Raw genomic sequence first — 230,686 nt, forward strand, 5'->3', positions numbered from 1 at the left:
CCTGGGAAAAACTGTTGATACCGTCGGCCAGAGCATGGCCTGAGAGCGCCGTCGTCAGAAAGGCGACCGCGAGAGAAAAATTACGGGACATCTTACACTCCGTGTCAAAACGAGCCCGCAACGTAACGAATGTTGTTCCTGTATGCAATCAGTCAGATCAGGAAAGTTCCTGAAAGTTCAGATGATTATTCCGCAACCAGCGGCTCGCCGCATTTGACGCAGCGGTAGGTCGCCTCGCCGCGCACCACGCGATTATGGCGACGGACGGTAAGCTGGTGCTGCTGACACTGGCAGCGGTAGGGGAAGGTATTGCGGCGCACCGATTCCAGCTCGAACTGATGGGTACGGCGTGCCGGAACGCCGAGCACTGCCTCCATCATCCACTTCCACTCTTTTCCGTGGGGCGCCACGCGGCCAAAGTGTTTCCACACCAGCAGATGTGCCAGCTCGTGCGGTACCACTTCCTCGATAAACGCCTGCTGGTTTTCCATCATCAGCACCGGGTTAAGGCGGATCTCATACGACTCGAGCCAGGCGGTACCGGCCGAGGTTCCACGCTGCTGGTAGACGAGTTTGGGTTCAGGATAATTGCGACCGAGCTTCAGGTTCGCCTGGGCGAGTTTTTCCCGCAGGCTGCGCATAACGGCCTGCTGAATGGCGATGGGGAGACGGGGTGCTTTCATAGGGGCAGAGCATAAAGCGCGAAGCGGGGAGGCGCAAGAGGCGCCTCCCGCAAGATAATTAGTCGTGGGCGCCGATTTCGCGCAGAGGACGACCTTTCATCAGGTTACGTTCAATATGTTCCAGCGAAACGTGTTTGGTTTCTGGAACCAGCCAGATGGTCAGCACAATAAAGAAGATGTTCAGACCGGCGTAGACCCAGAAGGTGTTCGCGTTGCCCAGGGTATTGAGCATGGTCAGGAACGTTGCGCCAACGATCATGTTGGCAACCCAGTTGGTTGCGGTAGAGCAGGTGATACCAAAATCACGCCCTTTCAGCGGCTGGATCTCCGAGCACAGTACCCAGATCAGCGGACCGGCGCTCATCGCAAACCCGACGATAAACATCAGCAGCATGCCTACCGCAAAGTACTGGGCGGTTGGGGAGTGAATGCCCACATGCATCATGGTACCGAGGACGCCCATACCGGCCGCCATCACCAGGAAGCCCAGCGTCAGGGTTGGCTTACGTCCCCAGCGGTCCACCAGACCGATGGCGATAAAGGTCGCCAGCACGTTGGTCAGACCCACGATGACGGTCCCCCACATCTGCTCGGTGGTGTTGGTATAACCCGCCAGCTCAAAGATTTTTGGCGCGTAGTACATGATGACGTTCATCCCGGTGAACTGCTGCATGACCTGCAGCAGCACGCCAAGGAACACCGCGCGGCGGAAGTTGCTGTTCTCTTTAAACAGCGCCCAGCCGGACTGTTTGACCTTCAGGCTTTCGCGGATCTCTTCCAGCTCGTTTTTTGCCTCCGCACTGGTATCGCGCAGGCGAAGCAGCACGCGTTCAGCATCCACGAAGCGGCGTTTGGCAGCGAACCAGCGCGGGCTGTCCGGCAGGAAGAAGACGCCAATCAGCAGCAGGATGGCCGGGATGATGATCACGCCGAGCATCCAGCGCCATGCGCCGCTGTAGCTAAACGCGGTATCGGAAAGGTACGCGCCCAGGATACCGATGGTGATCATGAGCTGGTACATCGAAATCATACTGCCGCGGATTTTCTCCGGCGCGATTTCAGACAGGTAGAGCGGGGCGGTATAGGACGCCACGCCCACGGCAAGGCCGAGCAGCACGCGTGAAACCAGCAGAACCTCAACGTTAGGCGCAGCGGCCGAGAAGAGTGAACCGGCAACGAACAGGATTGCGCCGATCATCAGGCTCTTTTTACGCCCGAGCTTGAAGGAGAGCCAGCCGCTGCCGACGGCCCCGACGGCAGCGCCAAACATCATGGAGCTGACCACCCATTCCTGGGTGTGAGCGCTGATCTGGAACTCGTCAGTGATGAAAGGTAATGCACCGGCAATCACGCCGATATCCAGGCCAAAAAGTAATCCTGCCAGGGCGGCGAGGAAACAGACGAAGAATGTCATCGCCTTGTTGGACGTACGCCCCTGTTTTTTATTGTCAGGCATTATGCCCTCCAGTTGGGTTATCAGTTTTATTGATGTAAAGGGTAGGTGAGTGACTCGTAAAAATATGTGAGATTAATCACATAGGTGTAATCGGTTACACTAACGTGGAACCGTAAAAATAATTAAAGCTTTGAAAATATAGAGGTAAACGAGGTGATGCGCATCGCGTTTGTTAGAATTTCGGACTTAACTGAAATGAAATGTAACAGCAGAAGAAAGGCGATCAGGCAAAGAGATTATTCTGAAAGCGGGATATATTTGGCATGGTGTAATCGGTTTCAAACATAAAAAAAGGCCAGCCCGAAGGCTGGCCTTTTAAAAGCGATGTCAGTCGATTACTTCAGACCGGCAGCTTCACGCAGCAGGGCGGCTTTGTCGGTTTTTTCCCATGGGAAATGTTCACGACCAAAGTGACCGTATGCTGCGGTTTCTTTGTAGATTGGGTGCAGCAGATCCAGCATCTGAATCAGGCCGTATGGACGCAGGTCGAAGAACTCGCGCACCAGCAGCGTCAGCTGTTCTGAAGGCACTTTTTCAGTACCGAAGGTTTCAACCATGATGGAGGTTGGTTCAGCCACGCCGATAGCGTAGGAAACCTGGATCTCACAGCGGTCAGCCAGGCCGGCGGCAACGATGTTTTTTGCCACATAACGTGCCGCGTACGCCGCAGAACGGTCAACTTTAGACGGATCTTTACCGGAGAACGCACCGCCACCGTGACGCGCCATGCCGCCGTAGGTATCAACGATGATTTTACGACCGGTCAGACCGCAGTCACCCATTGGGCCGCCGATAACGAAGCGTCCGGTTGGGTTGATGAAGAATTTGGTTGCAGAGCTCAGCCATTCGGTCGGCAGAACCGGCTTGATGATCTCTTCCATCACCGCTTCCTGCAGGGATTTCTGATCGATATCTTCGGAGTGCTGGGTAGACAGCACTACCGCGTCAATACCGACGATTTTACCGTCGTCGTACTGGAAAGTGACCTGGCTTTTCGCATCCGGGCGCAGCCACGGCAGGGTGCCGTTTTTACGAACTTCAGCCTGACGCTGCACCAGACGGTGTGCGTAGGTGACCGGTGCTGGCATCAGCACGTCGGTTTCGTTGGTTGCATAGCCGAACATCAGACCCTGGTCGCCCGCGCCCTGTTCCAGCGGATCGGCACGGTCAACGCCCTGGTTGATGTCTGGAGACTGTTTGCCAATCGCGCTCAGTACCGCGCAGGAGTTGGCATCAAAGCCCATATCAGAATGCACATAGCCGATCTCACGCACCGTGTTACGGGTGATCTCTTCGATATCAACCCATGCGCTGGTGGTAATCTCACCGCCAACCAGAACCATGCCGGTTTTGACATAGGTTTCACACGCTACGCGCGCTTTTGGATCCTGCGCCAGGATCGCATCCAGCACCGCATCGGAGATTTGGTCAGCAATTTTATCAGGATGTCCTTCTGATACGGACTCGGACGTAAACAGGTGTTTTGCCATGTTTTATTTCACCTAAGAGGAATTTGGTTAGCTCAAGCTGCTGTGTGGAATAGCCAAAGGAGATAATTCTACCAAGGCCTGCAGGTTTTTGACACTGGCAGTATGAGTGTTAATCAGTATAGATGGATTAACATCTGGATGGCTATTTTAGGTCACTTCTTCGCCCGATTTCCAGTTTTTTTTGACTAACCTCTCACTCAGTTGAAATTGCTGCTGGCAATAATTCCTGACGGCCCCGGCAACACGCGCATTTTTGTTTTGCTTTTTAGCCCCCTTCTCGGTATAAAACGCGGCGCGCGGCTCATATAAAATAAGCGCTCGATGAACTCATCGTGTCGCCACTTCCAGCCGGGTTAAGCAGTGAACTTTTAGCTTTGGCTTGGGGTCCGTTTCAGCAGAGGCGGCCGTGGAGGTGATACGAGATAATGAACCATCGTTTTCCGCTAATTCAGCGCAGCCGTTCTGGCGCGTATTTGATTCCCGCAACCCGCATTTCTAGTCTGCAAACCTGCCGATGTTATACCCATCTCGGCGCTTCTCAGGATTCCAGGGCCGGTCACGCTTTGTGAAAACTGAACAAGGGCGCTCTTGTTAATACAAGAGTTTTCTCGTGGTTTCGCCGAACCTTGTCATACAGAGTTCGGATACGTGTTTTACAATGATATGAATAAGAAACCGGTCGCACGGTCTGGATTTCAGCATACTCTGCTGGGAAACGGAGCCGTTTATGGGTTGTTATCGCCGTATAACGCTGCGATAGTAGTCAACTGTTTTACACTTAATACAAAGAGTTGAGGTTCGCTATGTCTGACGACATGTCTTCTTTTTCGCCTTCGTCAGCGGGCGAACAGGGTGTACTACGTTCTATGCAGGAGGTTGCGATGAGCTCCGAGGAAGCCAGCAAAATGCTGCGCACTTACAATATTGCCTGGTGGGGCAATAACTACTACGACGTCAACGAACTGGGCCACATCAGCGTCTGCCCGGATCCGGACGTCCCTGAAGCGCGCGTGGACCTTGCTAAACTGGTGAAAGCCCGTGAAGCTCAGGGCCAGCGTTTGCCTGCACTGTTCTGCTTCCCGCAGATCCTGCAACATCGCCTGCGTTCTATTAACGCCGCCTTCAAGCGCGCGCGTGAGTCCTACGGCTATAAAGGCGACTACTTCCTGGTTTACCCGATCAAGGTGAACCAGCACCGCCGCGTGATTGAATCCCTGATCCACTCCGGCGAGCCGCTGGGGCTGGAGGCTGGCTCCAAAGCGGAGCTGATGGCGGTTCTGGCGCATGCGGGCATGACCCGTTCGGTGATCGTCTGTAACGGCTATAAAGACCGTGAATACATTCGTCTGGCGCTGATTGGCGAGAAGATGGGCCACAAGGTCTATCTGGTTATCGAAAAGATGACCGAAATCGCCATCGTGCTGGAAGAGGCCGAGCGTCTGAACGTGGTGCCACGCCTTGGCGTGCGTGCGCGTCTGGCGTCACAGGGTTCCGGCAAATGGCAGTCCTCCGGCGGCGAAAAATCCAAGTTCGGCCTGGCGGCGAACCAGGTGCTGCAACTGGTGGAAATCCTGCGCGAGCGCGGTCGTCTCGACAGCATTCAGCTGCTGCACTTCCACCTCGGCTCGCAGATGGCCAACATTCGCGACATCGCCACCGGCGTGCGTGAGTCAGCGCGTTTCTACGTTGAGCTGCACAAGCTTGGCGTGAACATTCAGTGCTTCGACGTGGGCGGCGGCCTGGGCGTGGACTACGAAGGGACCCGCTCGCAGTCGGACTGCTCCGTGAACTACGGCCTGAACGAATACGCGAACAATATCATCTGGGCGATCGGCGATGCCTGTGAAGAGAACGGCCTGCCGCACCCGACGGTAATCACCGAATCCGGTCGCGCGGTCACCGCGCACCATACGGTGCTGGTCTCTAACATCATCGGCGTTGAGCGTAGCGAAATCACCGAAGCGACGCCTCCGGCAGACGATGCCCCGCGTTCCCTGCAAAGCATGTGGGAAACCTGGCAGGAAATGCACGAGCCGGGCACGCGTCGTTCCCTGCGCGAATGGCTGCACGACAGCCAGATGGACCTGCATGACATCCACGTGGGGTATTCCTCAGGCACCTTCAGCCTGCAGGAGCGCGCGTGGGCGGAGCAGCTCTATCTGAACATGTGCCATGAAGTGCAGAAACAGCTCGACCCGAGCAACCGTGCGCACCGTCCGATTATCGACGAGCTGCAGGAGCGTATGGCGGATAAGATTTACGTCAACTTCTCGCTGTTCCAGTCGATGCCGGATGCCTGGGGTATCGACCAGCTGTTCCCGGTTCTGCCGCTGGAAGGGCTGAACCACGCCCCGGAACGTCGTGCGGTGCTGCTGGACATCACCTGTGACTCCGACGGTGCTATCGACCACTACGTTGACGGCGACGGTATCGCAACGACGATGCCAATGCCGGAGTACGACCCGGAGAACCCGCCGATGCTGGGTTTCTTTATGGTCGGCGCGTATCAGGAGATCCTCGGCAACATGCACAACTTGTTCGGTGATACCGAGGCGGTTGACGTGTTTGTCTTCCCTGACGGCAGCGTGGAAGTTGAGCTGTCTGACGAAGGGGATACCGTGGCGGACATGCTGGAATACGTTCAGCTGGATCCGAAAACCCTGCTGACGCAGTTCCGCGACCAGGTGAAAAACACCGGGCTGGACGATGCGCTGCAGCAGCAATTCCTGGAAGAGTTTGAAGCGGGTCTGTACGGGTACACCTACCTGGAAGACGAGTAGGAAAACCTCCCTCTCCCTGTGGGAGAGGGGCGGGGTGAGGGCATCAGCCCGCACAATGCCCTATACTCACTTGAACCCGTATGCATTACCGGCGATAATTCGCCCCAATAAGCGATTTACGAATCAATCCCTTCCTCGTCGGGTTTAACGACGCGGAGGGGATTTTTTTCATCTGTTTTTAATGTATCGACTTTAAAAGAGGTCAGGACATGAGCACTTTAGGTCATCAGTACGATAACTCTCTGGTATCTAACGCGTTTGGTTTTTTACGCCTTCCAATGAACTTCCAGCCGTACGACAGCGACGCGGACTGGGTGATCACCGGCGTGCCGTTCGATATGGCAACATCTGGTCGTGCGGGTGGTCGTCACGGTCCGGCGGCGATTCGTCAGGTTTCCACTAACCTGGCCTGGGAGCATAACCGCTTCCCGTGGAACTTCGACATGCGCGAGCGCCTGAACGTGGTGGACTGCGGTGACCTGGTGTATGCCTTTGGTGACGCGCGTGAGATGAGCGAAAAGCTGCAGGCGCACGCCGAGAAGCTGCTGGCTGCCGGTAAGCGCATGCTCTCCTTCGGCGGCGACCACTTCGTGACCCTGCCGCTGCTGCGCGCCCACGCGAAGCACTTCGGTAAAATGGCGCTGGTACACTTTGATGCGCATACCGACACCTACGCGAACGGCTGTGAGTTTGACCACGGTACCATGTTCTTCACCGCGCCGAATGAAGGTCTGATCGACCCGAACCACTCCGTGCAGATCGGTATTCGCACCGAGTTCGACAAGGACAACGGTTTCACCGTGCTGGATGCGGGTCAGGTTAACGATCGCGGCGTAGATGACATCCTCGCGCAGGTGAAGCAGATCGTGGGTGATATGCCTGTGTATCTGACCTTCGACATCGACTGCCTGGATCCGGCATTTGCACCGGGTACCGGTACGCCGGTGATCGGCGGCCTGACCTCAGACCGCGCTATCAAGCTGGTGCGCGGCCTGAAGGACCTGAACATTGTCGGGATGGACGTGGTGGAAGTGGCGCCTGCGTATGACCAGTCCGAAATCACTGCGCTTGCCGCAGCGACCCTGGCACTGGAAATGCTCTACATCCAGGCTGCCAAAAAAGGCGAATAAGCCTCGCCTGACGTGAAAAAACCTCTCCATGGAGAGGTTTTTTATTGCCTTTAGAACACGTTAAACGGGTATTCCACGTAAGCGCGGATCTCGTCCCCGCCCACGTTATAGTCGCTGGCGTTGCTGGAGACGCGCAGCACGGAATAGCGCAGTTTCAGTTTCAGATCCTTTGCCGGACCATCCTGCACCTGGTACTGGATCTGGTTAAACCACTCGTGCTCTTTACCGTTGCTGGTTTCAGAGGTTTTGATGTTATCGCCGCGCACGTAGGCGGTGGTCCAGCTCAGGCCCGGTAAACCAAGGCCGCCAAAGTCCAGACCGTAGGATGCCTGCCAGGAACGTTCATCTTCGCCGTTAAAATCAGACCAGTAGGAGTTCGCCAGCCAGATGGTGTTACCGCCGTCACCCACGCCGCCCTGGTCGCGATAGCCGCCATAGTTGTAGCCGGTGCTGCCGCTGCTCTGCTGGTAGGCCACTTTGAACGTGTGAATATCCCAGATGTAGCTCGCCGCCAGGCTCCAGATGGCGTTGCTGCGGCCCGTGTCGAGGCTGTCAGCGTAACCCTGGTCCAGACGGGAGTTATAGCCGTTGAAGTCGAGCACCAGCTGCTGCCCGGTGCTGAACGGCTGTTTGAAGTTCAGACCCAGATACTGCTTGTTCATCACCTCTTCATTATGAGAGGCGTAAAGCGCGCCGCTGAACTGGTCGTTGAACTGGTAGCTTGCGCCGCCGAAGGAGAGGCTCTTCAGCCCGCTGTCGTGGCGGTCATCGCTTTTACGCTGCTCGTCGGTGAAGTAACCGGCGTTGATTTCCAGACCGTCGATCTCTTTTGAGGTCAACATAGCGCCGGTGTAGCTTTCAAACAGCAGGCGGGAGCTGTCGGCATTGATGATAGGCAGCTCAGGACGCTGATTCCCGTAGCTTAGCACGGTGTTCGATATGCGCATTTTGGCGGTTGCGCCAAACTTTGCCAGATCGGATTTTGCCCGGCCATCATCTTCCTGTTTAAAGAAGTCGATGCCGCCTGCGCCGCTTTTGCCCCGGCCGCCGTCCAGGCGCACGCCGTATTGAGCAATACCGTCCACACCAAAGCCCACAGGCCCTTCGGTATAGCCGGATGCAAACGTGGCGATGATCCCCTGACCCCATTCGGCTTTGTCCTGCTGGCCCTGATGGTAGTCGCGGCTGATATAGGCATTGCGTAAAAACAGATCCAGATGGCTGTCGTCAATAAAACCCTGACTGTCGGATTGCTGGCTTGCAGCGGCAGGTAATGCGGCAAATAAACTTAAAGCAATTAATGATAATTCTTTTTTCACGGAGGGAACGTCTCTGTCTGGATATATTAATTTGAATAAAAGCGGAAGTGATAATTACCGGAAAAAATGACCTTTGCAATAATTATGTGACCAGACATTTCAATATGATAACGTAGATTTGGCGGGGCTTGCAGGGGTGTTATCGATATGTGCTGTTAAGTTAACAATTCATGCGAAATAAAAAGGAGGCAAAACTGCCTCCTTCTGAAATTATTTAATTCCGTCTGCGGCCATACGGTCGCGAATATGCTGTGCGCGCTCTTCTGAGGCTGGGTGATCGTCAAACATGGAGCTTTGACGTCCCGCTTCCAGTTTGGCCAGTTTTTCAAAGCTGGTGGCTAAACCTGATGGATTAATGCCGCGTTTGCGCAACAGATCGTAGGAGTAATCATCCGCTTCGGACTCCTGACGCTGGGAGAACTGGGAGTTAACCAGCTTTTCACCCACGTCGCCAAGCTGCGACTGCGACAGGCTGCCAACGATACCACCCGCTGAGGCCGCCGCAGCGCGGATGGCGTTAGTGCCTAAAGCAACCTGCATCCCTTTCTTCACGTGGCCCAGGGCAACGTGGCCCATTTCATGGCCGATGACCGCTTCCACTTCGTTGTCGGTCATCATGTCCATCAGCCCGCTATAGACGCGGATGCAGCCGTTCGCCATCGCGAAGGCGTTCACGTCTTTCGCCATGTACACCTTGTAGTTCACCGGCTGGCCGTTGATGTTATCGCCCAGCGCAGAAGCAATCTTATTCAGACGCTGCGTGTAGGTACTGTTAGCCGGCGCAAGCGTGGCTTTTCCGTCCATATCTTTACAGGCCTGGTCGCTCAGCGCTTTCACCTGCGCATCGCTCAGGGAATAGGCCTGAAAGGCCTCTGCGCCTGACGTCATCAGACCGTTAGAATCCATATTCTGACAGCCGCTCAGCAGGAGCGTTGTACCCAGGGCCAGCACTATTGCACGCATTTTCATGAGGTTGCTTCCGTACTCGTTAATCTGAATAAAATCCGAAAAGTGCACCGTCAGCGAAGCCGGTGTCGGGCTAAGTATAAGGAATATCGACAGAGCCGGGCGAGCAGATTGCGCAACATGCGAGCATGATCCAGAGATTTCTTAACAAGCAAAAGAATGCTCCATGTACATGACTTGCGGCTTGGGTTACATTGTTGGCACTTTTTTCCGGCGTAGCCCAAAACGCGCTGTCGTCAAGGGCATGGCCTTTAACAGTCCGATCTGGAGTTAAAATGTCCTCACGTAAAGAGCTTGCTAATGCTATTCGTGCGCTGAGCATGGACGCAGTACAGAAAGCCAAATCCGGCCACCCAGGGGCCCCTATGGGTATGGCTGATATCGCCGAAGTCCTGTGGCGCGATTTCCTGAACCACAACCCGCAGAACCCGTCATGGGCTGACCGCGACCGTTTCGTACTGTCTAACGGCCACGGCTCTATGCTGATCTATAGCCTGCTGCACCTCACCGGCTACGATCTGCCAATTGAAGAGCTGAAAAACTTCCGTCAGCTGCACTCTAAAACTCCAGGTCACCCGGAAGTGGGCTACACCGCTGGCGTAGAAACCACCACCGGCCCGCTGGGTCAGGGTATTGCTAACGCTGTGGGTATGGCGATTGCTGAGAAGACGCTGGCGGCGCAGTTCAACCGTCCTGGTCACGACATCGTTGACCACTTCACCTACGCGTTCATGGGCGACGGCTGCATGATGGAAGGCATTTCTCACGAAGTGTGCTCCCTGGCAGGTACCCTGAAGCTGGGCAAACTGGTTGCGTTCTATGACGACAACGGTATCTCCATCGACGGTCACGTTGAAGGCTGGTTCACCGACGACACCGCTAAACGTTTCGAAGCCTACGGCTGGCACGTTGTGCGTGGCGTTGATGGCCACGATGCTGACTCGATTAAACGTGCAGTAGAAGAAGCGCGCGCGGTGACGGACAAGCCGTCCCTGCTGATGTGCAAAACAATCATCGGCTTCGGTTCGCCGAACAAAGCGGGTACGCACGACTCCCACGGCGCGCCGCTGGGCGACGCGGAAATCGCACTGACCCGCGAAGCGCTGGGCTGGAAACACCCTGCATTCGAAATCCCATCTGAGATCTACGCTCAGTGGGATGCAAAAGAAGTGGGCCAGGCGAAAGAAGCGGCCTGGAACGAGAAGTTCGCTGCTTACGCGAAAGCGTTCCCGCAGGAAGCGGCTGAATTCACCCGTCGTATGAAAGGCGGCATGCCGTCTGACTTCGACGCGAAAGCGAACGAGTTCATCGCTAAGCTGCAGGCGAACCCGTCTAAAATCGCGAGCCGTAAAGCGTCTCAGAATGCGATTGAAGCGTTCGGTCCTCTGCTGCCTGAATTCCTCGGCGGCTCCGCTGACCTGGCGCCATCTAACCTGACCCTGTGGTCCGGTTCTAAGCCAATCAACGAAGACACTGCCGGTAACTACATCCATTACGGTGTACGTGAATTCGGTATGACTGCGATTGCCAACGGTATCTCTCTGCACGGTGGTTTCCTGCCGTACACCTCTACCTTCCTGATGTTCGTTGAATATGCACGTAACGCCGTGCGTATGGCCGCGCTGATGAAACAGCGTCAGGTGATGGTCTACACCCACGACTCCATCGGTCTGGGCGAAGACGGTCCAACTCACCAGCCGGTAGAGCAGGTGGCTTCCCTGCGCGTGACCCCAAACATGAGCACATGGCGTCCGTGTGACCAGGTTGAATCCGCGGTAGCGTGGAAATACGGCGTTGAGCGTCAGGACGGTCCAACCGCGCTGATCCTCTCCCGTCAGAACCTGGCGCAGCAGGAGCGTACCCCTGAGCAGCTGGCGAACATCGCTCGCGGTGGTTACGTGCTGAAAGATAGCGCGGGCCAGCCAGAGCTGATCTTCATCGCCACCGGTTCTGAAGTTGAACTGGCTGTGGCAGCGTGGGAAAAACTGACTGCCGAAGGCGTGAAGGCGCGCGTGGTCTCCATGCCGTCTACCGACGCGTTCGACAAGCAGGATGCCGCTTACCGTGAATCCGTGCTGCCTAAAGCGGTTTCCGCTCGCGTGGCAGTGGAAGCGGGTATCGCTGACTACTGGTTCAAATACGTGGGCCTGAACGGCGCTATCGTCGGTATGACCACCTTCGGTGAGTCTGCTCCGGCAGAGCAGCTGTTCGAAGAATTCGGCTTCACCGTTGAGAACGTTGTCGCGAAAGCGAAAGAACTGCTGTAATCGTTTGTACGGTGCGGGCTGATGCCCTCACCCCAGCCCTCTCCCACTGGGAGAGGGTGCAAACACTAAAAACGGTAACCTCTCGGTTACCGTTTTGCTTTTATCTCGCCGTAAATTATTCCACCTAAAATGTGACGCAAGTCATATAGCTCGCTTATTCATCTGGACAGACATTCCTTTTATTCCCCGATTCGCTTATTCTTGCTGAAGCGTTTCAGTCGATTAAATGTTCGACAATTGACCAATCAATCGCAGTTTGTGACAGCAAGGATTCCCCTTCGGGCGTAGCTGGATTACTCTTTCAGCCACCTCAAACTCAGGGATTGCTTTGCAGGAGATCTATGACCGTACGCGTAGCGATTAATGGCTTCGGTCGCATCGGACGTAATGTGGTTCGTGCTTTGTATGAATCCGGACGTCGGGCGGAAATAACCGTGGTGGCAATCAATGAACTGGCGGATGCTACGGGCATGGCGCATTTGTTGAAATACGACACCAGCCACGGACGATTTGCCTGGGATGTGCGCCAGGAAAGAGATCAGCTCTTTGTGGGTGACGACGCTATTCGTGTGCTGCATGAGAACAGCATCTCCGGGCTACCCTGGCGTGAACTGGGTGTGGATGTGGTGCTTGACTGTACCGGTGTCTACGGCAACCGCGAACATGGCGAAGCGCATCTGGCTGCCGGCGCGAAAAAAGTCCTGTTTTCTCATCCCGGCAGTAACGACCTCGACGCGACCGTCGTGTTTGGCGTCAACCAGCATGAGCTGCAGGCCGAACACCGCATTGTTTCCAACGCCTCCTGTACCACCAACTGCATTATTCCGGTCATCAAACTGTTAGACGATGCGTATGGCATTGAATCCGGCACCGTGACCACGATTCACTCCGCCATGCACGATCAGCAGGTTATCGACGCCTACCATCCGGATTTACGACGCACTCGCGCGGCGAGCCAGTCAATCATTCCGGTGGATACGAAACTGGCGGCAGGGATCACCCGAATTTTTCCGCAGTTTAATGACCGCTTTGAAGCGATTGCCGTGCGTGTTCCAACGATTAACGTCACTGCAATCGACCTTAGCGTGACGGTGAAAAAACCGGTAAAAGCCTGTGAAGTCAACCTGTTGCTGCAAAAAGCGGCACAGGGGGCATTTCATGGTATAGTTGACTATACGGAATTACCGTTGGTCTCAGTAGATTTTAACCACGACCCGCACAGCGCCATCGTCGATGGCACGCAAACGAGGGTCAGTGGCGCACACCTTATCAAGACGCTGGTCTGGTGTGATAACGAATGGGGCTTTGCTAACCGAATGCTCGACACCACGTTAGCAATGGCTGCTCAAGGTTTCAGGTAAGACGCATCGTGCGTCTGCAAAACTTTAAGAATCAACGAGAGGATTCACCATGTCTGTAATTAAGATGACCGATCTGGATCTGGCTGGTAAACGCGTTTTCATCCGTGCCGATCTGAACGTACCGGTTAAAGATGGCAAAGTGACCAGCGACGCGCGTATCCGTGCATCTCTGCCAACCATCGAGCTGGCTCTGAAGCAGGGCGCGAAAGTGATGGTCACCTCCCACCTGGGTCGTCCAACTGAAGGCGAGTACAACGAAGAGTTCTCTCTGCTGCCAGTGGTTAATTACCTGAAAGACAAACTGTCCAACCCGGTTCGCCTGGTGAAAGATTACCTGGACGGCGTTGACGTTGCAGCCGGTGAACTGGTTGTTCTGGAAAACGTTCGCTTCAACAAAGGCGAGAAGAAAGACGACGAAACCCTGTCCAAAAAATACGCTGCACTGTGCGACGTATTCGTGATGGATGCCTTCGGTACGGCGCACCGTGCTCAGGCGTCTACCCACGGTATCGGTAAATTCGCAGACGTAGCGTGTGCCGGTCCTCTGCTGGCTGATGAACTGGAAGCGCTGGGTAAAGCACTGAAAGAACCTGCTCGTCCAATGGTCGCTATCGTTGGTGGTTCTAAAGTTTCCACCAAACTGACCGTTCTGGATTCCCTGTCTAAAATCGCTGACCAGCTGATCGTTGGCGGTGGTATCGCGAACACCTTCGTTGCCGCTCAGGGCCACAACGTCGGTAAATCCCTGTACGAAGCAGACCTGGTTGACGAAGCCAAACGCCTGCTGGGTACCTGTGATATCCCGGTTCCAACTGACGTTCGCGTCGCGACCGAGTTCTCCGAAACCGCAACCGCGACTCTGAAGTCTGTCAACGACATCAAAGACGAAGAGCAGATTCTGGATCTGGGCGACGTTTCTGCACAGAAACTGGCTGAAATCCTCAAAAACGCAAAAACTATCCTGTGGAACGGTCCGGTAGGCGTGTTCGAATTCCCGAACTTCCGCAAAGGGACTGAAATCGTTGCTAACGCTATCGCAGACAGCGAAGCGTTCTCTATCGCAGGCGGTGGTGACACCCTGGCAGCAATCGACCTGTTCGGTATCGCTGACAAGATCTCCTACATCTCCACTGGTGGCGGCGCATTCCTCGAATTCGTGGAAGGCAAAGTACTGCCAGCAGTAGCAATGCTCGAAGAGCGCGCTAAGAAGTAAGCCATTCAAGGGCAGGGAAACCTGCCCAATTTTCAGCGCGCTTTTAAGAGCTCGCACCTTTTCTAACGGCCGAAGATACAGGACTAAGCAACATGTCTAAAATTTTTGATTTCGTAAAACCTGGCGTTATCACTGGTGATGACGTACAGAAAGTGTTCCAGGTAGCTAAAGAAAACAACTTCGCTCTGCCAGCAGTTAACTGCGTGGGTACCGACTCCATCAACGCCGTACTGGAAACTGCTGCTAAAGTTAAAGCACCGGTTATCGTTCAGTTCTCTAACGGCGGCGCTGCGTTCATCGCAGGTAAAGGCGTGAAAACTGATATTCCTCAGGGTGCTGCAATCCTGGGCGCTATCTCTGGTGCGCACCACGTACACCAGATGGCTGAACACTACGGTGTTCCAGTTATCCTGCACACTGACCACTGCGCGAAGAAACTGCTGCCGTGGATCGACGGTCTGCTGGACGCGGGTGAAAAACACTTCGCGGCAACCGGTAAGCCACTGTTCTCTTCTCACATGATCGACCTGTCTGAAGAGTCACTGCACGAAAACATCGAAATCTGCTCTAAGTACCTGGCGCGCATGGCCAAAATGGACATGACCCTGGAAATCGAACTGGGTTGCACCGGTGGTGAAGAAGACGGCGTGGACAACAGCCACATGGACGCTTCTGCACTGTACACCCAGCCAGAAGACGTTGATTACGCTTACACCGAGCTGAGCAAAATCAGCCCACGCTTCACCATTGCAGCGTCCTTCGGTAACGTACACGGCGTTTACAAACCAGGCAACGTGGTTCTGACCCCAACCATCCTGCGTGATTCTCAGGAATACGTTTCCAAGAAACACAACCTGCCGCACAACAGCCTGAACTTCGTCTTCCACGGCGGTTCCGGTTCTTCTGCTCAGGAAATCAAAGACTCCGTAAGCTACGGCGTAGTGAAAATGAACATCGATACCGACACCCAGTGGGCAACCTGGGACGGTATTCTGCAGTACTACAAAGCGAACGAAGCTTACCTGCAGGGCCAGCTGGGCAACCCGAAAGGCGAAGACCAGCCGAACAAGAAATACTACGATCCACGCGTATGGCTGCGCGCTGCCCAGACGTCCATGGTGACCCGTCTGGAGCAGGCTTTCAAAGAACTGAACGCGATCGACGTTCTGTAATTTGAGCTGCTAACAGCATCAGAAGGCCCGCAAATGCGGGCCTTTTTTTATGCTTTTTCAATACCCTGCCGGACCGGTTTTTGTGATCTGTTTGGCAATACTTGCGCTTTTTGTTTACCCTTTACGGACCTGCCTGTCTCCATGGGGGATGGATTTTGTGTTTTGGTTTAACAAAAGGAAGAATAAATGGAACAACTCGATGTTGTAGACAGCATCAATAACGCCGGTAACTGGCTGGTGCGTAACCAGGCGCTGCTGCTGAGCTATGCCGTGAACATCGTCGCGGCGATTGCCATCATCATCGTCGGGATGATCGTGGCGCGTATCGTATCTAACGCGGTTAACCGCGTAATGCTGGCCCGTCACATTGACGCCACGGTGGCTGACTTTCTCTCCGCACTGGTGCGCTACGGCATTATCGCCTTTACGCTGATTGCGGCGCTGGGCCGCGTGGGCGTGCAGACCGCCTCCGTTATTGCCGTTCTCGGTGCCGCCGGTCTGGCCATTGGTCTGGCGCTGCAGGGCTCACTTTCAAACCTGGCGGCAGGCGTTCTGCTGGTGACCTTCCGTCCGTTCCGTTCCGGCGAATACGTTGATCTTGGCGGCATTGCCGGGACCGTGCTGCAGGTGCAGATTTTCTCAACGACCATGCGTACCGTCGATGGTCGCATCGTGGTCGTACCTAACGGGAAAATCATCGCGGGCAACATCATTAACTTCTCCCGTGAGCCGGTGCGTCGTAATGAGCTGATTATCAGCGTGGCGTACGATTCCGATATCGATCAGGTGAAGTCGCTGATTAGCAACATCATTGCTTCAGACGATCGCATTCTGAAAGACAAAGAGCAGACGGTTCGCCTGAACGAACTGGGCGCGTCCTCCATTAACTTCGTGGTGCGCATCTGGAGCAAGAGCAGCGATCTGCAAAACGTGTACTGGGACGTGCTGGAACGCATTAAGCGCGACTTCGACGCCAACGGCATCAGCTTCCCGTACCCGCAGATGGACGTAAACGTCAAAAAAGTTAAAGAAGCAGAATAACGTCACCCGTAGGCCCGGTAAGCGCTAGCGCCACCGGGCTTTATTTTTATAAGCCCCGCTAATCCCCAATTAAAATTATCCATTTCCTCTAATGTGATTTGCGCAGTATAGTCGGCTTCCAGAACAACTCTGCGAGAAAATCGTCATGCTATCTTATTATTTTCAAGGGCTTGCATTAGGCGCGGCCATGATCCTTCCGCTCGGCCCGCAAAATGCGTTCGTGATGAACCAGGGCATCCGCCGCCAGTATCATCTGATGATTGCCCTGCTGTGCGCGGTAAGCGATTTACTGCTGATCTGTGCCGGGATTTTTGGCGGCAGTGCATTGCTGATGCAGTCTCCCTGGCTGCTGGCGCTGGTCACCTGGGGCGGCGTGGCGTTTCTGCTATGGTATGGTTTTGGTGCCCTGAAAACGGCGATGAGCAGCAACCTCGAGCTGGCGAGCGCGGAGGTCATGAAGCAGGGCCGCTGGAAGATTATCGTCACCATGCTGGCGGTCACCTGGCTTAATCCGCATGTTTATCTGGACACCTTTGTGGTGCTGGGTAGCCTGGGCGGTCAACTGGACGTAGAGCCGAAACGCTGGTTTGCTCTCGGTACGGTCAGCGCCTCGTTCCTCTGGTTCTTCGGTCTCGCCATTCTGGCGGCATGGCTGGCACCCCGTCTGCGTACGGCCAAAGCCCAGCGCATCATTAATACCCTGGTGGGGCTGGTGATGTGGTTTATTGCCTTTCAGCTGGCAAAAGAGGGGATTCACCACGTTCAGGAATTGTTCAACTAATCCTTGTCTTATGGACAACTGAACAAGACCCGCTAAGCTTGCTGGCATGCGCCCTGTTAATGGGCACTCTTCGCAACATGGAGGAATAACAGTGAAGTTTAAGGTGATGGCCCTGGCGGCATTAGTAAGTTTTGGTGCGGTGTCGGCGCAGGCAAGTGAACTGCCGGATGGCCCGCACATCGTCACTTCTGGCACCGCAAGCGTGGACGCGGTACCCGATGTTGCAACCCTGGCAATTGAGGTGAATGTGGCGGCGAAAGATGCGGCAACGGCCAAGAAGCAGGCTGACGATCGTGTTGCGCAATATCTCTCTTTCCTCGAGCAGAACGGCGTCGGTAAAAAAGATATCAACTCTGCGAACCTGCGTACTCAACCCGATTACGACTACCAGAATGGCAAAAGCATCCTGAAAGGCTACCGTGCCGTGCGTACCGTTGAAGTGACCGTGCGTCAGCTGGATAAGCTTAACTCGCTGCTGGACGGTGCGCTGAAGGCAGGCCTGAACGAGATCCGTTCCGTGTCGCTGGGCGTTGCGCAACCGGAGAAATACAAAGACGAAGCGCGTAAGGCGGCGATTGATGATGCCATTCACCAGGCGGAACAGCTGGCTTCTGGCTTTAAGAGCAAGCTCGGCCCGGTTTACAGCGTGCGTTACCACGTCTCTAACTACCAGCCAAGCCCGATGGTACGGATGATGAAGGCTGATGCAGCCCCGGTGTCCGCTCAGGAAACTTACGAGCAGCCAACCATTCAGTTCGACGATCAGGTGGATGTGGTCTTCCAGCTGGAACCCGTTGCAGCACAGCCGAAACCTGCACAATAAGCAACAGGCCGGATAAGGCGTAGCCGCCACCCGGCTTATTTTTTAATCCTGCCTCAACACCTTGTGCCCGTACGCCAGCAGCGCGTCGGTGACGTTGCGCATCATCCGGCTTTCCGGCGCAAAACGGTGCCAGTAGAGCATCCGACGCTGATACAGCCCCGGCGTTAAGTCAATCAGCTCACCGCTTTTCAACTCTTTCTCAATCTGCAGATGCGGAATCATGCAGCAGGTGGTGCCCTGGCGCGCAAGCTGCACGAAGGCTTCAGACGAGTTGACGATATGGCAAGGCACGCTGCCCGGCGGAAGATCGAAGTTTTGCTGCAGGAACGCCTGATGCATATCATCCAGATGGTCGAACGCCACGGCAGGGGCTTTCAGCAGCGCCGCGCGGGTCACCCCGTTGGGGAAGTAGCGCTCGGCAAAGGCTTTTGAACCCACAAACAGGTAATCCAGTGCGCCTAACTGATCGACAAGGCAACTCGGCAACGCCTGAGGCTGGATACTGACCGCCCCAACTACCTCACCGCGACGCAGGCGCTCCTGGGTACGGGTTTCATCTTCAACCTGTAAATTCAGGCGGATAGGGGAGTCAGCTAATACCGGCGCCAGGGCTGGCAGCAGCCAGGTCGCCAGACTGTCGGCGTTGACCGCCAGAGAGAGCAGCAGCGGCGTAGAGCCCGTTTGTTCGTCACCCAGCCACTCGTCTTCCAGCAGTTCAACCTGGCGCAGCAGGGCGAGGAGCTTTTGTCCCTGCTCGGTTGGCCGTGGCGGCACGGTACGCACCAGCAGCGGCTGGCCGAACATGTTTTCAAGCTGTTTGATACGCTGTGATACGGCGGACTGCGTGATGCAAAGCTTTTGCGCCGCGCGCTCAAAACCTCGTTCACGAATAACTGCATCAAGTGCCTGTAGTGTTCTGTAGTCCGGACGTTTCATTGCTCTGGCTGGCTCCTTAATTTTGCTTATTCTGCACTATGACACAATTTTCCCTTTGTGGCAGACGAATTCCATTCGACGTGTTCTATAATGCGCCCTGAGTTTTCACACCACAGGCAAAACGATCATGACGCAGGATGAACTGAAAAAAGCAGTAGGATGGGCCGCTCTCCAGTACGTACAGCCGGGTACCATTGTCGGTGTCGGTACGGGATCAACCGCGGCACACTTTATCGATGCGCTGGGCACGATGAAGGGGCAGATCGAGGGCGCGGTTTCCAGCTCTGATGCTTCCACGGAAAAGCTGAAAAGCCTCGGCATTACCGTTTTCGATCTCAACGAAGTGGATCGTCTGGGGATTTACGTTGATGGCGCGGATGAAATCAACGGCCACATGCAGATGATCAAAGGCGGCGGCGCGGCGCTGACGCGCGAAAAAATCATCGCCTCCGTTGCGGACAAGTTTATCTGCATCGCAGACGCCTCCAAGCAGGTTGACATTCTGGGCAATTTCCCGCTGCCGGTCGAAGTGATCCCGATGGCGCGCAGCGCGGTTGCCCGTCAGCTGGTGAAGCTGGGCGGTCGTCCGGAATATCGTCAGGGCGTAGTCACCGACAACGGTAACGTGATCCTCGACGTTCACGGTCTGGAAATTCTCGACGCGATTGCGCTGGAAAATGCCATCAACGCTATCCCAGGCGTAGTGACCGTAGGGCTATTCGCCAACCGTGGCGCGGATGTGGCGCTGATCGGCACCGCTGACGGCGTGAAAACCATCGTAAAATGATCTGACGGGGGGAGTCCTCCCCCCGCTAAAAAATTTTTGAAAAGCTAAATTCGGTGACTTGTGTCACGTTTTTGAGCCTCTTTTGCCGATCCTGCCGCGTTTGTAAATTTCCATAGCATTTTCCTCTGACATTTTGCTCTGTATGACTTTTCTTCAGAGTGCCGACGCAAACGTTCATATTGCTGCAATAGTTTTTTTTGATATGTTGGCTACAGCGGATTCATATCCAGCACAACATCAGTTCAGACAAAAACAGGGTCGGGTAAATGGCAAAGGTATCACTGGAGAAAGACAAGATTAAATTCCTGCTGGTCGAGGGCGTGCATCAAAAAGCAATCGATAGCCTTCGTGCGGCAGGTTACACCAACATCGAATTTCACAAAGGGGCGCTCGATACCGAAGAGCTGAAAGCGTCCATCCGTGATGCCCACTTCATTGGCCTGCGATCCCGTACTCACCTGACTGAAGACGTTATTGCTGCGGCGGAAAAGCTGGTGGCTATCGGCTGCTTCTGCATCGGTACCAACCAGGTTGACCTGAATGCTGCCGCCAGACGCGGTATTCCCGTCTTCAACGCCCCGTTCTCCAACACCCGTTCCGTGGCGGAGCTGGTGATTGGCGAACTGCTGCTGCTGCTGCGCGGCATTCCTGAAGCGAACGCCAAAGCGCACCGCGGTGTGTGGAACAAGCTGGCGTCTGGCTCCTATGAAGCGCGTGGTAAAAAGCTGGGGATTATCGGCTACGGCCACATCGGTACACAGCTCGGTATTCTGGCGGAATCCCTGGGTATGCACGTGTTTTTCTACGATATCGAAAGCAAGCTGCCGCTGGGTAACGCCACCCAGGTTCAACACCTCTCTGATCTGCTGAACATGAGCGACGTGGTGAGCCTCCACGTGCCGGAAAATGCGTCCACCAAAAACATGATGGGCGCGGAAGAGCTGGCGCTGATGAAGCCGGGCTCACTGCTGATTAACGCCGCGCGCGGCACGGTTGTCGATATCCCGGCACTGGCTGATGCGCTGAAGCGTAAGCATCTGGCGGGCGCGGCCATCGACGTGTTCCCGACGGAGCCAGCCACCAACAGCGATCCGTTTACCTCTCCGCTGTGCGAGTTCGACAACGTGATCCTGACGCCACACATCGGCGGTTCGACCCAGGAAGCGCAGGAGAATATCGGTCTGGAAGTGGCGGGTAAGCTGAGCAAATACTCCGACAATGGTTCTACGCTCTCTGCCGTGAACTTCCCGGAAGTGTCGCTGCCGCTGCACGGTGGTCGTCGTCTGCTGCACATCCACGAAAACCGTCCGGGCGTGCTGACCGCCATCAACCAGATCTTTGCCGAGCAGGGCGTCAACATCGCCGCGCAGTATCTGCAAACGAACTCGCAGATGGGTTACGTGGTCATTGATATCGAAGCGGATGACGATGTTGCCGAGAAAGCATTGCTGAGCATGAAGTCTATTGCGGGGACGATTCGCGCGCGTCTGCTGTACTGATGGTGCGAGGTAAATGCAAAACGGTAACGATAGTTACCGTTTTTTATGTTTTCACCCTCTCCCTGTGGGAGAGGGCTGGGGTGAGGGCCTCAGGCTGCCTGTTTCACCACTCCCACAACTTCGATGGCGTCACTACCGCCGGCAACGGCACATCCCACTTCTCTACCGGCAACGCCTCCACGCCCTGACAATCATGCGCGTAACCCACCGGCTGCACCCCGTACTGCTGCCAGTTTTGCAGCGTCCTGTCATAAAAACCGCCGCCCATCCCTAAACGCTGGCCCTGTTCATCAAACGCCACCAGCGGCGTAATCAGCACATCCAGCTGTGACAGCGGCAGCACGTCGCGCACGTCGAGTTTCGGCTCGGTGATTTTCAGGCGATTCACCACCAGCTCGCTGTGCGGGTGGTAGTGCAGAAACAGCAGATTACCGTCGCTAAACGGGTGCAGCACCGGCAGGTAGACTTTCTTCCCGGCGCGCCAGAGCTGCTCTATCAGCGGTTGGGTATCCAGCTCTCCATCAAATGACAGAAACAGCGCAACGGTGTGCGCCATTACGACAGGGGGATACGCCATCATACGGGCGGCGGCCTGCTGGGCAAAATGCGCTTGCTGATCGGGGGTTAACGCACGGCGGCGCTGACGAATGAGCTGACGGATATCCTGGCGTGAAGCAGAAACTTCAGGGAATTGAGTCATGGTAGTCGGTAGAAGAAAAGAGAGGGAATCTCCGAGATGCCGCCGCAGGCTGTAACCCTTGAACCCTTGGTTCAAGGTGAATGTGTCGTCATAGTTTTAAGGCTTCTCGGACGGACCGAGCATGCTCACCAACCATGGAGCGCCACATTCTTGTGGTATGAAATATCGGCTCAGGGGACTGGCCCGCTTGCGAACATCTCAGAGAAATTTTGTCTTCACAGTTACTCTACCATAGTCAACTGAGAAGTGTTATTCAAACTTTGGTCCCGGTCTTTCGGGATTGCGACCTTGATCAAGCAATGCCTGTTCTATGGTCTGCTGGAGCATTTTAATGCGCTGCTCCATGCTTGCCGCGTAGTCGCGGGTCTTCGCTTTTTCCTGAGTCAGTTCATAGCTGATGTTCAACGCGGCGATGAAAACCAGCTGCTCAGTATTTGTGACTCTAGTGCGTTCTTTTAGATCTTGCAACCGCTGATTCAAATCGTCCGCTGCCTGATTCAAAGCATCCCTTTGTTCAGGCGGACAATTCACTCGCAGTGAACGGCCAAAAATCTGGAGATCGACGGGTTGTGCAGACATGCCACCTTCCTGCTGATTGACTGCGCTGCCTTCGCTTACTGCCCCGGGGGCTGCGAAGGGGCGACACTATAGCTACCCTGATGTGAAGATACAAGCCCTTTTCTGGTATCACCAGGGTCCAAAGTGGTAGCATATCATGAAACTTCCCCCCTTTGACGACGAATGCTCATGTCTATACAGAACGAAATGCCTGGTTACAAGGATTTAAACCAGTTACTGAACCAGCAGGGAGTCGGTTTAACCCCTGCCGAAATGCACGGTCTGATCAGTGGCATGCTGTGCGGCGGAAACAGCGACAGCTCATGGCAGCCGCTGATCCACGACCTCACGAATGAAGGGCTGGCGTTTGGTCACGAGCTGGCGGAAGCGCTGCGTAAAATGCATGCCGCCATCAGTGATTCGCTGGAAGACGATGGCTTCCTTTTTCAGCTTTATCTGCCTGAAGGCGACGACGTCAGCGTGTTCGATCGCGCCGATGCGCTGGCCGGCTGGGTAAACCACTATCTGCTGGGGCTGGGCGTGACGCAGCCTAAACTGGATAAAGTCACCGGCGAAGCGGGTGAAGCGATCGACGACCTGCGTAACATCGCCCAGCTTGGCTACGATGAAGACGAAGACCAGGAAGAGCTGGAAATGTCGCTTGAAGAGATTATCGAGTACGTGCGCGTGGCGGCACTGCTGTGCCACGACAACTTCACGCGCTCACAGCCGACTGCGCCGGAAGTCCGCAAGCCAACCTTACATTAAGAAAAATAACGCACAGGAGGGTGTCATGGTTATCTCAAGTCAAGAGTATTCGCGCCGCCGTCAGGCGCTGCTGGCAACAATGCAGCCGGGCAGCGCCGCGCTGATTTTTGCTGCCCCCGAAGTGACGCGCAGCGCCGACAGCGAATATCCCTATCGCCAGAGCAGCGACTTCTGGTACTTCACCGGCTTTAACGAGCCGGAAGCGGTACTGGTGCTGATTAAGAGCAATGACACCCACAACCACAGCGTGATTTTCAACCGCGTGCGCGATCTGACGGCCGAAATCTGGTTTGGCCGCCGCTTAGGGCAAGAGGCCGCACCGGAAAAGCTGGGCGTTGACCGCGCGCTGGCGTTTAGCGAAATCAACCAGCAGCTCTATCAATTGCTTAACGGCCTCGACGTGCTCTATCACGCGCAGGGCGAATATGCGTACGCTGATGAGATTGTCTTCACCGCGCTGGATAAGCTGCGCAAAGGCTCGCGGCAGAACCTGTCCGCACCGGCCACGCTGACGGACTGGCGTCCGGTGGTGCATGAGATGCGCCTGTTCAAGTCTGAAGAAGAGCTGAATTTGATGCGCCGTGCGGGCGAAATCAGCGCGCTGGCGCACACCCGCGCGATGGAGAAATGCCGTCCCGGGATGTTCGAATACCAGCTGGAAGGCGAAATTCACCACGAATTTAACCGTCACGGCGCACGTTATCCTTCCTACAACACCATCGTTGGCGGCGGGGAAAACGGCTGCATTCTGCACTACACCGAAAACGAAAGCGCTTTGCGCGACGGCGATCTGGTGCTGATTGACGCCGGCTGCGAATTTCAGGGCTACGCGGGGGATATCACACGTACCTTCCCGGTGAACGGTAAATTCTCGCCGGCACAGCGCGCGATTTACGACATCGTTCTCGAATCCCTTGAGACGGCGCTCAGGCTGTATCGCCCTGGAACTTCCATGCAGGAAGTGACCGGTGAAGTGGTGCGCATCATGATTACCGGTCTGGTCAGGCTTGGGATCCTGAAAGGGGATGTCGACACCCTGATTGCTGAAAATGCGCATCGACCGTATTTCATGCACGGCCTGAGCCACTGGCTGGGGCTGGACGTGCATGACGTTGGCGCATACGGCACCGACCGTTCGCGCGTGCTGGAGCCGGGCATGGTGTTAACCGTGGAACCGGGTCTGTATATCGCGCCGGATGCCGACGTGCCTGAAGAGTACCGCGGGATTGGCATTCGTATTGAAGACGACATCGTGATTACCGAAACCGGTAACGAAAACCTGACCGCGAGCGTCGTGAAAAACGCTGACGATATTGAGGCGCTGATGGCAGCGGCACGCGCATGAGCGTGATTATCGTTGGCGGCGGCATGACCGGGGCCACGCTGGCGCTGGCCATTTCACATTTGACGAAAGGCCAGCTTGCGGTGCACCTGGTGGAAGCCGTTGCGCCAGAGGCGTCCAACCACCCCGGTTTTGATGCCCGCGCCATTGCGCTCGCGCAGGGCACCTGCCAGCAGCTTTCCCGCATTGGCATCTGGCAGGCCATTGCCGACTGCGCCACGGCAATTAAAACCGTTCACGTCAGCGATCGCGGCCATGCTGGCTTTGTCACCCTGGACGCGCAGGATTATCGTATTGATGCTCTTGGGCAGGTTGTTGAGCTGCATGACGTCGGATTGCGTCTGTTCCGCCTGCTTCAGGACGCGCCGGGCGTTACGCTGCACTGTCCGGCGCGCGTGGCCAGCGTGAGCCGTAGTGAGGCGTCGGTCAGCGTGACGCTGGAAAACGGCACCGTCCTTGAAGGCCAGCTTCTGGTCGCCGCGGACGGTTCGCGCTCGTCGCTCGGCGCCCAGTGTGGCGTGGAGTGGCGGCAGCAGCCTTACGGCCAGGTGGCGGTTATTGCGAACGTCGCTACCGCAGCTGACCACGACGGCAGGGCGTTTGAGCGCTTTACGCAGCATGGCCCGCTGGCGATGCTGCCGATGTCGGACGGGCGCTGTTCCCTGGTGTGGTGTCATTCGCAGGATAAGGCTGAAGAGGTGAAGGCCTGGTCAGACGAACGTTTTTGTACCGAGCTGCAAAAAGCCTTTGGCTGGCGGCTGGGGCGTATCACCCATGCCGGCCAGCGGGCGGTCTACCCGCTTTCGTTGACTACGGCGTCTCAGTCCATCTCCCATCGTCTGGCGCTTGTCGGTAATGCCGCGCAGACGCTGCACCCCATCGCGGGGCAAGGGTTCAACCTTGGTTTACGCGACGTCATGAGCCTGGCGGAAACCCTTTCGCAGGCGTGGGGTCAGCAAAAAGACTGCGGGGCGTATTCGGTGCTTAGCCATTACCAGAAGCGCCGCCAGGCGGATAAAGAGGCCACCATCGGTGTGACCGATGGTCTGGTCCATCTTTTTGCCAATCGCTGGGCACCGCTGGTTGCGGGCCGCAACCTCGGGCTGATGGCGATGGAACTATTCATTCCGGCACGTGACGTGCTGGCGCAGCGGACCCTGGGTTGGGTCGCGCGTTAAGGAGTTATCACCGTGCAAAATGTTGATGTTGCCATCGTTGGCGGCGGTATGGTCGGGCTGGCATTGGCCTGTGGTTTACAGGGCAGCGGCCTGCGCGTGGCGGTGCTGGAGCAAAAGCAGCCTCAGCCCGTTGCCCCGGATGCCCCGCCGGAACTCCGCGTCTCGGCGATCAATGCCGCCAGCGAGAAATTGCTGACGCACCTTGGCGTCTGGTCAGATATTGTGGCGCAGCGCGCCAGCTGCTATCACGGCATGGAAGTGTGGGATAAAGACAGCTTTGGTCATATTGCTTTTGATGATGAAAGCATGGGCTATAGCCATCTGGGCCACATCGTTGAAAACGCGGTGATCCACCACGCGCTGTGGCAGAAAGCACAGCAGTGCAGCGACGTGACCCTGATTGCGCCTGCGCAGATCCAGCAGGTGGCGTGGGGCGAAAACGAGGCGTTTATCACCCTGCAGAGCGGCGACATGCTGACCGCGCGTCTGGTGGTCGGTGCTGACGGTGCCAACTCCTGGCTGCGTAATAAAGCCGATATCCCGCTGACCTTCTGGGACTATCGTCATCACGCGCTGGTGGCAACGATCCGCACCGAAGAGCCGCACGGCGGCGTGGCGCGCCAGATTTTCCACAACGACGGCATACTGGCGTTCCTGCCGCTTGCCGATCCGCACCTGTGCTCGATTGTCTGGTCCCTGGTGCCGGAGAAAGCCCAGCAGATGCAGGAGGCAACGCCGGACGCCTTTAACCAGGCGCTGTGCGTGGCCTTTGATAACCGCCTTGGCCTGTGCACGCTTGAAAGCGAGCGTCAGGTGTTCCCGTTAACCGGCCGCTACGCGCGTCAGTTTGCCGCGCACCGTCTGGCGCTGGTGGGGGATGCGGCGCATACCATTCATCCGCTGGCCGGGCAGGGCGTTAACCTTGGCTTTATGGACGCGGCGGAGCTGGTCGAGGAGCTGCGTCGCCTGCATCGCGAAGGGAAGGACATCGGGCAGCATCTCTATCTGCGCCGCTACGAGCGCAGCCGCAAGCACAGTGCGGCGATGATGCTGGCGGGCATGCAGGGCTTCCGCGAGCTGTTTGCTGGGGCGAATCCGGCGAAAAAACTGCTGCGCGACATCGGACTCAAGCTTGCTGACACCCTTCCGGGCGTTAAACCCCAACTCCTCCGTCAGGCGATGGGTCTTAACGACCTGCCGGACTGGCTACGTTAATTTAGACCCCTGTCACACTTTCTTTTCCCGGCCTCTGCGCCGGGGAAATTCCCTCGTTTGAAATATTCTAATTTCACGTCATTTTTCGCATTAGATAATCTAATGTCGCGTTTTTCTCGTTACGGAAATTCGGCCCGATTTTCCGCACGAAATATCACCATGTGCTAAATCCTGTTAGATCATTGTTAATTTTGTGCGGGGTTAATCGCATTTTTCCAGTGAATAACTCTGTAGGCTTTTTAGCGTTTTTTGGTCATAAGCTAATGTGATGACCCATTTTGCCTTATGGTTAACCGCCGGTTTCGGTGGTAAGTTCAGGTAAAAGAGAACGTTTGCGTCGGTGCCCGAACGCGGTGCCGATACCGGGTTTCACGGTGAATTTTTCAACGAGGACAAGATGGCTCAACAGACTCCTTTGTACGAACAACACGTGTTATGCGGCGCCCGCATGGTGGACTTCCATGGCTGGATGATGCCGCTGCACTACGGCTCGCAGATTGATGAGCACCACGCGGTGCGCACCGATGCCGGTATGTTCGACGTGTCCCACATGACGATTGTCGATCTGCACGGTAGCCGCACCCGGGAGTTTTTGCGTTATCTGCTGGCAAACGACGTCGCCAAACTGAAGACGCCGGGTAAAGCGCTCTATACCGGCATGCTGAATGCCTCGGGCGGCGTGATTGATGACCTTATCGTCTATTACTTCACTGAAGATTTCTTCCGCCTCGTTGTAAACTCCGCCACCCGCGAAAAAGACCTCTCCTGGATCACCCAACACGCCGAACCTTATGCCATCGACATCACCGTCCGTGACGATCTGTCGCTGATCGCCGTGCAGGGGCCGAACGCGCAGGCGAAAGCCGCCTCTCTGTTTAACGACGAGCAGCGCAACGCCACCGCTGGCATGAAGCCGTTCTTCGGCGTGCAGGCGGGCGATCTGTTTATCGCCACCACCGGCTACACCGGTGAAGCGGGCTACGAAATTGCGATGCCAAACGAGAAGGCCGCTGATTTCTGGCGTGCGCTGGTGGAAGCGGGCGTGAAGCCTGCGGGTCTGGGCGCGCGCGATACGCTGCGTCTGGAAGCGGGGATGAACCTCTACGGTCAGGAGATGGATGAAGGTGTTTCTCCGCTCGCCGCCAACATGGGCTGGACCATCGCATGGGAACCGGCTGACCGTGACTTTATTGGTCGTGAAGCGCTGGAGATGCAGCGCGAGAAGGGCACCGAACAGCTGGTGGGCCTGGTGATGACCGAGAAGGGCGTGCTGCGCGGCGAACTGCCGGTGCGCTTTACCGATGCTGACGGCAATCCTCGTGAAGGCGTGATCACCAGCGGAACCTTCTCACCGACGCTGGGCTACAGTATTGCACTGGCACGCGTGCCGGCGGGAATTGGCGAAACGGCGGTGGTGCAAATCCGCAACCGTGAAATGCCGGTCAACGTAACCAAACCGATTTTTGTTCGCGCCGGTAAGCCGGTCGCCTAATCATTTTTATCAGGAGAACTTCAATGAGCAATGTGCCAGCAGAACTGAAATACAGCAAAGAACACGAGTGGCTGCGCAAAGAGGCGGACGGCACTTACACCGTAGGGATCACCGAGCACGCGCAAGAGCTGCTGGGCGACATGGTGTTTGTTGACCTGCCTGACGTGGGCACGACCGTTAGCGCGGGCGACGACTGCGCCGTGGCGGAGTCCGTAAAAGCGGCCTCTGACATCTACGCCCCTGTGAGCGGCGAAATCGTTGCCGTCAACGACGCGCTGAGCGATTCGCCAGAGCTGGTGAACAGCGAGCCTTATGAAGGCGGCTGGATCTTCAAGATCAAAGCCAGCGACGAATCCCAGGTTGCCGCTCTGCTGGATGCGACCGCGTACGAAGCACTGTTAGAAGACGAGTAAGTCATTAACCCTCTCCCCTTTGGGGAGAGGGAGAAAACACATTCACTGCACGTTTCAGGAACCATCGCTCATGACACAGACTTTAAGCCAGCTTGAAAACCGTGGCGCCTTCATTGAACGTCACATTGGGCCGGATGCTCAGCAACAGCAGGAGATGCTGAAGACGGTTGGCGCGGATTCATTAAACGCACTGATCGGCCAGATTGTGCCAAAAGACATCCAGCTTGCCACGCCACCTCAGGTGGGGGAAGCCACTACGGAATTCGCCGCGCTGGCGGAGCTGAAGGCTATTGCCGGCCTGAATAAGCGCTATAAGTCTTACATTGGCATGGGCTACACCAACGTGCAGCTGCCGCCGGTTATCCTGCGCAACATGCTGGAAAACCCGGGCTGGTACACCGCTTACACCCCGTATCAGCCAGAGGTTTCCCAGGGCCGTCTGGAAGCGCTGCTGAACTTCCAGCAGGTGACGCTGGACCTGACCGGCATGGATATCGCCTCTGCTTCTCTGCTGGATGAAGCGACCGCCGCCGCCGAAGCGATGGCGATGGCAAAACGCGTGAGCAAGCTGAAAAATGCCAACCGCTTCTTCGTCGCGGCGGACGTGCATCCGCAGACGCTGGACGTGGTGCGTACTCGCGCAGAGACCTTCGGCTTTGACGTGATCGTCGACGACGCTGACAAAGTGCTGGATCATCAGGACGTCTTCGGCGTGCTGCTGCAGCAGGTAGGTACGACGGGTGAAGTACACGACTACGGCGCGCTGATTGCCGAGCTGAAATCCCGCAAAGTGGTTGTCAGCGTTGCCGCCGATTTTATGGCGCTGGTGCTGCTGACGGCGCCGGGTAAACAGGGCGCAGATATCGTATTCGGCTCCGCACAACGCTTCGGCGTACCGATGGGCTACGGCGGCCCGCACGCGGCGTTCTTCGGCGCGAAAGATGAATTCAAACGCTCCATGCCTGGCCGTATTATCGGCGTCTCAAAAGATGCTGCCGGTAACACCGCGCTGCGCATGGCGATGCAGACCCGCGAGCAGCACATCCGCCGCGAGAAAGCGAACTCCAACATCTGTACCTCACAGGTGCTGCTGGCAAACATCGCCAGCCTGTACGCCGTGTTCCACGGCCCGGCTGGCCTGAAACGCATTGCCAGCCGCATTCACCGCCTGGCCGATATTCTGGCCTGCGGTCTGCAGCAGAAAGGCCTTAAGCTGCGCCACGCCCACTACTTCGACACCCTGTGCGTGGACGTGGCGGACAAAGCGGCCGTGCTGGCGCGCGCGAATGCGGCAGAGATTAACCTGCGCAGCGACATTCACAACGCCGTCGGCATTACGCTGGATGAAAGCACCACCCGCGACGATATCCTGAACCTGTTCAGCGTGCTGCTGGGTGATGCGCACGGTCTGGACATTGATGCGCTCGACAAAGAAGTTGCGCTCGACAGCCGCTCCATTCAGGACAGCATGCTGCGTAACGACGCCATCCTGACGCACCCGGTCTTTAATCGCTACCACAGCGAGACCGAGATGATGCGTTACATGCACTCCCTGGAGCGCAAGGATCTGGCGCTGAACCAGGCGATGATCCCGCTGGGCTCCTGCACCATGAAGCTGAACGCCGCGGCAGAGATGATCCCGATCACCTGGCCAGAATTCTCCGAGCTGCACCCGTTCTGCCCGCCAGAGCAGGCGGAAGGTTATCACATGATGATCAACCAGCTTTCCGACTGGCTGGTGAAGCTGACCGGTTACGACGCGCTCTGCATGCAGCCGAACTCCGGCGCGCAGGGTGAATATGCGGGCCTGCTGGCGATCCGTCACTATCACGAAAGCCGCAACGAAGGCCACCGCGATATCTGCCTGATCCCAAGCTCCGCCCACGGTACCAACCCGGCCTCTGCCCAGATGGCGGGCATGGAAGTTGTGGTGGTGGCGTGCGATAAGAACGGCAACATCGATCTGGCCGACCTGCGTGCGAAAGCCGAGCAGGCGGGCGACAAGCTCTCCTGCATCATGGTGACCTACCCGTCTACCCACGGTGTGTACGAAGAAACCATCCGTGAAGTGTGCGAAGTCGTGCACCAGTTCGGCGGTCAGGTTTACCTCGACGGTGCAAACATGAACGCTCAGGTGGGCATTACCTCGCCGGGCTTTATCGGCGCGGACGTGTCGCACCTGAACCTGCACAAAACCTTCTGCATCCCGCACGGCGGTGGCGGCCCGGGCATGGGGCCAATCGGCGTGAAAGCGCATCTGGCGCCGTTTGTGCCGGGCCACAGCGTGGTGCAGATTGAAGGCATGCTGACCCGTCAGGGAGCGGTCTCAGCGGCACCGTTCGGTAGCGCCTCTATCCTGCCAATCAGCTGGATGTATATCCGCATGATGGGCGCGGAAGGGCTGAAGCAGGCGAGCCAGGTGGCGATCCTGAACGCCAACTATATTGCGACTCGCCTGAAGTCCGCCTTCCCGGTGCTCTATACCGGCCGCGACGGTCGCGTGGCGCACGAGTGCATTCTGGATATTCGTCCGCTGAAAGAGCAGACCGGCATCAGCGAGCTGGATATCGCCAAGCGTCTGATCGACTACGGCTTCCACGCGCCAACCATGTCGTTCCCGGTTGCGGGCACGCTGATGGTGGAGCCAACGGAATCTGAAAGCAAAGCCGAGCTGGACCGCTTTATCGACGCGATGCTGGCCATCCGCATGGAGATCGACCGCGTGCAGGACGGCGAGTGGACGCTGGAAGATAACCCGCTGGTTAACGCCCCGCACACCCAGCACGAAATGGTGGCAGAGTGGAACCACGGCTATTCCCGCGAGCTGGCGGTCTTCCCGGCAGGCGTGGCGAACAAATACTGGCCGACCGTGAAGCGTCTTGATGACGTCTACGGCGACCGTAACCTGTTCTGCTCCTGCGTGCCGATGAGCGAATACCAGTAACATTGCTGCTGTAGTAACGTAGGCCGGGTAAGGCGAAGCCGCTACCCGGCTTTTTTATTGGGAGAAGATAATGGCAATTGCACTGGTCACCGGCGCCAGCCGCGGCATCGGTAAAGCCACCGCGCTGCAGCTGGCTCGCGAAGGCTACACCGTGGCGGTGAACTATCATCACAACATTAACGCCGCGACGGACGTCATCAGGCAGATTGTGGATGCAGGCGGTAAAGCCTTTGCCGTCCGTGCAGACATCAGCGATGAAGCTCAGGTGCTGGCGATGTTTAATAGCCTCGATCGTGAAGGTGAGCCGCTGACCGCGCTGGTGAATAATGCGGGGATTCTATTTGAGCAATCCACTATCGAGAATCTCTCCGCTGAGCGCATTAACCGCGTCCTGGCGACCAACGTCACGGGCTACTTCCTCTGCTGCCGGGAAGCGGTAAAGCGCATGTCCTTCAAACACGGCGGCAAGGGCGGGGCGATAGTGAATGTCTCTTCCGCGGCGTCACGTCTGGGCGCGCCGGGTGAATATGTGGATTATGCCGCGTCGAAGGGGGCGGTGGATTCGCTGACAACGGGTTTATCGCTTGAGGTGGCGGCGCAGGGCATTCGCGTCAACTGCGTCCGTCCGGGTCTGATCTATACCGATATTCATGCGTCCGGCGGAGAGCCGGGGCGGGTGGATCGCGTGAAATCATTGCTGCCGATGCAGCGCGGCGGCCAGCCGGAAGAGGTCGCCCAGGCGATTGTCTGGCTGCTGAGCGAAAAGGCGTCGTACGTCACGGGCAGTTTTATAGAGCTGGCGGGCGGGAAATAAGCCGGGTGGCGGCTTCGCCTTACCCGGCCTACCATTCGTGTAGGCCTGGTAAGCGCAGCGCCACCGGGCAAAAAATCACAGCGCTTCGCCGTTGCTGGCAATCACGCTTTTATACCACTCGAAGCTCTTCTTACGGGAACGCGACATGTCGCCCGTGCCGTCGTCGTGCTTGTTCACATAGATAAAGCCGTAGCGCTTGCTGTACTGGCCGGTGGTGAACGATACGCAGTCGATACAGCCCCATGGCGTATAGCCCATCAGATCCACGCCATCGTGCGTCACGGCTTTGATCATCTCTTCCACGTGGGCACGCAGGTAGTCGATACGATAGTCATCGTTGATGCTGCCGTCCTCTTCGACTTTATCGTAGGCGCCGAACCCGTTTTCCACGATAAACAGCGGCTTCTGATAACGTTCGTACAGTTCGCACAGGGCATAACGCAGGCCCACCGGGTCAATCTGCCAGCCCCAGTCGGACGCCTTCACGTGCGGATTCGGCACGCTGCCTTCGAAACCGGAAATGGCATCGCCGGTACCGCCTTCCGCCTTCACCGCGTTGGTCATGTAGTAGCTGAAGCCCAGGTAGTCGCAGGTACCTTCACGCAGGATCTGCTCGTCGCCTGCCTCCATTTTGATGGAGAACCCGCGGCGCTCCCACTCGTTCAGCACGTAGGACGGGTAGTAACCACGCAACTGGACGTCGGTAAAGACATAGCGCTCGCGCATCGATTCCTGGGCAAACATCACGTCTTCCGGTTTGCAGGAGAACGGATAGAGTGCCACCATCGCCAGCATGCAGCCGACTTTCATCTCCGGGTTAATACGGCGCGCGGCTTTCACCGCCAGGGCGCTGGCCACAAACTGATGGTGCAGGACCTGGTACATGGTCTCTTCCGGATTGTCATGTTCGGTATAGACCACGCCCGAGCAGCAGTAACCGAACAGCGGCGCGCGCCAGTTGCGCTGGTTGTTGATTTCGTTGAAGGTCATCCAGTATTTGACCTTGTTTTTGTAGCGCTCGAAGACCACTTCCGCGAAGCGCACAAAGAAATCGACCACTTTACGGTTGGTCCAGCTACCGTACTCCTTCACCAGGTGCAGCGGCATTTCGAAGTGGGAGAGGGTGATTACCGGTTCAATGTTGTACTTCAGCAGCTCATCGAACATGTCGTCGTAAAATTTCAGACCCTCTTCGTTTGGCTGCGTTTCGTCACCGTTCGGGAAGATACGCGTCCAGGCAATAGAGGTGCGGAAACACTTGAAGCCCATCTCGGCAAACAGCTTGATGTCTTCTTTATAATGGCCGTGGAAATCGATAGCTTCATGATTGGGGTAGTATTTACCCGGCACCACCTCTTGCGTGATTTCACGCGGCACGCCGTGTGCGCCGCCGGTCAATACATCGCAAATGCTTGGCCCTTTACCGCCTTTGTTCCAGCCGCCTTCTACCTGGTGAGCCGCAACCGCGCCGCCCCATAAAAAATCTTTTGGTAAGGTCAATTTTTTCATCGCTGCTATTCTCAATAAATGGCTTATTGGCATCGAGTCTAGCAAAGCGAAATTAAATGTCACGATATAACAAGGTGTGCATAATGTGATTTGTCACATCAAAAAAACAGGGTGTTTTATTCTGTGAGTTTCTTCACCAGTTTACGTCCCAGAGACTCCAGAATATAAATGACGGGAATTTGCGTGGTGATGTCGTAGACGCCTGCAATACGCGTCTGAGGAACATGCCAGGAGAGGTTAAAGTCCGCCAGCTTTGCGAGGCGCGAGTGCTCATGGCTGGTAATGGAGAGCACTTTGCAGTGATGCAGGCTGAACTGGCTGGCGAAGCGCAGGATCTCCTCGGTCTCGCCCGAGACGGAGAGCACGATCGCCAGCGCATTTTTCGCCATATCATTGGTGACCGGGAAATAAGGGTCATCAATATGGTTGCTGAATTTTCCGATATTAGAAAAGAAACGTGCGCCATATTTTGCCAGCGAGCCTGACGTGCCTGCGCCGACAAATATAATACGTTCCGACGATAAAATAATATCGACCGCACTATCTAATAACGCGTCGAACTCTTCATTATTCACGCTTTTAAAAAAGCTGATAATTTCGCTGGCACCGAAGTTCGCCTGCTGGGGCTCGTTCTGTTCAAGATAAAGCTTAAAGCGCACGCGGAATTCAGAATAGCCTTCGCAGTTAAGCTTGCGGCAAAAGCGCAGGATAGTGGTGGTTGAGACATCTGCCGCATCCGCCAGCTCGCGGATGGTCATGTACATGACTTTGTCACGATTTTTTATGACATAGTTGTAGACCATCATCTCCAGGTTATTGAGACTGGCAATGGCGGAGTGGGTGAACATACTCACAATGGCATAACTCTCATTCTGACCTCATCGTCATATCATAACATGCACCCGGACGGCAGGATCCATTTTTATGCTCTTGATTCATAATGATTAAATTTTTATGTGAACAATTGTTAGGTGAAAGATTTCTTTATATCTATGATTTTTAGGTATAAATTTTGAAATGAAATTATTTTAGCTAACAGGTGTTCACTGGAATCATTCTCAGTTAGCATAGTTATGCGATGAATAATCATCTTTTGTTTTCCCGGAGTTTTGTATGGTGAGCAGACCATTAATCGCACAGGGATATTCGCTGGCTGAGGAAGTAGCCAACAGCATCAGCCACGGCATTGGCCTGGTGTTTGGGATTGTCGGTTTAGTGTTATTGCTGGTGCAGGCGGTGGACGCCAATGCCAGCGCGATGGCTATTACCAGCTACAGCCTGTATGGCGGGAGCATGATCCTGCTGTTCCTGGCGTCGACGCTGTATCACGCGATCCCGCATCAGCGGGCCAAGACGTGGCTCAAGAAATTTGACCACTGCGCTATCTATCTTCTTATTGCAGGCACCTACACACCGTTTTTGCTGGTGGGGCTTAACTCGCCGCTGTCGCGTGGCCTGATGATTGTTATCTGGAGCCTGGCACTGCTGGGGATCCTGTTTAAGCTGACCATAGCGCACCGGTTTAAGGTGCTGTCACTGGTCACCTATCTGACGATGGGCTGGCTGTCGCTGATTGTGGTGTATCAACTGGCAGTCAAACTGTCGGTAGGGGGCGTGACGCTTCTGGCCTTAGGCGGTGTGGTGTACTCGCTCGGCGTGATCTTCTACGTCTGCAAGCGCATCCCGTACAACCATGCCATCTGGCACGGCTTTGTGTTGGGCGGCAGCGTGTGCCACTTTTTGGCTATTTATCTGTATGTGGGGCAGGTGTAGTTTTTTACACCGTGCCTCACCCCGGCCCTCTCCTACAGGGAGAGGGTGGACACCAAAACCGTAGGCCCGGTAAGCGCAGCGCCACCGGGCGATACAGCATCACTCTTCCAGAGAATACGGCAGCGGCTCGATGCTCAGTGTGTTCGCATCGTCACGCACGCGGAACACGCTGTCAGCCTCCATGTCGTTGTTCATGACGGCTTGAACCAAAAGACGTCCATCATCCAGCTGTACAGCGGCTAATACGGTGCCGGTGCGGCGCCAGTTATCACCCATCTTCAGCTCTAAGTCTTCACCCGCTTCAGGTACACGGCTGGCATGGCCCGCCAGCGTCCACAGCGCACGTTTGTTTGCCCCGCGGAATTTCGCACGCGCGACCATCTCCTGGCCGGTGTAACAGCCCTTTTTAAAGCTGATGCCTCCCAGCGCCTGCAGGTTGGTTGCCTGAGGAATAAACTGCGCGCTGTTTGCGGCGTCAATGATCGGCAGACCCGCTTCGATGTTCAGCGCCAGCCACTGCTGACTGTTGTTAAGCTGCGCTTCGCCGCGCAGCGCCTCGGTGACGCGCTCGGCGGTTTCAGCATCGGTGACTAACAGAAAACGCTCTGCCGGGTGTTCAAACCACAGGATGGAGGTCGCGCCTTCGCTGACGAGCTGCTTTTCGGCATCTGGGAGTTCGCTGAACAGATTTTTCAGCGCCGCACGCGCCTGGAAGCCGGCCACACCCAGCAGGACATGTTCGTCGTCCGGGGCGATAGTGACTTTGGAGAAGACCGCGTATTTTTTCAGCTCTTTGAGCTGGGCGTCACGCAGGCTGCGGCGCTCAATAAAGGCAAAGCCGTCCTGGCGGCGGAAGATACGCAGATTGCTCCACATTTTGCCTTTTGGGTCGCAATGCGCGGCCAGCAGGTGCTGGTGTTCGGTCATCTGGCTGACGTCGGCGGTCACCTGGCCCTGCAGGTATTTTTCGGCGTCGGCACCGGTGAGCGTTGCCAGCGCCCAGTCATCAAGAGAAATAAGCGTCAGCGGCAGACGCGCAGAGGCGGCGGGCTGGCGAGGAGAAAATGGTGTAAAGGCCATAACGATATCCTGAATTGCTTAACGCTTTGATAATGCCTAATGGTAAAAGAGCCTGCAGGCAATGCAAGCGCTTTCAGCAGACCATTTGTGCCATAAACCGGTTATGCGTAGCGCTACGCAAAATAATGTAATCCGCTGTCTTTGTGGGGATTATTCTGGAAGCTTGCTCGGCGAACGCAATATTCCAGTAATGAAACGGTCAAAAACACGTTACACTAGCTGGTGTCCCCGTAGAGAAATAAAGAACACTGAAGGGGGTACCGACTGTGCCAAACGTAATGCAGGAAACTGAACATGGATATTAACAACAAGGCCCGTATTCACTGGGCGTGCCGCCGCGGCATGCGTGAACTTGATATTTCCATCATGCCTTTCTTCGAATATGAGTATGACACCTTAAGCGACGATGATAAGCGTCTGTTTGTTCGACTGCTTGAGTCTGACGATCCGGATTTATTCAACTGGCTGATGAACCACGGCAAACCCGCCGACACCGAGTTGCAACGGATGGTGCAATTAATTCAAACACGGAATCGGGAACGTGGTCCTGTGGCAATCTGATCTTCGCGTCTCGTGGCGCTCGCAGTGGATGTCTTTATTGCTCCACGGCCTGGTTGCGGCCATTGTGTTACTGATGCCGTGGCCGCTGAGCTATACACCGCTGTGGCTGCTGTTACTATCGTTTGTCGTTTTTGACAGCGTACGCAGCCAGCGTCGCATTAATGCCCGTCAGGGAGAGATCAAGCTACTGATGGATTCCCGCCTGCGCTGGCAGGGAAAAGAGTGGGATATTCTCGGTATGCCCTGGATGCTCAACTGCGGCATGATGTTACGGTTACGCAAGGTGGACGGCGGGCGTTGCCAGCATCTTTGGCTGGCGGCTGACAGTATGGATGCTGCCGAGTGGCGAGACCTGCGCCGGATGTTGCTACAACAGACGACGCAGGGGTAACGCGCGTTAGCTAAACTTCTCTGCCATTTCGCCCAGGATCTGCTCGCACCAGCTTTGCAGGCGCTCATCGCTGAGATCGTACTGGTTGGTTTCATCCAGCGCGAGCCCAACAAACAGCTCGCCGTCGGCAATAATCGGCTTTTTACTGGTGAACTCGTAACCTTCGGTTGGCCAGTAGCCGATGAACGATACCCCTTTCGGCGCCAGCTTATCGTGCAGCATGCCGAGCGCGTCCAGGAACCACTCCCCGTAACCCAGCTGATCCCCCATGCCGTACATGGCAATGATTTTGCCTTCGAGGTTGAGCGTATCAATCTGGCCCCAGATAGCTTCCCAGTCTTCCTGTATCTCGCCGAAATCCCATGTCGGGATGCCGAGGATCAGCACGTCATACTGCTCCATCAGCGTAAGCGCGTCATCTTTCAGGTTATGCAACGTCACCAGTTCCGGACCAATGATGTCGCGAATTTTCTCTGCCGCCATTTCGGTGTAGCAGGTGCTGGAACCATAGAACAGACCAATATTCATCGCGTAACTATCTCAATTCTTGCTTTGACTTTGCGCGTAGTGTACCAGAAACCGGTCGTAATCAGGCATAATGGGCTGACTGCAGAATCAAAGGGGCTGATGTGGAAAAGGATCTCGCACTGATCGAACAGTTTCTCGACGCGCTGTGGCTGGAAAAAAATCTGGCCGAGAATACGCTCAGCGCCTATCGGCGCGATCTTACCATGCTGGTGGAGTGGCTGGCCCGTCGGCAGCTCTCGCTGGCGAGCGCGCAAAGCGACGACCTGCAGGCGCTGCTCGGTGAACGTGTCGAAGGGGGCTACAAAGCGACCAGTTCTGCGCGCTTGCTCAGCGCCATGCGTCGGCTGTTCCAGCATCTCTACCGTGAGAAGATCCGCGAGGACGATCCCAGCGCGCTGCTGGCATCCCCTAAGCTCCCGCAGCGGCTGCCGAAAGATCTCAGCGAAGCACAAGTTGAGAGATTATTACAGTCACCGGCAGTTGACCTGCCGCTGGAGTTACGCGATAAAGCCATGCTTGAGCTATTGTATGCTACCGGCCTGCGCGTTTCGGAACTGGTTGGCCTGACGATGAGCGACATCAGCCTGCGTCAGGGCGTGGTGCGCGTCATCGGTAAAGGAAACAAGGAAAGGCTGGTTCCGCTGGGTGAAGAGGCGGTTTACTGGCTGGAAACGTACCTGGAGCATGGTCGTCCGTGGCTGCTCAACGGCGCGTCTATCGACGTTCTGTTTCCGAGCCAGCGCGCGCAGCAGATGACGCGGCAAACGTTCTGGCATCGCATCAAGCATTACGCCACACTGGCGGGTATCGACAGTGAAAAGCTTTCGCCGCACGTATTGCGTCACGCCTTCGCGACGCATCTGTTAAACCACGGCGCTGATTTACGCGTGGTGCAGATGCTGCTGGGGCACAGCGATCTTTCCACAACGCAAATTTACACCCATGTCGCGACGGAACGCCTGCGGCAGCTACACCAACAGCACCACCCTCGTGCGTGAGTGCCGACGAATTGTAACAGGATCACTTATGAAAAAGTCTTTCGCGCTGTTCACCCTGCTGGCAGCCTCATTTACCGGTTTCGCCCATGCGGACGACGCCGCCATCAAACAGTCGCTGGCTAAGCTTGGCGTCACCGGCAGCGATATTCAGCCTGCACCGGTTGCCGGCATGAAAACGGTGCTGACGAGCAGCGGCGTGCTGTACGTCACCGAAGACGGCAAACACATTATTCAGGGGCCAATGTACGACGTGAGCGGCGCGCAGCCGGTGAACGTCACCAACCAGCTGCTGATGAAAAACCTGAACGCGCTCGAAAAAGAGATGATCGTCTATAAGGCGGCGCAGGAAAAACACGTCATTACCGTCTTCACCGACATCACCTGCGGCTACTGCCACAAGCTGCATGAAGAGATGAAAGATTACAACGCGCTGGGTATTACCGTACGTTACCTGGCCTTCCCGCGCGCGGGCGTGCAGAGCCAGCCAGAGCAGGACATGAAGGCCATCTGGTGTGCGAAAGACCGCAACAAAGCGTTTGACGACGCGATGAACGGCAAAGGCGTTAAGCCGGCCTCCTGCGACATTGATATTGCTAACCACTACGCGCTTGGCGTGCAGTTTGGCGTTAACGGTACGCCAGCGATTGTCCTGAGCAACGGCTATGTCGTTCCAGGCTATCAGGGACCGAAAGAGATGAAAGAGTTCCTCGACGCGCACCAGAAACAGTTTGGTGGTAAATAATCCGCGTGAAAGCCCCAATAAAATTGCGCCGCCGCGAGGCGGTTGAACCGGTTGATTTGCCAGACGAACTCCCGGCGCTGCTTAAGCGCCTCTACGCCAGCCGCGGCGTGCGTAGCGCTGAGGATCTTGAACGCAGCGTGAAAGGGATGCTGCCCTGGCAGCAGCTGAGCGGTATCGAAAAAGCCACTGAAATGCTCTACAACGCGCTTCGTGAGGGAACGCGGATTGTGGTGGTAGGGGATTTCGACGCCGACGGCGCAACCAGCACCGCGCTGAGCGTGCTCAGCCTGCGCGCGCTGGGCTGCGATAACGTCACGTATCTGGTGCCGAACCGTTTTGAAGACGGCTATGGCCTCAGCCCGGAAGTGGTCGATCAGGCCCACGCCCGCGGTGCACAGATGATCATGACCGTCGATAACGGGATCTCTTCCCATGCGGGCGTCGATCATGCTCACGCTTTGGGGATCCCGGTGCTGGTCACCGATCACCACCTGCCGGGCGAAACGCTGCCGGATGCGGAAGCGATTATTAATCCCAACCTGCGCGACTGCGATTTCCCGTCGAAATCCCTCGCAGGCGTGGGCGTAGCGTTTTATCTGATGCTGGCGTTACGTACCCTGTTACGCGATAAGGGCTGGTTCGACTCCCGCGGTATTGCCGTACCGAACCTGGCCGAATATCTCGATCTGGTGGCGCTGGGTACCGTCGCGGACGTGGTGCCGCTCGATACCAATAACCGCATTTTGACCTGGCAGGGCTTAAGCCGCATTCGGGCAGGCAAGTGCCGTCCGGGGATTAAGGCGCTGCTGGAGATTGCCAACCGCGATCCGCTCAAGCTGGCGGCAAGCGATTTGGGCTTTGCCCTCGGGCCGCGTCTTAACGCCGCCGGAAGGCTGGACGATATGTCCGTCGGCGTGGCGCTGCTGCTGTGCGATAACATTGGTGAAGCACGCGTTCTGGCCAATGAGCTGGACGCGCTGAACCAGACTCGTAAGGAGATTGAGCAGGGGATGCAGGCCGAGGCGCTGACCCTGTGCGAAAAACTTGAGCGCAGCGGAGATACGCTTCCGGGCGGCCTGGCGATGTACCATCCCGAGTGGCATCAGGGCGTGGTCGGCATTCTGGCGTCGCGCATCAAAGAGCGCTTCCACCGCCCGGTGATCGCCTTCGCCCCCGCGGGCGACGGCACGCTGAAAGGCTCTGGCCGCTCGATTCAGGGTCTGCACATGCGCGACGCGCTGGAGCGTCTCGATACGCTGTATCCGGGCCTGATGATCAAGTTCGGCGGCCATGCGATGGCGGCTGGCCTGTCGCTGGAAGAGGCGAAATTCGACGAGTTCCAGCGCCTCTTCGGCGAGCTGGTCACCGACTGGATTGACCCGGCCCTGCTGCAGGGTGAAGTGGTGTCCGATGGCGAGCTTTCACCGCTTGAGATGACGATGGACGTGGCGCAAATGCTCCGCGATGCCGGTCCATGGGGGCAGATGTTCCCGGAGCCGCTGTTCGACGGCCGTTTCCGCCTGCTGCAGCAGCGCATCGTCGGCGAGCGTCATCTGAAGGTGATGGTTGAACCGGTCGGCGGCGGCCCGCTGCTGGACGGTATTGCCTTTAACGTTGACACGGCGGTATGGCCGGACAACGGCGTACGCGAGGTCGAGCTGGCGTACAAACTGGACATCAACGAGTTTCGCGGTAACCGCACCCTTCAGATCATCATCGACAATATCTGGCCAATTTAGCGGCAGTAATCTCTATAAAAAAGGGCGTGGATTCGGTACAATCCCGCTCTTATCACCGCATTTTGACAAGTCCATAAAAGAAAACAGACCATGTTTGAAATTAATCCGGTAAAAAACCGTATTCAGGACCTCACGGAGCGCTCTGACGTTCTTAGGGGGTATCTTTGACTACGATGCCAAGAAAGAGCGTCTTGAAGAAGTAAACGCCGAGCTGGAACAGCCGGACGTCTGGAACGAACCTGAACGCGCACAGGCGCTGGGTAAAGAGCGTTCCTCTCTCGAAGCTATCGTAGATACGCTGGATCAAATGGCCCAGGGGCTGGAAGATGTTTCCGGTTTGCTGGAGCTGGCCGTCGAAGCCGACGACGAAGAAACCTTTAACGAAGCCGTGGCAGAACTCGACGTGCTGGAAGAGAAGCTGGCGCAGCTTGAATTCCGTCGCATGTTCTCCGGCGAATACGACAGCGCTGACTGCTATCTTGATATTCAGGCAGGTTCTGGCGGTACTGAAGCGCAGGACTGGGCCAGCATGCTGACGCGCATGTACCTGCGTTGGGCAGAAGCGCGCGGCTTCAAAACCGAAATTATCGAAGAGTCTGAAGGTGAAGTGGCCGGTATTAAATCCGTCACTATCAAGATCATCGGTGACTACGCCTACGGCTGGCTGCGTACTGAAACCGGCGTTCACCGCCTGGTGCGTAAGAGCCCGTTCGACTCCGGCGGCCGTCGTCATACCTCCTTCAGCTCCGCGTTCGTTTACCCGGAAGTTGACGAAGATATCGATATCGAAATTAACCCGGCGGACCTGCGTATCGACGTTTATCGCGCATCCGGCGCGGGCGGCCAGCACGTTAACCGTACGGAATCGGCGGTGCGTATTACCCACATTCCAACCGGGCTGGTCACGCAATGCCAGAACGACCGTTCCCAGCATAAGAACAAAGACCAGGCCATGAAGCAGATGAAAGCGAAGCTTTATGAGCTGGAGATGCAGAAGAAAAATGCTGAGAAACAGGCGATGGAAGACAACAAGTCCGACATCGGCTGGGGCAGCCAGATCCGTTCTTACGTCCTAGATGACTCCCGCATCAAAGACCTGCGTACCGGGGTTGAAACCCGCAACACGCAGGCGGTGCTGGACGGCAGCCTGGACCAATTTATCGAAGCAAGTTTGAAAGCAGGGTTATGAGGAACCAACATGTCTGAACAACAAGCACAGGGCGCTGACGCGGTAGTCGATCTTAACAACGAACTGAAAACCCGCCGCGAGAAGCTGGCAGCGCTGCGCGAGCAGGGCGTGCCGTTCCCGAACGATTTTCGTCGTGACCACACCTCAGACCAACTGCACGCTGACTTCGACGCGAAAGAGAACGAAGAGCTGGAAGCGCTGAACGTTGAAGTGGCCGTTGCAGGCCGCATGATGACCCGTCGTATCATGGGTAAAGCCTCCTTCGTGACCCTGCAGGACGTTGGCGGCCGTATCCAGCTGTACGTTTCCCGTGACGATCTGCCGGAAGGCATCTACAACGAGCAGTTCAAGAAGTGGGACCTTGGCGATATCCTGGGCGCAAAAGGTAAACTGTTCAAAACCAAAACCGGTGAACTGTCTATCCACTGCACCGAGCTGCGTCTGCTGACCAAAGCCCTGCGCCCGCTGCCGGACAAATTCCACGGCCTGCAGGATCAGGAAGCGCGCTATCGTCAGCGCTACCTGGATCTCATCTCTAACGATGAATCCCGCAAGACCTTCAAAATTCGCTCCCAGATCATGGCCGGTATCCGCCAGTTCATGGTGAACCGCGACTTTATGGAAGTGGAAACCCCGATGATGCAGGTGATCCCTGGCGGCGCGTCTGCGCGTCCGTTCATCACCCATCACAACGCCCTGGACCTGGACATGTACCTGCGTATCGCGCCGGAACTGTACCTGAAGCGTCTGGTGGTTGGTGGTTTTGATCGCGTGTTCGAGATCAACCGTAACTTCCGTAACGAAGGTATCTCCGTTCGTCATAACCCAGAGTTCACCATGATGGAACTCTACATGGCGTATGCGGATTACAAAGATCTGATCGAGCTGACCGAATCCCTGTTCCGCACCCTTGCGCAGGACATTTTGGGCACCACCGAAGTGCCTTACGGTGAAGAAGTCTTCGACTTCGGTAAGCCTTTCGAAAAACTGACCATGCGCGAAGCGATCAAGAAATACCGTCCTGAAACCAACATGGCGGATCTGGATAACTTCGATTCTGCGAAAGCGATCGCCGACAGCATCGGTATCAAGGTTGAGAAGAGCTGGGGTCTGGGCCGTATTGTGACCGAGATCTTCGAAGAAGTGGCCGAAGCGCACCTGATTCAGCCGACCTTTATCACCGAATATCCGGCTGAAGTCTCTCCGCTGGCACGTCGTAATGACCAGAACCCGGAGATCACCGATCGTTTCGAATTCTTCATCGGCGGCCGTGAAATCGGCAACGGCTTTAGCGAGCTGAACGATGCGGAAGACCAGGCTCAGCGCTTCCAGGATCAGGTTGACGCGAAAGCGGCAGGCGACGACGAAGCGATGTTCTTCGACGAAGACTACGTGACCGCGCTGGAGCACGGCCTGCCACCAACGGCGGGTCTGGGGATTGGTATCGACCGTATGGTAATGCTGTTCACTAACAGCCACACCATCCGCGACGTGATCCTGTTCCCGGCGATGCGCCCGGTGAAATAAGACATTAAGATGTAAAAAAGCCCCGAAAGGGGCTTTTTTATTGCGCCGCGAAGGCTTTGAGTTTTTCGCGGGCGGTCGTCGCTTCCATGACCATCCACGGGCTAAAGGCCCAGGGCGTCGCGTCCAGCGCGAGGAATAGCGCGTCCAGCTCAACCCACTGATAGTCCATCACTTCATCTTCGTTTATCGTCACGTCATTGGTGATGCGGGCGGCGAATACCGGGCAAATTTCGTTTTCCACGATCCCGGACGGGTCGGTTTCCCGATAGCGAAATTCAGGGGCGACGGCGGTGATATCGGTCAGTTCAGCGCCCACTTCAAAGCGGCAGCGGCGGATTATCGCCTGTATCGTCTCTTCGCCGGACTGCGGGTGGCCGCAGACGGAGTTGGTCCAGACGCCGGGCCAGGCTTTTTTGCTTAAGGCGCGCCGGGTGATCAGACATTCGCCTTTTGCGTTAAAAAGCCAGGAAGAGAACGCCAGATGCAGCGGGGTATGTAACGTGTGCGCGGCATACTTTTCCTGAGTGCCAATCACCATTCCCTGGTCGTTTACCAAAATAACGTGTTCTTGAATACTCATTGATGCTCCAGTGCCAAAATGCCGAGTGGTTCAGCACCATCAGCCGAAGCATTATACTGCATTCTTATACGAACGGTTTGGCTCGTAGAGCGGAAAAGGGCATGACCCCTGTTCGTTTTGGCTGTTATCATAGGGCGACATTCACGCTGACCGAGGATCTGTTTTGTTTGCAGGAAGCCTGACGAAAAATCCCATTACCGCTGTTTTTTGCCTGACGCTGACGCTATTCCTGGCGGGCTGTTCAGGGAGCAAATCTTCGGATACGGGTAGCTATTCCGGTTCGGTCTACACCGTCAAACGCGGGGACACCCTGTACCGGATTTCGCGCGCAACGGGGACCAGCGTGAAGGATCTGGCGCGGATGAATAATCTTTCTCCGCCCTACACCATCGAGGTGGGGCAGCAGCTGAAGGTTAGCGGCGGATCGTCCTCGGGTAAAAAGTCCTCTTCGAAAGGCAAAACCGCCAAAGTGACGCCGTCCTATCAGGTGCCGCAATCGTCATGGCCGCCGGTTGGACAGCGCTGCTGGATTTGGCCTGCCAGCGGTAAAGTGGTCGCCCCTTACTCACTTTCTGAAGGTGGCAACAAGGGTATTGATATCGCCGCTGCGCGCGGTACGCCGGTTTATGCCTCCGGAGCCGGGAAGGTGGTTTATGTCGGTAACCAGCTGCGCGGCTACGGTAACCTGATCATGATTAAGCATGGGGAAGACTACATCACGGCCTATGCGCACAACGACACGATGCTGGTCAACAACGGGCAGAACGTCAAAGCCGGGCAGAAGATTGCCACCATGGGCAGTACCGGTACGGATTCGGTGAAGCTGCATTTCCAGATTCGCTATAAGGCGACGGCCATCGATCCGCAGCGTTATCTTCCTGCGCCCGGCAGCAAACCGAAGTGCTAAGTGATTATTTAATCGCCGGTTAGTTGTGAAGAGGCTTGTATGAAGGTGCGTAAGGTCTATAATGCCATACGCACCTCAAAGCGGGCGTAGTTCAATGGTAGAACGAGAGCTTCCCAAGCTCTATACGAGGGTTCGATTCCCTTCGCCCGCTCCAATCTCCTGATAAATCAATAAGTTATGATTTAGCAGTTAGTTACGTTGCCCCGCTTTAGCAGGTACAACTTAAACTACCCATTGTTCTACGTCCGCACCTGTCGCGTGATTGGTCTGTGGTACAAGGGAGCATATCATCACGCTGGCGGTGGTTCCAGGTTCTTACCGCGACAGCAAAACAACGAACAAAAAGCCGCATACCTGGCATAACTCCCGAACAGATTGATCACACGCATTTAAGCCCGATGTGTGGCCCTATGAGCCACGTAAACAGGTGAATAGTGGTAATGCTCCGGTAGCTACAGATCCGGCTCTGCCAGCGCTTCGCTCACGCTCCGAAAGGTACACGAGCATCCTGATAAGGTGTGATCCCTCTGACAATCTGATTTGGTCACTGGTGACTTTCGCAAAGCGAAACCAACCAGGTTGGCCTGATGCAGTCGCTATGCTCCGCTTGTTGCTTGTACCACTAACGGGGCTTTATGGCTTCTATTGTCTGAAATCTGATACATTGCACAAACATCATGTGGATTACTGTAAAGTTCATCTCTATGATTATGTGTGCCATTGCCAGTTAAGAAATGCGGAGAGGACAATATGGATGTTACTGATGAGGCTTTGTTGAGTTCTGGCTTTACACCATCGGATTTGAAGAAGATAAAGAACAACGTTGAAAGCTATGGTGGAACGTTGGGGAATGCAATCAGGGACCTGGCCAGGCGATTTATTCTTGCCGTGTGGGTTGTATCCGGTTGCCTTGCTGTATTCATTTTTCTTGTGATGTTCGCATCTGAGCAGAGTGTTTTCTCTGGTGCTATTGGCCTTTCTTGTGGCGCAGCGGTTGCAATTTTTATACAACCGCCTGTACTTGCTTATAAATCTTGGCGATTCTGTAGAGCGAACAAATCTTAATTAGTACTGTTATCAGTAGCCAGAAGATCAAAAATGACTTTCGCTTTGACACCATATCCAGCGATTTTCATCGTTAGCTTAGGCTTGCTCATTGTGTCAACTTTTCGGTAGTAATCACGCGGCAGCCAACGGAATAATCGCCAAGCTCCGGGTTTCCTTGCTAAGCCGAAGATACTATAGACACTCGCCCCTAGAGTCACCGTATTATAAAGAGCTAATCCACTTTTTGGGCTAAACCCCATAAACTGTGCGGTCTCCATTGCGCCATCAGCAAAAATTCCTTCCGATTTGGATTGTTCACCATAGCGAAGATGGCTTGCTTCTTTTGTTATACCGTTAATACCATCAACAAATAAAACTGCTCCTGCAAGAACTCCAACAGGGGTCATAGTGGACATCATAACCATCCCACCAAATAATGCTGCTCCAGATACCACTATATGGATTGCCGAAATCACGTATCCGACGATTTTATTGTTTTCCCTGACAAACTCGACCTTTGCATAAAGTTGGGCGGCTCTGGTTCTTAACAAGCGTTCTTGTTCTTGCAGATTATCTGTTTCGGCACGCAGATTTTTGATGCATGAAATGCATTCTTCATCGGTTTTGGCCCGTCGTGCAGTTTCAAATTCTTTCTCTACGACCTGCCTTATCTCTTCGACAAACTTGATACGTGATATCCCATCTTGCAAATAGAATGCTGATAGCCGATTTGCAGTTTCGACGAGTTTCCGGGCTTCCAGATTTACCATGGTATCTGACCATGTTCTGTTCCAGCCCCTGTTGAGCAGCGCAATATCCATTAAAGACTCCATCCCAAAATGTGTCTGGTCATTTTAAGTGCAATAAGGTCGAAGACAACAGGAAATACTTTCACAACCCGCCCCCGTGGGTGTCCCGTTGCTTTATCCTTCCAGTTTACATTCTCCTGTTCAAAATATCCCCGGCTCTGTTGGTGATCTGCTAGACCGTCAGCCCAGGCCCTCGGTGAAAAGCGCTTTTCTTCGCCAAATATCGCTACGTGATGCCTTCAGCGACACGCCTCACTGCAACAAGCAGTGCAGTTACACAATGCTGCTTTGGGCTGACGTAAGGGAGATAGCTTGATGTTTTGAAGTGCACCTGTTCACTAATCGTACGGCTATTTAACATATTCTTTGTTGTGCGCACCACTATTGTAGTAGCTTAATTGAGATGTTCGTCTCTGACCAAATAGACATGTCCGCGCTACAGTCTCACCACAGCGATCACTGCTTTCAAAGGATGAGACTCATGAAGGCATAAAGAACGGTGATTTACTAAATGTTTGGTCAACCCGAGTGAGCTTTAAGCGCTCAGGGTCAACCTACTAACCTGAACGCTTTCTAGCTCTGTTTTTTATTAATCTCATTGCACTTTTTGACTGTGTGAGCCCTAGAGCCATATGGTTTTCATACTCTTTGAATAATAAGTCAAGGCTGTTATTTATATAAGATACATATTTCTCAGTAGCGGTTACAATCTCGGGAAAAACCTTAAAAAATTCTTCGGTATGTATATCTAAAAAATAAGATGTCGCTCTCGATAAATGTTTTTTGTTTGAACTTATCGATAGCCTTTCTTTAATCATGTCGTTATTATCCAAACAGAATGAGTAAAGAAAATCATAAGGGGGTATAAATCTATTACTGAAAATAACTCTATTGTAAATACTTTCAATTATTTCAATTTCATTATATTTATCTTCTCCTCTCAAAAGTTTAAATGTCATGCTTTGGAAATTATTTACATCAAAATTGATACTAACATCGGCTAAAATTGATTTAACCTCTTCAAAGTTAACATACGCGACAACACCATTTCTACTTAATTTCTTAGAAGTGTTCAGGATGTTTGATACATAATCATTATAATATCCTATTTCATTTAAACACTTACACATATAACAAAAGTTACGCTCATAAAAGCAACTGGCTTCGCTCCAAAATTCTATTTGTTCATCATCAGGCCTTTTTGTAAGGAATCTCGCTGCATAATAATCCTGTATCGATTTATGGATAAATGTATAAGCATCATAACCATCGCTTACAAGAAGATTAGTGAGGTTAATAATGTCCATCATTACATCGTACTCGTTTTCAGTTTCTTTATTTATAAACTCTAAAGACTCCTTAAAAATAGATAAGCAGGTGTTTCTGTCAAGCGTTGTTTTTTGATCTAAGTGTGACATAAAAGAAAAATAAATAAAACAATTCTCGAGCTGTATATCATTTAGCGTGCTAAGCCTTTCACGAGAGAAAATTTTGTGGTAGTCGTGTTTATATGCCAGAGATGAAAAAAGCGCATCATAATAGGAGGTTACATTCTCAGGGTCTCTGCCTAATCCAAAGCAAGTTACTATAAATATATCAACTAATATGGGCGTTATGATAGATTCATGAAGGAATTTTTTCTCATCTAACATTTTATTAAGTTGCTTAACGGAATTAACATTCGTTATGTTCCGATGTATGATATTTCTTACATCCAGCTCCTTTAAGTATTCTAATTTATAAGTAGTATATGCCGGTAGTTTACAAAATTCCGTATCAGGTCTAGTGGAGCAAATAACGCTACAGTTCCATTGCATATCACACTCATCCAAGAATTTTATTGCTTGTTTTCTGTGGCTTACAGGAATTTCATCAAACCCATCAAGATATAAACGCACTGGATTATTTTTCAATAATGCTGACACGTCAGTTTTACTACAGTCAACGCCGTTTATTATGAAATGTGTTTCTAGTGCTTCAACTAATGATAATTCCTTTGAGAAATCAAGATTCCTTAAGCTTAGAAAGATAGGAAAAAACAGAGACTTATTTAAGTCTTCAAGGAACATTTTTTTCATGGTCATTGTCTTACCTTGTCCGGCAACACCGACAAGACAAACACGCTGCTCTTGTTCTAAGCTTTCATAATCATCTATGGTTATGTTTTTTCTTCTGTAACTGGATACATTAAGCGGATAATATATTTGATCCAAATATACATCTTTATCCCCGCTTAATATTGTTCTGAATGTGAATACCTTTTTCAAAAGATTTTCAGTGTATTTTTTATTTGAACTACTGTCACTAAGCGTCTTATAGATATTTATTGACCGGATAATCTCATCAGCTTTCGAGATGGCTTTCTCTGCTGATTTTTCACCAATTTTTTTTAACAAACCAGAAATAAATGGAATCGTTAATGAGGAGACTGTACTGGCGATCATTCTATTACTCCAAAGAGGATTTAGAAGTAACGTAACAGGAAATGTACTTTATGTCAGCGAACTCTCCTTTTTTTTATAAATAAAAATCTACTTAATTAAAATGTACCTTTGAAAAGTAGACTCTCTGCGGTACGCTTTTCGGAATCATTCACCTCGATTTTTCACGCAGCGCGCCGGAGGACTTCCGCCCCGGACGGGCCCTGAATGTCCTGATACCCGATGATGATCCTGAGCTTAACCTGTCGCTGGCTGTCATTCTGCCCAATGAGAATTTCATGCCGATGCTGCCCGGAGGTAAAGACCCGGTTAATCCTGCCCAGTCCTACCTGCTTTCCCTCAACTTTGCCCGCAGTTGGCTGACCAGGGCCTCGTTCCTTGGCATTGTTGCCGGCATGCTCGGGGCCGCTTCCCTGAGTCCTACAGCTGGGGCAGCCTGCGGTGCCATTACGTAATGGCCGTCACGAAACTTCTGCGCGATACCGGCCGTGCCACTGCCACCATCTGCGGCAGTCCAGGGCATTCCGCAATTTCAGTAAGTCGGGCAAGTGCAGACGTTGTTGACATCGGAAAAGTAACATTTGAGAGGTAGATTGCATGCTCTCACCTGTCAAAGCAAAAAGGCTGCATCCCGCAGCCTTTTCTTTTCAAATTCACCCTTTCGGGAACACCCAAACATGCTTCTCAGGCAGCGAAAGATGGCAGTGCTGCGGATCCCGAACCTCATGCCCATACGCGCGGATCACAAAATCATCCCCCACCGTGCGGAACAGGTACTCCCAGCGGTCGCCAAGGTACATGCTGGTGAGCAGCGGTAGCTCAAGCTGATTTTCCCCTGGCCCCTCGACCACCGCCACGCGCTCGACGCGGATCACCGCCGTGGCGTCATTACCGCTCTGCACCCCTTCACCGGCCTGGCCCCACAGCACCCAGCCTTTCCCTTCAATACGCGCTTTGCCGTCGCGCACTTCGGTGACCTTGCCGTGCAGGCGGTTGTTGCTGCCCATAAACTCGGCGGTAAACAGCGTTTTCGGCGAGCCGTACATCTCCTGCGGCGTACCTTGTTGCTCAATTTTTCCGTTGTTAAGCAGCAGGATACGGTCGGAAATGGACATCGCTTCGTTCTGGTCGTGCGTCACCATCAGCGCGGACAGCCCGAGCTTGATAATCAGCTCGCGCAGGAACACGCGGGCCTCTTCGCGCAGCTTGGCGTCCAGGTTGGAAAGCGGCTCGTCCAGCAAAATCACCGGCGGGTTGTACACCAGCGCGCGGCCAATCGCCACGCGCTGCTGCTGCCCACCGGAGAGCTGGTGCGGGTGACGTTTGCCAAGATGGCCCAGTCCCAGCTGGTCCAGCACGTCCTGCACGCGCTGCTGGATCTCTTTGGCCGGAACTTTGCGCAGCTTGAGCGGATAGGCCACGTTCTCAAACACGGTTTTGTGCGGCCACAGGGCGTAGGACTGGAACACCAGCCCCAGGTTACGCTCTTCTGCCGGGATCTCGCTGCGCGGCGTGCCGTCGTAAACTTTATTTTGCCCAATGATAATCGAGCCCTGGGTCGGTTTTTCCAGACCCGCGACGGCGCGGAGCAGGGTGGTTTTGCCGCTGCCGGAGGGGCCTAACAGGGAGACCACTTCGCCGCGCTTCAGGTTCATGGAGACACCTTTTAAAACAGGATTGTCGCCGTAGGTTAAGTGCAGATCGTCAACCGCTAATTCAATCATGTATTTTCACTCCGAAACGAAGGGCAATGCCCAGACCTACCACGACCAGCAGGATGTTAATGAAAGAGAGCGCCGCCACGATATCGATGGCACCCGCGGCCCAGAGGGAAACCAGCATCGAGCCGATGGTCTCCGTGCCGGGTGAAAGCAGGTACACACCCGTTGAGTATTCGCGTTCAAAGATCAGGAACATCAGCAGCCACGAACCGATAAGACCGTAGCGGGAGAGCGGAATGGTGACGTGGCGGGTGATCTGCCCGCGCGTCGCCCCGGTGCTGCGCGCCGCTTCTTCAAGCTCAGGCCCCACCTGCAGCAGCGTGGAAGAGATAAGCCTCAGCCCGTAAGCCATCCACACCACGGTATAGGCCAGCCAGACGCTGAAAATGGTGCTGCGCAGCGAACGCAGCCAGACGATGACGTTTTCACGCATCCAGTCGGTCCAGGCGAACCCGGAAAGCCAGCCGGATTTCAGCGAGTTATCGAGCCACATCGGCAGGAACAGGAACACCCACAGGAACGCCAGACCCGCCAGCAGGCCAGGCACGGCGCGCGGCACCAGCACGCTGTAGTCCAGGAAACGCGTTGTGTTATCCGGCTTGCGGTGCATGGCAATGCCGACAAACAGGTAGCACACCACGGCCAGCGCGCCGCCAATCACCCCAATCGCCATGGAGTTGACGATGGCGCGCAGCAGGTTGGGCTGCGCCCAGATGGTGCGGAAGGTGTTCAGAGAAAGCTCGTCCCACAGCGAAACGCCCACGCCCCAGTTCGAGATAAACGCGCGCAATACCACCCCGAGCAGCGGAACGCCGATGGTGACGGTGAGCCAGAAGGCAATCACCGCGCCAGCTACCCAGCGCCATTTACCCAGCGGCAGCGCGCGGGCCTGCGAGGCCTTGCCCTTCATGGTGACGAAGCGGTTGGCGGTGCGCATCAGGCGACGCTGGAGCATCACCAGCGGGATGGTGATGCAGATCAGCACCACGGCAACCGCCGCCATCAGGTTATAAGACGGGGTACCCATCTTGTTCGTCAGCTTATAGAGATAGGTCGCCAGCACCATGTTGCCTTCCGGGTCGCCGAGGACCAGCATCAGGCCGAACACCTCCAGCCCCAGGAAGAACAGCAGCACAGTGGCGTACAGAATCGACGGGCGCACCATCGGCAGGCTGACGGAGGTCATCACCTGCCAGGGCGACGCGCCCGCGGTGCGCGCGGCTTCTTCCACATCGGAACCCACGCTGCGCAGTGCAGACGAGATATACAGATAGGCGTGCGGGACGTGCGTCAGGCCGGCGATGACCACAATGCTCGACATGTCGTAGATGTTCCACGGCACGAAGCCAATCAGCGCCTCTGCCCACTGGGAGAGAAAGCCCACCGGACCGGCGGCCACCACGTAGCCGAAGCCCAGCACCATCGGTGAAACGAAAATCGGGACCAGGATCAGCGGCTCAATCAGCCGGCGGCCTGGCAGGTCGGTACGCACCATCAGAAACGCCAGCACGCCGCCCAGCGGAATAGAGATAAAGACCAGCCCGAAAGCAAGAATAAAGCCGCTTTTCAGGGCCTTATAAAAATCAGGGTCGGTGAAAATAAAATCAAATGATTCAAAGCTCCACTCTTTTGACGGCGAAAAGAACGGCGCGGACAGGAAGCTCTGTATCACGATAAACGACAGCGGCGTGTAGATAACCAGGGCGGTTATCAGCACGACGATGCCTCGCGGCAGGCTTTGCCACTTTCTGCGTAATGTATTCATGGGGTATCCCTGGTATTGCAGCCCAGAAAAACGAACTCAGTCGATAAGGAAGCGCGGCGGCCAGCGCCGCGCTCAGACGCTTATTTACCGGCGGCGGTACGCCACTCTTTGATGTACTCGAGGCGTTTTTTCGGCTGCAGGTATTCCAGCAGCGTTTCATCAACCGGGATCGGCTTCAGCGCGTTGCCGAGGATTTTGGTCAGGCCGTCGATATCGTTCTTGCCTTCGATATCGTTACGAATGGAGGGGATGTCCGCCTGATTGGCCAGAATGTTTTGCCCTTGTTCAGACAGCACGTAGTCCAGCCACAGTTTTGCGGCATTGCCGTTTTGCGCCTGCTGGCTGATGAACGACACGCGCGACAGCACCAGGGTGTAATCCTTCGGATAGGAGATGCCGAGTGACGGATCGTTCTTCGCACGCGCTTCCGCATAAGAACCGAGGATGTTGAAGCCAATCAGGTTTTCACCGGATGAGACGCGCTCCATCATGGTGCCGGTAGACGACTGCACCGACAGGCCACCTTTGGCGACGTCGGCCAGGGTCTTAAAGTAGTTCGGATCGGCGCTGTGATCCTGTACCGAGAGCATAAAGCCCAGACCCGATTTTTCGATATCGTAGGTAGTGACTTTGTTCTTGAATTTGTCCGTCTGGCTGGCAATCAGCTTCGCCAGCGCGGCGTGAGAATCCGGCACGTCACCGGCCGGGATCAGACGCTTGTTGTAGATAAAGACCACCGGCTCATAGGTGGTGCCGTAGGCCTTATCTTTCCAGACTGCCCATTTCGGCAGCTGGCTTTGCTCCGGAGATTTGTACTCCATGGCGTAGTCGGTGGCGAGCTTCAGGCCGGTGTCCATCGAGGAGCTCCAGACCACGTCACCGCTCACGCCGCCGGAAGCCTGTTCACTGATGAAACGGTTGTACAGCTCGGTGCTGTTCATGTCGTTGTATTCGACTTTAATGCCCGGGTAGGTTTTTTCGAAGCCCTGGATCAGCGGCCCGGCGGCTTTGATGTCGGTGGTGGAATAGATGACAACCTTGCCCTCTTTCGTGGCGGCATCAACCACTTTTTGATACTCAGCAGGATAGCCCTGCGGCAGGGCAGAGAGTGCAGAAGCAGAGAACAGTACAGTAGCGGTAAGCAGAGAAATTCGGAACGTGTTCGACATTATAGTTAACCTTTTAGTTACATTTGAGGAACTAATTGTCAACATAGCGTATCGGGCTCCACCCACAATAGGGGGGAGCGGATAATGATACCGAAGTGTGATTGTCGCCGTCGTTTCAGCAATTAACACCATAAAATCCGCGAACGTTAGCTTACGAACGGTTCTGGATTACGGTTTATCGGGGGCTTTGCGGTATAACCGGCGTGGATGACCAATATTGCCATACAGCATTTCGACGCTGATTAACCCGCTCTCCACGCAATATTCAAGATAGCGACGCCCCGTGGTTTTGCTGATCCCCACGTTTTCCACCACCTCCTCAACCGACATCGCATTGTCGGGATGTTCGGCGAACAGGCGTTTAATGCGTTCCAGCGTCTGGGGCTCAATACCCTTCGTGGACGGCGTAGCTGAGGATTCCGCGGCAGGCAGATTAAACAGGCGATCCAGCGCATGCTGGTCGACCACCTTCACCTGCTGCACGGTGTGGATGAAGCGCATAAACCGCTCCAGCGAGGCGTGCAGGCGCTGGAAAAAGACGGGCTTGATGAGGTAGTCAAACGCGCCGCTGCGCATGGCGTGGCTGCAGGTTTGCATATCGCTGGCGGCGGTGATGAAGATCACCGAGCATTCGTAGCTTTTCAGCAGCGGGTTATCGATGAGCTCCACGCCTTTACCGTCCGGAAGATAGTTGTCCAGCAGGATAAGCCGCGGCTGATGCTGACGAATCAGGCTGCATGCCTGCTCAATCGACGCGGCGATGCCCACCACGCGCAAATGAAAATTCTGCTCGATATACTCGCGATGCAGCTCCGCCAGGTGCGGCTCATCTTCAACGATCACAACATCAAGTGCTCGGGTCATGCTTTTGCCCATTCGGAATAAACACAGAAAAAATAGTCCCTTGTGGCGTGTTGTCGGCAATCTCAATACTGCCGCCGGCCTTGTCGATATATCCTGCCACCAGGAACAGGCCAATACCGTGCTCGGTGCCCACAATGTCGTTTTCACGTTCCGGTTTGCTGCTGAATCCCTGGCGGAAAATATGCGGCTTCATCGCATCCTCCACCCCGCAACCCCGGTCGGCCACCTCGATCAGCAGCTCCTGGTTACGGTCAGAAATATAGAGTTCTACCGGCGCGAGGACCGGTGCTTTAAGGGTTGCGTCCACCGCGTTATCCAGCAGATTACCAATAACCGACATCAGCTCCGTTTCGTTGAGCGTGGCGGGCATACGGGTGAGCTGGCAGGCGGGGTCAAACAGCAGCTCGATCCCTTTCTCGCGCGCGCTGACGTATTTTCCTAACAGCAGACCACACAGCGCGGGAGAGGAAAAGCGGGCGGAGACAAAATCCAGCACGCGTTGCGCGCCTTCGGACTGTATCTGGATGTAACGGATCGCCTCGTCATAGTGTTTCATCTGCAGTAATCCCACCAGCGTGGCGGTCCAGTTCAGCTGCTCGTGGCGCATAATGCGCAGGTTATCCGCATAGCGCTTGATCTGGCTGAGCTGGCTGCTGAGGGTGTTGATGTCATTTTTGTCGCGAAAGCTGTAGACCCAGCCGCTTTCAACGCCGGGTTCAACCTCAATCGCCACGCGGTTGACGATCACCTCGCGCTGGTTAAGAACAGCAATCTGGTCGTGGCGGCCGCTGCTCACCGAGGCGTAGCGCTGAGATAAAAAGCCCGGTGACGTCTGCAGAACGTCTTCCAGCGGTTTGCCGATAAGTTCTTTCTCACTTTGCCGAATATCCAGCATTTCTCGTGCGGCGCGGTTAATTAAAATCAGCTGCTTCTCTTCATTGACGGCAAATACCCCCTCATACATGGCTTCTAATAGCGCGCGCTGCTGCAAAACCAGCTGAGCGATATCTTTCGGCTCCAGTCGGAACATCTGTTTTTTGAGATTGCGGGTAAACAGCCAGGAGAACATAAACAGCAGCAGAAGAAGACCCGCGCCGTACAGCCCGGACTGCCAGAGAATGCGGGCATTTATGTTGGCAATATAGGATGTCAGATAGCCGACCGAGACAATGCCAATCACCTGATGCTGCGCATTGAAGATGGGGGCTTTGCTGCGTAGCGACACGCCAATCCCACCCTGACGCACGGAAATAATGGTTTTACCCTTTAACACCTCCGCATTGTCCCCGCCGATCATCGGTAAATTAATGCGCTCCGGGGATTCCGAATGATAGAGGTGCTGTTCCTCGGTATCGCCAATCACAATGTAGCTGGCATCGCTTTCGGCGCGCAGCGGCTGAATTAACCGGGCGATGCCGGGGATATCTCTGGCCGCAACCATTGCCGCCAGACCCGGCATCAGCGCGATCTGGCTGGCCTGAACCCGGGCACGCTGGCCGAGATCGTGATGGAGCTGCCGGTCAATAAAATGAAACAGGATCGTTCCCAGCAGAACTAACAGCAGGCAGGAGAAGCACACCAGCGCTAAAAATAGCTTTACCTGAAAAGAGAGTCTGCGTTTCATTCAACCTGCGGATGTTATGTAAAAGTGACATTTGCCGAGCCTGACATGGGCAAATAGCGGACGCAATCTGGCAAGAAAAGAGTTGTGACCTGGCTTTTCGTTTTCGGCGTTATAGCCATCAGGATCCCGTCAGGCTATTCTTCATTCAGCACGATAATAATTACAGAGGCAATGTCATGGATAAAGAACTACTGGATGCGGGTTACCGGGCCTATACCGGCGAGAAAATTGACGTTTACTTCAATACCGGGATCTGCAAACACTCAGGTAACTGCGTGCGTGGCAGCGCAAAGCTGTTTAATCTGAAACGTAAACCGTGGATTATTCCCGATGAAGTGGACGTTGAAACGGTTGTCCGCGTGATTGATACCTGCCCGAGCGGTGCGCTGAAGTATCGCCAAAAATAAGCGAGGAACCATGGATATTCTGGAAGGCCATAACAAGTTTTACGTGAATGATGCGAACGGTAATCAGGTCGCGGAGATTGTCTTCGTGCCGACCGGCGAGCACCTGAGCATCATTGAGCATACCGATGTGGATGAGAGCCTGAAAGGGCAAGGGGTCGGTAAACAGCTGGTGGCGAAAGTGGTGGAGAAGATGCGCGGTGAGAACCGCAAAATAATTCCGCTGTGCCCGTTCGCGAAGCATGAGTTTGATAAAACGCGGGAATATGACGATATTCGCGCGTAAATAACACCGGCGATGGCCGGTGTTTTTTTATCTCACCTGCTCATACAGCAATACCAGCGCTATCAGCACCATTAACCCTCCCGATGCCCTGCTCACCAGACGCGCCGCCTGTGGTCGGGTCGCCAGCACCGCTTTCGAACCATACCCCACCAGCAGATAGACCAGCGTACAGGTGATAAGGTGCATCATCCCAAGCGCAGACATCTGCATCGCTATCGACCAGCTTCCGGTCGGGTCTGTAAACTGCGGAAGCAGGGCCAGGAACAGCAAAAAAACCTTCGGGTTTAGGCCGCTAATGCAGAGCCCTTTCACCGCCCACTGTCGCCAGTTTCCCGCGTGGTGGCTCGCCTTTTCCGGGGCGGCAGGGTGACGCAACAGTCCGATGCCGAGCCACAGGAGATACGCGGCCCCCGCGAGGGTCAGCCCGGTTAACGCCAGCGGATGTTGAGCAATCACGACCCCCACGCCAGCCACGACAATGAGCGTGGCTAACAGATGCCCTGACATCAGCCCCAGCACCGCCGGTACCACGCGTCGCCCGTTAATCCCGGCGCTAATGGCGTAGGCCCAGTCGGCGCCTGGCGTCATGATGAGCAGAAACGAAACCACCCAAAAGCCGGCCACAATACTCATTTCCATCGTTCTGAAAACTCCCGCAGTGCGTTAAACGTTGCGAAAAAGAATATCGTTAACCCTGCGAAATAGGCTTTCAATGTTATGCTGATAACACGGTGAAATTGAGAAAATCTTCCAAATGGACAGCATCGATCGAAAAATTCTTGCGGCGCTCCAGTCTGATGGACGCCTGTCGCTTACCGAGCTGGCTGAGCGGGTTAATCTGAGCCTCTCACCCTGCCATCGTCGCGTGCGGGCGCTGGAGCAAAGCGGGGCCATAACGGGATACCGTGCCAGCCTGGATCCGGCTAAAATGGGGTTTAACTTCCTGGCGATCGTCTTTGCGACGCTGAAAGAGGGGGACCGAAAGGCGGTTAGCGCGTTTGAAGCGGCGGTGGAGGAAATTCCGCAGATCGTGCTGGCGCAGCGTCTGTTTGGCGATCCCGATTATCTGATGCACGTCGTGACCCGCGACCTCTCCGCTTTCCAGAAGCTCTATGACGAGAAACTTTCCGCCATGCCTGGCGTGCAGCATCTTCGCTCTACGCTGGTGATGAAAACGGTGGTGCAGGACAGACCTTTTCCGCTGGACGTCACGGGACGAGACTAAATGACATGCCCGGCAGAGCGCCGGGCATCAAAGGAGATTAGCCGACAAACATCACCGACACGCACAGCACTCCGACGATCAGCGTCAGCAGGTTGCCAATGGAACGGTACTGTTTCAGGGAGGGGAGCAGATACGTCGACAGCGTCGGCATGATAAACAGGATCATGGCGATAAGCGGGCCGCTGATGGCGTAAATCATCGAAATGGCGTTCGGGTTAATGCAGCAGACGGCAAAGGTGATTAACGACACCCCCATAATGGAAATCGCTCGGTTAAAGGCGCGGCTCTTTTTCACGCCCACCTGATTGAGCGACGACTTCACGATCTCCGTTGCCCCTTCAATCACCCCAAAATAGGTGCCGAGGAACGATTTCGACATCGCAATAATCGCCACGATAATCCCGGAAATCCCCAACCACGCCGGTGAAGAAGGCATCATCGACAGCGCGGACAGGATCGTCACCCCTTGCTCTTTGGCGGTCACAATGTACGACGGTGGAATAGAGAGCAGGCAGCTGAAGACAAAGAACAGCACGCTCAGGCAGATAATCAGGTACGCCACCTTCATGATTTTCTTGCATTTATCCATTGCGCCGTCGGCAAATTTCTCGCGACGGTCAACGGCAAATGTGGAGATAATCGGGGTATGGCTGAACGCAAACACCATCACCGGAATCGAAATCCAGACCTGGTGCAGCGTATGGCGATCGACGGCCATCTGGCTGGTCAGCAGCGAAGGTTGCCAGCTGCCGATCAGATAGAGCGAGACAAAAAGGAAGTAGGCAATCAGCGGAAACACCAGGAAGCCCATCACTTTTATCGTGATATGCCGTCCCATCAGGAAGATCAGATTCAGGACCAGCACCACCCCCAGGCTGACCAGCACGCGAACGGCGGTATCCACCGTCAGGTGTTTTGCCAGCTGTTCCGTGAGTGAGTTGGTGATGGCCACCGCATAAATCTGCACCACCACAAAGAAGGCGATGAAATAGAGCGTGGTGATCAGATTGCCAATCTTCCTGCCGTAGTAGTGCGACACGGCGCCGGTGATCCCTTCGTTGCCTTTTGTTTTGGACGACAGGATAAATTGCGCCAGCGCCCGGTGCGGCCAGTAGGTTAAGGGGTAGGCCACGAGGGCAGTAATAAACAGGACGATAGCGCCTGCTGAGCCCAGCTGAATGGGCAAAAACAGCGTTCCTGCGCCCACGGCCGTGCCGTAGAGAGCGAAACTCCAGAGAGTCTCATCTTTTGACCAAATTTTCGACATTAGAGCAACGTATCAACTATCAAACCATCGGAATGGAGTGCAATTTACCATAGTTATGCACGGAGAGCGCAGTTGCTTCGAAGGAGTTTGGCCGGAACGGGCGTCCGGCCAGAGGTGGTTTAGCCTGCCAGGGCGCGCCGTTGCTGGCGACGCTTAAGAAATTTATCGCGAAGGCAATCGTATGCCCAGTTGTAGAACATGGTGTACGGCAGGAAGAACAGGAAGAAACCTATTTCCAGCGTGAATGCCTGAAGCAGGGTGACGCCCAGCACGGCGGCGACAATCGACACGCCAATCACAATAAACCCGCATTCAAACCCCAGCGCATGCAGCGCACGCACTTTTGCCGTACGTTTGACGCGCTGAACCGGCCAGAAACGGTCGAAGCCGAAGTTATAAATAATGTTCCACAGCATGGCGGTGGTGGCCAGAATAATGGTCAACCCACCCATCTCCACCACGGAACGCTGCATGAGCCACGCCGCCGTAGGGGCGAGGATCGCCGTCGCAATCCCTTCAAAACAGACAGCATGAAAGATCCGCTCCGGCAGTTTACGTTGGAGTGCATCCTGATGTTGCATAATCACAGACCTCATTAATTCGCCGGTATGGGCGTTGATGTGGCCTATTTTCATCGCTAAAGCTGATATATTAAAGATAGTATCCATCGTTAAAGTAGATAGGTTATGCGCTATTCACCCGAAGCCCTTAACGCATTTGTCGAGACCGTTGCGGCGGGCTCTTTTTCTGCGGCCGCCCGCCGGCTGCGTAAAAGCCAGTCGACGATCAGCACGTCCATTGCCAATCTTGAAGCCGATCTCGGTTTCGAGCTGTTTGACCGCTCGGCGCGCCAGCCGGTGTTAACGGCCCAGGGGGAACAGGTGCTGGGCTACGTGCAGGCCATCCTGGCCGCCAGCACGCGGCTGGACGAGCTGGCGGTGTCGTTAACGGCGCAAACGGAGGCGCGTCTGACGTTTGTCCTTTCCGATACCCTTAACCCGGACGTGCTGGAAGAGATGATGAAACAGTTTGACGCGCGCTTTCCCCATACGGAATTCGAATGTCTGATTGGCGAGGAGGAGGACGTGATCGATCTGCTGCAAAAGGAGCGAGCGCAGGTTGGCCTGACGGAAGCGCGAGACGGTTATCCTACGGATATCGGCGCCATCCGGCTGCCGATGCAGACCCGCATGGCGATCTATGTCGCGACCACGCATCCGCTCGCTGGACAACATGACGTTCAGCGTGACGAGCTCCACGGCTGGCGAGAGCTGCGGCTGAGCACCTATCTTGAGCGCGAGGCGGAGATCGCGCGCGGGCCCGTCTGGTCAGCCCCGAATTACCTGTTACTCTTGAGTATGGCGGTTCAGGGATTTGGCTGGTGCGTCTTGCCGTGCGCGCTGGTGGATGAGTTTGCCGCCGCGAAATCCCTGGTACAGCTCAATGTTCCCGGCTGGCCGCGGGCGATCGGCATCGATCTGCTGTGGAATAAGCGATCCCCTCCCGGCGTTGCCGGAAGCTGGCTGCGACAGTATCTGCAGGATGCGCGCTGATCCTTGTGATTAAACTCACTATTTTTAAACAATTAAGATAATTGCCAGTAACAATCCTCTACTATCGTCATGTCATTTAACACAGAGGTCGTGATGAAAGATGTCGTAATAGTGGGTGCGTTGCGTACAGCTATCGGCTGTTTTCAGGGAGCGCTTGCGCGTCACTCGGCGGTTGACCTGGGGAGCGTGGTGGTGAAAGCGCTGGTGGAACGTAGCGGGATCGCAGCACATGAAGTTGATGAGGTGATCCTGGGACAGGTTCTCACGGCCGGTGCCGGGCAAAACCCTGCGCGTCAGGCGGCGCTGAAGGGCGGGCTGCCCAATACCGTCTCCGCCATCACCATTAACGACGTCTGTGGCTCAGGATTAAAAGCGCTGCATCTCGCGACGCAGGCCATTCAGTGTGGTGAAGCGGACGTGATCATTGCGGGCGGGCAGGAGAATATGAGCCGCGCGCCGCACGTGTTGACCGACAGCCGTACCGGCGCACAGCTGGGCAACAGTCAGCTGCTCGACAGCCTGGTGCATGACGGGCTGTGGGATGCGTTCAATGACTATCATATGGGCGTGACGGCGGAAAACCTGGCGCGCGAGTACGGCATCAGCCGTGAAGTGCAGGATGCCTACGCGCTGAGCTCGCAGCAAAAAGCGCGTGCGGCGATTGATTCCGGTCGTTTTCGCGACGAAATTGTCCCTGTCAGCACGCAGCGTCAGAGCGGTGAGTTTATTGTCGTGGATACCGATGAACAGCCGCGCACCGACGCCAGTGCTGAAGGGCTGGCGAGGCTGAATCCTGCGTTTGAAATGCAGGGCTCGGTGACGGCGGGAAATGCCTCTTCCATTAACGACGGCGCTGCCGCCGTGATGATGATGAGCGAAAGCAAAGCCCTTGAACTCGATCTCCCCGTGCTGGCCCGGATTAAGGCGTTCGCCAGCGTGGGGGTTGATCCTGCGTTAATGGGGATCGCACCGGTCTACGCGACTCGCCGCTGTCTGGAGCGTGCCGGGTGGCAGCTTTCGGATGTGGATCTGATCGAAGTGAACGAAGCCTATGCCGCGCAGGCGATCTCCGTCGGAAAAATGCTGGAGTGGGATCCCCTTCGGGTCAACGTTAACGGCGGCGCGATCGCGCTGGGCCATCCGATCGGGGCGTCCGGCTGCCGGATCCTGGTTTCGCTGGTCCACGAAATGAAAAAGCGCAATGCCCGCAAAGGGATTGCCACACTATGTATAGGCGGCGGGCAAGGGGTGGCGCTGGCCATCGAACGCTAACTTCTCCTTATTGAAAATGACCTCCTCCGGGAGGTTTTTTTTCGCGCCCTTTTTCTCCCGACGGTTTAATTGTGATCCGAACATCATTTTCGTCATAAACAAAAATAAAAATGAAACGTTGTTTTAAATATAATTGAAAAGCCCGCTTTATGCCGATAGTATGTGTTCAATATGAAAAACGGAACGCTGTTTCGTTTATTTCTGCCTTCGGGCATGACCACATCTGGAGGTTACCGTGGACGTCAGAGAAAGCATCCACAGCGCGCACGCCAAAACGCTGGATACTCAGGGGCTGCGCAAGGCATTTTTAGTCGAGCAGATATTCGAGGCCGACAGGTACACCATGGTCTACAGCCATATCGACCGTATTATTGTGGGCGGCATTATGCCCGTCACGAAAACCGTCTCCGTGGGCGGCGAGGTCGGTAAACAGCTGGGCGTAAATTATTTCCTCGAGCGTCGCGAGCTGGGGGTGATCAACATCGGCGGGCCGGGCACCATCACCGTAGACGGACACTGCTATGAGATTGGCCATCGCGAGGCACTGTACGTGGGTAAAGGGGCGAAAGACGTGGTCTTTGCCAGCATCGACGGCAGCAAGCCTGCGAAGTTTTACTATAACTGCGCGCCGGCTCACGCCACCTGTCCAACCAAAAAAGTGACCCCGGCAGACGTCGCGCCCGTGACGCTGGGCGACAACCTCACCAGCAACCGCCGCACCATCAATAAATACTTCGTGCCGGACGTGCTGGAGACCTGCCAGCTCAGCATGGGATTGACCGAGCTTGCGCCAGGCAACCTGTGGAACACCATGCCGTGCCATACCCACGAGCGCCGAATGGAGGTCTACTTCTACTTCAACATGGAGGAAGACGCCTGCGTGTTCCACATGATGGGACAGCCGCAGGAAACGCGCCATATCGTGATGCACAACGAGCAGGCGGTGATTTCACCGAGCTGGTCTATTCACTCCGGCGTAGGGACGAAAGCTTACACCTTTATCTGGGGAATGGTGGGCGAAAATCAGGTCTTCGATGATATGGACCATGTTGCGGTCAGCGATTTGCGCTAGTCGCGGGCAGTGAAGCATAAACCTGCCTGTGAGTGACAGGCTCTGAAAGAGTAAGGAATAAACATGATTCTGGATGCATTCTCTCTGCAGGGGAAAGTGGCTGTGGTTTCCGGCTGTGACACCGGGCTGGGGCAGGGGATGGCGCTAGGCCTGGCGGAAGCGGGCTGCGATATCGTCGGAATTAATATCGTTGAACCGACTGAAACCCTCGAACGCGTGACGGCGCTGGGCCGCCGTTTCCTGAGCCTGACCGCCGACCTGCGTAAAATCGATGCCATTCCTGAACTGCTGGATCGCGCGGTGGCGGAATTCGGTCATATCGACATTCTGGTCAACAACGCCGGGCTGATTCGCCGCGAAGATGCGATCAGCTTCAGCGAGCGCGACTGGGATGACGTGATGGATTTGAACATCAAGAGCGTATTTTTCATGTCCCAGGCGGCGGCAAAGCACTTTATCGCGCAGGGGAACGGCGGCAAGATCGTGAATATTGCCTCCATGCTCTCGTTCCAGGGCGGCATCCGCGTGCCGTCGTACACCGCGTCCAAAAGCGCCGTGATGGGCGTGACCCGCCTTCTGGCAAACGAGTGGGCGAAGCACAACATCAATGTGAATGCGATTGCGCCGGGCTACATGGCGACCAACAATACGCAGCAGCTGCGTGCAGACGAGCAGCGTAGCGCGGAAATCCTCGATCGTATTCCGGCGGGGCGCTGGGGTCTTCCGCGCGATCTGATGGGGCCGGTGGTCTTTCTGGCCTCGTCGGCATCGGATTACATCAACGGCTACACCGTGGCGGTCGATGGCGGCTGGCTGGCACGTTAATTCCACCTGCATGACGAACCTCTGCCCTCAGGTGGAGGTTTTTTTTGGCTAAAAATTACCATTATCCATATGACATAAGATGAAAAATCCATACTGAGAATTCACGAATGACGCGTATCACATTTTTATTGCTTAAATATTAGGTAATTAATAAAAAACGTGGCAATTTCAGCATTAGTTGAAATTGTAATGTCCATCACAGATCGCGATGCCATAGCGAAATAATCCATATCTTCACGAATTCCCGCCTGACACTTTTCCTCGCTTTCTCGTAATTTCAGTTAACGAATTTTGCTGTTGAGGCAGGAAAAATATGACATCTATCAATGACTCTACCCTAATGCCCGCTGCGCTGCGTGATACCCGGCGCATGAACCAGTTTGTCTCCATTGCCGCCGCCGTGGCAGGCCTGTTATTTGGACTGGATATCGGCGTCATTGCCGGAGCGCTGCCCTTTATTACCGATCACTTTACCCTCAGTAACCGTCTGCAGGAGTGGGTGGTGAGCAGCATGATGCTCGGCGCGGCCATCGGGGCACTATTTAACGGCTGGCTATCGTTCCGCCTGGGGCGCAAATACAGCCTGATGGTCGGGGCGATCCTGTTCGTCGCGGGTTCGATCGGCTCCGCGTTTGCGACAAACGTAGAGGTGCTGCTGCTTTCCCGCGTGCTGCTGGGCGTGGCGGTGGGGATTGCCTCCTACACCGCGCCGCTTTATCTCTCAGAAATGGCGAGTGAGAACGTGCGCGGCAAGATGATCAGCATGTATCAACTGATGGTCACGCTGGGTATCGTGCTGGCGTTCCTGTCTGACACCTACTTCAGCTACAGCGGCAACTGGCGCGCAATGCTCGGCGTGCTGGCGCTGCCAGCGGTGGTGCTGATTGTCTTAGTGATTTTCCTGCCGAACAGTCCGCGCTGGCTGGCGCAAAAAGGGCGCCACGTGGAGGCAGAAGAGGTCCTGCGCATGCTGCGCGATACCTCGGAGAAAGCGCGCGAAGAGCTGAACGAGATCCGCGAAAGCCTGAAGCTGAAGCAGGGGGGCTGGGCGCTATTTAAGATCAACCGCAACGTGCGCCGGGCGGTCTTCCTCGGCATGTTGCTGCAGGCGATGCAGCAGTTCACCGGCATGAACATCATCATGTACTACGCGCCGCGTATTTTTAAAATGGCCGGGTTCACCACCACGGAACAGCAGATGATCGCCACCCTGGTGGTCGGGCTGACCTTCATGTTCGCCACCTTTATTGCCGTATTCACCGTGGACAAAGCCGGCCGTAAACCTGCGCTGAAGATTGGCTTTAGCGTGATGGCGCTCGGCACGCTGATCCTCGGTTACTGCCTGATGCAGTTTGATAACGGCACGGCGTCAAGCGGACTTTCCTGGCTTTCTGTCGGGATGACCATGATGTGCATCGCAGGCTACGCGATGAGCGCCGCGCCCGTGGTGTGGATCCTGTGCTCCGAAATTCAGCCGCTTAAATGCCGTGACTTTGGCATCACCTGCTCCACGACAACCAACTGGGTATCGAACATGATCATCGGCGCGACGTTCCTGACGCTGCTGGACGCGATTGGCGCAGCGGGAACGTTCTGGCTCTATACGGTACTGAATGTGGCATTTATTGGCGTCACGTTCTGGCTGATCCCGGAAACCAAAGGCGTGACGCTGGAACACATCGAGCGCAAGCTGATGGCTGGAGAGAAACTGCGGAACATCGGCGGGTGATTTTTTGCCCGTCCGAAGGTTTTAATACGTGCCGTAACTGGAAAGGGAAAGGTGGCTTAATCACAATAAAAATGTGACTAAGATCACCACTAACTCTGGTAGGGAGTAGACACAGAGAGGGAACAGGCATTAGGATTTTTCTTATGTTGATGTATTATCGGACCACCGCCATCAATGTTAAGAGATGCGTTGCATCCGGAAAAAGAAGAATCACTATGTCAGAAATGGATTTCAAAAAAAGCACGGACCTCGACTTTCCCCGTTATGCCGGCCCGGCTGTAAGCGCAAAAGAGATCGATCTTCTGGGACTTTTTGAGGTCCTTCTGGCGGCGAAAAAACGTATCGTCGCCATCGTCTTTGCTTTCGCGCTGGTGGGGCTGGCCGTTTCATTTTTACTGCCGCAAAAATGGACCAGTAAAGCGGTGATCACCCCGGCAGAGCAGTCGCAGTGGAATCCGCTGCGCCAGATGCTGGTTGCGCTGCAGGTGCTTGACGTGGACGTGAAAATTACCCGTCCAGAAATTTTTGATCTCTTTATTAAAAAGTTTCAGTCGCAGTCATTGCTCGAAGAGTACATGAAATCCTCTCCTTATGTGATATCGCAGCTTAAAGGTGTTGAGGTGGATCCGCTCGATCTGCATCGCGCGATAGTCAACATCTCAGACAGAATGAAAGCGGTGAATGACGATCAGGGAAAAGGCGCGGATAAAGTGCCTTTTGTCTCCTGGACATTGAGCTTCACTGCGCCAACAGCAGGCGATGCGCAAACCGTTTTGGAGGGGTATATCAATTATATCGTGGCTATCGTCGAAAAAGAGACGGTACAGAATATCCGCAACCAGATCGCCCTGAAGACGAACGTTGTTGAGCAGCAGCTGGAACTGGATCGTGTTCGTCTGACCAATGTTCACAATACCAACCTGCAGCGACTGAATTATTCCCTGGAAGTGGCGAATGCCGCCGGTATCAAGAAGCCGGTCTACAGCAACGGGCAGGCCGTAAAGGATGACCCGGATTATTCCGTTGCGCTCGGTGCTGACGGTATCGCGCAAAAACTGAAGATTGAAAAAAATCTGAAGGACGTGACTGAACTGAATGCGGACTTTCAGAACCGGGAATACTACCTGGCACAGCTGAAAAATCTCTCCTTTGCCGATGTTAAACTTGAGCCATTCAGGTACCAGCTCACTCCTTCCATGCCGGTGAAAAAGGATGGCCCGGGCAAGGCTCTGATTGTCGTTCTGGCGGCGCTTCTTGGGGGCCTGTTTGCCTGCGGTAGCGTGTTACTGCGCGAGGCGATGCACACCCGTACTTCGCCGCCAGAGCCGGTGGCGAAATAAAATCTGCAGTGTAAAAAGGCGCTCAATAGAGCGCCTTTTTTTATGTGCATCGGTTGTGTTAAAAAAAGAGACCAAAGATAAGGAGGGATGATGAAAACGATCGGCCTGTTAGGTGGTATGAGCTGGGAATCGACAATCCCTTATTACCGCCTGATTAATGAAGGGGTAAAGCAGCGTCTGGGTGGTCTGCACTCCGCAAGTCTGCTGCTGCACAGCGTTGATTTCCATGAAATCGAAGCCTGCCAGTCGAGCGGTGAGTGGGATAAAGCCGGAGAGATCCTGGCCCAGGCGGCGCTGGGACTGGAGCGTGCCGGCGCCAGGGGGATAGTGCTTTGTACCAATACCATGCACAAAGTGGCGTCGCATATTGAAGACCGCTGCTCGCTGCCGTTTCTGCATATCGCGGACGCGACCGGGCGTGCGATTGCGGCATCCGGAATGCGCCGCGTAGCGCTTTTGGGTACACGCTACACCATGGAACAGGATTTTTATCGCGGACGTTTACACAGTGAATTTGGGATAGAAAGCCTGATCCCGGATGAAGAAGATCGGGCGCGCATCAATCAGATTATCTTTGACGAGCTCTGCCTCGGTACCTTCAGCGAAGCTTCCCGCGCGTATTACGTCAGCGTTATCGATAAACTTAGGCAGCAGGGGGCCGAAGGGGTGATCTTCGGCTGCACTGAGATTGGTTTGCTGGTACCCGTCGAGCGAAGCCCTCTCCCGGTATTTGATACCACTGCAATTCATGCCGCCGATGCCGTGGCGTTTATGTTGTCCTGAGCACCCGGTTTAGGTTTACGTGTTGGCGGCGTCATAAGCGGATTGCGCCGCCACAATGGCATCAATATTATTTTCCACCCAGTGCGCAAGCACAGTCACCGTTTCGGTTAACGTCTGGCCAAGCGGCGTCAGGCTGTACTCGACGGTTACAGGTACCGTGGCGAATATCTTTCGCGACACCAGCCCATCACGTTCCAGTTTGCGTAAAGACTGGGTCAGCACCTTTTTGGTGATTCGCTGAATATCACGTTGAAGATGACTAAAGCGCATCGGCCCATTCTCAAGGCGCGCAAGAATTAACAGTGCCCACTTATCGGCGATACGCGCCAGCACGCCGCGGGTCGGGCAGCGTTCATCGAACACGTTGTAAGGAGGCATCTCCTTTTTCAGAACTGCTGTTTGGGTCATGGTGGTTCCCTCGAGGTAACCAGGTGAGATAAAGGTGCCTTCTTACGCCCATGAATGTTTGCGTGTATAAAACGACGTAAGGTTTCTATTTGATACCAGGGAACCGAAAATGGCAACGGGCTCGCAGAGCAATTTTAAAGTCGTCTTAATCGTTTGACTCACAAGGCAATATTGCATCAGGAGAACTATCATGAGCGTTGTAGTTATCTATTATTCTGGCTACGGCCACACCAAACGCGTTGCTGAAACAGTCGCCGAGGGCGCGCAGGCTGAGCTGATCGCCATTGACAGCAATGGCGATATTCAGGAAAGCGACTGGCAAAAACTTAACGATGCCAGAGCGATTATTTTTGGCGCGCCAACCTACATGGGAAGCGTACCGTGGCAGTTTAAGAAATTCGCTGATGCGACCTCAAAAGCCTGGTTCGTGCGTAGCTGGCAGGACAAAGTGTTCGCGGGCTTCAGCAACAGCGCCAGCCTGAACGGTGATAAGCAGGTGTCGTTACAATACCTGCAAACGCTGGCCTCTCAGCACGGTGGGATTTGGGTGAGCCTGGGGCTACCGCCGTCAAATACCCTCGCGGCAACCCGTCAGGATATTAATAATCTGGGCGGTTCAGTCGGTTTGCTGGTGCAGTCTCCATCAGATGCTGATGCTGGCGCCATTGCCAGTGGCGATCTGCAAACCGCTGTGAAATTCGGCGAGCGTGTTGCGGCCATCGCGAAACGTTTTAACTGAGTTTTCAGACGCCCGCTGTTCAGTGGGGCGTCTGATTCAACATCCTATTTAGCTGGCCAGCCAATAGACTTAACCCTCCTTGCAGATGCTCACTGAACGCCTCCACCAGCGCCGATGCCGGACGATGCAGTGGGCGGATTAGGCTAACGGTGAAAGGAACTGAGACACTAAACCGACGTACAACAATCCCACTTTCCGCATAATCCAGCGCCGTGAGCGGATTCACCACCGCGACGCCGACGCCTGCGCGTACCATCGCACAAATCGAGGCCGCGCTGTGCGTTTCTACCACCATTCGGCGTTTGACCTGATGCTCGGCAAACAGCGTATCCAGCAGCTGTCGATAACTGTCAGTCTGCGACAGGCTGATGTAGTTTTCCCCGTGGAAATCCTCCGGTGTAAGCACTGCGTTACCGGCAAGCCGATGCCCGGCGGGCAGAACGCACACTTCATCTAACGAGAGCAACTCCGTGCGCGCCGTTCCCGCTGGCGTGGAGAGGGTTTCGGTCAGGCCTAAATCATGGCGCTGAGCCGAAAGCCACTCTTCAAGCAGAGGTGATTCCTGAGGCACGATGGTGAGGCTGACCTCCGGGTATCGGGCCAGAAAGGGTTGCAGCAGCATCGGCAAAAAGGATTGCGAAAAGACGGGCAGGCAGACGATCGACAGCTCGCCCTGACGAAACTCGCGCAGGCTTTCCGCGGCACTCACTATTCTATCCAGCCCGTACCAGGAGCGCTGAACTTCCTCGAACAGGCGTAACCCTTGTACCGTCGGGTGAAGCCTGCCCCGGGTACGTTCGAACAGCTTCAACCCCAGCACTTTCTCGAAGCGCGCCAGCTCGCGGCTCACCGTCGGCTGCGAGGTATGCAGCATCTGTGCGGCTTCGGTGAGATTGCCGGTGGTCATCACGGCGTGAAAAATCTCGATATGGCGTAAATTGACGGCGGGCATAGGGCACCTGAAAGCAGAGAACTAACCATATCATTTTTGCATAGACTCGCGATAAAACGATATTTTTTATTCTCTTTGTGCTGTGGCGTAATCATGAAAACGCATTTATCCGGAGAAGACCATGCCACGCCCGCTGAACCAGACTGATACCGATTTGAACGCCGACAACCTGCTGCGCCTGCCCGCCGAGTTTGGCTGCCCGGTGTGGGTCTACGACGCGCAGATCGTTCGCGAGAAGATCGCCGCCCTGCATCAGTTTGACGTGGTGCGTTTTGCCCAGAAGGCCTGCTCCAATATCCACATTCTGCGCCTGATGCGTGAGCAGGGCGTGAAGGTCGACTCCGTTTCACTCGGCGAAATCGAGCGCGCGCTGGCGGCCGGATACGATCCGAAAGCCGACGGTGACGCGATCGTCTTTACCGCCGATGTGATCGACGATGCGACGCTTGCGCGCGTCCACGAGCTGCAGATCCCGGTGAATGCCGGCTCTGTGGATATGCTGGAGCAGCTGGGCGAGGTTTCACCCGGCCATCGCGTCTGGCTGCGCGTGAACCCGGGCTTTGGTCATGGCCACAGCCAAAAAACCAATACCGGCGGCGAAAACAGCAAGCACGGGATCTGGTATGCCGATATGCCTGCCGCGCTGGCGGTATTACAGCGCTACGGCCTGAAGCTGGTGGGGATTCATATGCACATTGGCTCTGGCGTCGATTACGGCCACCTGGAGCAGGTGTGCGGCGCGATGGTGCGCCAGGTTGTCGACTTCGGTCAGGATCTGGAGGCGATCTCTGCCGGTGGCGGTCTCTCCATTCCTTATCGCGAAGGGGAAGAGGCGATTGATACCGATCACTATTACGGTCTGTGGAGCGCCGCGCGCGATCAAATCGCCGCGCATTTGGGCCACGCGGTAAAACTGGAAATTGAGCCGGGCCGTTTCCTGGTGGCGGAAGCCGGCGTGCTGGTTTCGCAGGTGCGCAGCGTGAAAGAGATGGGGTCTCGCCACTTTGTATTGATTGACGCAGGCTTTAACGATCTGATGCGTCCGTCCATGTACGGCAGCTATCACCACATTACCGCCCTGGCTGCCGACGGACGCGATTTAACGCAGGCACCACGCGTTGAGACGGTCATTGCGGGGCCGCTGTGCGAATCGGGTGACGTGTTTACCCAACAGGAGGGCGGCAAAGTGGAGACCCGCGCGCTGCCAGAGGTCAAACCGGGTGATTATCTTGTGCTGCACGACACCGGCGCTTACGGGGCGTCAATGTCCTCTAACTACAATAGCCGCCCGCTGCTGCCGGAAGTGCTGTTTGATAACGGCAAGGCGCGGCTGATCCGCCGCCGCCAGACCATTCAGGAACTGCTGGCGTTAGAGCTCATCTGATGTAAGTACGGCCCCGTCGTGACCGAATCGCGTAAGACCAGCGTGCCGGTAAACGGTGGGATGGCATCGACCGGCTGGTTTTTTGCCAGCCGGATCGCCTGATCGATGGCCGTGACAATCATATTGTCGATGGGCAGATAAACCGACGAGAGCGCAGGTTCCAGCCATTTCGCGCTAGGGGCATCGTCAAAGCCGAACAGTGAAATATCCTGCGGGATTTTACGCCCCGCCTGGTGTAACGCTTTGGACGCGCCCAGCGCCATATCGTCGTTACAGGCAAACAGGGCGCTAAACGATACACCGTCGGCAATCAATTCCTTGCACAGCTCATATCCCCCGGTCATTCCCGCATCGCCGTACTTTATCCGACGCTCGTCCAGACGGATGCCGTGCTTTTCCAGCGCCTTGCGATAGCCCATCAGCCTCGCTTTCCCGGTTGGGGTATGGATCGGGACGGTGATACAGGCGATCTCCCGATGGCCCTGTTCGATCAGATAATCCACGGCCTTAAACGCGGCATCCTGCTGTTCGAAGAACACACAGCGATCCGGCGCCTGGCTCACTTCACGGTTAATGACCACCAGCGGTGTTTTTACGGTGTTCATCAGTTTGATGATCGCTTTTTCGCTCATATAGCGCGTATAAAGCACGATGGCATCGCACTGGCGATCGGCGAGCATCTGCACCGCCTGTTCTTCCTGTTCCGGCGCGTCGTGACCGTCGGTGACGATAAGCTGTTTCCCGTGGGTTTCGGTCTGCCGCGACGCCTGCTGGAGAAGGCGGCCAAAGTAAAAGCCGTCGAAGGTCGAGACGACCAGACCAATGCTGTTGCTGGTCTGGTTAGCCAGCGAGCGCGCGAGAAAGTTCGGCCGATAGCCCAGCTCTTCCATCGCCGCAAACACCTGCTGACGCGTACTCTCTTTAACCTGACCCGTGCCGTTCAGCACGCGCGATACCGTGGCCTTAGACACGCCCGCGCGCAGTGAGACATCCAGCATTGTTACCATTCTACATTCCTGCTTTCACGTAATGATCTGCAGTTTAACACAGAGCTTACGCCGTATAAGCGATGCGGGAAGCGCAAAAACTCCGCCACGATCACGCTTTTTGGCAACGACCTGACAGCACGGAATTATCGTCGTTAAGTGGCATGCCAAAATGGTCAAAAATACTCATCTGGAATACCTCTTGCTCCGTTGAGAGCTTAATCACAGAACGGAAAGCCCCATAAAGCTATTTTTGGTATGCCAATAGTATCCGGCTGTACACCTTATTCAATAAAAGCCCTTTTACTGAGGTATTACCCTATGGCATTACAGGAAAAACTGATCGACGCTCTGGGCAGTTTTGCCACCAAATTCAACAGCTATCGCTACATCATGGCGATCAAGTCTGCCTTTATTACCTTAATGCCGGTCATCATCGTTGGGGCATTCTCCGTGCTGATCTCCAACATGGTGCTGGATCCGAAAAACGGCCTGGCGAGTTTCCAGTCGCTGTCGTTTCTCGCCGCGCTAAAGCCGATCACCAGTGCGTTAAACTACGCCACGCTCAACTTCCTCAACATCGGCGCGGTGTTTTTGATTGGCGTGGAGCTGGGGCGGATTAACGGGATCAAATCCTTGTTCCCCGGCCTGCTGGCGGTGATCTGCTTCATCTGCGTGACGCCGACCACCGTGGAAATGCTGGTGGACGGCGAAATGCACGTGGTGAAAGACGTGCTGCTGCGCCAGTTCTCCGACACCCGCAGCCTGTTCCTCGGCATGTTTATCGCCATTCTCTCCGTCGAGGTCTACTGCTGGCTGGAAAACCGCAAGGGGCTGAAGATTAAGATGCCGGATACCGTACCGCCTAACGTGGCGGCATCGTTCTCGGCCCTGATCCCGGCGATTATCACCACCACGGCGATTGCCACGTTTGGCTTCGTTTTCCACCAGCTTACCGGCATGTATCTCTACGACGCGGTCTACCAGGTGGTGCAGCAGCCGCTGGAGCGCGTGGTGCAAAGCCTGCCGGGCATTCTGCTGCTGATGTTTGTCGCCCAGCTATTCTGGGTGATTGGAATTCATGGCAACCAGATGATCAAGCCGATCCGCGAGCCGCTGCTGCTGGGGGCGATCACCGTTAACATGAGCGCCTTTGAGCAGGGCAAAGAGGTGCCGAACATCATCACTATGCCGTTCTGGGACGTGTATATGAGCATCGGGGGGTCAGGGCTGACCATCGGCCTGCTGATCGCGGTGATGATCGCCACCAAACGTAAAGAGATGAAGGAGATCGCCAAGCTCTCTATTGGCCCCGGCATTTTCAACATTAACGAGCCGGTGATCTTCGGTATGCCAATCATGCTCAACCCGATCCTTGCCATTCCGTTCATCATTACGCCGCTGGTTACTGGCTCTATCGGTTACTTTGCGACGGTAACCGGTTTTGCCGGCAAAGCCGTCGTGATGGTGCCGTGGACCACACCGCCGCTGATTAACGCCTGGCTTTCCACCGCAGGCTCAATGGGGGCAGTGATAACTCAGCTTATTTGCATTGTCACTGCCGTCATTATCTATCTGCCGTTTGTGAAGATTGCCTCACGCCGTGCGGATCAGGCCGCGCTGCAGCAAGCTACCGATAACGCCTGAGGTGATGATGAGCATAAAAAAGATAACCCTGCCGCAGGATTTTATTCTCGGCGCAGCGGCGTCAGCCTGGCAAACCGAAGGCTGGAGCGGCAAAAAACCGGGCCAGGATTCGTGGATCGATCTCTGGTACAAAAACGATCGTCACGTCTGGCACAACGGCTATGGGCCGGCGGTGGCGACCGATTTTATCAACCGCTTCCGCGAAGATGTAGCCCTGATGAAGCAGGCGGGGCTGACGCACTACCGGACCTCGATAAACTGGTCACGGTTTTTGACCGACTATGAAAACGTGACGATAGATGAGGAGTACGCCGCGTATTACGCCGCCCTGTTCGATGAAATGCACCGCCAGGGTATTGAACCGATGATCTGCCTTGAGCATTACGAGCTTCCAGGCGTGCTGCTTGAAAAATACGGCGGCTGGGCGTCGAAGCATGTGGTTGAACTGTTTGTCCGCTACGCGGAAAAGGTGTTTGAACGCTTTCACGGCAGCGTCACCCGCTGGTTTACCTTCAATGAGCCGATTGTGGTGCAGACCCGCGTTTATCTGGATGCGCTGCGCTGGCCGTACGAGCAGAACACCGGCACCTGGATGCAGTGGAATCACCACAAGGTGCTGGCGACGGCGAAGGTTGTGAAGCTGTTTCGGGAGAAAGGGTATAAAGGCTCCGTAGGCTGTATTCTCAACCCGGAAGTGACCTATCCGCGCTCGCGTGCGCCGCACGACGTGCGGGCGGCGGAGATGTACGATCTCTTCTACAACCGTGTCTTTCTCGACCCGCTGGTGCACGGGCGCTATCCGCAGGCGCTCTTTACCCTGCTGGAGCAGCACCAGGTGGCGTGGGCCTATACGGATGACGAACTGGCGCTGATTGCCGACAACACCGTCGACGAATTAGGGATCAACCTCTACTACCCGCACCGGGTAAAAGCGCCTTCCCGCGCCTGGCATCCGGAGACCCCGTTCCACCCGGCATACTACTACGAGCCGTTTGAGCTCCCGGGGCGACGGATGAACAGATCCCGCGGCTGGGAGATTTATCCGCGCATTATCTACGACATGGCGATGCGGATTAAAAAGGAGTACCGCAATATCGACTGGTTCGTGGCGGAAAGCGGAATGGGCGTTGAAAACGAAGCGCAGTTCCGCAACCGTGACGGCGTTATCGAAGATACGTACCGGATCGATTTTATCAGCGAGCACCTCTACTACACGCTGCTGGCGCGCGAGGAGGGGGCGAACTGCCACGGCTATATGCTCTGGGCCTTTACCGACAACGTCTCGCCGATGAACGCCTTTAAAAATCGCTATGGTCTGATTGAGATTGATCTGGAGGATAACCGCGCCCGGCGCGCCAAAAAATCGGCATCCTGGTTCAGGCAGTTGCGGGATGAACGCGTCCTGACGCTCAGCGTTGACGATGAATGGAAGTAAGCGTTCTGATAAAATAGCGTACAAACTGGCCGGGAGGACGCCCGGCCTGCGCATTAACTGAAAAAACAGGTGAAAACGTGGATAAGGCTGTCATCCTGCCGGAAAAAAAACAGTACCAGGAAATTGGCGAGGATTTACGGGCGCAAATTATCCAGGGGCATTATCCCGTTGGGTCGCGCCTGCCGCCGGAGCGCAACATTGCCGAGACCTATGGCGTAAGCCGCACTATCGTGCGCGAGGCGCTGCTGATGCTGGAGCTACAGGGCACGGTGGATATCCGTCAGGGCTCGGGTGTTTACGTCATGCGCATCCCCGACGAACATGAAAATGAGGAAGAGCGTTTCCTTAACAGCGACGTGGGCCCGTTTGAGATTTTGCAGGCTCGCCAGCTGCTCGAAAGCAACATCGCAGCTTTTGCCGCCAAAATGGCGACGCGGGCGGATATCGATAATCTGCGCCGCATCATCGAGCAGGAGCAGCGCGCCATCGCCGCGGACGACAACAGCCAGGACAACAACAAGATGTTTCACCTGGTGCTGGCGGGCGCAACGCAAAATCAGATGCTGCTGGCAACAGTGGAAAGTATCTGGCACCACATGGACAGCAGCCCGCTGTGGCAGCAGTTTAACGTCCATATTGCCAGTCGTGCGTATCGCCTGAAGTGGCTCGGCGACCGGCAAACCATTCTTGCTGCCCTGCGCCGTCGCGACGTGATGGGGGCCTGGCAGGCCATGTTCCAGCATCTGGAAAATGTGAAAAAAAGTTTGCTGGAGCTGTCTGATGAAGATGCGCCGGATTTCGACGGTTATCTGTTTGAGTCAGTTCCTCTTTTTCAGGGGAAACTGATATGAAGATCCTCCCGCTGTACGCCGCGCCGCAGTTTGCGGAGCAGGTGATCGACTGGATCTGGCAGGCCTTCGGTGACGGCCTGCCGCGTGAATTTTTCCAGAGCGTTATCGATCACAGCCAGACGCCTGACGCGCTGCCGATGACGTTTATTGCCGTTGAGGATGAACGTCTTCTGGGCACCGTCGGATTATGGCGCTGCGATCTCATCACGCGTCAGGATCTTTATCCCTGGCTGGCGGCGTTGTACGTGGATGAGGCGGCGCGAGGAAAAGGACTCGCGGGGAAGCTTCAGGAGCATGTTATTGCGTATGCCGCGCAGGCCGGGTACACCGAGCTGCATCTGTGGTCTGCCTGCCGCGACTTTTACGAACGTTACGGCTGGCAGTATATCGGTGATGGGCTGGAATACCCCAACACGCGGGTTCACCTCTACCGTTATTCGCTTTGCGCTTCCGCAAGAGAGGCAACGGAGTGACGGCGAACCAGCGTCGGGCTAAACAGATGCGTAATTTCCGGCGGCTGGCGCTGTTCAGCCAGCGCTAACGCCAGCTCGGCGGCCTGCGTTGCCATGGTGATAATCGGGTAGCGCACGGTGGTCAGACGCGGGCGCACGTAGCGAGAGACCAGCACGTCATCGAAGCCTATCAGCGAAATTTCTGCCGGTACCTCAATCCCGTTGTCATTCAACACCCCCATTGCCCCTGCGGCCATCGAGTCGTTATAGCTGGCAACCGCCGTGAAATTCCGTCCGCGACCCAGCAGCTCGGTCATGGCCTGTTCACCGCCGCTTTCATCCGGTTCACCGTAGGCCACCAGGCGATCGTTACACGGCAGTCCGTTTTCGCGCAGGGCATCGTAGTAGCCCTGCAGGCGGTCTTCTGCATCAGAAATTGGGTGATTAGAACAGAGATAGCCAATCCGGGTGTGACCCTGCTGAATCAGATGGCGGGTCGCAAGCCACGCGCCGTAGCGGTCGTCGAGCGCCACGCAGCGTTTTTCAAATCCGGGAATTATGCGGTTGATGATGACCATCCCGGGGATCTGTTTCATCAGATGAATCAGTTCGGCATCCGGGATCATTTTGGCGTGAACCACCAGCGCCGCGCAGCGGTGGCGGATCAGCTGCTCGATGGCCTGGCGTTCTTTTTGTTCATTATGATAGCCATTGCCGATCAGCAAAAAATTGCCTGTCTGATAAGAAACCTGTTCAACGGCTTTCACCATCGCGCCGAAAAAGGGATCCGAGACATCTCCCACCACCAGACCAATGGTTTCTGTGGACTGCTGGGCGAGTGCGCGGGCATTGGCATTAGGATGATAATTCAGGGATTCCATGGCGGTTTGTACCGCCTGGCGCGATGCGTCACTGGCTTTCGGTGAGTCGTTAATCACGCGGGAGACGGTTGCCACCGACACTCCTGCCAGACGGGCCACATCCTTTATTGTCGCCATTCATTACCTTCTTTTTGGGGGTAAGCGTTTACACACCAATTAGTGTTGCGGAAAAGCGGCGCGCATTCAAGGGGAGCTGATTTCCGCTCTCCACAAACGTGACGCAGAACAACCCTGGCGGTGTAATCGTTACACGCGCAGTCATGTCTGAAGAATGTCAATCTGAACCTTTGGTTACACTTTGCCTCAGGCTGTTGCGATTGTCCGATGGCGAGGATGTTAATGAGATTGATACAGTTGAGATCCCAGAGGTATTGATTGGTGAGAATTCTTAGTACGGTTTCGTACTCATCTCTTGCACCAACCTGCGCGGATGCGCAGGTTTTTTTTCGCCTCCACTTTTGCTGTCGCTCCCGTATCACTTCTCGTGTAATCTGCCACCATTTACTATCAACCCTCCACACTGGCTGGCAAAGGGAGTTGAGATGCTATTTGGGTTCTTCCGTACACTGTTCCGTATTCTCTTTCGCATCCGCGTCACTGGCGATGCCCAGGCGCTTCGCGGCGAACGCGTTCTTATCACACCAAATCATGTTTCCTTTATAGACGGTATCCTGCTGGCGCTGTTTCTGCCCGTGCGCCCGGTATTTGCGGTCTATACCTCCATCAGCCAGCAGTGGTACATGCGCTGGCTCACGCCGCTGATTGATTTTGTGCCGCTCGACCCGACAAAGCCGATGATGATTAAGCATCTGGTGCGTCTGGTCGAGCAGGGTCGTCCGGTGGTCATTTTCCCGGAAGGGCGTATCTCCGTGACCGGTTCGCTGATGAAAATCTACGACGGTGCGGGGTTTGTGGCGGCGAAGTCAAAAGCGACCGTGGTGCCGCTGCGAATTGAAGGCGCAGAGCTGACCCATTTCAGCCGTCTGAAGGGACTGGTGAAGCAGCGTCTGTTCCCCAAAATCACGCTGCATATTCTGCCGCCAACGTCGTTACCGATGCCCGACGCGCCGCGTGCCCGCGATCGCCGTAAAATCGCCGGGGAAATGCTGCACCAGATTATGATGGAAGCGCGCATGGCCGTGCGTCCGCGCGAAACGCTGTACGAATCTCTGCTTTCCGCGCAGCACCGCTATGGCGCGAAGAAAAACTGCATCGAAGACATCAACTTTACCCCGGATACCTATCGCAAACTGCTGACCAAGACCCTGTTTGTGGGCCGCATTCTTGAGAAGTACAGCAAAAAGGGCGAAAAGATTGGCCTGATGCTGCCTAACGCGGGCATCAGCGCGGCGGTGATTTTTGGTGCGGTTTCCCGGGGGCGCATCCCGGCGATGATGAACTACACGGCGGGCGTGAAAGGGCTGACCAGCGCCATCACCGCTGCCCAGATTAATACCGTCTTTACCTCTCGTCAGTTCCTGGACAAAGGCAAGCTCTGGCATCTTCCCGAGCAGCTCACCCAGGTACGCTGGGTCTTCCTGGAGGATCTGAAAGCCGACGTGACCACCGGCGACAAGCTGTGGATTTTTGCTCACCTGCTGGTGCCGCGTCTGGCGCAGGTCAAACAGCAGCCGGAAGATGACGCCATTATCCTCTTCACGTCGGGATCGGAGGGCAACCCGAAAGGCGTCGTCCACAGCCACAAGAGCATTCTGGCGAACGTTGAGCAGATCAAAAGCATTGCTGACTTTACCGCGGATGACCGTTTTATGTCGGCGCTGCCGCTGTTCCACTCCTTTGGCCTGACGGTGGGGCTGTTTACGCCGCTGCTGACCGGCGCAGAAGTGTTCCTCTATCCAAGCCCGCTGCATTACCGGATTGTGCCGGAGCTGGTGTATGACCGTAACTGCACCGTCCTGTTCGGCACCTCAACCTTCCTCGGCAACTATGCGCGTTTCGCCAATCCGTATGACTTCTATCGCGTGCGGTATGTGGTGGCCGGTGCGGAAAAACTGCAGGAGAGCACGCGTCAGATCTGGCAGGACAAGTTTGGCCTGCGCATTCTCGAAGGGTATGGCGTGACCGAGTGCGCGCCCGTGGTCTCGATTAACGTGCCGATGGCGGCGAAACCGGGTACGGTTGGCCGAATTCTGCCGGGGATGGACGCGCGTCTGCTGGCTGTGCCGGGCATTGAGGACGGTGGCCGTCTGCAGCTCAAAGGGCCAAACGTGATGAACGGGTATCTGCGCGTGGAAAACCCGGGCGTGCTGGAGGTCCCGACGGCGGAAAACGTCAACGGCGAGGTTGAAACCGGCTGGTACGACACCGGGGATATCGTCCGTTTTGATGAACAGGGCTTTGTACAGATTCAAGGACGCGCGAAACGCTTTGCCAAAATCGCCGGTGAAATGGTCTCTCTGGAAATGGTTGAGCAGCTGGCGACGGCCGTGTCCACGGATAAGATGCATGCGACGGTGGTGAAGAGCGATGCCAGCAAAGGTGAGGCGCTGGTGCTGTTTACGACCGACGGTGAGCTGAAGCGCGACAGGTTACTGAGCTATGCGCGTGAACACGGTATTCCTGAACTGGCCGTGCCGCGCGATATTCGCTACCTGAAACAGCTCCCTGTGCTGGGTAGCGGGAAGCCCGATTTCGTGACCCTGAAAGGCATGGTTGAAGAGGCGGAACAGCAAAATGCGTGAGTCAGTACACACTAACACATCGCTCAGATCGAAAGGCATGATGGCCGTCATCGCCGCACAGTTTCTCTCTGCGTTCGGTGATAACGCGCTGCTGTTTGCCACGCTGGCGCTGCTGAAAGCCGAGTTTTACCCCGACTGGAGTCAGCCGATCCTGCAGATGGTGTTTGTGGGCGCTTACATTATCTTTGCTCCGTTCGTCGGGCAGGTGGCGGACAGCTTCCCGAAAGGTCGGGTGATGATGTTTGCCAATGGCCTCAAGCTGCTGGGTGCGGCCAGCATTTGTTTTGGCTTTAATCCGTTTATTGGCTATACGCTGGTGGGCATTGGCGCCGCCGCCTACTCCCCGGCGAAGTATGGCATTCTCGGCGAGCTGACCACCGGAGATAAGCTGGTGAAAGCCAATGGTCTGATGGAGTCGTCAACCATTGCCGCTATCCTGCTCGGATCCGTTGCGGGCGGCGTGCTGGCCGACTGGCATGTCCTGGCGGCACTGGGCGTATGCGCGGCGGTGTATGGCGGGGCGGTCGTGGCGAACCTGTTTATTCCTAAGCTGCCGGTGGCTCGCCCGGGACAATCCTGGCGCTTTAAACCGATGACCGGCAGCTTCTTTACCGCCTGCCGCGTGCTGTGGCGTAACGGTGAAACGCGTTTTTCCCTGATGGGGACCAGTATGTTCTGGGGTGCGGGCGTCACGCTGCGCTTCCTGCTGGTCCTGTGGGTGCCGGTGGCGCTGGGGATTACTGACAACGCGACGCCGACCTATCTGAATGCGATGGTGGCCATCGGCATTGTGGTGGGGGCAGGCGCGGCGGCGAAGCTGGTAACGCTCGAGACGGTAGCACGCTGCATGCCCGCAGGGATCCTGATTGGCGTCGTGGTGCTGATCTTCTCGCTGCAGCATGCGTTATTGCCCGCGTATGTCCTCCTCATCCTGATTGGTATTCTGGGCGGTTTCTTCGTGGTGCCGCTGAACGCGTTACTGCAGGAGCGGGGCAAACAGACCGTCGGGGCAGGCAATGCCATCGCGGTACAAAACCTGGGGGAAAACCTGGCGATGCTGCTAATGCTGGGGCTCTACTCGCTGGCGGTAAAAGTGGGTGTGCCGGTGGTGGGGATTGGCGTCGGGTTTGGCGGGCTGTTTGCGCTGGCGATTGCGGGTTTGTGGATCTGGCAACGTCGCCGCTGATAAGTGCGGCCTGATGCCCTCACCCCGGCCCTCTCCCACAGGGAGAGGGAGCAAACCCTAAAAACGGCAACGTGCGTTGCCGTTTTGCTTTTATTACGGTGCGGGATACGTATAAACCTGATGCACCGCTTCAATCTCCGCTAACACCTCTTCACTCAGGTTCAGATTGAAACTCGCAATATTGGTTTTCAACTGCTCCATCGTGGTCGCGCCCAGCAGGGTGCTGGCAACAAACGGCTGACGACGCACGAAGGCCAGCGCCATCTGCGCAGGGTCAAGACCGTGACGCTTCGCGATATCCACATAGGCGGCAACGGCTTTCTGCGTCTGCTCGCCGCTGTAACGGGTAAAGCGGCTAAAGAGGGTGTTACGCGCCCCGGCCGGTTTCGCACCGTTCAGGTATTTCCCCGTCAGCGTGCCGAAGCCGAGACAGGAGTAGGCGAGCAGTTCCACTTCTTCATACTGCGTCACTTCGGCCAGACCCACTTCATAGCTGCGGTTAAGCAGGCTGTACGGGTTCTGAATAGTCACGATACGCGGCAGATCGTGTTTATCCGCCAGGTGCAGATAGCGCATGACCCCAAAGGCCGTTTCGTTAGAGACGCCAATATAGCGGATTTTTCCCGCGCGCTGGCATTCGGTCAGCGCTTCCAGCGTTTCCAGCAGCGTCACGGCGGGGGCGCTCTCATTCCAGGTGTAGCCGAGCTTACCAAAGCAGTTGGTTGGGCGCTGAGGCCAGTGCACCTGATACAGATCGAGATAGTCGGTTTGCAGGCGCTTGAGGCTGGCTTCCAGTGCGGCGCGGATATTCTTGCGATCGAGGATCTGGTTCGGGCGGATCCCGGTATCGTTGTTGCGCGCGGGGCCGCTGACTTTGGAGGCAATCACCAGCTTTTCACGGTTGCCGTGTTTTGCCAGCCAGTTACCGACGTAGGTTTCGGTCAGTCCCTGCGTTTCCGGACGTGGCGGAACAGGGTACATCTCCGCGACATCAATCAGGTTAATCCCCTGGCTGACGGCGTAATCGAGTTGTGCATGGGCATCGGCTTCGCTGTTTTGTTCACCAAATGTCATCGTGCCCAACCCCAGTTTGCTTATTTCCAGAGCGCTGTGGGGGATACGGTGATAATGCATAGCCGGCTTCCTCAGTAGACTTATAGACCGCGTCAGGGCGTGCCCGACAAAGGAATATAAACATGGCAGAGGGGAAGCAAAAGGGGAAGAAAAAAATCAAAAAGGTCAGCAAGCGACTGACCTCTCTCTGTTTATCGCTCGATAATTTGCGATACTTCGTCGCGATTGATCTGCATTTTATTGCCTTCCTGATCGCGGTAGCTGACCAGACCGGTATCATCGTCAACTTCGGGTTTGCCGTCGGTCAGGATCATTCGACCGTCTTTTGTCGCCATGACGTAATCGCTGCTACAGCCCGATACGGCAAACGCTAAACCGACTGCTGAAACTAACACTGCCCATTTTTTCATCGTTATCGTCCTCATCTGGCGCGTATCAAATCATAATCTAGTATTAACCGATATGGCGACTTGAGGAAGCAGTAAAATCTTAAAAAGCAGTCGATTATGTTTGAGAGCTCGCAAAATAAGTAAAAAACTATGTTTTTAACAGGAAATGACGTGCCAGGAGCGCGCCGGTGAAATTCTTTTTGAGATAAAAACCGCGCGGCAACGTCAGTATCGGCTCACCCTGTGCGCCGATGGCCTCGGTAAGCGCTTTACTGTTGGCCGCTTTCGGACGCAGTTGTAACACTTCTCCGTGTCGGGCGGTGATGCGCTCTACCTGCCCAAGAACGATCATGTCCATCAGCTCCTCCCAGTCCAGCCGAAGCTGATGCTCTTCATCCTCGTTCGGGCTCCAGAGCAGCGGCGCGCCAACGCGACGGTCAGCCAGGGGGATCTGTCGCTCGCCTTCAACCGGTACCCACAACACGCGCTTCAGCTTGTGGCGAACGTGGCTGGTTTCCCACGTCACGCCGGTGTTGCCGGTTAATGGCGCAACGCAGACGAAGGTAGTCTCAAGGGGCTTGCCCTGGCGGTCTACAGGGATAGTTTTTAACTCCACGCCAAGTGCTGCAAAATCCTGCTCGGGTTTGCTCCCTGCGCTCGCACCCAGCCACAGCTCAAGCAGCATGCCGATCCAGCCTTTATCCCGCTTAAGATCCTTCGGGATCGGAAGCCCTGCCATTGCCGCCAGCTCGCCAAGCGAAAAGCCCGCAAGACGCTGTGCCTGCTGGAGCAACTGGCCCTCGCTGGACGGCGGTGAGAGCAAGGGTGTAAGCGGATGCATGACGGTAACCTTTTGATTAAAAAATAAACGAAGAAATTGTCCCCTGTGGATAGAGTTTAACTATTTCTGTACCAATATTCCATGTGTATGATTTATAGGTTTTTTTATGGGTTTGAAATCGTTTCACCCGAGTCAGAAAACCGGTTGTTCAAATCTGGTCACTGACAATGAACAGGATCTTACACCATGTTATCCACAGAAAAATGGGATAACTGGGCATAACCCTGACTACTGTTTCAATTTACAGCCTTGACGTGCGATGAAAATCGAATTTTCAAACAAATTGTGACTAACTTATTGGCACAATCTGTGGATAAAACCGACGCTGTTCGATCTTTCATCAGCACGACGATCCCTGATGTGACGATCGTCACGCTATTCTGTTTTGTGTTCATGGAAATACATTTAACTATATGAAAATAATTGCATTATTGAATTCAGGTGAAAGAGGGGATATGGCAGCGTTTAAGGTTGTTCATCGGTAATCAGACACTTCTTCACAACTATATCCACAGAAAAGGTGAATAAAATTCCCTTCACTGCCACTCATCTGTTTATAACTCAGCACTTATTTGTGAGTTATTCAAATGTTATTAGGTTGCAGCCCTGTAAGAGAGTGGTTTACCGCCTCCCTGTAGTGTGAAACAATCATTCATATATAAGGTTTAGTTTGGGGTAGTCCGGTGATTGATGACGATGGCTACCGCCCGAACGTAGGAATAGTAATTTGTAATCGTCAGGGCCAGGTGATGTGGGCCCGGCGATATGGTCAGCACTCCTGGCAGTTCCCGCAAGGCGGGATCAATCCGGGAGAGTCCCCAGAACAAGCGATGTACCGGGAGCTTTTTGAAGAGGTCGGTTTAAGCCGAAAAGATGTTCGCATCCTGGCTTCGACCCGCAACTGGTTGCGTTACAAGTTACCGAAACGTTTGGTGCGTTGGGACACAAAGCCGGTTTGTATCGGCCAGAAACAAAAGTGGTTTCTGTTGCAGTTGGTGGGCAACGATTCAGACATCAATATGCAAACCAGCAGTACGCCGGAGTTCGATGGCTGGCGCTGGGTGAGCTATTGGTATCCTGTTCGTCAGGTCGTGTCATTTAAACGCGATGTTTACCGTAGGGTGATGAAAGAGTTTGCAAGTGTGGTAATGCAGCTTCAGGAGATCCCGCCTAAGCCGCAGAGCGCACCTGCCTGGCGACGTAAAAGAGGTTAAGCTACGCAAATCATGCTCACCCGCTTGCGAGAAATAGTCGAGAAGGTGGCCAGCGCGCCGCGTCTGAACGAGGCGCTGAATATTCTGGTCACCGACATCTGTCTTGCGATGGAAACCGAGGTCTGTTCGGTGTATCTGGCCGACCACGATCGGCGCTGCTATTACCTGATGGCAACCCGTGGTTTGAAAAAACCACGTGGACGCACCGTAACGCTCGCATTTGATGAAGGTATCGTGGGTCTGGTCGGGCGGCTGGCTGAACCCATCAACCTTGCTGACGCACAAAAACACCCCAGCTTTAAGTACATCCCTTCCGTAAAAGAAGAGCGCTTCCGCGCTTTCCTTGGCGTGCCGATTATCCAGCGTCGCCAGCTGCTCGGCGTGCTGGTCGTCCAGCAGCGTGAGCTACGTCAGTACGACGAAAGCGAGGAGTCTTTCCTCGTCACGCTGGCCACGCAGATGGCTGCGATCCTCTCCCAGTCCCAGCTTGCCGCGCTTTTTGGTCAGTATCGCCATACGCGCATTCGTGCCCTTCCGGCATCGCCAGGCGTGGCGATAGCTGAAGGCTGGATGGACGCTACGCTGCCGCTGATGGAGCAGGTTTACGAAGCCTCAACGCTTGATGAAGCGCTGGAGCGCGAGCGTCTCACCGCTGCGCTGGAAGAGGCGGCGAATGAGTTTCGTCGTTACAGCAAGCGCTTCGCCGCAGGCGCGCAAAAAGAGACGGCGGCGATCTTTGACCTCTATTCGCACCTGCTCTCCGATGCGCGTCTGCGTCGTGAGCTTTTTGCGGAAGTGGATAAAGGCTCGGTCGCGGAGTGGGCGGTTAAGAAGGTTATCGAAAAATTTGCCGACCAGTTTGCGGCACTGACCGACGGTTACCTGAAAGAGCGGGCAGGCGATCTGCGCGCGCTGGGGCAGCGCCTGCTTTTCCATCTTGATGACACCATTCAGGGCCCAAATGCCTGGCCAAAACGGTTTGTTCTGGTTGCCGACGAACTTTCGGCAACGACGCTGGCTGAACTGCCCCAGGACAGGCTGGCCGGTGTGGTGGTGCGTGATGGTGCCGCCAACTCACACGCCGCCATTATGGTGCGCGCGCTGGGTATCCCTACCGTTATGGGGGCGGACATTCAGCCGTCGGTACTGCACCGACGTACGCTGGTGGTCGACGGCTATCGCGGTGAGCTGCTGGTCGATCCTGAGCCGGTTCTGCTCCAGGAGTACCAGCGTCTTATCAGCGAAGAGAATGAATTAAGCAAGCTGGCTGAAGATGACGTTAACCTGCCCGCACAGCTGAAGAGCGGTGAGCGGATCAAAGTCATGCTCAACGCCGGTTTAAGCCCTGAACATGAAGAAAAGCTTGGCAGCCGCATCGACGGTATTGGCCTATACCGTACTGAAATCCCGTTCATGCTGCAGAGTGGTTTCCCCTCCGAAGAGGAGCAGGTGGCACAGTATCAGGGGATGCTGCAGATGTTTAACGACAAACCTGTCACCCTGCGTACCCTGGATGTCGGGGCGGATAAACAGCTGCCCTATATGCCGATCAGCGAAGAAAACCCGTGCCTGGGCTGGCGTGGGATCCGCATTACGCTCGATCAGCCGGAGATCTTCCTGATCCAGGTACGTGCGATGCTGCGCGCCAACGCGGCGACGGGCAATCTCAGCATCCTGCTGCCGATGGTCACCAGCATCGATGAGATCGACGAGTCCCGGCGGCTGATCGAACGTGCTGGCCGCGAAGTGGAAGAGATGATCGGCTATGCGATCCCGAAACCGCGGATTGGTGTGATGCTTGAAGTGCCGTCTATGGTCTTTATGCTGCCGCAGCTGGCAAACCGTGTTGATTTTATCTCTGTCGGCACGAACGACCTGACGCAATATATCCTGGCCGTCGACCGTAACAATACTCGCGTCGCCAGTATCTACGACAGCCTGCATCCGGCGATTATTCGCGCGTTAGCGATGATCGCCCGTGAAGCGGAGCAGTACGGTATTGATTTACGCCTGTGCGGTGAAATGGCCGGGGATTCAATGTGTGTTGCGATCCTGATTGGTCTGGGATTCCGCCATCTGTCGATGAACGGTCGCGCCGTCGCCCGCGTGAAATACCTGCTGCGCCATATCGACATCAATGATGCCCGCGAGCTGGCTGAACGCAGCCTTGAGGCGCAGCTGGCAACGGAAGTCCGCCACCAGGTCGCGGCGTTTATGGAACGACGCGGTATGGGCGGTCTGATCCGCGGCGGCCGCTAATCGTTTTTCGCCCTCTCCCTGTGGGTGAGGGCGCCAGCGCGCATAAAACCCTATACACATCTTTTACATCTCTGGCGCATCCTCCGCGCCCGCCTTGTGCTATGATTCGCAACTTTGGAGCCTCTGCTTACAGCAGAATCGCATTTCTACCGCTGTCCACTTTCAGCGGAATAACAACATCTTGTGGTGACAGATGAACAGTGGTTATCTGCATTTTCCGGAATTTGATCCGGTCATTTTCTCAGTAGGACCTGTTTCGCTTCACTGGTACGGTCTGATGTACCTGGTGGGCTTCATTTTTGCCATGTGGCTCGCTGGCCGTCGCGCCAGCCGTCCGGGCAGCGGCTGGACCAAAAACGAAGTTGAAAACCTGCTGTATGCGGGCTTCCTCGGCGTGTTCCTCGGTGGCCGTATCGGGTATGTGCTGTTCTATAACTTCCCGGTATTCCTGAACGATCCGCTCTATCTGTTCCGCGTCTGGGACGGAGGCATGTCCTTCCACGGCGGCCTGATTGGGGTGATCCTGGTGATGGTGATTTTTGCCAAACGCACCAAACGCAACTTCTTCCAGGTTTCAGATTTTATCGCACCGCTGATCCCGTTTGGTCTCGGCGCTGGTCGTCTGGGCAACTTTATCAACGGTGAACTGTGGGGCCGCGTCGACCCGAGCGTGCCGTACACGATGCTCTTCCCGGGCTCCCGCGCAGAAGACATCGCGCTGCTGCCATCGCATCCGGAGTGGCAGTCCATTTTCGATACCTACGGCGTTCTGCCGCGCCATATGTCTCAGCTGTATGAGCTGGCGCTGGAAGGCGTGGTGCTGTTTATCATCCTCAACCTGTTTATTCGCAAGCCGCGCCCGATGGGGGCTGTTTCCGGGCTGTTCCTGATTGGCTATGGCGCGTTCCGCATCATCGTCGAATTCTTCCGCCAGCCTGACGCACAGTTTACCGGCGAGTGGGTACAGTACATCAGCATGGGGCAGATCCTCTCCATTCCGATGATTGTCGCGGGTGCCATTATGATGATTTGGGCGTATCGTCGTCGTCCACAGCAACAAATTTCCTGAGGAACCATGAAACAGTATCTTGAATTGATGAAAAAAGTGCTCGATGAGGGCACGCCGAAAAACGACCGCACCGGTACCGGTACGCTCTCCATTTTTGGCCACCAGATGCGCTTCAATCTGCAAGAAGGCTTCCCGCTGGTGACGACAAAGCGCTGCCACCTGCGCTCGATCATTCATGAACTGCTCTGGTTCCTGCAAGGTGATACCAACGTTGCGTATCTGCACGAAAATAACGTCTCAATCTGGGACGAGTGGGCAGATGAAAACGGCAACCTGGGCCCGGTTTACGGTAAGCAGTGGCGCGCATGGCCAACGCCTGATGGCCGCCATATTGACCAGATCACCACCGTGATGAACCAGCTGAAAAACGATCCGGACTCGCGCCGAATCATTGTTTCCGCCTGGAACGTCGGCGAGCTGGATAAAATGGCGCTGGCACCGTGCCACGCGTTCTTCCAGTTCTATGTGGCGGATGGAAAGCTTTCCTGCCAGCTCTACCAGCGCTCCTGTGACGTGTTCCTCGGCCTGCCGTTTAACATTGCCAGCTATGCGCTGTTAGTTCACATGATGGCGCAGCAGTGCGACCTGGAAGTGGGTGATTTTGTCTGGACCGGTGGGGATACCCATCTTTACAGCAACCATATGGAACAGACGCATCTCCAGCTGACCCGCGAACCGCGTGCGCTGCCGAAGCTGATTATCAAACGCAAACCGGCATCAATCTTCGACTACCGCTTTGATGATTTCGAGATTGAGGGCTACGACCCACATCCGGGCATCAAAGCGCCCGTCGCTATCTGATGCGATAAAGCGTGACACAACCGGTGCTGTTTAGCGCCGGTTTTTTTTCGCCTTTATTCCGTTTCCCGAGGCGCTATCCAGAAAGCGTGCAACGCGCTGCAACTCTCCCAATTCTCCGGACAACACCTCGTAAAACGAGGATCCGTCTCTCGTCATCTTCACGGCGCTTCGCCACACTCCCGGTATGAAAAAAGAGAACGGTTTTACGTTTATCGAAACGCTTGTCGCCGTTTCGCTTGTCGTTATCCTCAGCGCCTCAGGTCTGTACGGCTGGGACAGCTGGCAACGACAGCAGCGGCTGTGGCAAACCGCCAGTCAGGTGCGAGATTACCTGCTGTTTCTGCGCAACCATGCCAACCGGCACAACAGCGACCATCTTATTACCCTTCAGCGGGTGGGAGGTGGGGACTGTCTGGTGAGCTCTGCCGTGCAGGGCTGTAAGAAGGAGAGTCCCTTTGTGCTGATTCCGCCCTGGCCTGAGGTCGAGGTCAGTGAGGTCACGCCGTCGCTGGGGTTTTATGGATTAAGGGATACAGCGTGGGCAGGGCGGATACGCGTTCAAAGCCGTGCCGGAGCATGGCTGATTATTGTCTCAAATGGAGGACGCATCAGGATGTGTCAGGTCTCTGAGGGAGGTTCATGTTGATGAGGCAGCGCGGTTTCTCACTGACTGAAGTGCTGATTGCCACGGCGATGAGCAGCCTTTTGCTGATAAGCGCGTCGCGTTTTTTACCCGGCTTGCAGCGGGCAGTCTTACTGCAATCCGGCCAGAGAGAGCTGGAGGAAGAGGTCTGGCAACACCTGTTTGCCCTGGGCAAACAGCTTCAGCGTGCGGGGTACTGTGCGGGAAACTGTCAGGGACAGGCGCTGGTGACCGCGAGGCTTGGAGGCTGCGTCATTGTACGCTGGGATGCCAACAGTAACGGCAACTGGGATAGCAGCGCATCAGAAAATGACAGCACCGGTTTTCGTCTGGAATCCGGCGCGCTGGAAACCCAGCGTGGGGCGACGTCGTGTGAAGGAAAAGGATGGGAAAAGCTCACGGACCCGGACAGGCTGGTAATCACGCGCTTTGTGGTGAGCAAAGTTGAACATGCCGGTTTTGCGCCAGAGCTAAATATCGAACTGGCCGCGATGCGTAAAGGCGGGCAGGGGGAGCCCTGGCAGGCGTTGTATACGGTCACGGGGTACAACCTGTGAATCGTCAACGCGGAATGTCTTCACTGGCCCTGGTTCTGCTTTTACTGGTGCTCGGTACCCTGATCCTGTCGGGTCTCAATCAGCAGCTGACAACATTTAGCGCGCTCGTTGGCGGCGAGAGCCGCTCGCTTCAGCAGCAGGCGACGGTACAGTCCGCGCTTGAGTGGGGACGGGTTCAGGGCTGGTCATCAGAGCTGCAGGTTCAGTGCAAAAAGACATCGGCGTGGCGAGTCTGTTTGCGCCAGCTGAGTGAGGCGCGTGTGCTGCTGATTGCCGGAGACAGTGACCTGCTGCTCTGGCGCGCAGGAGAGATTGTCGACGGGAAAATTCGCTTTTCGCCTCACGGCTGGAGTGATTTTTGTCCACTAAAGGAGAGCGCGTTATGTCAGCTGCCGTGAGCCGAGAAAAAGGGTTTAGCATGGTGGAGGTCCTGCTGGCGATGATGCTGCTGGTGATCGTCGTGACGGCTCTGTCGGGTTATCACCGGGCGCTGGCGGCGCGGTTTAGCGTGTTTAACCAGTATCGCCAGCTCTGGCACCATGCCTGGAATCAGTCTCAGCTCTCAACAAATGTTCTCCCCGCAGGCTGGCAGGCCAGTCGGGGGCAGACAACGCTCGCAGGATGTGTCAGCATCACGGTTACACTAATTTCTCCTCTGGGGCGGCGCGGTGAGATAACGCGTCTGCATTGCCCGGTTAGCCAGTAGTCGGGAGCGTCTATGTTAAGGGTCTACCACTCAAATCGTCTGGATGTGCTGGAAGCACTGATGGAATTTATCGTTGAGCGCGAGCGGCTTGACGATCCTTTTGAGCCCGAAATGGTGCTGGTGCAGAGCACCGGTATGGCACAGTGGCTGCAAATGTCGCTTTCCCGTAAATTTGGCATAGCCGCGAATATTGATTTCCCGCTGCCCGCGAGCTTTATCTGGGAGATGTTTGTTCGCGTGTTGCCGGACATCCCCGAGCAGAGCGCCTTCAACAAGCAGGCCATGAGCTGGAAGCTGATGGCGCTGCTGCCGGACATGCTGCAGCGTGATGAATTCGCCATGCTGCGTCACTACCTCAATGACGATACCGACAAGCGCAAGCTGTTCCAGCTGGCATCGCGCACCGCCGATCTTTATGACCAATACCTTGTTTACCGTTCTGACTGGTTAATTCGTTGGGAAGCGGGCGAGTTGGTTGAAGGCCTGCCGGAGGCGCAAATATGGCAGGCCCCGCTGTGGAAAGCGCTGGTAGAGCATACGGAGAAACTGGGCCAGCCTAAGTGGCACCGTGCCAATCTCTACGAGCGGTTTATCTCGATACTTGAAAATGCGTCGGAGCGCCCGGCCCGACTTCCGTCACGTGTTTTTATCTGCGGAATATCCGCATTACCCCCTGTCTATCTAAAGGCGTTGAATGCGCTGGGTAAGCATATTGATATCCATATTTTGTTTACCAACCCATGCCGACAATACTGGGGGGATATCCTCGACGAACGCTGGCTTGCCCGGCTGGTGAGCCGCCAAAGAAAGCGCCTTTTTGAAGAACGTGCCGTCCCGCTGTTTAAAGATGGCTCGACTGCCGGGCAGCTTTTCGATGAAGACGGTATCCAGAACCTGCCCAATCCGCTGCTTGCCTCATGGGGGAAGCTGGGACGTGACTACATTCATATGCTTTCAGACATCACTTCCTCAGGGGAAGGTGACGTGGATGCCTTTGTTGAGATCGCCCCGGACAGCCTGCTGCATAATATTCAGTTAGATATCCTGGATCTGGAAAACCGTGCCGTCATGGGCGTGACGGCGAACGAGTTCGAACGCAGCGATAATAAGCGAAAACTGGATCCTGACGATCGCAGCGTCACGATCCACGTTTGCCACAGCCCGCAGCGTGAGGTCGAAGTGCTTCACGATCAACTGCTGGCGATGCTGCAGGAGGACCCCGATCTGACGCCACGCGATATCGTGGTGATGGTGGCGGATATCGACAGCTACAGTCCCTTTATTCAGGCCGTCTTTGGCAGCGCGACGGGCGAGCGATACCTGCCTTACGCTATCTCTGACCGTCGTGCCCGTCAGTCGCATCCGGTATTGCAGGCGTTTATCACTCTTCTGTCACTGCCGGATAGCCGGTTTATCTCCGAAGATGTCCTGGCATTGCTGGATGTTCCCGTGCTGGCTGCACGCTTCAACATCAATGAAGAGGGCCTGCGCTACCTTCGTCAGTGGGTGAATGAGTCTGGCGTTCGCTGGGGGATCGATGACGATAACGTTCAGGAATTCGAGCTTCCCCCAACCGGGCAGCACACCTGGAGATTTGGTCTGACGCGTATGCTGCTGGGCTACGCCATGGAGAGCAGCCAGGGCGAGTGGAATGAGGTGCTGCCTTACGATGAGTCCAGCGGGTTAATTGCTGAACTGGTGGGGCATTTAGCGTCGCTATTAATGCAGCTTAACCGCTGGCGATATGCGCTGTTGCAGCCGCGTCCACTTGAAGAATGGCTCCCGGTTTGCAGGGCGTTGCTTAATGATTTCTTCCTGCCAGACAGTGACACCGAAGCGGCCATGGCGCTGATTGAAACCCAGTGGCAGGCAATCATCGACGAAGGCGTGAATTCCCACTATCAGGAGGCCATCCCGCTGTCGCTGCTGCGGGATGAGCTGACGCAGCGGCTTGACCAGGAGCGAATCAGCCAGCGTTTCCTGGCGGGTCCTGTCAATATTTGTACCCTGATGCCCATGCGCTCTATCCCGTTCAGGGTGGTCTGCCTGCTTGGCATGAACGACGGTGTGTATCCGCGCGCGCTGCCGCCGCTGGGGTTCGACTTGATGAGCGCAAACCCAAAACGGGGCGATCGTAGCCGCCGTGATGATGACCGCTACCTCTTCCTTGAAGCGCTTATTTCCGCTCAGAGTAAGCTCTATATCAGCTATATCGGTCGTTCCATTCAGGACAACAGCGAGCGTTTCCCCTCTGTACTGGTGCAGGAGCTGGTGGACTATATCGGCCAGAGCCACTACCTGCCGGGAGATGAAGCGCGCAACTGCGATGAAAGCGAGCAGAGGGTGAAAGCCCATATCACCTGTTTCCACAGCCGCATGCCGTTTGACCCGGTGAACTACACAGCCAGCGAGCTCCAGAGCTATGCACAGGAGTGGCTACCGGCGGCGAAAAAAGAGGGAAGTGCGCATACCGATTTCATTCAGGAACTTGATCCGCGCCCAATCGACACTCTGACCTTCGAACAGCTTCAGCGGTTTTGGGCGCATCCGGTGCGCGCCTTCTTCCAGCAACGACTGCAGGTCAACTTCCGCTCTGAAGAGAGCGAAATTCCTGAGGCAGAGCCGTTTACGCTGGAAGGTCTGGAACGCTACCAGTTAAACCTGCAGCTGCTGAATGCGCTGGTTGAAGAGGAAGATGCGGACAAGCTTTACCGCCGCTACCGCGCTGCGGGTCAGCTGCCCTACGGCGCGTTCGGGGAAATTGTCTGGGAGGCGCAGTGTCAGGAGATGACCGCTCTGGCGGAGCGCGTGAGAGCGTGCCGACAGCCGGGGAAAAGTATTGAAATCGATCTCAACTGCAACGGGGTACAGCTCACGGGCTGGTTAACCCAGGTTCAGCCGGACGGGCTGCTGCGCTGGCGGCCCTCAATGCTGAGCGTTTCGCAGGGATTGCAACTCTGGCTGGAACATCTTGTCTACAGTGCGGGTGGGCATAAAGGCGAAAGCCGGATTTTCGTGCGCAAAGAGGGGGAATGGCGCTTCCCGCCGATGGAAGCCGAGCAGGCGTTAGGTCATCTCTCTTTGTACATTGAGGGCTACCGTCAGGGAATGAACAAACCGCTCCTGTTACTGCCGGAAAGTGGCGGGGCGTGGATAAAAGCCTGTTATGACGCGCAGAATGATGCGATGTTAACGGATGAGGCTTCGCTGCAGAAAGCACGCAGTAAATTTATGCAGGCCTATGAAGGTAACATGATGGTGCGTGGCGAAGGTGAAGATGTCTGGTATCAGCGCTTATGGCGAACCCTTGAGCCAGAGTACTTCGAGGCTATCACGGAAGAGGCGCAGCGCTACCTGCTGCCGTTGTTTAAATTTAATCAGTCCTGAGTGCTGTATAAAAATTGCGCAGCATGAGGTGTTCATTTATGATGCACTTCTTATCACGGACTGATGTACCCAATAAAGAGATGTTGGCGTGTCCAGCGCGCAATGTGTTAATGATGTAGCCGTGATAAAGAGGTAGCACCTTGTTTAAAGCGTTTGTTTTGTTTTTCGCCCTCTGGGTACCCGTCACTCAGGCAGACTCCGGTTGGCAACCCGTTCAGGAAACTATTCGTAAAAGCGAAAAAGATACCCGTCAATATCAGGCTATTCGTCTTGATAACGGCATGACCGTACTGCTGGTCTCCGATCCGCAGGCGGTGAAATCCCTTTCGGCATTAGTGGTGCCGGTTGGATCGCTGGAAGATCCTGACGCTCATCCTGGGCTTGCACACTATCTGGAACATATGACGCTGATGGGGTCAAAAAAATACCCGCAGCCAGATAGCCTGTCCGAATTTCTGAAAATGCATGGCGGCAGCCACAATGCCAGCACGGCACCGTACCGCACGGCCTTTTATCTTGAAGTCGAAAATGATGCGCTGGAAGGGGCGGTCGATCGCCTTGCTGATTCCATCGCCGCGCCCTTGCTGGATAAAAAATATGCCGATCGTGAACGCAATGCGGTGAATGCCGAGCTGACCATGGCCCGTACGCGAGACGGTATGCGCATGGCCCAGGTCAGTGCCGAAACCATCAACCCTGCACACCCGGGTTCGCGTTTCTCCGGCGGTAACCTTGAGACGTTAAGCGACAAACCGAACAGCCCGGTGCTGGATGCCCTGCACGCGTTTCGCGATAAATACTACTCCGCCAACCTGATGAAAGCGGTCATCTACAGCAATAAACCGTTGCCAGAACTGGCAGACATGGCGGCTAAAACGTTTGGACGGGTGCCGAATAAAAATATCGACCTGCCGCAAATAAACGTCCCGGTGGTTACGGACGCGCAAAAAGGCCTCGTTATCCACTACGTGCCGGCGCTGCCGCGCAAAGTGCTGCGCGTGGAATTCCGCATCGATAACAACACCGCACAGTTTCGCAGTAAAACCGATGAGCTGGTCACCTACCTGATAGGTAACCGTAGCCCGGGTACGCTGTCTGACTGGCTGCAAAAACAGGGGCTGGTGGAAGGTATTCGCGCCGACTCCGATCCGGTTGTGAACGGCAATAGCGGCGTGCTGGCGATCTCCGCCACCCTGACCGACAAAGGACAGGCCAACCGTGATGAAGTCGTGGCGGCGATCTTCAGCTACCTCGCTTTACTGCGCGAGAAAGGCGTCGATAAGCGCTATTTTGATGAACTTGCCCACGTGCTGGATCTCGATTTCCGCTACCCGTCCATCACCCGCGACATGGATTACGTTGAGTGGCTGGCGGATACCATGATCCGCGTGCCGGTGGAACATACCCTCGATGCGGTGAATATTGCCGACCGGTACGATGCCGGGGCGGTAAAAGCTCGCCTGGCGATGATGACGCCGGAGAATGCCCGCATCTGGTACATCAGCCCGAACGAACCGCATAACAAGACGGCGTACTTTGTCGATGCCCCTTATCAGGTGGATAAAATCAGCGCTCAGACCTTCGCCGACTGGCAGAAAAAGGCCGGGGAGATTGCGTTGAAGCTGCCGGAGCTGAACCCCTATATTCCGGATGACTTCTCGCTGATCAAAACGACGAAAGATTACCCGCATCCGGAACTCATCATTGACGAACCGACGCTGCGCGTCGTGTATACCCCAAGCCGCTATTTCGCCAGCGAGCCAAAGGCCGATGTCAGCGTGGTGCTGCGTAACCCGAAAGCGATGAACAGCGCCAAAAATCAGGTGATGTTCGCGCTCAATGACTATCTCGCCGGGATTGCGCTCGATCAGCTCAGCAACCAGGCGGCCGTGGGCGGCATCAGCTTCTCCACCAACGCCAACAACGGTTTGATGCTCAATGCAAACGGCTATACCCAGCGTTTGCCTCAGCTGTTCCAGGCACTGCTGGAAGGGTATTTCAGCTACACGCCGACGGAAGAGCAGCTTGAGCAGGCCAAATCGTGGTACGCCCAGATGATGGATTCTGCCGAGAAGGGCAAAGCTTACGATCTGGCGCTTATGCCGGCGCAAATGCTGTCGCAGGTTCCTTATTTCCAGCGAGAAGACCGCCGCGCGCTGTTGCCTTCGATCTCCTTAAAAGACGTGCTGGCGTACCGTGACGCGCTGAAAACCAACACGCGTCCGGAGTTCCTGATCGTCGGCAACATGAGTGAGGAGCAGGCCAAAACCCTGGCGGAGAATGTGCGCACTCAGCTCGGTTCGAAAGGCGACGAGTGGTGCCGCAACCAGGACGTGCTGGTTGAGAAAAAGCAGAATGTGATTTTTGAAAAGACGGGTAACAGCACGGATTCCGCGCTGGCCGCGGTCTTTGTGCCAACGGGGTATGATGAATTCGCCAGCTCAGCGCAGAGCGCCGTGCTGGGACAAATTATTCAGCCGTGGTTCTATAACCAGTTACGCACAGAAGAGCAGCTTGGCTACGCGGTATTTGCCTTCTCCATGAACGTCGGCCGACAGTGGGGGCTGGGCTTCCTGCTGCAAAGCAGCGACAAACAGCCGGCGTATCTCTGGCAGCGTTACCAGGCCTTCTTCCCGCAGGTGGAAGCAAAGCTGCGCGCGATGAAGCCGGAAGAGTTTGCTCAGATCCAGCAGGCCGTCATCGCGCAGGTAATGCAGCCGCCGCAGACGCTGGGTGAAGAAGCCTCGCAGCTGAGCAAAGATTTCGATCGCGGTAATCTGAATTTTGATTCGCGTGATAAAGTAGTGGCCGAGATAAAACAGCTGACGCCGCAGAAGGTTGCCGACTTCTTCCATCAGGCGGTCATTAAGCCGCAGGGTATCACCATCCTGTCCCAGGTTTCCGGTAGCCAGAACGGGAAAACGGAGTACGTGAACCCGAAAGGCTGGAAAGTCTGGAAAAGCGTCAGCGCGCTGCAGCAATCTATGCCCTGGAGTAAGAAAGAATGACCGATACCGCTGAGACCCTTGATCCCTTACGTTTACCTCTGCAGGGTGAACGATTGATTGAAGCCTCAGCGGGAACGGGAAAAACCTTCACCATCGCCGCCCTCTATCTGCGTCTGCTGCTGGGGCTTGGCGGCAACGCCGCTTTTCCACGCCCTTTGAGCGTGGAAGAGCTGCTGGTGGTGACCTTCACCGAGGCTGCTACCGCTGAGCTGCGGGGCCGTATTCGTACCAATATCCACGAGCTGCGCATCGCCTGTCTGCGTCAGAGCACGGATAACCCTCTCTACGCGAGCCTTCTGGAAGAGATTGCCGATAAGCAACAGGCAGCACAGTGGCTGCTCCTCGCCGAACGGCAGATGGATGAAGCGTCCGTCTTCACCATTCACGGTTTTTGCCAGCGCATGCTGAGCCTGAATGCGTTTGAATCCGGCATGCTGTTCGAACAGCAGCTTATTGAAGATGAATCCGTGCTTCGCTATCAGGCCTGCGCGGATTTCTGGCGTCGCCATTGCTACCCGTTACCGCGCGATATCGCCGAAGCCGTACACGCGTTGTGGAAGGGCCCGGAGGCGCTGCTGCGCGCTATCGATCGTTATCTGCAGGGGGAAGCGCCAGTCATCAAATCCCCGCCGCCGGCAGATGAAACGCTGGCCTCACGGCATGAAAAAATCATCGCGCAGATTGCCGACATCAAGCAAAAATGGCTTGAGTCCGTTGGCGAGATTGACGCAATCATCGAAAATTCCGGGATTGATCGACGCAAGTTTAACCGTGGCAATCAGGGGAAATGGATCGACAAGATCGGCGCCTGGGCGCAGGAAGAGACGCGAGGCTACCAGCTCCCGGACGCGCTGGAGAAATTCTCCCAACGTTTCCTGGTTGAGCGGACCAAAGCCGACGGCATTGTCCCTGAGCATCCCCTGTTTGTGGCGATTGAATCCCTGCTGGCGGAGCCCTTAACGCTCAACGATCTGATGATTGCCCGCGCCATGACGGAAATTCGCGAAGCCGTCGCGCGTGAGAAACGCCGCCGGGGTGAACTGGGTTTCGACGATATGCTGAGCCGCCTCGATGCGGCGCTGTGCAGTGAAAACGGTGAAGCGCTTGCCGCCGCGATCCGCACCCGTTTCCCGGTGGCGATGATCGACGAATTTCAGGATACCGACCCGCAGCAGTACCGCATTTTCCGCCGTATCTGGCGCCAGCAGCCCGACACCGCGCTGCTGCTAATCGGCGATCCGAAACAGGCTATCTACGCCTTCCGTGGTGCGGATATTTTCACCTACATGAAAGCCCGCAGTGAGGTTGACGCGCACTACACGCTCGATACCAACTGGCGCTCCTCTCCCGGCATGGTGGAAAGCGTCAACGGGCTCTTCAGCCGCATGGATACGGCGTTTATGTTCCGGGAGATCCCGTTTCAGCCGGTAAAGTTTGCCGAGAAAAATGCCTCGTTGCGCTTCGAGTTCAACGGCGAGACGCAGCCTGCCATGAACTTCTGGCTGCTGGATGGGGAAGGCTGCGGCGTTGCCGACTATCAAAATGCCATGGCCCAGCACTGTGCCGCGCAAATCCGTGACTGGCTCAGTGCGGGCGCGCGCGATGACGCGCTGCTGTGGAAGGGGGATAAACCCACTCCGGTAAAGGCATCGGATATTACGGTACTGGTGCGTAGCCGTCAGGAGGCCGCGCTCATCCGCGACGCCCTGACGTTACTGAATATCCCCTCCGTCTACCTCTCAAACCGCGACAGCGTCTTTGAAACGCTGGAAGCGCAGGAGATGCTATGGCTGCTGCAGGCCGTGCTGGCCCCGGAGCGGGAAAGCACGCTGCGCAGCGCACTGGCGAGCGCGATGCTCGGGCTGAATGCGCGGGATATTGATGCGCTCAACAATGACGAAGCCGCATGGGATGCCGTGGTCGAAGAGTTTGTTCGCTACCGCGAAAAATGGCAGAAGCGCGGGGTAATGGCAATGGTGCGCGAGCTCATGGCGCAGCGCCACATTGCGGAGAATATGCTGGCGACAGCAGGCGGCGAGCGCCGTTTGACCGATATTTTACATATCAGCGAACTGTTGCAGGAAGCGGGTACGCAGCTGGAGAGCGAGCACGCTCTGGTGCGCTGGCTGGCGCAGCAGATTGCCGATCCGAACAGCAATTCGTCCAGCCAGCAGATGCGCCTTGAGAGCGATAAACATCTGGTGCAGATCGTCACCATTCACAAATCGAAAGGCCTGGAATATCCGCTGGTCTGGCTGCCGTTTATTGCCAATTACCGCGTGCAGGATCAGGCCTTTTACCACGATCGCGAGTCTTTTGAGGCGGTGCTCGATCTCAGCAACGCGGAGTCCAGCGTTGAGCTGGCAGAGGCTGAACGTCTGGCGGAAGATTTGCGCCTGCTCTACGTGGCGCTGACCCGTTCGATCTGGCACTGTAGCCTGGGCGTTGCGCCTCTGTTCCGTCGCCGTGGCGAAAAAAGCGGGGAGAGCGATTTTCATCTGAGCGCGCTGGGGCGGCTTATTCAGCAGGGTGAACCCAAAGACGCGGCAGGCCTGCGTCAGTGCATCGAATCCCTTTGCACTGAGCATGTTGCCCTGCATATTCCTTCGCTGCCCGACAACAGCCGCTGGCAGATGCCGGAGCTGCGTGATTCAGCGCTCCATGCCCGCCAGGTTGTGCGTACGATAGCCGACGACTGGCGCGTCACCAGCTACTCCGGTTTACAACAGCACGGGCAGAGTATCGCTCAGGATCTGATGCCAAAACTGGACGTGGATGCCGCGGGGGCCGGTAGCGTACCCGCTGAGCCGGTGCTCACGCCGCACCAGTTCCCGCGCGGCGCTTCTCCAGGCACGTTTTTGCACAGCCTGTTTGAAGAGCTGGATTTTACCCAGCCGGTTTCCGAAGAGTGGGTGCTGAAGATGTTACAGAGTGGTGGTTACGACGCGCATTGGCAGCCGGTTCTCACCGACTGGATCCGCGCGGTTCTGCATGCTCCGCTCACCGCGCAGGGGATCTCGCTTAGCCAGTTGACTACCAAAGATAAGCAGGTGGAGATGGAGTTTTATCTCCCCATCGCCAGTCCGCTCAGGGCAGAGGCACTTGATGCGGTGATCCGCGAGTACGATCCGTTATCCGCCGGGTGCCCGCCGCTGAACTTCCGCCAGGTGCAGGGGATGCTCAAAGGTTTTATCGACCTGGTTTTCCGCCACGAAGGACGCTACTACCTGCTGGATTACAAATCGAACTGGCTGGGTGAAAGCAGCGAAGCCTACACGCAAGACGCGATGGCCGCGGCCATGCAGATGCATCGCTACGATCTGCAGTACCAGCTTTATACCCTGGCGCTGCACCGTTACCTGCGCCATCGCATGGCTGATTACCGCTACGAAGCGCATTTTGGCGGCGTAATTTACCTGTTCCTGCGCGGCGTGGATGCTAACGACCCGCGTTCCGGCGTCTTTAGCACGCGTCCGGCTGCGGAACTGATTGAAAAAATGGATAACCTGTTTGCTGCAGGCACGGAGGAGGTGGCATGACGATGCAGGCGCTACTGCTGGACGCGGTTGAACAACGATTACTGCGCCACCTGGATGTGCAGTTCGCCATGATGGTGGCAGGTGAGGAGCCTGCCGTCATGCTTGCCGCCGCCATTCTGAGCAAAGACGCGGGGGAGGGGCACGTGTGTCTGCCGCTGTCGCGTCTGGCGGTGGATGAGAAGATGCCTCCGGTTTTACAGGCGTGCTTCGCGCTGCTGGGTGACGCAGTGGACTGGCAGGAGATACTACTCGGCTCGCCTGCCGTGAGCGGAGCCGATACCGGGACGCCGATGATCCTTGTCGGCGAGCGTTTGTATCTTAACCGGCTCTGGCGTAACGAACTGACGGTAGCGCGCTTTTTCAGCGAGACCAACGCCCCGCTTCCCTGCGATGAAACGCGGCTGCGGCAAACGCTGGATACGCTGTTCACCTCTGACGACGAGACAGACTGGCAGAAAGTGGCGGCTGCCGTGGCCTTAACGCGACGGATCTCGGTGATTTCTGGCGGCCCGGGTACCGGGAAAACGACCACCGTGGCAAAACTGCTTGCCGCGTTGATTCAGTTATCGGGTGAGCAAAAGTGCCGTATTCGCCTGGCGGCCCCCACCGGTAAAGCGGCGGCACGTCTGACGGAATCGTTAGGCGGCGCGCTGCAAAAGCTGCCGCTAACCGGGGAGCAGCTTGCGCTTTTCCCCAATGAGGCCAGCACGCTGCACCGTTTGCTTGGTGCACAGCCGGGTAGCCAGCGTCTGCGCTATCATGCCGGTAATCCGCTGCACCTTGACGTGCTGGTGGTGGATGAAGCCTCAATGATTGACCTGACGATGATGTCGCGTTTGATCGATGCGCTACCGCCGCACGCGCGCGTCATTTTCCTCGGCGATCGTGACCAGCTTGCCTCCGTGGAGGCGGGGGCGGTACTGGGTGATATCTGCACCTATGCCAGCCTGGGATATACCGCTGAACGCGCTCAGGAGTTAGCCCGTCTCACCGGATGCTCGCTCACCTCTGAAAACCATTCGCTAGCAGGGGCGCTTCGCGACAGCCTGTGTCTGCTGCAAAAAAGCTACCGTTTCGGCAGCGACTCCGGCATCGGCCAGCTTGCGGCAGCGGTGAACCGGGGCGACCGGCGCGCCACCACGGCGGTATTTGACGGAACCTTTAAGGATATTGAGAAAAAATCGCTGCAAAGCGCGGAAGAGTATCAGGCGATGCTTGACGACGCCCTGCAGGGGTACCAGCGCTTTCTGACGGACGTACAACAGCAAAGTACGCCGGAGCAGGTCATTGCCGCGTTTGGCGAATATCAGTTGCTCTGTGCGCTGAGGGAAGGCCCCTTTGGTGTCCGGGGTCTTAACGACAGGCTGGAACAGCTGCTGGCGCAAAAACGCAAAATTAACCGTACCCCGCACTCGCGCTGGTATGAAGGGCGACCGGTGATGATCTCCCGCAACGACAGCGCGCTGGGATTGTTTAACGGGGATATCGGGATTGCGCTCGACTGCGGTCAGGGACTGCGCGTCTGGTTCCAGATGCCGGACGGGAGCGTGAAGTCCTTCCAGCCCAGCCGTTTGCCCGAGCATGAAACCGCCTGGGCGATGACGGTGCATAAATCCCAGGGCTCCGAATTTAACCACGCGGCGCTGATCCTGCCCACGCAGCTTTCCCCCGTTATTACCCGAGAGCTGATCTATACCGCCATAACGCGCGCACGTCAGCGCCTGTCGCTCTATACCGATGAACGCGTGCTGGTGCAGGCGATTGCCACCCGTACGGAACGTCGAAGCGGGCTGGGCGCGATATTTGAGTCCCTCTGAACGAAAGCCCTCGCCGGACGGTGAGGGCGTCGTATTATCCCAGGTCAGCCATCAGTACTTTTGAGCGGCGCTGATAGTTGTACATCTCTTTCTTCGTCTCCGGCAGAGAATCGATATCCACCGGCGTAAACCCGCGCTCCTGGAACCAGTGAATGCTGCGCGTCGTCAGGACGAACAGCTTGCTCAGCCCCATCTGGCGCGCCTGTGCCGCCACGCGCTCAAGCAGCATTTCACCGCGAGAAGAGCTGCGGTAATCAGGATGCACCGCCACGCAGGCCATTTCACCGATCTTCTCTTCCGGGAACGGATAGAGCGCGGCGCAGGCGATGGTCAGGTTATCGCGCTGAATAATGGTGAATTTGTCGATCTCCATCTCCAGCTGTTCGCGTGAGCGACGCACCAGAATACCCTGCTGTTCCAGCGGGCGGATCAGTTCCAGAATGCCGCCGATATCGTTGATGGTGGCGCGGCGGATCTGCTCCGCACTCTCCATCACAATCTGTGTACCAATACCGTCGCGGGAGAAAAGCTCCTGCAGCAGGGCGCCGTCTTCCTGATAGCTGATCAGGTGGCTGCGGCGCACACCGCTGCGGCAGGCCTTCACGGCGCCACGCAGGAAGCGGACGGTGCCGGAGTGGTAATCGCCTTCGGCTTCCAGCGCCTCCACGCGGGCCTGGGCTTCGTTCGGGAAGAGTTCCGGCACGATTGTTCCTTCATCGTTCACCACGCCCTGGGAGGAGCAGAACCCAATCATTTTTTCCGCCTTCAGCTTGATCGCCAGCTGCGTGGCAATCTCTTCAGACGTCAGGTTAAAGCTTTCGCCGGTCACGGAAACGGCGACCGGGCCCATCAGCACGATGGCACCGCTGTCCAGCTGGCGATGAATGGCTTCTTCATCAATACGACGAATACGACCGCTGTGACAGTAATCCACGCCATCGTCCACGCCAAGCGGCTGGGCAATGATAAAGTTGCCGCTCACGACGTTGATATGCGCCCCCTGCAGCGGCGTGTTGTTCAGGCTCATGGACAGGCGAGCGGTAATATCCAGCTGCAGCAGACCCGCCGCCTGTTTCACCAGCTCAAGGGTTTTGGCATCGGTGACGCGGGTATGTTTGTGGTAAATCGGCTCGTGGTGGTGAGCGGCCAGGTTGGCGTCGATCTGTGGACGCGCGCCATACACCACCACCAGGCGGATCCCCAGGCTGTGCAGCAGGCCAATGTCATTGACGATGCTGGAAAAATTTTCATGCTCAATGGCTTCGCCGCCAAGCATGATGACAAACGTTTTTCCCCGATGGGCGTTGATATAGGGAACAGAATGGCGGAATCCCTGGACCAGTTCGGTTCTACGTTCCTTCACCATGGCACAACCCTTAATGAATGTTTATTCGTAATTTCTGTATTTTTATTCGATTGTGGCCGCGTGTGCAAGCGCAAATTTTCCGCGACCCACAGAAATTGGTAAGTAATCCGTGCGTTAGCGTATGATTGTTTACCCTTTTATAGATGACAGTTTATGCGTCATTCGTTAAAGTTTTCGGTCAATCTGGACATTTTGTATATCAGTCAGTGTTCTTGCTCGGGAGAAGCATGTCGGGATCCAATTCAGCAATAAGCCGCCGCCGTTTGTTAAAAGGGGCCGGGGCAATGTGGTTGCTTAGCGTCAGTCAGGTCGGTCTTGCCGCCACCAGCCAGGTCGTGGCGGTGCGCGTCTGGCCATCGTCGACCTATACGCGCGTGACGGTCGAATCCAATCGCGTGCTGAAATATAAGCAATTTGCCCTCAGCAACCCGGAGCGTGTGGTGGTGGATCTCGAAGGCGTTAACCTCAACTCCGTGCTGAAAGGAATGGCGGCGCAGATCCGCGGTGACGATCCGTTTATTAAATCGGCGCGCGTCGGGCAGTTCGATCCGCAAACCGTGCGCATGGTGTTTGAACTGAAGCAGAACGTTAAGCCGCAGCTGTTTGCCCTGGCGCCTGTTGCGACCTTCAAAGAGCGCCTGGTGATGGATCTCTACCCGGCCAATGCGACGGATATTCAGGATCCGCTTCTTGCCCTGCTGGAGGATTACAACAAGGGCGATTTGGAGCGTCAGGTGCCCCCTGCGCAAAGCGGTCCGCAGCCGGGGAAAGCAGGGCGCGATCGTCCGATTGTGATCATGCTCGATCCAGGCCACGGTGGCGAAGACTCTGGCGCGGTGGGGAAATACCGTACGCGTGAAAAAGACGTGGTGCTGCAAATTGCGCGCCGCCTGAAAGCGTTGATTGATAAAGAAGGCAATATGCGCGCCTATATGACGCGCAATGAAGACGTCTTTATTCCGCTGAAAGTGCGCGTCGCAAAAGCGCAGAAGCAGCGCGCCGATTTGTTCGTGTCGATCCATGCGGATGCGTTTACCAGCCGTCAGCCAAGCGGCTCGTCGGTGTTTGCGCTCTCGACCAAAGGCGCGACCAGTACCGCCGCGAGATACCTTGCGGACACCCAGAACGCCTCTGACTTAATTGGTGGCGTGGGCAAAAGCGGCGATCGCTACGTCGACCACACCATGTTCGATATGGTGCAGTCGCTGACCATTAACGACAGCCTGAAGTTTGGTAAAGCGGTACTGGGCAAGCTGGGCAACATCAATAAGCTGCATAAAAACAGCGTTGAACAGGCCGGGTTTGCGGTACTCAAGGCGCCGGATATCCCGTCCATTCTGGTAGAAACCGCGTTTATCAGTAACGTGGAAGAGGAGCGTAAGCTCAAGACGGCAAAATTCCAGCAGGAGGTTGCGGAGTCGATTCTGGCAGGGATTCGTGCGTATTTCTCTGACGGGGCGACGCTGGCGCGGCGCGGGTAGATCTTTTGGCCGGGTTCACGCCCGGCAAATTCACAAACGACAGATACAAAAAAACACCCTTAAGGGTGTTTATTGTTTTAGAAGTGTTGGTTGCGGGGGCCGGATTTGAACCGACGACCTTCGGGTTATGAGCCCGACGAGCTACCAGGCTGCTCCACCCCGCGTCCGTCTTTCTACTCTTGTAGAAGCTTACTTCTTCAAATTTGATTGGTTGCGGGGGCCGGATTTGAACCGACGACCTTCGGGTTATGAGCCCGACGAGCTACCAGGCTGCTCCACCCCGCGTCCGTCTTTCTACAGTCGTAGAAGGTACTTCATCAAATTTTAATTGGTTGCGGGGGCCGGATTTGAACCGACGACCTTCGGGTTATGAGCCCGACGAGCTACCAGGCTGCTCCACCCCGCGTCCGTGGATGCGCACTATACTCGGATAGGTTTGTGATGCAACCCCTTTTTCACATTTATCATGATTTTGTATGCAAATTGAACGACATGGCGTTGTTTGGACTATTTTTTGCGCAAAATTTGCCAAAGGGCATGCGATCGCATTTCATTAGCCCTGGCGGTTTGTTATCTTCATCACGCGGAAATGGGCAACTTAAAGACGAGATATAATGAAAGGACGTTGGGCGAAGTATCTGATGGCGGGCGCAATGGTAGCAATTCTTGCGGCCTGTTCTTCCAAACCGACCGATCGCGGTCAACAGTATAAAGACGGGAAGTTATCCCAGCCTTTCTCTTTAGTTAATCAGCCTGATGCGGTCGGCGCACCGATTAATGCCGGTGATTTCTCCGAGCAGGTCTACCAGATCCGCAACGCGTCGCCCCGTCTGTATGGCACCCAGAGTAGCGTGTATAACGCGGTCCAGGACTGGCTGAAAGCAGGCGGCGATACGCGCAACATGCGCCAGTTTGGTATCGACGCCTGGCAGATGGAAGGGGCTGATAACTACGGCAACGTTCAGTTTACCGGCTATTACACCCCGGTTATCCAGGCACGACACTCGCGTCAGGGCGAGTTCCAGTATCCTATCTACCGTATGCCGCCAAAACGCGGTCGTCTGCCGTCTCGCGCTGAGATCTACGCCGGTGCGCTGAGCGAAAACTACGTTCTGGCCTACAGCAACTCCCTGATGGATAACTTCATCATGGACGTTCAGGGCAGCGGTTACATTGATTTTGGCGACGGTTCACCGCTTAACTTCTTTAGCTATTCCGGTAAAAACGGCCACGCCTATCGCAGTATTGGCAAGGTGCTGATCGACCGTGGCGAAGTGAAGAAAGAAGACATGTCGATGCAGGCGATCCGCGAGTGGGGCGAGAAACACAGCGAAGCCGAGGTGCGTGAGCTGCTGGAGCAGAACCCGTCGTTCGTCTTCTTCAAACCGCAAAACTTCGCCCCGGTGAAAGGGGCGAGTGCCGTTCCGCTGATTGGCCGCGCGTCGGTAGCATCGGATCGCTCGATTATTCCTGCAGGTACCACGCTGCTGGCTGAAGTTCCTCTGCTGGACAACAACGGCAAGTTCAACGGCCAGTATGAGCTGCGTCTGATGGTGGCGCTGGACGTCGGCGGGGCGATCAAAGGCCAGCACTTCGATATCTATCAGGGCATTGGCCCTGACGCTGGCCACCGCGCGGGCTGGTATAACCACTACGGACGCGTGTGGGTACTGAAGGCGGCGCCGGGTGCCGGAAACGTATTCAGCGGCTGATTGTGGTATTCTGAGCGCAATACGGATTACTGTTCAGGGTGAGGAAAACCTCACCCTTTTTACATCTGAGGTTTTATGTCTGTGGTAATCAGCGACGCCTGGCGCCAGCGTTTTGGCGGGACGGCACGTTTATATGGTGAAAAAGCCCTGCAGCTGTTTGCGGATGCGCATGTCTGCGTCGTGGGCATTGGTGGTGTGGGATCGTGGGTGGCAGAAGCGCTGGCGAGAACCGGTATTGGCGCAATCACGCTGATTGACATGGATGACGTGTGCGTCACCAACACCAACCGTCAAATTCACGCTCTGCGTGATAGCGTCGGCCTGGCAAAATCTGAGGTCATGGCGGAGCGTATCCGCTTGATCAACCCGGAGTGCCGCGTGACGGTGATCGACGACTTTGTGACGGCAGATAACGTCGCGGAGTATATGAGTAAAGGCTACAGCTATGTGATTGACGCCATCGACAGCGTACGGCCAAAAGCGGCGCTGATCGCATACTGCCGCCGCTACAAGGTGCCGCTGGTCACGACGGGCGGCGCGGGCGGGCAAATCGATCCGACGCAGATCCAGGTGGCCGATCTGGCGAAAACGATCCAAGATCCGCTGGCTGCCAAGCTGCGTGAGCGCCTGAAGAGCGACTTTAACGTGGTGAAGAACAGCAAAGGCAAGCTGGGCGTCGACTGCGTGTTCTCGACCGAAGCGCTGGTCTACCCGCAGGCGGACGGTTCCGTGTGTGCGATGAAAAGCACAGCGGAAGGGCCAAAGAGAATGGATTGTGCCTCAGGCTTTGGCGCGGCCACCATGGTGACCGCCTCCTTCGGCTTTGTGGCGGTGTCTCACGCCCTTAAGAAAATGATGGCGAAGGCGGAACGTCAGGCCTGAGCCTGACGTGCGGCATCCAGTACCGCGTCGCTGAGCGCGATCAACCCCTGACCGCGCGAGGCGCTGAGCTGCGCGCGCAGTCCAAGCTCATCAAATAACGCCAGCGGCGAATGTGCCAGCAGTTCCGCCGCGCTTTTCCCTTCCACAGCGGTTAACAATACGGCCAGCAGGCCCCGGACAATGCGGCCTTCGCTGTCGCCGAAGAAGTGCAGCTTCTCGCCGGAGACGCTCACGCCCAGCCAGACGCGGTTTTCACAGCCTGCGATCTCTTTCGCCTGCGTTTTGAGATCGTCTGAAAGCGCAGGGAGCTGTTTACCCAGCAGGATCAGCTGACGATATTTATCTTCCCACTGCTGGAGCGGGGCGAAGGTCTGTTTTAAGGTCTCTTCTGTGATGACCGTGCCAAACGGATGTCCGGCTAAAGCAGCGCTAGTCATTAATCCACCAGTATTTCAAGGGCGCGGTCAACGGCGGCAACCAGCGCGTCGACATCGCTTTGGGTATTATACGGCGCAAACGAGGCGCGCAGCGTACCGTTAACGCCGAGCGCCGCCAGCAGCGGCTGGGCGCAGTGCTGTCCGGCACGCAGGGCAATGCCATATCCGGCCAGCAGCGTCACCATGTCGCTATGATGAACGCCCGCAAAATCAAAGGCGAGCAGGCTGGAGTCCTGAACGCGGAACGAACGGAAACCCGGGCGCTTTTTGAGTTCTTCCTCTGCCAGCGTCGCCAGTCCCCGGCTCCAGCTTTCAGCCTGAACGATGTCTGTTTCTGCCAGCCACTCCAGCGCCGCGCTTAAGCCAATCACCCCCGCCACGTTCGGCGTACCGGCTTCCAGACGATAGGGAATGTCCTGAGTGTTGAAGCCATCGAACGACACTTCGGTAATCATTTTGCCGCCACCGAGCCACGGCGTCATTTTTGCCAGCAGATCTGGCTTGCCATATAACGCCCCTATACCGGTTGGTCCGTAGAGCTTATGTCCTGAGAAGGCATAGAAGTCGATATCCAGCGCCTGCACATCAGCAGGGAAGTGCACCACGCCCTGCGCGCCGTCGACCATTACCACCATCCCGCTGGCATGGGCTATGCGAATGGCCTGAGCCAGGTCCGGGCAGCCCCCCGTGACGTTCGACATCTGTCCGAGCGCCAGAATGCGGCTGCGGGAGGTAATCAGCTCGGGGAGACGGGCCACATCGGGCAGAAGGTCTGCACCCAGTGGAAGCTTCACCACGCGTGCACCCGTTTGCTCGGCCACCATCAGCCACGGTACCAGGTTGGCGTGATGTTCCGCCTCGCTAACGACGATCTCATCGCCCGGCTGAAGCAGCGGGCGCGCGTAGCACTGGGCCACCATGTTGATGGCCTCGGTCGTACCGCGCGTCCAGACGATGTTTTTCCCGCTTTCGGCATTGATCAGGTGCGCGACCTGATCGCGTGCCGCTTCATAGCGCGCGGTTAAACGCTGCGCTTCGGTAAACTGGCTGCGATGCACGTTCCCGGCGCTCAGGCTGTAGAACTGCTGCGTGGCCTCAATCACCGCCTGGGGCTTAAGGGCGGTGGCGGCGCTGTCCAGATAAATACCGGCATCGGCCAGGGCCGGAAACTGTGCGCGGAACTGCGCAGGGCTGAAAGCGTTCATGGGATTCCTCATTTCAATATAGCGATCGTCGCGCAATTTCAGCGGCAGGGCAAGGAGGTTGATATCTATCAGAATTGTCTGCTTATCCTGATGACCCTAAAAAAGCAGGTTATGCTAAATAGTGTTAGGCGGATGTTTTAGCCTGTTACAAATCGAGGTTTGAATAGCATTAATTGCTAAAGGAGAATAATCATGAATAAGACAGCTGCAATCATTTCTGCCTGTGCGTTTACTTTTGCCCTGAGCGCGTGTTCCGGTAACAACTACGTGATGCACACCAACGATGGTCGTTCTATCGTATCGGAAGGGAAACCGACGACTGATAACGATACCGGGATGATTTCATACAAAGATGCTAACGGGAACAAGCAGCAGATCAACCGCACGGACGTGAAAGAGATGAAAGAGATCGAGCATTAACAGATCGCAGGCGAAAAAAAAGCACCGCAAATTGGCGGTGCTACATTAATCACTATGGACAGACAGGGTAAATGTACAGGAAGTGAAAAATTGGTAGCGTTGCTACCGTGGTCTGAATCGCAGACCAATTGCAAACACAACAACACAACATCACAACCGTAAGCCAAAAGCCCTTCAGAACACGCATTCCGAAAAAAGCTCTTCGTTCCGGCTCAGGAAGTGCCGCCACTATAGGTATTTGCTGGTAGTTCCTCAACGGACAAATTATAATGGCTCAGATAAAAAAAACTAATAGGTTAAACGTTGTTTCCTGTTTGTTAAAATCCGTTAACATCTAAGCCAGATAACCATGTCAAAGCGATTGCCACCCCTCAATGCATTACGTGTTTTTGATGCAGCAGCACGTCACCTGAGCTTCACCCGCGCAGCCGATGAGCTTTTTGTGACACAGGCCGCAGTAAGTCATCAAATCAAGTCTCTGGAGGATTTTCTGGGCCTTAAGCTGTTTCGTCGACGCAACCGTTCGTTGCTGTTGACCGAAGAGGGGCAGAGCTATTTTCAGGATATTAAAGAGATTTTTTCACAGCTTACGGAAGCCACGCGTAAGCTGCAGGCTCGCAGTGCAAAAGGTGCCCTGACCGTCAGTTTATTGCCCAGTTTTGCCATTCAATGGCTGGTGCCAAGACTTTCAAGCTTTAACTCAGCTTATCCGGGGATCGACGTTCGAATCCAGGCCGTAGATCGTCAGGAAGATAAGCTGGCAGATGACGTGGACGTTGCCATTTTTTATGGTCGCGGTAACTGGCCGGGCTTGCGTGTTGAGAAATTATACGCAGAATATCTCCTGCCGGTCTGCTCTCCCCTGCTGTTAACAGGTGAAAAGGCGCTGAAGTCACCCGCAGACCTGGCTCAGCATACGCTTTTGCATGATGCCTCTCGACGCGACTGGCAAACTTATACCCGTCAATTAGGTCTTACTCATATAAACGTGCAGCAGGGACCCATCTTTAGCCACAGTGCGATGGTGTTACAGGCTGCCATTCACGGGCAGGGCGTGGCGTTGGCGAACAACGTCATGGCGCAGTCCGAAATTGAGGCAGGCCGCCTGGTTTGCCCTTTTAATGATGTACTGGTCAGCAAGAATGCGTTTTATCTGGTTTGTCATGACAGTCAGGCAGAACTGGGTAAAATAGCCGCCTTCCGGCAGTGGATACTGGCGAAAGCGGCAACCGAGCAAGAAAAATTCCGCTTCAGGTATGAACAATAACGTTTGTGTGCCGGGCACGCATCAATTCAGGACTTAAACATGACCAGCCGATTCATGCTGATTTTTGCCGCGGTGAGTGGCTTTATTTTTGTTGCACTGGGCGCCTTTGGCGCACATGTCTTAAGCAAATCTTTAGGCGCAGTAGAGATGGGCTGGATCCAGACCGGCCTTGAATATCAGGCGTTCCATACGCTGGCTATTTTTGGGCTGGCAGTGGCGATGCAGCGTCGTATCAGTATCTGGTTTTACTGGAGCAGCGTGTTTATGGCGCTGGGTACCGTGTTGTTCAGCGGTAGCCTGTACTGCCTTGCGCTCTCACATCTGCGCCTGTGGGCGTTCGTTACACCTGTCGGCGGCTTCAGCTTCCTGGCGGGTTGGGTATTAATGTTTATCGGAGCTATCCGTCTGAAACGCAAGGGCGTTGTTCATGAATAAGGTTGTTTTATATTGTCGCCCGGGGTTTGAGAAAGAGTGCGCCGCGGAAATTACCGATAAAGCGGCGAAGCGTGAAGTCTTCGGCTTTGCCCGCGTAAAAGAGAACGCGGGCTATGTGGTATTCGAGTGCTATCAGCCTGAAGACGCAGACAAGCTGGCACGCGAGCTGCCGTTCAGCTCGCTGATCTTTGCGCGTCAGATGTTTGTTGCGGGTGAGCTGCTGAAGGATCTTCCGCCGGAAGACCGCATCACGCCCATTGTCGGCATGCTGCAGGGCGTGGTGGAGAAGGGCGGCGATCTGCGCGTTGAAGTGGCGGATACCAACGAAAGTAAAGAGCTGATGAAGTTCTGCCGTAAGTTCACCGTGCCGCTGCGTGCGGCGCTGCGTGATGCGGGCGTGCTGACGAACTACGAAACGCCGAAGCGTCCGGTGGTGCATATCTTCTTTATCGCACCGGGCTGCTGTTATACGGGCTATTCATACACTACCAACAACTCTCCCTTCTTTATGGGCATCCCGCGTTTGCGCTTCCCGTCCGATGCGCCAAGCCGTTCCACGCTCAAGCTGGAAGAGGCGTTCCACGTCTTTATCCCGGCGGATGAGTGGGATGAGCGTCTGGCAAACGGCATGTACGCCGTCGACCTTGGCGCGTGCCCGGGCGGCTGGACCTATCAGCTGGTGAAACGCAATATGTGGGTATCGTCTGTTGATAACGGTCCAATGGCGCAAAGCCTGATGGACACCGGGCAGGTCACGTGGCTGCGTGAAGATGGTTTCCGCTATCGCCCGAACCGTAACAACATCTCGTGGATGGTGTGCGATATGGTTGAGAAGCCGGCAAAAGTCGCCGCGCTGATGGCCTCCTGGCTGGTGAACGGCTGGTGCCGTGAGACCATTTTCAACCTCAAGCTGCCGATGAAAAAGCGCTATGAGGAAGTGTCGCAGAACCTGGCGTACATTCAGGAGCAGATGGACGAACACGGTATTAACGTGGAGATCCAGGCGCGTCAGCTGTATCACGACCGCGAAGAGGTGACGGTGCATATTCGTCGCTGGTGGGCTGCGGTTGGCGGACGTCGCGACGAGCGATAGTGCGTGCTTTGTTTTGCCCGGTGGCGCTGCGCTTACCGGGCCTACAAACCCGTGTCGTCGTTTTAACGTTCTAACCGCAACTGCTGTAAATTCCCGTCCAGCTGTAAATCCGTCTGGAGCGTTGCGATTTCCCGGCAGATAAACGCCATCTCTTTATGCACCTCCAGCTTTTTGCGCCACTTTTCTGGCACCTCATCCAGACGGGCGTAAATTCCTTCCAGACTCTGAAAATCGGTCAGCAGCTGTGCGGCGCTCTTCGGCCCAATACCGGCGACACCCGGAACCTTAGAACTGCTGATGCCTGCCAGCCCCCAGTAGTCCGGCAGTTGCTCAGGCGAGACGCCGAACTCGCTGGCAATAAACGGCGCGTCCAGCCAGCGTTTTTGAAAATAGTCGCGAATGCGGATAGTGGGGGAGAGCAGCTGGCAGTAGCCTTTGTCCGTTGAAACGATCGTGGCCTGATGCCCGGCACTCGCCACCTTTACGGCCAGGGTGGCCGCGAGATCGTCGGCTTCATTTCCCTGTGCCCCCCAGCAGGGGACGCCCCGCTGTTCAAATGCGGCGCGCAGCATGGGCAATTCAGCGTGAAGATCGTCCGGCATCGGTGCGCGTCCGGCTTTGTAGTCCGGCAGACGCTGGTGTCGCCAGCCCGTATTGCGGGCTTCGTCATCAAATACCGCGACCGCATGGGTGGGTTCACTGTGGCGGATAAGCTGTTCCAGCGCGTGCAGACAGGTGTCTTTACAAGGCGTCCCCTGCACCGCATGGATACGGCGAATCAGGTTAAGTGCATCGACGATAAGTAAATGAACGGCCACAGATAATCTCCCTTCTATCTCATGCGTGAAGGGTAACACTGTCAGCAGCGTGAAACTATGAATGGTGGGGAAAACAGGAAGAAGCCTCGCAAAACGAGGCTTCCTGAGTGGCTTAATCGCAGGTTACGATCTTCATCGCCAGTCCGCCGCGAGAGGTTTCGCGGTATTTGGCGTTCATATCTTTACCGGTTTCGTACATGGTTTCGATAACCTTATCGAGACAGACGCGCGGCTCGCTGGTGCGGCGCAGCGCCATACGTGCCGCGTTCACCGCCTTCACGGAGGCAATCGCATTACGTTCGATGCACGGCACCTGTACCTGCCCGGCAACCGGGTCACAGGTCAGTCCCAGGTTATGTTCCATGCCGATTTCCGCAGCAATGCACACCTGTGTCGGGCTTGCACCCAACAGTTCGGCCAGACCCGCCGCCGCCATGGAGCACGCCACGCCGACTTCACCCTGACAGCCCACTTCCGCACCGGAAATGGACGCGTTCATCTTATACAGCGAACCAATCGCACTGGCGACCAGCAGGTAGCGCGCCAGTGAGTTCGCGTTCACTTCACGGATAAACTTGTCGTAGTACGCCAGCACCGCCGGAACGATACCGCAGGCACCGTTAGTCGGCGCGGTGACCACACGGCCCCCTGCGGCGTTCTCTTCGTTCACCGCCAGGGCGAACATGTTGATCCAGTCAACGACGGCCATTGGGTCCGTTGTCGTTTTGTCGGTGCTTACCAGCATACGGCGCAGCGCTGCAGCACGACGCGGCACGCGAAGCTTGCCCGGCAGAACGCCTTCGGTGGTGATCCCGCGCTCAATACCGCCGCGCATCACGTCCCAGACGTTAGCGAAGTGCTGTTCGAGCTCCTCTTTGCTGTGAAGTGCCAGCTCGTTTTTCATCATCAGGCCGGAGAGGGAAAGGCCCGTCTCCTGGCAGTGACGCTGAAGATCCGCCGCCGTTTTGTACGGATACGGCACCTCGACAGAAGCGTTATCGGTTTGACCAAAGTGGTCTTCGTCGACGATAAAACCGCCGCCGATAGAGTAATACGTCTGGCTGTATACCGCTTTGTCGCCGGCCAGTGCGGTAATGCGCATGCCGTTTTCGTGCAGCGACAGGTTGTCCGCATGGAAATTCATGCAGTGATCAACCGGGAATTCAACCTCATGCTCACCGTTCGCCAGCAGCAGGCGACCGTGGGTGTTCACATCCTGGATGAAGCCAGGGATCGCATCAATATCAACGGTATCCGGCAGGTTTCCCGCCAGGCCCATGATAATGGCGATATCGGTATGGTGGCCTTTCCCGGTCAGGGAAAGCGAGCCGTATACATCGACAACCACGCGGGTAACGTCATGCAAGATGCCGCGTGTAATCAAGTCATCCGTGAACTGCTTACCGGCTTTCATTGGTCCGACGGTGTGAGAGCTGGAAGGACCAATACCGATTTTGAAAATATCGAATACGCTAATCATGATGCGTCCATTGCTTTCAGTCAGAGAGGGAGGAGTGCGCCGTCCGAAGACGGCGCGGGTGATAATCAGAACATGGTGTACAGGGAGTAGAAGATCGCAGAGATTGCGATAAGACCCATGATAACCACAAAGACGTTGCTCACATGACCGCTGTACTTGCGCATAGCAGGGACTTTCTGAATCGCGTACATCGGCATAAGGAACAGAATCATCGCGATGACCGGGCCGCCCAGGGTTTCAATCATGCCCAGGATGCTTGGGTTCAGCGTTGCTACCGCCCAGGTGGTGAGCAGCATGAACAGTGCAGTGATTTTGTTCAGCTTGTTGATTTCAATGCTCTTGCCTTTACCGCGCAGAGATTTAATCACCATACCGTTGAAGCCTTCACGTGCGCCGAGGTAGTGGCCCAGGAAGGATTTGGTGATGGCGATAATCGCGATGATAGGTGCCATCCACGCAATGACAGGTGCGTTAAAGTGGTTTGCCAGGTAAGACAGAATAGAGATGTTCTGCTCTTTCGCTGCCGCCAGGTCCGCCGGGGAGAGGCTCAGTACGCAGCTGAAGACGAAGAACATAACGGTCAGTACCATCATGATGTGAGCGCGTGCCAGGATGCTGGAGCACTTCTTCTCTGCACCATTACCGTACTCTTCACGTTTCGCAACAGCGAAAGAGGAGATGATTGGGGAGTGGTTGAAAGAGAACACCATTACCGGAATCGCCAGCCAGAGTGTCATCAGCAGGCCGTTACCGGTTGCCGATGCGCTGCTCAGGGACAGGGTTTCCAGCGCTGCACCGTTCCACTGTGGGATCAGGTAGCAAGCCAGCACCATCAGAGCAATAACGAACGGGAAGACCAGTACGCTCATTGCTTTCACAATCATCTGCTCACCGAAGCGCACGATGGTCATCATGCCCACAATCAGGATCAGAGACAGAATCGCACGCGGCGGCGGCGTCATGTGCAGCTGGTGCATCATGAAGCTTTCAACGGTGTTAGTGATCGCCACGCTGTAGACCAGCAAAATAGGGTAAATCGCGAAGAAGTAGAGCAGGGTAATCAATTTACCTGCGCCCACGCCGAAATGCTCTTCAACCACTTCAGTGATGTCTTCGCCCGGGTTTTTACCGGACAGCACGAAGCGGGTCAGACCGCGGTGTGCAAAGAAGGTCATCGGGAAAGCAATGATAGCCATGATGATCAGCGGGATCAGACCGCCGACGCCTGCGTTGATAGGAAGGAACAGTACACCAGCGCCGATTGCTGTGCCGTAAAGGCCAAGCATCCACATGGTATCCGTTTTGCGCCAACCACTTCGGGATTCAATCGAAGCAACGGTGCTGGTTTGAGTGGTTTCCATCTGTATCTCCTGGAGGAAGCGAATTGTCAGGTTTTTTAGTCAAATCCGATGAAAAAGTGCCTGACGGTAATATGAAATTCGTTCAGTGACGGTTTTTTAATAATTTTTGCCCGTAACTATTGGCGGGCGGAAAGATACATTCTAGTTATGAATCTATCAGTGATCGTGATCCCAAATGCAATAATCCACTTATGATGTGGGCATCTTTAGACCATTTATCTGTTAAAAAAACATCAAAGAGAATTTACGGGCGCGAAGGCTACCACCAACGACATGTGCGCTGAAAGACCGCCCCGTGATATAGGTGTCTTTCGCTGTAAAGAAATGGGTTTTTAGGATTTTCTGGCAGGTAATTTGGATTAAGGCTGATAATTTACGGTTGCAAAATGCAGGTAATCGTTTGCGTATGTGACAACTTTGTAAAAGATATAAGTGATGCCTATGAATTACATCAGGAATAAAAAAAGCCGGGACGCGCAACAGGGCGACCCGGCTTTGATGAGATATCGCTAAGCGTCAGGTGCAGATTTCGTAGCAAGGAATATAGGCAGAGCCCGGCAGCTTCATGCGGTGCTGGGCGACAAAGCCCTGCAGCATGTCATCCATGCGGCGCATCATCTCCGGATCGCCGTGGATCTTGTACGGACCGTACTGTTCAATGGCGCGGATACCGACCTCTTTGACGTTGCCCGCCACAATCCCGGAGAAGGCACGACGCAGATCGGCGGCCAGGACTTCTACCGGCTGGTCCGGGTAGAGTTTCAGGTTCGCCATGTTCTCGTGTGAAGGCTCGAACGGGATCTGCAGGTCCGGCGCAATTCGGATTGACCAGTTAAAGCTGTACGCATCACCGGTATCGCGACGGTTTTCTTTCACCAATGGCATCGCTTTCTTCATCTGGCGGGCCACTTCTGCGGCATCGTCGATGATGATGCGATAGTGACGACGCGCGGCTTCACCCAGCGTGTGCACGATAAACTCGTCCAGCACGCGGAAGTAGTCGGCGCTCTCTTTTGGCCCGGTCAGGATCAGCGGCAGAACCTGATCTTTGTTGGCCGGGTTCATCAGAATACCCAGCAGGTAGAGCAGCTCCTCCGCTGTCCCCACGCCGCCCGGGAAGATGATAATGCCGTGGGCGATACGGACAAACGCCTCAAGACGTTTCTCGATATCCGGCATGATAATCAGCTCGTTAACCAGCGGGTTAGGTGGCTCAGCGGCGATAATTGACGGCTCGGTCATGCCGATGAAACGTCCCTCTTTATAACGCTGCTGCGCGTGCCCAACCGCCGCACCTTTCATTGGCGCTTCCATTGCACCCGGACCACAGCCGGTACAGATATTCAGCTCGCGCAGGCCAAGCTGGGTGCCCACCCGACGGGCATAAAGGTACTCGGTTTCGTTAATGGAGTGACCGCCCCAGCAAACGACCATGTTCGGTGCTTCACCCACGTGCAGGGCGCGGGCGTTACGCAAAATGGAGAACACCAGGTTGGTGATATGGACCGAGCTTTCCAGGTCGAGATGCTGGAAACGGCCTGCGTTGTGGATCTGCCCGTTAACAAACAGGATGTCACGCAGCACGGCAAACAGGTTAGCCTGAAGTGATCGAATGATGCGTCCGTCGACAAACGCCTCTTCCGGCGGGTTGATGACTTCAAGCTTCACGCCACGCTCGCGGCGCAGCACGTTGATATCAAAGCTTTCGAAGCGGGACAGCAGTTCTTTACTGTTATCTGTCAGGCTTCCGGAGTTCAGAACGGCAAGTGAACAGTTACGAAACAGTTGATAAAGATCGCTGCTGGCCGTGCGTTTAAGCATGTCCACTTCCAGCTGCGACAACATATCCATTGAGCCAAGCGGGCTAATATGTGTAATCAAGTGAGCTCCTTACGGGACGATTATCGTCTTTCCCTGTTGATTACAATAGCCCTGGCGCGTGACGTTTCACAACCTAAAGCGCGGAAGATACCGCGCATATTGTGAAAATATTTATATTACTGACGCACCAGCCGTCCCGTCGCCGGCACAAAATCGGTGTTGGTGCGCCACGGGTTAATGTCCAGACCGCCGCGGCGGGTGTAGCGCGCGTAAACGCTCAGCTTCTCCGGCTGACAAAAACGCTGAATATCGCTAAAGATGCGCTCCACGCACTGCTCGTGGAATTCGTTGTGATGGCGGAACGACACCAGGTAGCGCAGCAATTTTTCCCGGTCGATTTTTGGGCCGCGGTACTGGATCTGCACCGAGCCCCAGTCCGGCTGGTGGGTGATCAGGCAGTTGGATTTCAGCAGATGGCTGACCAGCGTCTCTTCGACCACTTTTCCGCTCGCCGCGTTTTCGAGGTAACCGGCGCTGAATTCATAATTCTCCACCTCGATATCCTGATCGTCGATGCAGGTCCCGTTGAAGTGGGCAACAGGCTGCCCTTCCAGCTCGTGCAGGCGATACAGTGAAACGCTTACCTTACCCTGCGCGCAGGCGCTTAAGTCACGTTCCAGGGTGTGCTGAACGTCGTCCCAGCTGTTGAATTTTGTCTGGTTAAAACTGTTGAGATACAGCTTAAAGCTTTTGGACTCGACGAGATTAACGCTGGCGTAATCCAGCTCGACGTGGCCCACCGCCACCTGCGGCAGACCGCGTGCGTTGAGCCAGGAGAGTTCGTACAGCGTCCAGATATCACCGCCGACAAACGGCAATGCGTCCGCATGCAGACCCAGAGGATCGCGATTCAGGCTGCGTGGTACGCCCTGCAGCAGGCTTGCATCGTAGGTATCGCGGTAATCGGTCGATTTACCCAGCGTTAAGCCGGTTAACGCCTGATGATTTTCGTAAGACATGTTTCATAGCCACTTTACAGGTACACTTATGGGCTGAGTTTATCCTGTCTGACAAGAAGAGAGAAATCGGTGGACGTCGAAACTGCAAATGCCCTCACTACCTTCACGACCCGCTATTGCGACGCATGGCATGAAAAGCAGGGCTCGTGGCCGCAAAGTGCTGATTTATATGGTGTACCCTCGCCGTGCATTATCTCTTCGCTTGAGGATTACATTATCTGGCAGCCGAAGCCCAATACCGGCGAGCAAAATGTAAATGCGGTTGAACGGGCAATGGACATTGTGGTACAACCAGCGGTTCATGCGTTTTATACCACGCAGTTCGCAGGGGATATGCCCGCGCGCTTTGCTGATATCACGCTGACGCTGTTGCAGACCTGGAGCGAAGACGATCTGCAGCGTGTTCAGGAAAACCTGATTGGTCATCTGGTCACGCAAAAGCGCCTTAAGCTTTCTCCGACGCTCTTTATTGCTACGCTGGACAGTGAACTGGATGTGTTATCCGTCTGTAACCTGTCAGGTGAAGTGGTTAAAGAGACTATCGGTACCCGCAATCGCGAGACTCTCGCCCCCTCTCTTGCGGATTTCCTCACCCGACTTGAGCCACTTCTGTAATCCATGATGCTATAGCGCGTGTGAGAGATCTCTTACAAGGTTTGTGAGAGATCGCTGGAACATTCAGTATTACCTCATTTAGTTCAGATTAATATTACTGTGTTTTTCAATGGATTACGTGTTTATTGCACCGTTTTTAGGGATTTCTTAGGTCTTACACACCCGAAAGGGTGGGTTGTAAGACGAAGCGGAATAGCGGATTCTATCTCCGTCGACAGGATGCCGACACGAGAAACGAACATCAGGATGATGGCGTATCTCACTCAGGACTCGTCAGGATGGCGCTGCAGGAAGGCTTCAGGATGAAGCGAAGTGGATTACGCAGGATGCGTAAGGGACACCTCCAGGAAGGAGAACGAGAGCCGGTCAGGATGGTCGGTGGGTCTGGAAGGCCAGGACGTTTCAGGATGAAACAAACACGTCAGGAAGATGTGTGCAGGATGCATCGGTTTACGGATGACCATGCCTTCGGGCTTCAGGAAAAGTTGTCACGGATGAGCAGGGAGCACGAATTGTAGCTGGAATGCTGCGGAACGAACCGGGAGCACTGTTTTTACAGTGCTCCCTTTTTTTATTTCTGTCTTCCGCAATGCTATGCTGCGCGCCGTTCACTTTTTCAGTTGAGGTTACTATGACGCAACACGATAGCGTTCGTGCTCAGTTGCACGCCATCGAAGCCCTTTTGCGCCAACATCAGCTGTGGCAGGAGACCGCGCCGCAGCCAGAAGCGTTCGCGAGCACCCAGCCCTTCTGCCTGGATACGCTGGCCCCGTTTGAGTGGCTGCAGTGGGTGTTAATTCCGCGCATGCACGCCCTGCTTGAGGGGGGGCACCCGCTGCCGCAGGCGTTTGCTGTCTCTCCCTACTATGAAATGGCGCTCGAGGCGACGCACCCTGCGCGTGACGTGATGCTGGTCGAACTGGAAAAACTGGATGCCCTGTTTGCCGGTGAAGATGCATGACGCTTGAGATCCTCTATCAGGACGAGTGGCTGGTGGCGGTGAATAAACCGTCAGGCTGGCTGGTGCACCGCAGCTGGCTGGATCGCGACGAGAAAGTGGTGGTGATGCAGACCGTTCGCGACCAGATTGGTCAGCATGTTTTTACCGCCCATCGTCTCGACAGACCGACCTCCGGCGTGCTGCTGATGGGGCTGTCCAGCGAAGCTGGCCGTCTGCTGGCGCAGCAGTTTGAACAGCACCAGATCCAGAAGCGCTACCACGCGATCGTGCGTGGCTGGCTGACCGAGTCCGCCACCCTGGACTACCCGCTGGTGGAAGAACTGGACAAAATTGCCGATAAATTTGCCCGCGATGACAAAGGTCCGCAGCCTGCGGTGACGGATTATCGCGGCATGGCGACGACGGAAATGCCGGTGGCCACCAGCAAATTTCCGACCACGCGCTACAGCCTGGTTGAGCTTCTGCCCAAAACCGGGCGTAAGCACCAGCTGCGACGCCATCTTGCACATCTGCGCCACCCGATTATTGGCGACAGCAAACACGGTGATTTGCGCCAGAACCGCAGCGCGGCCGAACACTTTAGCTGCCATCGTCTGATGCTGCACGCGAGCGAGCTCAGCATGACGCACCCGTTTACCGGCGAGCCGCTGACTATTCGCGCGGGGCTGGACGACGTCTGGATGCAGGCGCTGTCACAGTTTGGCTGGCTGGGACAACTCCCCGAAAATGAAAGGGTTGAGTTTGTATCGGGCAACGTTCAGGATGAACAGTAAACGCATTCATTATGGGAAAATAGCATGGCTGAAGTAGGCATTTTTGTCGGCACAATGTACGGCAATTCGCTGCTGGTCGCGGAAGAGGCTGAGGCGATTCTGGCAAGTCAGGGCCATAAAGCCACGGTCTATGAAGACCCGGAGCTGGCAGACTGGGAAAAGTATAAAGACAAATACATTCTGGTGGTGACCTCCACCACCGGGCAGGGCGATCTGCCGGACAGCATCGTGCCGCTGTTCCAGGGCATTAAAGACCAGCTTGGCTATCAGCCGGACGTGCACTACGGCATCATTGCCCTGGGCGACAGCTCTTACGCCAACTTCTGCGGCGGCGGCAAGCAGTTCGATGCGCTCCTGCAGGAGCAGAGCGCCCAGCGCGTCGGCGAGATGCTGCTGATTGATGCGGGTGAGCACCCGGAGCCAGAAAGCGAATCAAACCCATGGGTCGAGCACTGGGCAACGCTGCTTAAATAACCCTGCGCTATACCAATGGTAGGCCGGGTCAGGCGTAGCCGCCACCCGGCATTACCCCCCCAAACGCCATTTCCGTGAACCACCTTCCACTCCTCTGGGCTTATGCCCTAAACAACCTCACTCACACCCTTTAATACTGTGTTTTTGCACGGTGAGGTGAAGAGGCACTCCTTCATATACTTTTCCGGTCACGATAAAACGGCTTCAGGCCGTACCAAAACGACAAAATCAATCTCATTCTGCTTACCCTACCGGTGCTGTACAGAATGAACCAGGCGAAAGCTATGTTTCAGGAGTGCAACAATGAGTTCATTAAGCCACGCGGCGAGCAGCGCTGAAAAGCGCACCAATGCCCGCTACTGGATAGTGGTGATGCTGTTTATCGTCACGTCCTTTAACTATGGTGACCGCGCCACGCTGTCGATTGCCGGCTCGGAAATGGCAAAAGATATCGGTCTCGATCCCGTGGGCATGGGTTACGTTTTCTCCGCCTTCTCGTGGGCCTACGTCATCGGGCAAATTCCTGGCGGCTGGCTGCTGGACCGCTTTGGCTCTAAACGGGTCTATTTCTGGTCCATCTTTATCTGGTCTGCCTTTACCCTGCTGCAGGGCTTCGTCGATATCTTCAGCGGCTTCGGCATTATCGTGGCACTCTTCACGCTGCGCTTCCTGGTGGGCTTAGCTGAAGCGCCTTCCTTCCCGGGCAACAGCCGCATTGTCGCTGCCTGGTTCCCGGCGCAGGAGAGGGGAACCGCGGTGGCGATTTTCAACTCCGCACAGTACTTCGCAACGGTGATCTTCGCGCCAATCATGGGCTGGCTGACCCATGAGGTGGGCTGGTCGCACGTCTTCTTCTTTATGGGCGGACTCGGGATCGTCATCAGCTTTATCTGGCTGAAAGTGATCCACGAACCCAACCAGCACCCTGGCGTGAACAAAAAGGAGCTGGAGTACATCGCAGAAGGCGGTGCGCTGATCAACATGGATCAGAAATCCTCGACGGCGAAAGTCCCGTTCAGCCAGAAATGGGCGCAGATCAAGCAGCTCGTCGGCTCGCGCATGATGATCGGGATCTATCTGGGCCAGTACTGTATTAACGCCTTAACCTACTTTTTCATCACCTGGTTCCCGGTTTACCTGGTTCAGGCCCGTGGTATGTCGATTCTGAAAGCGGGATTCGTCGCCTCGGTCCCGGCAATCTGCGGTTTCGTCGGCGGCGTGCTCGGCGGGGTGATTTCCGACTGGCTGATGCGCCGCACGGGGTCACTGAACATCGCGCGTAAAACGCCTATCGTGCTCGGCATGCTGCTCTCCATGACCATGGTGTTCTGTAACTACGTCAATGCCGAGTGGATGATCATCGGCTTTATGGCGATGGCCTTCTTCGGCAAAGGCATTGGCGCGCTGGGCTGGGCGGTGATGGCGGATACGGCCCCGAAAGAGATCAGCGGCCTGAGCGGCGGTCTGTTCAACATGTTCGGCAACATCTCCGGGATTGTTACGCCCATCGCGATCGGCTACATCGTCGGTACCACCGGCTCCTTTAACGGTGCGCTGATTTACGTGGGTGTGCATGCGCTGGTGGCGGTACTGAGTTACCTGGTGCTGGTGGGGGATATCAAACGCGTCGAACTTAAACCTGTTGCGGAGCGTGGCTGATGACAACGCAATCGAGTCCAACCGTCACTGAGATGAAGGTCATCCCGGTGGCCGGGCAGGACAGCATGCTGCTCAATATTGGCGGTGCGCATAACGCCTGGTTTACCCGTAATATCGTCGTACTGAAAGACAGCGCAGGAAATACCGGCGTGGGCGAGGCCCCTGGCGGAGAGGTGATTTACCAGACGCTGGTCGATGCCATTCCGCAGGTCGTGGGCCAGGAAGTGGCCCGTCTGAACAAGGTGGTTCAGCGGGTGCATAAGGGTAATCAGTCGGCAGACTTTGAGACGTTCGGTAAAGGTGCCTGGACGTTTGAACTGCGCGTCAACGCGGTCGCCGCCCTGGAGGCCGCCCTGCTCGATTTACTGGGTAAGGCGCTCAATGTTCCGGTCTGCGAGCTACTGGGGCCCGGTAAACAGCGCGATGCGGTCACCGTGCTGGGCTATCTGTTCTACGTTGGCGATCGCAATAAAACCGATCTCCCCTATCTGGCCCGAACCGCGGGCGACCACGCCTGGTATCAGTTGCGCCATCAGGAAGCGCTCTCCAGCGACGCGGTGGTGCAGCTGGCCGAGGCGGCGCAAGATCGCTACGGCTTTAAGGATTTCAAGCTGAAGGGCGGCGTGCTGCCCGGCGAGCAGGAGATTGACACGGCCCGGGCGCTGAAAAGGCGCTTCCCGGATGCACGGATCACCGTCGATCCCAACGGCGCATGGCTGCTGGATGAAGCGATTAGCCTGTGCAAAGGGCTGGGGGATGTCCTGACCTATGCGGAAGACCCCTGCGGCGCGGAGCAGGGCTTTTCGGGCCGTGAAGTCATGGCTGAGTTCCGTCGCGCCACCGGGCTGCCGGTCGCGACCAATATGATCGCCACCAACTGGCGCGAAATGGGTCACGCGGTGATGCTGAACGCCGTCGACATACCGCTGGCGGACCCGCACTTCTGGACGCTTTCAGGCGCAGTGCGCGTGGCGCAGCTGTGCGACGACTGGGGGCTGACTTGGGGCTGTCACTCGAACAATCACTTTGATATTTCGCTGGCGATGTTTACCCACGTTGGCGCGGCGGCGCCGGGTAACCCGACCGCCATCGACACCCACTGGATTTGGCAGGAAGGGGAAGCCCGCCTGACGAAAAATCCGCTGGAAATCATAGAGGGCAAAATTGCCGTACCGGATGCGCCGGGCCTGGGCGTGGAGATTGACTGGGATCAGATCCATAAAGCCCATGAGGCGTATAAAAAATTGCCGGGCGGCGCGCGTAACGACGCGGGCCCGATGCAGTACCTTATTCCCGGCTGGACATTTGACCGTAAGCGCCCTGTTTTCGGACGTCACTGATAAAAGGATTGAACGATGAGTACTTTTTCTACCCCTGTAATTACCGCCATGCAGATCGTTCCGGTTGCGGGCCATGACAGCATGTTGATGAACCTGAGCGGCGCGCATGCGCCATTCTTTACCCGCAACATTGTCATTATCAAAGACAATTCCGGCCATACGGGCGTGGGCGAAATTCCGGGCGGGGAGAAGATCCGCCAGACGCTGGAAGATGCCATTCCGCTGGTGGTGGGCAAAACGCTGGGTGAGTACAAAAATGTCCTCAACACTGTGCGCAACACCTTTGCCGATCGCGATGCCGGTGGGCGTGGCCTGCAGACCTTCGATCTGCGCACCACCATTCACGTGGTGACCGGGATTGAATCCGCCCTGTTGGATCTGCTGGGTCAGCATCTGGGCGTCAACGTTGCGTCGCTGCTGGGCGAGGGTCAGCAGCGCAGCGAAGTGGAAATGCTGGGCTATCTGTTCTTTGTTGGCGACCGCAAGCTGACGCCTTTGCCGTACCAGGGCCAGCCGGACGAACAATGCGACTGGTACCGGCTCCGCCACGACGAGGCGATGACTCCGGATGCGGTGGTGCGCCTGGCGGAAGCCGCTTATGAAAAATATGGCTTCAATGATTTCAAACTGAAGGGCGGCGTGCTGGCTGGTGAGGAAGAGGCGGAAGCCGTGACCGCGCTGGCAAAACGCTTCCCGCAGGCGCGCGTGACGCTGGATCCGAACGGCGCATGGTCGCTTAATGAGGCCATTGCGATCGGTAAACAGCTGAAAGGTGTGCTGGCGTATGCGGAAGATCCGTGTGGGGCAGAGCAAGGCTTCTCAGGACGTGAAGTGATGGCGGAATTCCGTCGCGCTACGGGACTGCCGACCGCGACCAATATGATTGCGACCGACTGGCGTCAGATGGGACACACCCTGTCATTGCAGTCTGTTGATATTCCGCTGGCGGACCCGCACTTCTGGACGATGCAGGGGTCGGTGCGCGTGGCGCAGATGTGCCATGAGTTTGGCCTGACCTGGGGCTCGCACTCTAACAACCACTTCGATATCTCTCTGGCGATGTTCACTCACGTCGCCGCCGCCGCGCCGGGGACGATTACCGCTATCGACACCCACTGGATCTGGCAGGAAGGTAACCAGCGTCTGACTAAGCAGCCGTTTGAGATCAAAGGTGGCATGGTGCAGGTGCCTTCCACCCCGGGGCTGGGGGTTGAGCTGGATATGGATCAGGTCATGAAGGCCCATGAGCTGTATCAGAAACACGGTCTGGGCGCGCGCGACGACGCGATGGCGATGCAGTATCTGATCCCGGACTGGACATTCGACAATAAACGCCCGTGCATGGTACGATAAACGCATTGGGACCGCTCCCATGAGCGGTCTTTTACGTGGTGTATGCTTAACGTAACGACTATGCGTAAGGATGGCTTATGAAAATTGTTATCGCACCGGACTCGTATAAGGAAAGTTTGAGTGCGCTTGAGGTTGCGACAGCGATAGAACGTGGTTTTCGCGAGATCTTTCCCGAGGCGGTTTACGTCAAACTGCCGGTCGCGGACGGTGGCGAAGGGACGGTTGAGGCGATGATCGCGGCAACGCAGGGACGCATTGTACATGTTCCGGTAACCGGCCCGCTGGGTGAGCGCGTGGAAGGGTTTTATGGCTTATCCGGTGACGAGCAGAGTGCCTTTATTGAAATGGCGGCGGCAAGCGGCCTGGAGCTGGTTGTGCCTTCGCAGCGTAATCCGCTGAAAACCACCTCCTGGGGCACGGGCGAACTGATTCGTCACGCGCTGGATGCGGGCGTTAAGCATATCATCATTGGCATTGGCGGCAGCGCCACCAATGACGGCGGCGCAGGGATGGTGCAGGCGTTGGGCGCTAGATTGCTCGACGCCAGCGAACAGCCTCTTGGGCAGGGCGGGGGCGAGCTGGGAAAACTCGCGCGTATCGACCTGAGCGGGCTGGACAGACGTCTGGCGGAGTGCCGGATAGAGGTGGCCTGTGATGTGACGAATCCGCTTACCGGAAAGGATGGCGCGTCAGCCGTATTTGGCCCGCAAAAGGGGGCCACTCCCGAGATGATCGTTACCCTGGACAACGCGCTGGCGCACTATGCGAGCGTGATTGCCCGGGATCTGGATATCGACGTGCTTAACCTTGCTGGCGGCGGCGCGGCGGGTGGCATGGGGGCCGCGCTGTACGCCTTTTGCGGCGCGCAGCTGCGCCAGGGCATTGAGATCGTGACCGATGCGCTACACCTGGCCGACCAGGTGGCCGATGCGGATCTGGTGATCACGGGAGAAGGTCGCATCGACAGCCAGACGATCCACGGCAAAGTCCCGGTGGGCGTGGCAAAAGTGGCGAAACGCTTTAACAAACCCGTCATCGGCATTGCAGGCAGCCTGACGGCGGACGTTGGTGTGGTTCACGATCACGGCATTGATGCGGTGTTTAGCGTGATCTACACCATCTGCTCGCTGGAAGATGCGCTGGAAAATGCCGGTGAGAACGTCAGGATGGCCGCAAGGAATATCGCGGCGGTACTGAAAGTGGGGCAGGGGATGTAGTTCTCCCTCTCCCCGTGGGAGAGGGGCGGGGTGAGGGCATCAGGCCGCACCCGCACCCGCAATCGTAGGTCCGGTAAGGCGAAGCTGCCACCGGGCTTCTACCTCAGCTCCCCAACACCTTCATCGCTTCCCGCGTCACGTTATCCATTTCATCCAGCAGCTCCAGAAACTCCGGTTCAAGCTCCGATTCCGGCGTGCCCGCACGCAGCTGCTGCTCCAGCAGTTGGCAGAGGTTTTTCAGCCGCGGTACGCCGCTGTACCCGCAGCTACCGTGCAGCTTGTGGATTGCTTCCAGCAGATCTTCCGGGTTTTCACCCACCAGCTGCTCTTCCACCTTATTGCGAATTTCCGGCAGGAACGCGACCAGCATTTGCAGCATCTCGCGGGCCAAATCGGGTTTACCTGCCGCCTGGCGCAGAGCAAGCTGCCAGTCAAGGGTCGCGTTCTGGTTGACGGTTATTTCAACCGGCTCGCTGGATACCGTGTACGTCCCGCCAATATGACCCGGCTTATAGCGTAACAGCAGGTTATGAAGTTTCTCTTCATCGATTGGCTTCGCCAGATAGTCATTCATTCCGGCGCTCAGCAGCTTCTCTTTTTGACCGGCCATCGCGTGCGCGGTGACTGCAATCACCGGCGTTTGTTGCTGATGCGGCAGCTGGTGGATCAGCTCGCAGGCCCGAATGCCATCCATGCCCGGCATCTGAATATCCATCAGGATTAAATCGAACTGCATCTGCTTAGCCTGTTCAACCGCCTGCGCGCCGCTGGTGCACAGCTCAACGTGCTGAACCTGGTCTTCAAGCAATGCGCCAATGAGCTTCAGGTTGGCCGGATTATCATCCACCGCCATCACGCTCATCGGCAATTTTTGCTCATCGTCAATCATCGGGAGGGCATGCTGGCTGAGACGGCAATATTCCGTGAGCGCAGGCAGCAGGCGGGTCGCGGTGAGCGGTTTAAGCAAGCAGGCGGCTGCCCCGTCATTTTTCAACTCTTCTGCATTGAGCTGCGCGTGGCAAGGCAGCGCCAGCAGCAGGTAGTCGGTCATCGACGCGGCTTTCGCCAGCCGCTCCTGCTGCATGGTCAGCTCGCCGGTGAAGGTGACCGGGATCCCCATCAGCAGGATGTCGTAATGCTCAACGGCCAGGGCGGAGAAGGTTGGGCTGTAGACCACCTCCAGCGGCGTGGTGCTTAAAATGTCGAGCGCGCACTGCGCTGCCGCCGCGTTAGGTTCGACGTAGGCCAGACGCTTGCCTTTCAGGCAGTCCGTCACCGGGCCATCGGTCAATACGTTTGGATTGAGGTCCAGATTAATGTGGAACCAGAAGGTTGAACCGCGGTTCGGCTGGCTGTGGAAAGAGATATCGCCGCCCATCTCGTTCACCAGGCGTTGCGTGATCACCAGCCCCAGACCGGTGCCGCCATGACGGCGGGAGATACTGGCATCCGCCTGACGGAACGCCTGGAACAGACGCGACTGATCCCGCTCCGGAATCCCGATGCCGGTATCGCGGATCTGGACTTCAATCTGCACCTTATTGCTGCTGATCGAGCGTTTTTCTACCAGAATGTCGATGTTACCGCTTTCGGTGAATTTAATGGCATTCCCGACAAGGTTGGTAATGACCTGCTGCAGGCGCAGCGGATCGCCAATAACGTTATCCGGCACGTCGTTTTTAATGTTGAGCGTCAGCTCAAGGCCTTTGTCGTGCGACGAGTGTGCGAGCAGCGTCACCACCTCATCGAGCGTACTGCGAAGCGGGAAGGGAATGCTTTCCAGGATCAGCTTGCCCGCCTCCAGCTTGGAGAAGTCCAGCACGTCGTTGATGATCGCCAGCAGGTTGTTGGCCGAGCGCTCAATGGTGTGCAGGTGATCGCGCTGAGTCGGGTTGAGCTCGCTTTTCAGGGTCAGGCGGGTGAAGCCGATCACGCCATTGAGCGGCGTACGCAGCTCGTGCGACATATTGGCCAGGAATTCCGACTTAATACGTGCCGCTTCCTGAGCGCGCTTTTTCGCCAGATCCAGCTCAACGTTCTGAATCTCCATCTGCTCCAGCGTTTCGCGCAGGTCGGACGTCGCCTGGTCAACGTTGTGCTGCATCTCTTCGTGGTACGCCGCCAGCGACATCGCCATCGAGTTGATGCCGTTTTTCAGCATATCCAGCTCGCCCAGCATAAACCCTTCCACACGGCTGTCGAGCTGTCCCCGGCGAATGCGGTCAACCGTGTTAACCATGTTGCGGATGGGACCCGTCACGTCGCGCATCAGGCGCCAGCCGAAGATCAGCGCAATGCCGATGCAGAACAGCATCATCACGCCGGAGATGAAAATCTCTTTGTACTGCTGTAGCCGGACCGACTTGAGATCCAGCTCCAGCGCCACATATCCCAGCATATTATTGCTGGATTTGGCGTCGGACTGCGCAGACTCATCGGGGGAATAGCTCTCCGACACGATCGGCGTGCGCAGGATCATGATATCGCCGCGCCGCAGTACGGTGAGGTGACGCGGGAACGGCGTACCGTCCGGGATCTTCAGGGCTGCCGGATCGAGATGAAAGTTCGAGGTGACAAACAGGCGGTTATGTTCGTCGTAAACGGAAATGGCGCGTACGATGTCCGAGTGGCGGCGGTGGAGTACGCTGATTAACTGCCCAATGGATTCGCGGTTTTGCAGGTTCATGCCGTACTCGCTGGAGACGGCAAGCGGTTCGATAATGCTGGCGCCTGCATCCTCCAGCTGTCGCTGCAAATCGTTATAGCGGTGCACCACAAAGAAGATACTCAGCAGCAAACCGATGAGAACGGTGGGGGCGAGGATCAAAATCATCATGCGCGCGCGCAGGCTGTAGTTGGTCATGGCGTTCCGTTATGGGACAATTAAGATAATTATGTTTATGTGAGAAAAATCTCGGCGATGGCGCAATTCTACTCTGCAAAGCGACGCGTGACGACGCGTCAAATCATCACTGTTGAGGCCACGGACCTCGATCCGTTTGGTCAGGGAGTGGCACGCCACAATGGTAAGGCTCTGTTTATAACAGGTTTACTGCCAGCAGAACGAGCAGAAATTACGCTGACGGAAGATAAACGCCAGTTTGCGCGCGGGCAGGTTAAGCGTCGACTCAACGACAGCCCGGAGCGAGTGGCGCCCCGCTGTCCTCATTTTGGCGTGTGCGGCGGCTGCCAGCAACAGCACGCAAGCACAGAATTACAGCAAAAAAGCAAAAGCCGCGCGCTGGCGCGTCTGCTTAAACATGACGTTAACGAAATTCTTGCCGATGCGCCCTGGGGCTATCGTCGTCGCGCACGCCTGAGCCTCAGCTATCAGCCAAAAACGGAGCGGCTGGAGATGGGGTTTCGCAAGGCCGGCTCCAGCGACATCGTTGACGTGAAGCAGTGCCCCATTTTGGTGCCCCATCTTGAGGCATTGCTTCCGGAAGTGCGCATCTGCCTCTCCGGGCTGGACGGCGTTCGCCATCTCGGGCATATCGAACTGGTCATGGCAAACAATGGCCCGCTGATGGTGCTGCGCCATACCGCGCCGTTGTCGAAAAAAGATCGCGAAAAACTGGAACGCTTTTCGCATTCCCACGACCTGGCGCTTTTCCTTGCACCACAAAGCGAGATACTTGAACAGGTTACCGGTGAGGCGCCCTGGTATGCGTCAAACGGGCTACGCTTAACGTTCAGCCCGCGGGATTTCATTCAGGTCAATGATGGCGTTAACCAGCAGATGGTGGCGAAAGCGCTGGCGTGGCTGGATGTTCAGAAAAGCGACCGGGTGCTCGATCTGTTCTGCGGAATGGGCAACTTCACGCTGCCGCTGGCGCGAGAAGCGGCCAGCGTCGTCGGCGTGGAAGGCGTTGAGGCGCTGGTGGCGAAAGGGCAGGAGAACGCGCGGCAGAACGGCTTGCAAAATGTGACATTCTTTCATCAAAATCTTGAGGAAGATGTCACCCAACAGCCGTGGGCAAAGCAGGGCTTCGATAAAATCCTGCTTGACCCGGCGCGTGCCGGTGCCCCGGGCGTGATGGCACATATTATTAAACTCGCGCCAAAGCGTGTGGTCTATGTTTCCTGTAACCCGGCAACGCTTGCCCGGGACAGTGAGGCATTACTCAGCGCGGGTTACCAGATTCAGCGTCTGGCAATGCTGGACATGTTCCCGCACACTGGGCATCTGGAATCGATGGTGTTGTTCGAGCACATCTAATTTGTTTGGCTTGTCGACTTCGACAGGCCCTGGTCCCTAAAGGAGAGGACAATGGTTGCGGTAAGAAGTGCACATCTCAATAAAGCTGGGGAGTTTGACCCACAAAAATGGATCGCAAGTCTGGGAATTTCCAGCCAGCAGTCGTGTGAACGCTTAACCGAAACCTGGGCCTATTGTCTGCGCACCACGCAGGGGCATCCCGACGCCGATCTTCTCCTGTGGCGCGGCGTGGAGATGGTTGAAATCCTGTCCATGCTGAACATGGATATCGAAACGCTGCAGGCCGCGCTGCTGTTCCCTCTCGCGGATGCGGACGTGGTCAGCGAAGACGTGCTGCGCGACAGCGTCGGGAAATCCGTCGTCGCGCTCATCCACGGCGTGCGCGATATGGCGGCCATCCGCCAGCTCAAAGCCGCGCACACCGATTCCGTCTCCTCGGAACAGGTTGATAACGTTCGCCGGATGCTGCTGGCCATGGTGGATGATTTCCGCTGCGTGGTCATCAAGCTGGCCGAGCGTATTGCCCACCTGCGCGAGGTGAAGGATGCGCCGGAAGACGAGCGCGTGCTCGCCGCCAAAGAGTGTACAAACATCTATGCGCCGCTGGCGAACCGCTTAGGGATTGGTCAGCTGAAATGGGAGCTGGAAGATTACTGCTTCCGCTATCTGCACCCGGCGGAATATAAACGTATTGCCAAACTCCTGCACGAGCGCCGCATCGACCGCGAGCACTATATCGAGGAATTTGTCGGTGGCCTGCGTCAGGCGATGAAAGAAGAGAACGTGCGCGCCGAAGTCTACGGGCGGCCTAAGCATATCTACAGCATCTGGCGCAAAATGCAGAAGAAACACCTCGCCTTTGACGAACTGTTTGACGTGCGCGCCGTGCGTATCGTGGCGGAGCGTCTGCAGGACTGCTACGCCGCGCTGGGGATAGTGCACACTCACTTCCGTCATCTGCCCGATGAGTTCGATGACTATGTCGCCAACCCTAAACCGAACGGCTATCAGTCTATCCATACCGTGGTGCTTGGCCCTGGCGGCAAAACGGTCGAGATTCAGATCCGCACCAAACAGATGCACGAGGACGCCGAGCTGGGCGTCGCCGCGCACTGGAAATACAAAGAAGGCACGTCCGGCGGGGCGCGTTCAGGACATGAAGACCGTATTGCCTGGCTGCGCAAGCTGATTGCGTGGCAGGAAGAGATGGCCGACTCCGGCGAGATGCTCGACGAAGTGCGCAGCCAGGTCTTTGATGACCGGGTCTATGTCTTTACCCCGAAAGGGGACGTTGTCGACCTGCCTGCGGGCTCTACGCCGCTCGATTTTGCCTACCACATCCACAGCGATGTGGGGCACCGCTGCATCGGGGCGAAAATCGGCGGACGAATCGTACCGTTCACCTATCAGCTGCAGATGGGTGACCAGATTGAAATCATTACCCAGAAGCAGCCCAACCCGAGCCGGGACTGGCTTAACCCGAACCTGGGATATGTCACCACCAGCCGCGGACGCTCGAAAATTCACGCCTGGTTCCGTAAACAGGATCGTGACAAGAACATCCTTGCTGGTCGTCAGATCCTCGACGACGAGCTGGAGCATATCGGGATAAGCCTGAAAGAGGCGGAGAAATTCCTGCTGCCGCGCTACAACTTCAACGAGCTTGATGAGCTGTTAGCGGCGATCGGCGGCGGTGATATTCGTCTGAATCAGATGGTGAACTTCCTGCAGGCGCAGTTCAATAAGCCAAGCGCGGAAGAGCAAGACGCGGCGGCGCTGAAGCAGCTGCAGCAGAAAACCTACGCGCCGCAGCAGCGCAGCAAGGACAACGGCCGTGTGGTGGTCGAAGGTGTCGGTAACCTGATGCACCACATTGCCCGCTGCTGCCAGCCGATCCCGGGCGACGATATCGTCGGCTTTATCACTCAGGGGCGCGGAATTTCGATTCACCGTTCCGACTGCGACCAGCTTGCCGAGCTTCAGTCGCATGCGCCGGAGCGCATCGTGGAAGCGGTCTGGGGGGAAAGCTATTCCGCCGGCTACTCGCTGGTGGTGCGCGTTACCGCCAACGACCGCAGCGGCCTGCTGCGCGACATCACGACTATTCTCGCCAACGAGAAGGTCAACGTGCTGGGCGTCGCCAGCCGCAGCGATACCCGCGAGCAGCTTGCCACCATCGATATGACCATCGAAATCTACAACCTGCAGGTGCTGGGCCGCGTGCTCGGCAAGCTGAACCAGGTGCCGGATGTGATTGACGCGCGTCGTCTGCACGGCGGCTAAACATCCTCTTACGTAGGCCGGGTAAGGCAACGCCGCCACCCGGCATTTTTTCATCAGGACAGTACTATGACTCAAATCGACCGCCTGCTCGGCATCATGAAACGCCTGCGCGACCCGGAAAACGGCTGCCCGTGGGACAAAGAGCAGACTTTCGCCACCATCGCCCCGTACACCCTTGAAGAGACCTACGAGGTGCTGGACGCCATTTCCCGTGAAGATTTTGACGACCTGCGCGGCGAGCTGGGCGATCTGCTGTTCCAGGTGGTGTTCTACGCGCAGATGGCGCAGGAAGAAGGACGCTTTAACTTTGACGATATCTGCGCTGCCATCAGCGACAAGCTTGAGCGCCGTCATCCCCATATTTTTGGCGATGCCACCGCAGGGAACAGCGCCGAGGTGCTGGCCCGCTGGGAGCAGATCAAAAGCGCCGAGCGGGCGGAAAAATCCCAGCACTCCGCGCTGGATGATATTCCGCTGAGCCTGCCCGCGCTGATGCGCGCACATAAAATCCAGAAACGTTGCTCCGCCGTCGGTTTTGACTGGACCTCCCTCGGCCCGGTGCTGGATAAAGTGCACGAAGAGATTGATGAAGTCATGCACGAAGCGCAGCAGGCGGTGGTGGATGAAGCAAAGCTTGAGGAAGAGATGGGCGACCTGCTGTTTGCGACCGTCAACCTTTCTCGCCACCTGGGTGTAAAAGCGGAAACCGCCCTGCAAAAAGCCAACCTGAAATTCGAACGACGCTTTCGCGAAGTTGAGCGGATTGTCGCTTCGCGAGGCCTGGAAATGAGCGGTATTGACCTCGAAGCAATGGAAGTAGTCTGGCAAGAAGTAAAGCGCCAGGAATATGATCTCTAACGGAATTTTGCGATCAAGCGCAATTTGTGTGATTTTTTAAATGACAAGCGCTTGATTTGCGTCAAAAACATTTACCCAAAAGGGGCTATTTTCTCACTCCTTATGTTTGTCATGGCCTGGAATGGAGACGGAGAATGAAAGTTTGTGGCGCTCGCCGTGTTCGGGTATACTACTTTCCCGTCCTGGTTATTCCATCGTTTCACCCTAACTTCTCAGGTTCAGCATGACAACGAACTATATTTTTGTGACCGGCGGGGTCGTATCCTCTCTGGGTAAAGGCATTGCCGCAGCCTCCCTCGCAGCCATTCTTGAAGCCCGTGGCCTCAATGTGACCATGATGAAACTGGATCCGTACATCAACGTCGATCCGGGCACCATGAGCCCAATCCAACACGGGGAAGTGTTCGTTACTGAAGACGGCGCTGAAACCGATCTGGATCTTGGCCACTACGAGCGTTTCATCCGCACCAAAATGACCCGTCGTAACAACTTCACGACTGGCCGCATCTACTCCGACGTTCTGCGTAAAGAGCGTCGTGGTGATTATCTGGGTGCCACCGTTCAGGTTATTCCGCACATCACTAACGCCATCAAAGAACGCATTGTTGCGGGTGGCGAAGGCCACGACGTGGTGCTGGTTGAAATCGGCGGTACCGTGGGTGATATCGAATCTCTGCCATTCCTGGAAGCGATTCGTCAGCTGGCGGTAGATATTGGCCGTGAACACGCGCTGTTCATGCACCTGACCCTGGTGCCGTACATGGCCGCTGCAGGTGAAGTGAAAACCAAACCGACTCAGCACTCTGTTAAAGAGCTGCTCTCCATTGGTATTCAGCCAGACATCCTGGTTTGCCGCTCCGATCGCGCGGTGCCGGCGAACGAACGTGCGAAAATTGCATTGTTCTGTAACGTGCCTGAAAAAGCCGTTATTTCAATGAAAGATGTCGATTCCATTTATAAAATCCCGGGCCTGTTGAAATCGCAGGGCCTGGACGATTATATTTGTAAACGATTCAGCTTGAACTGTCCGGAAGCTAACCTGTCTGAATGGGAACAGGTTATTTATGAAGAAGCCAATCCGGCAGGCGAAGTGACTATCGGTATGGTCGGCAAGTACATTGAACTGCCGGATGCCTATAAGTCAGTGATCGAAGCGCTGAAACACGGTGGTCTGAAGAACCGTGTCTCTGTGAACATCAAGCTGATTGATTCGCAGGATGTTGAAACGCGTGGCGTTGAAATCCTGAAAGATCTGGATGCTATCCTTATCCCTGGCGGCTTCGGCTACCGTGGTGTAGAAGGCAAGATCGCCACCGCGCGCTATGCGCGTGAAAACAATATTCCATACCTCGGCATCTGCCTGGGTATGCAGGTTGCGCTGATCGAATTTGCGCGCAACGTAGCGGGAATGGAAAACGCGAACTCTACGGAATTTGTGCCAGACTGTAAGTACCCTGTTGTGGCGCTTATCACCGAATGGCGTGACGAAGAAGGTAACGTCGAAGTCCGTACCGAGAAGAGCGATCTGGGTGGCACCATGCGTCTTGGCGCACAGGCCTGCCAGCTGACTGACGATAGCGTGGTTCGCAAGCTGTATGGCGAGCCGGTCATTACCGAGCGCCATCGTCACCGCTATGAAGTCAACAACATGTTGTTGAAACCTATTGAAGCCGCGGGCCTGCGTGTTGCGGGACGCTCCGGGGATGATCAGTTAGTCGAGATCATTGAAGTGCCAAACCATCCGTGGTTTGTCGCCTGCCAGTTCCACCCGGAATTTACTTCAACGCCACGTGACGGGCATCCGCTGTTTGCAGGCTTTGTGAAGGCCGCCAGCGACTACCAGAAGCGTCAGGCGAAGTAAAAAAAGTTAGAACGGCAACGCGTACCTTTGGTACGCGTTGTTTGTCTGGAGTTTTAGTTTAACTTGTACTGAGGAAAATCTAATGTCCAAAATCGTTAAAGTCATCGGTCGTGAAATCATCGACTCCCGTGGTAACCCGACCGTTGAAGCCGAAGTTCACCTGGAAGGTGGTTTCGTTGGTATGGCTGCTGCTCCATCAGGTGCTTCTACCGGTTCCCGCGAAGCGCTGGAACTGCGCGATGGCGACAAATCTCGCTTCCTGGGTAAAGGCGTACTGAAAGCGGTTGGCGCTGTAAACGGTCCTATTGCTCAGGCAATCATTGGCAAAGACGCCAAAGACCAGGCTGGCATCGACAAGATCATGATCGATCTGGACGGTACTGAAAACAAATCTAACTTCGGTGCGAACGCAATCCTGGCAGTTTCCCTGGCGAACGCCAAAGCGGCTGCGGCTGCTAAAGGTATGCCACTGTTTGAGCACATCGCTGAACTGAACGGCACCCCAGGCAAATACTCCATGCCTGTACCAATGATGAACATCATCAACGGTGGTGAGCACGCAGACAACAACGTTGATATTCAGGAATTCATGATTCAGCCAGTTGGCGCGAAATCCCTGAAAGAAGCGGTACGTATGGGTTCTGAAGTGTTCCACAACCTGGCTAAAGTTCTGAAAGCTAAAGGTATGAACACGGCTGTTGGTGACGAAGGTGGCTATGCGCCAAACCTGGGTTCTAACGCAGAAGCACTGGCTGTTATCGCAGAAGCAGTAAAAGCTGCAGGCTACGAGCTGGGCAAAGACATCACCCTGGCGATGGACTGCGCAGCATCTGAATTCTACAAAGACGGTAAATACGTTCTGGCTGGCGAAGGCAACAAAGCGTTCACCTCCGAAGAGTTCACTCACTTCCTGGAAGACCTGACCAAACAGTACCCAATCGTGTCTATCGAAGACGGTCTGGACGAGTCTGACTGGGCTGGCTTCGCATACCAGACTAAAGTACTGGGCGACAAAATCCAGCTGGTTGGTGACGACCTGTTCGTAACCAACACCAAGATCCTGAAAGAAGGCATCGAGAAAGGCATCGTTAACTCCATCCTGATCAAATTCAACCAGATCGGTTCTCTGACCGAAACTCTGGCTGCGATCAAAATGGCGAAAGACGCTGGCTACACCGCTGTTATCTCTCACCGTTCTGGCGAAACTGAAGACGCTACCATTGCCGACCTGGCTGTGGGTACCGCTGCAGGCCAGATCAAAACTGGTTCTATGAGCCGTTCTGACCGTGTTGCTAAATACAACCAGCTGATTCGTATCGAAGAAGCGCTGGGCGAAAAAGCACCATACAACGGTCGTAAAGAGATCAAAGGCCAGGCATAATCGCCTAAGCCTTAAAACGAAAATGCCAGTCGAATGACTGGCATTTTTTTTGGCTATTTAAAATCAACCGCCATTTGCTCCGGAATGGTCAGCCCCTGAGTGGTTTGCACGCAGCGGGCGATATAATCCGTAAACCGGGGTGGCTTCGGCATCCCCATGCTCAGCAGCTTATCGTTGCTGAAGCGCACGTTAAGCGTGGCAAACGCACCGTATAACCGCATGGCTTTCAGCATCAGACGTTCGTTGCACGGCCCAAAAATATGTTTCAGCTCGCGACGCATTCTGACCAGCGTTTCGTAGCTGACCTGCGCATACTTATCACCGACGGGGGCTTTCTCCAGCGCCTGCGCCATTGCCTGATCGATATCCGCAAAGCGAACGCTGTTCTCTTCTCCCGCAGAAATGTGTACCACTTCTCCCGGACGCGCGTTGCTGTTGAGCAGCATTAACATCGCGTCGGCGCAATAATCCACCGGAACAACGTCGATCCGGTCTTCCATTGAGCACATAAATTTTTGCAGCATCAGGCCCATGCTAAAGACCCAGAAAATGCTGCTCGACGGTGTGCAGCCGTGACGGGTATGGCCGACGACGATGGACGGACGGGCGATGAGCAGCGGCAGGTTCGGACACTCCTGGCGCATCAGCTGTTCGATGGTTGACTTCGAAAACGTGTATTCCACCAGGTGTTCAGCATTCTCTCTGAATTCGGCGCTTTCGGCGACCAGGGAATCCTGCTCCGGCGTGCATGACATCGCGGTGCCGACGTGGAGGAAACGCTGCAGTCCTGTGACCTGCTCCATACGGCGCGCCAGCGCGAGCGTACCTTCAACGTTGACCTTCCAGATCAGCGGGTTGTTACCAAATGAGGCGACGGCCGCACAGTTCACGACATGCGTGACCCGATCCAGACGGGGATCGCTGAGAAAGGCTTCAGGCTGGCTGAGGTCGCCAATCAGGATATTATCCACCGTCAGGGAGGCCAGTTTGTCCTCAGGAACGTTGAACTTGCGCATATTCTCCAGCACGCGCTCCAGCCCGCTCTGCGGATCGCCGGCACGCGCGAGCAAAAGGAGTTCTACGGATTGATCGTTGGTCAGGATTTTTTCAAGAACTGCACCGCCCAGAAATCCGGTCACGCCTGTAATCAATAACATCTTCATTAATACCGTCTCATTATGATTGATGAGGCGGATTGTAGGCGCGCAAAAGTAAACGGCATTTAAATAATAAATCGCCGAAACCGACAGCATCTTAAGCTTATTTTAAGGAAAGGAAATCGGGCGGATATTTTGGACATTAGCGGAAGGGTAAAAATTCACTCTATTAAAATTTAAATTTTAACTTATTGAATTTAATGTTTTTTATAGAGGCGTTCCCGAACGGTAAACTTAATTCAAAATGTAATAAATATAATAATTTGTTACACCAAACATTTATCAAATAAATGATTTAAACGCCACTTAACTAAAATCAGACGGCATAAATTGCAGGCTATTTTATTTAGCCTGCGAAGGATTTTTAGAGTAACAGAGGAAGCGTAGCGCTGGCTGTTTGTTGGCTAACGTCGCCGTAATGACCATCCAGCGCAATCATGGACGTGGTCAGCAGCTCGACCAGCAGCATCACCCCAACCTTAGCATTGAGTGCGCCTGCGCTAAGGGGGCCCTCTGGTTTGGCAGCCACCAGCAGCATGTCGCTCAGGGACGCCAGCGGGCTGCGGGGCGTATTGCTGAGTGCCAGAACTTTAACGCCGCGCTTGCGGGCAAGCTTCACCACGTGGAGTAAATCCCGCGTTGAACCCGAACTGGAGATGGCCACAACCAGCGTCTCTTTCGAAAGCGTTGTCGCATTCATGGCCGCGCGGTGCATATCGCTAAACAGCTGTGCGGGTTTGCCCAGACGCAACAGCTTGTAGTGCAGATACTCCCCAAGGATCGCGCTGGCCGCGACGCCATAAATTTGCACGGATTGTGCCTGGTGCAGCGCCAGCGCCGCCTTTTCAAGCAGCGTGCGGTCGAGGAGTCTGGCGGTATCCTGCAAAGCCTGCACCGACTCATCCACGACGTTATCAATCTCATCTCCCGCCTGACGCGCGGGCTGGCCCTGCTGAATATCCAGCGCAAGCGCCATTTTAAATTCGTTATAGCCTTTGCAGCCCAGCGTACGGCAAAGACGCGTGACGCTGGCCTCGCTGGTGTGGCTCTCGCGCGCCAGCTCGGTGATCGTCAGGTAGAGCACCCGGGCAGGATCGCTGAGGACAAATTCACCGAGTTTTTGTTGTGTTGGGCTGTACCCGGAAGCCTCCTGGCGTAGCTTCAGCAGCAGGTTTTCATGGTCTGACATGCTCGATCCTTAATGCGTTTCTCTGCGACTAGTGTGGCGGAAAGCGGGGGAAAGATGCCAGTCATTTTGAAAAAGTATGATCGTCGTCCTGGTTTTTGATGGTAATTTTCACTATTGAATATTTGTATGGTAAAAATTTTCATCGTTTAATGGGGGGATGAAAAAATGATGCAAATATTCAGTGGGGCTTCTTCAGGGGGATGGTTTGAAAAAGCGCAGCGCTTTGGCAAATCCTTTATGTTGCCGATTGCCGTGTTGCCTGCGGCGGGTCTGCTGCTGGGGATAGGCGGCGCGTTATCGAATCCCAATACGCTGGCGGCTTATCCGTTTTTAGATGTGGGCTGGCTTCAGGCCATTTTCACCATCATGAGCAGCGCAGGATCCATCGTGTTTGCGAACCTCTCGGTGCTGTTTGCCGTTGGGGTGGCCGTAGGGCTGGCAAAAAGCGATAAGGGTACGGCCGGGCTGGCGGCATTACTCGCGTTTCTGGTGATGAATGCCACCATTAACGCGCTGCTGATCCTCACTGGCAAACTGGCGCACGACAACCCGGGCGCCGTGGGGCAGGGCATGACGCTGGGCATTCAGACGCTGGAAACCGGCGTGTTTGGCGGCGTGGTGATTGGTCTGGTGACCTGCACGCTCCATCATCGGTTTAATAAAATAGCGCTTCCGCAGTTCCTCGGGTTCTTTGGTGGCTCGCGCTTTGTTCCCATCATCAGCTCCCTGGCGGCGATCCTCGTCGGTGCGCTCATGACCGTGGTCTGGCCGCATTTCCAGAAGCTGATTTTTGGTCTGGGCGGGCTGGTGGATGCCACCGGCTATCTGGGCACCCTGCTGTACGGCTTTATTCTCCGCATGCTGGGCCCGTTTGGTTTGCACCACATCTTCTATCTGCCGTTCTGGACCACCGCGCTTGGCGGCAGTGAAATCGTCAACGGTCATCTGGTGGAAGGCACGCAGCGGATCTTCTTCGCCCAACTGGCCGATCCTACCACGCGTCAGTTTTACGAAGGCACGTCACGCTTCATGTCCGGGCGCTTTATTACGATGATGTTTGGCCTGCTCGGCGCGTGCCTGGCGATGTACCACACGGCAAAACCCGAGAACAAAAAGCGCGTTGCCGGACTGCTGCTTTCTGCCGCGTTAACCTCGTTCCTGACCGGGATTACCGAGCCTATCGAATTCTCGTTCCTGTTTATTGCACCGGTGCTTTACGTCATTCATGCGCTGTTTGACGGGCTGGCGTTCATGCTTGCACACATGCTGCATATCACCATCGGGCAAACCTTCTCCGGCGGTTTTATCGACTTCGTGCTGTTCGGCATTTTGCAGGGGGAGGCCAAAACCAACTGGATGTTCGTTCCGCTGGTCGGCGTGCCGTGGTTCTTCCTTTACTACTTCACCTTCCGCTACCTGATTAACCGCTTTGATTTTGCTACGCCGGGTCGGGAAAAGGAGGCGATGGCTGACGAAGTCAGTCTGCCGCAAAACGAACGCGCTGCTGCGGTGATCGCCGGATTAGGCGGAAAAGACAATCTTGAAGAGGTGGACTGCTGCGCCACGCGTCTTCGCGTCACGGTGAAGGATGGCAGCAAAGTGAATGACGCGGCGCTGAAAGCCACCGGGGCGCGCGGCGTTATCGTGCGCGGTAACGGTGTTCAGGTCATTTATGGCCCGCACGTCACGATTATCAAAAACGAAGTGGAAGAGATCTTATCGTAATGAAAACTGTACTGGATAACCTGAAGGGAAAACTGATCGTCTCCTGTCAGGCGCTGGAGAATGAGCCGCTGCATAGCCCGTTTATTATGTCGCGGATGGCGCTGGCGGCGGCGCAGGGCGGGGCCGCTGCCATTCGTGCCAACAGCGTGGTAGATATCGAGGCCATTAAGCAGCAGGTCTCTTTGCCGGTCATCGGCATCATCAAACGGGATTACCCGGAAAGCGAGGTGTTTATCACCGCCACGATGAAAGAGGTGGATGAGCTCATGAGCGTCTCTCCGGAAATCATTGCGCTTGATGCGACGGCGCGGGAGCGTCCCGGCGGAGAATCCCTGGAAACGCTGGTCTCGCGCATCCGCTCACGCTATCCCGCGGTGATGCTGATGGCGGATATCGCCTCCGTGGACGAAGCCGTGACGGCGCAGGCGTTGGGCTTTGACTGCGTCGGCACCACGCTTTACGGCTACACGGCGGAAACCGAGGGTCATACATTGCCTGACAACGACTGCACGTTCCTGAAAGCGGTGCTGGCGGCCGTGACGGTTCCCGTGGTTGCCGAAGGCAACGTGGATACGCCTGAACGCGCGGCCAGATGCCTGGCGCTGGGCGCGCATACGGTCGTCGTCGGCGGTGCGATCACCCGCCCACAGCAAATCACGGAACGGTTTATGGCGGCGATTGGCGCGCAAAGCACCGATGGAGCATGACCATCCGGCGGGGATCTGCGATACTTATCGTTTATCCCCTTTACTGAGATGACTATGCAGTACCCGATTAACGAGATGTTCCAGACCCTGCAAGGCGAGGGTTACTTTACCGGCGTTCCCGCTATTTTCATTCGTTTACAGGGATGCCCGGTTGGCTGTGCCTGGTGTGATACCAAACATACGTGGGATAAGCTCGCAGATCGGGAAGTGTCGCTGTTTAGCATTCTGGCGAAAACCAAAGAGAGCGATAAGTGGGGCGCGGGCAGTTCCGAAGATCTGCTGGCCATTATTGGTCGTCAGGGCTGGACGGCGCGCCACGTTGTGATCACCGGCGGTGAACCCTGCATCCACGATCTGACTCCGCTGACCGAGCTGCTCGAAAAGAACGGCTACAGCTGCCAGATTGAAACCAGCGGCACCCATGAAGTGCGCTGTTCACACACGACCTGGGTGACGGTATCGCCAAAAGTGAATATGCGCGGCGGGTATGACGTGCTGTCTCAGGCGCTGGAACGCGCGGATGAGATTAAGCACCCGGTAGGGCGCGTGCGTGATATCGAAGCGCTGGATGAACTGCTGGCCACGCTGACGGATGAAAAGCAGCGCGTCATTGCGCTTCAGCCGATCAGCCAGAAAGATGACGCGACGCGCCTGTGCATTGAAACCTGTATTGCGCGCAACTGGCGCCTGTCGATGCAGACGCACAAGTATCTGAATATTGCATAAAAAAAGCCCGGTGGCGCGAGCGCTTACCGGGCCTATGGTTCGATGCTCTCGTCGACCGGGCAAGCGTCAGCGCCACCCGGCAAGCATCACTCTCCGCGATACACGCAGCCTGCCGTGCAGGTCTCTTTGATCATCACCGCGCTCAGCAGCGGTACCAGCGGCTTCATCTGATCCCAAATCCATTTTGCCAGCACTTCACTGGTCGGGTTTTCAAGGCCCGGGATCTCATTCAGGTAGTAGTGATCCAGACGATCGTAGGTCGGCTTAAACGCCGCCTTCAGCTCGGCAAAATCCATGATCCAACCGGTATGCGGATCAACTTCACCGGTGATCTCAAGACGCACCATGAACGAATGCCCGTGCAGACGGCCACATTTATGTCCTTCTGGGACATGCGGAAGGTGGTGGGCGGCTTCGAAGGTGAAATCTTTAAACAGTGTGGTGGACATGATCGCTCTCAGTAATGCGGAAAAAACCGCCGCATAGTACCGGAAAGCACAATTTTTAGCATTAACTAAAACGGCTCTGAGCGGCAACCGCCTCGTATTCAGGGTGTTTATCGCTATTTGTTCTTTTATTTCATAATGTTATTTAATCGGTTTTATCGCTAAGCATGACAACCAAAACAGGTTAGTCCATTTGGTTATTTATTATTTCCATCCCTTCTTTAATTGTTATTATCCTCGCCGTTAACCTTATCTTCAGTTTGGATTTATTCGCTTAAAGTCCGCTTGGCTACTGGAACATAACGACGCATGACAACACAGGCCCCACCTTCAAATTTGCTTCCCCTGAACCCGGAGCAACTGGCGCGCCTTCAGGCTGCCACCTCTGATTTTTCTCCCACTCAGCTTGCCTGGGTCTCCGGTTATTTCTGGGGAATGCTCAATCAGCAGCCTGGCGCTGTGGCGGGTGCACCGGTAACGGCCGTTGAAATTCCGGCCATTACCCTGATTTCCGCCTCGCAGACGGGCAATGCCCGCCGCGTGGCCGAGGCGCTGCGTGACGACCTGCTGGCCGCCAAACTGAACGTGAACCTGGTCAATGCCGGGGATTATAAATTCAAACAAATCGCGTCAGAAAAACTGCTGGTGGTTGTGGCCTCAACGCAGGGTGAAGGTGAACCCGCAGAAGAAGCGGTGGCCCTGCACAAGTTCCTGTTCTCGAAAAAAGCGCCGAAGCTGGATGGCACGGCGTTTGCCGTGTTTGGCCTGGGCGATACCTCCTATGAATTCTTCTGCCAGTCCGGTAAAGACTTCGACAGCAGGCTGGCGGAACTGGGCGCGGAGCGTCTGCTGGACCGCGTTGACGCGGATGTCGAATACCAGACCGCCGCCGCCGAATGGCGTGCACGCATCGTTGAGGTGTTAAAAGCGCGCGTGCCGAAAGAGACGTCGACGCAGGCCGCGTTCACCGCGACGGGTGCTGTTAACGACATCCACACCAGCCCGTACACCAAAGAGGCGCCGCTGACGGCGAGCCTGTCGGTGAACCAAAAAATTACCGGCCGCGACTCGGAAAAAGACGTGCGCCATATCGAAATCGATCTGGGAGACTCGGGCCTGCGCTATCAGCCGGGCGATGCGCTGGGTATCTGGTATCAGAACGATCCGGCGCTGGTGAAAGAACTGGTTGAGCTGCTGTGGCTGAAAGGCGACGAGCCTGTCACCGTTGACGGCAAAACCCAGCCGCTTTCAGAGGCGCTGCAGTGGCATTTCGAACTGACGGTGAACACCCCGAATATCGTCGAAAACTATGCCACCTTGACGCGCAGCGAATCCCTGCTGCCGCTGGTGGGCGATAAAGCGAAGCTGCAGCATTACGCCGCGACGACGCCGATTGTCGATATGGTGCGCTTCTCTCCGGCTCAGCTGGATGCCGATGCGCTGATCGGTCTGCTGCGTCCGCTGACACCGCGCCTGTACTCCATCGCCTCTTCGCAAGCCGAAGTGGAGAGTGAAGTGCATGTTACCGTCGGCGTGGTGCGCTACGATATCGAAGGCCGCGCCCGTACGGGTGGGGCATCAGGCTTCCTGGCGGACCGCGTGGAAGAAGAGGGCGAAGTGCGCGTCTTTATCGAGCACAACGACAACTTCCGCCTGCCGGCAAACCCGGAAACCCCGGTCATCATGATTGGCCCTGGCACCGGCATTGCGCCGTTCCGCGCCTTTATGCAGCAGCGCGCGGCAGATGAAGCGCCGGGTAAAAACTGGCTCTTCTTCGGCAACCCGCACTTTACTGAAGATTTCCTCTACCAGGTTGAGTGGCAGCGCTATGTGAAAGAAGGCGTTCTGACCCGCATCGATCTGGCCTGGTCCCGCGATCAGAAAGAAAAAGTATACGTACAAGACAAACTGCGCGCACAGGGCGCAGAGCTGTGGCGCTGGATCAATGACGGTGCCCACATTTATGTCTGCGGCGACGCCAATCGTATGGCGAAAGACGTTGAGCAGGCACTGCTGGAAGTGATTGCCGAATTCGGCGGTATGGATGCCGAAGCGGCAGACGAATTTTTAAGTGAGCTGCGCGTTGAGCGCCGTTATCAGCGAGATGTCTACTAATGAGCGAAAAACATCCAGGGCCACTGGTGGTCGAAGGTAAATTGACAGACGCCGAGCGCATGAAGCTGGAAAGCAACTATCTGCGCGGCACCATTGCTGAAGATCTGAATGACGGTCTCACCGGCGGTTTCAAAGGCGACAACTTCCTGCTGATCCGTTTTCACGGCATGTACCAGCAGGACGACCGCGACATCCGCGCCGAGCGTGCAGAACAGAAGCTGGAGCCGCGTCACGCGATGCTGCTGCGCTGCCGTCTGCCGGGCGGGGTGATTACCACCAAACAGTGGCAGGCGATCGACAAGTTTGCCGGTGAAAACACGATCTACGGCAGCATCCGTCTGACCAACCGTCAGACCTTCCAGTTCCACGGTATTCTGAAGAAGAACGTCAAGCCGGTGCACCAGATGCTGCACTCCGTTGGGCTGGACGCGCTGGCGACCGCCAACGACATGAACCGTAACGTGCTTTGCACCTCGAATCCGTATGAATCCGAGCTGCATGCCGAAGCGTACGAGTGGGCGAAGAAGATCTCCGAGCACCTGCTGCCGCGCACGCGCGCCTACGCAGAGATTTGGCTCGATCAGGAAAAAGTCGCCACCACCGACGAAGAGCCGATCCTTGGCCAGACCTACCTGCCGCGTAAGTTTAAAACCACGGTCGTTATTCCACCGCAGAACGATATCGACCTGCACGCCAACGACATGAACTTCGTGGCGATTGCCGAAAACGGCAAGCTGATTGGCTTTAACCTGCTGGTGGGCGGCGGCCTCTCCATTGAGCACGGTAACAAGAAAACCTACGCCCGCACCGCAAGCGAGTTCGGCTTCCTGCCGCTGGAGCACACGCTGGCCGTGGCGGAAGCGGTAGTGACCACCCAGCGCGACTGGGGCAACCGTACAGACCGTAAAAACGCGAAAACCAAATACACCCTGGAGCGCGTGGGCGTTGAGACGTTCAAAGCGGAAGTGGAGCGTCGTGCGGGCATCAAATTCGAGCCGATCCGCCCTTACGAATTCACCGGTCGCGGCGATCGCATCGGCTGGGTGAAAGGCATCGATAATAAATGGCACCTGACGCTGTTTATCGAAAACGGCCGTATTCTGGATTATCCGGGCCGTCCGCTGAAAACCGGTCTGCTGGAAATTGCTAAGATCCATAAAGGCGAGTTCCGCATTACCGCTAACCAGAATCTCATTATTGCCGGCGTGCCGGAGAGCCAGAAGGCGAAGATCGAGAAGCTGGCGCGCGAACATGGGTTGATGGATGCGGTGAAGCCGCAGCGCGAAAACTCAATGGCCTGCGTGTCGTTCCCGACCTGTCCGCTGGCGATGGCCGAAGCGGAGCGTTTCCTGCCGTCATTTACTGACAAGGTAGAAGCGATTCTGGAAAAACACGGTATTCCGGACGAGCATATTGTTATGCGCGTCACCGGCTGCCCGAACGGCTGCGGCCGCGCGATGCTGGCCGAGCTGGGTCTGGTGGGGAAAGCGCCGGGGCGTTATAACCTGCACCTGGGCGGTAACCGAATCGGTACGCGCATCCCGCGTATGTTCCGGGAGAACATCACCGAGCCGGAAATTCTTGATTCCATCGACGAGCTTGTCGGGCGCTGGGCGAAAGAGCGTGAAGCGGGTGAAGGCTTCGGCGACTTTACGGTGCGTGCGGGCATCATTCGCCCGGTGCTCGATCCCGCCAGGGATTTCTGGGAGTAACCACGAGAGGTAATTATGTCCGTACTCGATCTAAACGCGCTTAACGCATTGCCAAAAGTCGAACGCATTCTGGCACTCGCAGAAACCAATGCCCACCTTGAAAAGCTGGACGCCGAAGGGCGCGTGGCGTGGGCGCTGGAAAACCTGCCGGGAGACTATGTGCTGTCGTCGAGCTTTGGTATTCAGGCGGCGGTCAGCCTGCATCTGGTGAATCAGATCCGTCCGGACATTCCGGTGATCCTCACCGATACCGGCTACCTGTTCCCGGAAACCTACCAGTTTATTGACGAGCTGACGGACAAGCTCAAGCTGAACCTCAAAGTTTACCGCGCGACGGAAAGCGCGGCCTGGCAGGAGGCGCGCTACGGTAAGCTGTGGGAACAGGGCGTTGAGGGCATTGAGAAATACAATGAGATCAACAAAGTTGAGCCGATGAACCGGGCGCTGAAAGAGCTCAATGCGCAGACATGGTTTGCTGGCCTGCGCCGCGAGCAGTCCGGCAGCCGGGCAACCTTGCCGGTGCTGGCGGTCCAGCGCGGGGTGTTTAAAGTGCTGCCGATTATCGACTGGGATAACCGGACGGTGTATCAGTATCTGCAAAAGCACGGGCTGAAGTACCATCCGCTGTGGGACCAGGGCTATCTGTCGGTGGGTGACACCCACACCACGCGCAAATGGGAACCGGGAATGGCGGAAGAAGAGACGCGATTCTTTGGGCTGAAGCGCGAGTGCGGGCTGCACGAAGGGTGATCCTATATCCTCCCCCTCACCCTAACCCTCTCCCCAAAGGGGAGAGGGGATTGCTCGGAGCCGTCTTTTCACCCTCGCCCCTTTGGGGAGAGGGCAGGGGTGAGGGGAAAATAAGCACTAGGCTTTCCCCGCTTTCGCCAGCTCCTTCACCAGCGGCAGCATCACCTTCACCACATCACGGCTGCGGTGCTCAATCCGCTGCGGCAGCGCGCGATCGATGTGCTGCTGATTATCCAGCATCACGTTGTGCCAGCTTGTCCCGTCCGGGAAGGCTTTCGATTTAGCCCGCTGCTGGTAGCCATCTTTTTTGCCCAGCGCCCAGTTTGTCGCTTCGACATACAGCACCGGAATACCCGCCTTATCGAACACTTCCCCGTCGTTGCAGCAGCCCGTTCCTCGCGGATAATCCGGGTTACCGCCGGGGTTGCTGGTAGCATAAACCCCGTGGCTGCGGGCAATCGCCAGCGCACGGTCTCGCGTCAGTTTCCGCACGGTACCCGGCGTACTTTGCCCGCTGTTGAAATAGAGCTTGTCGCCGACGATCAGGTTATCGAGGTTGATCACCAGCAACGTATTTTTCCTCTCCTCAGCGCTCATGCGTTTAAGGAGATTCTCAGCGCCGAGTTTGCCCTCTTCTTCACCGCTGGTGGCCACGAAACGGATACCATACTGGGTTGGAATATCCTTCATCCGCTCGGCCAGTTCGAGCATCACGCCCAGGCCTGCCGCGTTGTCGTCCATGCCCTGCAGCGTCAGCCCGCCGAGGTTGTTATCCGTATCGGCGTCACTCATCGGGGCGTAGGTATCAAGGTGCGCCATAATAATAATTTGCTCTTTTGCGGTACCTTCATGCGCCGCGATAACCGTACTGCCGGTCACGTTATGCCAGTTTTTCGTTTTGTTTCGTGAGGTATAGACGTAGCGGCTGTGAAACGACCGGATGTCGCTCTGGTAGCCCATCCCGGCAAACTGCTGGCGAAGATAGTCCGCGGAGAGCATTTCCGCAGGCGAACCGGTCATACGGCCAGGAAAGACGGTGGCAATATGCCGCGCCTGCATAGTGGCGATTTCACCATAAGGTTGGTTTTTTGCCTGGGCAGGAAGAATAAAGCAAACGCCGAGCGCCAGGGCAGCAATACGGTGGCGCGTTGCGGAGAACATAGTGAGTCCTTAAAAACTGAGCAAAATAATAACCCGCTTAGTATGAAACTGTGATCGTCCATACACAATTTGAATTGCTCTTAAATGCCCGAAATTTCGCGTGTTAAGCACTTTTTGGTATTAGCTTTTTCACGGCGTTATTCCATTGAGTAACTACTCATTCCAATTCGTAATTTCATTCGGTCTAAGCCGCCCCCTATAGTCCCTCTATTCCTCGTTGTTAGTGAGTTGTTGCTTGTGGACTATCTGCCCTTATTTGCCGCGATAAAAGAGAAGCCGGTGCTGGTTGTTGGCACGGGTGAAATTGCCGATCGCAAAATTGCGTTTCTGCAGCGCGCAGGGGCGCAGGTGCGGGTAGTAGCAGAAGCGGATTTCGACGAATCCCAAATCGACAGCGTCGTGCTGGTGATTGCGGCGACCGAAGATCGCGACCTGAACCGGCGGATTTCCGAGGCCGCTCAGGCCCGCTACCGCCTGGTGAACGTGGTGGACGACCAGCCTTTATGCTCGTTTATCTTCCCGTCGATCGTTGACCGTTCGCCGCTGCTGGTGGCGATCTCCTCCGGCGGTACCGCACCGGTGCTGGCGCGCGTGCTGCGGGAAAAAATCGAAGCGCTGCTGCCGACCAGCCTCGGGCGCATGGCGGAAAAAGCCAGCTACTGGCGCAACCATCTGAAAACCCGCCTGACCAGCGTGACGGAACGCCGTCGCTTCTGGGAACGCGTGTTTCGCGGCCGCTTTGCCAGCCTGATGCATGCCGGCAATGAGACGGCGGCGCAGAAAATTCTTGAAGACGAACTGGATAACCCCGGCAGCACCGGCGGGGAGATCATTCTGGTAGGCGCAGGACCGGGCGATGCCGGGCTCCTGACGCTGCGCGGACTGCAGGTGCTGCAGGACGCGGACGTGGTGTTTTACGACCATCTGGTTACCGACGGCGTGCGCGAGCTGATCCGTCGCGACGCGGAGCAAATCTGCGTCGGCAAACGGGCTGGCGAGCACTCTGTGCCGCAGCACGACACCAACCAGATGCTGATTGACGCCGCCAAAGCCGGTAAAACCGTGGTGCGCCTGAAAGGGGGCGATCCGTTTATCTTCGGTCGCGGCGGCGAGGAGCTGCAGGCGGCAGCCGAAGCGGGCGTACCGTTCCAGGTGGTGCCCGGCATTACGGCGGCCTCTGCGGTAACGGCCTACGCCGGTATCCCGCTGACCCACCGCGATTACGCCCAGAGCGTGACCTTTGTGACCGGCCACTACAAGGCCGACAGCACACCGCTCGACTGGTCCCATCTCGCCCAGAGCCGCCAGACGCTGGCGATTTACATGGGCACGATGAAGGCGGCGGATATCAGCGAACAGCTTATTCAGCACGGTCGCGAGGCGACGACGCCCGTTGCCGTCATTTCTCGCGGCACGCGCGTCGATCAGCACGTTGCGACGGGCACCCTGGAACAACTTGCAACCCTGGCGAAAGACGCCCCGATGCCCGCCCTGATCGTGGTGGGAGAAGTGGTGCAGCTGCACAGCACGCTCGCCTGGTTCCAACACACAACCGATACAGAAGGCTTTGGTTCTTCTGTCGTAAATTTGGCTTAAGGAACGGTTATGGACCAAAAACGTCTTACACACCTGCGGCAGCTCGAAGCGGAGAGTATCCATATCATCCGCGAAGTGGCCGCCGAGTTTTCTAACCCGGTGATGATGTACTCCATCGGTAAAGATTCCAGCGTCATGCTGCATCTGGCGCGTAAAGCGTTTTATCCGGGCACGCTGCCGTTCCCGCTGCTGCACGTGGATACCGGCTGGAAATTCCGCGAGATGTATGAGTTTCGCGACCGTACCGCCAAAGCCTACGGCTGCGAGCTGCTGGTGCATAAAAACCCGGAAGGGGTGGCGATGGGCATTAACCCGTTCGTGCACGGCAGCGCCAAGCATACCGATATCATGAAAACCGAAGGGCTGAAACAGGCGCTGAATAAATACGGTTTTGACGCTGCTTTTGGCGGCGCGCGCCGTGACGAAGAGAAATCCCGCGCCAAAGAGCGTATCTACTCCTTCCGCGACCGCTTCCACCGCTGGGACCCCAAAAACCAGCGCCCGGAGCTGTGGCACAACTACAATGGTCAGATCAACAAAGGCGAAAGCATTCGCGTCTTCCCGCTCTCTAACTGGACCGAGCTGGATATCTGGCAGTACATCTATCTGGAAAACATCGAGATCGTTCCGCTGTATCTGGCCGCCGAGCGCCCGGTGCTGGAGCGCGACGGCATGCTGATGATGATCGACGACGATCGCATCGACCTGCAGCCGGGTGAAGTGATCAAGAAACAGATGGTCCGTTTCCGCACCCTCGGCTGCTGGCCGCTGACCGGCGCGGTGGAATCCAGCGCGCAGACGCTGCCGGAGATCATTGAAGAGATGCTGGTGTCCACCACCAGTGAGCGACAGGGGCGCGTGATTGACCGCGATCAGGCAGGCTCCATGGAGCTGAAGAAACGTCAGGGTTATTTCTAAGGAGCCGCCATGAACACCACTATTGCTCAACAAATTGCCAACGAAGGCGGCGTGGAAGCCTATCTGCACGCGCAGCAACATAAAAGCCTGCTGCGTTTTCTGACCTGCGGCAGCGTGGATGACGGTAAAAGTACCCTGATTGGCCGCCTGCTGCACGATACGCGCCAGATTTACGAAGATCAGCTCTCTTCCCTGCATAACGACAGTAAACGTCACGGTACCCAGGGGGAAAAACTCGACCTGGCCCTGCTGGTGGACGGCCTGCAGGCGGAGCGCGAGCAGGGCATCACCATCGACGTGGCCTACCGCTATTTCTCTACCGAGAAACGCAAATTTATTATCGCCGACACCCCGGGGCACGAACAGTACACCCGCAATATGGCGACCGGCGCGTCGACCTGCGACCTGGCGATCCTGCTGATGGACGCGCGTAAAGGCGTGCTGGATCAGACCCGTCGTCACAGCTTTATCTCCACGCTGCTGGGGATCAAACATCTGGTGGTGGCGGTCAACAAGATGGATCTGGTGAACTTCAGCGAAGAGAAGTTCGAGGAGATCCGCCAGAGCTACCTGACCTTTGCCGAGCAGCTGCCGGGCAACCTGGATATCCGCTTTGTGCCGCTCTCGGCGCTGGAAGGGGATAACGTCGCCTCCCAGAGCGCGACCATGCCGTGGTACAGCGGCCCGACGCTGCTGGAGGTGCTGGAAACCGTTGAAATTCAGCGCGTGGTCGACACCCAGCCGATGCGCTTCCCGGTGCAGTACGTTAACCGTCCTAACCTCGATTTCCGCGGTTTCTCAGGTACCCTCGCGTCAGGCTCCGTGAAGGTCGGCCAGCGCGTTAAGGTGCTGCCATCCGGCGTGGAATCCACCATCGCCCGCATCGTCACCTTCGACGGTGACCTGCAGGAAGCGGGCGCCGGTGAAGCCGTAACGCTGGTGCTGAAAGACGAGATTGATATCAGCCGGGGCGATCTGCTGGTGGATGCCCAGGAAACCCTGGCCGCCGTACAGGGGGCTTCCGTGGACGTGGTGTGGATGGCGGAGCAACCGCTGACGTCGGGCCAGAGCTACGACATCAAAATTGCCGGCAAGAAAACCCGCGCCCGCGTGGACGGTATTCAGTTCCAGGTGGACATCAACAACCTGACCCAGCGTGAGGTTACCGAACTGCCGCTGAATGGCATCGGTCTGGTCGATCTGACCTTCGACGAACCGCTGGTGCTGGATCCGTATCAGCAGAACCCGGTGACGGGGGGGCTTATCTTTATCGACAGGCTGACCAACGTTACCGTCGGGGCCGGTATGGTCCGCGAACCGATTAAACAGTCTGTCGTGGCGTCTGAATTCAGTGCCTTCGAGCTGGAACTGAACGCGCTGGTGCGTAAACACTTCCCGCACTGGGGCGCACGCGATCTGCTGGGAGGCAAGTAATGGCTGCCCATGATGAGAACGTCGTCTGGCATCCTCATCCGGTCACCGTCGCCCAGCGCGAACAGCTCCACGGTCACCGTGGGGTTGTGCTGTGGTTTACCGGGCTGTCCGGCTCGGGTAAATCAACGGTAGCGGGCGCGCTGGAAGAGGCATTGCATCAGCAGGGCGTAAGCACGTACCTGCTGGATGGTGACAACGTGCGTCACGGCCTGTGCAGCGATTTAGGGTTTAGCGACGACGACCGTAAAGAGAACATCCGCCGGGTGGGCGAAGTGGCCAGCCTGATGGCGGACGCCGGGCTGGTGGTGTTGACCGCGTTTATCTCTCCGCACCGCGCCGAGCGCCAGATGGTGCGTGAACGCGTGGGCCAGGATCGCTTTATCGAGGTGTTTGTTGATACGCCGCTGGAAATTTGCGAAGCGCGCGACCCGAAAGGGCTGTACAAAAAAGCGCGTGCCGGAGAACTGCGAAACTTCACCGGAATTGACGCGGTATACGAAGCGCCTGAATCGCCTGAAATTCACCTGGAGGGTCAACAATTGGTAACAAATTTAGTAAGCCAATTATTAGACCTGCTCAGACGGGACGATATTATCAGATCCTGAGACGGTATCGTTCGGGAGCTGTCTTCCCGAACGATGAGTCACGGTCACAGGATTAGCTATGCGCAACAGTGAACATTACATCACCACCACCGGGTCGGAGCCGCTCGCGACCGACGACGAAACGACCTGGTCATTTCCTGGGGCCATCATCGGCTTCGTCTCATGGTTGCTGGCGCTGGGTATCCCGTTTCTCATCTACGGCGGTAACACGCTGTTCTTCTTTCTCTACACCTGGCCTTTCTTTCTGGCGCTGATGCCCGTGGCGGTTGTCGTCGGCATTGCGCTGCACTCGTTGCTCAACGGTAAGCTCCTGTACAGCACCGTGGTCACGATTGTGACGGTGGTTCTGATGTTTGGTCTGTTATTTTTGTGGCTCATGGGCTAACTTCAGCCATAATTCAAACCGTAACCAACTGTGTAACGATATTGTGCAGGACGATTCTGCGGAAAAAATGTGGTACATTTGCCCGCGATGTTGCGGCATCTCTGTTACCCCGGCGTAGTGCTCTGGGGAAGTCTTGGGATGATGATGCCGTTTTTCAGGGGGCAGGATGGGTAAACTAACGCTGCTGTTGCTGGCTTTGCTAATCTGGCTGCAATATTCGCTGTGGTTCGGTAAGAACGGACTGCACGACTATAGCCGGGTAAGCGATGACGTCGCGGCTCAGCAGGCAACAAACGCCAAACTTAAGGCGCGAAACGATCAACTCTTTGCTGAAATTGATGACCTCAATGGCGGGCAAGAGGCGATTGAGGAACGCGCACGCAATGAACTCAGTATGACTAAGCCGGGCGAAACCTTTTATCGTCTGGTTCCGGATGCGTCTAAACGCAATCAGGGCTCAGCACAAAACAATCGATAATCAGGCCCAGGATTACGACATGGCAGTAACTTTTTCGGACGTATGCGCCGTGGTGCCGGCCGCAGGTTTTGGCCGGCGCATGCAGACAGAATGTCCCAAGCAGTACCTCTCTATTGGCGATAAAACGATCCTCGAGCACGCCGTGGCGGCGCTGCTGGCGCACCCGCGGGTGACGCGGGTGATTATCGCTATCAGCCCTGGCGATGCGCGCTTTGCGCAGCTGCCGCTGGCAAATCATCCACAGATTACCGTCGTTGACGGTGGCGCCGAGCGCGCCGATTCCGTGCTGGCGGGCATTCAGGCCGCCGGTAACGCGCCGTGGGTGCTGGTGCATGACGCGGCGCGTCCGTGCCTCCATCAGGACGACCTTGCGCGTCTGCTGGCCCTGAGCGAAACAAGCAAGGTTGGCGGGATTCTGGCCGCACCGGTGCGCGACACCATGAAGCGCGCCGAGCCGGGTAAACAGGCTATTGCCCACACCGTCGATCGCGTCGATTTATGGCACGCGCTGACGCCACAATTTTTCCCCCGCGAATTACTCCACGACTGCTTAACGCGTGCGCTTAGAGAAGGTGCAACCATCACGGACGAAGCCTCTGCGCTGGAATATTGCGGTTTCCACCCTGAGCTTGTTGAAGGACGCGCTGATAATATTAAAGTGACGCGTCCGGAAGATTTACAGCTCGCGGAATTCTATCTTACCCGTTCGACCCATCAGGAGAAGGCATAATGCGAATTGGACACGGTTTTGATGTACACGCCTTTGGCGGAGAAGGCCCAATTATCATTGGCGGCGTGCGCATTCCTTATGAAAAAGGACTGCTGGCGCATTCTGATGGCGACGTGGCGCTGCATGCGCTGACCGACGCGCTGTTGGGCGCGGCCGCGCTGGGTGATATCGGCAAGCTGTTCCCGGACACCGACCCGGCATTTAAAGGCGCGGACAGCCGCGAACTGCTGCGCGAAGCGTGGCGCCGCATTCAGGCGAAAGGCTACACCCTCGGCAACGTCGACGTGACGATTATTGCCCAGGCCCCGAAAATGCTGCCGCACATTCCGCAGATGCGCGTGTTTATTGCAGAAGATCTGGGCTGCCATATGGACGACGTGAACGTCAAAGCGACGACGACCGAGAAGCTGGGCTTTACCGGGCGTGGCGAAGGGATTGCCTGTGAAGCCGTTGCGCTGCTGGTGAAGGCGAGCAAATGACAGACTTCGACAACCTGACATACCTGCACGGTAAACCGCAGGGGAACGGGGTGCTGAAAGCCAGCCCTGAAGACTTCCTCGTGGTGGAGGATCTGGGCTTTGAGCCGGATGGCGAAGGCGAACATATCCTGGTGCGTATTCTGAAAAATGGCTGCAATACCCGCTTTGTGGCCGACGCGCTGGCAAAATTCCTTAAAATTCATGCCCGCGAAGTGAGCTTTGCCGGGCAGAAAGATAAACACGCCGTCACTGAACAGTGGCTCTGCGCGCGCGTTCCCGGTAATACGATGCCTGATTTAAGCAAATTTGAGCTTGAAGGCTGTAAGGTACTGGAATTCGCCCGCCACAAGCGCAAACTGCGTCTGGGGGCGTTGAAGGGTAACGACTTTACGCTGGTGCTGCGGGAAGTGACCCACTGCGAAGACGTTGAAAAACGTCTGAACACTATCAGTGAACGCGGCGTGCCGAACTACTTTGGCGCGCAGCGCTTTGGTATTGGCGGCAGCAACCTGCAGGGCGCGCTGCGCTGGGCGCAAAGCGATGCACCGGTGCGGGACAGGAATAAACGCAGTTTTTGGTTGTCGGCGGCCCGCAGTGCGTTGTTTAATCAGATTGTGAGCGAAAGGCTGAAAAAACCGGACGCGAATCAAGTTGTTGTTGGCGATGCGCTACAATTAGCGGGACGCGGAAGCTGGTTTGTGGCAACGGCCGAAGAAATGGCCGATGTGCAGTCGCGCGTGGACGCAAAAGCGCTGATGATTACCGCCGCGCTGCCCGGTACGGGCGACTGGGGAACACAGGGCGACGCGCTGGCCGCCGAGCAAGCAGCCGTAGCGGATGCGCCAGAACTGCAATCCTTGCTGGTGCGGGAAAAAGTCGACGCGGCACGCCGCGCAATGCTGCTCTATCCGCAGCAGTTAAGCTGGAACTGGTGGGATGACGTAACCGTCGAGTTACGCTTCTGGCTGCCGGCAGGTAGCTTTGCCACCAGTGTTGTCAGGGAACTTATCAACACCTCGGGTGATTATGCGAATATTGCTGAGTAACGATGACGGGATCCACGCGCCGGGCATTCAGACCCTGGCGAAACACCTCCGTGAATTTGCGGATGTGCAGGTCGTGGCACCCGATCGTAACCGCAGTGGAGCGTCTAACTCGCTGACGCTGGAGTCGTCGCTTCGCACCTTTACCTTTGAAAATGGCGATATTGCCGTGCAGATGGGCACGCCAACCGACTGCGTTTTTCTGGGCGTGAACGCGCTGATGCGTCCGCGTCCGGATATCGTCGTCTCCGGCATTAACGCCGGGCCTAACCTCGGCGATGACGTGATTTACTCCGGTACCGTGGCGGCCGCAATGGAAGGGCGCCATCTGGGGTTCCCGGCGCTGGCGGTCTCGTTGAACGGCTACACGCACTACGACACCGCCGCTGCGGTGACCTGTTCGATCCTGCGGGCACTCGGCCGCGAGCCGTTGCGTACCGGGCGCATCCTCAACATCAACGTGCCGGATCTTCCTCTCGATGAAATTAAAGGCATTCGCGTCACCCGTTGCGGAAGCCGACATCCTGCCGATCAGGTGATCCCGCAGCAGGATCCGCGCGGCAACACGCTTTACTGGATTGGCCCTCCTGGCGATAAGTGCGATGCGGGTCCGGATACCGACTTTGCCGCCGTAGAAGAAGGCTATGTTTCGGTTACCCCGCTGCACGTAGATTTAACCGCGTATAGCGCGCATGATGTGGTGTCGGGCTGGCTGGATCGCGCAGGAGTGAACGCGCAATGGTAAACAAACGTGTACAAACTCTTCTGGAACAACTCCGCGCGCAGGGGATCCGCGACGAGCACGTGCTTGAAGCGCTTGCTCAGGTTCCGCGTGAGAAATTTGTAGATGAGGCGTTTGAACACAAAGCGTGGGAAAACGTGGCGCTGCCCATCGGGCAGGGCCAGACGATTTCGCAGCCTTATATGGTAGCGCGGATGACGGAGCTGCTGGAGCTGACGCCCGACTCCCGCGTGCTGGAGATTGGCACCGGGTCGGGGTATCAGACTGCGATCCTGGCGCATCTGGTGCACCATGTATGCTCCGTTGAGCGGATTAAAGGTTTACAGTGGCAGGCGCGTCGTCGCCTGAAACAACTTGATTTACATAATGTTTCGACACGACACGGTGATGGATGGCAGGGTTGGAAAGCTCGCGCCCCGTTTGACGCCATCATCGTGACGGCGGCCCCGCCTGAAATTCCAGCTGCCCTGTTATCGCAGCTGGATGAGGGGGGCATTCTGGTTCTGCCTGTCGGGGACGAGCAGCAGCTGTTGAAGCGCGTTCGTCGACGCGGCGGCGAGTATATTATCGACACCGTGGAAGCCGTGCGCTTTGTGCCTCTGGTGAAGGGGGAGTTGGCCTGAGACTCGGAATTATCCAGGGTTATTAAGGCAAATTCAGCGTATGGTGTGGCGCGAAAGATTCGTGCCATCACGGTAAATTTTAAGTCACTGGTAGTTAAAACATTCCTGGGGGATAAATGAGCGCGGGAAGCCCTAAATTCACCATCAGCCGTGTTGCGGCATTATCACTGGTTTCGCTCTGGCTGGCAGGTTGTACAAGTTCTAACAACGCGCCTGCGCCCGTCAGTTCCGTCGGCGGAAGCAGCGGCTCCGGTAACACGTCCAGCGGAATGTTAATCACGCCGCCACCTAAAATGGGGACGGCTGCGCCGCAGAAAACACCACAAATTCAGCCTGTGCAACATCCTGTTACACAGCCAATGCAGGTTCAGCCAGTTGAACAACCTGTTCAGACCCAAAATGGCCGCATAGTCTATAACCGCCAGTATGGGAACATTCCGAAAGGCAGCTACACCGGTGGCAGCACCTATACCGTGAAACGCGGCGATACGCTGTTCTACATTGCGTGGATCACCGGGAACGATTTCCGTGACCTCGCGCAGCGCAATAACGTCCAGGCCCCATACGGTCTGGAAGTCGGGCAAACGCTCCAGGTGGGTAACGCGACGGGCACGCCGCTGACCCCTGGCAACACCGTTTCAGCGGCCGATGTGACGGCGCAGAATAACAGCGTTAAGCCTGCACAAAAATCCACCACGGTGGTTGCTTCACAACCTGTAATTACGTATTCTGAGGATTCAGGTGATCAGACTGCTAACAAAATGTTGCCGAATAATAAAGGGACTGCGACTGCTGTCACAGCACCGGTTACGGCACCTGTGGTTAGCTCTACTGAACCGACTGCCAGCAGTATGACCTCCAGTTCGCCGATTTCTGCATGGCGCTGGCCGACTGACGGCAAGGTTATCGAAAACTTCTCTTCCTCCGAAGGGGGAAATAAAGGGATCGATATCGCAGGGAGTAAAGGACAGGCTATCATCGCGACCGCAGATGGACGCGTTGTGTATGCCGGCAATGCTCTGCGCGGTTACGGTAATCTTATTATCATCAAACATAACGATGATTACCTGAGTGCCTACGCCCATAACGACACAATGCTGGTCCGGGAACAACAAGAAGTTAAGGCGGGGCAAAAAATCGCTACCATGGGTAGCACCGGAACCAGTTCTACACGCTTGCATTTTGAAATTCGTTACAAGGGGAAATCCGTAAACCCGCTGCAGTACTTGCCGCAGCGATAATTTGACGGGGCATGCCAGCCAGGGTGTCTCGTTCAGGGATCACGGGTAGGAGCCACCTTATGAGTCAGAATACGCTGAAAGTTCATGATTTAAATGAAGACGCGGAATTTGATGAGAACGGAGTAGAGGCTTTTGACGAAAAAGCCTTAGTAGAAGAGGAACCCAGTGATAACGATTTGGCTGAAGAAGAGCTGTTATCGCAGGGTGCCACACAGCGTGTACTGGACGCGACTCAGCTTTACCTTGGGGAGATTGGTTACTCCCCACTGCTAACGGCCGAAGAAGAAGTCTATTTCGCACGTCGTGCTTTGCGTGGTGATGTGGCCTCGCGTCGTCGCATGATTGAAAGTAACCTGCGACTGGTCGTGAAAATTGCCCGCCGTTACGGCAATCGTGGTCTGGCTCTGCTGGATCTGATTGAAGAGGGCAACCTGGGTCTCATCCGCGCAGTTGAGAAGTTTGACCCGGAACGCGGGTTCCGTTTCTCAACCTACGCGACCTGGTGGATTCGTCAGACCATCGAACGGGCTATTATGAACCAGACCCGTACGATCCGCCTGCCGATTCACATCGTCAAAGAGTTGAACGTTTATCTGCGCACCGCGCGCGAGTTGTCCCATAAACTGGACCACGAGCCAAGCGCAGAAGAAATTGCCGAACAACTCGATAAACCGGTTGATGACGTAAGCCGTATGCTGCGTCTCAACGAGCGCATTACCTCCGTTGACACCCCGCTGGGTGGCGACTCCGAAAAAGCGCTGCTGGACATCCTGGCCGATGAAAAAGACAACGGCCCGGAAGACACCACGCAGGACGATGACATGAAGCAGAGCATCGTCAAATGGCTGTTCGAACTGAACGCCAAACAGCGTGAAGTGCTGGCACGTCGTTTCGGTTTACTGGGGTATGAAGCTGCGACACTGGAAGACGTCGGCCGCGAAATTGGCCTGACCCGTGAACGTGTTCGTCAGATTCAGGTTGAAGGTCTACGCCGCCTGCGTGAAATCCTGCAGGGGCAAGGTCTGAATATCGAAGCGCTGTTCCGCGAATAAGCAACCTTTCGTCAAAAAAGGCCCGTCGTGAGACGGGCCTTTTTCTTTTGTGTTACGGTTGCGTCGCCGTCTCGTGCAGCAGACGCCACACTATCCGATCGCCTTCCTGATTGAGCACCGCGGTTGACCAGCGCACGTTAACGGGCTGGTCCGGCCGGGTTTGCGTCTCCCGGTAATGGAGTACCGCGCCGTGAGGCCATGCCTGGCGCGTTGTTAATTCATCAATGACGATCTTCAGTCCGGGACGGCTTCCGCGCTGTTTTTCCAGAAAGCTGACAAGGCCGTCATAGTCGATATGAACGCCGCCCGGCGGGATCATCAGAAAATCGGGACGAAAACGGGCGTGCAGGGCGTCGGAATCACCTTCACCTTTGCCTAACCAGTCTTCAAGCGCAATGTGGAGGTCGATAATGTCGTGTTCGAAAGGCGTCATGAATTCTCCTGTCGCAGCTGGGTGAGCACCTGCGAATTGTTAAGACGAAAAACATACAGTACAGGCAGCAAGGTCATGCCTGCTGCAAAAATAAACATCCCGTGCCAGGCGGCGAGCGGTGGCATCCACGCCTGAGCCAGGTTCAGCACTTGGGCAAGCAGCAGGGCACCGGCAAAAAAGCTCAGCTGACGATTGAGATTCCACAGCGCGCTGGCATCGGGCATCTCTTCCCGGCGCGTTGTCAGAAACGCGCTGCTCTGAGCCGTACTGCTGCACAGGCTTCCTCCCGCGCCCATCAGGGTAAACGCAACGGCAGGCAGCAGCGTAGCCGAACTGATGTTAATCAATAGCAGGATACCCGTGGCCTGCAACAGGCAGCCGATGACGATCAGCGGCCGGGGACCGATACGGTTAAAATAACGTCCCGTTGCCGTGATGGCGATAAACGATGCCACGGACCACGGCAGCATGAGCATCCCCGTTGCGGCTGGGCTCATGTTCGCCACGTGCTGAAGATAAAACATGCCCGTGACGTTCACCCCAATAAATACGCCAGGAACGCATAAATAGACAAGCATGGAAAAACGTAAAAGTGGGTCCGCGAGCAACGACAGGTTTAACAGTCTGGCCGCTTTCATCGTGGGTTTTTCGTGTTTAAGCCACAGGCAGGCCAGAGCAAAGGTCACGATAGCGACCGGTAGCGTAGCGAAAAAGATCCATCGCCAGCCCAGCGTCTGCACCAGCACGCCGCCGACAGCCGGGGAGCAGGCCGGGGCAAGCAGCGCGACCAGCATCACCGCCGAGGAGAGTCTGGCACGCTCGTGAGGGTTATATTGTTGCCAGGTCAGCGCCTGTCCGACGGGGATCAGTAAGCCTCCTCCCACGCCCTGAAGCACTCGCCAGGCGATCAGACTTTCAAGCGTTGCAGACAGGCCCGCCGCTGCGGAGGCTGCGCTAAACAGAAAAAGTGAGAGCAGGATGACGCGCTTGGGCCCGATGCGGCGCGTGAGCACGCTGCTAAACGGGATCACCAGCGTCAGGCCGGCAATGTACCCGTTACTAACCTAGGTAAGGGCCGAAGGCGTGGCGTTAAAGGCGTGAGCCATTGCCGGGAACGCGACGCTGGCAATGAACATGTTGATCAAATCAAGAAAAAAGCCCAGCAGATAAACAACGGCGACTTTGCTGCGATACGTCATGGTGGATCCTCCGGTGAGGTGGCGTATCGTATCGGCTCGGTAATCACGGATAAACCTGACAAAGCGCGATATACTGTCAAAAATATTTTGACAGTAAAGGGCGTGATGATGATTAACCTGCAGCGGACGCAGATGTTTGTCGCGGTGGCCGACACCGGCAGTTTTACGGCGGCCGCCGAGGCGATGGGGCTGACAAAAGCGGTCGTCAGCTTCAATATTCGCCAGCTTGAAGATGAGCTGGGCGTTACGCTGCTGCTGCGCTCCACCCGTCGACTGACGTTAACCGAGGCGGGCGCGCTTTTTCATCAACGCAGCGTGGCGCTTCTGAAGGATGCCGAACGGCTGCAGGATGATGTCCGTGCGAATCATGCGGGGCTTACTGGCGAACTGCGGATCACCACTACGCCCGAGTATGGCTCACAGGTGGTGGTGCCGCTGCTGGCCAGGTTTAGCCAGCAGCACCCGGATCTTCGCGTACGACATGCTTCGTCGTCCCTGCACGCCGACCTTATCTCGGAGCGCTTTGACGTGGCCATCCGGCTGGGAACGCTTGCCGATTCGCGCAACCACGCCGCGCTGATTTCGCACTTTTCTATTCTCCCTGTGGCGACGCCCGGGTGGCTCGTTAACCATCCGATAGAAACGCTTGCGCAGCTGGCGCAAGCCGACTGGATCATCCACGAGCGCCTGGCCTCGCCGCTGCGCTGGCAGGTGAGAGATGCCAGCGGTGCGCCTGAAATACTGGAGATAAAACAAGCGCCGCGCCTGTTTGCCGACAGCGCTCAGGCCCTTATGGCTTTTGCGCTCGCAGGCGGTGGGGTGGCGTTACTGCCGGAATGGCTGGTACGCGGTGCGCTTGATGCGGGAAAACTGGCCCCGGTATTACCGGAATATACCTTTGCGCGGCAGGGTATCTATGCGGTGTATCCTGATGCCCGGCATGTGTCAGCGAAAGTGCGCACCTTTATCGATTTTATGCGCACCAGCGTGAATTAATCGTGCATCATCTTTTTGATGAGCGCCGAGAACTGCTCCCGTTCGGCCTTGCTTAGACGGCCTAAAAAGGCCTCATCAACTTCATTGCCTACCGGCTTGCAGTCTGCAAGCAGGGCTTCCCCTTCTGGCGTCAGGAAGACAAAGCGACGGCGCTTATCCGCAGGGTCGTGCTCGCGTTTGACCAGACCACGCGCCTCCATGCGGCTGAGCATCTCCGCCAGGGTCGCTTTCGTGCTGACCGCGACTTCAGTCAATGCCACCTGTTCAATGCCTGGATGCTCGGCAATGGAGCGCATCACCGCATACTGTGGCTTGGTCAGTTCCGGCAAGGCATGTTGCCACTGCGCGGTATGCTGTTGAAAAAGCTGACGTAACAGGTGGAACGCCTCTTGTCTTAGTTCCATGAACACTCCGACGGAAAAAATCTCCCCCTATGATAGCCGCTATTGCTCTCAATTTTAACGCGGCATTTTTTAGCCATTCGTGTGATCGTATGCGAACGATCTTGTCAGCAAAACAATCCTGGAGTAGCTTATTTATAATGTTCGTGTACGAACAAATTATTGAGGTGATGAATGAGATTGATAGTAGGAATGACGGGAGCAACGGGCGCGCCGCTGGGTGTGGCTTTATTGCAGGCACTGCGTGACATGCCGGAGGTGGAAACCCATCTGGTGATGTCTAAGTGGGCAAAAACCACCATTGAGCTGGAAACGCCTTACACCGCGCAGGACGTCGCTGCGCTGGCTGACGTTGTCCACAGCCCGGCTGACCAGGCCGCCACTATCTCTTCCGGCTCGTTTCGCACCGACGGCATGATCGTCATTCCCTGCAGCATGAAAACGCTGGCGGGCATCCGCGCTGGCTATGCCGAAGGGCTGGTGGGACGTGCGGCGGATGTGGTGTTGAAAGAGGGGCGCAAGCTAGTGCTGGTTCCCCGTGAAACGCCGCTCAGCACCATTCATCTTGAGAACATGCTTGCGCTCTCCCGCATGGGCGTGGCGATGGTGCCGCCTATGCCTGCGTATTACAACCACCCGCAGACCGCCGATGACATTACCCAGCATATTGTGACCCGCGTGCTCGACCAGTTCGGTCTGGAGCATAAAAAGGCGCGACGCTGGAACGGGCTGCGGGAGGCGAAACATTTTTCACAGGAGAATAAAGATGGCATTTGATGATTTGAGAAGCTTCCTCCAGGCGCTCGATGAGCAAGGGCAACTGCTGAAAATTGAGGAAGAGGTAAACGCCGAGCCCGATCTGGCAGCGGCAGCCAACGCGACCGGCCGCATTGGCGACGGCGCGCCCGCGCTGTGGTTCGACAACATTCGTGGCTTTACCGATGCCCGCGTGGTGATGAACACCATCGGCTCCTGGCAGAACCACGCCATTTCGATGGGGCTGCCGGCGAACACTCCGGTAAAAAAACAGATCGACGAGTTTATCCGCCGCTGGGATAAATTCCCGATAGCGCCAGAGCGCCGCGCCAATCCGGCCTGGGCGCAGAATACGGTGGACGGTGAAGACATTAACCTGTTCGATATTCTGCCGCTGTTCCGTCTGAACGACGGCGACGGGGGTTTCTATCTCGATAAAGCGTGCGTCGTCTCGCGCGATCCGCTTGACCCGGATCACTTCGGCAAGCAGAACGTCGGCATCTATCGCATGGAAGTGAAGGGTAAGCGCAAGCTCGGCCTGCAGCCGGTACCGATGCACGATATCGCTCTGCATCTGCACAAAGCCGAAGAGCGCGGCGAAGACCTGCCGATTGCCATTACCCTCGGCAACGATCCGATCATTACCCTGATGGGCGCGACGCCGCTGAAATACGATCAGTCAGAGTATGAAATGGCCGGCGCGCTGCGTGAAAGCCCATATCCGATTGCCACCGCGCCGCTGACCGGCTTCGACGTGCCGTGGGGTTCTGAAGTGATCCTGGAAGGGGTGATTGAGGGCCGCAAGCGTGAAATCGAAGGGCCTTTCGGCGAGTTTACCGGGCACTACTCCGGTGGCCGTAACATGACGGTTGTCCGTATCGACAAAGTCTCTTACCGCACCAAACCGATTTTCGAATCCCTTTACCTTGGCATGCCGTGGACCGAGATCGACTATCTGATGGGACCGGCTACCTGCGTGCCGCTCTACCAGCAGCTGAAAGCAGAATTCCCGGAAGTGCAGGCGGTTAACGCGATGTACACCCACGGTCTGCTGGCGATTATCTCCACCAAAAAACGCTACGGCGGTTTTGCCCGCGCGGTCGGTTTACGTGCCATGACCACGCCGCACGGTCTGGGCTACGTGAAGATGGTGATCATGGTGGATGAGGATGTCGACCCGTTCAACCTCCCGCAGGTGATGTGGGCGCTGTCATCGAAGGTCAACCCGGCAGGCGATCTGATGCAGCTGCCGAACATGTCGGTGCTGGAACTGGATCCTGGATCCAGCCCGGCGGGCATTACCGACAAACTGATTATCGATGCCACCACGCCTGTCGCGCCGGATACCCGGGGCCACTATAGCCAGCCGGTACAGGATCTCCCCGAAACCAAAGCCTGGGCTGAAAAACTGACCGCGATGCTGGCTGCACGCCAATAAGGAGGAAAAGATGATTTGTCCACGTTGTGCCGATGAGCATATTGAAGTGATGGCGACGTCGCCGGTAAAAGGGGTCTGGACCGTTTATCAGTGCCAGCATTGTTTGTATACCTGGCGCGACACTGAACCGTTGCGTCGTACCAGCCGCGAACATTACCCGGAAGCGTTCCGCATGACGCAGAAGGATATCGATGAGGCGCCGCAGGTGCCGACAATCCCGCCGCTGTTGTAAAAAAAGCCCGGTGGCGCTGCGCTTACCGGGCGATAATATTGTGCGGTCTTTTTCCCGGTGGCGCTGCGCTTACCGGGCCTACGGGTTTGTAGGTCGGGTAAGGCGAAGCCGCCACCCGACAAAACAGACCGCAGAGAACTAAACCAGACTCTTCAACCGATAAATCCACTCCAGCGCCTGACGCGGCGTCAGTGAATCCGGATCGAGGTTTTCCAGCGCTTCCACGGCAGGCGATGTCTCTTCCGCCGGTACCAGCAGCGACATCTGCGTACCATCAATCTGCGTCGCCGCCGCATTCGGTGACAGGCTTTCCAGTTCACGCAGTTTCTGACGCGCGCGCTTGATCACCTCTTTCGGTACACCAGCCAGCGCCGCAACGGCCAGACCATAGCTCTTGCTTGCCGCGCCATCCTGCACCGTGTGCATGAAGGCGATAGTGTCGCCGTGCTCCAGCGCATCAAGGTGGACGTTAGCCACCCCTTCCATTTTCTCCGGCAGCTGCGTCAGCTCGAAGTAGTGGGTGGCGAACAGCGTCATGGCCTTGATTTTGTTCGCGAGGCTTTCCGCACAGGCCCATGCCAGCGACAGACCGTCATAGGTTGAGGTTCCGCGTCCGACTTCGTCCATCAGCACCAGGCTGTGCTCCGTCGCGTTATGCAGAATATTAGCCGTTTCAGTCATCTCGACCATGAAGGTAGAGCGACCACTCGCCAGATCGTCCGCAGCCCCGACGCGGGTAAAGATGCGGTCGATGGGGCCAATCTCCACGTTTTGCGCCGGGACGTAGCTGCCGATATACGCAAGCAGCGCAATCAGCGCCGTCTGCCGCATATAGGTACTCTTACCGCCCATGTTCGGACCGGTAATGATCAGCATTCTTCTCTGTGGTGACAGGCTCAGCGGGTTGGCGATGAACGGTTCATTCAGCACCTGCTCTACCACAGGGTGACGACCTTCAGTGATACGAATGCCAGGCTTGTCGGTAAAGGTCGGGCAGGAGTAGTTCAGCGTTTCCGCGCGTTCTGCCAGGTTCACCAGCACGTCCAGTTCCGCCAGCGCGCTGGCGCTCAGCTGCAGGTCTGCCAGGTGCGGCATCAGCATGTCGAACAGCTCGTCATAAAGCTGTTTTTCCAGCGCCAGCGCTTTACCTTTCGAGGTGAGGACTTTGTCTTCGTACTCTTTCAGTTCAGGAATGATGTAGCGTTCGGCGTTTTTCAACGTCTGGCGACGCACGTAGTGAATCGGCGCCAGATGGCTCTGCCCGCGGCTGATCTGAATATAGTAGCCGTGTACCGCGTTATAACCCACTTTCAGGGTGTCGAGCCCAAGACGTTCGCGCTCGCGGATTTCCAGCTTGTCGAGGTAGTCCGTCGCACCGTCGGCCAGCGCGCGCCATTCGTCCAGCTCCTCGTTGTAGCCAGGGGCAATCACGCCGCCATCACGCACCAGAACCGGAGGCGCATCGATAATGGCGCGCTCCAGCAGTTCGCGTAGCTCGGTAAATTCGCCCATGGTTTCGCGGAGTTTCTGTACCGGCGCGCTGTCAACATCGCTCAGCTGCGCACGGAGTTCCGGCAGCTGCTGGAAAGCATGACGCATCCGCGCGAGGTCGCGCGGTCGTGCCGTGCGCAGTGCCAGACGAGCAAGGATACGCTCCAGATCGCCCACCTGGCGCAGGACCGGCTGCAGCTCGGTATAGCGATCCTGCAGCGCAGCAATCGTCTGCTGACGGCAAACCAGCGTATCGGTATCGCGAATCGGCATATGCAGCCAGCGTTTCAGCATGCGGCTGCCCATTGGCGTTACCGTACTGTCGAGGACCGACGCGAGCGTGTTTTCTACGCCACCCGCCAGGTTCTGCGTGATCTCCAGATTACGGCGCGTGGCGGCATCCATGATGATGCTGTCCTGCTGGCGCTCCATGGTGATAGAGCGGATATGCGGCAGGGAGGTGCGCTGGGTATCTTTCACGTACTGCAGGAGACACCCTGCCGCACACAGCCCGCGCGGGGCATTTTCAACGCCAAAGCCAATCAGGTCGCGGGTGCCAAACTGAAGATTCAGCTGCTGGCGCGCGGTATCAATTTCGAATTCCCACAGCGGACGACGACGCAACCCACGACGACCTTCAATCAGCGCCATTTCGGCGAAATCTTCGGCATAGAGCAATTCTGCCGGGTTGGTGCGCTGCAGTTCGGCTGCCATCGTTTCACGGTCGGCCGGTTCACTCAGACGAAAACGTCCGGAGCTGATATCCAGCGTCGCGTAGCCAAAGCCTTTACCGTCCTGCCACAGCGCTGCCAGCAGGTTATCCTGGCGCTCCTGTAACAGGGCTTCATCACTGATGGTGCCAGGCGTGACGATGCGCACGACTTTGCGTTCCACCGGGCCTTTTGAGGTCGCCGGATCGCCGATCTGTTCGCAGATGGCGACGGACTCACCCTGATTCACCAGTTTCGCCAGGTAGTTTTCTACCGCGTGGTGCGGGATACCTGCCATCGGGATGGGTTCACCTGCCGATGCGCCACGTTTGGTCAACGAGATGTCGAGCAGCTGCGATGCACGCTTAGCATCGTCATAAAACAGCTCGTAAAAATCACCCATACGGTAAAACAGCAGGATTTCCGGATGCTGTGCCTTCAGCTTCAGATACTGCTGCATCATCGGCGTATGTGCGTCGAAATTGTCGATTGTGCTCATGGAGTTATGATGTCCATTTCTTTGAATATAAACCGTTTTGATCGGCTCAGTGGCCGTTTGTTCCTTCTATTGTCGCATGAAAAAAAGGTCCGGCGCAGAAAAATGTCGTGGCTTTACGAGCCGTCTTCCGACATTAATTCAATGACAATTTTTCCATGCTCCACGTCCACTCTGACTCTGGAATGGGTCGTAAACCCCGCCTTTTCAAGCCAGTCACCTTTTAAGCTCAGCGCCGCATGTACGCTGTAACGCTTTGGTATCTTGGTATTGCGGTCTTCATGGCGCTTTCTAAAATATCCCACTTTTAAATGGCGATAGGGTTTGCCGATCGCGAGCTCTTGCATAGGGTCTCCAGACAACACGGACAAAGGTCATTTCTGATGCCTGTATAAAATACCAGTAATTATCGGTCGGTGCAGGGTGAAAACTGGAATCAGGCTTCAGGAAACGAAATGCAACCGCTGAAATACAGTGCTTAAAAGTGTATTATTAATGCACTTTATTATTCGGTAGGCCCTTATGTCCGGTAAACGCATCTCACGAGAAAAAGAGACCATCGCGAAAATGATCGCGTTGTATGAAAAGCAGTGTCCGCAGGCATCTCAGGAGGAAGGGCATTATCAGGCGCTCAACGCGTATGCCGATAAGCGCCTGGATAAGTGCGTTTTCGGTGAGGACAAGCCTGCCTGCAAGCAGTGTCCGGTACACTGCTACCAGCCTGCCAGACGTGAAGAGATGAAGCAGGTTATGCGCTGGGCAGGTCCGCGTATGTTATGGCGTCATCCTATCCTGACCGTTCGTCATCTGATTGATGATCGTCGTCCCGTACCGGAACTGCCGGAGAAGTACCGTCCGAAAAAGTGATCGGTTCAGCGTCTCAGCGGGCGGCAAATCACGTTCAGGGCCAGCGCGCTGCAGAGTGGGAAAAGGGCCAGCAGCAGCCAGGGATACATTGCCTGCGTTGAGGGCACCAGCGCGCGATCCAGCAGGCTGCCAAACAACAGATTTCCTGCCAGTACCGCAATGCCCCCGGCGGTGGCGAGTGCCCCGTAGTGCGCGCCAAGCGTGGACTCCTCCGCAAACCGAGGGATCAGATCTTTCGCCGATGGCACCAGCAGCATCTGTCCCAGCGTCAACAGCGTCACAAAGCAGACGGAAGGCAGTAAGCGCAGCCAGCCTTCCGGCGGCGTCATCGGGGCAAACATCGCCACGCTCGCGAAGGCGGCTGAAAGCAGCAAAAAGCCTACCGGCAGGAGCCTCACCGCGCCCACGCGCCGGGCGAAACGCGCCAGCGGCAGCTGTAATGCAACGATCAGCAACGAGGCCAGCATAAAAAGCGGGCCGAGATCTTTCTCGTTACCGCCAGAGCGTTGGATCTCCACCGGCAGCGCCAGATAGAGCTGGTTATAGCTTAACAGCCACGAGCTGTAGGCAATGATAAAGGCGACAAAGCGCGGCTGGCGGAACGTCGTCCACCAGGGAACGAGCTTCAGCGTCCGGGGGGCGTGGCGTGACGCGGGCAGGCAAAAGTAGAGAACCACCAGCGCAACGATAAAGACCCCTGCGCCCGCCAGCGCCACCTGGCGAAAGCCCAGGCCGGTGAGCAGGGCACCGGCAACCGGGCCCAGTACCGCACCGAGTTCCCCGCAGACCGCAAATAGCGCGAACCACTCCGCCCGACTTCGTTTTCCTTTCGCCTCGCTGTGCGTGCCCGCTTTCGCCAGCAATGCCTCAATAGACGGAGAAAACAGCGCGCCGCCCACGCCTGTCAGACACGCGCCCAGAATAATCGGCCACAGCGAGCCTCCAAACGCCAGCAGCAGATAGCCCGCAACGCGAATCATGCACCCGCTCAGGATAACGACTTTCGCGCCAAACCTGTCCGAGAGCGCACCACCGACGATAAACATCCCCTGCTGAGAGAACGTGCGCAGGCCGAGGATCAGCCCGATCAGCCCGCCGGAGAGCAGCATATCGTCGCGCAGGAATATCGCCAGGAAGGGGACAACGGCGTAAAAGCCAATGTTAAAAACAAACTGGCTACCCAGTAAGACGGGCGGCCAGAGCGTGGTGGCAGGGCGAAGGGGCATCGTTTTTCACTCGCCCCTAAACGATAAAGTGGATGTGCTTTTTGCCATGGAACGGCGAGATCTCGATTTTGGTTTTGACCCGGAAGACGTCCCAGAGCAACGACTCGGATAAGATATCCTGCGGTGTCCCCGTCGCCACAATTTGCCCTTTCTGCATCACAATCAGCGAGTCGCAGAACATCGAGGCATGGTTGAGATCGTGGATAGCGACGATGCTGGTGACCGGTAATTCGCTGATCAACTGCATCAGATGCATCTGATGATGGATGTCCAGGTGGTTGGTCGGTTCATCCAGCAGGATTTCCGTCGGAGTCTGGGCCAGCGCGCGGGCAATGTGGACGCGCTGGCGCTCGCCGCCGGAGAGGCTCAGCCAGCCCTGGTCACTTTTATCCAGCATATCCACGCGCTGCAGAGCGGCGGTGACGGTCTCGTCATCGTGGTTGCTCCAGTTGGAAAAGGCGGAGTGGTGTGGAATACGCCCAAGTTTCACCACGTCGCGCACGCGCATATTGGCGTCCGTCATGCCGTGCTGCTCCACGAAGGCGACCCGGCGGGCAAGCTGTTTTTTGGCGATGCGGGAGATGTCCTGCCCGTCCAGGGTAACGCAGCCAGCATCCGGGCGACGCAACCCCGCGAGGATCCGTAAAAGAGACGATTTCCCGCAGCCGTTAGGGCCAAGCAGTCCTACCGTTTCGCCCCGTGACACCTTCAGCGAGACGTCATTAACGATGACCTTTTTGCCGACCTTCCAGGTAATATTTTCCGCGCAGATGCTCATCACTTATTCCTTGAACGGTAGATAATCACGGCAAAGAAGGGGACGCCCACCAGCGCGGTGACCACCCCGACGGGCAGGCTTTGCGGCGCAATCAGCATGCGCGAGGCAATGTCTGCCAGCACCATCAGGATCGCCCCTGCCAGCGCGCTGGCAATCAGCAGCGTGCGGTGCAGCGGCCCGAACAGGAAGCGCATCACGTGCGGCACCACCAGCCCGACAAAGCCGATTGACCCCGCCATGCTGACGATGGTCGCGGTAATCAGCGCGGTAGTGGTAAAGAGCGTCAGGCGCACCCACGGGACGGCAATACCTAAAGAGGCGGCGGCGTCATCACCGAACGTGAAGGCATCCAGCGCCCGGGAATAGTAGAGGCAAACGGCTAATCCAATCAGTACCACGACCAGCGCCAGCTGGAATTCAGGCCAGCGTACGCCGCTGAAGCTGCCCAGCAGCCAGAACATCACGTCGCGCGCCTGCTGGGCGCTGGCGGAGGTGCTGATGGTGTAGGCGGTAATGGCGTTGAAAAGCTGCGAGGCGGCGACCCCTGCCAGAATGGTCCGTTCATTCCCGCCGCGCGCGCCGTTCGTCAGAAACGCGACAAACGCAAACGCGGCGAACGCCCCGGCAAAGGCACCGGCAGAGAGGGAGACCGCACCGGTGCCGATCCCCAATACGACGACAGAAACCGCCCCGGTCGACGCGCCCGCGGACACGCCGAGCACGTAGGGTTCCGCCAGCGCGTTCTTCAGCAGGCTCTGCAATACGGCACCGCAGATGGCCAGCCCCGCGCCGCAGCAGGCCGCCACCAGCGCGCGGCTCAGGCGAAAGTCCCAGATGACGCTCTCATAGATGCGAGTGAGCGGAACCTCGGTAAGCCCCATTTTATTGCTGATGGCGTAAAACACGTTATCCAGCGGGATGGACAGCTCGCCGACGCTGACGCTCAGGGCGATCACCAGAAATAACAGTACCAGGGCGAGCAAAGCCGAGGTCGTCAGAACCAGGCTCTGCCGGGCCTGAAGAACGGCGGATGTCATCAGTTCAGCCCCAGCTTTCTGAGCTGTTCGCCGACCTGCTCAGCCCCGTAAATCGTGCGGATCGTCGGATTCATCGCCTGGCCGTCCATCACCACGATGTGGCCTTTTTTTACCGCGTCCAGCTGGCTGACCGCCGGATCGCTCTTCAGGAATTTGATTTTCTCTTGTGCGTTATCCAGCGCCCAGCGGTTGCGGTCCAGGCTGGAGACCACAATCACATCCGGATTGGCGGCAATAATGCTCTCCCAACCCACGGTCGGCCATTCGGTCTCGGAGGTGATGGCGTTATGCCCGCCCAGCACGTCAGCGATGAACCCTGAGGCGCTGTTTTTACCGCCGACGTAGGCGTCCGCAGAAGGGGATGAGCTGGAGAACCAGAAGACAAACGACAGGTCTTTTTTGTTCTTGCCGAATTCCTTACGCAGGTCGGCCTCGCGCTTTTTGAAATCGGCAATCACGGCCTGGCCGCGATCTTCAACGTTGAAAATTTTAGCGAAATCCTCAATCTCTTTATAGAGATAGGTCATATCCCACAGCTTCTGGCGGCTGCCGTACATATCGCCGGCGGCCTTTTTGGTCGCGCACATGCCCGGTGATAAATAGCTGTTCACGCCGACAGTGGCCAGATCTTCACGCTTTGCGACCTTACTCTCCGGCCCAAGCAGCAGAGGAAGCTGGGCAGGAACAAAATCAGGGTTTTGCGAAAGGATGGATTCCAGCGTCGGGATTTCTACCGTCAGCGTTTTGATTTTTGCGTTCTGTTCCGCCAACTGCGGCAGCACTTTGGTCGGCCAGAAGGCGCTGGCCTTCACCTTATCTTCCAGCCCCAGCAGGAGCAAAATTTCGACGGTATTCTGGCCCAGGGCCACGACGCGTTCCGGCGCTTTGGTGAATGTTTCTTTATAGCCACAGTTTTCAATGGTCAGAGGATATGTGGTTGCCAGAGCAGAACTGACCGACGCAACCGCCAGGCCTAACGCGCAGATGACCTTCTTCATGAAACGCTACCCTTGATTAATATTATTATTGATGCAAATGAAACTCATTATTAAGGCGGAATTTTATACAGAGGAAACGATTTTGTGTCAATGAGGGACAATTGCGCGGGGTAACGAAAGGCGGTGCCAGAAAACACCGCCAGAGTAGGGGCTTAAGCCAGGCTCTCTTTCTCAATCCCGAGTCGCTTCATGCGCGACAGCAGGGTGGTGCGTTTTAACCCCAGGCGCTGGGCGGCACCTTTCGGCCCGGCGACTACGCCGTTGGTCTCTTTCAGCACGCGCATAATGAGCTGATATTCATCTTCTCCCTCTTTCGCTGTCTCGGCGGCGGGCAGGGTCACGTCAGGCGGCGTCACTTCAGGCAGGGAGAGCTGCAGCACATTCCCCCGCGTCAGCAGCACCGCACGTTCGATGACGTTTTCCAGCTCGCGCACGTTGCCGGGCCACTCCATCGATGAAAGGGTACGCAACGTCTCGGCAGGAATGCTGTCGATATTTCGCCCCATCCTGCGCGCGATCTTGGCGGTAAACGCTTTGACCAGCAGGGGGATATCTTCCGGGCGCTCGCGCAGCGGCGGCAGGAAGATCGGGAACACGTTCAGGCGATAGTAAAGGTCGCTGCGAAACTCGCGGTCGGCGACCATTTTTTTCAGATCGCGGTTGGTGGCGGCAATCAGCCGCACGTCGGTCTGGATAAGCTTGTTGCTTCCCAGGCGCTCAAACTCCTGCTCCTGCAACACGCGCAGCAGTTTCGGCTGTAGCTCCAGCGGCATATCGCCCACTTCGTCGAGAAACAGCGAGCTCTTGTCCGCCAGCTCAAAACGGCCCAGCCGCTGGCTGCTTGCCCCGGTGAATGCACCGCGCTCGTGGCCGAACAGATCGCTTTCCAGCAGCCCTGCGGGCATCGCGGCGCAGTTCATCTTCACCATCCGACGGCTGTTGCGGTTGCTCAGGTTGTGGATGGCGCGGGCAATCAGCTCTTTACCCGTACCGGTTTCGCCCAGGATCAGCACCGTGCTGTCGCTTTGCGCCACCATCTCGACCTGCTTGAGCACACTGTACATGGCGTCGCTGCGCCCGATGATTTCACCAAACTCGCTGTCCACGTTGTTGAGCTGCTCGGTCAGGGCCAGGTTCTCATCCACCAGACGCTCTTTCAGACGATGAATTTCCTGATAGGCGAGGGCGTTATCCAGGGCGATGGAAATACGCTCGGCGATCTGACGCAGCAGCTTCAGGTTGGCGGTGGTGAACACGCCTTCCTCACACTGCGCCAGCTTAAGCACGCCCAGCATGGTGTTGCCGGACATCAGCGGCAGCAGGCACAGGGTCTGAATTTTGTTGCCCCAGGTGTTAAACAGCATCCGCTCGTACGGCGCGACAGGATCCTGCTCGTTCAGGTTGAGCAGGAGGATCTCTTTGCTTTTGAAGACTCGTTCAGAAAGGGTCCCCGCTTCATCTACTTCGCTCTGCTCGTGTGCCGGGTTGGCTTCATCAAGATAATGCGTGGAGTAGATGTTCAGCTTGCCCTTGCGATGGCCGCGAAGCGCAATGCTGATGGCGTCGATTTTGAAATAGTGATGGATCTCTTTCGAGACTTCGCTCACCAGTTCATCCATGTCGAGCCGTGACAGCACGGCGTTAGTGATGGCGACCAGAATGCGGAAGTTGTCGCGTTCGCGGCTCAGCAGGTCGTAATCCACATTATTGGTGACGCGGCTTTGGATCTGCTCAGCGACGACGGCCACAATCTGGGTAAAGGTGTGCAGGCGTTCGTATTCCGCCTCGCTCCAGGGCTGGTCGGTGGTGCGGATAAACTCGCAGCCGCCAAAAATCTGGCCCTCTGCCGCCAGCGGCAACATGCAGTAATGCCCGAAAGGTTGATAGAGGTTACTCTCCGCGAGCCGCGGCCACGCCTGGCGGAACTCCTCAAAGTTGCAGTGCAGCACTTCAGGTCGGGAGAGAATGCGGCGCACCGGGCCATGCGCGAGATACGTTTCGTCTTCGTATTCAAACGTTTTGCCATTGTCACGCGTTGAGTAGTAGCTCGCGCGGTGCGTTCCGCTATGCCACAGTACAATTGCGGCGCTGTCGGCCAGCGCCGACTGCCTGACCAGCCGGGTCAGGGCATCGCTCAGCGCGCCGAGATCGGGCTGCTGTAAAAGTGTGCGCGTGATGTCAAACAGGCCCTGCTGTCCAAGATCGCTCATCGGTGTATACGGCATAGTGCTTTCCAGTAGAAACGAGCAAAAAAATCCATGCTGACCGCTTTTGGCGCGGTTCTAGCAAATACGGGGTAAAGGTTCCGCGTGCGGCAGATCCAGCGTGCGCTTCACGCCATAAAGCCCGGTCAGGCGCACCCCTTTGCGCTCAACCACTTCACCAATCATTGCCGCCTCTTTTCCTGACGGATGAGCCCGCAGCTGTTCAAGAACGGCTTCCGCTGCCGCGCGTTCAACGCCAATCACCAGTTTGCCTTCGTTTGCGAAGTTAAGCGGGTCCAGCCCCAGCAGTTCGCAGAGCCCACGAACGGCGGGCTTAACGGGCAGGCTGCGCTCGGTGAGTTCAATCCCATACCCGCAGCTTGCTGCAAATTCGTGGGCCACGGCATTCACGCCGCCTCGCGTGGCATCCCGCAGGGCTTTCACGCCGGGCACGGCCCGCAGCGTCTGAATCAGCGGGGTGAGCACCGCGCAGTCGCTGCGCAGTTCCCCGTCCAGCCCCAGCCCTTCACGCAGGTTAAGGATGGTCGCCCCGTGGCAGCCCAGCGTTCCGGTCACGATCAGCACGTCGCCCACGCTAAGCTGCTGCGCGCCCCAGTGAATATCGGCGGGGATCGCCCCCACGCCGGCGGTGTTGATAAACAGCTTGTCGGCCGCGCCGCGCTGCACCACTTTGGTATCGCCTGTAACGATAGCTATCCCCGCCTCGCGCGCGGTCTGCGCCATGCTGTTGACCACTGTTGTGAGCGTCTCCATCGGCAAGCCCTCTTCGAGGATAAACCCGCAGGAGAGGTAGCGCGGAACGGCGCCGCTGACGGCGACGTCGTTGGCCGTGCCGCAGACGGCGAGCTTGCCGATATCGCCACCCGGGAAGAACAGCGGATCAATGACGTAGCTGTCGGTGGAGAAGGCCAGCCTGTCGCCCTGGGCGGTGAGGGTGGCGAGGTCAATGCGCGCCTGGTCTTCCTGTTCGGCGAGCCAGGGGTTGTTAAAGGCCTCCATAAACAGCCGGTTAATCAGCTGCTGCATCGCCTGTCCGCCGCTGCCGTGCGCCATTTCAACCGTATTCATGCTTCACTCTCCTGGTTGCGATACTGATACCACGCGGCACACGCCCCTTCGGAGGAGACCATCAGCGCGCCAAACGCCGTTTGCGGGTTGCAGGTATTGCCAAATAACGGGCACTGATGCGGTTTGCATTTGCCGGTGAGCACCTCGCCGCAGCGGGCCCGGGGATCGTCGCAAACCTGCTGCGGCTGCGGGCGGAAATGCGCTTCGGCGTCGAATGTGCGATAGGCTGACGTCAGGCGCACGCCGGATTCGGCAATCAGCCCCAGACCACGCCATTCGCTGTCGCCCTCAACGCTAAACACGTCGGCTATCGCCTGCTGTGCCCGTTCATTTCCCGCATCCGGCACCACGCGCCGGTACTGGTTTTCCACTGCACTCAGGGCCGCTATTTTCTGCTCAACCAGCATGGTGACACCTTGCAGTAGATCAAGTGGTTCGAAACCAGCGACCACTAACGGACGATTGTACTGTTCAGCGATAAAACCGTAGGCGTCTGTGCCAATCACCATGCTGACATGCCCCGGTGCCAGAAAGGCGTCAATGCCGTTTCCCGGCTCTTCCAGCAGGCTGCGCAGGGTGGGGATAAGCGTAATGTGCTGGCAGAAGAAGAAAAAGTTATCGACGCCGCGCGCTTTCGCCTGCTGCAGCGTGATGGCGGTGGCGGGCATGGTGGTTTCAAACCCCAGGCCAAAGAACACCACCTTGCGCGCGGGATTATTCTCTGCCAGCGTCAGGGCATCCATCGGCGAATAGACGATCCGGATGTCGGCTCCGCGCGCTTTTGCCTGCAGCAGCGAGCCGTTTTTCCCCGGCACGCGCATCGCGTCGCCAAAGGTGCAGAAAATGACGTCGGGCTGGCAGGCAATTTCAATGCAGCTGTCGATGCGCCCCATCGGCAGAACGCAGACCGGGCAGCCGGGGCCGTGGATAAACTCGATGTTCTCCGGCAGCAGCTGGTCGAGGCCAAATTTGAAGATGGCGTGCGTGTGTCCGCCGCACACCTCCATGATCCGCAGCGGTCTTTCTTTCGTGTAGTCCAGTCGCGCTGCGCGCGTTTTCAGGTAGCCGATAAGCTGCAGCACCTGCTCCGGCGCGCGGTATTCATCAACGTAACGCATGATTACCGCTCCTCGCCGTACAGCAGCGCACCCACGTCAGGCTCCACGTCGAACATATTTTGCAGGGCGTCGAGCGTGTCGCGGGCTTCCGCTTCGTTAATCACGCTCATGGCGAACCCCACGTGGACCAGCACCCACTGTCCGAGACGCGAAGCGCCGCTTTCATCGGTGCTGCCCACCAGCGTCAGGTCGACGTCGCGCAGGATGCCGCAAACCTCGACTTTGGCCTGATTACCGTCGATGGCGTGAATTTGTCCAGGGACGCCTATGCACATCGCTCGTTCTCCAGCCACTGTAGCCAACTGTCCATGCCGTCACCGCGCGTGGCGGAGACCAGCAGGATCTCAATCTCCGGATTCACTTCACGGGCATAAGCCAGGCACTTATCCACGTCGAAATTCAGGTACGGCAGCAGGTCGACTTTGTTCAGCAGCATGACGGACGCGGCGGCAAACATATGCGGGTACTTCAGCGGTTTGTCTTCGCCTTCGGTCACCGAAAGCACCGCCACCTTGTGCCGTTCGCCCAGGTCGAAGCTCGCCGGGCAGACCAGGTTGCCGACGTTTTCAATAAACAGAATTCCGTCATCCGCCAGCGGCAGACGCGGGGCGGCGTCGGCAATCATCTGCGCATCCAGGTGGCAGCCTTTGCCGGTATTAACCTGAATCGCCGGGGTGCCGGTTTCGCGAATACGCGCCGCGTCGTTAACGGTTTGCTGGTCGCCTTCAATCACCGCGCAGGAGACGCGTCTGTTCAGGCGCTTGAGCGTTTCCGTTAACAGCGTGGTTTTGCCGGAGCCGGGGCTGGAGACCAGATTCAGCACCAGCTGTTTGCGGGTGGCAAAGCGCGCGCGGTTGCGGGCGGCGATCTGGTTATTTTTGTCCAGCACGTTGATTTCCACCTCCAACATCTGGCGCTGGCTGATGCCCGGCGCGTGGGTGCCCGCCTCCCCGTGGCCGTAGTGCAGATCGCCCACTTCGGAGCGCTGCGGAGCGAAGGTGATACCGGTCAGTGCCGCAGAAGGTCGTGGGGCAGGAGAAAAGGGCGCGGAGCGAAACGCGGAATGGGGGCGATGTTCATCCCCTTCTATATACAGGTTGCCTTCGGCGCAACCGCAGGTACTACACATACTTTACTCCTTCTCGATTTCGAGACGTTGGATCTGCATGCCGTCATCCGCCACGATGCGAAGACCGGTGCTCTGACACTGCGGACAGCGCTGAACCTTTGATGACAGCAGGGTGACGTACTGCTGGCACTGTTCGCACCAGCACTCCGCCTGCTGCTCTTCAATATGCAGTTCGCAGCCTTCCGCCAGCGTGCCGCGGCACACCAGTTCAAAACAGAAATTCAGGGCGCTGGTCTCGACGCAGGAAAACGCCCCGACCTTCAGCCAGACGCCGGTAACGCGTTTCGCGTGGTTTTGCACTGCCTGCTGCTCGATAAGTTCCAGAGCCCGCTGGCAGAGGGTGATTTCGTGCATGACGCCTCCTCAGTGAATTGCGCCATTGAATGCAATAACGATGCCAGCTTGATTTTTGTTAAGGCGTGACGATGTCAACGCTGTCGAAATGACACGTCGACACCGCGGCGTTGACAGCGGTTTTGCAATTAAACACATTAAAAATCATAAAGATAAAAACTGGCATGGAATCTGCTTAACAGCCGCTATCTCCATTAAACGGATACCTTCTATGACTATTTGGGAAATCAGCGAAAAAGCGGATTACATCGCGCAGCGTCATCAGCAGCTGCAGGACCAGTGGCACCTTTACTGCAACTCGCTTGTTCAGGGCATTACCCTCTCGAAAGCGCGTCTTCACCACGCGATGAGCTGCGCGGCACAGGGGGATATGAGCTTTGTCCTGTTCGGCCATTTCACGATCAACGTGACCCTGGCAGATAACTTCAACAGCCACACCATCGAGTACCACCTCGAGACAAAAGACGGCGAAAAACAGTGTATTGCGAAGGCGCAGCTGATGGCTGACGGCATGGTGGACGGCCACGTCAGCAACCGCGATCGCCAGCAGGTGCTGGAGCACTATCTGGAAAAAATCGCGCCGGTCTATAACGGCCTGTACGCCGCCGTTGAACGCGATCTCCCGGTCAACCTGAAGCAGCTGATGGACGGAAATACCTCAGCTAACGTGGCCTGACCCTTGCGTGTCGAGAAGTGTCGACAAGACAGTTTTTCGTCAAAAATGACTATCACCAGAGGATGACCCGGTGAACCGTTTTGTAATTGCCGACTCGACGGTCTGTATTGGCTGTCGAACCTGTGAGGCGGCGTGTTCGGAAACGCATCGCCTGCATGGGCTGCAGTCCATGCCGCGCCTGCACGTCATGCGTAATGAAAAAGAGTCTGCCCCGCAGCTCTGCCATCACTGTGAAGACGCCCCCTGCGCGGGTGTCTGCCCTGTGAATGCCATCACCCGCGTTGATGGCGCTGTCCAGCTGAACGAAAGCCTGTGCGTAAGCTGCAAGCTGTGCGGCATCGCCTGCCCGTTCGGCGCGATTGAATTTTCCGGCAGCCGTCCGCTGCACATTCCGGCGAACGCTAACTCGCCAAAAGCCCCGCCTGCGCCACCGGCTCCGGCACGCGTAAGCACGTTGCTGGACTGGGTGCCCGGCATCCGTGCCGTGGCGGTGAAGTGCGACCTGTGCAGCTTCGATGAGCAGGGTCCGGCCTGCGTGCGCACCTGCCCGACTAAAGCATTGATTCTGGTTAACATTCGCGACATCGCCCGTACCAGCAAGCGCAAACGCGAGCTGACCATCAACAGTGATTTTGGCGACCTTTCTCTGCTACAGGCGCTTAACGAGGGGGCGAAATGAACGCGGCAATGATGATTACCAGCGCGGTAGCCTGTTTTACTGCCGCCGCTGTTCTGGCGCTGATCTTCTCATTCCATAAAACCCTGAGCGGCGCGATCGCCGGGATTGGCGGGGCGGTAGCTAGCCTGATGACGCTGGCGGCAGGCGGCGTTGTCCTGCTCGGCGGCCAGTCCGCAGAAACCGTGATGCCGCTGATTCGGCACACCGTTGAGATCACGCCCCTGAACGCCATCTGGCTGGTGACGTTTGGCCTGTGCGGGCTGTTTATCAGCCTGTTCAATATCGACTGGCACCGCCACCCGCATGCTAAAGCCAACGGCCTGCTGGTTAATCTGCTGATGGCGACGGCGGTCTGTACCGTTATCGCCAGCAACCTCGGCGCGCTGGTGGTGATGGCGGAGATCATGGCGCTGTTCGGCGTGTTCCTGACGGGCTGCAGCGCCTCCGGCAAGCTGTGGTTTGCGCTGGGACGCCTGGGGACGCTGCTGCTGGTGCTGGCCTGCTGGCTGGTGTGGCAACGCTTTGGCACGCTGGATTTCTCTGCGCTCAACGGGCATCCGCTGGGGAATGACGTCTGGCTGCTGGGCGTTATCGGCTTTGGCCTGCTCGCTGGCATCATCCCGCTGCACGGCTGGGTGCCGCAGGCGCATGCGAATGCCTCCGCGCCCGCCGCCGCGCTGTTTTCGGTGGTGGTGATGAAAGTGGGTCTGTTCGGAATTTTGGCGATTACGCTGACCGGCGGACAACCGCCGCTATGGTGGGGCGTTGTGCTGCTGATCGCCGGAATGATTACCGCGTTCGTCGGCGGCCTGTACGCGCTGATGGAGCACAATATCCAGCGTCTTCTGGCGTACCACACGCTTGAAAATATCGGCATCATCCTGCTCGGTATTGGCGCGGGCGTAACCGGGCTGGCGCTCAATCATCCGGCGCTAATCGCGGCCGGTTTTATCGGCGGTCTTTATCACCTCGTTAACCACAGCCTGTTTAAAAGCACCCTGTTCCTCGGCGCGGGAAGCCTCTGGTTCCGCACCGGCCATCGGGACATCGAAAAGCTGGGCGGGATTGGCAAAAAGATGCCGGTAATTTCACTGGCGATGCTGGTCGGGCTGATGGCGATGGCCGCGCTGCCGCCGCTGAACGGCTTTGCCGGGGAGTGGGTGATCTATCAGTCCTTCTTCGCGCTCGGTCAGAGCGATCTCTTTATCGCGCGTTTGCTCGGCCCGCTGCTGGCGGTCGGGCTGGCAATTACCGGGGCGCTGGCGGTGATGTGCATGGCGAAAGTCTACGGCGTGACCTTCCTCGGCGCGCCGCGCACCCGCGAAGCTGAAAACGCCTGCTGCGCACCGTTGTTGATGGGCGTGAGCGTGGTCGCGCTGGCGCTGTGCTGCATCGCGGGCGGCGTCGCCGCACCGTGGCTGTTGCCGCTGCTGGGCAACGCCATTCCGCTGCCGCTGACCGTGGCGAATACCACCGTCTCTCAGCCTATGATCGCGCTGCTGCTGATTGGCGCACCGCTGCTGCCGCTCGTCCTGATGCTGTTCTTCAAACGCGACAGGCTCACCTCCCGCGCGCGCGGTGCGGCGTGGGCCTGCGGCTACGAACATGAACAGTCGATGGTTATCACCGCCCACGGTTTCGCCATGCCGGTGAAGGAGAACTTCGCCGCCGTGCTGAAGCTGCGCCACTGGTTGAATCCGGTGGCCTGGGTACCCGGCTGGCAGAGCGCCGCCGCGCCCGCGCTGTTCCGCCGTCTGGCGGTCATCGAGCTGGCGGTGCTGGTGGTCATTGTGATTTCACGAGGAGCCTGACATGAGTCTGTTACTGGCAATTCTTCAGGCGCTGGTGCTGTTCGCCGCTGCGCCGCTGCTGTCGGGCATCACGCGCGTGGCGCGCGCCCGGATGCACAACCGTCGCGGGCCTGGGGTGCTTCAGGAGTACCGCGATCTCTTCAAACTGCTTTCTCGTCAGAGCGTGGCGCCGGATGCCGCAGGCTGGGTCTTCCGCCTGACGCCGTTCGTGATGGTGGGCGTCATGCTGACCATCGCCACCGCGCTGCCGGTGGTGACGGTGGGATCGCCGCTGCCGGCGCTCGGGGATCTGATTACGCTTATCTACCTCTTTGCCATCGCCCGTTTCTTCTTTGCGATTGCGGGCCTCGACACCGGGAGCCCGTTTACCGGCATCGGTGCCAGCCGCGAGGCGATGCTCGGCGTGCTGGTTGAGCCGATCCTGCTGCTGGGGCTGTGGGTCGCCGCGCAGGTGGCGGGTTCCACCCACATCAGCTTTATCACCCACACCGTTTACCACTGGCCGGTGGCGCGCTCAATCCCGCTGGTGCTGGCGCTGTGCGCCTGCGCGTTCGCCACGTTTATTGAGATGGGCAAACTGCCGTTCGATCTGGCGGAAGCCGAGCAGGAGCTGCAGGAAGGGCCGCTTACCGAGTACAGCGGCTACGGCTTCGCGGTGCTGAAGTGGGGCATCAGCCTCAAGCAGCTGGTGGTGCTGCAGATGTTTGTCGGCGTCTTCTTCCCGTGGGGGCAGATGACGCACTTCTCCGCGGGCGGTCTGCTGCTGGCCGTCGTGGTTGCCGTCCTCAAGCTGCTGGTCGGCGTGCTGGTGATTGCCCTGTTTGAAAACAGCATGGCGCGCCTGCGTTTTGTCGAAACGTCACGCATCACCTGGGCCGGTTTTGGTTTTGCATTTTTAGCGTTCGTCTCCTTGCTGGTGGCGTGATTAAAGAGAGTATTTATGTCTGAAGAAAAGAAAGGTCAGCAGTATCTCGCCGCATTGCATCAGGCTTTCCCCGGCGTGGTGCTGGAGGAGTCCTGGCAAACCAAAGACCAGGTAACCGTCACCGTAAAGGTGAATTATCTGCCGGAAGTGGTGGAGTTTCTCTACTACCGGCAGGGCGGCTGGCTGTCGGTACTGTTCGGCAACGACGAGCGCCAGCTGTGCGGCAGCTATGCGGTGTACTACGTGATGTCGATGGAGCAGGGCGAAAAATGCTGGCTCACCGTGCGCGTCGAAGTCGACCCGAATAAGCCGGAATATCCGTCCGTCACGCCGCGCGTGCCTGCCGCCGTCTGGGGCGAGCGCGAAGTGCGCGACATGTACGGCCTGGTGCCGGTCGGCCTGCCGGACGAGCGCCGCCTGGTGCTACCGGACGACTGGCCGGACGAGCTCTATCCGCTGCGCAAAGACAGCATGGACTACCGCCAGCGCCCGGCGCCGACTACCGACAGCGAAACCTACGAATTCATCAACGAGCTGGGCAGCAAGAAGAATAACGTGGTGCCGATCGGCCCGCTGCACGTCACCTCTGACGAGCCGGGCCACTTCCGCCTGTTCGTCGACGGTGAAAACATTATCGACGCCGACTACCGCCTGTTCTACGTCCACCGCGGCATGGAAAAGCTGGCGGAAACCCGCATGGGCTACAACGAAGTCACGTTTCTTTCTGACCGCGTGTGCGGCATCTGCGGCTTCGCCCACAGCACCGCCTACACCACCTCGGTGGAGAACGGCATGGGGATCGTGGTGCCGGAACGCGCGCAGATGATCCGCGCCATTCTGCTGGAGGTGGAGCGCCTGCACTCGCACCTGCTGAACCTCGGCCTGGCCTGCCACTTCGTCGGCTTTGACTCCGGGTTTATGCAGTTCTTCCGCGTGCGTGAAGCGTCGATGAAGATGGCGGAGATCCTCACCGGGGCGCGCAAAACCTACGGTCTGAACCTGATCGGCGGGATCCGCCGCGACCTGCTGAAGGATGACATGATCCAGACCCGCCAGCTGGCGCAGCAGATGCGCCGCGACGTGCAGGAGCTGGTGGACATGCTGCTCAGCACGCCAAACATCGAGCAGCGCACCGTCGGCATCGGCCGCCTTGACCCGGAAATCGCCCGCGACTTCAGCAACGTCGGCCCGATGGTGCGCGCCAGCGGCCACGCCCGCGACACGCGTGCCGATCACCCGTTCGTCGGCTACGGCCTGCTGCCGATGACCGTGCACAGCGAGCAGGGCTGCGACGTCATCTCGCGGCTCAAGGTGCGCATCAACGAGGTGTTTACCGCCCTGAACATGATCGACTTTGGTCTGGACAACCTGCCGGGCGGCCCGCTGATGGTGGAGGGCTTCACCTACATCCCAAACCGCTTTGCCCTTGGCTTTGCCGAAGCGCCGCGCGGGGACGATATCCACTGGAGCATGACCGGCGACAACCAGAAGCTCTACCGCTGGCGTTGCCGCGCGGCCACCTACGCCAACTGGCCAACCCTGCGCTACATGCTGCGCGGTAACACCGTGTCTGACGCGCCGCTGATCATCGGCAGCCTCGACCCGTGCTACTCCTGCACCGACCGCATGACCGTGGTCGATGTGCGCAAGAAGAAAAGCCAGGTGGTGCCGTACAAAGAGCTTGAGCGCTACAGCATCGAGCGTAAGAACTCGCCGCTGAAATAAGGACTCGCCATGTTTACCTTTATCAAAAAAGTGATCAAAACGGGCACGCAGACCAGCAGCTATCCGCTGGAGCCGATGCCGGTGGATAAAAACTTTCGCGGCAAGCCGGAGCACAACCCGCAGCAGTGCATCGGCTGCGCGGCCTGCGTCAACGCCTGCCCGTCGAATGCCTTAACGGTCGAGACGGATCTCAAAACCGGCGAGCTGGCCTGGCAGTTCAACCTCGGGCGCTGCATCTTCTGCGGCCGCTGCGAAGAGGTGTGCCCGACGGTCGCCATTCGCCTGTCGCAGGAGTACGAGCTGGCGGTGTGGAAGAAAGAGGACTTCCTGCAGCAGTCGCGCTTTGACCTGTGCAACTGCCGCGTCTGCAAACGCCCGTTCGCCGTGCAAAAAGAGATCGACTACGCCATCGCGCTGCTGCAGCACAACGGCGACGCCCGTGCGGAGCATCACCGCGAAAGCTTTGAAACCTGCCCGGCGTGCAAGCGTCAGAAGTGCCTGCTGCCGTCCGACCGTATTGATATCACCCGCCATATGAGAGAGGCCAGCTGATGGAAAACCTACTGGGCCCGCGCGACGCTAACGGCATTCCGGTGCCGATGACGGTGGACGAATCCATCGCCAGCATGAAGGCGTCGCTGCTGAAAAAAATCAAACGCTCCGCCTACGTCTACCGCGTGGACTGCGGGGGCTGCAACGGCTGCGAGATTGAGATCTTCGCTACGCTGTCGCCGCTGTTTGACGCGGAGCGCTTCGGCATCAAAGTGGTGCCATCCCCGCGTCATGCGGACATTCTGCTGTTCACCGGGGCCGTCACCCGCGCAATGCGCTCGCCCGCGCTGCGCGCCTGGCAGTCCGCCCCTGATCCGAAAATCTGCATCTCGTACGGCGCCTGCGGCAACAGCGGCGGCATCTTCCATGACCTCTACTGCGTCTGGGGCGGCACCGACAAAATCGTGCCGGTGGACGTCTACATTCCGGGCTGCCCGCCGACGCCTGCCGCCACGCTGTACGGCTTTGCCATGGCGCTTGGCCTGCTGGAGCAAAAAATCCACGCGCGCGAGCCGGGCGAGTTGGACAACCAGCCAGCGGCCATTCTGCACCCGGATATGGTGCAGCCGCTGCGGGTGAAGGTGGATCGCACGGCGCGCAGGCTGGCGGGCTACCGCTACGGCCGTCAGATTGCCGACGACTATCTGCGCCTGCTGAGCCAGGGCGAGCATCAGGTCGCACGCTGGCTGGAGGCGGAAAACGATCCGCGCCTCAATGAGATTGTGGCGAACCTGAACAGTATCGTCGATGAGGCGCGTATCCGATGAGTGAAACGGTGGTGTTCAGCCAGCTGAGCCGTAAGTTTATTGATGAGAACGATGCCACGCCGGATGCGGCGCAGCAGGTGGTCTATTACAGCCTGGCGATTGGGCATCACCTCGGGGTGATCGACTGCCTGGAGGCGGCGCTGAGCTGTCCGTGGTCCGAGTATCTGGCGTGGATCGCCACGCTGGAGGAGGGCAGTACGGCGCGTCGCAAGATGGAAGGCGTGCCGAAGTACGGCGAGATCGTGATCGATGCCAACCACATTGCGATGCTCGCCAACGCCTTTGACGCGGCGCTCGGCAGGCAAACCCCCGGGCAGCAGGCGTGGAGCAAAACGCTGCTCGGCATGCTGCATGATATTCATCAGGAGAGTGCCATCTACCTGATGGTGAGGAGATTACGTGACTGACGTTTTACTGTGTGTCGGCAACAGCATGATGGGCGATGACGGCGCGGGTCCGCTGCTGGCGGAGATGTGCGCCGCGAACCCGCAGGGCAGCTGGGTGGTGATTGACGGCGGCAGCGCGCCGGAAAACGACGTGGTCGCCATTCGCGAACTGCGCCCGGACAGGCTGTTAATCGTCGATGCCACCGATATGGGACTCAACCCCGGCGAGATCCGCCTGATTGACCCGGACGACATCGCCGAGATGTTTATGATGACTACCCACAATATGCCGCTGAACTACCTGGTCGATCAGATTAAAGACGACGTGGGCGAGGTGCTGTTTTTGGGCATTCAGCCGGATATTGTCGGGTTTTATTACCCGATGACGCCGCCGGTGAAAGCGGCGGTGGAAGTGGTGTATTCACGGCTTGCGGAGTGGGGTGGGGACGGGGATTTCTCCCGGCTCTGAGCAGTGCCGGGTGGCGGCTTCGCCTTACCCGGCCTACCAAACCCATCTCCCTCTCCCTCTCCCTGTGGGAGAGGGCTGGGGTGAGGGCAACAGGCTATTCGAGATCCGCCCCGTTACTCGCAATCACCTTCTTATACCACCAGAACGATTTCTTGCGTTTGCGCTCCAGCGTGCCGTTCCCGGCGTCGTCGCGGTCGACATAGACAAACCCGTAGCGCTTGCTCATCTCCCCGGTTGAGGCAGAGACAAGGTCAATACAGCCCCAGGTGGTGTAGCCCATCAGCGGCACGCCGTCCTCAATCGCGTCGCCCATCGCGCGGATATGCTCGCGCAGATAGCTAATGCGGTAGTCGTCGTTAATCTCGCCGTTTTCATCAACGACATCTTTCGCTCCCAGGCCGTTTTCCACCAGGAACAGCGGCTTCTGGTAGCGGTCGTACATCATGTTCATGGTGATGCGCAGGCCGAGCGGGTCGATGCCCCAGCCCCATTCGCTCACCTGAATGTGCGGGTTGCGCAGAGATTTGACGATGTTCGCCGCATTGGTGTTGTTCGCGTTCATATCCGCCGAGGCGCAGCGCGAGGCGTAATAGCTGAACGAGACAAAGTCGACGGTGTTTTTCAGAAGTAGATCATCGCCCGGGTCTTTAACAATCACCACGCCTTTCTCGCGGAACACGCGGGCGGAGTAGGCCGGATAGCTGCCGCGCGCCTGCACGTCGATAAAGAACAGGTTCTCGCGGTCTTTCTCCAGCGCCATCCACACGTCTTCCGGCTTGCAGGAGTAAGGGTAGAAGTTACCACCCGCCAGCATGCAGCCCACCTGGTTTTCCGGGTTCACCTCGTGAGCGATTTTAGTCGCCAGCGCGCTCGCCACCAGCTCGTGGTGCGCGGCCTGGTACTTCACCTGCTCTTCGTTTTCGCCTTCCTCAAACACCAGCCCCGCGCCGGAGAACGGGCTGTGCAGCATGATGTTGATTTCGTTGAAGGTCAGCCAGTATTTCACCAGCCCGTTAAATTCCTCAAAGCAGGTGCGAGCGTAGCGGGCAAAGAAATCCACCATTTTGCGGTTGCGCCAGGAGCCGTACTCCGTCACCAGGTGCATCGGCACGTCGAAGTGGCAGAGGGTCACCAGCGGCTCAATGTTGTACTTTTTGCACTCCTCGAACACCGCGCGGTAAAAGGCAATGCCCTCTTTGTTCGGCAGCGGCTCGTCGCCGTTCGGATAGAGGCGGCTCCAGGCGATCGAGGTGCGGAACACCGTAAAGCCCATCTCCGCCATCAGGGCGATGTCCTCTTTATAGCGATGGTAAAAATCAATCGCCTCGTGGCTCGGGTAGAACTCGTCGTCATGCAGCGAGAAACGCTTTTCCTTACCCAGCTTCACCGCCAGGCGATTCGCGCCGTGGGGAATCATATCGACCGTCGTCAGCCCTTTGCCGCCCTCACGGTAAGCGCCTTCACTCTGGTTGGCGGCAAGCGCGCCGCCCCATAAAAATCCTTGTGGAAACACAGACATTCTTACCTCGCTTTCAATTTATGCTTTTGCTGCGTTGTTCTGTACCGGTGCGGTCTGCAGGGCGCGCGCTTTTTCGGCGTCGTCTTCGACCGGAATATCCTCAAAGCCCAGTATCAGGGTCAGAACAAACGACAGCACCACTGCCAGACCCATTACGCCAAACACCCAGACGATGGTCATCGGGTTCGCCGGGTCGAAGAACTGTACGCTGGTAAACAGCCCCGGTGCCGCCATCGAGTGGCTGGCAAGACCCGCGATACCGGCTACCGCGCCGCAGATAAATCCGCTGATCAGACTCGCGATCAGCGGACGTTTCAGACGCACCGCCACGCCGTACAGGGCCGGTTCAGAGATCCCCGCCATAATAGCGGAGGCCGCCGCCGCCAGTGCCGTCTGGCGCAACTCCGGGTTTTTAGTTTTCCACGCCACCGCCAGTGACGAGCCGCCGAGCGACAGGTTAGCGCCGATTTCCGACGGCATGACCATCCCTTCTTTGCCCGTTTCGGCAATGGTCTGAATGATGGTTGGCGTAAACACGCGGTGCATCCCGGTCATGACCAGCAGCGGCCACAGCGCGCCCATAATGGCCACGGAGAGCCAGCCCAGATAGCCGTGAATGGTGTAAACCAGCGCGGAGATGGCGCTACCGATCCAGATGCCCAGCGGCCCAATCAGCACGATGGCGAGCGGGGCGGCAATCAGCACGATCAGCATCGGCTTGAGGAAGTTTTTGGTTACCGCCGGGGTGATGCGATCCACCCAGCGCTCGATGTATGACAGGCACCAGGTCATCACCAGCGCGGGGATGACGGTGTAGGTGTATTTCACCGCCGTCACCGGGATAAAGGCGAACTCGACGTGCTCGCCCTGCGCGGCTTTCGCCATCAGCTCGATAAAGCTCGGGTGCACCAGCACGCCCGCAATGGCGATGGCCAGCGACATGTTGGTTTTGAACTTCACCGCCGCCGAGGCCGCCACCATCAGCGGCAGGAAGAAGAACGCGCCGTCGCCGATGACGGTCAGAATAGTGAGCGTCGGCGCGCCTTTTGGCAGCACGCCGGTCATCTCAAGGATCATCGCCAGCAGCTTGACCATTGAGCCGCCGATGATCGCCGGGATCAGCGGGGACATGGTGCCGATCAGCGCGTCGAGGATCCCGGCGCCAATGCGGCGCAGCGTCAGCTTTTGCGGGCCTTCCGGTACGGCAGGCTGCAGGCTGGTTGGCAGCAGGCTCACCACTTCGCGGTACGCCTGCGAAACGGTGTTGCCGATGATGACCTGGCACTGGTTGTCGGTGCGCACCACACCGAGCACGCCGCTGATGCTTTTCAGGCGCGCGGTGTCGGTAAGGCTTTCGTCTTTCAGAACGAAACGAAGTCGCGTCATGCAGTGGGTGACGGCGACGATATTCTCTTTGCCACCCAGCGCGCTGACAACGTCGTTCGCCAGCGCAGCGTAATTTTTGGCCATCGGATGTGATCCTGTTATTGTTGTGTGAAATGTAGGAAACCGGTTCCACATAATCATCATGAGTTTCTTTGGATGAAACAAGATCGCTTTTTGACCATTTTTTTATTTCGTGACGCAGATCACCAGCAGGAACCCAAAGCGTGATTTCACCGCTGCGACAATTTTTCTGCAGTGCAGTACACTGCGCTCCATCAGATGCAGACGGAATAACAACATGACCACGATGCTTGAAGTGGCGAAGCGGGCAGGCGTTTCGAAAGCCACGGTGTCCCGGGTGCTGTCGGGCAATGGCTATGTCAGCCAGGAGACCAAAGACAGGGTTTTTCAGGCCATTGAAGAGAGCGGCTATCGCCCAAATTTGCTGGCGCGCAACCTGGCGACCAAACGTACCCAGACGCTGGGCCTGGTGGTGACGAACACCCTTTATCACGGCGTCTACTTTAGCGAGCTGCTGTTTCACGCCGCGCGCATGACGGAAGAGAAAGGGCGGCAGCTGATCCTCGCGGACGGCAAGCACAGCGCGGATGAAGAGCGCGAGGCGATCCAGTATTTGCTCGATATGCGCTGCGACGCGGTGATCATCTATCCGCGTTTTCTGAGCGTGGAGGAGATGGATGAGATCGTCGAGAAGTGCGAGCAGCCCATTATGGTGCTCAACCGCCGCCTGCGGAAAAACAGCAGCCACAGCGTGTGGTCCGATCATAAAGCCTCCAGCCAGGACGCGGTGTCACAGCTGATTGCGAAAGGGCATCGGGAGATCGCCTTTATCACCGGCTCGCTGGATTCTCCCACCGGGGTTGAGCGTCTCTCCGGCTATAAGGACGCGCTGGCGCAGCACGGTATTCCGCTGCGCGAGGGGCTGATTGCGCAGGGGAAGTGGAACCCCGCCAGCGGCGCGGCGGCGGTGTCCAAACTGCTTGCTCGCGGTGAACGCTTTACGGCGCTGGTGGCGAGTAATGACGACATGGCAATTGGCGCCATGAAGCAGCTGCACGACAGCGGCGTAGCCGCACCGGACGCGGTGTCGGTGATCGGTTTTGACGACGTGGCCATCGCGCCTTACATTGTGCCGTCGCTTTCCAGCGTACGCATCCCGGTAACGGAGATGATCAAAGAGACCATCAGCCGCCTGATCTTCATGCTCGACGGCGGCGAGTTTAAATATCAGCAAATTTTCTCCGGCGAGCTTGTCCTGCGCGACTCGGTTATTGACGGCCCGCACCGCTGATGTCGACAGCTGTCATCGTCATAAGTGACGATGACAGCACCGCTTTTATTTTTAAAACCAAATAAAATCAATAAGTTAATTATTGGCACGGTTTATGAATATCTCCGGGCATAACTGTAATGCTGGAGAAGCAGATGAACCGTTTTATTATGGCCGATGCCAGTAAGTGTATTGGTTGCCGTACCTGTGAAGTGGCGTGCGTGGTTTCCCATCAGGCGGAGCAGGACTGCGCGTCGCTTACCCCTGACACGTTTTTGCCGCGCATCCACGTCATCAAAGGCGTGAATATTTCCACCGCCGCCATCTGTCGCCAGTGCGAAGACGCACCGTGCGCCAACGTCTGCCCGAACGGGGCGATTAAACGCGAGAAGGGCTTTGTGCACGTGATGCAGGAGCGCTGCATTGGCTGCAAAACCTGCGTGGTCGCCTGCCCGTACGGCGCGATGGAGGTGGTGGTCCGTCCGGTGGTACGCAACAGCGGTATGGGACTGAGCGTGCGCGCGGACAAAGCCGAAGCCAACAAATGTGACCTGTGCTACCACCGCGACGCCGGCCCGGCCTGCATGGAAGCCTGCCCGACGCACGCGCTGGTCTGCGTGGATCGCGACAAGCTTGAGCAGATGAGCGCCGAAAAGCGGCGTCGCGCGGCGTTCGACACCTCGTCATCGCTGCTGTTCTGAACCGTATGAGCAGCAACGGCGTTCAGCTGCGCGTGCGCGGCAAGGTGCAGGGCGTCGGGTTTCGTCCCTTCGTCTGGCAGCTGGCGCAGGCGCTTCAGTTGACCGGTGACGTCTGCAATGACGGAGAGGGCGTGCTGGTGCGCCTCGTGGGTAATGGGGGGGCCTTTACCGCGAGGCTGCATCAGGACTGCCCGCCGCTGGCACGCATTGACCGCGTGGAAGCGCAGCCGTTTACCTGGGCGCACGTACCGGAGGACTTTACCATCCGCCACAGCGCGGCCGGGACAATGGACACCCAGATTGTGCCGGATGCCGCCACCTGTCCGGCGTGTCTGGCTGAGATGTGCGACCCACTCGAACGCCGTTATCGCTATCCGTTTATCAACTGCACCCACTGCGGGCCGCGGTTTACCATTATCCGCGCCATGCCCTACGACCGCCCGGCCACGGCAATGGCGCCGTTCCCGCTCTGTGGACCGTGTGAAGCCGAGTACCGCAATCCTGCCGACCGCCGTTTTCACGCCCAGCCGGTCGCCTGCCCGGACTGCGGGCCCGCGCTTATGTGGCGTGCGGGCGACATGACTGCTGAGCGCGAGGCTGCGCTGCGCGCAGCGGTGGCGATGCTGAAAAGCGGCGGTATAGTCGCGGTTAAAGGGCTGGGGGGCTTTCACCTGGTCTGCGACGCGCGTAACCCGCAGGCGGTCGCGACGCTTCGGTCACGCAAGCAGCGGCCCGCGAAGCCGCTGGCGGTGATGATCCCGCATGCGGATGACCTGCCGGAGACGGTTCAGGCGCTGCTATGCTCACCCGCCGCACCCATTGTGCTCACGCCAAAAGCCTGGCTGCCCGCGTTCCCGGAAGGTATCGCGCCCGGTCTGGATTCCGTGGGCATCATGCTTCCTGCGAACCCGCTGCAGCACCTTCTTATGATGGACTGCCAGCGACCGCTGGTGATGACTTCCGGCAACCTTAGCGGCAGGCCGCCTGCCATCACCAACCGGCAGGCGCTGGATGAGCTCAGCGGCATCGCGGACGGCTTCTTGCTGCACAATCGCGATATTCTTCAACGAATGGACGATTCGGTGGTGGATCGGGACGGCGCAATGCTGCGCCGGGCGCGCGGTTTTGTGCCGGATGCCATCACGTTGCCTGCGGGATTCGAGAATATCCCCGCCACGTTATGCACCGGTGCGGAGATGAAAAACACCTTCTGCCTGGTGCGTGGCAACCAGGCGGTGCTGAGCCAGCATTTTGGCGATCTCGGTGACGAGGGTGTCGAAGCGCAGTGGCGCGGCGCACTCTCGACGATGCAGGACATCTACGCCTTCGAGCCGGAGCGCGTGGTGTGCGACGCCCATCCGGGGTACCGCGCGCGCCAGTGGGCGCAGGCGCAGGGGCTGCCCGTTGAAACCGTGCTGCACCATCACGCCCACGCGGCGGCGTGCCTGGCGGAAAACGGCTGGCCGCGGGAGGGCGGAGATGTTATCGCCCTGACGCTGGATGGGATCGGCATGGGTGAAAACGGCGCGCTGTGGGGCGGGGAGTGCCTGCGTGTCAACTATCTCGAGTGCGCGCATTTAGGTGGCCTGCCTGCCGTTGCGCTGCCGGGGGGCGATCTGGCGGCGCGGCAGCCGTGGCGCAACCTGCTCGCCCAGTGCCTGGCGTTTGTCCCTGACTGGCAGCGCTATCCGGAAACGCGCGCGGTACAGCGTCAGAACTGGCCGCTGCTGGCGAAGGCTATCCAGCGCGGCGTCAACGCGCCGCGGGCGTCGTCGTGCGGTCGCCTGTTTGATGCCGTCGCCTGCGCGCTGGGTATCGAAACCCAATCCTGGGAAGGTGAAGCGGCCTGCAGGCTGGAAGCGCTGGCGGCACAGTGCAACGGCGTCGAACACCCGGTTACGCTGTCGGTGGAAGACTTCGCGCTTTTCTGGCAGCAGTGGCTGAGCTGGCAGGCGGAACCCTGCGAGCGCGCGTGGGCGTTTCACGACGCGCTGGCAAAAGGGCTGGCGGAGCTCGCTGCGTTCCATGCCCGGCGCTTATCGCTGTCGACAATCTGTCTCAGCGGCGGTGTGTTGCACAACCGTCTGCTGCGCGCGCGCCTGCGTCATTACCTTTCTGACTTTACGCTTCTTTTTCCTTCGCGCCTGCCCGCAGGTGACGGAGCGATCTCCTTCGGGCAGGCGGTGGTCGCCGCAGCCCGGTCATGTTTACAAAGGACTAAAAATGTTACGACTGTTACGCAATGAACCTCGCGCCGCGCTCCTGCTGCTGGCTCTGGTAATGGCAAACCTGCTGGCCTGGGGATGGGCATGGCACACCTTTAGCGGCAGCACGGCGCTGATGGCGGCAAGTCTGCTGGCGTGGTGTTACGGGCTGCGACACGCGGTGGACGCTGACCACATTGCCGCCATTGATACCGTGACGCGTAAGATGATGCAGCAGGGCAAACGCCCGTCCGGCGTGGGGGCGTGGTTCTCGCTGGGCCACTCCACCATCGTGGTGCTGGCCTCCATTGCCATCGCCGCTACCGCCACGGCGTTTCAGAAAAACATGGAATGGTTCCACGAAACTGGCAGCCTGATTGGTACCGCCGTTTCCGCGACCTTCCTGCTGGCGATGGCGCTGGTGAATATGGTGATCCTGCGCGGCGTCTGGCGCAGTTTTCAGGCGCTGAAACACGGCAGGCCCGTGCAGGGCGATATCACGCTCCCTGCCCAGGGCGGCGTCATGAACTGGCTGTTTGGCAAGACCTTCCGCCTCGTCAATAAAAGCTGGCAGATGTACCTGGTCGGTTTCCTGTTTGGCCTCGGCTTTGACACGGCCACCGAGATTGGCGTGCTGGGGATCTCTGCCGCCAGTGCCTCCAGCGGGATGTCGGTGTGGTCAATCATGATCTTCCCGGCGCTCTTCGCCAGCGGCATGGCGCTGGTGGATACCCTCGATAACCTGTTGATGGTCGGTGCCTACGGCTGGGCGTTTAACAAGCCGCAGCGCAAGCTCTATTACAACATGACCATCACCGGCACCTCCGTGGTGGTGGCGCTGTTTATCGGCGGGCTGGAAGCGCTGGGTCTGCTGATGGATAAATTTGCCCTCAGCGGCGGCGTCTGGGATCTGATTGGCGCGGTAAACGACAACCTGGGCAACGCCGGGTTTGTGGTGGTCGGGCTGTTCGTTGCCTGCTGGCTGATCTCCATGGTCAACTACCGCTGGCGCGGCTACGACGCGCTGGTGGTGCGATCCTGAGCAGGGGGTAGCCAGGCGCGGGTAAAATCAAGCCAGCCGCTGGCGGTCAGCACAATGTCCTGCACGTTTTCCAGGGTGTTAAGACGGTAGCGGTAGTGGAAAAGCGGCGTACAGGCGCCGCTTTCCAGCAAGGAATGAAAGAAGGAGGGCAGGTGATTATTCAGGGTCTCCTCACTTTCACAATAACCCATCAGTTTCTGCTTCTCTTCTTGCCAGGTGTCCTCGCCTAAGGCCGTGGCCCACGCAGGCTCATCAAAAAACCACTCCACCAGGGCAAAGCCTGGCAGTTCACCCGCCAGATAGTCACCCAACAAAAGATCGGCCTGATCCAACGCGTTATGACCATGCCACTCTTCGCGATCTTTCCATTTCACCGTCACGTTGCAGCTGTGCTTTTTCAGGCGCGCGCGCAGAATATCGGCCAGTTCGCACAGTTCAGGTGTGTGATAGCAAACCAGCGAAAGCGTGGCGGGAAGCATCGCTTCCGAAGCCTGCGGGTATTGCGGTGGTGTCAGGCCTGGCAGTATTTCCGTTTGGGTTTCTAAATCATCCCGATGGAGAAACTGTTGATGAGTCATGCTCTGAATTTCCTGACGTAGCCAGGCCGCAAGCGGCTCGGGTAACCTGGCGTTTATCATTAGCCAGGCGAATCCGCCGCTGGTGGACGTTACCGCTGCCTGCGCATTTTGTCCTTTCCCGACGGTGATCCACGCCGGTTTTTGCGCCTCCGTACGGGTTCGCCAGAACTCTATCGCATGCAGTAGCGGATGGGCAGCAAAATACCAGGGCTGGCGCTCCAGGCGCAGGTAGTGAGAATGGTGGTGCGCAATGGCAAAGGGCCCGGCACCGATGTCCGGTTGCTGTGGATGTGGCAGGCGGCATACGTGGTGCGCGAGACGATGCGCCAGCATCGCATCGGGGATGGTCAGCTGTATCTCCAGACACCAGGGGGCAATAAGCAACGCCTTGCAGACGTGAGTCAGACCTGCATTGCGTGCCGGATCGGCCAATACCTGTTGCAGCGCAATGAGGATATCTTCATCGCTGATAGCTTGCCCATTGTGCCAGTGCGCACCGCTGCGCAGGTAAAAACGCCAGCGGCGTTTGTCTTCGTTGAATTCCCAGTGATGGGCTAGATCAGGTACTGGATGCGGCTGACCGGGCATATAGCGCGTTAACCCCGCGTGTACGGCGCAGATAATGTGCTGCTCAGCGCGACGACGCTGAAGCGCCGGATGAAGCGACGTCAGTGGACGATACCAGGGAATGCGCAGGGTTGGCTGGTGCTTAAGCCACTTTCCGCCTAAAAAGGGTGTGATGATGTGATGCAGGCTGGCTGGATCGCCATCAGCCAGCTGCAGCGCGCTCTGGTAATCCCCCTTCTCCAGGCAGGCGTGCATCAGAGGGGCGCTGAGTTCGCTGGTGGTTGTCAGGCAGTGCAAGATGGCGCGATGTCCCCGTCCCGGCTGAGCATTCCAGCTTAACCATCCGCTCTGCGCCAGCTGGCGCAACAGGGTACGTGCATGACGTTCACTGCACAGCGCCACCTCGGCGACTTCAGCGATAGTCGTCGGCTTTGGCTCTGCGCCATAGTGTTGATAAAGCCGTTGATACTGACGGATTTTCTGAAGCTGGCGCATGTCGACGTACCCAGGATAAAAGGTGGATGGTGAGAGTGTAGGTTTTTTTGCGGAATAATTAAGGTCTGGATTGATAAAGTGTTCCGGTTTTGTTCCCCCTCCAGGGCGGAGAGGGAACCGGATTATGCAGCGTCAGATTTCAAGCTGTGCCCGAATCTTTAGCGCAATGCTTTCTGCCTGCGGGCCCAGAATAACCTGCGCATTCTGCGTACCCATTTTGAGAATACCTTTCGCGCCTAGCGATTTCAGCACGGGCTCATCCAGCACGCTGTTATCAACGAGCGTCAGGCGCAGGCGGGTAATGCAGGCATCGACAATCCTGAGGTTGTCTTTGCCACCCAGTGCCGCGATGTATTGTGCGATGGCTTCGCTTTGATCGTCAGAGTTACCCGCTACAGCCTCGTCGTCTTCGCGGCCCGGCGTTTTCAGCTTAAAGAAGCGGATCGCGAAGGTGAATACGACAAAGTAGATCGCGAAGAACAGCACGATCAGTGGGATCAGGATCCACGGCTTAGTAGCCAGTCCCCAGTTGAGAACGAAGTCGATAAGCCCGGCAGAGAAACCAAAACCGTGCAGTACGCCGAGGCTGTTGGTGATCACCATGCTCACGCCCGCCAGTACCGCATGCAGCGCATACAGAGCAGGGGCAAGGAACAGGAAGGAGAACTCGATGGGCTCGGTAATGCCGGTCAGGAAAGCGGTCAGAGCCACGGAAAGCAGCATCCCCCCTACGGTAGCGCGACGTGCTTTCGGTGCGGCGAAATACATCGCCAGCGCAGCACCCGGCAGGCCTCCCATAAAGATCGGGTAAGCCCAGGCCATGTAAACGCCTGCATGCGGGTCACCGGCAAAGAAGCGGTTAAGGTCGCCACGGGTCAGGTCGGTTGCAATCTGCGTGATGCTGGAACCGTCAATACCCGGTACAGCACCGCCAACCACCAGCCCTTTTACCACGTCAGGGGCCAGACAGATATTGTGTACCGCGCTGGCGGCATCGTAAGTCACTTTCAGGCAGTCGCCGAGGCTAAACCAGAAGACGGAGTGCAGAATGTAATGCAAACCGAAGGGGATTAGCGCGCGGTTCAGGACACCATAAATAAACCATCCCGGTTCGCCGCTGCGGGAGACAAACAGGCTGAAGGTATCAATACCGTGCTGCACGGAAGGCCAGACATACCCGCAAATCCAGGCGATGAACAGGCAAATAAGCCCGGTTACGATCGGCACCAGGCGTTTGCCCGCAAAGAAGGCGAGAAAGTCCGGAAGTTTGGTATTTGAGAAACGGTTATAGCAGTGACCCGCGACGACACCGGCAATGATCCCGGCGAAGAAGGACATGTTAATGGATGAGTTTATGACGGCCGTGGCTTTGGTAAGCACCAGGAAACCCACCGCCCCTGCGAGGGCTGCAGCACCGGCGTTGTCTTTTGCCAGACCAATGGCGATCCCTAAGGCAAACAACAAGGGTAGACTGTCAAAGATACCGCCACCGGCGCTGGCTATAAACGGAATATTAAAAACATCAGGCTGCCCGAGGCGTAATAATATCGCTGCAACGGGCAGGGTGGCGATTGGCAACATCAGGGCTTTACCCAGACGTTGCAGATAACTAAATGCGTTCATGAGAGTGGATTCCAAAAAGGACTTAATTCACGACGAAAAATAACACCTTTTATTTTAATGCGAAAGTCCCTGTAATAAAAATGTGATGCGGAATAAATTAATTTTTATTATATTTTATTAGCGAATTGTTCACGGCATAAACAATGATGAAGTAACTAATTTGTTCCGGTTTTAAACTGGTCGTGCTTCAGTTATCACGTTTACTCACCGGCATCATCAGTTCTCTCAGGCGCTCTATGCGCGCCTCCGGGCTGAGGTAGAGCCAGCGAAACAAAATATGTTCTGATTTTTTAGCCTGTTTAAAATAGGCGGAAAGGTAGTTGAGTTCTTTGCTAAAGGTGGTCATGGGATGTCTCCGGCTAATGGGTCTATTTTTAGGATAAGCCGAAAACAGGGAATAAAACAGGCTGGTGTTTATCAGGTGTTCCGTATTTAAATATTGATGGATGTAATGGTTAAGGGATTAATGGTGTTGATTTATCTTATTTGTATTTATGTCCTGAATAGAATTCGCAAAAAAAAGGCCCCGGGACATCGGGGCTACGGATAATATAATCCAATGGTTAAGTGAGCGTGGCAAGAGATTACGGGTTACGCGGGCAGCGATTTCAGCAGAGCGAAAGCCTCCTTCATCCGATCTTCGCTAACCACAAAGGCGCGTACCTGACCTTCGGCGTCAGAGCCGCGTGCAACCATTCCGTGAGGTTCAATGGCAATCTGCCAGCTCAGATCCATGCGCTGCGTCTCCCCCGCAAGATGCAACGGTAACTCTGGCGTTTTAACCTTCACCAGCATGGCGGGGAGTTTCAGCGGTGCGCTGCCGCCGAGCAGGTTTTTCGCCAGATACATGGCGCTCAGCTGTATCGGCTGCAGGAAAGGCAGCACCTGACCGTTGATTTCAGCGCAGTCGCCTAACGCGTAAATATCGGGCTGCGTGGTTTGAAGGTAGCTATTTACCTTCACGCCACGGCCTGTTTCGGCGCCTGCACGATGCGCCAGCGCAGTTTCCGGGCGCAGGCCCGTCGCCGCGATAACCACATCCACCTCAACGCTGCGGCTGCGGTCGAGCGTGGCACGAATACCGCCTTCGGTTTTGCGCAGGCTTTGCAGCTGCGATTTCAGCAGCAGATGCACCCCCATGTCGGTCAGACGATGCTGTAAGCGACTGCTTACTTCTGCGGGCATCAGCGCCGACAGAATGCTCGCCGCATGGTCGACCAGGGTCACCGATTTGCCCGCCCGGCAGAAATCCATCGCCAGCTCGGTGCCGATCAGCCCCCCGCCGACAATCATTACCCGCTGTGCGTCGCGAAGCGCCGTTTCGCTGGCCTGATACGCCTGTTGGCTGTTGAGGGTGAGCATCAGCTCGCGGCCCTCAATCGGCGGCACGAAAGCAGAGGCACCCGTGGCCAGCACCAGCCTGTCGTACTGCCAGGTTTTCTCCTTCGCTTTCACCACGTGTGCGGCGGCGTCGATATCGGTGACCCAGGTGTACGGAAACAGACGCAGGTTGAACTGTTCCGCGAACTCCCCCGCCGTCTGGCGGGTGAGGTCTTGGGCGCGCTGATTCTGGCTAATAACGTGGCTTAAATCAGGTTTGTTGTACTCGTCCATGCTGTCGGCGGCAATCACCGTCAGCGGCACGCTGGCATCCTGCTTGCGGATGTTTTTCACCAGCTGACGGGCGGCAAAGCCCGAGCCGATGATGACGATACCGTTGCTCATTTTGCCTCCGTACCCAGTTCGTCAAAGACGTCCTTACCGAGGGAACATTCCGGGCAGAGGAAATTGTCCGGCACGTTGCGCCACGGCGTGCCCGGGGCAACATCCTGCAGCGGTTCGCCCAGGTCAGGATCGTAAATCCACTGGCAGACGCTGCACTGCATGCGCGGGCCGAGATCGGCGGCTGCCGCGGCGGCACAGGCGCAGGCTTCCTGCTGTTCGGGTGCTTTTGCCGCCACTTCCGGCAGCGGAGCGAGCGCCCACTGACGGGCAATGTCGCGACCGTGCTGGCGACAGATCTCCAGGGCGTCGATATCCGGGCGCCACTTGGCCTTCAGGCTCATGGACATCTCAAAGCCCGCATCCTGTAAGCGGGTGGAGAGACGGTCTACCGCGCCGCCGCTCCAGCCGTGGGAGCCAAAGGCGCTGGCGCGTTTGTTACGGAAGCGCAGGCCGGTCATCTCTTCTACCAGACCGGCAATTTTCGGCATCATCACGTTGTTCATGGTGGAGGTGCCCACCAGCACGCCCTTAGAGCGGAACACGTTGGTTAACACCTCATTCTTATCGCTGCGCGCCACATTGAAGATTTTCACCGCCACGTTCGGGTCCACTTCGTTGATGCCCTGGGCAATGGCGTCCGCCATCATGCGGGTGTTGTTGGACATGGTGTCGTAGAAAATAGTGATGCGGTCTTCCTGATAGTCCGCCGCCCACTTCAGGTACAGCTCGACGATCTGGGTGGGGTTTTCACGCCACACCACGCCGTGGGAGGTGGCAATCATCTCCACCGGCAGGTTGAAGCCGAGGATTTCGGTGATTTTCGGCGTGACCAGGCGGCTGAACGGCGTCAGGATGTTGGCATAGTACCGCTGGCACTGCTCGAACAGCTCTGTCTGATCCACTTCGTCATTAAACAAACGTTCGTCGCAGTAGTGCTGGCCGAAGGCGTCGTTGCTGAACAGCACCGCGTCACCGGTCATGTAGGTCATCATGCTGTCCGGCCAGTGCAGCATCGGGGTTTCCACGAAGATCAGCTGCTTGCCATTACCGATATCCAGCGCGTCGCCGGTTTTCACGATGTGGAAGTTCCACTCCGGATGGTGGTGGTGGCCGTTGATCGAGTCGATGGCGTTGGTGGTGCAGTAGATAGGTGTGTTCGGGATGTAAGACATCAGCTCGGTCAGCGCACCGGCGTGATCTTCTTCCGCGTGGTTGATGATGATGTAATCGATGGTGTCGAGATCGATTTCGCTGCGCAGGTTCTGCACGAACTCGCGGCTGAACTTGTGATCGACGGTATCGATCAGCACGTTTTTTCCTTCGCGGATGAGATAGCTGTTGTAGCTGCTGCCGCGCAGCGTTTTATATTCCGTCCCGTGGAAATCACGCACTTCCCAGTCACGTTGACCGACCCAATGAATGTTATTTTTAACCAGAATAGACATAGCAACCTCTACGTAATACAGCATTTTCAAATAAGATGGTTTGCTTATATCAAGTTGCGTGCCAACTTTTAATTTATTGATTTTACTTAATTAATTTTTTTATGATCCGTAATGGGTAGTCATTATGACTATTCAAAACAGTGTCACTATGACAATATGCATTGTCAAAATGACAGCGAGGCAGACATGAGCTTTTCCGTAGACGTGCTGGCGAAGATCGCCATTGAGCTGCAAACCGGTATTGGCCATCAGGACCGCTTTCAGCGGTTGATCTCCACGCTGCGCCACGTGCTGGCGTGCGACGCTTCGGCGCTGCTGCGCTACGAAGGACGGCAGTTTATTCCCCTGGCGATCGACGGCCTGGCGAAGGATGTGCTCGGACGGCGCTTTGCCCTTGAAGGCCATCCGCGTCTGGAAACTATCGCCCGCGCGGGTGACGTGGTGCGCTTCCCGGCGGACAGCGACTTGCCCGATCCGTACGACGGGCTTATTCCCGGCCAGGAGAGCCTGAAGGTGCACGCCTGTATCGGCCTGCCGCTGTTTGCCGGGCAAAACCTGATTGGGGCGCTGACCCTCGACGGCATGTCGCCGGACCAGTTCGATACTTTCAGCGATGAAGAGTTGCGCCTCATTGCGGCGCTGGCCGCCGGGGCGCTTAACAACGCGCTGCTGATTGAACAGCTGGAGAGCCAGAATATTCTTCCCGGCAGCCCGGCGGCGTTTGAGCAGATAACGCACACAGAGATGATTGGCCTCTCGCCGGGCATGGCGCAGCTCAAAAAAGAGATTGAGATTGTTGCCGCGTCCGATTTGAACGTGCTGATCTTCGGGGAGACCGGCACCGGCAAGGAGCTGGTGGCGAAATCCATTCACGAAGCCTCGCCGCGCGCGATTAACCCGCTGGTGTACCTCAACTGCGCCGCGCTGCCGGAGAGCGTGGCGGAAAGCGAACTGTTTGGTCACGTTAAGGGAGCGTTTACCGGGGCCATCAGCAACCGCAGCGGCAAGTTTGAAATGGCCGATAACGGCACGCTGTTTCTGGATGAAATTGGCGAGCTGTCCCTTTCGTTACAGGCCAAGCTGCTGCGCGTGTTGCAGTACGGCGACATCCAGCGCGTGGGGGATGATCGCAGTCACAGAGTGGACGTTCGCGTGCTGGCGGCGACCAACCGTGACCTGCGTGAAGCGGTGCTGGCCGGGCAGTTCCGCGCCGACCTGTTCCACCGCCTGAGCGTGTTCCCACTTACCGTGCCGCCGCTGCGCGAGCGCGGGGACGACGTGGTGCTGCTGGCGGGCTATTTCTGCGAGCAGTGCCGTCTCAGGATGGGGCTTTCCCGCGTGGTGCTGAGCCCGGGGGCGAGGGCGCATCTGTTGAGCTACGGCTGGCCGGGCAACGTGCGCGAGCTGGAGCATGCGATCCACCGTGCGGTGGTGCTGGCGCGGGCGACGCGTTCGGGTGACGAAGTGGTGATCCACGCGCGGCATTTTGCGCTGCAGGATGAAACCGCACCGGCTGTCGTGCAGGCGGCGCCAGAGATAGCGAATGAAAATCTGCGTGAAGCCACGGAGGCGTTTCAGCGTCAGAGGATTACCCGCGCGCTGGAGCAGAATAACCGTAACTGGGCGGCGTGCGCCCGGGCGCTGGAGATGGACGTCGCCAACCTGCACCGGCTGGCGAAGCGTCTCGGACTGAAGGGTTAGATAATCCCGGCCTGATAGAAATCCTGCAGGTTGATGGCACCGCACAGTCTGCCGGCGTCATCCACCACCGGCGCGGCGGTGATTTTGCGCTTCATCAGCACCTCTTTGGCTTCAATGGCGCGGCTCTCGGCGTTCAGCGTCAGCCCGCCCTGTGTCATGGCGTCCGACACTTTGGTTTCCAGCTTGCCGCCGCCCACCAGCCAGCGGCGCAGGTCGCCGTCGGTGAACACGCCTTTGACGTACCCGTCGTCATCGCACACCGCTACCAGCCCCAGGCCGGTGCGGCTCAGCTCCAGCATCGCGTCCATGACGCTGGTATCGAGTTTGACCTGCGGAATAGCATCGTCGGTGCGCATCAGGTGGTGAACCTTGTTGAGCAGGCGTGCGCCGAGCGCCCCCGCCGGATGCGAACGGGCGAAATCTTCTTCGTTAAAGCCGCGCGCCTGCATTACCGCCATCGCCAGCGCGTCGCCCATCATCAGCGTGTTGACGGTGCTGGACGTCGGGGCGAGGTGCATCGGACAGGCTTCACGCTCAACGGAAATATCCAGCGTCGCTTTGGCGGCCAGCGCCAGCGGCGAGCGGGATTTCCCGGTCATCGCCAGCAGGGCGACCGATTTTTCCTGCAGACGTGGAATGATGAGGTCCAGCTCTTTGGCCGAACCGGAGTAGGAGATAAACAGCATTACGTCGCGGCTTTCTATCATCCCCAGATCGCCGTGCAGCGCCTCTGCAGGATGCACGAAGAACGCCGGGGTGCCGGTGCTGGCGAGCGTCGCAGCAATCTTTTTGCCGATATGGCCGGATTTACCGATGCCTGCCACGATCACTTTGCCTTCGCAGTGGATAATAGTGTTGGCGGCACGGACAAAATCCTCGCCCAGACGTTCCGGCAGGCGGCTGGCTTCCTGCAGTTCCAGCATCAGCGTCTGGCGGCCCGTTTCTAACAGAAAATCACTCATCTCTTTCTCCGGTTACGATCACGTCGATTCCTTTCTCTTCCAGCGCTTTCCTGAACGCCGGGTCGATACCCGCGTCGGTAATCAGCTTATCAACGCTTTCCAGGCTACAGACGATGTTGGGGCTTTTGCGGCCAAACTTCGACGAGTCTGCCATCAAAATTACTTCCCGCGCGGCGTTGCACATGGCTTTACTGACGCTGAACACCTCGTTGAACGTCGTAACCCCCGCGTTCAGGTCGATGCCGTCGGTGCCCATGAACAGTTTATCAAAGCTGAAGTGGTCGAAGGCGTTCTCCGCCAGCTGGCCGTGAAATGAGGCGGATTTTTTGCGGAAGGTGCCGCCGGGCATCAGGATGGTCTGCTCGCAGTCGTTCTCCGACAGGGCGTTGACGATGTGCAGGCTGTTGGTCATCACCGTGATGTTGTTAAAGCGGCTGAGCAGCGGGATCATCTGCAGGACGGTGCTGCCGGCGTCAAGGATAATGGAGTCACCATCGTGGATAAATTTCACCGCCGCTTCGGCAATCAGCGCTTTCTGGTGGGTGTTGATCAGCGTTTTGTGATCGATAGGCGGGTCCGCTTCATCCTTATTGAGCACCACGCCGCCGTAGGTTCGAATGACGGCGCCAGAGTTTTCGAGCAATACCAGGTCCTTGCGTATTGTCGTGCCGGTGGTGTCAAAGTAGTGGGCCAGATCCTCTACCGAACATTTTCCCTGCTTTTGCAGATGTTCGAGAATGGCCGCCTGCCGCTGACGAGGTTTCATAGGCGCTTCGTTCCTTAGGTTGCGAAATGATAATTTCGCAAGTCTATAGCTTTCACAACGAAATTATCCATGTTTCAGATTAAGCGCTAATGATAGTGCATTCTGACAGAGTGGATCATGGGGAAAGATCACATCAGGCTGCAATTCCTGCAACGAAATGCCGTTAATTGCCTGGATTTTCACCGGACGGGCAAAGACGGTCATGCCGCGCATGAGCAGTGAATCGCAGACGTTATTGTTTTCATCCAGCGCAATAGCCACGACGACCCGCGGTTTGAAGCGTCCGCCGGAACGTCCGACTCCGACGCGACCTTTCTGACACAGGGCATCAAACGCGCGGTTAAACTGGTGGATTTGCCAGCCGCCGAACGCCATCTGGCAGAGCCAGGCGAGGGCGGCAACGGTGATGAGTGCGGTGACCATATCGGCTCCTTATTGTATTCCCTCTCCCTGTGGGAGAGGGTTAGGGTGAGGGCATCAGGCCGCTCGATCAGAACATGACCTGCCCACCGGTGACGTTAATCGACTGCCCGGTGCAGTACGAGGCTTTCGGGCTGGCGTAAAACAGCAGCATGTTCAGCACGTCCTGATAGTCGCACCCGCGCTTCAGCGGCACTTTATCGATGTAGTACTGCTCCACCTCTTCCGCTTTGATGCCAAGCTTGGTGGCGTACTGCGGCAGCAGGGACTGGAACATCGGCGATTTCAGCAGGTTGCCCAGCATCAGCGAATGCACGGTAATGCCGTATTCGGCCAGATCCAGCGCCAGAGACTGCGTCAGCCCCACGCCGCCAAACTTCGCCGCGCTGTAGCCGGAGTTATGCTTGCTGCCCACTTTCCCTGATTTTGAGTTGATCTGAATGATGCGCCCCTGAATGCCGTCGCGGATCATCAGACGGGAAAACTCGCGGGCGCAGAGGAAATAGCCCACCAGATTCACCTGCAGCGAGCGGTCAAAATCCCCCAGTTCGAAATCGCTGATAAAGGCCGCTTTCGCAATCCCCGCGCTGTAGACCAGCAGGTCGGTGCGTCCAAAAATCTCGTCCACGCCGCGGGCCAGCGCCATCACGCTCTGCTCGCTGGTGGCGTCGGCACCAAACCCGTACGCCATCCCTTCGCCAAACTCGGTGTTAATGGTGTCCGCCACGCGGGCGGCTTTTTCACTCTGAATGTCCACTACCGCCACGCGATAGCCCTCAGCGGCAAGCCCACGGCAGAGGAACTCGCCTAAGGTTTGTCCTCCACCAATGACAACGGCAACCTGACTCATGTGTTTCTCCTTAATTACGCAACAAATTTTAACGTGCAGCCTGGGGTGACAGCCTGCGGAACCGGACCATCAACGTGAACCGTGCCGGGATACTCCGCCTGCGGCTGGCCGTCGAAACGCAGGGTGATGTGGCCCAGCTCGCGCAGGTTTTGTTCAGCGACGTCGCCGACGGCGGTGACGGCATAGCGCGCCTCGCCCAGCTCCAGCTGGCTTCCTGCCTTCAGCTCGCCCTTCAGCTCGCCGTGGCAGTGGATAAAGCAAAACTCTTCGATATCCGCAGGCGCCCCTTCGCGGAAGGTGATTAGCATCTGGTCGCTCAGCGCGTCGGCCGCGCTCTGGCCGATGCGGGTAATGGTGGTCTGGTAAATCACGGTCATCGCAGGAACCTCTTATTGATAAATAAAGCCGGAGACAAACCAGGCAATCAGCACAGTCGGCGCGCCCGTCAGGAAGCGGCTGACCAGCACGGACGGCACGCCCACGCGCACGGTGTCCTGGCGCGCTTCCGCCAGCGACAGCCCCACGGGGATGAAATCGCACGCCGCCTGGGCGTTAATGGCAAACAGGGCGGGCAGGGCGAGGTGCGGAGGGATGTTCCCCAGACCAATCTGCACGCCAATCAGCACGCCGATGACCTGGGCAATCACCGCGCCCGGGCCGAGGAACGGCGACAGCAGCGGGAAGGAGCAGATCAGCGCCAGCGTTACCAGCCCGAGCGGGTGGCTGGCGAGCGGGGCGAGGCCGTGGGCAATCCAGTCGCCCAGGCCGGAGGCCATAATGATGCCGATCAGCGCCGAGACGAACGCCATAAACGGCAGAATGGTCTTCAGCACAGTGTCGATGGTGTCGCGCCCGGACTGGAACAGCACCGCCACGGCGGAACCCATGCCCATCCCGACCTTCGCCAGCAGGCCGTCGCTCTGCTCGGTGATTTTCTTGCTGGTGTCGTACTCGCGCGGGGCCGCTTTTTGCGGCGCGGGGTTGCCATTCACCAGCGTGATGTTGTCCTCCTTCACGCCTGAGACATAAATGTCTTCAAGAATGTACTGCGCCAGCGGGCCGGATTTTCCGGTGGAGTGAATATTTACCGTCGGAATGCGGCGCTTCGGATAGATGCCGCAGCGCAGCGTGCCGCCGCAGTCGATCACCGCCACGCCGATTTCCGCTTCCGGCGGTTCCCCTTCCTTGAAGCCGTCGACCGCTTCCCAGCCGGTTAGCTCGCGCAGCCTGTCGACGATCGCCGGGCGCGTCCCCGCGGTGATGTAAACAATCTTTTTGCCTTCGGTGGCGTCGAACTCCAGCGGGCCGCCCCAGCCGCCCGTGCCTTTCTCAATGCGGATCCGGTTCATGCTGTGGCTCCTGAAAGATGAACTTTCTGTTCAAGCTGGATGCCCATTTTTTTCTCAAAAATGGCGGTGGTGAGGTCCGTCACCCAGCCGCGGAAAAAGTTGGTGACCAGGCCGACCAGCAGGTAGCTCACCGCCAGCGGGCCGAGCGGCAGGCCAATCGTGGTGAGACCGCTGGCGATCCCGAGATACACAAACAGCTCGCCGGGGTTGATGTGCGGGAACAGGCCGTTCATCGAATGGCAGCTGTAGGAGGCGGCGGCGTAATAGCTCGGCTTGTACTTTTCCGGCATGAAGCGACCGAGGCTTAAGGTCATCGGGTTGCAGAACACGAAGGTGCCGATAAAGGGCAGTATCAGGTAGCGGGACAGCGGATTCCCGGCACAGCGCTGGGCGAAGCGTTCAATACGCTGCTGGCCAATAAAGTTGATCAGCGCGTTCATGATCACCAGCAGGCTGATCAGCAGGGGCAGGATCCCGGTCACCATGCCGGTGAACACTTCTCCGCCTTTCTGAAACAGCCCGATGAACCACTCGGCGCCGTGGGTGATGGTTTCTATCATTCTTCTCTCCTGTGGGGCGTTTGTTTTTGTCTATCTGCGGCTAATAATAATCACTTTGAAAGGTTTTAAAGTGTTAGTTAGATCTCACAATGAAAGAAAAATGGATTATTTTGAAAGTTAATTGACGTGGTGAATGATTTTCGGTGTAAAAAAGCGCGGATTTGCGTGGGGGAGGTGCGTACCGCTTCCTTGAGGTGTTGCGGATGCTTTACCATACTGGGTTCTTATCGAACCCGTTAAATGGATGTCTCATGTTCAAGCGTCGTTATGCAGCGCTGTTGCCTGCGCTTATTCTGCTGTCTGCCTGTAGTAGCAAACCTAAGACCGAAGCCGTTCAGCAAACGGCGGGCGCGCCTTCCGGAGGATTCCTGCTGGAGCCGCAGCACAATATGATGCAGATGGGCGGCGACTTCGCGAATAACCCGGCGGCCGAGCAGTTCATCGATAAAATGGTGAGCAAACACGGCTTTGACAGACAGCAGCTGCACGAAATTTTGTCTCAGGCCAAGCGTCTGGACTACGTGCTGCGCCTGATGGACAGGCAGGCGCCGACGGCTCAGGTTCCGAGCGGGCCAAACGGCGCGTGGCTGCGCTATCGCAAACAGTTTATTACCCCGGACAACGTGCAAAACGGCGTGGTGTTCTGGAATCAGTATGAAGATGCGCTCAACCGCGCGTGGCAGGTGTACGGCGTACCGCCTGAAATTATTGTCGGGATTATTGGCGTGGAAACCCGCTGGGGCCGCGTGATGGGTAAAACCCGCATCCTGGATGCGCTGGCGACGCTCTCCTTTAACTACCCGCGCCGCGCGGAGTATTTCTCTTCCGAGCTGGAAACCTTCCTGCTGATGGCGCGCAACGAGCAGGACGATCCGCTCGATCTGAAAGGGTCGTTTGCCGGCGCGATGGGCTACGGCCAGTTTATGCCGTCGTCCTATAAACAGTATGCCGTCGACTTTAACGGAGATGGTCACATCAACCTGTGGGATCCGGTGGATGCCATCGGCAGCGTGGCGAACTACTTCAAAGCGCACGGCTGGGTGCCGGGCGGCCAGGTGGCGGTGCAGGCAAACGGTCAGGCGCCGGGGCTGGAAAATGGCTTCAAAACCAACTACAGCATTTCGCAGCTGACCGCGGCAGGCTTAACGCCAACGCAGCCGCTGGGTAATGCGCAACAGGCGAGCCTGCTGCGTCTGGATGTCGGAACGGGCTATCAGTACTGGTACGGCCTGCCGAACTTCTACGCCATTACCCGCTATAACCACAGCACTCACTATGCGATGGCCGTATGGCAGCTGGGGCTGGCTGTATCCCAGGCCCGCGTGCCGGCGGCGTCACCGTTTAGTCAGTAAGCTGCTCCGACGGGTAGGCCGGGTAAGGCAACGCCGCCACCCGGCATGGCTGCGCGCACGGTGCGGCCTGATGCCCTCACCCTGACCCTCTCCCACGGGAGAGGGAAGTTTCGCAGAAACATTTCGCCACACTCCCTTTTAAACCCTCCATTTACATCTTAACCGTCTTTTATTATTGTTATGTTATAACATTTAATTCGGTGTCGACATGTCAACGTCCCTTTTTTCTCTGTCTGCTCTGGTTCGGCTTTTGCTGGCGCTGGTGCTTGTTGTCTTTATCGGGCTGGCCGTGCGCTGGGCGGTGGCATTGCCATGATCGTGATGAATGAACTGGTCGCGGGTTATGAACGCCTGCCCGTTACGCGACCCCTCTCGGGCACGATTGCGCGCGGAAGCATGACCGCCATTATCGGCGCTAACGGCTGCGGGAAATCCACGCTGCTGAAAACGCTGGCGGGATTTATCCCGCCCGTCAGCGGTGGCTTCCGCTGGCAGGGTAAGCGCCCGGTGATTGGCTGGCTGGCACAGCGCCACGCGCTGGAGGCGCAGTTTCCGCTGACCGTACAGGACGTCGTAAGCATGGGCTGCTGGCCGGGCATTTCGCTTTTCTCCGGGTTTCGTCGCGAAACGCGGCTGCGCATTACCAGTGCGCTTGAGCGCGTTGGGCTGGCATCCATGGCGTTATCCACCATCGATGAGCTCTCCGGCGGCCAGTTCCAGCGCATGCTGTTTGCCCGCGTCCTGGTGCAGCAGGCGCCGCTGGTGATGCTGGATGAACCCTTTACCGGGGTCGATGAGGCCACCTGCAACGTGCTGATGGATGTGATGCTGGAGATGTATATGCAGGGGCAAACGCTGCTCGCGGTACTGCACGACAGCGAGCGCGTGTCGCGCCATTTCCCGCAGACGTTGCGGCTGGATGCTGACGTTCCCCAGTGGAAAACCGAGCGGGTGAGGGTGGCATGATCTGGCATCTCTTTTTTCAGCCGTTTATTGAGTACGGCTTTATGCGTCGCGCGCTGGTGGTTTGCCTGGCGCTCTCCGTCAGCACTACCGCGCTTGGCGTGTTTCTTCAGCTGCGCCGGATGAGCCTGATGGGCGACGCCCTTTCTCACGCCATTTTACCGGGTGTTGCCGTGGGCTATTTGCTCAGCGGTATGTCGCTGCTGGCGATGAGTATCGGCGGTTTTATCGCGGGAATTACCGTGGCGCTGCTGGCCGGCCTGGTCAGTCGCCGCACGCCGCTGAAAGAAGATGCCAGCTTTGCCGGGTTTTATCTTGGCTCACTGGCGCTGGGGGTCACGCTGGTGTCGCTTCGCGGGTCGAATGTCGATCTGCTGCATCTGCTGTTTGGCTCCATCCTCGCCGTGGACAACGACGCCGCGCTGTTTGTCACGGGCGTGTGTATGTTCACCCTTATCGTGCTGGCAATGTTTTATCGCGGACTGGTTACCGAAGCGTTTGACACCGCCTGGCTACAGGTGAACGCCCGCTGGCTGCCCGGCCTGCTGCACGGACTGTTTCTGGCGCTGCTGGTGCTTAACCTGGTGGCCGGTTTTCAGGTGCTCGGCACGCTGATGGCCGTCGGGCTGATGATGCTGCCAGCCGTGGCGGCTCGCTGCTGGGTACGCACGCTACCGGCGTTACTTCTGATGGCGGGCATCAGCGGTATTTTCTGCGCATGGCTGGGGCTGAGCCTCTCCTGGGCGATGAGTCTACCGGCCGGGCCATCCATTGTGCTCACCGCCAGCGCGCTGTTCTTTATTTCCATTTTATTGGGTACGCGAAGCAGGCTCGCTGGCAGTCTGCGGGCGTATTTTTAACGCAAGGGGAAACGATGAAACGTACAGGATTAGTAGTGGCACTCGCGCTGGGGATGATGTCGCACGGCGTGATGGCGAAAACGCTGAATGTGGTCACCAGCTTTTCGATACTGGGGGACATCACCCAGGAGGTGGGCGGTGACCATGTGAAGGTGACGACGCTGGTCGGGCCGGACGGCGATCCGCATACCTTCGAACCGTCGCCGAAAGACAGCGCGGCGCTGAGCAAGGCCGATGTGGTGGTAGTGAACGGCCTGGGGCTGGAGGGCTGGCTTGACCGTCTGGTGAAAGCCTCCGGGTTCAAAGGACAGCTGGTCGTCGCCTCAACCGGGGTGAAAACCCACACGCTTGAGGAAGATGGAAAGACCGTGACCGATCCGCACGCGTGGAACAGCGCGGCGAACGGGGCGCTGTATGCGCAAAATATTCTGAACGGGCTGGTGAAAGCCGATCCGCAGGACAAAGCCGCGCTGGAAGCCTCCGGTAAACCCTATATCACGCAGCTTAACCAGCTGGATAGCTGGGCTAAAACGCGTTTTAGCGCGATCCCGAAGGATAAGCGCAAGGTCCTGACCAGCCATGATGCGTTCGGCTATTTCAGCCGCGCCTACGGCGTGACGTTTATGGCGCCGCAGGGGCTGTCGTCTGAGAGCGAAGCCAGCGCGGCGCAGGTGGCTGAGATTATCAATCAGATCAAAGCCGACGGCGTAAAAACCTGGTTTATGGAAAATCAGCTCGATCCGCGTCTGGTTAAACAGATTGCGTCGGCGACGGGCGCGCAGCCTGGGGGCGAACTTTATCCGGAAGCGTTGTCGGCAAAAGGTGGGGTGGCAGACACCTACGTTAAGGCGTTTCGCCACAATGTGAACACTCTCGCTGACAGCATGAAATAACCTTTCCACCGCCGGTGCGTCCGTACCGGCTTTTTTCTGAAGCCCCCTCGTAAAACCTGAAGTGCATCCCCACATCTGACGAGAAAGTGCTATCTTGTGCAGCACGTTTTTCTGATGCCTGGAGCGAGAATGACTGACCATGAATTGATGCAGCTTAGCGAGATAGTGGGCCTTGCGCTGAAGCAGCGTGGCGCGACAATCACCACTGCGGAGTCCTGCACCGGCGGCTGGGTGGCGAAAGCGATTACCGATATTGCCGGCAGTTCCGCCTGGTTTGAACGCGGTTTTGTGACCTACAGTAACGAAGCTAAAGCACAGATGATTGGCGTGCGTGAATCCACGCTGGAACAGCATGGCGCGGTCAGCGAACCGGTGGTCATCGAGATGGCGATTGGCGCGCTCAAAGAGGCGCGCGCAGATTACGCGATTTCCATTAGCGGCATTGCGGGCCCGGACGGCGGCAGCGACGTGAAGCCTGTCGGCACCGTCTGGTTTGGGTTCGCCACGTCCAAAGGGGAAGGGATCACCCGTCGGGAGTGCTTCAGCGGCGATCGCGAAAGCGTGCGTCGTCAGGCAACCGTTTATGCGTTAAAAACGCTCTGGCAACAATTTCTACAAAACACTTGATACTGTATGACCATACAGTATAATTGCACCAACAGAACAGAAATCCACGGTGAAGCACAGTCGCTTCTCCCGGCATGACAGGAGTAATAATGGCTATCGACGAAAACAAACAGAAAGCGTTGGCGGCAGCACTGGGCCAGATCGAAAAGCAATTCGGTAAAGGCTCCATCATGCGCCTGGGTGAAGACCGTTCCATGGATGTGGAAACCATCTCCACCGGTTCGCTTTCTCTGGATATCGCGCTGGGCGCTGGCGGTCTGCCTATGGGCCGTATCGTAGAAATCTACGGGCCAGAGTCCTCCGGTAAAACCACCCTGACGCTGCAGGTGATTGCCGCGGCACAGCGCGAAGGTAAAACCTGTGCGTTTATCGATGCCGAGCACGCGCTGGACCCTGTTTATGCCCGCAAACTGGGTGTAGATATCGACAACCTGCTGTGTTCTCAGCCGGACACCGGTGAGCAGGCGCTGGAAATTTGTGACGCGCTGGCGCGTTCTGGTGCCGTTGACGTTATCGTGGTCGACTCCGTTGCCGCACTGACGCCAAAAGCCGAAATCGAAGGTGAAATCGGCGACTCTCACATGGGTCTCGCGGCACGTATGATGAGCCAGGCGATGCGTAAGCTGGCCGGTAACCTGAAGCAGTCCAACACGCTGCTGATCTTCATCAACCAGATCCGTATGAAAATTGGTGTGATGTTCGGTAACCCGGAAACCACGACCGGGGGTAACGCACTGAAATTCTACGCCTCTGTCCGTCTGGATATCCGTCGTATCGGTGCGGTGAAAGAGGGCGAGAACGTGGTGGGTAGCGAAACCCGCGTGAAGGTTGTGAAGAACAAAATCGCTGCGCCGTTCAAGCAGGCTGAGTTCCAGATCCTCTATGGCGAAGGTATTAACTTCTTCGGTGAGCTGGTTGACCTGGGCGTGAAAGAGAAGCTGATTGAAAAAGCGGGCGCCTGGTACAGCTACAACGGTGACAAGATTGGTCAGGGTAAAGCGAATGCCATCTCCTGGCTGAAAGAGAACCCGGCTGCAGCGAAAGAGATCGAGAAGAAAGTGCGTGAGCTTCTGCTGAACAACCAGGACTCCACGCCAGATTTCGCGGTTGATAGCGCGGATGCTGAAGAAACTAACGAAGATTTTTAATTCTTTCGTTTAACAATGAAGGGCTGCTGATGCGGCCCTTTTTGCATTTCTGAATCAGCAGGTTTTTTATGAGTGAACCGACAACACGTCGACCCGCGTATGCACGCCTACTGGATCGCGCGGTGCGCATCCTGGCCGTGCGTGACCACAGTGAACAGGAGCTGCGGCGGAAGCTGTCGGCACCGGTGATGAGTAAAAACGGGCCGGAAGAGATTGATGCCACCGCGGAAGATTATGATCGCGTCATCGCCTGGTGCTATGAGCATCGCTATCTTGATGACGAGCGTTTTGCCTCGCGGTTTCTCGCCAGCCGCGGCCGCAAAGGATATGGGCCCGCGCGCATCCGGCAGGAGCTAAACCAGAAAGGGGTAGCCCGGGAGTCCATCGAAAAAGCGATGCGCGAATGCGACGTTGACTGGTGCGAGCTGGCAAAAGAGCAGGCCATTCGTAAGTACGGCGAACCGCTGCCGCGTGAATTTTCAGAAAAAGTCAAAATCCAGCGCTTTTTGCTCTACCGCGGCTTTCTGATGGAAGATATTCAGGATATCTGGCGTAATTTTGCCGATTGAACGCATGCGGGATTTTACTTCCCACTAAAGAAAACTTATCTTATTCCCACTTTTTCCAGTAGCTGGTCTGTCCAACGGTTTACCGATACAGGCTGGCTACGACATTTCGTTAGCTTGATTTCAGGATAATTATGAGCAAGAGCACCGCTGAGATCCGTCAGGCGTTTCTCGATTTTTTCCATAGTAAGGGACACCAGGTTGTTGCCAGCAGCTCCCTGGTACCGAACAACGATCCGACTCTGCTGTTTACCAACGCCGGGATGAACCAGTTCAAGGATGTGTTCCTTGGTCTCGACAAGCGTAATTATTCCCGCGCCACAACCTCACAGCGTTGCGTGCGTGCGGGCGGTAAACACAACGACCTGGAAAACGTCGGTTACACCGCGCGTCACCACACCTTCTTCGAAATGCTGGGTAACTTCAGCTTCGGCGACTACTTCAAACACGATGCCATTCAATATGCGTGGGAACTGCTGACCGGTGAAAACTGGTTCAACCTGCCGAAAGAGCGTCTGTGGGTTACCGTCTATGAAACCGATGACGAAGCCTACGAAATCTGGGAAAAAGAAGTCGGGATCCCGCGCGAGCGCATTATTCGCATCGGTGATAACAAAGGCGCACCATACGCGTCTGACAACTTCTGGCAGATGGGTGATACCGGTCCTTGCGGCCCGTGCACCGAGATCTTCTACGATCACGGCGACCACATCTGGGGCGGCCCTCCAGGCAGCCCGGAAGAAGACGGCGATCGCTACATTGAGATCTGGAACATCGTCTTCATGCAGTTCAACCGTCAGGCCGACGGTACGATGGAGCCGCTGCCGAAACCTTCCGTTGATACCGGTATGGGTCTGGAGCGAATTGCCGCGGTACTGCAGCACGTTAACTCCAACTATGAGATTGACCTGTTCAGCACTCTGATCAAAGCCGTTGCCGAAGTGACCGGTGCGACCGATCTGAACAACAAATCGCTGCGCGTTATCGCAGACCACATTCGTTCCTGCGCGTTCCTGATTGCCGACGGCGTTATCCCGTCGAATGAAAACCGTGGCTACGTGCTGCGTCGTATCATTCGTCGTGCCATCCGTCACGGCAACATGCTGGGCGCGAAGGACACCTTCTTCTATAAACTCGTTGGGCCACTGATTGGCGTGATGGGTGCGGCCGGTGATGAGCTGAAACGCCAGCAGGCGCAGGTAGAGCAGGTTCTGAAAACCGAAGAAGAGCAGTTTGCGCGTACGCTGGAGCGCGGTCTGGCGCTGCTGGACGAAGAGCTGGCGAAACTTAAGGGCGACACGCTGGATGGCGAAACCGCTTTCCGCCTGTACGACACCTACGGCTTCCCGGTTGACCTGACGGCGGACGTTTGCCGCGAGCGCAACATCAAAGTTGACGAAGCGGGCTTCGAAGCCGCGATGGAAGAGCAGCGTCGTCGCGCGCGTGAATCCAGCGGTTTCGGTGCGGACTACAACGCGATGATCCGCGTTGATAGCGCGTCAGAATTCAAAGGTTATGAGGCGCTGGAACTGACCGGCAAAGTGACCGCTCTGTTTGTTGACGGTAAAGCCGTAGAGAGCATCAGCGCGGGTCAGGATGCGGTGGTCATTCTGGACAAAACGCCGTTCTATGCGGAATCCGGCGGTCAGGTTGGCGATAAAGGCGAACTGAAAGGCAATGGTTTCAGCTTCAGCGTCAGCGACACCCAGAAATACGGTCAGGCGATTGGTCACCAGGGCAAACTGGTTTCCGGTTCTCTGAAAGTGGGCGAGGGCGTCCAGGCTAACGTGGATGAAGCTCGCCGCGCGCGCATTCGTCTGAACCACTCTGCAACCCACCTGATGCACGCTGCCCTGCGCGACGTACTCGGTACTCACGTTGCACAGAAAGGTTCTCTGGTTAACGACAAAGTGCTGCGTTTCGACTTCTCGCATTTTGAAGCGATGAAACCGTCTGAAATCCGCGCGGTGGAAGATCTGGTGAACGCGCAGATCCGTCGCAACCTGCCAATCGAGACCCATATCATGGATCTCGAGGACGCGAAGAAAAAAGGTGCGATGGCGCTGTTTGGTGAGAAATACGACGAGCGCGTTCGCGTGCTGAGCATGGGCGATTTCTCTACCGAGCTGTGCGGCGGTACGCACGCCTCGCGCACCGGTGATATCGGCCTGTTCCGCATTGTTTCCGAGTCGGGTACGGCGGCAGGCGTGCGTCGTATTGAAGCGGTAACCGGTGAAGGTGCGATTGCCAGTCTGCATGCGCAGAGCGATCAGCTGCACGACATCGCGCAGCTGCTGAAAGGCGATAGCCAGAACCTGGGCGAGAAAGTGCGCGTTGCGCTGGATCGCACGCGTCAGCTGGAAAAAGAGCTGCAGCAGCTGAAAGAGCAGGCTGCTGCGCAGGAGAGTGCAAACCTCTCCAGCAAGGCTGTAGACATTAAGGGCGTCAAACTGCTGGTCAGCGATCTGGCGGGCGTTGAGCCTAAGATGCTGCGTACTATGGTCGACGATCTCAAGAACCAGCTTGGTTCGACCGTTATCGTGCTGGCGACAGTGGCAGAAGGTAAGGTTTCTCTGATTGCGGGCGTCTCTAAGGATGTGACCGACCGCGTAAAAGCAGGGGAACTGATTGGTATGGTCGCTCAGCAGGTGGGTGGCAAGGGTGGCGGTCGTCCGGACATGGCGCAAGCCGGTGGTACGGATGCGGCGGCACTCCCGCAAGCTTTGGCCAGCGTTGAAAGCTGGGTAAGCGCGAAACTGTAATAACTACAAAGCACAAGCAGACGCCATAGCGGTAACGTTATGGCGTCTTGTTCACTGTGCTATCGATAACGATAAAGTCAGGTTGAGTTTGTGTATATCGGCTAAACTTACGTTTAACAGAATGTGATGCCGTGACTGCTTACACTTTACGTGTTTGTCATCGCTTACTTTTTGGCGTTATATGATGGATAATGCCGGGATACAAGAGACCCGACTCTTTTAATCTTTCAAGGAGCAAAGAATGCTGATTCTGACTCGTCGAGTTGGTGAGACCCTCATGATTGGGGATGAGGTCACCGTGACAGTTTTAGGGGTAAAGGGTAACCAGGTACGTATTGGTGTTAACGCTCCTAAAGAAGTATCTGTCCACCGTGAAGAGATCTACCAGCGTATCCAGGCTGAAAAATCCCAGCAGTCCAGTTACTGATATTGTCGCGTCTCGCTGTCGGGCGAGACGCAACCCTCCTGTCATTTTTCCTGCTCAACGTTACCGTTTAATTTCAAACGCTCTCTTTTTAACCACTCCGTTTCCCTAAACTCGCTCTTACGCCGCCATTTCTGCATAGGTTTTCTGTGAAGATGCCTGCAAAATCCGCTTATAAAACACCCTCTTTGCGGCTTTTACATGCGAATTGCGTGTGATTTGTGCAAACGATAAAAGCTTTTGGAAAATTGTTTGACTTATAAGTCCCAGAAAGTAATATATGCGCCACGCAGCGACGAGAAGCTCTTAACGAGTAACTCGAAGCACTCGAAAGAGGCGTTGTGTGGTGAGGTGGCCGAGAGGCTGAAGGCGCTCCCCTGCTAAGGGAGTATGCGGTCAAAAGCTGCATCCGGGGTTCGAATCCCCGCCTCACCGCCATTTTGCATCCGTAGCTCAGCTGGATAGAGTACTCGGCTACGAACCGAGCGGTCGGAGGTTCGAATCCTCCCGGATGCACCATCTATTACTTCATATTGCTTTAGAAGTGATATGAATATCGAGCAGTACAGTAGTAAATCCCGATGCATCCGTAGCTCAGCTGGATAGAGTACTCGGCTACGAACCGAGCGGTCGGAGGTTCGAATCCTCCCGGATGCACCATTTACTATTTCTGAAAGCAGTACCCTGATGCATCCGTAGCTCAGCTGGATAGAGTACTCGGCTACGAACCGAGCGGTCGGAGGTTCGAATCCTCCCGGATGCACCATATTCTCCGAGATAATAGCCACGCTGTTGTTTCAAGGTCTGCGGGTTAATCGCAAGCACCAGGGAGGATAACGTTGCTTTAGCAACGGCCCGAAGGGCGAGGCGCAGCCGAGTAATCCTCCCGGATGCACCATTTACTGTTTCTAAAAGCATTTCCCGATGCATCCGTAGCTCAGCTGGATAGAGTACTCGGCTACGAACCGAGCGGTCGGAGGTTCGAATCCTCCCGGATGCACCATATTCTCCTGGATAGCAGCGATGCTGTTGTTTTAAGGTCTGCGAGTTAATCGCAAGCACCAGGGAGGATAACGTTGCTTTAGCAACGGCCCGCAGGGCGAGGCGTAAGCCGAGTAATCCTCCCGGATGCACCATCTTCTCCTTCTTTGTTTATTCCTTCGACGTTCCGTCAGCAATCACACTCTCTGTCAGCGACAAAAACCACCATTTACGATAAAGTAATGCTTTGTTAATCGGTTAGTGAGAGCACGATGTACGCACAGTATGACGGTTTGATCTTCGATATGGATGGTACTCTTCTGGATACCGAACCCACGCATCGTCAAGCCTGGACCGACGTCCTGGGCCGCTACGGTATGCGTTTCGACCTTCAGGCGATGATCGCCCTCAACGGCTCCCCAACCTGGCGTATTGCACAGGCCGTGATTGAACTGAATCAGGCCGATCTCGACCCGCACCTGCTCGCACGCGAAAAAACCGATGCGGTAAAAGCCATGCTCTTAGATACCGTACGTCCTTTGCCGCTGATTGATGTGGTAAAAGAGTGGCACGGGCGTCGCCCGATGTCGGTGGGGACGGGCAGTGAAAGTGCGATTGCTGAGGCATTACTCAACCATCTTGGCCTGCGCCACTATTTTTCTGCCGTGGTCGCCGCCGATCATGTTAAACATCACAAGCCCGCACCGGACACCTTCCTGCTCTGCGCAGAATTAATGAGCGTCTCTGCGGCAAAATGTGTCGTGTTTGAAGATGCCGATTTTGGTATCCAGGCCGCGCGTGATGCCGGAATGGATGCGGTGGATGTGCGCTTACTGTGAGTGACGCGCTGTCACTCGCCTCATTATTCGCCAGCAGTTTTTTAAGCGCCACGCTGTTACCGGGCAATTCGGAAGTGGTGCTGGTGGCGATGCTGTTGTCCGGCGTGAGTCAGCCCTGGCTGCTTGTATTAATAGCAACAATGGGTAATAGCCTTGGAGGGCTGACTAACGTTATTCTTGGGCGTTTCTTTCCGCTGCGCGAAAAATCGCGCTGGCAGGAAAAGGCAGTCGGCTGGCTAAAACGCTATGGCGCTGCCACGCTGTTATTAAGCTGGATGCCTGTAATAGGCGATTTACTGTGTCTGCTGGCGGGATGGATGCGCATCTCCTGGGGACCGGTGCTCTTTTTTTTGTGCCTTGGCAAGGCGTTGCGCTATGTTCTCGTGGCGTGGGCAACACTACAGGGTATGACGTGGTGGCACTAATTGGTGGAATGAATACGCGACCTTCAATCGTCAACCATTACAATTATGCTGAGTAACATTACTTTGACAGGCGGGAGGTCAATTTGATCCCGGACGTATCTCAGGCGCTGGCCTGGCTGGAAAACCACCCTCAGGTATTGAAGGGTATTCAGCGTGGTCTTGAGCGTGAAACGCTGCGCGTTAACGCGGACGGCAGTTTAGCGACGACGGGTCACCCGAAGGCGTTAGGCTCGGCGCTGACACATAAATGGATCACAACCGATTTCGCTGAAGCGCTGCTGGAGTTCATCACCCCAGTAGAGGGTGATATTGATCATATGCTGACGATCATGCGCGATATCCATCGCTATACCGCGCGCAACATGGGCGACGAACGTATGTGGCCCCTCAGCATGCCGTGCTATATCGAGCAGGGGCAGGAAATTGAGCTGGCGCAGTACGGCACGTCAAATATCGGCCGGCTGAAAACGCTCTATCGTGAAGGGCTGAAAAACCGCTACGGCGCGTTGATGCAGACCATCTCTGGCGTGCACTACAACTTCTCGTTGCCGATGGCTTTCTGGCAGGCGAAATGTGGTGAAACGGATAAAGACGCGATCTCTGAAGGCTACTTCCGCCTGATCCGCAACTACTACCGTTTCGGCTGGGTGATCCCGTATCTGTTTGGTGCCTCCCCGGCGATCTGTTCTTCGTTCCTGCAGGGGAAACCGACCACGCTGCCGTTCGAGAAGACCGACTGCGGAATGTACTATCTCCCGTACGCCACCTCTCTGCGCCTGAGCGATCTCGGTTATACCAATAAATCGCAAAGCAATCTCGGTATTACGTTTAACGAATTGCACGAATATGTGGCAGGATTGAAGCGGGCGATCAAAACCCCGTCGGAAGAGTACGAGAAAATCGGCCTCGAAAAAGACGGCAAGCGCCTGCAAATCAACAGCAATGTGCTGCAGATTGAAAACGAGCTGTATGCGCCTATTCGTCCTAAGCGCGTAACCCGCAGCGGTGAAACCCCGTCGGATGCGCTGCAGCGCGGCGGGATTGAATACATTGAAGTGCGCTCGCTGGATATCAACCCGTTCTCACCGATTGGCGTTGATGAACAGCAGATTCGCTTCCTGGATCTGTTTATGGTCTGGTGCGTGCTGGCGGATGCGCCGGAAATGAGTTCAGACGAACTGCTCTGCACCCGTACAAACTGGAACCGCGTGATTCTGGAAGGGCGTAAACCGGGTCTGACGCTGGGTATCGGCTGCGAAACGGCACAGTTCCCGCTGACCACAGTCGGCAAAGATCTGTTCCGTGACCTGAAGCGTGTTGCCCGGACAATGGACAGCATCGACGGCGGAGAGGCGTATCAACTGATCTGCGACCAGCTGGTGGAATGTTTTGATAACCCGGAACTGACGTTCTCAGCGCGCATTCTGCGTTCTATGATTGATCAGGGCATTGGTGGTACGGGGCGTTCACTCTCGGCGGAGTACCGTGAGATGCTGATCCAGGAGCCGTTAGAAATCCTGAGCGAAGCGGATTTTGTAGCGGAACGCGATGCGTCCGTTGTGCGTCAGAAAGAGGTTGAAGCGGCGGATACCGAGTCGTTTGAGGCGTTTCTGGCGAAGCAGGCTTAAGCAGAAAAGAAAAAGGCCACATCGCTGTGGCCAAAATATACATCTCTGAATTCAGGGATGATGATAACAAATGCGCGTCTTTCATATACTCAGACGCGCATTCTGTAGAAGAGTTCAGTTTATTTTAAAAAAAATCACTATCGGAGGTGACGTATGCCGTTATTAGATAGCTTTACTGTCGACCATACCCGTATGGAAGCACCTGCAGTCCGCGTGGCGAAGACCATGCACACCCCGCACGGCGACACGATCACCGTCTTCGATCTGCGTTTCTGCGTGCCAAACAAAGAAGTGATGCCGGAGAAAGGCATTCATACGCTGGAACATCTGTTCGCCGGCTTCATGCGTGACCACCTGAACGGCAACGGCGTTGAGATCATCGATATCTCTCCGATGGGCTGCCGTACCGGTTTCTACATGAGCCTGATTGGCGTGCCTGATGAGAAGCGCGTCGCGGATGCCTGGAAAGCGGCGATGCAGGACGTGCTGAAGGTGAAAGAGCAGAACCAGATCCCTGAGCTGAACGTTTACCAGTGCGGTACCTATCAGATGCACTCTCTGGAAGAAGCGCAGGAGATCGCGCGCCACATCATCGAGCGTGATGTTCGCGTGAACAGCAACGAAGAGCTGGCCCTGCCGAAAGAAAAACTGCAGGAACTGCACATCTAGTGCACCTTTTCCCTCTCCCTCAGGGAGAGGGTAGGGTGAGGGTGGTTTAATTCCATGACCACAACCGCAACCTTCTCCTTTACCCACCGTCCCCTCGTTCCGTTCGCCCATGATTACGCTCATGGTGACAGCGAGCCGTGGCATGAGCACGACTGCGCACAGCTGCTGCACACCCTGAGCGGCGTGGTACGGGTGGATACCGCATCGGGCTGTTGGGTTGTGCCTCCCGGTCGCGGCGTCTGGCTGCCTGCGGGCACGCAGCATTCCCTGCGCATTACCGGCAACGTGGCGGCGCGAACGCTATTTATCGATCCGCTGGCGCGGGCCGATCTCCCGGCCACCTGCCAGATCGTGCAGATCGCGCCGCTGCTGCGCGAGCTGATCCTCGTCTCCCTTGCTTTACCTGAGTCGTACTCACCCGGAAGCCGGGATGAGCGCGTCTATGAGCTCATTCTCGATGAAATCCGCACTATGCCGGTGCTGCCGTTTCACCTGCCGGAGCCGGAAAGTGAAGCGTTACGTCGCCTGTGCCTGCAAATCCGGCAAAGCCCGGGTGAAAGCTGGAGCAGCGCGCAGGCTGCGAGCATGATGAACATGAGCGAGCGCACCCTGAACCGCCATTTCCAGCAGCAGACGGGATTAAGCTACGGAGAGTGGCTGAGAAGGGCGCGCCTGCTGGAAGCCTTAGTGCGGCTGGCGCAGGGCCAGCCGGTATTGCGCGTGGCGCTGGATCTGGGCTACGGCAGCCACAGCGCCTTTACGGCGATGTTCCGCCGCGTGATGGGCGTCTCCCCCAGCGATTACTTTAAGAACGACTGACGGCGTTAAACAGCGCCTGAAGCGACGCGCGCGCCACGTCGCTATCAATGCCCACGCCCCAGCGGCTGCTGCCGTCCTGGAACAGGCAGCGGATGTAGGCCACCGAGCGGCTGTCGCTGCGTTCGCCTAACGTATGCTCGTGATAATCCTTAATCACGAACGGGGCGTTGACCCAGCGGCTTAAGCCGTGAGCGGCGGCGGAGAGCAGACCGTTACCCTGACCTTCCAGCTGACGCGTTCCCCCCTGCGTAGCGATGCTTGCCGTCAAACGCAGCTGGCCGTCCTGCTGGCTGTCGCTGCGGTAGGATTGCAGCGCATAGTGCGGCGTGGCCACCAGGCCGTAGCGGGTGCGGAACAGTTGCCACAGCGCATTCTGCGTCATCTCTTTTCCGTGACGATCGGTTTCCTGCTGCACGTGCTGGCTGAAATCCTGCTGCAGGGCGCGGGGCAACTTCAGACCATGGTTCTGTTCGATCAGCCACGCGCTGCCGCTTTTTCCTGACTGGCTGTTCACGCGGATCACCGCTTCGTAGGTGCAGCCGATATCCTGCGGATCGACGGGCAGGTAGGGCATCTCCCAGCGATCGCCTGGCCTGCGGGCATCAAAGCCTTTTTTGATCGCGTCCTGGTGTGAGCCGGAGAAGGCAGTATAGGCCAGCCGTCCTGCCCACGGATGGCGCGGATGCACCGGCAGCTGATTGCAGGTTTCCACCACTTCCACCACCCGGTTCATATCGCTAAAGTCCAGATTCGGGCTAACCCCCTGGCTGTAGAGGTTCATTGCCAGCGTCACCAGGCAGACGTTGCCCGTGCGCTCCCCGTTACCAAACAGACAGCCCTCCACGCGGTCAGCCCCCGCCATCACGGCTAGCTCCGCGCAGGCGACGCCGGTACCGCGGTCATTATGCGGATGCACGCTGATGCAGACATCGCGGCGGCGGCTAAAGTGGCGGCAGAAATACTCGATCTGGTCGGCATAGACGTTCGGCGTGCTCACTTCGACGGTGGCGGGTAAGTTGATCACCATTGGCCGTTCGTCGCACGGCTGCCAGAACTCCGCGACGGCTTCACAAATCTCCAGCGCAAACTCTGGCTCGGTAAAGCAGAAGGTTTCCGGGGAGTATTCATACTGCCATCGGGTGTCCGGGTTCTCTTCACACAGCTGACGAATAAGCCGCGTGGCGCGCGTCGCCAGCTCGACGACTTGCGCTTTCTCCATGCCGAACACCAGGCGGCGGAACAGCGGGGCGGTGGCGTTGTAGAGATGGACGGTGGCCTGCTTCGCGCCGCGCAGGGATTCAAAAGTGCGATGGATGAGATCTTCCCGTGCCTGAGTGAGCACCTGAATCGTCACGTCATCCGGGATGCGGCTCTCTTCAATCAGCTGACGAACAAAGTTGAAATCCGTCTGCGAGGCGGAAGGAAAAGCGACCTCGATCTCTTTGAATCCGCAGCCCAGCAGCAGGTCCCAGAACTGCAGCTTGCGCGCGCTGTCCATCGGCTCGGCAAGGGCCTGGTTGCCGTCGCGCAGGTCGGTTGAGAGCCAGCGCGGCGCACGAGTGATGCGTTGCTCCGGCCAGCGGCGGTCGGGCAGGGAAAGGGTCGGATAGGGTTGGTACTTGTCGGCGGGTGTGTTCAGCATGATGCGCTCCTGTTGTCTTTTCACTATCGTGAATCGATTTCAGGCGCGCTGCTTTATCGGAACTGACAATGGCTGTCGCGTTCTGGACACGGTGGCGATTGTTGCCCGGTGGCGCTGCGCTTACCGGGCCTACGAATGGTGGCCCGGTAAGCGTAGGCCGGGTAAGGCGTAGCCGCCACCCGGCAACTCGTGCACAGAACTAGTGCGCACCGCCGCCGCCGCTACCGGCGCCAAACGGTGGTTTAGCAAACCACACCAGCCCCAGCAGGACGATAAAGATCCCCGCCGATATCCAGAAAATCTCGTTGGCCGAGATAATCAGCCCCTGGTTGGTGATCTGCTGGGCAATCCACCCTGACGCCTGCTGCTCCGTCATCCCCATTCCCTGAAGCTGGTTGTACATTTCGCGGGAATTCGGGTTGAACGGGTTCACCGCTTCGGTCAGCTGCGCATGGTGCATCGATTCACGGTTAGTCCACAGGGTGGTGGTGATCGAGGTACCAATCGAGCCCGCCAGCGTTCGAGTAAAGTTCGACAGGCTCGATGCCGCCGCCATGCGCTCAGGCGGTAAACCGGAAAGCGTGATGGTGGTCAGTGGCATAAAGAAACACGCCACGGCAAAGCCCTGAATAAACTGCGGCCACGCGGACGCGCCAAAGTCCATTCCCGGTTCGAACGTATACGCGCGCCAGTAGAAGCACACGGCGTACATGATAAAGCTGAACGTCACCAGCCTGCGCATGTCGAGCTTGTGGGCGAAGCGGCCAATAATCGGCGACAGCAGAACCGGAATCAATCCAACCGGTGCCGAGGCTAAACCTGCCCAGGTTGCGGTGTAGCCGTATACCTCCTGCAACAGCTGAGGCAGCAGTACAATCGCGCCGAAGTAGAGCATGTAGGCGAGGCTGATACACAGACAGCCTATGGTGAAGTTTCGCGACTTAAACAGCGACAGGTCGACTATCGGGTTATCGTCCGTCAGCTCCCAGACAATCAGGAAGCTCAGCGACACCACCGCGACAATCGTCAGGATGATGATCTCCCGGGAGTTGAACCAGTCCAGCTCTTTGCCCTGGTCGAGCATGACCTGCAGGCTACCGATGCCGATAACCAGCAATGCCAGACCAATGGCGTCGATACGCCGCTGTTCCGTCCTGGTTTCTCTGCCGCGCAGCGTCTGGAGCGTCAGCATTACCACGATGGCGCCAATCGGTACGTTGATGAAGAAGATCCAGCCCCAGTGATAGTTGTCGCTGATATAGCCGCCTAAAATAGGCCCGCAAATCGGGGCGACAATCACGGTCATTGACCATAGCGCAAGCGCAATTGAGCGTTTGGCGGGCGGGTAGTTGTTCAGCAGTAAACTCTGCGACAGCGGAATCAACGGCCCGGCGACAATCCCCTGAATAACGCGGAAGAATATCAGCATCGTCAGGCTGCTGGACATGCCGCACGCCCAGGAGGCAAGAACGAACAATACCGTCGACCAGAGGAACAGCTTCACTTCACCGACGCGCTTTGCCAGCCAGCCGGTAATCGGAATGGAGATGGCGTTTGCCACCCCAAACGAGGTAATGACCCAGGTCCCCTGGCTCAGCGACGAGCCAAGGTTACCGGCGATGGTCGGGATCGCCACGTTCGCGATGGTGGAGTCCAGCACCTGCATGAATGTCGCAAGAGAGAGCGCAATGGTCATGATGACCAGCTGCGCCCCTTCCAGCGGTTTTTGCGGCTTTTGCTGTTGCATAACGCTCACCTTCGGATTAACCGGCGTTTGCCTTCACGATGTCATCGATCAGCTTGTTGACCGGATCGAGGCTAATTTCACGGGCGTTACTTTCATAAGCCGGGCTGCTGCGAACCTGGCTTGCCAGGATCTGACCGTCGCGGTTGGCGGTGTCGACCGTCACCAGCGTAGAGAGGCCGATACGCAGCGGGTGATCCGCCAGCTGTTTGGCATCCAGCTCAATACGCACAGGCAGACGCTGAACCACTTTGATCCAGTTACCGGTGGCGTTTTGCGCAGGCAGCAGGGAGAAGGCGCTGCCGGTCCCCATATCCAGACCAACCACTTTCCCGGTGTACTTCACGTCATCGCCGTAGATGTCGCTGACAACCGTCGCGGTCTGGCCGATACGCATATGGGCAAGCTGCGTCTCTTTAAAGTTGGCATCTACCCACAGATTGTCTGCCGGCACGACCGCCATCAGCGGCGTGGTTGGGCTAATCTGGGCCCCTGGCTGGACGGAACGACGGGAGACATAGCCGGTCATCGGGCTGACGATTTTAGTACGCTGCAGGGCAAGCCACGCGTTGCGCACTTCAGTCGCCGCCTGCTGAACGGCGGGCTGGTTTTCCAGGCTGGTGCCCAGCACCATCGCC

Annotated in this window: 209 protein-coding genes, 9 tRNA genes, 1 other RNA gene and 1 pseudogene (2 of these 220 cut by a window edge); 139 read left to right on the plus strand and 81 right to left on the minus strand. The window is 56.7% G+C overall.

What is annotated here, in order from left to right; genetic code table 11:
• The 4 genes from endA to metK form a co-directional block, all read right to left on the minus strand.
• Positions 1-91 carry the 5' portion of a deoxyribonuclease I gene (endA, locus tag AC0TN7_RS13925; RefSeq protein ID WP_023333343.1) on the minus strand. Its footprint begins 617 nt before the window's first position, so only the first 91 of its 708 coding nucleotides appear in the window; its start codon is at positions 89-91; the stop codon falls past the left edge of the window.
• Positions 92-185: 94 nt separating this feature from the next.
• On the minus strand, positions 186-683 hold the full coding sequence (locus AC0TN7_RS13930; protein WP_032650144.1) for a SprT family zinc-dependent metalloprotease: 498 nt from the start codon (positions 681-683) through the stop codon (positions 186-188).
• 58 nt (positions 684-741) lie between these two features.
• Entirely contained in the window at positions 742-2,139 is a 1,398-nt protein-coding gene (galP, locus tag AC0TN7_RS13935; RefSeq protein ID WP_048991665.1) for a galactose/proton symporter, read from the minus strand.
• Between the two features lie 335 nt (positions 2,140-2,474).
• Complete coding sequence (metK, locus tag AC0TN7_RS13940) at positions 2,475-3,629, minus strand: methionine adenosyltransferase (RefSeq protein ID WP_010435443.1); 1,155 nt, start codon at positions 3,627-3,629, stop codon at positions 2,475-2,477.
• 425 nt (positions 3,630-4,054) lie between these two features.
• On the opposite strand from metK, the gene AC0TN7_RS13945 reads away from it, so the two are divergent.
• The 4 genes from AC0TN7_RS13945 (at position 4,055) to speB (ending at position 7,539) form a co-directional block, all read left to right on the plus strand.
• Positions 4,055-4,198 (plus strand): hypothetical protein, encoded by a 144-nt coding sequence (locus tag AC0TN7_RS13945; protein ID WP_419716730.1) that lies wholly within the window; start codon positions 4,055-4,057, stop codon positions 4,196-4,198.
• Positions 4,199-4,292: 94 nt separating this feature from the next.
• Positions 4,293-4,424: an acid stress response protein YqgB gene (gene yqgB, locus AC0TN7_RS13950; protein WP_127312443.1), complete on the plus strand. Its 132-nt coding sequence runs from the start codon at positions 4,293-4,295 to the stop codon at positions 4,422-4,424.
• A gap of 8 nt (positions 4,425-4,432) precedes the next feature.
• A complete protein-coding gene (gene speA, locus AC0TN7_RS13955) occupies positions 4,433-6,409 on the plus strand; it encodes a biosynthetic arginine decarboxylase (protein WP_024906561.1) in 1,977 nt (658 codons plus the stop codon).
• Between the two features lie 209 nt (positions 6,410-6,618).
• A complete protein-coding gene (gene speB / locus AC0TN7_RS13960) occupies positions 6,619-7,539 on the plus strand; it encodes an agmatinase (protein ID WP_008499737.1) in 921 nt (306 codons plus the stop codon).
• 50 nt (positions 7,540-7,589) lie between these two features.
• Here speB and AC0TN7_RS13965 read toward each other — a convergent pair whose 3' ends face one another.
• Together AC0TN7_RS13965 and loiP are read right to left on the minus strand one after the other, a co-directional pair.
• On the minus strand, positions 7,590-8,858 hold the full coding sequence (locus tag AC0TN7_RS13965; protein ID WP_473702217.1) for an OprD family outer membrane porin: 1,269 nt from the start codon (positions 8,856-8,858) through the stop codon (positions 7,590-7,592).
• A 210-nt stretch (positions 8,859-9,068) separates the two neighbouring features.
• Positions 9,069-9,827: a metalloprotease LoiP gene (gene loiP / locus AC0TN7_RS13970; protein ID WP_021242066.1), complete on the minus strand. Its 759-nt coding sequence runs from the start codon at positions 9,825-9,827 to the stop codon at positions 9,069-9,071.
• Positions 9,828-10,099: 272 nt separating this feature from the next.
• Between loiP and tkt the strand changes: the two genes are divergently transcribed.
• From tkt to AC0TN7_RS14005, 7 genes are all read left to right on the plus strand, one after another.
• Entirely contained in the window at positions 10,100-12,091 is a 1,992-nt protein-coding gene (tkt, locus tag AC0TN7_RS13975) for a transketolase (RefSeq protein ID WP_024906563.1), read from the plus strand.
• Positions 12,092-12,432: 341 nt separating this feature from the next.
• Positions 12,433-13,452 (plus strand): erythrose-4-phosphate dehydrogenase, encoded by a 1,020-nt coding sequence (gene epd / locus AC0TN7_RS13980; protein WP_023333324.1) that lies wholly within the window; start codon positions 12,433-12,435, stop codon positions 13,450-13,452.
• A gap of 49 nt (positions 13,453-13,501) precedes the next feature.
• A complete protein-coding gene (gene pgk / locus AC0TN7_RS13985) occupies positions 13,502-14,665 on the plus strand; it encodes a phosphoglycerate kinase (RefSeq protein ID WP_008499732.1) in 1,164 nt (387 codons plus the stop codon).
• 92 nt (positions 14,666-14,757) lie between these two features.
• Positions 14,758-15,837 (plus strand): class II fructose-bisphosphate aldolase, encoded by a 1,080-nt coding sequence (gene fbaA / locus AC0TN7_RS13990; protein WP_008499731.1) that lies wholly within the window; start codon positions 14,758-14,760, stop codon positions 15,835-15,837.
• A gap of 186 nt (positions 15,838-16,023) precedes the next feature.
• The gene (gene mscS, locus AC0TN7_RS13995; protein ID WP_024906566.1) at positions 16,024-16,878 is read left to right on the plus strand and encodes a small-conductance mechanosensitive channel MscS; all 855 of its coding nucleotides are present in this window, start codon (positions 16,024-16,026) and stop codon (positions 16,876-16,878) included.
• A 145-nt stretch (positions 16,879-17,023) separates the two neighbouring features.
• A complete protein-coding gene (gene argO, locus AC0TN7_RS14000) occupies positions 17,024-17,659 on the plus strand; it encodes an arginine exporter ArgO (protein WP_021242063.1) in 636 nt (211 codons plus the stop codon).
• A 91-nt stretch (positions 17,660-17,750) separates the two neighbouring features.
• Complete coding sequence (locus AC0TN7_RS14005) at positions 17,751-18,482, plus strand: oxidative stress defense protein (protein WP_090418596.1); 732 nt, start codon at positions 17,751-17,753, stop codon at positions 18,480-18,482.
• Between the two features lie 42 nt (positions 18,483-18,524).
• On the opposite strand, the gene argP is transcribed toward AC0TN7_RS14005, so the two are convergent.
• Entirely contained in the window at positions 18,525-19,418 is an 894-nt protein-coding gene (gene argP / locus AC0TN7_RS14010) for a DNA-binding transcriptional regulator ArgP (RefSeq protein WP_008499727.1), read from the minus strand.
• Positions 19,419-19,545: 127 nt separating this feature from the next.
• On the opposite strand from argP, the gene rpiA reads away from it, so the two are divergent.
• Positions 19,546-20,205 carry a ribose-5-phosphate isomerase RpiA gene (gene rpiA, locus AC0TN7_RS14015; RefSeq protein WP_014885151.1) on the plus strand — a complete coding sequence of 220 codons (660 nt, stop codon included), beginning with the start codon at positions 19,546-19,548 and terminating at the stop codon, positions 20,203-20,205.
• A gap of 266 nt (positions 20,206-20,471) precedes the next feature.
• Positions 20,472-21,704, plus strand: a complete 1,233-nt coding sequence (serA, locus tag AC0TN7_RS14020; RefSeq protein WP_024906569.1) for a phosphoglycerate dehydrogenase — start codon at positions 20,472-20,474, stop codon at positions 21,702-21,704.
• Positions 21,705-21,807: 103 nt separating this feature from the next.
• Here serA and AC0TN7_RS14025 read toward each other — a convergent pair whose 3' ends face one another.
• The 3 genes from AC0TN7_RS14025 to zapA all read right to left on the minus strand — a co-directional run bounded on the left by AC0TN7_RS14025 (position 21,808) and on the right by zapA (position 22,983).
• Positions 21,808-22,404: a 5-formyltetrahydrofolate cyclo-ligase gene (locus AC0TN7_RS14025; RefSeq protein WP_061714502.1), complete on the minus strand. Its 597-nt coding sequence runs from the start codon at positions 22,402-22,404 to the stop codon at positions 21,808-21,810.
• 24 nt (positions 22,405-22,428) lie between these two features.
• A non-coding RNA gene (gene ssrS / locus AC0TN7_RS14030) (6S RNA) lies at positions 22,429-22,612 on the minus strand.
• A gap of 41 nt (positions 22,613-22,653) precedes the next feature.
• Positions 22,654-22,983: a cell division protein ZapA gene (gene zapA / locus AC0TN7_RS14035; protein WP_006811891.1), complete on the minus strand. Its 330-nt coding sequence runs from the start codon at positions 22,981-22,983 to the stop codon at positions 22,654-22,656.
• Between the two features lie 168 nt (positions 22,984-23,151).
• On the opposite strand from zapA, the gene AC0TN7_RS14040 reads away from it, so the two are divergent.
• The 8 genes from AC0TN7_RS14040 (at position 23,152) to AC0TN7_RS14075 (ending at position 33,128) form a co-directional block, all read left to right on the plus strand.
• Complete coding sequence (locus AC0TN7_RS14040; protein WP_024906571.1) at positions 23,152-23,730, plus strand: YecA/YgfB family protein; 579 nt, start codon at positions 23,152-23,154, stop codon at positions 23,728-23,730.
• Positions 23,731-23,761: 31 nt separating this feature from the next.
• The gene (gene pepP, locus AC0TN7_RS14045; protein ID WP_152680654.1) at positions 23,762-25,075 is read left to right on the plus strand and encodes a Xaa-Pro aminopeptidase; all 1,314 of its coding nucleotides are present in this window, start codon (positions 23,762-23,764) and stop codon (positions 25,073-25,075) included.
• On the plus strand, positions 25,072-26,250 hold the full coding sequence (ubiH, locus tag AC0TN7_RS14050; protein WP_473702218.1) for a 2-octaprenyl-6-methoxyphenyl hydroxylase: 1,179 nt from the start codon (positions 25,072-25,074) through the stop codon (positions 26,248-26,250). Before pepP ends, ubiH begins: the two co-directional genes overlap by 4 nt.
• A gap of 12 nt (positions 26,251-26,262) precedes the next feature.
• Positions 26,263-27,465 (plus strand): FAD-dependent 2-octaprenylphenol hydroxylase, encoded by a 1,203-nt coding sequence (ubiI, locus tag AC0TN7_RS14055; protein ID WP_024906574.1) that lies wholly within the window; start codon positions 26,263-26,265, stop codon positions 27,463-27,465.
• 397 nt (positions 27,466-27,862) lie between these two features.
• Entirely contained in the window at positions 27,863-28,957 is a 1,095-nt protein-coding gene (gene gcvT, locus AC0TN7_RS14060) for a glycine cleavage system aminomethyltransferase GcvT (protein ID WP_024906575.1), read from the plus strand.
• A 23-nt stretch (positions 28,958-28,980) separates the two neighbouring features.
• Positions 28,981-29,370, plus strand: coding sequence for a glycine cleavage system protein GcvH (gene gcvH / locus AC0TN7_RS14065; RefSeq protein WP_008499718.1), 390 nt, complete (start codon positions 28,981-28,983; stop codon positions 29,368-29,370).
• A gap of 70 nt (positions 29,371-29,440) precedes the next feature.
• Positions 29,441-32,314: an aminomethyl-transferring glycine dehydrogenase gene (gcvP, locus tag AC0TN7_RS14070; RefSeq protein ID WP_024906576.1), complete on the plus strand. Its 2,874-nt coding sequence runs from the start codon at positions 29,441-29,443 to the stop codon at positions 32,312-32,314.
• Positions 32,315-32,384: 70 nt separating this feature from the next.
• Entirely contained in the window at positions 32,385-33,128 is a 744-nt protein-coding gene (locus AC0TN7_RS14075; protein ID WP_024906577.1) for an SDR family oxidoreductase, read from the plus strand.
• Between the two features lie 75 nt (positions 33,129-33,203).
• On the opposite strand, the gene bglA is transcribed toward AC0TN7_RS14075, so the two are convergent.
• Both bglA and AC0TN7_RS14085 read right to left on the minus strand, forming a co-directional pair.
• Positions 33,204-34,637, minus strand: coding sequence for a 6-phospho-beta-glucosidase BglA (gene bglA / locus AC0TN7_RS14080; protein WP_024906578.1), 1,434 nt, complete (start codon positions 34,635-34,637; stop codon positions 33,204-33,206).
• Positions 34,638-34,753: 116 nt separating this feature from the next.
• Complete coding sequence (locus AC0TN7_RS14085) at positions 34,754-35,485, minus strand: MurR/RpiR family transcriptional regulator (protein ID WP_473702257.1); 732 nt, start codon at positions 35,483-35,485, stop codon at positions 34,754-34,756.
• 265 nt (positions 35,486-35,750) lie between these two features.
• Here AC0TN7_RS14085 and trhA point away from each other — a divergent pair, with 265 nt between their 5' ends.
• Positions 35,751-36,410 carry a PAQR family membrane homeostasis protein TrhA gene (gene trhA, locus AC0TN7_RS14090; protein WP_023333307.1) on the plus strand — a complete coding sequence of 220 codons (660 nt, stop codon included), beginning with the start codon at positions 35,751-35,753 and terminating at the stop codon, positions 36,408-36,410.
• Between the two features lie 99 nt (positions 36,411-36,509).
• On the opposite strand, the gene ygfZ is transcribed toward trhA, so the two are convergent.
• Entirely contained in the window at positions 36,510-37,490 is a 981-nt protein-coding gene (gene ygfZ, locus AC0TN7_RS14095; protein ID WP_248165628.1) for a tRNA-modifying protein YgfZ, read from the minus strand.
• A 294-nt stretch (positions 37,491-37,784) separates the two neighbouring features.
• Between ygfZ and sdhE the strand changes: the two genes are divergently transcribed.
• Positions 37,785-38,051, plus strand: coding sequence for an FAD assembly factor SdhE (sdhE, locus tag AC0TN7_RS14100; protein WP_006178375.1), 267 nt, complete (start codon positions 37,785-37,787; stop codon positions 38,049-38,051).
• A complete protein-coding gene (locus AC0TN7_RS14105) occupies positions 38,032-38,442 on the plus strand; it encodes a protein YgfX (RefSeq protein WP_023326024.1) in 411 nt (136 codons plus the stop codon). Before sdhE ends, AC0TN7_RS14105 begins: the two co-directional genes overlap by 20 nt.
• A gap of 6 nt (positions 38,443-38,448) precedes the next feature.
• Here AC0TN7_RS14105 and fldB read toward each other — a convergent pair whose 3' ends face one another.
• On the minus strand, positions 38,449-38,970 hold the full coding sequence (fldB, locus tag AC0TN7_RS14110) for a flavodoxin FldB (RefSeq protein ID WP_024906582.1): 522 nt from the start codon (positions 38,968-38,970) through the stop codon (positions 38,449-38,451).
• Positions 38,971-39,071: 101 nt separating this feature from the next.
• On the opposite strand from fldB, the gene xerD reads away from it, so the two are divergent.
• The 5 genes from xerD to lysS all read left to right on the plus strand — a co-directional run bounded on the left by xerD (position 39,072) and on the right by lysS (position 45,165).
• Positions 39,072-39,968 carry a site-specific tyrosine recombinase XerD gene (gene xerD / locus AC0TN7_RS14115; protein ID WP_024906583.1) on the plus strand — a complete coding sequence of 299 codons (897 nt, stop codon included), beginning with the start codon at positions 39,072-39,074 and terminating at the stop codon, positions 39,966-39,968.
• A 28-nt stretch (positions 39,969-39,996) separates the two neighbouring features.
• Positions 39,997-40,710 (plus strand): bifunctional protein-disulfide isomerase/oxidoreductase DsbC, encoded by a 714-nt coding sequence (dsbC, locus tag AC0TN7_RS14120; RefSeq protein WP_024906584.1) that lies wholly within the window; start codon positions 39,997-39,999, stop codon positions 40,708-40,710.
• 5 nt (positions 40,711-40,715) lie between these two features.
• Entirely contained in the window at positions 40,716-42,449 is a 1,734-nt protein-coding gene (gene recJ / locus AC0TN7_RS14125; RefSeq protein WP_417927773.1) for a single-stranded-DNA-specific exonuclease RecJ, read from the plus strand.
• Positions 42,450-42,539: 90 nt separating this feature from the next.
• Positions 42,540-43,638, plus strand: a protein-coding gene (gene prfB / locus AC0TN7_RS14130; RefSeq protein ID WP_096059326.1) for a peptide chain release factor 2 whose coding sequence is annotated in 2 segments (ribosomal slippage) — positions 42,540-42,614 and positions 42,616-43,638 — 1,098 coding nt in all. Because the reading frame shifts where the segments join, the coding sequence is not laid out codon by codon here.
• A gap of 9 nt (positions 43,639-43,647) precedes the next feature.
• Positions 43,648-45,165: a lysine--tRNA ligase gene (gene lysS, locus AC0TN7_RS14135; protein ID WP_032650119.1), complete on the plus strand. Its 1,518-nt coding sequence runs from the start codon at positions 43,648-43,650 to the stop codon at positions 45,163-45,165.
• 37 nt (positions 45,166-45,202) lie between these two features.
• On the opposite strand, the gene idi is transcribed toward lysS, so the two are convergent.
• The gene (gene idi, locus AC0TN7_RS14140; RefSeq protein ID WP_024906587.1) at positions 45,203-45,745 is read right to left on the minus strand and encodes an isopentenyl-diphosphate Delta-isomerase; all 543 of its coding nucleotides are present in this window, start codon (positions 45,743-45,745) and stop codon (positions 45,203-45,205) included.
• Between the two features lie 163 nt (positions 45,746-45,908).
• Between idi and actS the strand changes: the two genes are divergently transcribed.
• The 3 genes from actS (at position 45,909) to AC0TN7_RS14155 (ending at position 47,717) form a co-directional block, all read left to right on the plus strand.
• Positions 45,909-46,652, plus strand: coding sequence for an amidase activator ActS (gene actS / locus AC0TN7_RS14145; RefSeq protein WP_248165630.1), 744 nt, complete (start codon positions 45,909-45,911; stop codon positions 46,650-46,652).
• 80 nt (positions 46,653-46,732) lie between these two features.
• A tRNA-Gly gene (locus AC0TN7_RS14150) sits at positions 46,733-46,806 on the plus strand.
• 596 nt (positions 46,807-47,402) lie between these two features.
• Positions 47,403-47,717, plus strand: coding sequence for a hypothetical protein (locus AC0TN7_RS14155; RefSeq protein ID WP_015673660.1), 315 nt, complete (start codon positions 47,403-47,405; stop codon positions 47,715-47,717).
• Here AC0TN7_RS14155 and AC0TN7_RS14160 read toward each other — a convergent pair.
• The 7 genes from AC0TN7_RS14160 to AC0TN7_RS14190 form a co-directional block, all read right to left on the minus strand.
• Positions 47,714-48,520: a DUF4225 domain-containing protein gene (locus tag AC0TN7_RS14160; RefSeq protein ID WP_417927774.1), complete on the minus strand. Its 807-nt coding sequence runs from the start codon at positions 48,518-48,520 to the stop codon at positions 47,714-47,716. The genes AC0TN7_RS14155 and AC0TN7_RS14160 overlap by 4 nt on opposite strands.
• Positions 48,521-49,065: 545 nt before the next feature.
• Complete coding sequence (locus AC0TN7_RS14165) at positions 49,066-50,952, minus strand: NACHT domain-containing protein (RefSeq protein ID WP_473702219.1); 1,887 nt, start codon at positions 50,950-50,952, stop codon at positions 49,066-49,068.
• A 650-nt stretch (positions 50,953-51,602) separates the two neighbouring features.
• Positions 51,603-52,673, minus strand: coding sequence for an ABC transporter ATP-binding protein (locus AC0TN7_RS14170; RefSeq protein WP_473702220.1), 1,071 nt, complete (start codon positions 52,671-52,673; stop codon positions 51,603-51,605).
• On the minus strand, positions 52,666-54,435 hold the full coding sequence (locus AC0TN7_RS14175; protein ID WP_023294491.1) for an ABC transporter permease: 1,770 nt from the start codon (positions 54,433-54,435) through the stop codon (positions 52,666-52,668). Before AC0TN7_RS14175 ends, AC0TN7_RS14170 begins: the two co-directional genes overlap by 8 nt.
• Before the next feature lie 80 nt (positions 54,436-54,515).
• A complete protein-coding gene (locus tag AC0TN7_RS14180) occupies positions 54,516-55,604 on the minus strand; it encodes an ABC transporter substrate-binding protein (protein WP_024909324.1) in 1,089 nt (362 codons plus the stop codon).
• 168 nt (positions 55,605-55,772) lie between these two features.
• Entirely contained in the window at positions 55,773-56,468 is a 696-nt protein-coding gene (locus AC0TN7_RS14185) for a response regulator (protein ID WP_024909323.1), read from the minus strand.
• Complete coding sequence (locus AC0TN7_RS14190) at positions 56,452-58,092, minus strand: ATP-binding protein (protein WP_024909322.1); 1,641 nt, start codon at positions 58,090-58,092, stop codon at positions 56,452-56,454. Before AC0TN7_RS14190 ends, AC0TN7_RS14185 begins: the two co-directional genes overlap by 17 nt.
• Positions 58,093-58,268: 176 nt before the next feature.
• Here AC0TN7_RS14190 and yjdI point away from each other — a divergent pair, with 176 nt between their 5' ends.
• Positions 58,269-58,499 (plus strand): 4Fe-4S mono-cluster protein YjdI, encoded by a 231-nt coding sequence (gene yjdI / locus AC0TN7_RS14195; protein ID WP_008499689.1) that lies wholly within the window; start codon positions 58,269-58,271, stop codon positions 58,497-58,499.
• Between the two features lie 10 nt (positions 58,500-58,509).
• On the plus strand, positions 58,510-58,782 hold the full coding sequence (locus AC0TN7_RS14200; protein ID WP_008499687.1) for a GNAT family N-acetyltransferase: 273 nt from the start codon (positions 58,510-58,512) through the stop codon (positions 58,780-58,782).
• Positions 58,783-58,809: 27 nt separating this feature from the next.
• Here the strand turns inward: AC0TN7_RS14200 and AC0TN7_RS14205 are convergent, their stop codons facing one another.
• Positions 58,810-59,421, minus strand: a complete 612-nt coding sequence (locus AC0TN7_RS14205) for a LysE family translocator (protein ID WP_473702221.1) — start codon at positions 59,419-59,421, stop codon at positions 58,810-58,812.
• Between the two features lie 115 nt (positions 59,422-59,536).
• On the opposite strand from AC0TN7_RS14205, the gene AC0TN7_RS14210 reads away from it, so the two are divergent.
• Positions 59,537-60,007, plus strand: a complete 471-nt coding sequence (locus AC0TN7_RS14210) for an Lrp/AsnC family transcriptional regulator (protein WP_090418540.1) — start codon at positions 59,537-59,539, stop codon at positions 60,005-60,007.
• A gap of 37 nt (positions 60,008-60,044) precedes the next feature.
• On the opposite strand, the gene AC0TN7_RS14215 is transcribed toward AC0TN7_RS14210, so the two are convergent.
• A complete protein-coding gene (locus AC0TN7_RS14215; protein WP_463727290.1) occupies positions 60,045-61,274 on the minus strand; it encodes an amino acid permease in 1,230 nt (409 codons plus the stop codon).
• A 119-nt stretch (positions 61,275-61,393) separates the two neighbouring features.
• Entirely contained in the window at positions 61,394-61,855 is a 462-nt protein-coding gene (locus tag AC0TN7_RS14220; protein ID WP_024909318.1) for a multidrug/biocide efflux PACE transporter, read from the minus strand.
• Between the two features lie 105 nt (positions 61,856-61,960).
• Between AC0TN7_RS14220 and AC0TN7_RS14225 the strand changes: the two genes are divergently transcribed.
• From AC0TN7_RS14225 to AC0TN7_RS14255, 7 genes are all read left to right on the plus strand, one after another.
• Positions 61,961-62,827 (plus strand): LysR family transcriptional regulator, encoded by an 867-nt coding sequence (locus AC0TN7_RS14225; RefSeq protein WP_032648159.1) that lies wholly within the window; start codon positions 61,961-61,963, stop codon positions 62,825-62,827.
• A 93-nt stretch (positions 62,828-62,920) separates the two neighbouring features.
• Positions 62,921-64,099 carry an acetyl-CoA C-acetyltransferase gene (locus AC0TN7_RS14230; protein WP_024909316.1) on the plus strand — a complete coding sequence of 393 codons (1,179 nt, stop codon included), beginning with the start codon at positions 62,921-62,923 and terminating at the stop codon, positions 64,097-64,099.
• A 235-nt stretch (positions 64,100-64,334) separates the two neighbouring features.
• On the plus strand, positions 64,335-65,171 hold the full coding sequence (gene kduI, locus AC0TN7_RS14235; RefSeq protein ID WP_061714518.1) for a 5-dehydro-4-deoxy-D-glucuronate isomerase: 837 nt from the start codon (positions 64,335-64,337) through the stop codon (positions 65,169-65,171).
• 63 nt (positions 65,172-65,234) lie between these two features.
• Positions 65,235-65,996 carry a 2-dehydro-3-deoxy-D-gluconate 5-dehydrogenase KduD gene (kduD, locus tag AC0TN7_RS14240; protein WP_024909314.1) on the plus strand — a complete coding sequence of 254 codons (762 nt, stop codon included), beginning with the start codon at positions 65,235-65,237 and terminating at the stop codon, positions 65,994-65,996.
• A 313-nt stretch (positions 65,997-66,309) separates the two neighbouring features.
• Positions 66,310-67,725 carry an arabinose-proton symporter AraE gene (araE, locus tag AC0TN7_RS14245; RefSeq protein WP_024909313.1) on the plus strand — a complete coding sequence of 472 codons (1,416 nt, stop codon included), beginning with the start codon at positions 66,310-66,312 and terminating at the stop codon, positions 67,723-67,725.
• A 215-nt stretch (positions 67,726-67,940) separates the two neighbouring features.
• The gene (gene wzz(fepE) / locus AC0TN7_RS14250; protein WP_024909312.1) at positions 67,941-69,065 is read left to right on the plus strand and encodes an LPS O-antigen length regulator Wzz(fepE); all 1,125 of its coding nucleotides are present in this window, start codon (positions 67,941-67,943) and stop codon (positions 69,063-69,065) included.
• A 90-nt stretch (positions 69,066-69,155) separates the two neighbouring features.
• Positions 69,156-69,848, plus strand: coding sequence for an aspartate/glutamate racemase (locus AC0TN7_RS14255; protein WP_024909311.1), 693 nt, complete (start codon positions 69,156-69,158; stop codon positions 69,846-69,848).
• A gap of 15 nt (positions 69,849-69,863) precedes the next feature.
• Here AC0TN7_RS14255 and AC0TN7_RS14260 read toward each other — a convergent pair whose 3' ends face one another.
• Entirely contained in the window at positions 69,864-70,256 is a 393-nt protein-coding gene (locus AC0TN7_RS14260) for a winged helix-turn-helix transcriptional regulator (protein WP_073961475.1), read from the minus strand.
• A gap of 190 nt (positions 70,257-70,446) precedes the next feature.
• Here AC0TN7_RS14260 and AC0TN7_RS14265 point away from each other — a divergent pair, with 190 nt between their 5' ends.
• Positions 70,447-70,995, plus strand: coding sequence for a flavodoxin family protein (locus tag AC0TN7_RS14265; protein WP_032645441.1), 549 nt, complete (start codon positions 70,447-70,449; stop codon positions 70,993-70,995).
• A gap of 19 nt (positions 70,996-71,014) precedes the next feature.
• Here the strand turns inward: AC0TN7_RS14265 and AC0TN7_RS14270 are convergent, their stop codons facing one another.
• Positions 71,015-71,947, minus strand: coding sequence for a LysR family transcriptional regulator (locus AC0TN7_RS14270; protein WP_473702222.1), 933 nt, complete (start codon positions 71,945-71,947; stop codon positions 71,015-71,017).
• 121 nt (positions 71,948-72,068) lie between these two features.
• Here AC0TN7_RS14270 and lysA point away from each other — a divergent pair, with 121 nt between their 5' ends.
• Positions 72,069-73,331, plus strand: a complete 1,263-nt coding sequence (gene lysA / locus AC0TN7_RS14275; RefSeq protein ID WP_248165672.1) for a diaminopimelate decarboxylase — start codon at positions 72,069-72,071, stop codon at positions 73,329-73,331.
• Here lysA and AC0TN7_RS14280 read toward each other — a convergent pair.
• Positions 73,301-74,338 (minus strand): LacI family DNA-binding transcriptional regulator, encoded by a 1,038-nt coding sequence (locus AC0TN7_RS14280; RefSeq protein ID WP_024909306.1) that lies wholly within the window; start codon positions 74,336-74,338, stop codon positions 73,301-73,303. The genes lysA and AC0TN7_RS14280 overlap by 31 nt on opposite strands.
• 300 nt (positions 74,339-74,638) lie before the next feature.
• On the opposite strand from AC0TN7_RS14280, the gene AC0TN7_RS14285 reads away from it, so the two are divergent.
• The 4 genes from AC0TN7_RS14285 (at position 74,639) to AC0TN7_RS14300 (ending at position 78,723) form a co-directional block, all read left to right on the plus strand.
• A complete protein-coding gene (locus AC0TN7_RS14285) occupies positions 74,639-75,964 on the plus strand; it encodes a PTS sugar transporter subunit IIC (RefSeq protein WP_024909305.1) in 1,326 nt (441 codons plus the stop codon).
• A 7-nt stretch (positions 75,965-75,971) separates the two neighbouring features.
• Positions 75,972-77,399: a glycoside hydrolase family 1 protein gene (locus tag AC0TN7_RS14290; protein WP_024909304.1), complete on the plus strand. Its 1,428-nt coding sequence runs from the start codon at positions 75,972-75,974 to the stop codon at positions 77,397-77,399.
• Between the two features lie 77 nt (positions 77,400-77,476).
• A complete protein-coding gene (locus AC0TN7_RS14295) occupies positions 77,477-78,250 on the plus strand; it encodes a GntR family transcriptional regulator (protein WP_024909303.1) in 774 nt (257 codons plus the stop codon).
• Positions 78,247-78,723 carry a GNAT family N-acetyltransferase gene (locus AC0TN7_RS14300; protein WP_024909302.1) on the plus strand — a complete coding sequence of 159 codons (477 nt, stop codon included), beginning with the start codon at positions 78,247-78,249 and terminating at the stop codon, positions 78,721-78,723. Before AC0TN7_RS14295 ends, AC0TN7_RS14300 begins: the two co-directional genes overlap by 4 nt.
• Here the strand turns inward: AC0TN7_RS14300 and galR are convergent.
• On the minus strand, positions 78,684-79,700 hold the full coding sequence (gene galR / locus AC0TN7_RS14305) for an HTH-type transcriptional regulator GalR (RefSeq protein ID WP_193940398.1): 1,017 nt from the start codon (positions 79,698-79,700) through the stop codon (positions 78,684-78,686). The genes AC0TN7_RS14300 and galR overlap by 40 nt on opposite strands.
• Positions 79,701-80,125: 425 nt before the next feature.
• Here galR and aas point away from each other — a divergent pair, with 425 nt between their 5' ends.
• Positions 80,126-82,285 (plus strand): bifunctional acyl-ACP--phospholipid O-acyltransferase/long-chain-fatty-acid--ACP ligase, encoded by a 2,160-nt coding sequence (gene aas / locus AC0TN7_RS14310; protein ID WP_267215569.1) that lies wholly within the window; start codon positions 80,126-80,128, stop codon positions 82,283-82,285.
• Entirely contained in the window at positions 82,278-83,471 is a 1,194-nt protein-coding gene (gene lplT, locus AC0TN7_RS14315) for a lysophospholipid transporter LplT (protein ID WP_024909299.1), read from the plus strand. The genes aas and lplT overlap by 8 nt, the downstream gene beginning before the upstream one ends.
• A gap of 93 nt (positions 83,472-83,564) precedes the next feature.
• On the opposite strand, the gene AC0TN7_RS14320 is transcribed toward lplT, so the two are convergent.
• From AC0TN7_RS14320 to mutH, 3 genes are all read right to left on the minus strand, one after another.
• On the minus strand, positions 83,565-84,605 hold the full coding sequence (locus tag AC0TN7_RS14320; RefSeq protein WP_473702223.1) for an NADP(H)-dependent aldo-keto reductase: 1,041 nt from the start codon (positions 84,603-84,605) through the stop codon (positions 83,565-83,567).
• Between the two features lie 131 nt (positions 84,606-84,736).
• Positions 84,737-84,955 carry a YgdI/YgdR family lipoprotein gene (locus AC0TN7_RS14325; protein ID WP_008499668.1) on the minus strand — a complete coding sequence of 73 codons (219 nt, stop codon included), beginning with the start codon at positions 84,953-84,955 and terminating at the stop codon, positions 84,737-84,739.
• Between the two features lie 127 nt (positions 84,956-85,082).
• Entirely contained in the window at positions 85,083-85,775 is a 693-nt protein-coding gene (mutH, locus tag AC0TN7_RS14330) for a DNA mismatch repair endonuclease MutH (protein ID WP_473702224.1), read from the minus strand.
• A gap of 683 nt (positions 85,776-86,458) precedes the next feature.
• Between mutH and rppH the strand changes: the two genes are divergently transcribed.
• The 12 genes from rppH to recD all read left to right on the plus strand — a co-directional run bounded on the left by rppH (position 86,459) and on the right by recD (position 104,775).
• Positions 86,459-86,989, plus strand: a complete 531-nt coding sequence (rppH, locus tag AC0TN7_RS14335) for an RNA pyrophosphohydrolase (RefSeq protein WP_013098553.1) — start codon at positions 86,459-86,461, stop codon at positions 86,987-86,989.
• A 12-nt stretch (positions 86,990-87,001) separates the two neighbouring features.
• Entirely contained in the window at positions 87,002-89,248 is a 2,247-nt protein-coding gene (gene ptsP, locus AC0TN7_RS14340) for a phosphoenolpyruvate--protein phosphotransferase (RefSeq protein WP_024909296.1), read from the plus strand.
• Positions 89,249-89,441: 193 nt separating this feature from the next.
• Positions 89,442-90,317, plus strand: coding sequence for a prolipoprotein diacylglyceryl transferase (gene lgt / locus AC0TN7_RS14345; RefSeq protein WP_023309046.1), 876 nt, complete (start codon positions 89,442-89,444; stop codon positions 90,315-90,317).
• 6 nt (positions 90,318-90,323) lie between these two features.
• Positions 90,324-91,118, plus strand: coding sequence for a thymidylate synthase (gene thyA, locus AC0TN7_RS14350; RefSeq protein WP_014885081.1), 795 nt, complete (start codon positions 90,324-90,326; stop codon positions 91,116-91,118).
• A 184-nt stretch (positions 91,119-91,302) separates the two neighbouring features.
• Positions 91,303-91,764 (plus strand): prepilin peptidase-dependent protein, encoded by a 462-nt coding sequence (locus AC0TN7_RS14355; RefSeq protein WP_267217335.1) that lies wholly within the window; start codon positions 91,303-91,305, stop codon positions 91,762-91,764.
• Entirely contained in the window at positions 91,758-92,318 is a 561-nt protein-coding gene (locus tag AC0TN7_RS14360) for a prepilin peptidase-dependent protein (RefSeq protein WP_290095210.1), read from the plus strand. The genes AC0TN7_RS14355 and AC0TN7_RS14360 overlap by 7 nt, the downstream gene beginning before the upstream one ends.
• A complete protein-coding gene (locus AC0TN7_RS14365) occupies positions 92,315-92,716 on the plus strand; it encodes a DUF2509 family protein (RefSeq protein WP_157189679.1) in 402 nt (133 codons plus the stop codon). Before AC0TN7_RS14360 ends, AC0TN7_RS14365 begins: the two co-directional genes overlap by 4 nt.
• Positions 92,701-93,024, plus strand: a complete 324-nt coding sequence (locus AC0TN7_RS14370; RefSeq protein ID WP_024909292.1) for a prepilin-type N-terminal cleavage/methylation domain-containing protein — start codon at positions 92,701-92,703, stop codon at positions 93,022-93,024. Before AC0TN7_RS14365 ends, AC0TN7_RS14370 begins: the two co-directional genes overlap by 16 nt.
• 12 nt (positions 93,025-93,036) lie before the next feature.
• A complete protein-coding gene (gene recC / locus AC0TN7_RS14375) occupies positions 93,037-96,411 on the plus strand; it encodes an exodeoxyribonuclease V subunit gamma (RefSeq protein WP_267217339.1) in 3,375 nt (1,124 codons plus the stop codon).
• Between the two features lie 140 nt (positions 96,412-96,551).
• Positions 96,552-99,419 (plus strand): pitrilysin, encoded by a 2,868-nt coding sequence (gene ptrA / locus AC0TN7_RS14380; RefSeq protein ID WP_463727283.1) that lies wholly within the window; start codon positions 96,552-96,554, stop codon positions 99,417-99,419.
• On the plus strand, positions 99,416-102,958 hold the full coding sequence (gene recB / locus AC0TN7_RS14385) for an exodeoxyribonuclease V subunit beta (protein ID WP_267217343.1): 3,543 nt from the start codon (positions 99,416-99,418) through the stop codon (positions 102,956-102,958). Before ptrA ends, recB begins: the two co-directional genes overlap by 4 nt.
• Positions 102,955-104,775: an exodeoxyribonuclease V subunit alpha gene (gene recD, locus AC0TN7_RS14390; protein WP_248165691.1), complete on the plus strand. Its 1,821-nt coding sequence runs from the start codon at positions 102,955-102,957 to the stop codon at positions 104,773-104,775. Before recB ends, recD begins: the two co-directional genes overlap by 4 nt.
• Before the next feature lie 34 nt (positions 104,776-104,809).
• On the opposite strand, the gene argA is transcribed toward recD, so the two are convergent.
• A complete protein-coding gene (argA, locus tag AC0TN7_RS14395; RefSeq protein WP_008499655.1) occupies positions 104,810-106,141 on the minus strand; it encodes an amino-acid N-acetyltransferase in 1,332 nt (443 codons plus the stop codon).
• Positions 106,142-106,368: 227 nt separating this feature from the next.
• Between argA and amiC the strand changes: the two genes are divergently transcribed.
• Entirely contained in the window at positions 106,369-107,622 is a 1,254-nt protein-coding gene (amiC, locus tag AC0TN7_RS14400; RefSeq protein ID WP_032648118.1) for an N-acetylmuramoyl-L-alanine amidase AmiC, read from the plus strand.
• 87 nt (positions 107,623-107,709) lie between these two features.
• Here the strand turns inward: amiC and AC0TN7_RS14405 are convergent.
• From AC0TN7_RS14405 to AC0TN7_RS14415, 3 genes are all read right to left on the minus strand, one after another.
• Positions 107,710-107,786 (minus strand) — tRNA-Met (locus AC0TN7_RS14405).
• A gap of 44 nt (positions 107,787-107,830) precedes the next feature.
• Positions 107,831-107,907: transfer RNA gene (locus AC0TN7_RS14410), tRNA-Met, on the minus strand.
• A 44-nt stretch (positions 107,908-107,951) separates the two neighbouring features.
• A tRNA-Met gene (locus AC0TN7_RS14415) sits at positions 107,952-108,028 on the minus strand.
• A gap of 208 nt (positions 108,029-108,236) precedes the next feature.
• Between AC0TN7_RS14415 and mltA the strand changes: the two genes are divergently transcribed.
• On the plus strand, positions 108,237-109,334 hold the full coding sequence (gene mltA / locus AC0TN7_RS14420) for a murein transglycosylase A (protein ID WP_023309035.1): 1,098 nt from the start codon (positions 108,237-108,239) through the stop codon (positions 109,332-109,334).
• A gap of 75 nt (positions 109,335-109,409) precedes the next feature.
• Positions 109,410-110,216 (plus strand): tRNA cyclic N6-threonylcarbamoyladenosine(37) synthase TcdA, encoded by an 807-nt coding sequence (tcdA, locus tag AC0TN7_RS14425; RefSeq protein WP_024909285.1) that lies wholly within the window; start codon positions 109,410-109,412, stop codon positions 110,214-110,216.
• Here tcdA and csdE read toward each other — a convergent pair.
• On the minus strand, positions 110,207-110,653 hold the full coding sequence (csdE, locus tag AC0TN7_RS14430; RefSeq protein WP_024909284.1) for a cysteine desulfurase sulfur acceptor subunit CsdE: 447 nt from the start codon (positions 110,651-110,653) through the stop codon (positions 110,207-110,209). The genes tcdA and csdE overlap by 10 nt on opposite strands.
• The gene (csdA, locus tag AC0TN7_RS14435) at positions 110,653-111,858 is read right to left on the minus strand and encodes a cysteine desulfurase CsdA (RefSeq protein ID WP_024909283.1); all 1,206 of its coding nucleotides are present in this window, start codon (positions 111,856-111,858) and stop codon (positions 110,653-110,655) included. The genes csdE and csdA overlap by 1 nt, the downstream gene beginning before the upstream one ends.
• 192 nt (positions 111,859-112,050) lie before the next feature.
• Between csdA and AC0TN7_RS14440 the strand changes: the two genes are divergently transcribed.
• From AC0TN7_RS14440 to rlmM, 4 genes are all read left to right on the plus strand, one after another.
• Positions 112,051-112,278: a YgdI/YgdR family lipoprotein gene (locus AC0TN7_RS14440; protein ID WP_008499648.1), complete on the plus strand. Its 228-nt coding sequence runs from the start codon at positions 112,051-112,053 to the stop codon at positions 112,276-112,278.
• Between the two features lie 349 nt (positions 112,279-112,627).
• The gene (gcvA, locus tag AC0TN7_RS14445; RefSeq protein WP_024909282.1) at positions 112,628-113,545 is read left to right on the plus strand and encodes a glycine cleavage system transcriptional regulator GcvA; all 918 of its coding nucleotides are present in this window, start codon (positions 112,628-112,630) and stop codon (positions 113,543-113,545) included.
• A 39-nt stretch (positions 113,546-113,584) separates the two neighbouring features.
• Positions 113,585-113,980 carry a DUF423 domain-containing protein gene (locus AC0TN7_RS14450; RefSeq protein ID WP_023309031.1) on the plus strand — a complete coding sequence of 132 codons (396 nt, stop codon included), beginning with the start codon at positions 113,585-113,587 and terminating at the stop codon, positions 113,978-113,980.
• The gene (gene rlmM, locus AC0TN7_RS14455) at positions 113,973-115,073 is read left to right on the plus strand and encodes a 23S rRNA (cytidine(2498)-2'-O)-methyltransferase RlmM (RefSeq protein WP_023309030.1); all 1,101 of its coding nucleotides are present in this window, start codon (positions 113,973-113,975) and stop codon (positions 115,071-115,073) included. Before AC0TN7_RS14450 ends, rlmM begins: the two co-directional genes overlap by 8 nt.
• Before the next feature lie 62 nt (positions 115,074-115,135).
• On the opposite strand, the gene xni is transcribed toward rlmM, so the two are convergent.
• The 5 genes from xni to queF form a co-directional block, all read right to left on the minus strand.
• On the minus strand, positions 115,136-115,891 hold the full coding sequence (gene xni / locus AC0TN7_RS14460) for a flap endonuclease Xni (RefSeq protein ID WP_473702225.1): 756 nt from the start codon (positions 115,889-115,891) through the stop codon (positions 115,136-115,138).
• Positions 115,892-116,003: 112 nt separating this feature from the next.
• Positions 116,004-117,371: an L-serine ammonia-lyase II gene (gene sdaB / locus AC0TN7_RS14465; RefSeq protein WP_473702226.1), complete on the minus strand. Its 1,368-nt coding sequence runs from the start codon at positions 117,369-117,371 to the stop codon at positions 116,004-116,006.
• A 65-nt stretch (positions 117,372-117,436) separates the two neighbouring features.
• Positions 117,437-118,732 carry an HAAAP family serine/threonine permease gene (locus AC0TN7_RS14470; protein ID WP_024909280.1) on the minus strand — a complete coding sequence of 432 codons (1,296 nt, stop codon included), beginning with the start codon at positions 118,730-118,732 and terminating at the stop codon, positions 117,437-117,439.
• 516 nt (positions 118,733-119,248) lie between these two features.
• Positions 119,249-120,613, minus strand: coding sequence for a nucleotide 5'-monophosphate nucleosidase PpnN (ppnN, locus tag AC0TN7_RS14475; RefSeq protein ID WP_008499641.1), 1,365 nt, complete (start codon positions 120,611-120,613; stop codon positions 119,249-119,251).
• Between the two features lie 116 nt (positions 120,614-120,729).
• Entirely contained in the window at positions 120,730-121,572 is an 843-nt protein-coding gene (queF, locus tag AC0TN7_RS14480) for an NADPH-dependent 7-cyano-7-deazaguanine reductase QueF (RefSeq protein ID WP_024909279.1), read from the minus strand.
• A gap of 69 nt (positions 121,573-121,641) precedes the next feature.
• On the opposite strand from queF, the gene syd reads away from it, so the two are divergent.
• The 8 genes from syd (at position 121,642) to AC0TN7_RS14520 (ending at position 129,964) form a co-directional block, all read left to right on the plus strand.
• Positions 121,642-122,187: a SecY-interacting protein gene (syd, locus tag AC0TN7_RS14485; RefSeq protein WP_248165693.1), complete on the plus strand. Its 546-nt coding sequence runs from the start codon at positions 121,642-121,644 to the stop codon at positions 122,185-122,187.
• A gap of 631 nt (positions 122,188-122,818) precedes the next feature.
• Positions 122,819-123,148 carry a YqcC family protein gene (locus AC0TN7_RS14490; RefSeq protein ID WP_023309024.1) on the plus strand — a complete coding sequence of 110 codons (330 nt, stop codon included), beginning with the start codon at positions 122,819-122,821 and terminating at the stop codon, positions 123,146-123,148.
• Positions 123,145-123,921 (plus strand): tRNA pseudouridine(65) synthase TruC, encoded by a 777-nt coding sequence (gene truC / locus AC0TN7_RS14495; RefSeq protein WP_473702228.1) that lies wholly within the window; start codon positions 123,145-123,147, stop codon positions 123,919-123,921. Before AC0TN7_RS14490 ends, truC begins: the two co-directional genes overlap by 4 nt.
• A gap of 24 nt (positions 123,922-123,945) precedes the next feature.
• On the plus strand, positions 123,946-124,395 hold the full coding sequence (locus AC0TN7_RS14500; RefSeq protein ID WP_029741558.1) for a flavodoxin: 450 nt from the start codon (positions 123,946-123,948) through the stop codon (positions 124,393-124,395).
• A 303-nt stretch (positions 124,396-124,698) separates the two neighbouring features.
• Entirely contained in the window at positions 124,699-126,054 is a 1,356-nt protein-coding gene (gudP, locus tag AC0TN7_RS14505; RefSeq protein ID WP_157189669.1) for a galactarate/glucarate/glycerate transporter GudP, read from the plus strand.
• A complete protein-coding gene (locus tag AC0TN7_RS14510; RefSeq protein WP_048990138.1) occupies positions 126,054-127,394 on the plus strand; it encodes an enolase C-terminal domain-like protein in 1,341 nt (446 codons plus the stop codon). Before gudP ends, AC0TN7_RS14510 begins: the two co-directional genes overlap by 1 nt.
• A 15-nt stretch (positions 127,395-127,409) precedes the next feature.
• Entirely contained in the window at positions 127,410-128,747 is a 1,338-nt protein-coding gene (gene gudD / locus AC0TN7_RS14515; RefSeq protein WP_463727278.1) for a glucarate dehydratase, read from the plus strand.
• A gap of 77 nt (positions 128,748-128,824) precedes the next feature.
• A complete protein-coding gene (locus AC0TN7_RS14520) occupies positions 128,825-129,964 on the plus strand; it encodes a glycerate kinase (RefSeq protein ID WP_290093878.1) in 1,140 nt (379 codons plus the stop codon).
• A gap of 103 nt (positions 129,965-130,067) precedes the next feature.
• On the opposite strand, the gene barA is transcribed toward AC0TN7_RS14520, so the two are convergent.
• On the minus strand, positions 130,068-132,827 hold the full coding sequence (gene barA / locus AC0TN7_RS14525) for a two-component sensor histidine kinase BarA (protein WP_024909270.1): 2,760 nt from the start codon (positions 132,825-132,827) through the stop codon (positions 130,068-130,070).
• Between the two features lie 57 nt (positions 132,828-132,884).
• Between barA and rlmD the strand changes: the two genes are divergently transcribed.
• The 5 genes from rlmD (at position 132,885) to eno (ending at position 140,566) form a co-directional block, all read left to right on the plus strand.
• A complete protein-coding gene (gene rlmD / locus AC0TN7_RS14530; protein ID WP_463727277.1) occupies positions 132,885-134,183 on the plus strand; it encodes a 23S rRNA (uracil(1939)-C(5))-methyltransferase RlmD in 1,299 nt (432 codons plus the stop codon).
• Between the two features lie 51 nt (positions 134,184-134,234).
• Entirely contained in the window at positions 134,235-136,466 is a 2,232-nt protein-coding gene (gene relA / locus AC0TN7_RS14535; protein ID WP_008499628.1) for a GTP diphosphokinase, read from the plus strand.
• Between the two features lie 66 nt (positions 136,467-136,532).
• Complete coding sequence (mazG, locus tag AC0TN7_RS14540) at positions 136,533-137,324, plus strand: nucleoside triphosphate pyrophosphohydrolase (protein ID WP_473702229.1); 792 nt, start codon at positions 136,533-136,535, stop codon at positions 137,322-137,324.
• Between the two features lie 223 nt (positions 137,325-137,547).
• Positions 137,548-139,185 carry a glutamine hydrolyzing CTP synthase gene (gene pyrG, locus AC0TN7_RS14545; protein ID WP_032648095.1) on the plus strand — a complete coding sequence of 546 codons (1,638 nt, stop codon included), beginning with the start codon at positions 137,548-137,550 and terminating at the stop codon, positions 139,183-139,185.
• 82 nt (positions 139,186-139,267) lie between these two features.
• Positions 139,268-140,566, plus strand: a complete 1,299-nt coding sequence (gene eno, locus AC0TN7_RS14550; protein ID WP_024909267.1) for a phosphopyruvate hydratase — start codon at positions 139,268-139,270, stop codon at positions 140,564-140,566.
• 53 nt (positions 140,567-140,619) lie between these two features.
• Here the strand turns inward: eno and AC0TN7_RS14555 are convergent, their stop codons facing one another.
• Entirely contained in the window at positions 140,620-141,729 is a 1,110-nt protein-coding gene (locus AC0TN7_RS14555; protein ID WP_024909266.1) for an SDR family oxidoreductase, read from the minus strand.
• A 358-nt stretch (positions 141,730-142,087) separates the two neighbouring features.
• Positions 142,088-142,912, minus strand: a complete 825-nt coding sequence (locus AC0TN7_RS14560) for a MurR/RpiR family transcriptional regulator (RefSeq protein ID WP_024909265.1) — start codon at positions 142,910-142,912, stop codon at positions 142,088-142,090.
• A gap of 165 nt (positions 142,913-143,077) precedes the next feature.
• Here AC0TN7_RS14560 and AC0TN7_RS14565 point away from each other — a divergent pair, with 165 nt between their 5' ends.
• The 3 genes from AC0TN7_RS14565 to queE are packed head-to-tail and all read left to right on the plus strand — an operon-like array spanning position 143,078 to position 146,070.
• Positions 143,078-144,637 carry a maltose/glucose-specific PTS transporter subunit IIC gene (locus AC0TN7_RS14565; protein ID WP_024909264.1) on the plus strand — a complete coding sequence of 520 codons (1,560 nt, stop codon included), beginning with the start codon at positions 143,078-143,080 and terminating at the stop codon, positions 144,635-144,637.
• The gene (locus AC0TN7_RS14570; protein WP_048990148.1) at positions 144,637-145,344 is read left to right on the plus strand and encodes an N-acetylmannosamine-6-phosphate 2-epimerase; all 708 of its coding nucleotides are present in this window, start codon (positions 144,637-144,639) and stop codon (positions 145,342-145,344) included. Before AC0TN7_RS14565 ends, AC0TN7_RS14570 begins: the two co-directional genes overlap by 1 nt.
• Before the next feature lie 54 nt (positions 145,345-145,398).
• The gene (gene queE, locus AC0TN7_RS14575) at positions 145,399-146,070 is read left to right on the plus strand and encodes a 7-carboxy-7-deazaguanine synthase QueE (RefSeq protein ID WP_023333236.1); all 672 of its coding nucleotides are present in this window, start codon (positions 145,399-145,401) and stop codon (positions 146,068-146,070) included.
• An 86-nt stretch (positions 146,071-146,156) separates the two neighbouring features.
• Here the strand turns inward: queE and queD are convergent, their stop codons facing one another.
• Positions 146,157-146,519, minus strand: a complete 363-nt coding sequence (queD, locus tag AC0TN7_RS14580) for a 6-carboxytetrahydropterin synthase QueD (protein WP_014885039.1) — start codon at positions 146,517-146,519, stop codon at positions 146,157-146,159.
• Positions 146,520-146,825: 306 nt separating this feature from the next.
• Between queD and cysJ the strand changes: the two genes are divergently transcribed.
• The 3 genes from cysJ to cysH are packed head-to-tail and all read left to right on the plus strand — an operon-like array spanning position 146,826 to position 151,093.
• On the plus strand, positions 146,826-148,631 hold the full coding sequence (gene cysJ / locus AC0TN7_RS14585; protein WP_267217483.1) for an NADPH-dependent assimilatory sulfite reductase flavoprotein subunit: 1,806 nt from the start codon (positions 146,826-146,828) through the stop codon (positions 148,629-148,631).
• On the plus strand, positions 148,631-150,343 hold the full coding sequence (cysI, locus tag AC0TN7_RS14590) for an assimilatory sulfite reductase (NADPH) hemoprotein subunit (protein ID WP_024909261.1): 1,713 nt from the start codon (positions 148,631-148,633) through the stop codon (positions 150,341-150,343). Before cysJ ends, cysI begins: the two co-directional genes overlap by 1 nt.
• A 15-nt stretch (positions 150,344-150,358) precedes the next feature.
• Positions 150,359-151,093, plus strand: a complete 735-nt coding sequence (cysH, locus tag AC0TN7_RS14595) for a phosphoadenosine phosphosulfate reductase (RefSeq protein ID WP_024909260.1) — start codon at positions 150,359-150,361, stop codon at positions 151,091-151,093.
• Positions 151,094-151,210: 117 nt separating this feature from the next.
• On the opposite strand, the gene AC0TN7_RS14600 is transcribed toward cysH, so the two are convergent.
• Positions 151,211-152,254 carry an aminopeptidase gene (locus tag AC0TN7_RS14600; RefSeq protein WP_267217484.1) on the minus strand — a complete coding sequence of 348 codons (1,044 nt, stop codon included), beginning with the start codon at positions 152,252-152,254 and terminating at the stop codon, positions 151,211-151,213.
• A gap of 237 nt (positions 152,255-152,491) precedes the next feature.
• On the opposite strand from AC0TN7_RS14600, the gene cysG reads away from it, so the two are divergent.
• The 11 genes from cysG (at position 152,492) to AC0TN7_RS14655 (ending at position 161,287) form a co-directional block, all read left to right on the plus strand.
• Positions 152,492-153,850 carry a siroheme synthase CysG gene (gene cysG / locus AC0TN7_RS14605; RefSeq protein ID WP_473702230.1) on the plus strand — a complete coding sequence of 453 codons (1,359 nt, stop codon included), beginning with the start codon at positions 152,492-152,494 and terminating at the stop codon, positions 153,848-153,850.
• Between the two features lie 9 nt (positions 153,851-153,859).
• Entirely contained in the window at positions 153,860-154,768 is a 909-nt protein-coding gene (gene cysD / locus AC0TN7_RS14610; protein ID WP_006811770.1) for a sulfate adenylyltransferase subunit CysD, read from the plus strand.
• Positions 154,769-154,777: 9 nt separating this feature from the next.
• Positions 154,778-156,202, plus strand: a complete 1,425-nt coding sequence (gene cysN / locus AC0TN7_RS14615) for a sulfate adenylyltransferase subunit CysN (protein WP_267217485.1) — start codon at positions 154,778-154,780, stop codon at positions 156,200-156,202.
• Positions 156,202-156,807, plus strand: a complete 606-nt coding sequence (gene cysC, locus AC0TN7_RS14620) for an adenylyl-sulfate kinase (protein ID WP_010434543.1) — start codon at positions 156,202-156,204, stop codon at positions 156,805-156,807. Before cysN ends, cysC begins: the two co-directional genes overlap by 1 nt.
• Before the next feature lie 58 nt (positions 156,808-156,865).
• A complete protein-coding gene (locus AC0TN7_RS14625) occupies positions 156,866-157,192 on the plus strand; it encodes a DUF3561 family protein (RefSeq protein ID WP_008499610.1) in 327 nt (108 codons plus the stop codon).
• Positions 157,193-157,358: 166 nt separating this feature from the next.
• The gene (gene ftsB, locus AC0TN7_RS14630; protein ID WP_008499609.1) at positions 157,359-157,670 is read left to right on the plus strand and encodes a cell division protein FtsB; all 312 of its coding nucleotides are present in this window, start codon (positions 157,359-157,361) and stop codon (positions 157,668-157,670) included.
• A gap of 19 nt (positions 157,671-157,689) precedes the next feature.
• Entirely contained in the window at positions 157,690-158,400 is a 711-nt protein-coding gene (gene ispD, locus AC0TN7_RS14635) for a 2-C-methyl-D-erythritol 4-phosphate cytidylyltransferase (protein WP_024909255.1), read from the plus strand.
• Positions 158,400-158,879 carry a 2-C-methyl-D-erythritol 2,4-cyclodiphosphate synthase gene (gene ispF, locus AC0TN7_RS14640; RefSeq protein ID WP_008499607.1) on the plus strand — a complete coding sequence of 160 codons (480 nt, stop codon included), beginning with the start codon at positions 158,400-158,402 and terminating at the stop codon, positions 158,877-158,879. The genes ispD and ispF overlap by 1 nt, the downstream gene beginning before the upstream one ends.
• A complete protein-coding gene (truD, locus tag AC0TN7_RS14645) occupies positions 158,876-159,925 on the plus strand; it encodes a tRNA pseudouridine(13) synthase TruD (protein WP_267217486.1) in 1,050 nt (349 codons plus the stop codon). The genes ispF and truD overlap by 4 nt, the downstream gene beginning before the upstream one ends.
• On the plus strand, positions 159,906-160,667 hold the full coding sequence (gene surE, locus AC0TN7_RS14650; RefSeq protein ID WP_021241911.1) for a 5'/3'-nucleotidase SurE: 762 nt from the start codon (positions 159,906-159,908) through the stop codon (positions 160,665-160,667). Before truD ends, surE begins: the two co-directional genes overlap by 20 nt.
• Complete coding sequence (locus AC0TN7_RS14655; protein ID WP_157189659.1) at positions 160,661-161,287, plus strand: protein-L-isoaspartate(D-aspartate) O-methyltransferase; 627 nt, start codon at positions 160,661-160,663, stop codon at positions 161,285-161,287. Before surE ends, AC0TN7_RS14655 begins: the two co-directional genes overlap by 7 nt.
• Before the next feature lie 94 nt (positions 161,288-161,381).
• On the opposite strand, the gene AC0TN7_RS14660 is transcribed toward AC0TN7_RS14655, so the two are convergent.
• A complete protein-coding gene (locus tag AC0TN7_RS14660) occupies positions 161,382-161,513 on the minus strand; it encodes a peptidase (protein WP_240613107.1) in 132 nt (43 codons plus the stop codon).
• Between AC0TN7_RS14660 and nlpD the strand changes: the two genes are divergently transcribed.
• Positions 161,455-162,528 carry a murein hydrolase activator NlpD gene (gene nlpD / locus AC0TN7_RS14665; protein WP_248165794.1) on the plus strand — a complete coding sequence of 358 codons (1,074 nt, stop codon included), beginning with the start codon at positions 161,455-161,457 and terminating at the stop codon, positions 162,526-162,528. The two genes, AC0TN7_RS14660 and nlpD, sit on opposite strands and share 59 nt — an antisense overlap.
• 59 nt (positions 162,529-162,587) lie before the next feature.
• Entirely contained in the window at positions 162,588-163,580 is a 993-nt protein-coding gene (gene rpoS, locus AC0TN7_RS14670) for an RNA polymerase sigma factor RpoS (RefSeq protein WP_008499600.1), read from the plus strand.
• 52 nt (positions 163,581-163,632) lie between these two features.
• Here the strand turns inward: rpoS and AC0TN7_RS14675 are convergent, their stop codons facing one another.
• Together AC0TN7_RS14675 and AC0TN7_RS14680 are read right to left on the minus strand one after the other, a co-directional pair.
• Positions 163,633-164,013, minus strand: a complete 381-nt coding sequence (locus tag AC0TN7_RS14675; RefSeq protein WP_024909252.1) for a DUF4440 domain-containing protein — start codon at positions 164,011-164,013, stop codon at positions 163,633-163,635.
• Positions 164,010-165,212, minus strand: a pseudogene (locus AC0TN7_RS14680) (MFS transporter). The gene AC0TN7_RS14675 and the pseudogene AC0TN7_RS14680 overlap by 4 nt, the downstream one beginning before the upstream one ends.
• A gap of 108 nt (positions 165,213-165,320) precedes the next feature.
• On the opposite strand from AC0TN7_RS14680, the gene AC0TN7_RS14685 reads away from it, so the two are divergent.
• Positions 165,321-166,208, plus strand: coding sequence for a LysR family transcriptional regulator (locus AC0TN7_RS14685; RefSeq protein ID WP_208763928.1), 888 nt, complete (start codon positions 165,321-165,323; stop codon positions 166,206-166,208).
• Here the strand turns inward: AC0TN7_RS14685 and AC0TN7_RS14690 are convergent.
• On the minus strand, positions 166,205-166,612 hold the full coding sequence (locus tag AC0TN7_RS14690) for a MarR family winged helix-turn-helix transcriptional regulator (RefSeq protein WP_024909249.1): 408 nt from the start codon (positions 166,610-166,612) through the stop codon (positions 166,205-166,207). The genes AC0TN7_RS14685 and AC0TN7_RS14690 overlap by 4 nt on opposite strands.
• A gap of 171 nt (positions 166,613-166,783) precedes the next feature.
• Here AC0TN7_RS14690 and AC0TN7_RS14695 point away from each other — a divergent pair, with 171 nt between their 5' ends.
• Genes AC0TN7_RS14695 through AC0TN7_RS14705 form a run of 3 tightly spaced genes read left to right on the plus strand, consistent with a single transcriptional unit; the run spans position 166,784 to position 169,035 of the window.
• The gene (locus tag AC0TN7_RS14695; RefSeq protein ID WP_024909248.1) at positions 166,784-167,386 is read left to right on the plus strand and encodes a non-oxidative hydroxyarylic acid decarboxylases subunit B; all 603 of its coding nucleotides are present in this window, start codon (positions 166,784-166,786) and stop codon (positions 167,384-167,386) included.
• Positions 167,376-168,803 carry a non-oxidative hydroxyarylic acid decarboxylases subunit C gene (locus tag AC0TN7_RS14700; protein ID WP_473702231.1) on the plus strand — a complete coding sequence of 476 codons (1,428 nt, stop codon included), beginning with the start codon at positions 167,376-167,378 and terminating at the stop codon, positions 168,801-168,803. The genes AC0TN7_RS14695 and AC0TN7_RS14700 overlap by 11 nt, the downstream gene beginning before the upstream one ends.
• 10 nt (positions 168,804-168,813) lie before the next feature.
• Positions 168,814-169,035, plus strand: coding sequence for a non-oxidative hydroxyarylic acid decarboxylases subunit D (locus AC0TN7_RS14705; protein ID WP_003862116.1), 222 nt, complete (start codon positions 168,814-168,816; stop codon positions 169,033-169,035).
• A 138-nt stretch (positions 169,036-169,173) separates the two neighbouring features.
• Here the strand turns inward: AC0TN7_RS14705 and mutS are convergent, their stop codons facing one another.
• Both mutS and AC0TN7_RS14715 read right to left on the minus strand, forming a co-directional pair.
• Positions 169,174-171,735: a DNA mismatch repair protein MutS gene (gene mutS / locus AC0TN7_RS14710; protein ID WP_248272341.1), complete on the minus strand. Its 2,562-nt coding sequence runs from the start codon at positions 171,733-171,735 to the stop codon at positions 169,174-169,176.
• Between the two features lie 113 nt (positions 171,736-171,848).
• The gene (locus AC0TN7_RS14715; RefSeq protein WP_473702232.1) at positions 171,849-172,079 is read right to left on the minus strand and encodes a SymE family type I addiction module toxin; all 231 of its coding nucleotides are present in this window, start codon (positions 172,077-172,079) and stop codon (positions 171,849-171,851) included.
• Between the two features lie 175 nt (positions 172,080-172,254).
• Between AC0TN7_RS14715 and AC0TN7_RS14720 the strand changes: the two genes are divergently transcribed.
• Positions 172,255-172,599 (plus strand): nitrous oxide-stimulated promoter family protein, encoded by a 345-nt coding sequence (locus tag AC0TN7_RS14720; RefSeq protein ID WP_024909244.1) that lies wholly within the window; start codon positions 172,255-172,257, stop codon positions 172,597-172,599.
• Positions 172,600-172,604: 5 nt separating this feature from the next.
• Here the strand turns inward: AC0TN7_RS14720 and AC0TN7_RS14725 are convergent, their stop codons facing one another.
• The 10 genes from AC0TN7_RS14725 to hypA form a co-directional block, all read right to left on the minus strand.
• Positions 172,605-173,825, minus strand: a complete 1,221-nt coding sequence (locus tag AC0TN7_RS14725; RefSeq protein ID WP_473702233.1) for an MDR family MFS transporter — start codon at positions 173,823-173,825, stop codon at positions 172,605-172,607.
• 16 nt (positions 173,826-173,841) lie between these two features.
• Complete coding sequence (gene eitC / locus AC0TN7_RS14730; RefSeq protein ID WP_048993021.1) at positions 173,842-174,603, minus strand: siderophore ABC transporter ATP-binding protein EitC; 762 nt, start codon at positions 174,601-174,603, stop codon at positions 173,842-173,844.
• Positions 174,603-175,640, minus strand: coding sequence for a FecCD family ABC transporter permease (locus AC0TN7_RS14735; RefSeq protein ID WP_048993019.1), 1,038 nt, complete (start codon positions 175,638-175,640; stop codon positions 174,603-174,605). Before AC0TN7_RS14735 ends, eitC begins: the two co-directional genes overlap by 1 nt.
• Positions 175,640-176,638: a siderophore ABC transporter substrate-binding protein EitA gene (eitA, locus tag AC0TN7_RS14740; RefSeq protein WP_024909240.1), complete on the minus strand. Its 999-nt coding sequence runs from the start codon at positions 176,636-176,638 to the stop codon at positions 175,640-175,642. The genes AC0TN7_RS14735 and eitA overlap by 1 nt, the downstream gene beginning before the upstream one ends.
• Positions 176,639-176,790: 152 nt before the next feature.
• Positions 176,791-178,863 carry a formate hydrogenlyase transcriptional activator FlhA gene (gene flhA / locus AC0TN7_RS14745; protein ID WP_248272340.1) on the minus strand — a complete coding sequence of 691 codons (2,073 nt, stop codon included), beginning with the start codon at positions 178,861-178,863 and terminating at the stop codon, positions 176,791-176,793.
• 57 nt (positions 178,864-178,920) lie between these two features.
• Positions 178,921-179,931, minus strand: coding sequence for a hydrogenase expression/formation protein HypE (gene hypE / locus AC0TN7_RS14750; protein ID WP_473702234.1), 1,011 nt, complete (start codon positions 179,929-179,931; stop codon positions 178,921-178,923).
• Positions 179,928-181,049 carry a hydrogenase formation protein HypD gene (hypD, locus tag AC0TN7_RS14755; RefSeq protein ID WP_090418430.1) on the minus strand — a complete coding sequence of 374 codons (1,122 nt, stop codon included), beginning with the start codon at positions 181,047-181,049 and terminating at the stop codon, positions 179,928-179,930. The genes hypE and hypD overlap by 4 nt, the downstream gene beginning before the upstream one ends.
• Positions 181,050-181,051: 2 nt before the next feature.
• Positions 181,052-181,324 carry a HypC/HybG/HupF family hydrogenase formation chaperone gene (locus AC0TN7_RS14760; RefSeq protein ID WP_047650282.1) on the minus strand — a complete coding sequence of 91 codons (273 nt, stop codon included), beginning with the start codon at positions 181,322-181,324 and terminating at the stop codon, positions 181,052-181,054.
• Positions 181,315-182,178, minus strand: coding sequence for a hydrogenase nickel incorporation protein HypB (gene hypB / locus AC0TN7_RS14765; protein ID WP_148769285.1), 864 nt, complete (start codon positions 182,176-182,178; stop codon positions 181,315-181,317). Before hypB ends, AC0TN7_RS14760 begins: the two co-directional genes overlap by 10 nt.
• A 3-nt stretch (positions 182,179-182,181) precedes the next feature.
• Positions 182,182-182,532, minus strand: a complete 351-nt coding sequence (gene hypA, locus AC0TN7_RS14770) for a hydrogenase maturation nickel metallochaperone HypA (RefSeq protein ID WP_029739533.1) — start codon at positions 182,530-182,532, stop codon at positions 182,182-182,184.
• Between the two features lie 211 nt (positions 182,533-182,743).
• Between hypA and hycA the strand changes: the two genes are divergently transcribed.
• From hycA to hycI, 9 genes are all read left to right on the plus strand, one after another.
• Complete coding sequence (hycA, locus tag AC0TN7_RS14775) at positions 182,744-183,208, plus strand: formate hydrogenlyase regulator HycA (RefSeq protein WP_024909233.1); 465 nt, start codon at positions 182,744-182,746, stop codon at positions 183,206-183,208.
• A gap of 70 nt (positions 183,209-183,278) precedes the next feature.
• Positions 183,279-183,887, plus strand: a complete 609-nt coding sequence (locus AC0TN7_RS14780; protein ID WP_023308971.1) for a 4Fe-4S dicluster domain-containing protein — start codon at positions 183,279-183,281, stop codon at positions 183,885-183,887.
• The gene (gene hycC / locus AC0TN7_RS14785; protein ID WP_267215545.1) at positions 183,884-185,698 is read left to right on the plus strand and encodes a formate hydrogenlyase subunit 3; all 1,815 of its coding nucleotides are present in this window, start codon (positions 183,884-183,886) and stop codon (positions 185,696-185,698) included. Before AC0TN7_RS14780 ends, hycC begins: the two co-directional genes overlap by 4 nt.
• A gap of 1 nt (position 185,699) precedes the next feature.
• The gene (locus AC0TN7_RS14790) at positions 185,700-186,623 is read left to right on the plus strand and encodes a respiratory chain complex I subunit 1 family protein (RefSeq protein ID WP_032648046.1); all 924 of its coding nucleotides are present in this window, start codon (positions 185,700-185,702) and stop codon (positions 186,621-186,623) included.
• A gap of 15 nt (positions 186,624-186,638) precedes the next feature.
• A complete protein-coding gene (hycE, locus tag AC0TN7_RS14795; RefSeq protein ID WP_048993005.1) occupies positions 186,639-188,348 on the plus strand; it encodes a formate hydrogenlyase subunit HycE in 1,710 nt (569 codons plus the stop codon).
• A 9-nt stretch (positions 188,349-188,357) separates the two neighbouring features.
• The gene (locus AC0TN7_RS14800) at positions 188,358-188,900 is read left to right on the plus strand and encodes a formate hydrogenlyase complex iron-sulfur subunit (RefSeq protein ID WP_048993003.1); all 543 of its coding nucleotides are present in this window, start codon (positions 188,358-188,360) and stop codon (positions 188,898-188,900) included.
• Positions 188,900-189,667 carry a formate hydrogenlyase subunit HycG gene (gene hycG / locus AC0TN7_RS14805; RefSeq protein ID WP_048029233.1) on the plus strand — a complete coding sequence of 256 codons (768 nt, stop codon included), beginning with the start codon at positions 188,900-188,902 and terminating at the stop codon, positions 189,665-189,667. The genes AC0TN7_RS14800 and hycG overlap by 1 nt, the downstream gene beginning before the upstream one ends.
• Entirely contained in the window at positions 189,664-190,074 is a 411-nt protein-coding gene (locus AC0TN7_RS14810; RefSeq protein WP_048993001.1) for a formate hydrogenlyase maturation HycH family protein, read from the plus strand. The genes hycG and AC0TN7_RS14810 overlap by 4 nt, the downstream gene beginning before the upstream one ends.
• A complete protein-coding gene (gene hycI / locus AC0TN7_RS14815; protein ID WP_024909226.1) occupies positions 190,067-190,522 on the plus strand; it encodes a hydrogenase maturation peptidase HycI in 456 nt (151 codons plus the stop codon). Before AC0TN7_RS14810 ends, hycI begins: the two co-directional genes overlap by 8 nt.
• Positions 190,523-190,616: 94 nt before the next feature.
• On the opposite strand, the gene AC0TN7_RS14820 is transcribed toward hycI, so the two are convergent.
• Positions 190,617-192,041, minus strand: a complete 1,425-nt coding sequence (locus tag AC0TN7_RS14820; RefSeq protein WP_248165737.1) for a 6-phospho-beta-glucosidase — start codon at positions 192,039-192,041, stop codon at positions 190,617-190,619.
• 18 nt (positions 192,042-192,059) lie between these two features.
• A complete protein-coding gene (gene ascF / locus AC0TN7_RS14825; RefSeq protein ID WP_157189648.1) occupies positions 192,060-193,511 on the minus strand; it encodes a PTS cellobiose/arbutin/salicin transporter subunit IIBC in 1,452 nt (483 codons plus the stop codon).
• A gap of 214 nt (positions 193,512-193,725) precedes the next feature.
• Here ascF and AC0TN7_RS14830 point away from each other — a divergent pair, with 214 nt between their 5' ends.
• From AC0TN7_RS14830 to AC0TN7_RS14845, 4 genes are all read left to right on the plus strand, one after another.
• On the plus strand, positions 193,726-194,739 hold the full coding sequence (locus AC0TN7_RS14830; RefSeq protein ID WP_473702235.1) for a LacI family DNA-binding transcriptional regulator: 1,014 nt from the start codon (positions 193,726-193,728) through the stop codon (positions 194,737-194,739).
• 134 nt (positions 194,740-194,873) lie between these two features.
• Positions 194,874-195,419, plus strand: coding sequence for an electron transport protein HydN (hydN, locus tag AC0TN7_RS14835; protein ID WP_029739520.1), 546 nt, complete (start codon positions 194,874-194,876; stop codon positions 195,417-195,419).
• A gap of 5 nt (positions 195,420-195,424) precedes the next feature.
• The gene (gene hypF / locus AC0TN7_RS14840) at positions 195,425-197,665 is read left to right on the plus strand and encodes a carbamoyltransferase HypF (RefSeq protein WP_473702236.1); all 2,241 of its coding nucleotides are present in this window, start codon (positions 195,425-195,427) and stop codon (positions 197,663-197,665) included.
• Entirely contained in the window at positions 197,643-198,665 is a 1,023-nt protein-coding gene (locus tag AC0TN7_RS14845) for a HoxN/HupN/NixA family nickel/cobalt transporter (RefSeq protein WP_248165739.1), read from the plus strand. The genes hypF and AC0TN7_RS14845 overlap by 23 nt, the downstream gene beginning before the upstream one ends.
• Here the strand turns inward: AC0TN7_RS14845 and AC0TN7_RS14850 are convergent.
• The 5 genes from AC0TN7_RS14850 to norV all read right to left on the minus strand — a co-directional run bounded on the left by AC0TN7_RS14850 (position 198,638) and on the right by norV (position 205,098).
• On the minus strand, positions 198,638-200,305 hold the full coding sequence (locus AC0TN7_RS14850) for an SgrR family transcriptional regulator (RefSeq protein ID WP_248165740.1): 1,668 nt from the start codon (positions 200,303-200,305) through the stop codon (positions 198,638-198,640). The two genes, AC0TN7_RS14845 and AC0TN7_RS14850, sit on opposite strands and share 28 nt — an antisense overlap.
• Positions 200,306-200,437: 132 nt before the next feature.
• Positions 200,438-201,928, minus strand: coding sequence for an N-acetylglucosamine-specific PTS transporter subunit IIBC (gene nagE / locus AC0TN7_RS14855; protein ID WP_032648026.1), 1,491 nt, complete (start codon positions 201,926-201,928; stop codon positions 200,438-200,440).
• A gap of 187 nt (positions 201,929-202,115) precedes the next feature.
• On the minus strand, positions 202,116-202,274 hold the full coding sequence (locus tag AC0TN7_RS14860; protein ID WP_162837374.1) for a hypothetical protein: 159 nt from the start codon (positions 202,272-202,274) through the stop codon (positions 202,116-202,118).
• A 245-nt stretch (positions 202,275-202,519) separates the two neighbouring features.
• Positions 202,520-203,653 carry an NADH:flavorubredoxin reductase NorW gene (gene norW, locus AC0TN7_RS14865; protein WP_473702237.1) on the minus strand — a complete coding sequence of 378 codons (1,134 nt, stop codon included), beginning with the start codon at positions 203,651-203,653 and terminating at the stop codon, positions 202,520-202,522.
• Complete coding sequence (gene norV / locus AC0TN7_RS14870) at positions 203,650-205,098, minus strand: anaerobic nitric oxide reductase flavorubredoxin (RefSeq protein WP_473702238.1); 1,449 nt, start codon at positions 205,096-205,098, stop codon at positions 203,650-203,652. Before norV ends, norW begins: the two co-directional genes overlap by 4 nt.
• A 186-nt stretch (positions 205,099-205,284) precedes the next feature.
• Here norV and norR point away from each other — a divergent pair, with 186 nt between their 5' ends.
• On the plus strand, positions 205,285-206,799 hold the full coding sequence (gene norR / locus AC0TN7_RS14875) for a nitric oxide reductase transcriptional regulator NorR (protein ID WP_248272326.1): 1,515 nt from the start codon (positions 205,285-205,287) through the stop codon (positions 206,797-206,799).
• On the opposite strand, the gene gutQ is transcribed toward norR, so the two are convergent.
• The 7 genes from gutQ to srlA all read right to left on the minus strand — a co-directional run bounded on the left by gutQ (position 206,796) and on the right by srlA (position 211,706).
• Positions 206,796-207,761, minus strand: coding sequence for an arabinose-5-phosphate isomerase GutQ (gene gutQ / locus AC0TN7_RS14880; protein ID WP_024907709.1), 966 nt, complete (start codon positions 207,759-207,761; stop codon positions 206,796-206,798). The two genes, norR and gutQ, sit on opposite strands and share 4 nt — an antisense overlap.
• Entirely contained in the window at positions 207,754-208,527 is a 774-nt protein-coding gene (gene srlR, locus AC0TN7_RS14885) for a glucitol operon DNA-binding transcriptional repressor SrlR (protein ID WP_024907708.1), read from the minus strand. The genes gutQ and srlR overlap by 8 nt, the downstream gene beginning before the upstream one ends.
• 63 nt (positions 208,528-208,590) lie before the next feature.
• Positions 208,591-208,950 (minus strand): transcriptional regulator GutM, encoded by a 360-nt coding sequence (gutM, locus tag AC0TN7_RS14890; protein WP_032648019.1) that lies wholly within the window; start codon positions 208,948-208,950, stop codon positions 208,591-208,593.
• 67 nt (positions 208,951-209,017) lie between these two features.
• Positions 209,018-209,797 (minus strand): sorbitol-6-phosphate dehydrogenase, encoded by a 780-nt coding sequence (gene srlD, locus AC0TN7_RS14895; RefSeq protein WP_023294411.1) that lies wholly within the window; start codon positions 209,795-209,797, stop codon positions 209,018-209,020.
• A 14-nt stretch (positions 209,798-209,811) separates the two neighbouring features.
• A complete protein-coding gene (srlB, locus tag AC0TN7_RS14900) occupies positions 209,812-210,174 on the minus strand; it encodes a PTS glucitol/sorbitol transporter subunit IIA (protein WP_024907705.1) in 363 nt (120 codons plus the stop codon).
• A gap of 12 nt (positions 210,175-210,186) precedes the next feature.
• A complete protein-coding gene (srlE, locus tag AC0TN7_RS14905) occupies positions 210,187-211,146 on the minus strand; it encodes a PTS glucitol/sorbitol transporter subunit IIB (RefSeq protein ID WP_024907704.1) in 960 nt (319 codons plus the stop codon).
• Positions 211,143-211,706 carry a PTS glucitol/sorbitol transporter subunit IIC gene (gene srlA / locus AC0TN7_RS14910; protein WP_367896893.1) on the minus strand — a complete coding sequence of 188 codons (564 nt, stop codon included), beginning with the start codon at positions 211,704-211,706 and terminating at the stop codon, positions 211,143-211,145. The genes srlE and srlA overlap by 4 nt, the downstream gene beginning before the upstream one ends.
• 251 nt (positions 211,707-211,957) lie before the next feature.
• Here srlA and mltB point away from each other — a divergent pair, with 251 nt between their 5' ends.
• The 19 genes from mltB (at position 211,958) to AC0TN7_RS15005 (ending at position 226,662) form a co-directional block, all read left to right on the plus strand.
• Complete coding sequence (gene mltB / locus AC0TN7_RS14915; protein ID WP_193745671.1) at positions 211,958-213,058, plus strand: lytic murein transglycosylase B; 1,101 nt, start codon at positions 211,958-211,960, stop codon at positions 213,056-213,058.
• Positions 213,059-213,370: 312 nt separating this feature from the next.
• The gene (locus AC0TN7_RS14920; protein ID WP_473702239.1) at positions 213,371-214,024 is read left to right on the plus strand and encodes a metal ABC transporter ATP-binding protein; all 654 of its coding nucleotides are present in this window, start codon (positions 213,371-213,373) and stop codon (positions 214,022-214,024) included.
• Positions 214,021-214,881 (plus strand): metal ABC transporter permease, encoded by an 861-nt coding sequence (locus AC0TN7_RS14925; protein WP_024907701.1) that lies wholly within the window; start codon positions 214,021-214,023, stop codon positions 214,879-214,881. The genes AC0TN7_RS14920 and AC0TN7_RS14925 overlap by 4 nt, the downstream gene beginning before the upstream one ends.
• 14 nt (positions 214,882-214,895) lie before the next feature.
• Positions 214,896-215,774 (plus strand): metal ABC transporter substrate-binding protein, encoded by an 879-nt coding sequence (locus AC0TN7_RS14930; protein ID WP_032648011.1) that lies wholly within the window; start codon positions 214,896-214,898, stop codon positions 215,772-215,774.
• Positions 215,775-215,903: 129 nt separating this feature from the next.
• Positions 215,904-216,401, plus strand: coding sequence for a nicotinamide-nucleotide amidase (pncC, locus tag AC0TN7_RS14935; RefSeq protein ID WP_023308944.1), 498 nt, complete (start codon positions 215,904-215,906; stop codon positions 216,399-216,401).
• An 89-nt stretch (positions 216,402-216,490) separates the two neighbouring features.
• A complete protein-coding gene (gene recA, locus AC0TN7_RS14940) occupies positions 216,491-217,549 on the plus strand; it encodes a recombinase RecA (RefSeq protein WP_024907698.1) in 1,059 nt (352 codons plus the stop codon).
• 68 nt (positions 217,550-217,617) lie between these two features.
• Positions 217,618-218,118: a recombination regulator RecX gene (gene recX, locus AC0TN7_RS14945; protein WP_473702240.1), complete on the plus strand. Its 501-nt coding sequence runs from the start codon at positions 217,618-217,620 to the stop codon at positions 218,116-218,118.
• 131 nt (positions 218,119-218,249) lie between these two features.
• On the plus strand, positions 218,250-220,877 hold the full coding sequence (gene alaS, locus AC0TN7_RS14950) for an alanine--tRNA ligase (RefSeq protein ID WP_407821556.1): 2,628 nt from the start codon (positions 218,250-218,252) through the stop codon (positions 220,875-220,877).
• Between the two features lie 241 nt (positions 220,878-221,118).
• Positions 221,119-221,304 carry a carbon storage regulator CsrA gene (gene csrA, locus AC0TN7_RS14955; RefSeq protein ID WP_000906486.1) on the plus strand — a complete coding sequence of 62 codons (186 nt, stop codon included), beginning with the start codon at positions 221,119-221,121 and terminating at the stop codon, positions 221,302-221,304.
• 342 nt (positions 221,305-221,646) lie between these two features.
• Positions 221,647-221,739 (plus strand) — tRNA-Ser (locus AC0TN7_RS14960).
• 4 nt (positions 221,740-221,743) lie between these two features.
• Positions 221,744-221,820 (plus strand) — tRNA-Arg (locus tag AC0TN7_RS14965).
• A 64-nt stretch (positions 221,821-221,884) separates the two neighbouring features.
• A tRNA-Arg gene (locus AC0TN7_RS14970) sits at positions 221,885-221,961 on the plus strand.
• 29 nt (positions 221,962-221,990) lie between these two features.
• A tRNA-Arg gene (locus tag AC0TN7_RS14975) sits at positions 221,991-222,067 on the plus strand.
• A gap of 160 nt (positions 222,068-222,227) precedes the next feature.
• A tRNA-Arg gene (locus tag AC0TN7_RS14980) sits at positions 222,228-222,304 on the plus strand.
• A gap of 250 nt (positions 222,305-222,554) precedes the next feature.
• Entirely contained in the window at positions 222,555-223,121 is a 567-nt protein-coding gene (gene yqaB, locus AC0TN7_RS14985; RefSeq protein WP_463727264.1) for a fructose-1-phosphate/6-phosphogluconate phosphatase, read from the plus strand.
• Complete coding sequence (locus AC0TN7_RS14990; RefSeq protein WP_008499541.1) at positions 223,118-223,546, plus strand: YqaA family protein; 429 nt, start codon at positions 223,118-223,120, stop codon at positions 223,544-223,546. The genes yqaB and AC0TN7_RS14990 overlap by 4 nt, the downstream gene beginning before the upstream one ends.
• An 83-nt stretch (positions 223,547-223,629) precedes the next feature.
• The gene (gene gshA, locus AC0TN7_RS14995) at positions 223,630-225,174 is read left to right on the plus strand and encodes a glutamate--cysteine ligase (protein ID WP_024907694.1); all 1,545 of its coding nucleotides are present in this window, start codon (positions 223,630-223,632) and stop codon (positions 225,172-225,174) included.
• Between the two features lie 153 nt (positions 225,175-225,327).
• Positions 225,328-225,843: an S-ribosylhomocysteine lyase gene (luxS, locus tag AC0TN7_RS15000; protein ID WP_024907693.1), complete on the plus strand. Its 516-nt coding sequence runs from the start codon at positions 225,328-225,330 to the stop codon at positions 225,841-225,843.
• A gap of 54 nt (positions 225,844-225,897) precedes the next feature.
• Positions 225,898-226,662: an AraC family transcriptional regulator gene (locus tag AC0TN7_RS15005; RefSeq protein ID WP_024907692.1), complete on the plus strand. Its 765-nt coding sequence runs from the start codon at positions 225,898-225,900 to the stop codon at positions 226,660-226,662.
• Here AC0TN7_RS15005 and leuA read toward each other — a convergent pair.
• The 3 genes from leuA to emrA form a co-directional block, all read right to left on the minus strand.
• Positions 226,649-228,304, minus strand: a complete 1,656-nt coding sequence (gene leuA / locus AC0TN7_RS15010) for a 2-isopropylmalate synthase (RefSeq protein WP_473702241.1) — start codon at positions 228,302-228,304, stop codon at positions 226,649-226,651. The two genes, AC0TN7_RS15005 and leuA, sit on opposite strands and share 14 nt — an antisense overlap.
• Positions 228,305-228,503: 199 nt before the next feature.
• On the minus strand, positions 228,504-230,051 hold the full coding sequence (gene emrB, locus AC0TN7_RS15015; protein ID WP_024907690.1) for a multidrug efflux MFS transporter permease subunit EmrB: 1,548 nt from the start codon (positions 230,049-230,051) through the stop codon (positions 228,504-228,506).
• A gap of 16 nt (positions 230,052-230,067) precedes the next feature.
• A protein-coding gene (gene emrA / locus AC0TN7_RS15020) for a multidrug efflux MFS transporter periplasmic adaptor subunit EmrA (protein ID WP_029742047.1) crosses the window boundary here: on the minus strand, positions 230,068-230,686 show its 3' portion. 554 nt of this gene lie beyond the right edge of the window; the window shows 619 of its 1,173 coding nt (coding positions 555-1,173); its start codon lies beyond the right edge, outside the window; the stop codon is at positions 230,068-230,070.

Source organism: Enterobacter sp. PL_is511 (assembly GCF_055816065.1).

Excerpts from the sequence above, each read along its gene's own strand:
- gutM (WP_032648019.1), bottom strand. The coding sequence starts at position 208,950 with ATGGTCACCGCACTCATCACCGTTGCCGCCCTCGCCTGGCTCTGCCAG.
- AC0TN7_RS14265 (WP_032645441.1), top strand. The coding sequence starts at position 70,447 with ATGAGCGTTGTAGTTATCTATTATTCTGGCTACGGCCACACCAAACGC.
- gudD (WP_463727278.1), top strand. The coding sequence starts at position 127,410 with ATGAGTACTTTTTCTACCCCTGTAATTACCGCCATGCAGATCGTTCCG.
- yqgB (WP_127312443.1), top strand. The coding sequence starts at position 4,293 with ATGAATAAGAAACCGGTCGCACGGTCTGGATTTCAGCATACTCTGCTG.
- cysN (WP_267217485.1), top strand. The coding sequence starts at position 154,778 with ATGAACACCACTATTGCTCAACAAATTGCCAACGAAGGCGGCGTGGAA.
- queD (WP_014885039.1), bottom strand. The coding sequence starts at position 146,519 with ATGTCCACCACACTGTTTAAAGATTTCACCTTCGAAGCCGCCCACCAC.
- AC0TN7_RS14695 (WP_024909248.1), top strand. The coding sequence starts at position 166,784 with ATGAGATTGATAGTAGGAATGACGGGAGCAACGGGCGCGCCGCTGGGT.
- thyA (WP_014885081.1), top strand. The coding sequence starts at position 90,324 with ATGAAACAGTATCTTGAATTGATGAAAAAAGTGCTCGATGAGGGCACG.
- leuA (WP_473702241.1), bottom strand. The coding sequence starts at position 228,304 with ATGCTGAACACACCCGCCGACAAGTACCAACCCTATCCGACCCTTTCC.
- sdaB (WP_473702226.1), bottom strand. The coding sequence starts at position 117,371 with ATGATTAGCGTATTCGATATTTTCAAAATCGGTATTGGTCCTTCCAGC.
- recX (WP_473702240.1), top strand. The coding sequence starts at position 217,618 with ATGAGTGAACCGACAACACGTCGACCCGCGTATGCACGCCTACTGGAT.
- gcvA (WP_024909282.1), top strand. The coding sequence starts at position 112,628 with ATGTCAAAGCGATTGCCACCCCTCAATGCATTACGTGTTTTTGATGCA.
- luxS (WP_024907693.1), top strand. The coding sequence starts at position 225,328 with ATGCCGTTATTAGATAGCTTTACTGTCGACCATACCCGTATGGAAGCA.
- galR (WP_193940398.1), bottom strand. The coding sequence starts at position 79,700 with ATGGCGACAATAAAGGATGTGGCCCGTCTGGCAGGAGTGTCGGTGGCA.
- AC0TN7_RS14450 (WP_023309031.1), top strand. The coding sequence starts at position 113,585 with ATGACCAGCCGATTCATGCTGATTTTTGCCGCGGTGAGTGGCTTTATT.
- ubiH (WP_473702218.1), top strand. The coding sequence starts at position 25,072 with ATGAGCGTGATTATCGTTGGCGGCGGCATGACCGGGGCCACGCTGGCG.
- recC (WP_267217339.1), top strand. The coding sequence starts at position 93,037 with ATGTTAAGGGTCTACCACTCAAATCGTCTGGATGTGCTGGAAGCACTG.
- AC0TN7_RS14085 (WP_473702257.1), bottom strand. The coding sequence starts at position 35,485 with ATGTTCACCCACTCCGCCATTGCCAGTCTCAATAACCTGGAGATGATG.
- AC0TN7_RS14810 (WP_048993001.1), top strand. The coding sequence starts at position 189,664 with ATGAGTGAAACGGTGGTGTTCAGCCAGCTGAGCCGTAAGTTTATTGAT.
- argP (WP_008499727.1), bottom strand. The coding sequence starts at position 19,418 with ATGAAACGTCCGGACTACAGAACACTACAGGCACTTGATGCAGTTATT.
- lgt (WP_023309046.1), top strand. The coding sequence starts at position 89,442 with ATGAACAGTGGTTATCTGCATTTTCCGGAATTTGATCCGGTCATTTTC.
- AC0TN7_RS14160 (WP_417927774.1), bottom strand. The coding sequence starts at position 48,520 with ATGGATATTGCGCTGCTCAACAGGGGCTGGAACAGAACATGGTCAGAT.
- idi (WP_024906587.1), bottom strand. The coding sequence starts at position 45,745 with ATGAGTATTCAAGAACACGTTATTTTGGTAAACGACCAGGGAATGGTG.
- metK (WP_010435443.1), bottom strand. The coding sequence starts at position 3,629 with ATGGCAAAACACCTGTTTACGTCCGAGTCCGTATCAGAAGGACATCCT.
- loiP (WP_021242066.1), bottom strand. The coding sequence starts at position 9,827 with ATGAAAATGCGTGCAATAGTGCTGGCCCTGGGTACAACGCTCCTGCTG.
- AC0TN7_RS14175 (WP_023294491.1), bottom strand. The coding sequence starts at position 54,435 with ATGAATACATTACGCAGAAAGTGGCAAAGCCTGCCGCGAGGCATCGTC.
- gcvP (WP_024906576.1), top strand. The coding sequence starts at position 29,441 with ATGACACAGACTTTAAGCCAGCTTGAAAACCGTGGCGCCTTCATTGAA.
- AC0TN7_RS14555 (WP_024909266.1), bottom strand. The coding sequence starts at position 141,729 with ATGAAGATGTTATTGATTACAGGCGTGACCGGATTTCTGGGCGGTGCA.
- barA (WP_024909270.1), bottom strand. The coding sequence starts at position 132,827 with ATGACCAACTACAGCCTGCGCGCGCGCATGATGATTTTGATCCTCGCC.
- AC0TN7_RS14570 (WP_048990148.1), top strand. The coding sequence starts at position 144,637 with ATGAAAACTGTACTGGATAACCTGAAGGGAAAACTGATCGTCTCCTGT.
- AC0TN7_RS14320 (WP_473702223.1), bottom strand. The coding sequence starts at position 84,605 with ATGCATTATCACCGTATCCCCCACAGCGCTCTGGAAATAAGCAAACTG.
- cysJ (WP_267217483.1), top strand. The coding sequence starts at position 146,826 with ATGACAACACAGGCCCCACCTTCAAATTTGCTTCCCCTGAACCCGGAG.
- recA (WP_024907698.1), top strand. The coding sequence starts at position 216,491 with ATGGCTATCGACGAAAACAAACAGAAAGCGTTGGCGGCAGCACTGGGC.
- AC0TN7_RS14360 (WP_290095210.1), top strand. The coding sequence starts at position 91,758 with ATGTTGATGAGGCAGCGCGGTTTCTCACTGACTGAAGTGCTGATTGCC.
- gcvT (WP_024906575.1), top strand. The coding sequence starts at position 27,863 with ATGGCTCAACAGACTCCTTTGTACGAACAACACGTGTTATGCGGCGCC.
- hycA (WP_024909233.1), top strand. The coding sequence starts at position 182,744 with ATGACTATTTGGGAAATCAGCGAAAAAGCGGATTACATCGCGCAGCGT.
- srlD (WP_023294411.1), bottom strand. The coding sequence starts at position 209,797 with ATGAGTCAGGTTGCCGTTGTCATTGGTGGAGGACAAACCTTAGGCGAG.
- mazG (WP_473702229.1), top strand. The coding sequence starts at position 136,533 with ATGACTCAAATCGACCGCCTGCTCGGCATCATGAAACGCCTGCGCGAC.
- AC0TN7_RS14025 (WP_061714502.1), bottom strand. The coding sequence starts at position 22,404 with ATGACTCAATTCCCTGAAGTTTCTGCTTCACGCCAGGATATCCGTCAG.
- relA (WP_008499628.1), top strand. The coding sequence starts at position 134,235 with ATGGTTGCGGTAAGAAGTGCACATCTCAATAAAGCTGGGGAGTTTGAC.
- argO (WP_021242063.1), top strand. The coding sequence starts at position 17,024 with ATGCTATCTTATTATTTTCAAGGGCTTGCATTAGGCGCGGCCATGATC.
- hycE (WP_048993005.1), top strand. The coding sequence starts at position 186,639 with ATGTCTGAAGAAAAGAAAGGTCAGCAGTATCTCGCCGCATTGCATCAG.
- AC0TN7_RS14440 (WP_008499648.1), top strand. The coding sequence starts at position 112,051 with ATGAATAAGACAGCTGCAATCATTTCTGCCTGTGCGTTTACTTTTGCC.
- trhA (WP_023333307.1), top strand. The coding sequence starts at position 35,751 with ATGGTGAGCAGACCATTAATCGCACAGGGATATTCGCTGGCTGAGGAA.
- eno (WP_024909267.1), top strand. The coding sequence starts at position 139,268 with ATGTCCAAAATCGTTAAAGTCATCGGTCGTGAAATCATCGACTCCCGT.
- AC0TN7_RS14675 (WP_024909252.1), bottom strand. The coding sequence starts at position 164,013 with ATGACGCCTTTCGAACACGACATTATCGACCTCCACATTGCGCTTGAA.
- queF (WP_024909279.1), bottom strand. The coding sequence starts at position 121,572 with ATGTCTTACGAAAATCATCAGGCGTTAACCGGCTTAACGCTGGGTAAA.
- ftsB (WP_008499609.1), top strand. The coding sequence starts at position 157,359 with ATGGGTAAACTAACGCTGCTGTTGCTGGCTTTGCTAATCTGGCTGCAA.
- AC0TN7_RS14500 (WP_029741558.1), top strand. The coding sequence starts at position 123,946 with ATGGCTGAAGTAGGCATTTTTGTCGGCACAATGTACGGCAATTCGCTG.
- AC0TN7_RS14720 (WP_024909244.1), top strand. The coding sequence starts at position 172,255 with ATGTCCGGTAAACGCATCTCACGAGAAAAAGAGACCATCGCGAAAATG.
- mutH (WP_473702224.1), bottom strand. The coding sequence starts at position 85,775 with ATGCATCCGCTTACACCCTTGCTCTCACCGCCGTCCAGCGAGGGCCAG.
- serA (WP_024906569.1), top strand. The coding sequence starts at position 20,472 with ATGGCAAAGGTATCACTGGAGAAAGACAAGATTAAATTCCTGCTGGTC.
- AC0TN7_RS14690 (WP_024909249.1), bottom strand. The coding sequence starts at position 166,612 with ATGGAACTAAGACAAGAGGCGTTCCACCTGTTACGTCAGCTTTTTCAA.
- queE (WP_023333236.1), top strand. The coding sequence starts at position 145,399 with ATGCAGTACCCGATTAACGAGATGTTCCAGACCCTGCAAGGCGAGGGT.
- AC0TN7_RS14700 (WP_473702231.1), top strand. The coding sequence starts at position 167,376 with ATGGCATTTGATGATTTGAGAAGCTTCCTCCAGGCGCTCGATGAGCAA.
- AC0TN7_RS14225 (WP_032648159.1), top strand. The coding sequence starts at position 61,961 with ATGCGCTATTCACCCGAAGCCCTTAACGCATTTGTCGAGACCGTTGCG.
- AC0TN7_RS14040 (WP_024906571.1), top strand. The coding sequence starts at position 23,152 with ATGTCTATACAGAACGAAATGCCTGGTTACAAGGATTTAAACCAGTTA.
- srlR (WP_024907708.1), bottom strand. The coding sequence starts at position 208,527 with ATGAAACCTCGTCAGCGGCAGGCGGCCATTCTCGAACATCTGCAAAAG.
- AC0TN7_RS14185 (WP_024909323.1), bottom strand. The coding sequence starts at position 56,468 with ATGACCCGAGCACTTGATGTTGTGATCGTTGAAGATGAGCCGCACCTG.
- rpiA (WP_014885151.1), top strand. The coding sequence starts at position 19,546 with ATGACGCAGGATGAACTGAAAAAAGCAGTAGGATGGGCCGCTCTCCAG.
- ptsP (WP_024909296.1), top strand. The coding sequence starts at position 87,002 with ATGCTCACCCGCTTGCGAGAAATAGTCGAGAAGGTGGCCAGCGCGCCG.
- AC0TN7_RS14205 (WP_473702221.1), bottom strand. The coding sequence starts at position 59,421 with ATGGAAATGAGTATTGTGGCCGGCTTTTGGGTGGTTTCGTTTCTGCTC.
- dsbC (WP_024906584.1), top strand. The coding sequence starts at position 39,997 with ATGAAAAAGTCTTTCGCGCTGTTCACCCTGCTGGCAGCCTCATTTACC.
- AC0TN7_RS14930 (WP_032648011.1), top strand. The coding sequence starts at position 214,896 with ATGAAACGTACAGGATTAGTAGTGGCACTCGCGCTGGGGATGATGTCG.
- AC0TN7_RS14155 (WP_015673660.1), top strand. The coding sequence starts at position 47,403 with ATGGATGTTACTGATGAGGCTTTGTTGAGTTCTGGCTTTACACCATCG.
- mltA (WP_023309035.1), top strand. The coding sequence starts at position 108,237 with ATGAAAGGACGTTGGGCGAAGTATCTGATGGCGGGCGCAATGGTAGCA.
- hypF (WP_473702236.1), top strand. The coding sequence starts at position 195,425 with ATGAGCAGCAACGGCGTTCAGCTGCGCGTGCGCGGCAAGGTGCAGGGC.
- AC0TN7_RS14760 (WP_047650282.1), bottom strand. The coding sequence starts at position 181,324 with ATGTGCATAGGCGTCCCTGGACAAATTCACGCCATCGACGGTAATCAG.
- AC0TN7_RS14325 (WP_008499668.1), bottom strand. The coding sequence starts at position 84,955 with ATGAAAAAATGGGCAGTGTTAGTTTCAGCAGTCGGTTTAGCGTTTGCC.
- flhA (WP_248272340.1), bottom strand. The coding sequence starts at position 178,863 with ATGCCGTATACACCGATGAGCGATCTTGGACAGCAGGGCCTGTTTGAC.
- hycG (WP_048029233.1), top strand. The coding sequence starts at position 188,900 with ATGGAAAACCTACTGGGCCCGCGCGACGCTAACGGCATTCCGGTGCCG.
- rlmM (WP_023309030.1), top strand. The coding sequence starts at position 113,973 with ATGAATAAGGTTGTTTTATATTGTCGCCCGGGGTTTGAGAAAGAGTGC.
- lysA (WP_248165672.1), top strand. The coding sequence starts at position 72,069 with ATGCCACGCCCGCTGAACCAGACTGATACCGATTTGAACGCCGACAAC.
- emrB (WP_024907690.1), bottom strand. The coding sequence starts at position 230,051 with ATGCAACAGCAAAAGCCGCAAAAACCGCTGGAAGGGGCGCAGCTGGTC.
- AC0TN7_RS14190 (WP_024909322.1), bottom strand. The coding sequence starts at position 58,092 with ATGAAACGCAGACTCTCTTTTCAGGTAAAGCTATTTTTAGCGCTGGTG.
- AC0TN7_RS14820 (WP_248165737.1), bottom strand. The coding sequence starts at position 192,041 with ATGTCTGTGTTTCCACAAGGATTTTTATGGGGCGGCGCGCTTGCCGCC.
- AC0TN7_RS13945 (WP_419716730.1), top strand. The coding sequence starts at position 4,055 with ATGAACCATCGTTTTCCGCTAATTCAGCGCAGCCGTTCTGGCGCGTAT.
- zapA (WP_006811891.1), bottom strand. The coding sequence starts at position 22,983 with ATGTCTGCACAACCCGTCGATCTCCAGATTTTTGGCCGTTCACTGCGA.
- argA (WP_008499655.1), bottom strand. The coding sequence starts at position 106,141 with ATGGTGAAGGAACGTAGAACCGAACTGGTCCAGGGATTCCGCCATTCT.
- AC0TN7_RS14705 (WP_003862116.1), top strand. The coding sequence starts at position 168,814 with ATGATTTGTCCACGTTGTGCCGATGAGCATATTGAAGTGATGGCGACG.
- ispF (WP_008499607.1), top strand. The coding sequence starts at position 158,400 with ATGCGAATTGGACACGGTTTTGATGTACACGCCTTTGGCGGAGAAGGC.
- norR (WP_248272326.1), top strand. The coding sequence starts at position 205,285 with ATGAGCTTTTCCGTAGACGTGCTGGCGAAGATCGCCATTGAGCTGCAA.
- AC0TN7_RS14290 (WP_024909304.1), top strand. The coding sequence starts at position 75,972 with ATGAGCATAAAAAAGATAACCCTGCCGCAGGATTTTATTCTCGGCGCA.
- hypA (WP_029739533.1), bottom strand. The coding sequence starts at position 182,532 with ATGCACGAAATCACCCTCTGCCAGCGGGCTCTGGAACTTATCGAGCAG.
- eitC (WP_048993021.1), bottom strand. The coding sequence starts at position 174,603 with ATGAGCATCTGCGCGGAAAATATTACCTGGAAGGTCGGCAAAAAGGTC.
- speA (WP_024906561.1), top strand. The coding sequence starts at position 4,433 with ATGTCTGACGACATGTCTTCTTTTTCGCCTTCGTCAGCGGGCGAACAG.
- AC0TN7_RS14565 (WP_024909264.1), top strand. The coding sequence starts at position 143,078 with ATGATGCAAATATTCAGTGGGGCTTCTTCAGGGGGATGGTTTGAAAAA.
- rpoS (WP_008499600.1), top strand. The coding sequence starts at position 162,588 with ATGAGTCAGAATACGCTGAAAGTTCATGATTTAAATGAAGACGCGGAA.
- hydN (WP_029739520.1), top strand. The coding sequence starts at position 194,874 with ATGAACCGTTTTATTATGGCCGATGCCAGTAAGTGTATTGGTTGCCGT.
- ascF (WP_157189648.1), bottom strand. The coding sequence starts at position 193,511 with ATGGCCAAAAATTACGCTGCGCTGGCGAACGACGTTGTCAGCGCGCTG.
- AC0TN7_RS13930 (WP_032650144.1), bottom strand. The coding sequence starts at position 683 with ATGAAAGCACCCCGTCTCCCCATCGCCATTCAGCAGGCCGTTATGCGC.
- pgk (WP_008499732.1), top strand. The coding sequence starts at position 13,502 with ATGTCTGTAATTAAGATGACCGATCTGGATCTGGCTGGTAAACGCGTT.
- AC0TN7_RS14790 (WP_032648046.1), top strand. The coding sequence starts at position 185,700 with ATGAGTCTGTTACTGGCAATTCTTCAGGCGCTGGTGCTGTTCGCCGCT.
- pyrG (WP_032648095.1), top strand. The coding sequence starts at position 137,548 with ATGACAACGAACTATATTTTTGTGACCGGCGGGGTCGTATCCTCTCTG.
- AC0TN7_RS14685 (WP_208763928.1), top strand. The coding sequence starts at position 165,321 with ATGATTAACCTGCAGCGGACGCAGATGTTTGTCGCGGTGGCCGACACC.
- aas (WP_267215569.1), top strand. The coding sequence starts at position 80,126 with ATGCTATTTGGGTTCTTCCGTACACTGTTCCGTATTCTCTTTCGCATC.
- AC0TN7_RS14560 (WP_024909265.1), bottom strand. The coding sequence starts at position 142,912 with ATGTCAGACCATGAAAACCTGCTGCTGAAGCTACGCCAGGAGGCTTCC.
- AC0TN7_RS14715 (WP_473702232.1), bottom strand. The coding sequence starts at position 172,079 with ATGCAAGAGCTCGCGATCGGCAAACCCTATCGCCATTTAAAAGTGGGA.
- AC0TN7_RS14735 (WP_048993019.1), bottom strand. The coding sequence starts at position 175,640 with ATGACATCCGCCGTTCTTCAGGCCCGGCAGAGCCTGGTTCTGACGACC.
- gudP (WP_157189669.1), top strand. The coding sequence starts at position 124,699 with ATGAGTTCATTAAGCCACGCGGCGAGCAGCGCTGAAAAGCGCACCAAT.
- srlB (WP_024907705.1), bottom strand. The coding sequence starts at position 210,174 with ATGACCGTGATTTACCAGACCACCATTACCCGCATCGGCCAGAGCGCG.
- epd (WP_023333324.1), top strand. The coding sequence starts at position 12,433 with ATGACCGTACGCGTAGCGATTAATGGCTTCGGTCGCATCGGACGTAAT.
- mltB (WP_193745671.1), top strand. The coding sequence starts at position 211,958 with ATGTTCAAGCGTCGTTATGCAGCGCTGTTGCCTGCGCTTATTCTGCTG.
- AC0TN7_RS14280 (WP_024909306.1), bottom strand. The coding sequence starts at position 74,338 with ATGGTAACAATGCTGGATGTCTCACTGCGCGCGGGCGTGTCTAAGGCC.
- norW (WP_473702237.1), bottom strand. The coding sequence starts at position 203,653 with ATGAGCAACGGTATCGTCATCATCGGCTCGGGCTTTGCCGCCCGTCAG.
- hypB (WP_148769285.1), bottom strand. The coding sequence starts at position 182,178 with ATGTGTAGTACCTGCGGTTGCGCCGAAGGCAACCTGTATATAGAAGGG.
- AC0TN7_RS14920 (WP_473702239.1), top strand. The coding sequence starts at position 213,371 with ATGATCGTGATGAATGAACTGGTCGCGGGTTATGAACGCCTGCCCGTT.
- cysC (WP_010434543.1), top strand. The coding sequence starts at position 156,202 with ATGGCTGCCCATGATGAGAACGTCGTCTGGCATCCTCATCCGGTCACC.
- AC0TN7_RS14490 (WP_023309024.1), top strand. The coding sequence starts at position 122,819 with ATGACGCAACACGATAGCGTTCGTGCTCAGTTGCACGCCATCGAAGCC.
- tcdA (WP_024909285.1), top strand. The coding sequence starts at position 109,410 with ATGTCTGTGGTAATCAGCGACGCCTGGCGCCAGCGTTTTGGCGGGACG.
- mutS (WP_248272341.1), bottom strand. The coding sequence starts at position 171,735 with ATGAGCACAATCGACAATTTCGACGCACATACGCCGATGATGCAGCAG.
- AC0TN7_RS14230 (WP_024909316.1), top strand. The coding sequence starts at position 62,921 with ATGAAAGATGTCGTAATAGTGGGTGCGTTGCGTACAGCTATCGGCTGT.
- AC0TN7_RS14860 (WP_162837374.1), bottom strand. The coding sequence starts at position 202,274 with ATGACCACCTTTAGCAAAGAACTCAACTACCTTTCCGCCTATTTTAAA.
- kduD (WP_024909314.1), top strand. The coding sequence starts at position 65,235 with ATGATTCTGGATGCATTCTCTCTGCAGGGGAAAGTGGCTGTGGTTTCC.
- rlmD (WP_463727277.1), top strand. The coding sequence starts at position 132,885 with ATGGCGCAATTCTACTCTGCAAAGCGACGCGTGACGACGCGTCAAATC.
- ygfZ (WP_248165628.1), bottom strand. The coding sequence starts at position 37,490 with ATGGCCTTTACACCATTTTCTCCTCGCCAGCCCGCCGCCTCTGCGCGT.
- AC0TN7_RS14725 (WP_473702233.1), bottom strand. The coding sequence starts at position 173,825 with ATGCCCCTTCGCCCTGCCACCACGCTCTGGCCGCCCGTCTTACTGGGT.
- cysI (WP_024909261.1), top strand. The coding sequence starts at position 148,631 with ATGAGCGAAAAACATCCAGGGCCACTGGTGGTCGAAGGTAAATTGACA.
- gutQ (WP_024907709.1), bottom strand. The coding sequence starts at position 207,761 with ATGAGTGATTTTCTGTTAGAAACGGGCCGCCAGACGCTGATGCTGGAA.
- recD (WP_248165691.1), top strand. The coding sequence starts at position 102,955 with ATGACGATGCAGGCGCTACTGCTGGACGCGGTTGAACAACGATTACTG.
- pncC (WP_023308944.1), top strand. The coding sequence starts at position 215,904 with ATGACTGACCATGAATTGATGCAGCTTAGCGAGATAGTGGGCCTTGCG.
- sdhE (WP_006178375.1), top strand. The coding sequence starts at position 37,785 with ATGGATATTAACAACAAGGCCCGTATTCACTGGGCGTGCCGCCGCGGC.
- mscS (WP_024906566.1), top strand. The coding sequence starts at position 16,024 with ATGGAACAACTCGATGTTGTAGACAGCATCAATAACGCCGGTAACTGG.
- AC0TN7_RS14210 (WP_090418540.1), top strand. The coding sequence starts at position 59,537 with ATGGACAGCATCGATCGAAAAATTCTTGCGGCGCTCCAGTCTGATGGA.
- lplT (WP_024909299.1), top strand. The coding sequence starts at position 82,278 with ATGCGTGAGTCAGTACACACTAACACATCGCTCAGATCGAAAGGCATG.
- speB (WP_008499737.1), top strand. The coding sequence starts at position 6,619 with ATGAGCACTTTAGGTCATCAGTACGATAACTCTCTGGTATCTAACGCG.
- AC0TN7_RS14200 (WP_008499687.1), top strand. The coding sequence starts at position 58,510 with ATGGATATTCTGGAAGGCCATAACAAGTTTTACGTGAATGATGCGAAC.
- AC0TN7_RS14270 (WP_473702222.1), bottom strand. The coding sequence starts at position 71,947 with ATGCCCGCCGTCAATTTACGCCATATCGAGATTTTTCACGCCGTGATG.
- AC0TN7_RS14600 (WP_267217484.1), bottom strand. The coding sequence starts at position 152,254 with ATGTTCTCCGCAACGCGCCACCGTATTGCTGCCCTGGCGCTCGGCGTT.
- eitA (WP_024909240.1), bottom strand. The coding sequence starts at position 176,638 with ATGAAGAAGGTCATCTGCGCGTTAGGCCTGGCGGTTGCGTCGGTCAGT.
- galP (WP_048991665.1), bottom strand. The coding sequence starts at position 2,139 with ATGCCTGACAATAAAAAACAGGGGCGTACGTCCAACAAGGCGATGACA.
- gcvH (WP_008499718.1), top strand. The coding sequence starts at position 28,981 with ATGAGCAATGTGCCAGCAGAACTGAAATACAGCAAAGAACACGAGTGG.
- amiC (WP_032648118.1), top strand. The coding sequence starts at position 106,369 with ATGTCGGGATCCAATTCAGCAATAAGCCGCCGCCGTTTGTTAAAAGGG.
- csdA (WP_024909283.1), bottom strand. The coding sequence starts at position 111,858 with ATGAACGCTTTCAGCCCTGCGCAGTTCCGCGCACAGTTTCCGGCCCTG.
- cysD (WP_006811770.1), top strand. The coding sequence starts at position 153,860 with ATGGACCAAAAACGTCTTACACACCTGCGGCAGCTCGAAGCGGAGAGT.
- AC0TN7_RS14625 (WP_008499610.1), top strand. The coding sequence starts at position 156,866 with ATGCGCAACAGTGAACATTACATCACCACCACCGGGTCGGAGCCGCTC.
- srlA (WP_367896893.1), bottom strand. The coding sequence starts at position 211,706 with ATGATAGAAACCATCACCCACGGCGCCGAGTGGTTCATCGGGCTGTTT.
- fldB (WP_024906582.1), bottom strand. The coding sequence starts at position 38,970 with ATGAATATTGGTCTGTTCTATGGTTCCAGCACCTGCTACACCGAAATG.
- AC0TN7_RS14845 (WP_248165739.1), top strand. The coding sequence starts at position 197,643 with ATGTTACGACTGTTACGCAATGAACCTCGCGCCGCGCTCCTGCTGCTG.
- AC0TN7_RS14470 (WP_024909280.1), bottom strand. The coding sequence starts at position 118,732 with ATGGAAACCACTCAAACCAGCACCGTTGCTTCGATTGAATCCCGAAGT.
- AC0TN7_RS14260 (WP_073961475.1), bottom strand. The coding sequence starts at position 70,256 with ATGACCCAAACAGCAGTTCTGAAAAAGGAGATGCCTCCTTACAACGTG.
- AC0TN7_RS14830 (WP_473702235.1), top strand. The coding sequence starts at position 193,726 with ATGACCACGATGCTTGAAGTGGCGAAGCGGGCAGGCGTTTCGAAAGCC.
- csrA (WP_000906486.1), top strand. The coding sequence starts at position 221,119 with ATGCTGATTCTGACTCGTCGAGTTGGTGAGACCCTCATGATTGGGGAT.
- surE (WP_021241911.1), top strand. The coding sequence starts at position 159,906 with ATGCGAATATTGCTGAGTAACGATGACGGGATCCACGCGCCGGGCATT.
- yqaB (WP_463727264.1), top strand. The coding sequence starts at position 222,555 with ATGTACGCACAGTATGACGGTTTGATCTTCGATATGGATGGTACTCTT.
- alaS (WP_407821556.1), top strand. The coding sequence starts at position 218,250 with ATGAGCAAGAGCACCGCTGAGATCCGTCAGGCGTTTCTCGATTTTTTC.
- cysH (WP_024909260.1), top strand. The coding sequence starts at position 150,359 with ATGTCCGTACTCGATCTAAACGCGCTTAACGCATTGCCAAAAGTCGAA.
- AC0TN7_RS14165 (WP_473702219.1), bottom strand. The coding sequence starts at position 50,952 with ATGATCGCCAGTACAGTCTCCTCATTAACGATTCCATTTATTTCTGGT.
- AC0TN7_RS14300 (WP_024909302.1), top strand. The coding sequence starts at position 78,247 with ATGAAGATCCTCCCGCTGTACGCCGCGCCGCAGTTTGCGGAGCAGGTG.
- fbaA (WP_008499731.1), top strand. The coding sequence starts at position 14,758 with ATGTCTAAAATTTTTGATTTCGTAAAACCTGGCGTTATCACTGGTGAT.
- AC0TN7_RS14925 (WP_024907701.1), top strand. The coding sequence starts at position 214,021 with ATGATCTGGCATCTCTTTTTTCAGCCGTTTATTGAGTACGGCTTTATG.
- AC0TN7_RS14180 (WP_024909324.1), bottom strand. The coding sequence starts at position 55,604 with ATGTCGAACACGTTCCGAATTTCTCTGCTTACCGCTACTGTACTGTTC.
- ispD (WP_024909255.1), top strand. The coding sequence starts at position 157,690 with ATGGCAGTAACTTTTTCGGACGTATGCGCCGTGGTGCCGGCCGCAGGT.
- hypD (WP_090418430.1), bottom strand. The coding sequence starts at position 181,049 with ATGCGTTACGTTGATGAATACCGCGCGCCGGAGCAGGTGCTGCAGCTT.
- truD (WP_267217486.1), top strand. The coding sequence starts at position 158,876 with ATGACAGACTTCGACAACCTGACATACCTGCACGGTAAACCGCAGGGG.
- AC0TN7_RS14075 (WP_024906577.1), top strand. The coding sequence starts at position 32,385 with ATGGCAATTGCACTGGTCACCGGCGCCAGCCGCGGCATCGGTAAAGCC.
- csdE (WP_024909284.1), bottom strand. The coding sequence starts at position 110,653 with ATGACTAGCGCTGCTTTAGCCGGACATCCGTTTGGCACGGTCATCACA.
- AC0TN7_RS14220 (WP_024909318.1), bottom strand. The coding sequence starts at position 61,855 with ATGCAACATCAGGATGCACTCCAACGTAAACTGCCGGAGCGGATCTTT.
- AC0TN7_RS14850 (WP_248165740.1), bottom strand. The coding sequence starts at position 200,305 with ATGCGCCAGCTTCAGAAAATCCGTCAGTATCAACGGCTTTATCAACAC.
- bglA (WP_024906578.1), bottom strand. The coding sequence starts at position 34,637 with ATGAAAAAATTGACCTTACCAAAAGATTTTTTATGGGGCGGCGCGGTT.
- AC0TN7_RS14800 (WP_048993003.1), top strand. The coding sequence starts at position 188,358 with ATGTTTACCTTTATCAAAAAAGTGATCAAAACGGGCACGCAGACCAGC.
- AC0TN7_RS14355 (WP_267217335.1), top strand. The coding sequence starts at position 91,303 with ATGAAAAAAGAGAACGGTTTTACGTTTATCGAAACGCTTGTCGCCGTT.
- hycC (WP_267215545.1), top strand. The coding sequence starts at position 183,884 with ATGAACGCGGCAATGATGATTACCAGCGCGGTAGCCTGTTTTACTGCC.
- nagE (WP_032648026.1), bottom strand. The coding sequence starts at position 201,928 with ATGAACGCATTTAGTTATCTGCAACGTCTGGGTAAAGCCCTGATGTTG.
- AC0TN7_RS14215 (WP_463727290.1), bottom strand. The coding sequence starts at position 61,274 with ATGTCGAAAATTTGGTCAAAAGATGAGACTCTCTGGAGTTTCGCTCTC.
- recB (WP_267217343.1), top strand. The coding sequence starts at position 99,416 with ATGACCGATACCGCTGAGACCCTTGATCCCTTACGTTTACCTCTGCAG.
- AC0TN7_RS14370 (WP_024909292.1), top strand. The coding sequence starts at position 92,701 with ATGTCAGCTGCCGTGAGCCGAGAAAAAGGGTTTAGCATGGTGGAGGTC.
- tkt (WP_024906563.1), top strand. The coding sequence starts at position 10,100 with ATGTCCTCACGTAAAGAGCTTGCTAATGCTATTCGTGCGCTGAGCATG.
- hypE (WP_473702234.1), bottom strand. The coding sequence starts at position 179,931 with ATGAATACGGTTGAAATGGCGCACGGCAGCGGCGGACAGGCGATGCAG.
- yjdI (WP_008499689.1), top strand. The coding sequence starts at position 58,269 with ATGGATAAAGAACTACTGGATGCGGGTTACCGGGCCTATACCGGCGAG.
- AC0TN7_RS14510 (WP_048990138.1), top strand. The coding sequence starts at position 126,054 with ATGACAACGCAATCGAGTCCAACCGTCACTGAGATGAAGGTCATCCCG.
- truC (WP_473702228.1), top strand. The coding sequence starts at position 123,145 with ATGACGCTTGAGATCCTCTATCAGGACGAGTGGCTGGTGGCGGTGAAT.
- AC0TN7_RS14655 (WP_157189659.1), top strand. The coding sequence starts at position 160,661 with ATGGTAAACAAACGTGTACAAACTCTTCTGGAACAACTCCGCGCGCAG.
- AC0TN7_RS14285 (WP_024909305.1), top strand. The coding sequence starts at position 74,639 with ATGGCATTACAGGAAAAACTGATCGACGCTCTGGGCAGTTTTGCCACC.
- srlE (WP_024907704.1), bottom strand. The coding sequence starts at position 211,146 with ATGAACCGGATCCGCATTGAGAAAGGCACGGGCGGCTGGGGCGGCCCG.
- araE (WP_024909313.1), top strand. The coding sequence starts at position 66,310 with ATGACATCTATCAATGACTCTACCCTAATGCCCGCTGCGCTGCGTGAT.
- AC0TN7_RS15005 (WP_024907692.1), top strand. The coding sequence starts at position 225,898 with ATGACCACAACCGCAACCTTCTCCTTTACCCACCGTCCCCTCGTTCCG.
- AC0TN7_RS14170 (WP_473702220.1), bottom strand. The coding sequence starts at position 52,673 with ATGATTGAATTAGCGGTTGACGATCTGCACTTAACCTACGGCGACAAT.
- AC0TN7_RS14255 (WP_024909311.1), top strand. The coding sequence starts at position 69,156 with ATGAAAACGATCGGCCTGTTAGGTGGTATGAGCTGGGAATCGACAATC.
- norV (WP_473702238.1), bottom strand. The coding sequence starts at position 205,098 with ATGTCTATTCTGGTTAAAAATAACATTCATTGGGTCGGTCAACGTGAC.
- lysS (WP_032650119.1), top strand. The coding sequence starts at position 43,648 with ATGTCTGAACAACAAGCACAGGGCGCTGACGCGGTAGTCGATCTTAAC.
- AC0TN7_RS14520 (WP_290093878.1), top strand. The coding sequence starts at position 128,825 with ATGAAAATTGTTATCGCACCGGACTCGTATAAGGAAAGTTTGAGTGCG.